This is a genomic window from Amycolatopsis sp. NPDC051371 (assembly GCF_040682155.1).
In the GTDB taxonomy this organism is placed as follows: Bacteria; Actinomycetota; Actinomycetes; order Mycobacteriales; family Pseudonocardiaceae; genus Amycolatopsis.
Map to the genome: position 1 here is coordinate 168,326 of NZ_JBFBAG010000004.1, position 206,398 is coordinate 374,723.

Consider the following 206,398-nt stretch of genomic DNA (forward strand, 5'->3'; position numbering starts at 1 on the left):
CGAGGTCACGGTCGGCGGCGACGTCGCCTTCAGCCACGCCCTCAACCGGCTGTCGACGACGCCGAAGGGGATGCCCCAGCCGTTCGAGCTGTGGTTCCGCTCCACCCTCGGCTTCCGCAAGCAGGACGGCGAGTGGCGAATCACCCACGTGCACGACTCGACGCCGTTCTACATGGACGCCACGATGAGCGCCGCGCTCGACCTCAAGCCGTGAAAAAAGGTGGCCGGCCGGGACGAATCCCGGCCGGCCACCCGAAAGAGAACCTCAGAGGATCTCGGCGGACGTGCCGACGTCCGGCGGGCCCAGGTCGGGGTTCAGCGCCCCGGTGAGCTCGACCAGCTCCGCCTTCACCTCGTGCGGCTGGATGCGCCCGTCGCGGATGTCCTCGGCGTAGTGGCACGCCACCCGGTGACCGCCGCCGATCTCGCGCAGCTGCGGGCGGTCGGTGTCGCACAGGCTCGCCTGCTTCCACGGGCAGCGCGTGTGGAAGCGGCAGCCCGACGGCGGGTTCGCCGGCGAAGGCAGGTCACCGGCGAGCAGGATCTGCTCGCGGGTGTCCTCCACCTGCGGGTCCGGCACCGGGATCGCCGACAGCAGCGCCCGCGTGTACGGGTGCAGCGGTTCCCGGTACAGCGAGTCCGCGTCGGTCTCCTCGACCAGCGCGCCGAGGTACATCACGCCGATGCGGTCGGAGATGTGCCGCACCACCGCGAGGTCGTGCGCGATCACCACGTACGTGAGGCCGAGCTGGTCCTGCAGGTCCTCCAGCAGGTTCACCACCTGGGCCTGCACCGAAACGTCCAAGGCGGACACCGGCTCGTCGGCGACGATCAGGTCCGGCTCCACCGCCAGCGCCCGCGCGATGCCGATGCGCTGGCGCTGCCCGCCCGAGAACTCGTGCGGGTACTTCCGCAGCGACGTCTCCGGCAGGCCGACCGCGGACAGCAGCTGCCGCAGCCGCCGCTGGGTGGCTTCCTTGTCCTTGTCGAGGCCGTGCGCGTGCATGCCCTCGAGCAGGATCGACTCCACCGACTGCCGCGGGTCCAAACTGGACAGCGGGTCCTGGAAGATCATCTGCATCCGGCGCCGGGCCTTCCGCAGTTCCTCACCCTTCAGCTTGGCGACGTCGGTGCCGTCGAAGACCACCGAACCGGCGGTCGGCTCGCTGAGCCGCAGAATCGCCCGGCCCAGCGTCGACTTGCCGCACCCGGACTCGCCCACCAGGCCGTAGGTCTCGCCGCGGCGGATGGACAGGTCGACACCGTCGACCGCGTAGACGTGGCCGACCGTCCGGTCGAACACGACCCCGCTCTTGATCGGGAAGTGCACCTTGAGGTCGCTGACCTCGAGCAGCACGTCACCAGCAGGACGGGTCATCGGGCTCCTCCTCCCGCCGCGACCGCCGGCCGCACGGGGTTGTGACAGCGCAGCAGGCCGCCCTGGTCGGGCGCCAGCTGCGGCTGGACCTCGCGGCAGACCGGCAGCGCGTTCGGGCAGCGCGGCGCGAAGGCGCACCCGTGGTCCCACGGGATGTTGTCGGACACCGAACCGCGGATGGGGACCAGCTTTTCGCCGCGGCCCGCGTCGAGCCGCGGGATCGAGGCCAGCAGGCCGTGCGTGTACGGGTGCCGCGGCTCGGCGAACAGCTGGTGCCGCTGCGCCCGCTCCACGATCTTGCCGCCGTAAAGCACGTTGACCTCGTCGCACAGCCCGGCGACCACACCGAGGTCGTGCGTGATCATGATCAGCGCGGTGCCGGTGTCCTGCACCAGTTCCCGCAGCAGGGCGAGGATCTGCGCCTGGATGGTGACGTCCAGCGCGGTGGTCGGCTCGTCGGCGATGAGCAGCCGCGGCCGGCACGCCAGCGCGATCGCGATCAGCGCGCGCTGCCGCATCCCGCCGGAAAGCTGGTGCGGGTACTCGGAAAGCCGGCGCGACGGGTCCGGGATGCCGACCTTGTCGAGCAGGTCCGTCGCTTCCACGGTCGCCGCCTTGCGCGACATCCCGCGGTGGCGCTCCAGCACCTCGGTGATCTGCAGCCCGATCGGGATGACCGGGTTCAGCGAGGACAGCGGGTCCTGGAACACCATGCCGAGGTCGCGGCCGCGGCGGTCGCGCATGTCCTTGTCGGACAGCTTGAGCAAGTCGGTGCCTTCGAAGCGCACCGAACCGCTGACCTTGTTGCCGCGCCGGGCCAGCAGCCGCATGATCGCCAGCGACGTCACGGACTTGCCGCAGCCGGACTCGCCGACCAGGCCGACGGTCTGGCCCGGTTCGACGTCGAAACTGACGCCGTCCACCGCGGTGAACGGCCGCTCGCCACGGCGGACGAAGTCGACCTTCAGGTCACGGACTTCAAGGAGTGCCATGGGTTCTCACCGCCTGTTCTTCGGGTCGAGGGCTTCACGCAGGGACTCGCCGACCAACGTGAACCCGAGCGCCACGATGATGATCGCGATCGCCGGGTAGTACGCGAGTTCGGGGCGGACGTCGAGGAACTGGTGCGAGGCCTTGCCCAGCATCAGTCCCCACTCCGCCCGCGACGGGTCCGGGTCGCCCAGACCGAGGAACGACAGCGCCGCGGCCTCCAGGATCGAAGTGGCCAGCGTGAGGGTCGCCTGAACGATGACCGGGCCGAGCGAGTTCGGCAGCATGTGCCGGAACACGATCACCCCGCGCTTGACCCCGAGCGACCTCGCCGCCAGCACGTGGTCGGCGTCCCGCTGCGACAGCATGGAACCGCGCAGCAGCCGCGCGAAGATCGGCACGCCGATCATCGACACGGCCAGGATGACCGTCCACTGGCTCGGCTTCGCGAACAGCGCCGCGATCGAAATGGCCAGCAGCAGCGACGGGAACGACAGCATGACGTCGACCAGTCGCATGAGGACGGTGTCGACCCAGCCGCCGAACGCGCCCGCGAGACCACCGATGATCACGCCGATGAGCACGCCGACGATCGTGGCGAGCACCCCGACGATCAGCGTCTGCTGCGCGCCGGCGATCAGCCGCGACAGGAAGTCGCGGCCGAAGTCGTCCACGCCGAGCGGGAACCCGGCCTGCGCGCCCGGGATGAAGTTCGGCCGGATCTGGTCGCCGAGGTAGTGGACGTCCGGGTCCTTCGGTTCCAGCAGGGGCGCGAAGATCGCGACGATGAGGAACACGCCGGTGATGACGGCGCCGGTGATCGCGACCGGGCTGCGCAGCATCCGGCGGATGGCGTCCGCGCCGAGGCTGCGGCCGCTCGCCGCGGCGAGCTTGTCGATCGGTTCCTTCTTCTTGTTGAGCAGAGTGTTCATCGCACACGCACCCTCGGGTCGATGATCCCGTACGAGACGTCGACCAGCATGTTCACCAGGACGTACACCACGGCCCCGAACAGCAGCAGCGCCTGCAGCCGGGGGTAGTCACGCCGTTCGATCCCTTCGGCAAGCAGGAAGCCGAGGCCGCGGAAGTTGAACACCCGCTCGGTCAGCACGGCGCCGCCGAGCAGCGCGCCGGTCTGCAGGCCGATGGTCGTGACCACCGGCAGCAGGCCGTTGCGCAGGACGTGCCGGGTGCGCACCACCTGCTGCGTCAGGCCCTTGGAGTTGGCCGTGCGGATGAAGTCCTCGTTGAGGACGTCCAGCACCGACGCGCGGGTGATCCGGGTGATCACGGCCAGCGGGATGGTGGCGAGGGCGAACGCGGGCAGGATCAGGTGCTTGATCGCGTCCCAGACGGCGTCCCACTCGCTCGTCATGATGCCGTCGAGGATGGCGAAGTTCGTGATCGCCGTGGCGTCGAGGCCCGCGGCCTGCCTGCCCTGCGACGGCAGGCCCAGCGGCGCGGCCAGGATGTCCTGCATCATGTAGCCGAGGAAGAACACCGGCACCGCGACGCCGATCAGGCTCAGCACGATGACCACGTTGTCGACCGCTCCGCCGCGGTACCGCGCGGACAGGTAACCGGCCGGGATGCCGATGATGATCGCGATGATCATCGCGGACATGCCGAGCTCGATGGTCGCCGGCAGGAAGGTGACGATCTCGCCCATCACGGGCTGGGTCGACACCAGGGAGTTGCCGAAGTCGCCGGTGAGCGCCCGGCCGAGGAATCCGAAGTACTGCACGAAGATCGGCTGGTCGAGGCCGAGCACGTGGTTGAGGTTGGCGATCTTCTCCGGCGTCGCCTTGTCACCCAGCAGAGCGGCGGCGGGACCGCCGGGCAGGGACCGGAGCCAAGCGAAGACCAAGATGGACAGGATGAAGAGCGTCGGGATCGCTTGTAGCAACCGACGCACGAGGAAACGGAGCACTTGCAGTCCTTTGTTGCCGGCCCGGGATCAGGCGCAGGGGGTGGGCGCGGTAGCACCCACCCCCTGCCGTTGGCTGAAGTCCGGAATCAGCTCACGGTCACGGTGTTGAAACGCTCGTCGGTGAGCGGGCTCGCCACCAGACCCTTGACCTTCGGGCCGACCACGATCGCCGGGGTCGGGTAAGCGATCGGGACCGCCGGGAGGAAGTCCATGATCTGCTTGTTCACTTCCTGGTACGCCTTGGCGTGGGCGTCACCGGCGGGCGAAGCGTCCGCCGCGCTCAGGGCCGAGAACAGCTCGGGGTTGTTGAACCCGAACTCCTTCTTCTCGCGACCGAAGAACGTGCCGACGAAGTTGCCGGCGTCGTTGTAGTCACCGGTCCAGCCGAGCAGGTGGAGGTCCTGCTTGCCGGCCTTCTGCACGTCGTCCTTGTAGCCACCGTTCCACGGCTCGGCGTGGGCCTCGATCTTGATGCCGATCTTCTTGAGGTCCTCGGAGATCGCGGTGAAGGTGTCCGCCGGGTTCGGCATGTACGGACGGCTGACCTCGGTCGGGTAGTAGAACTTGAGCGTGAGGTCGGTCGCGCCGGCCTGCTGCAGCAGCTGCTTGGCCTTCTCCGGGTCGTACGGGTACTTCGTGACGTCGTCGGTGTAGCCCGAGATGACCTTCGGGACGAACTCGGTCGCGACCTCGGAACCCTCGGCCAGCTTCGACTTCACGAACTGCTCGCGGTTGATGCCGTAGGCCAGCGCCTGGCGGACCTTGACGTCCTTGAGCTTCGGGTTGTTGGCCTGGTTGATGCCCAGGTACAGCACGTTGAACGACGGGCGGATGAGCACCTGCTCGCCGTCGTTGCGCAGCAGGCCGTAGTCCGCCGGGCTCGGGTAGTCGTAGCCGTTGATGTCGCCGGCCTTGAGTGCCTGCTTGCGGGCGTTCTCGTCCGGGATGACCTTGAAGATCAGCTTGTCGAGCTTCGCGGGCGACGGGCTGGTGTCGTTGCGCACCAGGGTGATCTCACCCTTGGCCTGGTCCCAGCTCTCGAACTTGAACGGGCCGGTGCCGACCGGGTGCTTGTTCGCGTACTCGCTGTAGGTGAACGAGTCACCGCTCTGGGTGACCGTGTCGGCGTTGTACTGCTTGAGCGCGGTCGGGCTCTCGATGGAGAACGACGGCAGCGTGAACGCCGACGGGAACGCGCCCTTGGCCTTGTTCAGGTTGAGGACCGCGGTCGTCGGGTCCTTCGCCTCGCAGCTCTTGTAGACCGGGTCGCCGTTCGCGTCGCCCTCGTTCTTGGCGAAGCCCTCGAAGACGTCGCCGTAGTAGATCATCTGGCTCTGGGCGGCGGCGCCCTTCATGTTGTACCAGCGGTCGAAGTTGTAGCAGACCGCGGTCGCGTCCATCGGGGTGCCGTCGGAGAACTTGACGCCGGACTTCAGGGTGAACGTCCAGGTCTTGCCCTCGGCGCTCGACTCCCACTTCTCGGCGAGAGAAGGCTCGAGGTCGGCGGTGCCGGGCTTGTTCTGGATCAGCGTGTCGTAGATCTGACGCGTGATCCGGAAGGTCTCGCCCTCGTCGTTGAACGCCGGGTCGAACATCTTCGGGTTTCCGGCGGCGCCGAAGATCATCGTGCCTCCGGTACCACCTCCGGCGCCCTCTTCACGCTTCGAATCCGCACAAGCGGACAGCGAAACCGCGAGCGCGCCGGTGAGCCCGATCAGGGCCACGCGGCGTGTTCGGGTCAGCCGCAATTGCTGCATCTGGCACCCCTTGGGAGATGTTCGGGTTTTTAAGTCACCGTCCGGTCGGTCAGGAACACCCCGGACGATCGGTGTGCTCGCCGACACTAGCGGGAACTCGGCCCGCACTTAAGCACGTGAGGTTACGATCGCGCTACGTGGGCGTCGATTTGACTGCAATGTGTCCGTAAATCGCGACAGAATGTGACCATTTGTGGCAGACCACCCCGTCCGGTGCCCGATCCCTGACTCAGATGGCGGTACCAACGTTAGCCCGGTCGTGGTGACCCGACAGGCTTCCCTTGATCGATCCGGAGTGGCCCGTTGACGCACAGTGACGGCCCGGTTCCCTACGAAAGTCGGGTACCGGCGGCCGCCGCGGTGCCGTCGACGGCGAACCAGCCGCGCTCGAACCGTTGCCAGCGGCCCAATTCGGCCCGTGCGGCCTCGCCGTCCCGGGCCGTGGTCCGGGTCAGCCGCGCCTTCTCGGAGCCGCCGGATAGCCAGCAGAGGTGGGAAAGCAGGGGTCTTACCGAAGTCCGGCCGCAGGAGACGCCTTCCAGCACCAGGACGTCCGGTACGGGCACCCGGACGAGCTCCCCCGGCCGGGGTGCCCCGGCTGTCCAGTCCGTCCGCCGGTAAGCGCCTTCGACGCCGTTCTCGAGGGGCCGCAGGACACCGTCGACCAGCCGGGGCCACCACGAAACCGGGTCGTCCCACGTCGCGAAGGCGTCGGTGCTCACCAGCTCGGTCCGGCACCCGCGAGCACGCAGTCCGGCGACGACCCGGGCGGCCAGTGTGGACTTTCCCGCGCCCGATGGGCCGTCGATGGCCAGCAGGCGCACCGCTCCCAACCGGGCGGGAGCGGCGAGCAGGGCTTCGATCAGCCCGTCACTTGCTGACGCGCTCGACCTCGGGAAGTCCTTTGACGTCGTCGGGCGCGGTGGTCCGCGCCTCCAGCACGGCGATCCGGCCCGCCAGCTCGCGCTTGGCGTCCTCGAGCTCGCAGCGCAGCAGCGCGGTCTCCTCGACCGACGTGCGCACCTCTTCCTCCAGGTGCCCGACCTCGGTGGACAGGTGCAGCGACACCAGTGCCAGCACGACGCCGGCGAGGAGGAAGACGAAGTTCGACGGGGTCTCGACCCCGGTCAGCTTGGCCAGGAACTGCGCGGCCGACGGGATCACGGCCAGTACCACGACGCCGACGGCGACGACCAGCCAGACGCCCGCGTACTTCTCGCGCAGCTTGCGGCGCCGCATCATCTCGAGGACGACGAACAGCACCAGGCAGGCGATGACGATGCTGAGGATGCGCCAACCGGCCATCTTCGCAAGCTCCTTATGCCGAGTCTGAGGAGTCGACCGCGGGGCGGCGCCGGACCAGCGCGAGCAGCAGCGCGAGGCCGGCTCGGCCCAGGTAGACCGCCGATTTGACGGGCGAGTGGCTGGGCGTGCCGCCCACCCGTTCCCGCATGATGACCGGAATCTCCTTGATGGCCAGCTTGGCGCGGATGGCCATGACCAGGGATTCCACCGTGTCGCCGAGGTACTCGGCCGGGTAGTAGTAGGCGAACAACCGGATCGCTCGCGGCCCCATCGCCTTGAACCCCGACGTGACGTCGGTGAGCTTGGTCTTCGCCAGCCGCGAGAACACGAGCGAAAGCACGACCATCGCGTACTTGCGCGGTCCGCTGGCCTTGTAGGACCCCTTGCCGGCGAAGCGGGAGCCGATCACGATGTCCGCGTCGTCCAGACCACGCAGCAGGGCGTCGAGCTCGTCCGGGTCGTGCTGGCCGTCCGCGTCCACCTGCACGACGACGTCGTACCCGCGGGCCGCGGCGTACCGGAACCCGGTGCGCATGGCCCCGCCGACGCCGAGGTTCACCGCGAGCCGGGCCACTTCGGCGCCGGCCGCGCGGGCGAGCTTGGCGGTTTCGTCGACCGAGCCGTCGTCGACGACCAGCAGATCGCCGTCCGGCAGGGCGCGTTTCACCTGCTCGATGACCGAAGCGACGCTCGCGGACTCGTTGAGCGCCGGCATCACGATGAGCACGCGACGGCTGCTCACAGGGGTCATGGACACGCGGTCACCTTACCTTTCGGCTCTGCGGCGGACTTCCAGCCCCCGCCGGTCACTGGCCGTCACCGGGCGAAGAACCGGGTGCCGCGCCGGAGGTGACCACGCCCTGCTGGCCCTCGATCTCGTAGATCGAGGCGCCGGCGTTGCGGTAGACCAGCTTGAAGCTGGGATTGGTGTCGAGGTGCTGGAGACCGGCGTCGCTCACCGCCGTCGGCGTGACCTTGCCGGCCCCGACGAACGCGTACCGCACCTTCAGGTCGGTGAGCAGCTCGCGCACCTTCGGGTACTTGTCGACGTCGTTGCCGAAGACGCTCAGGTAGCCGGCGTCGGTGGCCGGTCCGGCACCGTAGAACGTCCACTGCGTCGGGAGGACCCCGGCCAGCGCGTACATCCAGACCGAGCCGTCCGACCTGTCGTTCAGCACCCGTTCGCCGGGGGCGGTGTGCCCGGCGAGCCAGGTGAACGCCGCTTCTTCGTCCTTGGTGACCGTCGGGCCGCCGCCGTAGCTGAGCTGCAGCCGGGCGGCGTTGCGGCCGATGTAGCCACCGCGGCTCAGCGCGCCGACGACCAGCGCGAGCACGACGACGCCGAGGACGGTCAGCGTCGCGGGCTTGAGCTTCGGCAGCCGCGGGGCGACCTTGCCGGCGAACCAGCCGGACGCGGTGTGCACGAACTCGCCGAACGCGACGCAGCCGGCCAGCGGCACGAGCGCCGCGACGCGGTAGTTGTCGTTGTAGAACGGGCTGCTCAAGGTGTGCACCAGGCCGGTTTCGAGCGAAACCGTGGCGGCGAACAGCGCGCCCAGAACGACGTACGCCGCCACCATCCACAGCATCCGCCGCTGCTTGACCAGGAAGAACACGCCGATGATGGCCGGGACACCGATCCACCACTGGGGGAACGGGGCCATCGGCGAGAACGTGATGGTCTCGCCGACCGCACCCGAGACCGTCGCCTCGGACGCCCAGAAGGCGCTGGTCACGCCGCTCGCGTTGTAGAGCGACGGCAACACCACCGGGATGCCGAACGCGGCGGCCAGCACGACGGTCGCGATCAGCGACGGCATCGACCGGCGCCAGGTGATCGGCTCCCAGCGGACCACGACGGCGAGGAGGATCAGCAGGAAGTAGACGATGACCACGAAGACGACGCTCGTGTGCAGGCCGGCGAGCCCGGCCACGCCGACGCCGATCGCCACCGGCCCCGCGATCCCGCGCGGCTCCAGCAGGTGCCGCGCGACCGCGAGGATGGCCGGGATCAGGGCGACACCGGCGACGTAGGGCCACAGCGGACCGCGCCACAGCGAGTCGTAGGGGAAGACGGAGAACGAGGCCGAAACCGCGGCCGCCGCGGCGACACCGATCGGCGGCATCCGCCAGGCGTGGCACATCGCGGCGACGCCCAGCGGGACCGTGAGGACCACCGCCAGCGCGGCCAGGTTCAGGGTCGGCATGATCGACAGGCCGCCCTTGTCGAAGACCAGGGCGAGCAGCGCGTGGTAGGTGTCCGGGTAGAAGTAGTCCTTCTGGTCCGGCAGGTTCGAGATCGTGCCGACGGTCGACGGCCGGGCGTCGCCGTGCTCGGCGATCCAGCGCACCAGGTTCGCGTGGAACGGCGCGTCCCAGCCCTGCTGGACGTTGCCGATGTTCCGGATGCCCCGCAGGAACGTGACGATGCCGATCCCCGTGCCCGCGGCGACGCCGAGGCCGATGATCACGTGGTCGCGCGGCCTGCGCGCCGGCCGCTCCGGCTCTTCCCGGTCGGGATGGCGGCGGCGGGTGAACCGGGACACCGCGAAGGCGAGCCCGAACCCGGCCGCCGAGAGCACGAGCGTCCACAGCGCGACGTCGAGCATCGTCCAGCGGATGCCGAACTTGCCCAGCACCGGGATGCCGAGCGCGACGAGGCCGAACGTGAGCATCGGCGCGGCGGCGGCCAACGTCCAGCCCCGTAGCCGGATCGCGGCACCGAAGACCAGCCCCGGCAACCAGAACGCGAGCAAAACGAGCAGAACGTTCATCGAATTCGCAGTCCAAACCTCACCGGCGCTTCACGCCGTTCCCGTCCCACCAGCGGGCGCATGACACCTTACTGGCCCGCTAAGAAGACGCTTCATCGGTGCCCGCGGTTGTCGCCGTCCCGGTTTCCGGGGCACGCCGCAGGACGAACGCGAGCACCACGGCCAGGCCCAGCGCGGGCGCCGCGGCCAGCGCGACGACCGCGCGGAACACCGTGTCGCCGGGCAGGAAGAGCAGGAACAGCGACGCGGTGCCGGTGACCACGGCCCAGCTGACCAGCACGAGCTTCGCCTGGGTGCGGGCCACGAGCACGGCCGTGAGCAGCTGCATCGGCACCAGCAGCACCGAAGACCACACCAGGCCCGCGACCGACCAGCCGTCGATGTCGTAGCCCGGGCCGCTGACGAACCGCACCGCCCACGGACCGAGCCACAGCCCGACCAGCGCGCCGAGCGCGGCCAAGGCCAGCGAGGCGAGGGCGCCGAGGGCCAGCACGCGGCGCAGGCGGTGGCGCCCCTCTTCGGTGACCGAGAGCCGGACGACGAACGGCACGGCCAGCGACTGGACCGGCCCGATCAGGGTCAGCGGCAGCCGCGCGATGACCAGCGCGGCGAACAGGGAGCCGACGCGGTCGCCGTCGCCGCCGGGAGCCAGCAGGCCGACCAGCGCCGGGTAGCCGGTGATGACCGCCGACGTCAGCGCGGCGCCGGCCAGGAGCATGCCCATCCGGCGGGTGGTCACGCCCCAGCCGTCGCCCTCGACGTGCGGGTCGAGCAGGCGCCGGGCCGGCCGGGCGAACAGCAGCCAGGCGAACGAGCCCGCGGCGACCGCGACGGCCAGCGAAACGACGTTGTAGGCGACCGACACGAACAGGACGCCGAGGATGAGCGCGCGCACCGCCGGTTCGGCGACCACGAGCAGGGAGAACGCCTTCACCTTGTGCTGCCCGATCAGCAGCCCGCGGGTGCCGAACTGGCAGGCGAACGCGACACCGCCGGCCAGCACGATGACCGCCAGCGACCAGTCGCCGTGGAACAGCCGGTCGTTGACCGGCGGGATCAGCAGGGCCAGGGAGAAAGCGGCGGCCACGACCACGCCGACGGCGACCGCCCGCAGCGCCGGGCGGCCCGCCTTGCCGCCGCCGAGGGCCGCCACCGCCGACTGGCGGGACAGCTCCTGCTCCAGCGGGGAAAGCGTGCTGCCGAGGCCCATCAGCAGGCCCCAGAACGTGACGAAGATGGCGTATTCCTGCGGCGGCAGCAGGCGCTGGCTGGCGACCGTGAGGACGTAGCCGAGGCCGATCGACACCAGCAGCGAGCTGCCGAGACTGCCCGCCGTCGTCCGGCCGCTGCGCGCCCCGGTCTCCACGCCCTTCACGCCCGCGGTGCTCATCGGCGCCGGAGCCGCGCCCGCACGGCCATGGCCAGTCCACGCAGGACACCGGCGCCGAAGCCGCCGGCGAACACCGGCAGCAGCTTGGTGACCGCGCGGGCCTCCGGGCCGGTCGCACCGCACTTCTTCACGACTTCGCCCGCCGCGACCACGCCGGCCACGCCGGCCACCAGGGTCGTCTTCGGCTTCTTCGCGGCGAAGGCCAGCCCGACGACGCCGGCGGCCAGCGCGCCGAACAGCGCGTTGCGGGCCGGGCCGGGCGAGCCGATGTAGGAGTCCACATAGGTCGTGCCGCGGAAGTAGGCCTGCTGCGCGAACTTCTTGAACGAGTCGCGGCCGTTGTAGACGGCGGAGAACCCGGGTGACAGCCAGATCTGCTCGCGCTCGGCGATCCACCGCAGCATGCGGGTGTCGTCACTGGCGAAGCGGATGTCGTCGAACAACGACACGAACGCCGTGATCGACCCTTCGAGAAGAGCCCGGCGGGCACAGAAAAACGTCGTGCCCTTCGGGTAGACGTCGAATTCCTCGATTCCGTACGACGTCAGCCGCGGATTCGAGAAGTATTTGCGCCACGGCACCTTCACCAGCCCGGCCATGAACCCCGCGTAGGGATTGTGGTCGGAGGCGACGTCGATGTGGCCGTTCCAGACCGCGCGCTCGGGATGGTCCACGAGCTGGTCACGCAAGTACGTCAGGCTGCCTTCGTCGACGATGACGCGGCTGTCGAGCAGCGTGATCCATTCGCCGGACGACTTCGCGATCCCCGCGCTGCGCGCCTCGAACCGGCCCGAATTGGCCTGGCTGAGCACGGTGATGCCGTGGCGTTCGCGCAGGTCGTCGAGCCGCGACGGCGTGGCGTCGGTGCTGCCGTCGTCCACGACGACGACCTCGATCGGCCAGTTCGCCGCCTCGGCCGAGGCGAGCAGGGCGCCGACACTGCGTTCGATCCAGTCCTGCTCGTTGTAGACCGGGATCACGACACTCAGCGAGGGGAGGAGCGGGTTCGCACTCACCGTGCCGAGGCTACCCGGGGGCCCCCGCGGCGGGTCGGCCAGTATCCTTACGCCACCGCTCCCCGACCAGGAATGGGCTCTCACGGTGATTTCCTTCATCCTCGGCACCACCGCGGAACTGATCAAGATCGCGCCGGTTTACCACGGGATCGTCGAGCGCGGGGTGCGGCCGAAGATCTGGTTCACCGCGCAGCACGTCGACGAGGTGGCCGACGTCCTTTCCGATCTGAACCTGCCGGAGCCGGACCTCTGGTTCGTGCCGCGCGAGAAGGCGCACAACCTCGAGTCGCCGGCGCAGGTGCCGGGCTGGGCCGCCCAGGTGCTGCGCACCGCGTGGGGCCGCCGCCAGGAGCTTCGCGCGGCGCTGACCGAGGACGGCCGCCCGCCGCTGGTGCTGGTGCACGGCGACACGTTCACCACGCCGTACGGCGCGCTGATCGGGAAGCGGATCCTCAAGTCGCGGGTCGGACACATCGAGGCGGGCGCGCGGTCGGGCAGCATCCTGTCGCCGCTGCCGGAAGAGCTGAACCGCAAGATCGCCGCGAAGGTCGTCGACATCCACTTCGCGCCGACGGCCCGCGAGGTCGCGAACCTGAAGAACACCCGCGGTGTGGTGGTCGACACCGAGGCGAACACCGCGATCGACTCGATGCGCCTGGCGATCGGCCAGCCGCTGGTGGTCGACGTGCCGGAGAAGTTCGGCCTGGCCACGCTGCACCGCTTCGAGCTGCTGTCCCGGGCGGACAAGTACCGCGAGGCGCTGGAGATCCTGCGCGAAGAGAGCCGCAAGATGCCGGTGCTGTACATGGCCGGCGCGCCGGAGCGCGAGAAGATCCGCGCGCTGGACCTCGAGCACCTCTTCGACGACCGGTTCATCATCCGGCCGAAGCTGCGGTACCTGAAGTTCCTGCCGGTGGTCGCGCGCGCCGAGTACGTCGTCACCGACTCGGGCGGTCTCCAGGAGGAGTGCGGCTACCTCGGGATCCCGTGCGCGGTGCACCGCCACCGCACCGAGCGGCACGTCGGCATCGGCGCGAACGTCGAGCTCACCGAGATGCGCGGCGACAAGCTGCGCACGTTCCTCGACAGCTACACCGAACGCCGCGGCGACAACTGGACGGACAAGTACCACCCGTCCGAGATCGTCGTGAACACCCTGGCGCAGCTCGGCTACTGCTGAGCTCTCCCGGCACGCCGCCCCGGACTCGTCAGCGGGTCTGGGGCTGCGAGCCGTCGCACACCGGGACGCGGTAGAGCTTGAACGTCCCGCCCTCGTCGATCTGGCGGAAGCCCGCCGACGGGGCCGGGTAGGCGACGCCGTCCCACAGGTTGCCGCGGGGGATGTCGTTGGTCAGCAGGTACCGCACGGCGAGGCGATCCGCGATGGCGCAGGCCCGCGGGTCGGTGGCCGCCTGGTTCAGGTGGCGGGCCAGGTAGATCTGGTCGCTGGTGAGCCTGCCGATGTTCAGCTGCGGGAACAGCACCTGCCGTCGGGTCAGCGCCATCACCGCCGGGCTGCCGTTGTAGGGCATCTGGGCCACGATCGTGCCGGGCTCGGTGCGGTCGGCGATCCGCTTGAAGAGGTCGTACTCCTCCTGGTTCACGAGCGGATCGATCTTGGGGTAGGCGCTCAGCACGCGGTTGCGGTGGTCGAGGACGTTCAGGCCACCGGTCGTCAGCAGCAGGAGGATCACCGCGGGCAGCGCGATCGCGGACGCCCGCGCGGCCAGGGTCCGGCGCTGTTCGAGGAAACTCACCGACGTGAGCCAGGACCGGACCGCGGTGAGCACCGCGAGCACACCGATCACCGCGAGCGGGACCCCGGTGATCGGCAGCATGGCGGCGAGCCGGTGGGAGTCGGTGTACCAGAACCCGGTGAACACCTTGCGGCCCGTCCAGGACACGCCCGCGGCCAGTATGTAGAGACCGGCGGAAATGGCGTGCCCGGCCACCAGCCAGCGCAGGGACCGCTGCCGGAAGCACGACACGGCCCCGACGATCACGAGCACGCCGAGGATCCAGCCCGCGCCGCGGCCGTTCGTCGCCCCGGTCAGCGCCTCGCCGACCGCGTGCGACGGCGTCTCGATCGGCTTGACGTCCGCGTCCATGGTCACCGCGAACACCCCGGACTTGACCACGACCAGCCAGTACACCGGCGCGGCCAGCACGATCGGCGCGGCCAGCAGGCCGGCGCGCAGCCGGTCACCTGTGCGGTAGCGCCGCAGCGACGCCCTGGCGAGGCCGAGGAACACCACCGGCAGCGCGATCGCCGCCAGGCTGATCACCGCGTTGGGGTGCGCGATGGTCACGGCCACGAGGAACGCCGGCGCGAGCAGCCAGGCCCGGCCGCGGCCGATGACGTCTTCCTTCGCCAGCTTGGTCACCGACAGCAGAGCGGCCAGTGCGGCCGGGACGAACGAAAGCCCCAGCAGGTTGGGCCAGAGGATCCCCCAGCCGAGCATCTCCCAGGGAAACGCGCCGAAGGCCGTGCTGAGCAGGCCGGCGACGCCCAGCGCCAGCTTCGAGGGCCCGGCGAGCTGGCGCATCAGCAGGACGCAGCCCAGCGGCCAGACGACCAGGGCGATGGTGACCGACAGGATGTTCGCCGCCGCCGGGATGGAGTTGCCGCTGATCATGACGAACAGCGAACCCAGGTCGTGCCAGGCGGCCGGGTAGAACCCGTGGGCGCGGCCCGGCACGCCGAGGGTGTCGATCATGAACGTGGAGGCGTCGTGGGTGTTGAGGATGTTCGCGATCGCGTTGTAGTGGAACGACGAGTCGTCGGTCTGGACCAGCTCTTCCGGACCGCGGATCGACAGCCGGACCGCGAGCGCGCCGAGCAGCACGGCGCCGGCGAGGCCGGCCACCGAAGCCCCCACGACCGGCCAGCTGTCCCCCGGCACCGCCGGCGGCAACCGCCTGCGCAGGGGGACGACCACACAGCCGAGCACCAGGGCCAGCCCGGCGAAGACGAGCAGCACGAGCAGCGGCGACCAGGCGAGGCCGAGCTTCGACGCGGCGATGGCCGTCAACACGACCACGGCCGTCACGACGACCGGTGCTAGCGCGACGGCCGTGAGGCGGCGCAACCCGAGCAGGTACGTGATCGGCAGCCCCGGCAGGACCAGCAGCAACCCGCACAGCAACACGCTGGGAACCGCGTCAAGCCAAGCCATGGAAGAGCACCTCGCTCATCGATTCAGGGCGCGCGTCATTCGGACACACATCGAACGCTTGCGCGACCCCGATCGGCAAGCCGACGGGATTTTTTCACACAGCGACCGGCGCGAGAGTACTGGGCTGCCCCCGGCGCCGGCGGGGGTGGTGAGCCGGCTGGTTCCGGCTCACCACCCCCGAGTTCACCGGCGGATCAGAGGAACACCGCCTGAGCGGCGCTGAAGGTGCCGCCGCTGTTCCACTTGCCCCCTCTGTCCTCGAACGCGCCGCTCTGACCGGAGTGCCAGTAGAAGAGGCCCGTGTTCGAGTTCCCGTAGTCGTAGCCGGCGATCAGGTCCGCGCGCCCGTCGCCGTCGATGTCCGGCGCCGTCCACTGCGACTTCGCCCAGGTCCAGACACCCGGACCGGTCGTCCACCGGGTGACCGGGGCGTCGAAGCCGTCCGTCGTGGCGTGCCACGTCGAGAACGACGTGTTCGAGTTCCCGTTGTCGTACGCGGCGCCGATGTCGACGCGGCCGTCACCGTCGAAGTCACCGGTCACGAAGCGCGCCTTCGCCGGGGTGTAGCTCGTGCCGTTCCACTTGACGCCCTTGTCGTCGAACTTGCCGGCGGCGTTGGCGTACCAGAGGAACAGGTTCGCGGTGTTGTTCCGGTAGTCGTAGAAGGACGCGAGGTCGGCGCGGCCGTCGCCGTTGAAGTCGCCCGCCACCCACGTCGACTGGGTGAGACCCCACGTCCCCGTGCCGGTGGTCCACTGGGTCACCGGAGCGTCGACCCCGGTCGCCGTGGCGTGCCAGGTGAGGAACGAGGTGCTCGCGTTCCCGTTGTCGTAGGCGGCGCCGATGTCGGTGCGGCCGTCACCGTCGAAGTCACCGGCCACGAACCGCGCCTTGCTCGGCGTGAAGTTCGCGCTCTCCCACTTGACGCCCTGCGCGTCGAACCCACCGGCGGCGTTGGCGTACCAGAGCCAGAGGGTCGAACTGTTGTTGAGGTAGTCGTAGACCATCGCGAAGTCGCTGCGGCCGTCACCGTTGAAGTCACCGGTCACCCAGCGCGCCTGGTTGGCGTTCACCGCGCCGTTCCCGCTGTCCCACGCGAGCGCGGGGTTGCCCAGGATCGGGGCCTCGGCCGAACCCGGACCGAGCGAGGGCCAGACGTAGAGGCCCGTCCGCGCGTTCTTGAAGTCGTACACCGCGCCGACGTCTTCCAGGCCGTCACCGGTGAAGTCGGTGCCCTTGGACAGCGGCGTCGTGGCCGAAACGACGCCCGTCGGCGCGCCGGCGGGACCGCTCGCCGGGGTGGCGACGACGCGGTAGTACCGCGTCTGCTTCGCCGGCAGGCGCTCCTGGGTGTAGGACAGCGACTGCGTCGTCCCGAGCAGGTGCGCCGAGTCGACCGGGACGTCGGCGGTCGCCGAGCCGTAGACGGAGTAGGTCGCGTTGTCCGACGTCGGCAGCCCGTTCCAGCTCACGACGATCGTGTGCCCGACGGCCTTCGCCGCGGGAGCGAGCACCGTCTGCCGCACCCACGCCGCGAGGTCGTCGGTCCGGGCCGCCGTGCTCCCCTGCCTGGTTTCGGTCTCGCCGAAGCAACCGTGCTGCCACGAAGCGCTGCTGACGCCGACCAGCTCGGCCCGGCCGGAGACCTCGCGGAACGCCGGCCCGCCGGCGTCGCCACGGCAGGTGTCCGCGCCGTCGTCCCCGGTCAGGCTCGCCGTCGTGGCGGTGTTCGACCCGACGGTGAAGAGCGCGCTGTGCAGCTTGTCGGGCACCCACTCGGTGTCCGTGCGGCCGAAGCCCGCGACCCGCAGCTTTTCGCCCGCCACCGGCGCCGTGGCCGCCAGCGAGATCGGGGCGACGTCGGTGACCGGGGCGGCGAGCCGGGCCAGCGCGAGGTCGCGGCCCGCGGCGAGCACCAGGCCGGAGACGCCGACGGCGTGCCCGGCGGATCCGGTGAGGTCGGTCCGCCCGACGACGGCCGTGGTCGCCTTCACCGGGGCCCCGCCCTGCGGGTTCTCCGGGAAGCAACCGGCCGCCGTGGCCACCCAGTCCGGCGCGACGAGAACGCCGCTGCAGGCCCGGCCGTCCATGGTGAGCTTGGCGGTGAAGCCGTAGGTTCCGTCGGCGGCGGCCGCGCTGTGCGACACCGCCGACGCCGGAACGGTGGCGAGCAGCAGTCCGGTCACCAGCAAGACACCGCCGATCGCCGATCTGCCGGCCATTCGGGAGCGATCCACCAGAGTTCCCCCTCATCAGTTTCGCGAGGCACTTCCGACCTCGTCGAACTCATCTCCGAAGGCACGCCGGTTCTTACAGGAAATGCGCGTGACACGTATCACTTCAGGCTCACTCGACAGTCGAGTAACATGCCTGAGCCGTTATTGCGCCACGGTTTCCAGGAAAGCTGTCAAGCGCCTGTTCGTCGCAATTTCGCCGACCACGCATTCGGTCGGGCAATTGCGTTGGGAGCGGAGTCGCCTGGTGTTACCGGGTCGAGCCGGGCCGGGCGGACTGCCAGTGCCCCAGGGGTCGCTAGAGCACCCGGCGGCCCGAGAGCGCGCGGCCCAGCGTCAGCTCGTCCGCGAACTCCAGGTCGCCGCCCATCGGCAGGCCCGACGCCAGCCGCGTCACGCTCAGGCCCGGGAAGTCGCGCAGCATCCGCACCAGGTACGTCGCCGTCGCTTCGCCCTCCGTGTTGGGGTCCGTCGCGATGATGATCTCGCTGATGTCGGCCTCGCCGATGCGCTTGAGCAGCTCGCGCATCCGCAGCTGCTCCGGGCCGATACCCGACAGCGGGTCGAGCGCGCCGCCCAGAACGTGGTAGCGGCCCTTGAACTCGCGCGTGCGCTCGACCGCCAGGACGTCCTTCGGCTCCTCGACCACGCAGATGACCGTGAGGTCGCGGCGCTCGTCGCGGCAGATGCGGCACTTCTGCTGCTCGGAGACGTTGCCGCACACCTCGCAGAACTGCACGCCCTCCTTGACCTTGCCGAGGACGTCCTGCAGCCGCGAGATGTCCACCGGGTCCGCGGCCAGCAGGTGGAACGCGATCCGCTGGGCGCTCTTCGGCCCGACCCCGGGCAACCGCCCGAGCTCGTCGATCAGGTCCTGGACGACACCTTCGTACAAGTTCGTCAGCCGCCGAAGCCGAGGGCGCCGAGGTCCGGCATCCCGCCACCGCCGCCGAGGCCGCCGGCCAGCGGGCCGAGCTTCTGCTCGGTGAGCTTCTGCGCGCTCGCCGACGCGTCGCGCACCGCCGCCACGATCAGGTCGGACAGCGTCTCGACGTCGTCCGGGTCGACGACCTTCGGGTCGATCTGCAGGCTCTTCAGCTGGCTGTCACCGGAGACGGTCGCGGTGACCAGCCCGCCACCGGCAGTGCCGGTGACCTCGGTGTTGGCGAGTTCTTCCTGGGCCTCCACGAGCTTCTGCTGCATCTGCTGGGCCTGCTGCATCAGCTGGGAAATGTCGAAGCCGCCGCCGGGTTGCACCATGATCGCACTCGGTCCTCTCTGCACGCCTGTGTCGTCCGCCAGGGTAGTCGCGCCACGGGTGGGGCCGGGTTGTGGCACCGTGGTCGCCGTGCGACGCGCGATTGTCCCCCTGCTGCTGGCCGGTGCCCTGCTGCTCACCGGGTGTGAGGAAGACGCCCCGGCGGCTCCGGCGCCTGCTCCCTTGACCACCCGGACGGTCACCCCCACGCCGGCGACGGTGACGTCCTCCCCGTCCGCGTCGCCTTCGGTGCCGCCGTCCTCGTCCGCCGCGCCGCCGGTCGCTTCCGGGAAGGTCGTCGTGCTCGACCCCGGCCACAACGGCGGGAACGGTGCGCACCCGGCGGAGATCAACCGGCAGGTCCCGGCCGGGCGCGGCCAGAAGAAGCCGTGCAACACGACCGGCACCGCCACCAACGCCGGCTACCCCGAGCACGAGTTCACCTGGGACGTCTCGCAGCGGGTCGGAAAAGCGTTGGCGAGCAAGGGAATCCGTGTCGTCTACACGCGACAGGACGACACCGGCGTCGGCCCCTGCGTCGACCGCCGGGCCGCGATCGGCAACGAAGCGAGCGCCGACGCCGTCGTCTCCATCCACGCCGACGGCTCGACCGCGGCCGGCGCGAACGGCTTCCACGTCGCGTATTCGTCGCCGCCGTTGAACGCCGCGCAGGGCGCACCGTCGACGCGGCTCGCGCAGGTCGTCCGGGACACCATGCGATCGGGCGGCTTCAGCACGTCGAACTACATCGGCGGCAACGGCCTTTCGGCGCGCGCGGACCTCGGCGGGCTCAACCTTTCGACGCGACCGGCGGTGCTCGTCGAGTGCGGGAACATGCGCAACGCGGCCGAGGCGGCCCGGATGACCAGCGCCGAGGGGCGCCAGCAGTACGCGTCCGCCATCGCGGCGGCGATCGAGGCCTACCTGGCTTCCTGAGCCTCGAGGACGGCCTCGCCGTGGCTCGTCGCCCACTTCGCGAGGACGCCGATGGGCTCGACGAGCGTCTCCCCGAGCGTCGTCAGGCAGTACTCGACGCGGGGCGGCGCTTCGGCGTACGCCCGGCGGGCCGCGGCTGAGCGGTACCTGTCGGGTTCCTAGTCTCGGGAGCATGGCACTTCCCGAAAGCTGCCACCGGCTGTTCGAGCGGCCGTTCAACGCGGTGCTGACGACGATCAACCCGGACGGCTCGCCGCAGACCTCGATGGTCTGGGCCAGCCGCGAGGGCGACGAGATCGTGATGGGCATGGAGGGGCGGCGGCCCAAGGTGCGCAACGTCCGCCGCGACCCGCGGGTGACGGTGCTGATCGAGGACCACGACGGGCACGACGCGCGCGGGCTGCCGCAGTACCTGCTGGTCCGGGGCACGGCCCGGATCGTGGGGCCGGACATCGCCGACGAGTTCACGGCGCTGATGGACCGGCAGGCCCAGCGCTATCTGGGGGTACGTGCTGGGCAACCAGGGCTCGCCGACCGCCGTGATCGTGCGGATCACGGCGGACCGGGTGACGGGCATCGGCCCCTGGGCATCCTGACGGGCCGTGAATGACTCATCGAGGGACTTGAAGTCCCTCGATGGGCCATTCACGGACTTCGGTCAGTCGAGGGGGCGGGCGCCGAGGTGGTCCGAGATCAGCTTGCGGGCGAGCTCGTCCGGGTCCTGGTCCGGCGGCGGTGGGGGCGGCGGCGGCGCGGGGCTCGCGTCCTCGTTGTAGAGGTCTTCGTCGTCCTCGTCGGAGGGTTCCGGGGGCAGCGGGATGTCCGGCTCGGACGTCGCCACCCGCGGACGGGCCGGTGCGGCGGCGGGCGCCGGCGCGGGCCGGGCGGGCGCCGCGATGGGCGCTGCGGCGGGCGCGGCGGGGGCAGCCGGGGCCGCGGACTGCCGGGTGAACGACCGTTCCGGCGCGGGCGCGGCCTGCTGCGCCCGCGCGGCGGGCGCGGCCGAGGCGTTGCCGTGGACGCAGCGGACCTGCCAGTCGCCACCCACGACGTCCGCCAGCGCGCCGGCGATCTTGCGGGCGTTGTCCTGGTCGGACAGGCGGCGGGCCAGGGGTTCGGACTTGTGGGTGAGGGTGAGGGAGTTCCCCTCGACGGTCGCGACGGTGGCCTGCGTGAGCATCGCCTCGAGGCTCCGGCCGCCGGTGAACTTGCGCAGGGCGGTCATGAGCTGCGGCCAGACGTTCCGGATCGCGGCGGCGTCCAGGCTCCCGGACGCAGCGGTCGCCGGGGGCGCCGGGCTTGTCGCGGGCGCCGGAGCGGGGCTGCCGGTTTCCGGCGCGCCGGTGCTTGCCGCGGCCGGGGCGGGCGTGCCGCCACCCGGGGTGCGCGTGGTGCCCCAGCCGCCGTCCTCGGACTGAGGTGCCGAGCTACCGGCTGCAGCCGGCGCGCGAGTGCCCGACCCATCGGCGGGCCGGCCTGCCGATGTGCCAGACCCCGGGGCCGAGGCACCGGCGCCCGCAGGGGTAGCGGTGCGCGGGGTTCCCCAGCCGTCCGCGGACTGGCCGACCGGAGCGCCGGCAACCGCTGCCGCGCGAGTGCCAGAGCCGTCGTCGGACCCCGAGGCTGGAGCAGCCGCAGGTCGTGCAGCCGGCTCGGCCCTCGGCGGCTCCGGGTCTGCCTCCGACCCGGCCGAAGCCGGGCGCTGCGAAGGACGTGAGAACCGGTCCGACGCCGCCCGCACCGGGGGCTCCACCCCACCCTCGGCAGGCGCGCCACCGCCGCCGGCCAGCGTCGCGCGGCGTTCCAGGCGCTCGATCCGGGCCAGCAGCGCGTTCTCCGCCTCCGTCACCGACGGCAGCAGCATCCGCGCGCACAGCAGCTCGAGCACCAGCCGGGGCGACGTCGCCCCACGCATCTCCAGAAGTCCATTGTGGACGATGTCCGCGTACCGCGAGAGCGTCGCCAGGCCGATCCGCTCCGCCTGCGCGACCATCCGCGACAGCTCTTCCTCCGGCGCGGACACCAGCCCGCCCGCGGAGTCCGGCACCGCGCGCAGCAGCACCAGGTCGCGCAGCCGGTCGAGCAGGTCCGTCGCGAACCGGCGCGGGTCGTGCCCGGCCTCCGTGACCCTCTCGACCGTGCCGAACACCGTGGCGGCGTCCTCGGTCGAGAGCGCGTCCACCATGTCGTCGATCAGCGCGACGTCCGTGACGCCCAGCAGCGCCACCGCGCGCGGGTACGAAACGCCGTCCGGGCCCGCGCCGGCGAGCAGCTGGTCGAGCACCGACTGCGTGTCGCGCGCCGAACCGCCGCCGGCCCGGATGACCAGCGGGTACACCGCGGGCTCGACCTCGACGCCCTCGGCCGCGACGTTGCTCTCCAGGAGCGTGCGCATCGCACCCGGCGGGATCAGCCGGAACGGGTAGTGGTGCGTCCGCGAGCGGATGGTGGTCAGCACCTTGTCCGGCTCGGTGGTCGCGAAGATGAAGATGACGTGCTCGGGCGGCTCTTCCACGATCTTCAGCAGGGCGTTGAAGCCCTGCGTGGTGACCATGTGCGCCTCGTCGATGATGAACACGCGGTAGCGCGACTCCGCCGGCGCGTAGAACGCCTTGTCCCGCAGCTCGCGAGCGTCGTCGACACCACCGTGGCTGGCGGCGTCGAGCTCCGTGACGTCGACGCTGCCCGACCCCTCGGGGGCGAGCGCCTTGCACGAGTTGCACTCGCCGCACGGGTCCGGTGTCGGTCCCTTCACGCAGTTCAGCGAGCGCGCCATGATGCGCGCGCTCGACGTCTTGCCGCAGCCGCGAGGGCCGGAGAAGAGGTAGGCATGGTTGATGCGCCCGGCGGACAACGCCGTGCGGAGGGGTTCGGTCACATGCTCCTGACCGACTACCTCGGCGAACGTCGCCGGACGGTACTTGCGGTACAGCGCTAGAGCCACGCCCGTGAATCTACCGCGACGCGAAGCGTCTCCGTTGAGGGCGGTGGCGGGGGCATGGATGGAGTACCGGCAGGGTCCGACAACTAGGCTCGCCGGTCGTGGCGCGTGCGCGAAAGCCTGGTCCGGTGGCCGGGCGGTACCCGGTCAGGTTCGGGACGGCGGAGCTCGTCCGCGACGCCGACCGCGGCAACGCCTGGCTGGTGTCGGTGGACGGGGTCGCCCAGTCGTACGTCGACCTCGACGACCCGGCCAACCTGGAGTTCGACTACGTCCGCCGCTTCGGCGACGTCGTGGACCAGCTGCGGCCGGGCCCGCTGGAGGCGCTGCACATCGGCGGGGCGGCGTGCACGCTGCCGCGCTACGTCGCGGCGTCGCGCCCGGGGTCGCGGCAGCTGGTGTTCGACGCCGACGGCGAGCTGGTCGAGCTGGTCCGCGCCCAGCTGGGGCTGCGGGTGCCGGGCCTGCGCGTCCGGGTGACGGACGGCCGCGAAGGCCTGGCGACCAGACGCGAGGACACGGCGGACCTGGCGGTGGTCGACGCGTTCGAGCGAGCGACCCTGGCCGGCGGCCTGGCCACCTTGGAGGCGACCCAGGCGATCTCGACGATCCTCCGCCCGGAGGGGACCTACCTGGCCAACATCACGGACGGCGCGGGACTCCCGTTCGCCCGCCGCTTCCTGGCGACGCTGCGCGAGGTGTTCCCGCAGGTCCTGCTGCTGGCGGACCCGGCGGTGCTGAAGGGCCGCCGGTTCGGCAACCTGGTGTTCGCGGCCTCGGCTTCGGACCTCCCCACAGCGGAGATCGCCCAGCGAACGGCGTCGGCGGCCTTCCCGGCGAGGTGCGTCCACGGCGCGGAGCTGCGAAAGCTGGCGGGAAGGGCGACCCCGATCACGGACGAAGACCGGCCCCCGTCGCCCCAGCCCCCGGAAGACGTGCTGGGCCTGTTCTAGGGCCAAAAAAAGGGGACCCCGCGCACCCGTCAGAGCCTGCTTATCCTTGCTGCCTTCCGGCCCTGGGGAGGTTCACAGGGTGGACGCCGCGCGGGGTCCGAGGTCAAGTGTAGCGGTCCCGGATCAAGCCCCCGCGCCCGCCTGGGCGCGGGCCTTCTTGAACGTGTTGTGCAGGACCGCCAGCAGCGCGTCCCGCACCGAAAGCCGCTGCCGCGCGTCGAACGTGATCAGGGGGACGTCCTCGCTCACCGCCAGTGCCCAGCGGATGTCCTCCAGGTTGTGGCCCAACGACCCGTCGAACATGTTCACCGCCACCACGAACGGCAGGCCCGCGTTCTCGAAGTAGTCGACCGCCGGGTAGCAGTCGTCCATGCGGCGGGTGTCCACGATCACCAGCGCACCCAGGGCGCCGTGGACCAGGTCCTGCCACATGAAGCCGAAGCGGTCCTGGCCGGGCGTGCCGAACAGGTACAGCTTCACCTCTTCGTCGATCGTGATGCAGCCGAAGTCCAGGGCGACCGTCGTCGTGGTCTTGCCGGGGACGTGGCCCGTGCGGTCCACCGAAGCAGCCACCGACGTGATCGCCGCCTCCGTCGTCAGCGGCTTGATCTCCGAGATGGACGACACCGCCGTCGTCTTGCCCACGCCGAAGCCGCCCGCGATGACGATCTTGACCGGCGCCGGCGGGCGGGCCGCCGGTTCAGTGAATGGCTTCGAGTCCACGAATGACCCTTTCGATCATGCCGAGGTCTTGCGACGTGTGGTTCGCCGGCCGCCGGACGACGACGTAGCCCTGCTCGGCGAGGTCGGCCACCAGCACCCGGGCGACGCCGATGTGCAGGCCGAGCATGGCGGCCACCTCGGCGACCGACACGGTGCTGCGGCAGAGCGAGACGATCTCCTGCCGCTCGAACGTGAGCTTCGGGTGCGACGCCGCCCCGAGGCGGGACGTCATGACCTGCGCCTCGATCTCGAGGCTCTGGTCGACCGGCTGGGCGCGTCCCGAGGTCATCAGGTACGGCCGCAGCAGGGAGGTGTCCGGTTCTTCGGTCATCACGCACCTACGGTGTTCTTGAGCTCCTCGATCAGGCCCGGCGTCAGGACTTCGGTGGCGCGGTTGGCGAACATGGCCATCTCGTAGGCGATCGTGCCCAGGCTGGCCTGCTTGTTGGCCAGGACGCCCAGCGAGCAGCCGATGCTGATGGTGCAGACCAGCAGGTACCCGTGCTCCAGCTCGATGATCACCTTGTCGGGCGCGCCGAGCGGGTGGCTTTCGGAGACGCCGTGGGCGAGGCCGAGCATGGCGGAGGAGATCGCGGCGAGGCGGTCGGCGTTGGAGCGCTCGAGCTCCGAGGACACCGCGATCAGCAAGCCGTCGGCGGAGACCGCGATGGCGGCGATCGCGCCCGCGGTGTGCTGCGCGAAGCGGCTCACCAGCCAGTTGAAGTTCTGGGCTTCGACGCTGACACCTGCTGCGGGGATGCTCATTTCCTGCTCTCTTCTCGTGCGTCCATTCCAAGATGTTCCGCCACCCGGCCGGCGGTCACGCCTCCCGGCGAACTTTCCGCCGTCACCACGTCCGCCTTGGCGAGGCCGGCGGCGAACGAGTCGAACGCCGCTCGCTCGGCCGCCGGGTCCCGCTTGCCGCGGTCCACGACGGCCCGGGCGGCCGGCCTGCCCGCGGCGACCTGCTGACGCAGGCCGGGGGCGAGCTGGGCACCGGGGACCCGGCGGACCAGGCCGTCCCGGGACTGGGGCGCGGCCGGGAGCGACACGGGTGCCGTGACGACGGTCGGCGCGGACACCGGGGCTTCGGCGGCCATCGCCGAGCCCCCGGGCACGCGGACCGGCAGCGACGCGCCGTCGCCCGCCGTCGCGGAGACCTCGGCGGCCCGGGCGAAGGCGTCCTGGAACCCGTCCATCGCGGCCTTGGTCGCCTCCGGGTCGTGCCGCGGTCCGGGCTCCGGCAGCACCGGCGCCGTGGTGCCCGGGCTCGGCAGCTGGGCACCGCGGACGCGCCGCTTGAGCCCACTCCGGCTCTCCGGCTCCCGGACGTCCGGCTCGGTGTCCGGCCACACCGGTTCCCGCTGGTTGAACCAGAGGAAGCCGTTGCGGGACCCGAGGAGCGCCGGGATCGCCGGCGCCGGCAGCTCGACCGGGCGCCAAGTGTCCGAAATGGACCCAGTGGACACAGTGGACGCGGCGGCCGCGACGGCGACGGCTTCCGCGGGACGCGCCTCGGGCACGGCCTGAACCGGGATCACCGGTTTCACGCGCACCTCGGCGCGGTGGCTGAACAGCGACGGCGGGATCGTCAGCCGCGCGGTCACGCCGCCGGTGGTCGGCGTCGCGAGCAGCTCGACGCCCAGGTCGTGGCGCCGCGCCAGGCGGCCGACCACGAACAGGCCGAGCACACTCGTCGGCGCCAGCTCCAGCCGTTCGCGCTCGACGAGCCGCTGGTTCTCCTCGGCCACCTTCTGCGCGGTCATGCCGATGCCGTGGTCGACGATGCTCACCAGGCAGGAGCCGTCGGCGAGGAACATCGTGTCGACCTCGACCATCGAGCCCGGCGGCGAGAACGACGTCGCGTTTTCCAGCAGCTCCGCGAACACGAGCACCAGGTCGGCGCCCAGGGCCGAGGACAGCAGGATCTCCGCGACGACCCCGAGCTTGACGCGCTGGTAGTCCTCGATCTCGGCGAGCGCGGAGCGCAGGGCCGTGGACAGCTCGATCGGGCCGGCGATGCGCGTCTCGTCGCGGGTGCCGGACACCACGAGCAAGTTGTCGGCGTTGCGGCGCAGGCGGGTGGAGAGGTGGTCGAGCCGGTAGAGGCTGGCCAGCAGCCGCGTGTCCTGCTCGTTGCGCTCGACCTCGTCGATCAGCGCGAGCTGGCGGCCGACGAGGTTCTGCGTGCGCTTGGCGACGTTCGCGAACATCAGGCTGGTGTTGCGCCGGGTCAGCGCCTGCCGCTCGACCAGCTCGGCCGCGGTCGTCTGGACCCGGTTGAACGCCGCGGCCAGCTCGCCCAGCTCGTCACTCGAAACCACGTCGATCGTGGCCAGCCGCGGGACCTGCTCCTCGGCTTCCTCGGTGTCGGTCACGCGGACGAGCTCGGTGCCGGCGAGGTCGGCGACCGACGTCGCCGCCGTGGTCAGCCGCCGCAGCGGCAAGGCGATCGAGCGCGACACCGCGACGGCGAGGAAGGCGACCAGCAGGAACAGCAGGCCCGCGCCGACGCCGACCAGCCACGCCAGCCGCGTGCCGGCGTCCGCGCGGCCGGTCGCCGCGTCGGCGATCTCGCCGGTGACCCGCTCCTGGACCAGCTTCCGTTGTCCCGCTTGACTTTCCGACGCGGTGAGGACGTCGGTGACGTACTGCGTGGTGCCGGCCGCGTCGCGCGGGTTGCCGACCTGGGAGGCGAGGTCGTCGATCCGGCGGCCCGCGTCGCTCTGCTCGACGTTGACGACCAGGGCGGACTGGTCGCGGTCGGTGTCGTCGTCGGCCTGCTGGACGAACCGGTCGGTGAAGATCGGCGCCTGCTGGGTCGCGTCGTCCAGGATGGACCGGCCGGCCTCGGGCGACACCGCCGTCACGATCAACGCCATGCCGCGCAACGAGTTCTCCTCGTTCGCGCGCAGCAGCGCCTCCAGCGCGGTCAGCTCCCGCGTGCCCTCGGCGTCGCTGGTGAGCTGCGGGACGAGCCGCAGTGAATCGATTACCGCGCCGATCACCGCGTGGTAGGTGCGGGCGACGCTGTCGAGCGCGACGCCACGACGTTCGGCGTTCTGCCGCAGCTCGTTCAGCGAACCGATCCGGGTCAGGGCCGCGGAAAGCTCGTCCGGCGCGTCGGCACCCAGCGACGACCGCACGTCCTCGACCGCCGCGTTCACCGTCTTCTGCTGCCGCAGCATCTGGTCGGCGGACATCGACGGCGTCGCGACGTACGCGCCGGTGAGCAGCCGTTCGCGCTGCAGCTGCCAGACCAGGCCGCCGAGCTGCTGGGTGTGCCGCGCCACCGTCGCCGACTGCGTCGCGGCCACGGCGCTGCTCGCCTGGGTCAGCACGAACGGCACCGACACCAGCACCACCGCGACCAGCGGGGGCAGCAGCAGCAGGTTCAGCTTGCCGCGAATGCCGAGCCGGGCCAGGATTCCCCCGCCGCCGGCCCGGTCCGCGGTCGACCTGCCGTGCCTCATCCCCACACCTTCCCGTCTTCCGTTCTCACCCGTCCGCGGCCACCCGGCCGACGTGGCCGCGGTGCTGCTCCCGGACGAGGTCCTCGATCCGGGCGCGCAGCGCGAGGAACGCCGGCTCGCGCTTCACCGCCAGGTCCCGCTCGGCGGGCAGCGTCACCTCGACGTCGGCGGCGATCCGGCCCGGGTCGGAGGCGAGCACCACCACCCGGCCGCCCAGGAACACCGCTTCCTCGACGTCGTGCGTGACCATCAGCACCGTGGTGCCGGTGTCGGCCCAGACCTGGCGGATGAGCACCTGCATGTCCTCTTTGGTCTGGACGTCCAAGGCGCCGAAGGGTTCGTCCAGCAGCAGGACGTCCGGTTCACAGGCGAGCGCCCGCGCGATCGCGACGCGCTGCTTCTGGCCGCCCGAAAGCTGTTTCGGCAGCGACTTGCGCACGGCGTGGAGCCCGGTCTCGGCGAGGTACCAGTCCACGCGCTTGGCGCGCTCGGCCGCGTCGACCGGCAGCAGCTCGAGTCCGAACGCGACGTTCTTCTCGACGCTGCGCCACGGGTAAAGCGCGCCGGCCTGGAACACCAGCCCGCGATCCGGGCCGGGGCCCGTCACCGGGACGCCGTCGAGCAGGATCTCGCCTTCGGTCGGGCCGCTGAGCCCCGCCACCAGCGACAGCAGCGTCGACTTGCCCGAGCCGCTCGCGCCGACGACGCAGACGAACTCGCCGCGCAGCACCTCGAGGTCGACGCCGTCGAGCGCGCGCGTCACCTTGCCGCGCACGGTGTAGTCCTTCGCGACGTTCCGCAGTTCCAGCGTCATGCCGCCCACTTCCCGACCCGCGTGCGCAGCGTGCGCAGGAGGACGTCGATGACCAGACCGGCGACCCCGATGACCACGAGCACGGCGAAGATCGTGTCCGTCCGCAGGAACCGTTGCGCCAGCACGATCCGGTGGCCGAGGCCCGCCTGCGAGTTGATCAATTCGGCGACGACCACGAAGTTCCACGCCGCGGCGGCGTTGACACGGATCGCGTCGATCATGCCCGGCAGCGAGTGCGGCACGACGATCTTGCGCAGCACCTCACCCCGGCGCGCGCCGAGGGTGTAGGAGACGTCGAGGAGCTCGCCCGGCACACCGCGGACGACGTCGGCGGTCATCAGCGTGTTGAAGAAGACCGTCCCGATGAAGAGCATGGCGATCTTCGACGGCTCGCCGATGCCGAGCCAGATGATCAGCAGCGGGATGAAGGCGCTCGCCGGCAGGTAGCGCAGCAGCCCGATCAGCGGCTCGAAGAACGCCTGCCCCGCGGTGAAGCTCCCCATCAGGATGCCGAGCGGCACCGACACGAGCACGGCGAGGCCGAAGCCTTCGAGCACCCGCTGGGTCGTCGCCCAGAGGTCGTCGAAGAGCTCGCCGGTGCTCGCCATGTCGATCCCGGCCCTGACCACCGCGGCCGGGGACGGCAGGAACGTCGGGACGACGACCCCGCTGACGCTCAGCACGACCCACGCCAGGAGCGGGATCGCGAACGACAGCACCGCCAGCCTCCAGCGCGCCGGCGCGGAAATGGGCGTACGCAAGGAAAACAGCGGCGACGCGGCTTTCGGCGCGGTCCGGCGAGGCAGGGGCGCCCAGGCCGGGCGGCCGGACTCCTGCCGTTCGGCGAGCTGCCGAGTCGGACCGGTCACTGCGGCGTGGCCTTCACGAACTGGTCGTCGAACAGCCCGTCGAGCGACGGCCGTTGCTGCGCGAGCCCGGTGCCGACGATGAAGTCGACGATCTTGTTCGCCTGGAAGTCGAGGTGCTGCGCGGTGACCCCCGGCGTGAACGCGTCGAGGTTCTGCTGGCGCGTGAAGATCGTGGTGCCGGCGTCGTAGGTCTGGTAGTCCGCGTCGGAGACACCGCCGCGCTTGGCCATGATCCCGACCGCCGCGGCCTTGTTGTTCTTGATCCAGGTGAGCGTCTCGAACCACGTGTTGACCAGCGCCTGGACGTCCTTCGGGTGATCCTTGACGAGCTTCTGCGACGTGACGAGGTGGTCCGGGATGGCGCCGGGGAACTCCGCCGACGTCGAGATCGCGCGGCTGCCCGGGCGCTCGAGGGCCTTCGAGGTGAAGGGCGCGAACGCACCCACCGCGTCGACCTGGCCGCCGACGAACGCGGCCGCGGCGGCGTCGGTCGGGAGGTTGACCAGCTCGATGTCCTTTTCGGTCAGTTTCGCTTCCTGCAGCGCGAGCAGCAGCAGGTAGTGGTCGACCGTGCCCTGCTCGACCGCGACCTTCTTGCCCTTGAGGTCGGCGATGGCGTTGATCCCGTCCCGCGCGATGATCTTGTCGTTGCCGGTGGAGTTGTCGTTCACCAGCACGATCGACAGCTTGGCGCCGCCGGACGCCGAGGAAAGCGTGTCGTTGAGGGTCTGGCTGTTCGCGTCGATGGCCCCGCTGGAGAGCGCGTTGATGCTGTCGGTGTAGTTGTCGAAGTACTTCAGGTCGACGTTCACGCCGTTCTTCGCGAACAGGCCCTGTTCCTGCGCCACCTGCCACGGGAACCAGCCCGGCCACGCGCTGAACCCGAGGGTGATCTTGTCGCCGCCGCCGCTCGCGGAACTGTCGCTGCAGCCCGAAAGGGCGGTGACCCCGGCGAGGGTCAGCAAGGTCAGGAGCACCGTCAGCAGACGGGGGCGGGAACGGGAAATCACAACGAACTCCCAGCTGCGGGGGAAGTGGAGTGGTGCCGTACCTGAGGAAAAGCGGTGCTCAGGACCACGGACCGGCGGAGAGCCTAGCGACTAGCACAAGATCTCCACAACGCCCCGGCAATGCAGCCGAACGAGTGACCCCCGGCCGGGCGGACCAGCGATATCAGGCCGCTTCCAGATCGAGTTTCCCGCGTTTCTGTCGGCCGCCCGGCCAAGATCGCGGCCACGGGCACGTGCGATTGCACGGACTGTAGTCCCTCGTCGTCACCTCACGCCGTGATCATCACCGAGCGCTATTTCCGGGAACCGAACAATCGTTCGCAATGCGCCGGTCATCGAGACGGAGATCGAACAGGTGTACGCCTCCACCGATATCGCACCGGCCCCGGATCGGCGAATCATTCCTCGACTGTTAACACGCCTGAAACAATCGGTCGAATTTCGATCAATTGACAGATTTTGTCAGGTCGTAAATCGTCGTGCCACCGACGGTCACCGGCGTGAAGTTCTGCTCGACCCACGTCTGGATTTCACCCGAGGTGCCGCGGCCGCCACCGAAACCGCCGCGCCCGCCGGCCACGAAGTAGTGGATGTCGCCGGCCGCGACGTACTGCTGGAACCGCGCGAGCGTCGGCGCCGGGTCGCTGCCGCTGAAGCCACCGATCGCGAGCACCGGCCGTCCGCTCGACAGCGCCAGCCCCGCCGACTGCATCACGCCGCTCTGCGCCGCGGCCCACTTCGTCGTGGTGTTCTTCAGCAGGTCGATCACGGCGGCGTCGGTCTGGCCCTCCCCGAAGCCGCCGCGGGCGCCGAACCCGCGTCCACTCGCGACGGACGGGCCGGACGACGGCGTGCCACCGGAGTGCGCGGTCGCCGCCGTGGCCAGGGTGAAGGACGCCGTCCCGAGCAGCGCGCCGCACAGGCCGAGCGTGGCCACCGCGGGGCCGGAGCGCCGGAGCCGGTCGGCGCCGAAGAGCAGCGCCAGCACGGCGGCGGCGCTGAGCACGAGCAGCGCGTAGCGGATCCACGGCTGCCAGTCCGGCGTCCGCGCGAGGAGCACGAAGCCCCAGACCGCGGTGACGGCGAGCATGACGGCCAGCACCGTGCGGGCCGCGAAGTTCGCGCGGCCGCGCCACAGCTCACGGGCGGAGATCGCCAGCGTGCCGGCGATCCCCGGCGCCAGCGCGACCGTGTAGTACGGGTGGATGATGCCGCTCATGTAGCTGAACACGAGCGTCGTGACGACCAGCCAGCCGCCCCACAGCAGCAGCGCCGCACGGGTCCGGTCGGTGCGGGGCGCGCGGCGGGTGAACCACAGCCCCGCGACCAGGCCGAGCAGCGCGGCGGGCAGCAGCCACGACGCTTCCCCGCCGAACTCGCCGCTGAACAACCGCGTCAGGCCGGTTTCGCCGCCGAAGCCGCCGCCGAAGCCGCGGACGCCGGCTCCGACCGGCGGTGTGGACGTCCCGCCGCCCCGGCCTTCCCCGAAGATCCTTCCCAGACCGTTGTAGCCGAAAGCCAGCTCCAGCACGGTGTTGTCGGTCGAGCCGCTGATGTAGGGCCGGTCCGCCACCGGCCAGAGCGCGACGACCGCGATCCACCAGCCCGCGGAGACGACCACCGCGCCGGCCGCGGCGACCAGCTGGCCGATCCGGCGTCCGAGCGAGGTCGGCGCCGCGACGGCGTACGCCAGCACGAACGCGGGCAGGACGAGGAACGCCTGCAGCATCTTGTCGAGGAAGCCGAACCCGGCCGCGACCCCGGCGAGCACCAGCCACTTCGTGCTCGCGTGCTCCAGCGCGCGCACGACGCAGTACGCGCCGGCGACGAGCAGCAGCACGAGGAAGGCGTCGGGGTTGTCGTAGCGGAACATGAGCGCGGCGACCGGCGTCAGCGCGAGCCCGGCCCCGGCGAGCAGCCCGGCGCCCGGGCCGGAAAGCCGTCGCACGGCGAGGTAGAGCAGGCCCACCGAGCCGACGCCGGCGAGGGCGTTCGGCACGAGCAGGCTCCAGCTCGAGAAACCGAAGAGCCGGCCGGACAGCCCCATGACCCACAGCGAGAACGGCGGCTTGTCGACGGTGACGACGTTGCCCGGGTCGAGCGAACCGAAGAACAGCGCCTTCCAGCTCCACGTGCCGGCCTGGGCGGCCATCGCGTAGAAGTCGTTGGCCCAGCCGGTTTTCGCCAGGTCCCACAGGTAGAGCAGCCCGGTGCCGGCCAGCAGGGCGGCCACGGAGGGCTTGACCCACCGCGGTTTCCGGGCGGCCTCGGGCGCGGGCTGGGCGTGTTCGGGCGCCGACAGCGTGGTCGTCATGGTTCCGACCGTGTCGGCGCCGCATGTGGTGAACTTGTGCCGAAGCTGTGCGTGCGCTGTGCATCCGGCTCGATCGGGTGACCGCTAGGGAGCGGGCGCCGCCGCGAAGGTCATCTCGAACTCCGTGCGCCCCGGCCTGCTCTGCACTCGGACCCGGCCGTCGTGCGCCCCGACCACCGCGGCCACGATCGCCAGCCCCAGCCCGGTGCTCCCGGCCGCCCGTGAACGTGAGTTGTCGCCTCGGGCGAAGCGCTCGAAGACGTCCGGGAGGACGTCCGGCGGGATGCCCGGGCCGTCGTCCGCCACGCGGAGCCGGACTACTCCGTCCGAAGTGGACAGTGTCGTCGTCACCGTCGTGCCCGCCGGGGTGTGCGTGCGCGCGTTGGCCAGCACGTTGATCACCACCTGGTGCAGCTGGCCCGCGTCGCCGAGGACGCCGATCGGCTCGCCCGGGACGTCCATCAGCCACTTGTGGCCCGGGCCCGCGACGTGCGCGTCCGCGACAGCGTCGGCCACCAGCCGGCACAGGTCCACCCATTCGTGGACCACCGGACGGCCGGAGTCGAGGCGCGCGAGCAGCAGCAGGTCCTCCACCAGTGTTGTCATCCGGCGCGACTCGGACTCGACGCGGCTCATCGCGAACGCGACGTCCGGCGGCACCTCCTCGCCGCCGCGGCGGGTCAGCTCCGCGTACCCGCGGATCGCCGCCAGCGGCGTGCGCAATTCGTGACTCGCGTCCGCGACGAACTGGCGGACGCGGTTCTCGCTCGCGTGCCGCGCGGTCAGCGCGTTCGCGACGTGCTGCAGCATCCGGTTCAGCGCCGAACCGACCTTGCCGACCTCGGTGGTCGGGTCGGTGTCGGCCTCCGGGACCCGTTCCGACAGCGCGACTTCGCCGCGATCCAACGGCAGCTCGGAGACGCGCGTCGCGGTCGCGGCCAGCCGGTCGAGCGGTTTCATCGTGCGCCGGATCGTCGCCGCGCCGACCGCGCCGGCCACGAGGATCCCGGCGAGCGCGACACCGCCGAGGATGAACCCCAGCCGCCAGAGCGTTTCGTTGACGTCCTTCAGCGGCAGGCCGATGACGGTCTTGTCGCCGTTGGGCGACGTCGTCGAGACGACGCGGTAGTCGCCGAGGGTGCCACTGAGGACGATGCTGTGCGGCTTTCCGTCGGACGGCAGTGCCAGCAGCGCCAGCACCTGGTCCTTGTCGAGCTGCCGGTACGGCGCCCGCCGCTTGGTCGGCGAGCCCACGCTGGAGTCGAGCACGGCCCCGGTGCCCCGCGAACCGACCTGGACGGCGGCGAGCGTGCCTTCGCCCTGGCCCAGCGCCCGCAGCGGATCCGGCGGTGGCGCCTCACCGTACGTCCAGGGCGGCGGCCGGTCACCGCCGTGCGAGCGTTCGCTGGCCGCGGCCAGCCGCTTGTCCTGCTGGCCGACGAGGAACTCGCTCAGCGCGAACTCCGTGACGACACCGACGACCAGGCACACCAGCGCCAGCAGCGCGGCGAGCTGGACGATCAGCCGCCGCCGCAGCGACCACGGCCGGTGCATCCGGAACCGCCGCCGCTCAGCCCGCTGGCTTGAGGACATACCCGGCGCCCCGCATGGTGTGGATCATCGGCTCGCGGTCGGCGTCGATCTTCTTGCGCAGGTAGGAGATGTAGAGCTCCACGATGTTGGCCTGACCGCCGAAGTCGTAGCTCCACACGCGGTCCAGGATCTGGGCCTTCGACAGCACGCGCTTGGGGTTGCGCATGAGGTAGCGCAGCAGCTCGAACTCGGTCGCGGTCAGCGGCACGAGGTCGCCGCCGCGGTGCACCTCGCGGCTGTCCTCGTCGAGGGTGAGGTCGCCGACGACGAGCGTCGACCCGCTCGCGCCGGTCACCCCGCCCGCCCGGCGCAGCAGTGCGCGCAGGCGCAGCGCGACCTCTTCGAGGCTGAAGGGCTTGGTGACGTAGTCGTCGCCGCCCGCGGTGAGCCCGGCGATGCGGTCCTCGACCGCGTCCTTCGCCGTCAGGAAGAGCACCGGCAGGTTCGCCGCCTCGGACCGCATCCGGCGCAGCACCTCGAGACCGCTGAAATCGGGGAGCATGACGTCGAGGACGACGGCGTCCGGGCGGAAGTCGCGCGCGATCCGGACGGCTTCCGTGCCGTCACCCGCGCTGCGCACCTCCCAGCCCTCCATGCGCAGGGCCATCGACACGAGCTCGGCCAGCGTCGCCTCGTCGTCGACGACGAGGACCCGCACCGGGCTCCCGTCGGCGCGGCGCAGGTCGGCCTTGCCGGGGCCGGGTGACGTGGCGTTCATAGCGGTCATAGTGCCATCTTCTCGGCGGCTCATCGGTGCTCACTGTGACCTCGCTGTGCGTTTCCTGTGAGAGTCCTTCGTCCGGGTAAGGGAGCCACAGCGCGTGCTGACGCCCCGCACAGCTCAAACACAGCCTCGGCGGTGAACCTGGCCTGGACCAGTGTGGGTACCACCGGAGGACACGATGACGACCGAGCCGACGCCGAACACGCCGCCCGAGGGCGGCCCGGCACCCGCCGCGAGCACGCCGGCCTGGGGCGAACCGGCCCCGGCGAACTGGGGTGATCCGGCGGCCGCCCCGCCGAAGAAGGGCTGGTCCGGCAAGAAGACGGCGATCGCGGCCGGCATCGCGGTGGTGATCGCGGCCGGCGGCGGCGCGGCGATCTGGGCGGGCACCAGCAGCGCTGACAATTCGGCCCAGCAGGGCCCAGGCGGCTTCGGCGGCCCGGGCGGCGGCCAGTTCCCCGGCCAGGGCGGTCCGGGCGGCAACTTCGGCGGTGGCTTCGGTGGCGGAATGGCGGCGCTGCGCGAGGCGCTCCACGGCGACTTCGTGGTGTCGAACGGCAGCGGCGGCTACACGACCGAGCGCCTCCAGACGGGCGACGTCACGGCACTGAGCGCGACCTCGGTGACACTGACGAGCAAGGACGGCTACAAGCAGACGTACACGCTCGACGGATCCACCCAGAAGACGGGCGACGTGAAGCAGGGCGACACGAACGTGACGGTGGTGGCGAAGGTCGAGGGCACCGCGGCGACGGCGACTTCGCTGGGCCAGGCGACGCAGGGGCAGCGCCAGCCGGGCCAGCGCCGAGGCGGCAACTACTCGGCCCGCCCGACGAACTGACCACGGCCGGGGGCGCCCTGCCCGGCAGCCCCCGGCCCGCCCCACCCCGGTGAGCCGACGACTCCCGAGCATGCCGAGCCGCCCGCCAACGCTCCCGCCCCGAGCGCCCCAATGTGGCCTTCGGTGCGTTCAACGCAACCAAGGCGGCCTTCGGTGCGTTCAACGCAACCAAGGCCGCCTTGGGGCGCTCGGGACCCACGACCTTCCCGATCAGGGAGCGCCCCGGTGCCGCGTACCCCTCCCGCCGCATCGGGGCGTTCCCGCCCACTCCGCCCGCCGACTAGGGCACAGTTGCGGGTGTGCACGACATCCGCGGGTCCCTGCGACGCCAGTCGCTGCTGGTCGCGCTGGTCTGCGTCGTCTGCGATGCCGCCCTCTTCACCCTCCGCGGGCCGCTCGGCGAAGGCGGGGCCGGCTGGCGCGCCTGGGCCGTCCTGCTCGCCGGGATCGCCGTCAACGCCGCCCTCGCCGGCCCCGCCCGGTACTCCGGCTGGGTCGCCCTCGCGCACGCCCTCCTCTTCGCCGGCTCGCCCCTGCTTCTCTGCACCTGCACCGGTTACGTCGTCGGCAACAACGCCGGCATCCTCATCGCCGGCTACCGGGCGGGCGCGTGGCTGCGCCCGAAACCCGCCGTCCTCGCGCTCCTCGCCCTGCTCGCCGGCGTTGTCGCCGGGTGCATCGAAGGCGGTGGGCGCACCGCGTCCGACTGGCGGCTGATCGCCATCAGCGTCAGCGTCAGCGGGCTCCTGCCGTGGCTGGTCGGCCGGTACACGACCGCCCGGCGCGCCTACATCGCCGATCTCGAGCGGGAGGCGGACGAACGCCGCCAGCACGAGGAAGAAGCCATCCGGCGAGCCGTCACCGAGGAGCGCACGACCATCGCGCGCGACCTCCACGACGTCATCTCCCACCACGTCAGCGCCATCGGCGTGCACGCCGGCGCCGCCCGGCTAGGCCTGCCCGACGGCGACTCGCCGGTGCGGAAGTCGCTCGGCGCGGTCGAGTCCGCCAGCCGCTCGGCGATGGCCGACCTGCGCCGGCTGCTCGACCTCCTGCACGCGGAGACCAACGCCGAACAGCCCGGTCTGGACAACCTCGACGAGCTGGTCGAGACCGTCCGCGCGGCCGGCCTGCCGACCCGGCTGACCCTGCGCGGCGAACCCCGCGAGCTCCCTGGCTCGCTCGACGTCGCGCTGTACCGGATCGCCCAGGAAGCCCTGACGAACGCGTTGCGCCACGGCGAGGGCCCGGTCGAGGTGGAGCTGAACCACGGCCGCACCGAAGTCGTGCTCACGGTGACGAACGGCCTGCGCGCGGACCGCCCCACCCAAAACGAGCACGCGCACCGCGGCCTGGCGGGCATCCGCCAGCGCGTCACCCTGTTCGGCGGCCAGGTCTCCTACGGCGAAACCGGCGAGCACTGGCAGCTGCGCACGACCTTCCCGGTGGAGAGCACATGATCCGCGTCCTGCTGGCCGACGACCACGCGATGTTCCGCTCCGGGATGCGCGCGCTGCTCGACACCCAGCCCGACTTCACCTGCGTCGGCGAGGCGTCCGACGGCCGTGAAGCCGTCGCCGAGACCGCCCGCCTGCGCCCGGACGTCGCGGTCCTCGACGTCCGGATGCCCCGCCTCGACGGCCTCGCCGCGACCGAGGCGATCCTCGCCGCGCCGGGCAACGACACCCGCGTCCTCGTCCTCACGACCTACGACGCCGACGAGTACGTCTACCGCGCGCTGCGCGCCGGGGCGAGCGGGTTCCTGCTGAAGAGCCTGGCGCCGGAAGAGCTGGTCGCGGCGATACGGGTGGCCGCGCGCGGCGACGCGTTGATCGACCCGTCGGTGACCCGTCGGCTGGTCGCGAAGTTCGCGTCGGTGCTCGAACCCGCGGCCGCCGAACCGCCCGAGCTGGCCCGGCTCACCTCCCGCGAGCGGGAGGTCCTGCTGCTGATCGCCAACGCCTGCAGCAACGCCGAGATCGCGCGGCAGCTGCACGTCGGCGAGGAGACCGTGAAGACGCACGTGTCCCGCGTGCTGAGCAAGCTCGGACTGCCCGACCGCGTGCACGCCGTCGTGTACGCCTACCGACACGAACTCGTCCCGGGCGACCGGCCTGCTTAGACTGGCCGGATGAGGCGCTGGATCACCTTCGCGGTCGGGGTCGTGCTCGTGCTGGTCGGCGCCGTCTGGGTGCTGCAGGGCATCGGGGTGATCACCGGCAGCTTCATGACCGGGCAGAAGCTGTGGTTCCTGATCGGGCTCGTCGCGTTCCTGGTCGGCGTCGTCCTGGTCGCCGCGAACCTGACGAAGCGGCGCAAACCTACTTCGTGAAGATCTCGAAGATCGGGTAGCCGGGCGCGATCTCGCGCAGCTTCTCGTCGGACGCCTTGGCGTCGACGCCGTCGAAGAACACGCCGACCTCGAACTTCCAGCGCTTGAGGTACGCGCGGAGGATGCCCGGCTTCTCGTCGTCGCCCAGCTCGCGGAACGTGAACTCCTCGACGCGGCGCCCAACGCGCAGCGTGCCCTGGCCGGCGGCCCGCAGGTTCCGCACCCACTGCGTCTCGCCGCGCGGGGCGACGAGGTAGCGGACGCCGTCGACGGTCAGCAGGTTGACCGGCACCGACCGCGGCTCCCCGCTCTTGCGGCCGACCACCGTCAGCACCCGGCTGCCCCAGACGCTGAAGCCCATGCGGGTCAGCTTCGCGACGGCTTCGTTGAAGGCGTTGGTCGACTTCTTCGGCTCGATGTAGCGGGCGGCGGTCATGGTGTCCTCCGAAGTTTGGGAGAGCAGTGCTCTCGGTTAAGAGCAGTGAACACCCGAGCACCGCACTCTGTCAAGAGCAGTGCTCTCTATTTTGTGCGCCGCTCTCGTCATGGCACACTGATCCCCATGACCGCCACCAAGACCGCGCGCGAACGTGCCCGCGCCGAACTCACCCAGGAGATCAAGGACGAGGCCCGCCGCCAGCTCGCCGAGGTCGGCGCGCACGGGCTTTCGCTGCGCGCGGTGGCGCGGGAGCTGGGCATGGTGTCGTCCGCGCTGTACCGGTACTTCCCCAGCCGCGACCGGCTGCTCACCGACCTGATCGTCGACGCCTACAACGCGATCGGCGAGGCAGCGGAAAACGCCGACCCGGGCAAGGGCGCCCCCCGCGACCGGTGGCTCGCGATCTGGCAAGCGACGCGCGACTGGGCCCGCGCGCACCCGCACGAGTACGCGCTGATCTACGGCTCGCCGATCCCCGGCTACCAGGCCCCGCAGGACACCGTCGCCCCCGCGGCCCGGGTCGCGCTCGCCCTGGTCAAGGTGCTCACGCACACCGAGCTGCGGGCGATCGACGGCGAAGTCGCGCCCGAGCTGCGCGCCCAGGCCGAGACGCTCACGAAGGTCCTCGGGATCGTCGCCGGGCCCGAGACCGTGACCCGGCTGCTCATGGCGTGGACCCAGCTGTTCGGGGCGATCAACTTCGACCTGTTCGGCCAATACGTCGGCAGCGTCGACCCGGCCGACGAGTTCTTCACCCACTCGGCGAGGCGGATGGCGGAGTTCGTCGGCCTCTAACTTCGTCGGCCTCTAGCGCAGCCAGGTCCGCAGCAGCAGCTCGAAGGCGTCGGCGATCACCGTGTCGCTCGTGCCGTCCGGGCTCAGGTAGCGCTGCCGGAGCAGGCCGTCCTCCAGCGCGTGGATGATCAGCGCGAGGAACGCCGGATCGGCCGGCGGTTCGACACCACGGGCGGCGAACGTCGCCCGGACGCCCGACTCGATCAGCTCGCGCGCGGCCCGCTCGTTCGCCCCCGCCGACGGCCGCGCGTCCGGGTTGCGGAGCGCGTACAGCGTCAGCTCGGTGCGCAGCGCGAACCACTCGGTCAGGTGCTCGGCGCGCTCGGCGTGCCAGTCCTTCAGCCGCGCCAGTACATCGCCCTCCAAAGCGGCCACCTCCGCCGCTTCCTGCGAGCGACGCTGGACCAGCAGCGCGACGACCAGCTCGTGCTTGTCCTCGAAGTTGCCGTAGAACGCCCCGCGCGTGTACCCGGCGCGTTCGGCGATCTGCTCGACCGACGTGCCGTTGACGCCGCGCTCGGCGAACAGCTCCGCGGCCGCCGCGAGCAGCCGGTCCTTCGTCCGTTCGCGGCTTTCCGCCCGCGTCAGCCGCTTCCCCGTCACGGCCGAGACGGTACCGTCGGCGCGAGGAGCATCGGCGGGAAAGGCGGGCACGACGTGACGGGGTGGGCCGGGAAGGTCGGCAGGATCCGGGTGATCGGGACCGGGGTGATGGGCCGCGGGATCGTCCAGCTCGCCGCGACGGCGGGGGTGACCGTCGAGCTCGCCGACGTCCGGCGCGAAGCCGTCGCCGAAGCGATCGAGCACGTCGGCGCGATGGCCGACAAGCTGGCCGCGAAGGGCAAGCTCGAAGACCCGCGGGCGGTCAAGGACCGGCTGGTCGCGGTGGACGCGCCCGACGCGCCCGCGGACGGCGTCGACCTCGTCGTCGAAGCCGTCCGGGAGGACATCGGGACGAAGCGGGCCCTGTTCGCCGGCCTCGAGCGTGTCTGTCCACAAGAGACGATCTTCGCGACGAACACCAGCTCGCTGTCGGTCACCGAGATCGCCGCCGAGCTGGCCGATCCGGGCCGGCTGATCGGCCTGCACTTCTTCAACCCCGTGCCGCTGATGCGCCTGGTCGAGGTGGTCCCGGGCACGCGGACGCACGAGTGGCTGCCCGGCGAAGCCCTCGAGCTGGTCAAGAGCTGGGGCCACGAGCCGGTGCTGGCGAAGGACGCGCCCGGCTTCCTGGTCAACCACGCCGGGCGCGGCCTGAACACCGAGGCGCTGCAGATCCTCGCCGAGGCGCTGGCCGAGCCGGCCGACGTCGACCGCGTCGCGCGGGACGTGCTCGGCCTGAAGCTCGGGCCGTTCGAGCTGCTCGACCTGACCGGCCTCGATGTCTCCCACGCCGTGCTGGAAAGCATCTGGAGCGGCTTCCACGGCGAACCGCGGCTGCGGCCGTCGTGGCTGACCCGGCCGCGCGTCGCCGCCGGCCTGTTCGGGCGCAAGAACGGCGAGGGCTTCTACTCCTATGTGGACGGCAAGCGGCAGGTCACCGAAGAGCCGGCAGCGCCGCCCAAGCCGTCGGGCCCGGTGTTCACGGCGGACGAGCACCTGGGCCGGTTGCTGTCGGCGGCCGGTGTGCAGGTGGTGTCGGACGCGTACCCGGACTCGGTCCTGCTCGTCCCGCTCTACGGCGAGTCCACAGTGGACGCGGGTACTCGTGCGGGGCTGCCGCTGGACCGCGTCGCCGGCGTCGATCCCTTGGGCGGCTACGAGCGGCGCCTGACGATGTCCGTCCACCCGGGCCTCGACCCTGCGGCGGGCCGCGCGGCCTGGGGCGCGCTGGCGGCGACGGGCCACCCGGTGACGGTGGTCCGCGACGGCCCGGCCCCGATCGCCCAGCGCCTCCTGGCGTCGATCGTCAACACGGCGTGCTTCATCGCGGGCCAGAACCTGGCGTCCCCGGAGGACATCGACACGGCGGTCCGGCTGGGACTGGGGTACCCGCGTGGGCCGCTGACCTGGGGAGACCTGGTGGGTGGCGACGTCGTGCTGCGGATCCTGCGCGGCCTGGCCGCGTCCACCGGGGATCCGCGGTACCGGCCGAGCCCGTGGCTGACCGAGCGGGTGGCGCTCGGGCTGCCGCTGACGTCGGCCGGAACCACCCCCGCGGACCTGCGCTGACGCACCGACGGAACCAGGCCGCCTCCGAAGGATCCGGAGACGGCCTGGTTCACCCGAGCGTCACCAGGGGCGGTCGACTGTCCCGCCCGCATCGGTGTAGGTGATGTAGCCGCCCTGGAAGTTGCTGCGGTACACCCCGTTCGACTTGGACTCGTCCGAAGTCGGATAACGCAAGTACGAGCGCTCCCAGCCGAGAGCCGCCCAGCGCTTCCGGATCTCGCCCTTCACGACGTGCGCGCCGGTCCCGTTCGTGAAGTAGATCGAGTGGCCGAGGCTGAAGTGGTTGAACCGGCCGACACCGTCCGGCGTCCCGTCCTCGTCGTTGATCGGATAGCCGAGACCGCGCTCGTAGCCGTAGTCCGCCCACTTCTTCCGGATCTCACCGTAAATGGCGTGCGCACCCGTCGCGTTCGTGAAGTAGATCGAGCCCACGTTGCCGTTGTTGACGAAGTGGTTGAACCGGCCGATGCCGTCCGGCGTCCCGTCCTCGTCGTTCGTCGGATAGCCGACTCCGCGCTCGTAACCGAGCGCCGCCCACTTCTTCCGGATCTCACCGTAGAGCGCGTGCGCGCCCGTCGCGTTCGTGTAGTAGATCGAACCGACGTTGGTGCCGTTGATGAAGTGGTTGAACCGGCCGATGCCGTCCGGCGTCCCGTCCTCGTCGTTCGTCGGATAGCCCACTCCACGCTCGTAACCGAGCGCCGCCCACTTCTTCCGGATCTCCCCGAAGAGCGCGTGCGCGCCCGTCGCGGGCGTGTAGTAGATCGACCCCACGTTGCCGTTGTTGACGAAGTCGTTGAACTGACCGACGCCGTCCGGAGCCGCGGCGGTGTCGGACGTCGGCGGCCCGAGCTTGCCGTAGGCGAGGTACTTGTCCAGCACCGGACCGGTGACGAACTTCGTGCCACCCGCCGCGCTCCAGTACAGGCGGCCGTTGGCGTAGGTCCGGTAGTGGACCGGGCCGTCGGTGACCTCGGTGCCCGTCGGCGCCCCGAGCTTCGTCCGCAACGCCGGGTCGGCGTTGTAGCGCTGGTCGATCGGGGTGTCGTAGTTCGCCGTCAGAGTCAGGTCGCTCGCGCCGACCGTGACGATCCACGTCGTGTCCGCCGGACCGCCCTGCCAGCCGGTGAACTTCGAGACGCCGTCGGTGCCCAGCGGTGCGGCCTCGACGTCGAAGCTGGCGCCCTCGGTCACCAGCGCCGTGCTGACACCACCTTCGACCGGGATGCTCAGCGCCGCGGGCTGCGTGCCGAGCAGGGTGATCCGGTGCCGGCGCGGCATCGCCGTGTACGTCTTGGACGTGGTGACGCCCGCGCTGTCGGTCACCGTCGCGGTGAACTCCATCCGGGAGTCCGGGTGCTCGGTGAACGGCTGCGCGAAGCTCGTCCCGGTGCCGCCGACGCCGGGGTGCGAGTGGCACGTCGCCTCGCTCGGGCAGTGCCGGACCGCGGTCGTCCACGTGACCGGCAGCGTGCCGTCCTCGGCGTCCGTCGCGGTGGCGTTCAGGCTGACCTGCTGGGCCACCGCGAACGTCGCGGTGTCCCCGGGCGTGGTCAGCCCGATCTCCGGGGTGTGGTTGCCGGGCGCGACCGCGATGGTGGTCGTGCCGGTGGCCCCCAGCGGATCCCGGACCGTCAGCTTCGCGGTGGACGACTCGGTGCCCGCCGCGTAGGCGTGGTTCACCGCCGGGCCGGCGTCGGCGACCGTGGTCCCGTCCCCGAAGTCCCAGTCGTACTTCAGCACGTCGCCGTCGTAGTCGACCGACGCGGAGCCGTCGAACGACACCGTTCGGGTGTCCGGGTCGGTGGTCGACGTGGCCTTCGCCACCGGCGCGGTGTTGCCCGACGAGTAGCTCAGCCGCCGCAGGGTGCCGCTCGTGATGTCGGCGTAGACGATGTCGCCGTTCGGCGCCGCCGCGAACTTCGTCGGGCCGCCGATGCCGGTGAAGGCCGGCGGGTTTTCCGGGGCCTGCGTGAGCTTGCCCTGGTCGTCGTAGCGCAGCGTCCAGATCTTCTGCCCGACGTAGTCGCCGAAGAAGTACGAGCCGCGGTAGGCCGCCGGGTAGCTGGATCCGTTGTAGACGATCCCGCCGGTGACGCTGTTGCCCTGCATGACACCGCTGCCGTGCTGGTACTCGAAGATCGGGGCCTGGTTCGCCACGCCGGCGCAGCCCGCGAGCCCGGTGTAGCCGGGGGTCGCGTGGGTGCCCTCCCAGCACGGCCAGCCCTGGTTGCCGCCGCGCTGGACGACGTCGACCTCTTCCCAGGAGTTCCAGCCGACGTCACCCACGACCGGCAGGCCGAGGTTCTGGTCGATGCTCATCCGGAACGGGTTCCGGAAACCGCGCGCGAAGACCTTGCTGGCGGTCGAGGCCGGGTTGGCCGCGTCGTAGTACGGGTTGCCCGGCACGCCGTTGCCGTCGGCGGTCAGGTGGAAGATCTTGCCGTACGGCTGGCCGATGTCCTGGGCGCGCAGCGCGCCCGGGTCCACCTTCGTGAAGTCGCCGCTGTCCCCGATGGACAGCCACAGCGTCCCGTCGGCGGCGGCGATGATGCCGTTGATGCCGTGGACGTTGAACATGCCCGGCACCTCGAACAGCGTCTGCTCCCCGGTCAGCCCGGTCGGCGCGCCCGCCGCGTCCACGGTGACCGTGAACCGCGCGAGCCGCATGACGAAGCCGCTGCCGACGTTGATCGAGCGCGTCAGGTAGATGCTGTGCGACGTCGGGTAGTCCGGCGCGACGGCCAGCCCGACGAGGCCGAGGTCCTCCTCCGTGCGGACCGGCAGCGAAGCGATGTCCCTGCCCGCCCCGTTCACCGGCAACCAGCGCACGCCGCCGCCCTTGCCGATCACGAGGGTCGAATCGTCCGGCAGGTACGCGAAGTCGGTGAGCGGATCCTGCCCCAGTCCGGTGTCGGTGTCCCGCAGCACGAACCCCTGCGGGAGTGTCGCCGCTGCCGCCACCCCCGTGGACACGACGGGCAGCAACGCCCCTGTCAGCACCGCCGCCACGAAGGCGTGACGTAGTGCTCTGAGCTTCCCCAAGGCCATGTGGCCCCCCTTCCCAAGCGATCACTTATCGCCTGGGCAGGGGGGCCAGTTGCACTCTGTTAAGTGAATTTATCTGTTCGTGACCTACTGTCCGTGTCGGCCAGAGAGAGGTTACGGAACAACCTGCACGACATCGCCGACGTGCAAGGTGGTGAAGAACTTCAGGGACGCGCTCGCCGACAGGTGGATGCAGCCGTGCGAGTACACCGAGAGGCTGCCGGTGTGGAAGGCGTCACCCGGGTAGAAGAACACCGAGTTCGGCATCGGCGCGTTGTCGAACTCCTTCGACAGGTGCACCTTCTCCTTCGACAGCACGTGGAACGTACCGGTCGGCGTCGCGTAGCCCTTGCGGCCCGGCAGCATCGGCACCGGACCGTAGACGACCTTGCCCCCCTGCAGGATCCACGCCTTGTGCGCGGAGATGTCGACGCAGGCGGCGGTGCCCGACGCGGCGGCCGCGGCGGCGCACGGCACGCCCGGGTCGCTCGCCGGAGCAGCCGGCTTCGGCTTCGGCTTGGGCTTCGGCTTGGCCGAGGTGCTGGTCGGCGCCGGCTTGGTGGTCGACGGCGTCGGGGTCGCGCTCGTCGTCGTGGGGGCCGCGGTGGTGCTCGAAGTGGTCGGAGTCCCGCCGCCGGTCCCGGCCGCGGCGACGGCACCGCCGCCCGCGTTCGGCCCCCCGGACGCCGCCCCACCCCCGGAGCAAGCGGCCAGCACGAACGCGGTGGCCAGTGCGGCCGCTCCCGCCAGAAGCCTCTTCACGATCCGTTACCCCCATACTCGATCATCGCTTGTGGACACCCGTAAAGACGGTGGTCACCCGTTCGAGGTTCGTCCGGAAAGGTCACGATTTGGGTAGAAGGTGAACCCGCGGTGATCGTTTCGCCGTAGGACCAGGCTTCTCCACCCTCGGGTTGACGCCGGGTTCCACCCGGGCCCGATCCCCACGCCGACGAAAACCCACCGCCGTTCGCCGAAGCTGGGAGCACCTCGGAAACCAAGGAGCCCCGAAATGCCCAGCGCAGCGAACGTCCTGCTCTACGCGGTCATCGCCGCCTACGTCCTCTACAAGGTCGTCTACAAGCAGGTCCGCGGCACGCTGCTCAACCGCAAGACGCTGGTCGTGATGCCGCTGATCCTGGTCGCCGTGGGCGTGTACTTCGCCGCGAAGGCCCTACCCGGCGCGTCGCCCGCGGAACTCGGGCTGCTCGGTGCCGACCTCGTCGTCCTCGCCGGCCTGGGGGTCCTGCGCAGCACCACGACGACGCTCACCGAGCGCGACGGGACGACCTTCCAGAAGGGCTCGGCCGTCACCGTCGGGCTGTGGCTGCTGACCATCGCCGTCCGCGTAGGGCTGGTCGCGCTGGGCACCGCGCTCGGCGTCGCCGGGCCGCTGACCTCCGCGTCGATCGCGCTCACCCTGGGCGTCAGCATCGCGGTGCAGAACGCGACGACGTTCTCCCGCATCCAGCGGCGCGGCCTGCCGCTCGCCGACCAGCGCCCGGCGGCGCTCAGCCGCTGACGCGCCCCAGCATCCGGGCGTACATCCGGCCCGGGCTGGGCACCGACGGCGGCACCAGGAACCCCGGCAGCGGCGGCAGCGCGCCGACGAACGCGCCGAGCCGCTCGTACAGCGCGGCCGCCCCGGGCGGCCGCGCCTCCGGGTCCTTCTCGAGCATCTCGGCGAGCAGCGCGTTGAGCTGCTTCGGGATCCCCGGCACCGGCGGCGGCAGCTCCTTGACCTGCCGTTCGAACACGGCGTACGCGGTGGGCCCGTCGAAGAGCCGCTGCCCGGTGAGCATCTCGTGCAGCACGCACCCCAGCGCGTACAGATCGCTTCGCGGTTCGGCGCCGCCCCGCTGGATCTGCTCGGGCGCCATGTACGACGGCGTCCCCAGCAGCTGCCCGGCCCGCGTGAACTGGGCGGCGTCGGCTTCGCGGAGCACCGCGAGCCCGAAGTCCATCACCTTGACGCCGCCGTCCGGCCCGAGCATCAGGTTGGACGGCTTGAGGTCCCGGTGGCACACCGCGAGCGCGTGGGCGGCGGTCAGCACCGCGCACGCCTGCGCCGCGATCGCCGCGGCCCACGGCACCGGCAGCGGCCCGTGCTCGGCGAGCAGGTCGGCGACCGTCACGCCGTCGACGAACTGCATGACCTGGAACAACCGGTCGTCGTGCGTGCCGTAGTCGTACAGCGTCGGGACGCCGGGGTGGTCGAGCGTCGCCAGGATCCGTGCTTCGCGCGCGAAGCGGGCTTCGAGCTCTTCGTCGCGTCCCGGCAGCCTGAGCAGCTTGATCGCCACGCGCCGGCCCAGCCGGCGGTCGTGCCCGCCGTGCACCGCGCCCATCCCGCCGCGCCCGAGCGGCAGCTCGTCGAGCTCGTAGCGGTCGGCGATCAGCATCCGTTCCCCTATCCGCCTCCTGGGCGGAGCCGTCCTTCGACAAGTCCCGCGAAGCCTAGCCGGACCAGCTCACGGCCCGTTTCCGCCGTCTCGCGCAGGACGGCGTCGAACTCGGCGAGCCGCCGGAAGACCTGGCCGTACTCGCGCTGGACGCCGATCGCGACCCGCGGGATCCGCACCCGCCTGCCGTCGATGCGCGTCGACGCGGACGCGGCGGGCAGGTCGGCCGCGCGCAGGCAGCCGGCCAGGAAGTCCGCGTCCAGCCGGCCCGGGTCGACGCGGTACACCGTCAGCCCGGCGCCGACCGGTTCTGTTGGTCCACTGTGGACGTACGCGATCCCGGTCACGGACGCGACGACGTCACCCGCTTCGGCGCTCGGGGGCTCGGCGTCGGCGCGAGCCGCGTGCTTGACCTCGACGACCCCGGCCTTGACCAGCTCGCCGATCGTCGTGAACGCCGGTTCGGTGTCGGCGGCTTCGAGCGGCGGCAGGCGCGGCACCAGTCCGGCGAACCGGCCTTGCACGGCTTGGAAAGCCTGGCCGAGGTCCTCGTCCCGGCCACGGCGCCGGGCCGGCGTGAGGTCGACGTCGTCGTCGAGCAGGTCGATGATCCGAACGCCGGATTCGGGGTGCTCGCGAAACTCCCGCCACATCTCGTCCACTGTGGACAGCTCGTCGCCCGCCTCCGCCAGCAGCACGGTCGACGGCGGGCGCTGCCCGGGCACCGGCCGCCGCAGCAGCCAGAGGTCGGGGCCGGCCGGCGTCAGCGTGACGACCGCGCGGACCGCGCCCGCGCGCAACAGGTTGCCGCGGATGCGTTTCCCGCTGCGCCGCCCGGCCGCCGCGCCCGGCATCAGGATCGTCACCGCACCACCGGGTTCGACGTGCGCGAGGCAGTGCTGCACCCAGGCGAGCTCCGGCTCGCCTCGCGGCGGCAGGCCGTACTCCCAGCGCGCATCGCCGACGAGTTCGTCGTGCCCCCAGGCCCGTTCGTTGAACGGCGGATCGCACAACACGGCTTCGGCGGCGCGGCCGGCGAAGGCGTCTTCGCGCAGCGCGTCGACCGCGTAGACCTCGGCCTCGATGCCGCGCAGCCGCAGCCGCAGCGTCGCGATCGACGCCGTCATCGGGTCACTGTCCTGGCCCAGCACGGTTTTCGCGCCGCTGGCCAGCGCGAGCGCACCGAAGCCGCACGCGGGGTCGAGGATCGTCGAGACCGGGCCGGCGAGCCGGGCCATCAGCTCGGCGACCGGCTCCGGCGTGGCCGTCAACCGCCGCGAATGCGCTTCGAAGTACCGGCGGCACAACAGTTCGAACGACTCGAGCGGCCCGGCCCGGTGCGTCATCTCGCTGAGCAGGGTGAGCAGCTCGGGGTCGTCGAGCTTGCTGTCGAAGGTGTCGAGGATCCCGGCCTGGAAAGCGAAGAAGACTCCCGCGCGGTTCACGCGCTCGGCGAGGTCGAGGTCGTCGCCCAGGGCGCGCAGGCGCTGCCACGCGCGTTCCCCGGCGGACAGCTCGAACTTCTTGCCGCGGGCGCGGAACCAGCCGGCGACGGCGGACAGGCCGAACAACGGGCTCGACGCCGTGCCGCCGACGGGCGGCGGGAAGTCCGGGTAACGACGTCGCCAGTTGCTCACCGCGGCCCGGCCGACCCCGGCGAGCCGCGCGATGTCGGCCGCGCTGACCGTGGCGTCGTCGTCCATGGCGGGCACTCTATCGGAGAGTGCTCCATTCAGACGAGTTGCTTGTGAACTCAGTCAACCAATGCTTTCATGGGAGGCATGACACACGATCGGTACGTCCTCCGGTACGCCGCGGGGTCGGACGTCGGCAGGCGCCGCCAGGTCAACGAGGACTCGCTGTACGCGAGTTCCCGCCTGCTCGCCGTCGCCGACGGCATCGGCGGCCAGCCGCACGGCGAAGTCGCCAGCGCGACCGCGGTCGACGTGCTGCGCGAGCTCGACGTCGACCTCCGGCGCGTGGACCTCACGGGCGTCGACCTGGCCGCGACGCTGGCCGGCGTGGTCAAGTCGATCGACGAGCGGCTGACGGAGGTCGCTTCGAACGAGCCGACGACCGAGGGCATGGGCACGACGCTGACGGTACTGATGTTCGACGGCGTCGAGTTCGCCGCGGCCCACGTCGGTGACTCCCGCGGCTACCTGCTGCGCGAAGGCGGCCTGCGGCGGCTGACCCGCGACCACACGCTCGTGCAGGCCCTGGTCGAGGACGGCCGGGTCGCGGCCGAGGACGCGGACTCGCACCCGCGGCGTTCGCTGCTGATGAAGGCCCTGCAGACGGCGGGCTCCAGCGACCCCGACATCTGGACGTTCACCGCGAAGCCGGGCGACCGGTACCTGCTCTGTTCGGACGGCCTGACCGGCCCGGTGAACGAAGCCACCCTGCGCGACGTCCTGGCGGCGATCCCGGACCCGGCCGACGTGATCCCGGAGCTGATCCGCCTGGCCAACGAGGGCGGCGGCCCGGACAACATCACCTGCGTGGTGGCCGACATCGTCGCGGCACCGGCCACCACCAACGGCTGAGACCCGCCTTCGGGTCCCGGAACACCCATCCGGTATCGTCTCCTGCGGAGGATTGGCCGAGCGGCCTAAGGCGCACGCTTGGAAAGCGTGTTGGGTTCACGCCCTCGCAGGTTCGAATCCTGTATCCTCCGCACTTGAACAGGCGAAACGCCGGGCCGCGCGCCCGGCGTTTCGTCGTTCCGGCCGGAAATCCGTGGCCTGCCCCGAATCCGGCTCGCACGAGCACTTGCCCGTGCGGATGCGGCGGCGCCGTTCAGCCTGCCCGAAATGTGAAATGTCTTTCGAGCGATTGCCGGACAAATCTGCTTGTCCACGGGGAGTTACGGGCAGGGCTGAGCGCAGCCCGTTGCTCCGGTCGCGCTAGTCTCACCCCGACCCGAGCCCGACGCTTCCAGAAAGGCCAGCAGTGGCACGAAAACCGCTCTGACCTGGGGTAGCGCCGGCCAGCGACTTCAGTGTGCGAAAGACGTGCCAGGTCAACCCCGGCACGCACCGTGATCGGCCCGGCCCCGGACGTCCCACGTCCGGGGCCTTGCTGATTCCGGGCCCGTGATCACTCCGCACAGTCAGATGATCACGCTGAGTCGTTGGATCTGTTTCAATGGATTCGCCCCCGTACGACCGACGAAATTTCGAGGAGTAGAGGCCCGATGGCCGGAGTCGAAGAGATCCGCGCTGGCATCGCGCTCGCCAATGAAAAGGCGTCCGCGAGCATCGCCGCCCTGCAGCAGGCAGCGCAGTCTCTCGAAGAAGCCCAGCAGTCGCTCGCACAAGCGACGCAGGGCAGCAGCCAGCACGAAGTGAGCCAGGCACACGGGTTGCTGGCGGAGGCACTGCAGGGCATCAACGGCCTGCAGAGCACGGTCCAAGCAAGCATTTCCTCCGCCGACTCCTACTCGGCGCGTCTCTAGCCGGATGACGCTCGCCGATCTCCACCAGCTGCTCACCGCCGTCGTGGCCGGGCTCGCCGACGCGCGCGCCCACTCCGAGCGGGCCACAAGCCTGCTCGGGGAGGCCCGGCAAGCTCTCGTGGACGCCCAGGCCAAGGCCGATCCCTGGCTTCCTTCGCAGTACGCGCAGGCCGGCGAGGGGCTGGACCAGCTCCTCGTCCGCCTGGCCGCTGCGGAAGATCTGGTGAGCGGATACCGGTCGCGCCTGTAATCCTTTTGGGGACACCTTTTCTTGGGGACGCCGATGGCCAACAAGTCAGCCGAGCAACGCAACCGCGTCGAAACCGCACTCGACCGGGTCCGCCACCAGATCGGACTGGTCCTGGGCGCGGCAGCCGGCGCGCGCCAAGCCGCGGAAGCCGATCTCGCCAAACTCGAGCTGGAGCGCGACATCGTCCGCGTCGGCATGAACCACGCCACTCCGGAACAGCAGTCCGAGTGGTCCCGGCACCCCGCCGCGCACGAAGTGTTCGGCGCGCTCGGCAGTGTGCGAAGCGCTTTCTACACCGACTGGGGTCAAGGACCCTCGACGCTGCGCGAGCTCGTCTCGCAGAACGCACCCGGCCCGGCCGGGCTGCCGCCGGGTGACTGGCTCGGGCGCGTCGGCCACAACGCCGGCATCACCTCGCCCGGCCTGTGGCGCGTCGGCTCCGCGACGGCGGCCGGCGGCGACGCCACCCGCACGTTCGACGTCGCCGTCCCGCTGCTCGACGAATCGCACCTGGCGATCACGTCGGCGCCGAAGACGCGGCCCACCATCGACGGCATCGTGCAGAACCTGCTGATCCGCGTGCTCTCGACGTTCGAGCCCGGCGCGGTGCGCGTGCACCTGTGGGACATCGGGCAGCTGACCGCGATCCTGCCGGACCTCTACCCGCTGAGCCGCACGAGTGCGCTTTCCCTGTACGACCCGGGCCGGCTCGAGGACCTCCTCGACGAGCTGGCCGGGCACATCCGCCGCATCCACGCGACCGGGATGCAGGCGGGGCACACGTCGCTGCGGGAGCTGCGCATCGCCCGGGAGGAGCGGGTCGAACCGTTCCGCATCGCCGTGCTTTACGGCAACGGCGAAACGCTCGAGCCGGAGCGCGCCCGCGACCTCAAGCGCGTCGCGAGCGGGGCGCTGGCCGCCGGGATCTGCCTGATCATGATCGACGTGCCGACCGCCGTGAGCGCGTCGGTCGAGACGCTCAGCCTCATCGACGACCGGCACGCGATCAGCAGCATGTCCGGCACCGACCTGGTCGTCGACCTGGATCCGCCGATGCCGTCCGGGCAGGTCATCCGCGCCGCCGACCGGATCGCCGCGGCGCTGATCGCCAAGCAGGGCGGCCCGCGGTCGTTCGACGACCTGCTGCCGGCCGAGATCGGGCACGAAAGCTCGGCGCGGGAGCTGCGCGCGCCGGTCGGGTTCTTCGAGGGCGAGCCGGTCGAGGTCGTCATCGGCGACGCGAGTCCGCACGCCCTGATCGGCGGACCGTCCGGTTCGGGCAAGACGAACTTCCTGTACGCGCTGCTCGGCAGTCTCGCGGCGCGGTACACGCCGGACGAGCTGGCGCTGTACCTGCTGGACTTCAAGGAAGGCGTCTCGTTCGCCGGGTTGGCGCCGGGGCGCAAGGACGCGAGCTGGCTGCCGCACGCGCGGCTCGTCGGCGTCAACGTCAACACCGACCGCGAGTTCGGCCTGGCGCTGCTGCGCTTCCTGGCCGACGAGCTGCGGCGCCGGTCCGCGGCCGCGAAGGAGCACGAGGTCACGAACCTCGCAGACCTCCGCGAAGCCGACCCGGGCGGGCACTGGCCGCGGATCGTCGCGGTGATCGACGAGTTCCAGTACCTGTTCGCCGGCCGCGACCAGGTGACGGCCACGGCCACGCAGCTGCTGGAGGACATCGCGCGGCGCGGCCGGTCACAGGGCATCCACCTGGTGCTGGCCAGCCAGGACGTCGCCGGTATCGAGGCGTTCTGGGGCAAGCCGGCGGTGTTCGAGCAGTGCACGCTGCGCATCGCGATGCCGAAGGCGCGGCGCGTGCTGGCCGAGACGAACAACGCGGCGGTGTCGGCCCCGAAGTGGCACGGGGTGATCAACCACGACTCCGGCGTCGCGCACGGCAACCAGCTGGCCCACATCCCGGACGCGAGCAGCAAGGACGTGTTCGTCAAGCTGCAGCACCGGTTGTGGGAGGAGTACGCGGGCCGGTTCCCGCGCCCGCGCCTGTTCGACGGCGCGCATTCGCCGGTGCTGGAACAGTTCCCGGCGTACCTGGACCTGAAGCCGAACTCACGGCCGCGGGCGCTGCTCGGCCAGTCGATCGACGTCACCGAGGCCGCGTGCGGTGTGGAGCTGCCGCGGGCGCCGGGCCGCAACGTCGCGGTGCTCGGGTCCGCGACCGCCGAAGCACTGTCCATCATGGACTCGGCGGCGCGCTCGCTGTCGCGGCAGTACGAGCCCGGCGAAATCGAGTTCGTGCTGAGCTGCCCGATCGAGGCCTGCGCCCCGGCGGCACTGGAGCTGACCGAGCGGCTGCGCTCCGACGGCCACGCGGCCACGCTGGTGGAGGACCTGACCGGCGTGCTGGAGTCGATGACCGGCGCATTGTCCGGCGGCGCGAAAGTCCTGCTCCTGTACGGGGTCGACGCTGCGCTGCCGACGTTGGAGGTCAAGGCCGTCGGGCAGCTGAAGAGCGGCCTCGACCACCTGCGGATGGTGCTGAAGCAGGGCCCGGGCCACGGCGTCCACACGATCGGCTGGTGGCGCAGCATCGCCCGGCTGAAGGACACGCTGGGGTTCGCGGGCACCGACGACATCGGCACGTGGGCGGCGCTCGACGTCCAGGGCAACGAGCTGTCGGTGTTCGCGGCGGGCCAGGTGGTGCACTGGTCCCCGCGCCCGGGCCGCGCGTTGTTCTTCGACCGCACGACCCACGGCGCCCCCGAAGTGATCATCCCGTTCCAGCGCCCGGAGAACGCACAGTGACCGACGACGGCGCGACCGCGGCCATGCGGTACAAGGAAATCATCGCCCTCTCCCGGGGCTCGGCGGAGAACCTGCGCGGTTGGGAACTGGCGCGCGCCGACGAGCTGACCGGGGAGATCGAGGAAGCCAAGAACGCCATCGAAACGGCGTCGGAGCGCGAGGCCCGCGCGGCCGAACGCGCGACGCGCTGGTGGAAGATGGCGCTGCACAACATCCAGGGCCTGCTCTGGCTGGACCCGGGCGACGAGCCCCGCCCCGTCCTGACGGCGCGTCCGGCTTATCTGGAGCGGTACCTCGAGGAGGTCAAGCCCAGTTACCAGGAGCTGGTCCAGGCGGTGCTGGCCCTGGGGTGGCGCGCCAAGCGGGCGGTTTCGAAGCGCGGGGAGCAGCCGCCGATCTAGACATCGAACACCGTGTCGTAGGGCTCGTCGTCGACGACGGGGGTCGGCTTGCGTTGCGGCGGCGCTTTCCGCGGCACCGCGACAAGCTGCCCGGTGGCGGCGACGGCTTCCCGGATGACGGCGGTGATCGTCCGGCTGAGCGTGACCGCATCGAACCGCAGGGCTTCGGGCGCGAGCCGCACTTCGCTGACGACTCCGCCGGGCCCGGCGAGGACGGTGACCGCCCGGTCCGGTGAGACCACGGTCGTGTGGTCGCTCCCGGCGATGCCCGCGAGGAGGCGCTGGTTCTCGGCCTTGCGATCCTCGATCTGCTTGAGCTGCCAGCGCATTTCCTCGATCAGCTGCGCGTTGTCGCTCATGCCAGTCTCCCCGGCTGGTGCGGTGTGTAGACGAACTCGTAGCACTTCCCGAACCGGTGGTCGATCAGCGAGTAGCCGCGGCTGTAGGCGACGCGGAGGAGATCCTCCTGGGCCAAGCCGATCTCCATCTTCCGGAAGTACACCTGCCGCCGGCCGTCGAGTTCCGCGGCCAGCACCGCCATCTGGTGTTCACGCGGTTTCATCGAACGACGGGTACGGACGAAGGTCAACGTCAGGCCACCGACAACCACCACTCCCATCAGAACGAGGAAGATCGTCCGCGCGACCGGAGACTCGGGCGAACCGGCCGCCGTGCTGATCACGACGTCTCCCCGCTGCGAAGGCTCCAAGCGACCCTCGCCGTCGCTTCGGCAACCGCAGGCCAGGCGTCTTCGGACTCCGCGACCACCGAAAGGATCACCACGGACCGGCCGTCGGGCAGAGGGATCTGGTACTCCGCCTTGATCTGGGCGCGAACGTCGCCTTCGGGCAGGTGGAACTCACCGCCGCTGATCGCGACGACGGCCGGGCCGATCGGCAGCCGCACCGGCTGCACCACCGCACGCTTGTGCCGGCTCCGGTATTGCTCGGCCATCGCCGCCACCAGGGCGTCACGGCTTCCGGGCGCGGCTTCGGGCCAGTGCGCCACGCCCAGCGTCAGCGTCGCGACGTCACCCTTGCGCCGGCCGACGGCGAACTTGCCGAACACCCGGATACCGTTCGCCTGCATGGTCGGCACGAGGGCCATCAGGTAGCTGCCGAACTCTTCGACGCTCTTCCCAGCACCACCCGCGACGTTCTCGGCGACGGTCCAGGCATGGCCGCGGTTCATCTTGTCGTCGGTGCCCACCGGCATCCCGGCGAACCCGGGAGGGAGGTCGATCTGCAGAGGCATCAGTTCCACACCTCGTCTTCCGCCCGCTCACGCTGACGCGCCGGCGCGTTGTCGGCCTGCGTTCCCGCGTCGGCCGCATTGCCCAGCGCCACCGCCACCCACGGTGCGGGCCCGGCGACGAGCGTGCCGGCGACCACCGCCGCCTGGTCCATGTCCTTGGGCACCCAGTAGTTCTGGAAGTCGTCCCAGGGGCTTTCGAAGGCCTTGCGACCCGCCACCTCACCGCCCGCCTGTTCGACGAGCAACCCGTAGCCCGCCACCTTGATCGCGGTGTCCGGAAGCACGTCGGCGAGTCCGGCCGCCGACGTGGCCGCGCCCGCCACGTCGAAGAACAGCGTCTCGGGCGCCACGTCGGCTCCGGCCGCCTTGGCGAGAGCGTGACCGCTGAGCGCCCCGAGCCCCAGGCCGGTGGCGACCACGCTCGCAAGCTTGTCGGCCGGCGGCGGCACGACATCACTCAGGACACCGATGCCGTTGCCGATGTCACCGACCACATCGGACACCTTCGAGATCACCTCCGCGTGGTCCTGGACGAAGTCCCACGCCTGGTCCGCGCCGTCCGCGAGGGTGTTCGACATGTCGACAAGTGCCCCGCCGACGGCGTCGGTCAGCTGGTCGAGGACGTCCGGCTCGTCCGGAGCCGTCTCCTTCGCCTTCCGCAGCGCCTCCGCGACCCGGGCCGCCGCTTCCGTGTGCTCCCGGCTGAGCTGCTTCGCCGCGTCCTGGATGTTCTGGCAGCCGTCGATCGACGTCTGGAGCTGCCGGCCCGCGTCGTCCAGCAGGCGTTGCGCGATCTGCAGCGACGGCTGGTCCGGGAACGTCCGGTCGGCCAGCGCGAAGTCCGGGTTCGCGCGCGCCTGCTCGGCCGCCTGCGCCGCCGCCTTCGCGCGGGCCTCCAGGTCGGCCGCGCGCTTCTGCAGGTCGCCGAGGTCTCGGGACCAGCCCTCGAGGGCGTCCGCGGCCTCGCCCATCGACCTCGCCGCGCCTTCGAGGTACTGCGGCAGCGGGCCGATGCGCCGCGCGAAGGCTTCGCTCGCTTCGCCCTGCCAGATGCCCTGCTTCCGGACGATCTGCCGCAGCGAGTCGTCGGCCTCGGTCAGGTCGGTGCTCACCGCGCGGTACTTGCCCGCCAGATCGGTGACGCCGTCCAGGTCGCCCGGAGCCGGGTCGAAGCCCAGGGCCGGGAAGTCGCGTTCGCTCATCGGCCGCGTCCGTCCAGGATGTCGGTGATGCCGCCGGTCGCGCCGCCGCCGACCATGCCGCCGCCGGGATCCGCGCCCGGATTCTTGCGTTCGGCCAGGTCGTTGATGCCCGGCACGCCGCCGGTGACTCCCCCACCCACCATGCCGCCGCCGGGATCCGCGCCCGGGTTCTCGCGTTCGCCCAGATCGTCGACCCCGGGCACCCCACCCGTCACCCCGCCACCCACCATGCCGCCGCCGGGATCCACGCCCGGCTCCTCGCGCTCGGCCAGGTCGTTGATGCCCGGCACGCCGCCCGTGACTCCCCCGCCCACCATGCCGTCGTCACCCAGCACGGTGCCGAACGAGCCGCCGCCGGCCGGACCTTCGCCGCTCGGCCGGCCGACCCGGGGGTAGTCCCCCCGCTGCGCGTGGGGCACGGTCGGGTCGTCGTCGCCCATCACCATCGAGCCGAACTTCTTCAGCTCGCCGCCGAACTCCGCTTCGATCTGCTCGTACTTCTGCTTCGCCTGCTTCAGGCGCTCCGTGATCCCCGAAGCCGCTTCGCCGAGCCGCCCGATCCCATATCCCCAGGCCTCCTCGAACCCGGCACCCGCCTGCCCCAGCTCCGCCGTCCCCAACGATCCGAACGCCCCGCCGCCGCCGAGCTTCCGGTTGGCGTCGGCCATCCTGTCCGCCGCCGTGCCGAGGTCGTCGATGAGCTTGCCCAGCTCGCCGGCCTTCACCGCGTACCCGTCCACGCCACCTCCCCTGTGGTCTCGTCACCAGTAAAGACGGCCGCGCACGCTCCGCGGTTTCCTCGTCACCCAAAGGAGTGGACAAAAGAAAAGGCCACCACCGGACGCGGTCGTCCGGTGGTGGCCTCGAAGAGCAAGACTTACGGGAAGTACTTGCCCAGCAGCTGCTCCAGGTAGTCGAGCAGGTCGTTGATCCCGTCCTGGATCGCGTTGCCGGCGCTCGGCCGGAACCGGATCACCTGCGGGTCGTGGTCGCTGGCCTGGTCGGCGAACTCCGCGTTGATGTGGACGACGTCGTAGTCCACCCCGCGCGGCGCCGTCGACGCCAGGATGTGGTCCAGCACCTGCGACTGCCCCTCGAACACGTAGCTGTACCGCTCGGCCTCGGGCACCGACGCGATCAGGTCCTTCAGCGCGCCACCGGCGGTGAGCGTCTGGACCGCGGGCGAGAACGGGTAGTCGTTCAGGTCACCCGCCACGACGATGTTCGCTTTGCGGTCGGCCGTCAGCAGCTGGTCGACGAACCCGCGCAGCACCGTCGCCTGCTTCGCCCGCTGCACCTCGGAACTGCGCACCGGCGGCTGGAACCGGCCGTGCGTCGGCTGGTCACCGCCCTTGGAGTTGAAGTGGTTGGCGATGACGAACACCGTGCGGCCCTTGAAGACGAACTCGCCGGCGAGCGGCTTGCGGCTGTCTTCCCAGGCCTCGTTCGTCGGGTCGACGCGGCCCGGCGATGCCGTCAGGTGCGTCTTCCCGTGATCGCGGACAACGCCCACCGAGGTCGTCGAAGTCCCACCCGGACGATCCACAAAGGACACACGAGCCGGGTTGAACAGGAACGCCACGCGGATGTTGCCACCCGGCTGGCCGCCGTCTTCGTCGTTCACCGGGTCGATCGAGCGCCACTGGTAGCGCGGGCCACCCTTGGCGACGATGGCGTCGGTGAACTTCTGCAGCGTCTGGTCCGCCACGACGGTGCCGTCGTCGGTCGCGCCCGTGTTGTCCTGGATCTCCTCCAGGTTCACGATGTCCGGCGTCGCCAGGTGCGTCACGATCGCCTCACCGAGCCGGTCGTACTTCGCCTGCGGGTCGCCCGGCGCCAGGTTTTCGACGTTGTACGTCGCGACGGCCAACTCGCCGGAGCGCTGCTTACGCGTCGACTCGGCCTGCAGCCCGTTGTCCTTTTCGACGCCGAGCACGCTGGCGAACAGCGTGTAGCCGCCGAAGTTGCTGTACTCGATCGGGCCCGACGTGGTGCCGGTCAGCACGTCACCGACGTTGAGCTTCGGGAACGGCCGCTGCTCGAACGGGATCAGCGACGACACCTTCATGACGCCGCTGTTCAGCTGGTCGTACCCCAGGTAGACGCTGCCGCCGCGGACGGACTTGTGCTGGTCCGGCTTGGACGTCACGTACAGCTCGTTGAACGAGTTCGACGGGCCGACGACGCGGGCGTCGCTGACCGAAACGATCTCGCTCTCGTGCGACTCCCAGAAGTCCAGCGCGTACTTCGCCGGCTCGAGCGGGAGCGCCTCGATGTTCCCGCCGGGCGACGGCGCGTACGTCGTCGGCACGGTGTCGGGGTTGAGCACGGTCGGCGCCGGCAGGGCGTTCCCGTGCGAGCCGACCGTCCACTGGGCACTGCCCAGCTCGGTGAGCGACTGGTAGTTCGACGTCGCCGGCGCGTCCGGGTAGAACTCGCGGACGGTGCCGGCCGCGGTCACCGCGTCGCCGACCGCGACGGCCGGGCTGGTCGAGCCGGTGAACACGAACAGGCCCTCGCTGGTGCGCGGGTCGTTGTCCGGGGTCGGGTCCGTGAACCAGAAGCCGCGCACCGAACCGAACGTCCGGGTCGCGGTGACGACGCCGGTGACGTCGCTGACCTTCTTGTCCTTGAACGGCGAAATGCGCGTGGTGCCCTGGATTTCGTGAATCTTCGCCGGGGTACCCGGTTCGCCGGGGTCACCACCGCCGGTCGTCTCGCCCTTTGTGTTCGTCGGGGACGGGTCGCCGACGGTGAAGTCGGCCGCGTTGTCGTCGGTGTCGGCCAGTGACGTGCCGCGCGCGACGGACGTCGAGTTGGACGGCGCGGCGGCCGGAGCGCCTTCGCGCACGGTCGCCGTGCCGAACCCGACGAGGTCCTTGACCCGGGCGTCGGCGGCGCAGTCCGCCGCGGTCTTGCAGGTCAGCGCGGTCGTGCCGGAGACGAGGGCGATCGTGCCCGCCGTCGCGGACATCGCGATCGCGCCGGTCGCGTCCGGCGTGGGCAGGGCGACCGTGCCGCCGCTGCCCTTGCCCTCGGCCACGAGGTAGCGCCCGCCCGGCGCGACGCTGCCGGCCAGCTGCGTCACCTGCCAGGTGCTGGACGCGCTCGGCGAGCCAGGCAGGTATTGGACGCTGAAGCCGTCGACGCTCATGGCGGCAGTACCGTGGTTCGCGAGCTCGACGAAGTCGTTGGTCAACGTGGCGCCGGAGTTGCCGCCACCGCCGTAGACCTCGGCGATGACCGCGTCGGCGCTCGGTGCCGCGAAAGCAGCCGGTGCGGCCACTCCGCCGAGCACCAAGCCGGACGCGACGGCCACCGTCAGCGCGGTCTTGGCTCTGTGGGTCTTGATCACCCTGAGTCCCCTTTGTGCTTGAACAGTCGTGGCATAGTCCCCCGAACAGATGAGGAGGAGGAAGACAAAGGTGCAACGATTCGTGACAACTACTTTCGTCGTCACTCTTTCGGCAGAGCAGGTTTTGTGATCACGCTGGTACTCGGCGGAGACGTCAACGTTCAGGGCCGTGCGACGCCGTCGGTGGCGTTCGAGCGGCTGGGTCCACTGCTCAAGGGGGCCGATCTCCGGTTCGTGAACCTCGAAGGACCGATCGACGCGCCGATGGCCGAAGCGCTGACTTCGGCCGGCATAGACGTCGTTTCGTGCGCCAACGACCTCCTCCACCCGCCGGCCGGCCTCGCCGTCCTCGACCACGCGAAGATCGCGCACTGCGGCGCCGGTGCGGACCTCGATGCCGCACACGCACCGGCGGTGCTCGAGCGATCCAGCGAAAAGGTCGCATTCCTCGCGTACACCTCACTTCGCCCGTACGGCTACACCGCCCAGCCGGGCTCCCCGAGCGTCGCGCAAGCGTTTGCGACCACGGCTTACCAGCCTGATCCGCGCGTCGCGGAGATCCCGGGCCGGCCGCCGCTGGTCCGCACGACGCCGGTGCCCGAGCACCTCGAACGACTCGTCGCCGACGTGAAGTCGGCCAAATCCGGCAACGACCACGTCGTCGTCTCGATGCACTGGGGCCTGCCGGGGCCCGACCTCACGGAGTACCAGGTCGCCTACGGACGCGCCGCGATCGACGCCGGCGCCGACCTCGTCGCCGGGCACGGGCCGCACACGATCCAGGCCGTCGAGGTGTACCGCGGCCGCCCGATCCTCTACAGCCTCGGCAACCTCGTCTTCGACTGGCCGGCGATGCGCGGGCGGCACGTCGACGGGCTGCTGGCCGGCTGCATGTTCGGCGCCGAACCCCGGCTCGAGCTCATCCCCGTGCGGCGCAACGCCGACAACGAGTGCGAACCGCTCGCCGGGGAGGAAGCGGGCAAAGTGCTGCGGTACCTCGCGGACGTCTCGGCCTTACGCTCCACGACGGTGTCCATCCGGGACGGGATCGCTTCGGTGGCCGGGCTGGGTGCTGGTGCGTAACGGATCGCGCGCGGACTGTGACAGGACGCGGCGCCTCTGTCACCCATCCGGCGCATCTGCCTTAAATGCTCCCTAAGACCCGGAACAACCCGCGTGAAGCGGCGGTACGGTCTGCGTGAGCCGCCGGAAAAGTGGCACAGACCACTCCTCGACAGCTCTCGACCAGCACGAACACGTGGGGGAGGGAGAACCATCATGTGGGGGCTGATTGTTCTCAGTTGCGTGTTCGTGCTGGTGCTGGGGATAGCCGCGGTCGTGGACCTTCGGGACCACGACCGCGGCGAACACCGGGTCTAGCGCACAGCCTGCTTCGCCTTGTAGCGGCCGATGAGCGTGCGCGCGCCGGCGAGCGCGACCCGCCCGGCGCCCTTCGCGCTCGCGGCCAGGACCGTCGTCCAGTCGAAGTAGTCGCGCCACAGCACGATTCGGCCCGCTTCGACCTCGAACGTGCCGCACACCCAGAACTCCGCTTCCCACGCGCCGCGGCGCAGCACGTCGGTGCGTTCGGTGAGCACGACGTTGCCGTCCGCGGCGATGTGGTGCGTGCGCGCCTCGAACCCGGAGCCGAACCGGGCCAGCAGCCGCAGCTGCTTCTCGACCGCCGCGACGCCGCGGGCGGGCGGCAACGGCACGTTCTGGTACACGATGTCGCTCGCCGCGAACGTCAGCGCACGGTCGATGTCGAGGTCTTCGAGGGCCTTGAGGAAACCGGTCACCACTGCTTGGGGTTCATCGGTCATGACCCCAGGCTAAGGGTCAGAACGGCCGGTCGCCCGCGATGGCGACGCGCTCTGCGATCCGGACGTGCGGGTGGTAGTCGTTGACCGCGTAGTGCTGCGTCGCGCGGTTGTCCCAGAAGGCCACCGAGTTGGGCCGCCAGCTGAACCGGACCTGGAACTCGGGCGTGTGAGCCTGCAGGAACAGGTACCGCAGCAGCCGGTCGCTCTCGTCGCGGTCCATGCCGACGATGTGCGTGGTGAACGCCTGGTTGACGAACAGGGTGCGCCGCCCGGTCTCCGGGTGCGTCCGGACGACCGGGTGCTCCACCGGCGGGAACTCGTCCTGCCACTGCGCGAGGAGCGCAGGATCGGAGAACCGGTCGAAGCCGGGGAGGTAGTCGTGCACCGCGGTGAGCCCGTCGATGCGGGCGCGGACGTCTTCGGGCAGGTTGTCGTAGGCGGCGGCCATGTCGGCCCACATCGTGTCGCCGCCGGCGGGCGGCACCTCGATCAGCCGCAGCACCGAACCCAGCGCCGGGTTCGGCCGCCAGGTGACGTCGACGTGCCAGATGTTCTCGTAACCGGGCATGGCAGCGGTGCGCTCGAAGCGCGTGACGGCGTCGTCGTCGCCCTTCGGGATGAACGGGTTGGTCTCCAGCGCGCCCCAGTTCGCGGCGAACGCGCGCTGCTGCGCCGAGGTGATGTCCTGGTCGCGGAAGAAGAGCACCTTCCACTCGAGCAGGGCGCGGTTGAGCTCTTCGCGCAGCTCGGCGGTGAGCGGCGCTCGGAGGTCGACACCGTCGATCTCGGCGCCGATCACGCGGCCCAGCGGCCGGAGGGCGAAGAGGCCGTAGTCTTTTCGCGGCTCTCGCAGGACGCGCGGGCCTTCGAGCAGGCCGTCGGCGGGTGTGATGGCCTCCCGCAGCTGAATCCGGGCAGGCAGGTCTACGGACATGGTTGTGCTCCAAGGGTTTTCGGGAGGATTCGGACGCCGGGCTCGCGTCAGGCAGGGGGCGAGCCCAGGCGACCGCGGCGCAGCAGAAGCTCCACGGTGCCTTCTCCGACCGACCGCTTGGAGGCGCGGCCGTGCCACCGGACTGGCGTGCTTTCCGAGGTGGCGGGCATGCGCTCATGGTGTTCTCCCTCCCGCCCTGCGGTCAAGACGTCCACTTGGTGGAACGCGTCAACGCCGCAGGTCACCGCGATGCGGGCGGCTTGGGAGCATGAGGCAAGATCTTCCACGATCGGGTGAGCGCCCTTGACGACGGAGGTCCCCATGCCGGAAGGCAGAGGCTCGCGGATCGGCAGTGACATCCCGGAGCTTCGCCCCGGGGCCGGGGGCTTCGCCACCCGGAACCCCCCGAAGAGGCCGGACCGGCTGCGCGCCGCCGCCGACCTGCTCGACCAGGCCACGGCCGCCGACGACAAGGCGGCGGGCAGGTTCGCCGAGGCCCGCGTGGATTCGACGCCGTTCGGCATCTCCCCCCAGGCCCGCGAGCTGGCGGCGCGCTGGTCGGCTGCCCTCGCGGCTCGCGAGGCGGACGCGCGCGTCCTCGGCGACGCGACGTCCGACCTGGCCGGCCGGCTGCGCATGGCGGCGGAGAGCACCCGGAGCAGCGGCTTCCGGGGGCGGATCGCGGTGGCACCGTGACGTCTCCGGTGTTCGAACACCCGGCGTTGACCTCGGCGGCCGTCCAACTGGCCTCCCTGCGCACGGCGGCGGGCCGCATCGGCGCCCCGGACCCGGTCGCGGCCCTGCGCCACCTGGACTGCTCGCCGTCGTCGATCAGCGCGTCCGCCTCGGCGGTCGACGCGGGCGCGTTGCTCGTGACGTCGGCGTCCACGGAGTTCCGCAGCGGCGTCGACCACGGCGAATCCGGCGGCAGCGCGGAGACGTTCGGCATCTGGGCGGACACAGTGGACGGTCAGTACGCCACAGCGGCCCGCGCGGCCGCCGCGACGGCGTCCTTGGGCGTCCGGATCGCGGCCCAACTGGACGAGCTGGCCATCTCGGCGTCGGCGGAGGTGTGCGCCCTGGCTTCCGCCGCGGAGGACGCGGTGTCGGCGGTCCTGGCGGACGACCGGTCGCCCGAGGTGGTGAGCACGGTCAGCGTGACGTGCGCGGCGGTGGTCCGGACGGTCTCCGCGAAGATCGCGTTGCTTTCTTCGCTGCTGGCAGAACTGGAGCCGTTGACGGCGCCGGCGGTCCAGCTCAGCTGAACCGTTCCCGGGCCCAATCATCGAAGGACCTCGCCGGGTGCCCGGTGACTTTCGCGACGTCCAACGAGACCGGCTCCGGTTCTTCGACCAGCGATGCCCAGTAAGGCAAGGCGCTTTTCGCGAATTCCTCGCCCAGTTGCGTTGTCGCTTCTTGTTCGGACTGTTCTTCCCAGCGGACGGGAATGCCCATCGCTTGCCCGATGGCCTTCACTTGGTTTTCCTGGGTGATGGCTTCCGGTCCGGTGACGAGGTAGATCTGTTGCGCGTGGTCTTCGGTGAACGCTTTGATCGCCATCTCGGCGACGTCCTTTTCGTGGACGAGGGACCGCTTGGCTTGGCCGTACGGCGCCCGGACTTTGCCGGTTTCGCTTGCGGGATCCAGCCGAGGGTGTTGGTGGCGAGACCGGTGACGCGGAGGAAGGTCCAGTCGTCGGTTATTCGTGTGACGGCGTCCTCGACTTCGCTCCAGAAGCCGCCGTCTTCCGCCGCTGCCGATGAGACGTAGACGATCTTCTTGTCTTTGAAGGGTTTTAAGGTTTTGTCGATACCTTCGGCTTTGTAGAACGGCCAGACGAGGTAGACGGCGTCGACTCCTTCTGCGGCGTCGGCTGTGTCGGTGATGTCGCCTTGGACGACCTCGACCTTTCCGGGGGCTTTCGTCGCGTCTCGGACGAGGACCCTGACGTCGATGCCGGCGTCGCGGAGGCCGCTGACGACGTGGCGGCCGGTGTTGCCGGTGGCCCCGGTGACGAGGACCTTCATGGTGCGCTCCTTGGTGATCAGCTTGTGCCGACCACCGTCACACTTCAAGAGCCCTTCAAGTCAAGCCGTGCGATAGGTTGCCCGCCATGTCCGTCGCCTGGCCACCCGCTCCGATCAGGACCGAGCGGCTCGTCCTCCGCGAATCCGAGCCCCGCGACCGTCCCGCGTTCATCGAACTGTTCGCCTCACCGGAAGTAGGCACCTACATCGGTGGCCCGCAACCACGAGACGAACTGGAGCGCACGACAGCCGCGATCCCCGGGCGGCGTCCCGGCCTGTTCGTAGTCGATCTCGGCGGGGCGATGATCGGCATGATCACGCTCGACGCAAAGGACCACAGCGCCGCGAAAACCGAACTCGGCTACCTGTTCCTGCCGCAGGCATGGGGACACGGCTACGCGACCGAAGCGTGCGCAGCGGCCCTCGGCTGGTTCGCCGGCGCCCATCCCGGCGAGCCGGTGGCGCTCTGCACCCAGACCGCCAACGACCGTTCGATGCGGCTCGCGGCGAAGCTGGGGTTCACCGAGGTGGAACGGTTCGAGGCGTACGGCGCCAAGCAGTGGCTCGGCGCGTGGTCTTCGGCCACTTCGAAAGATTGACGTGCGATGATCGGGACATGATGAAACCGGGTGGCCAGGACATCTGCCGCCGGCGGCACGCCGATACCGGTGCGGAGTGCTGCCTGCCGGACACCCACTACCCGCGGCCTCACTGTGACGTCTCCGGGACCACTTGGCACGACGGACTTTGCCCGGACTGCCACGGTGGTGGCACCGTGTTCAACGCGGTGTGTCCCACCTGCAACGGCCACGGGTTCGCCTTGATCGACGTGGACGAGGACTGACCGCACACGCAAAACGCCCGGCAACCTGTAAGGGCTGCCGGGCGATTCGAGAGCGGTGGCGGTGGGATTTGAACCCACGGACGGGGATTAGCCGTCACACGATTTCGAGTCGTGCTCCTTCGGCCGCTCGGACACGCCACCGCCGAGAACAATACCGGAGGGCACCCGCGCGCCTCACAAGGGGTCCGGACCCCGATCCCCACGGCGCCTGACCTGCGCGTCTCGCACCAGGCCGCGCGCCTTCGAGCGCAGGTCGTGAGCCACCTCGGCCACCTGCGCGCGGCGGCGCTGCATCCGTCCGGACGCCTCGAGGCGCCGGTTGCCCGTGGCCGCGCCGAGCTTCGACCGGGCGCTGCCCACCGTCTGCTGGACCTTGTCCTTCATAGTCATGCCCAGGGGGTACCCACCAGCGCAGGCGGGTCAGCGCCGTGTGGCGAAATACGTCTCGAGGACGGAAGCGCACTCCGCCGAAAGGACGCCGCCGTGGACCTCCGGGCGGTGGTTGAGACGGCGGTCGCGGACGACGTCCCACAGGGACCCCACCGCGCCGGTCTTGGGCTCCCACGCCCCGAACACCAGCCGCGAAATCCGGGCCAGCACCAGCGCGCCCGCGCACATCGTGCACGGCTCCAGCGTCACCGCCAGCGTGCAGCCCTCGAGCCGCCAGCCGTCGCCCACCACGCCCGCCGCCGACCGGAGCGCGAGGATCTCCGCGTGGGCCGTCGGGTCGCCCAGCTCCACCCGGGCGTTGCGCGCCGCCGCCAGGGGGACGCCGTCGGGGCCGAACACGACCGCCCCGATCGGCACGTCCGCGCCGGGAGCCCGCGCTGCCTCCAGCGCGGCCTCCACGGCCTCGGTGTCGGACGGCCGTCTCAGAGCTCGTCCAGGAGCTTGGCGAACTCGCTGCCGAACCCGCACCGCTGCGCGACCATCTGCAGCTGCTCGTCCGGGTACAGGTCGACCTCGCCGACGATGACCTCCAGCTCCGGCCCGGGCAGCCCCAGATCGGCCAGGAGACCGAGGTCGCCCTCGGGCCAGACGGAGTCGTCCTCTTCGTCCGGTGGATCGACGCGCAGGACGTCGAGGACGTCCGCCGCGATGTCGTAGTCCAGTGCCGCCGCCGCGTCCGAGAGCAGCAACGACGGTCCTCGCGGGCTCGGCCGGACGATGACGAAGAACTCGTCGTCGACCGCCAGGAGCCCGAAGGACGCACCGGTGGAACGTAGTTTGCCCAGTTCAGTGATCGCTGCGTCCAGCTCGGTCAGCGCCCCCGGGTCGAGCGCACTGCACCGCCACCGACCGTCTTCCCGGACCACGGCTACCGCGAAGCCCGTGACCGGCTCATCCACCGCCATGCGCACACCGTATTCCGCCGCTCGACCGAACGCACGCACGGTGCGCCCGAAGCGCCGCATGGGGCACTATCGGGAGCATGACCGGCCCCACTGACCTGCCCACGCTGCCCGGCACGCCGTTCGCCGGGCTCCTCGACGACGCGCGGGCGCTGCAAGACCGCACGGTCGCCCTCCGGCGCGCCGTGCACCGCCACCCGGAGCAGGGACTCCACCTCCCGCGCACCCAGGCGGCGATCAGGGAGGCCCTGTCCGGCCTGCCGCTGGAGATCACCGAAGGCAAGGCCACGACGTCGCTGACGGCCGTCCTGCGCGGCGCGCGGCCCGGCCCGGCGGTGCTGCTGCGCGGCGACATGGACGCGCTGCCGCTGACCGAGGAAACCGGCCTCGACTTCGCGTCCGAAGACGAGGAGTCGATGCACGCGTGCGGGCACGACACGCACGTCGCGATGCTGGCGTCGGCGGCGCGGCTGCTCGCCGAGCGCAAGGACCAGCTGGCCGGGTCGGTCGTGTTCATGTTCCAGCCGGGCGAGGAGGGGCACCACGGCGCCCGGTTCATGATCCACGAAGGCGTGCTCGACGCCGCCGGGACGCGGGTCGAGCGCGCGTTCGGCGTCCACATCCTCGCCAACCTCCGCAGCGGGCTGCTGTCGGTCCGGCCGGGCCCGCAGATGGCGTCGGCGGACTCGTTCACGGTGCACGTGACCGGCAAGGGCGGCCACGGCTCCGCGCCGCAGCACACGATCGACCCGGTGCCGGCGGCCGCGGCGATGGTCGGGGCGCTGCACACGATGATCACGCGCCGGGTCAGCGTGTTCGACCCCGCGGTGCTCTCGGTGACGCGGATCCAGGCCGGCACGACGTCCAACATCATCCCGGAGACCGCCGAGCTCGAGGGCACGATCCGCACGCTGTCCGAGCAGACGCGCGCGCTGGTCCGCGACGAGCTGTACAAGGTGTGCGAGCAGGTCGGCGCGGCGTACGGCTGCCGCGTCGTCGCCGACGTCGAGCCGGGCTACCCGGTGACGGTCAACGACGACCGCGTCGCCGCCGAAGTCCTGACGCTCGGAGAGGCCGTGCTCGGCCTGGAGAACGTCGAGCTGATGGCGGACCCGCTGATGGGCGCCGAAGACTTTTCCTACGTCCTGCAACGCGTTCAGGGCGCGTACGCGTTCCTGGGCGCGTGCCCGCCCGGCGTCGACCCCGCCGAGGCGGCCGCGAACCATTCCAACCGCGTGCTCTTCGACGAGGACGCGATGCCGAGCGGCGTCGCGATGCTCGCCGCCTTCGCGCTGGACGCCCTGCGTTAGGGCCCGGTCCGCGATGGACGGCCGTCTTCGAGGTGCCCGGCGAAGCGGCGGCGCCATCCCGGCGCCTCGAAAGTGACGTCGTACCAGCCGTTCGTCGCCGGTACCGGGAAGTCGTGCGAGCCGCCCGGCGGGATGGTGACGCCGTTCAGCGCAACCGGCGCCGGCCCGCTGTTGGTCACCGTGACGCGCAGCGCGGGCGCCGGTGTGAACGTGACGGAAGCATCGAGGCCCGCTTTGCCGGCGGCCTCGACGACGAACCCGTTCGGGCCGTGGATCGCGATGTCGTACGACTCGGCGTACGGGATTTCGCCCGTCATCTCGCTCTTCGGGCCGACGTCGAAGCGTTGTGACGCGCCGCCCGCGTGGTAGGCGTACGCGGCCAGCTGCAGCGTCTGGGTGCCGTGGTTCGCCAGGTGCAGCTTCAGCGCGCCCGGCCCGGCCGCGGCCCAGGCGACCGGCTGGTACGGCAGCGGGCGCGCCTTCGCCGTACCGGGGTCCTGCACCAGGGCGCCCGGCCCGAGCCCGGGCTTCGGGAGCCGGGACTGCGTCCGGTCGGCTTCGGCGCGCAACGCGTCCGCGTCCGGCAGCAGCGGGATCGTCGTGTCGTGCGCGCGGAAGTCGAAACAGCTGGTCAGATCGCCGCAGATGGCGCGGCGCCAGGCCGAGATGTTCGGCTCGCGCACCCCGGTCCACGTCTCGAGGAAGCGCAGCACCGACGTGTGGTCGAAGACCTGCGAGTTCACCCAGCCGCCGCGGCTCCACGGCGAGACGACGGTCATCGGCACGCGCGGCCCCAGCCCGATCGGCAGCGGTGCGCCGGACGCGCCGCCCCTCTCCGGGCGGTTCCCCGGCAGGTACTCGCCCGGGGTCCCGGGTGGCGGTGTCGGCGGGACGACGTGGTCGAAGAAGCCGTCGTTCTCGTCGTAGTTGATGAAGACGACGGTCGATTCCCACAGCTCCGGCTTGTCCCACAACGCTTTCAGCATCCGCTGGACGTAGGAGGCGCCGTCGACCGGCCGGGCGGCGGGGTGCTCGCAGTAGCCATACGGAGCTACGACCCACGACACCGCGGGCAGCGTCCCGGCCGCGCAGTCGGCGAGGAACTCGGCCAGCACGTGGTCGAGGTCCTTGCCCTTGCCGGAGTCGGGCAGCAGCTTCGTGCGCAGGTTGGCGCGCTCGGCCAGCCGGTGCTTCACCGGGTCCATCGAGTACAGCGCGTCGTGGAAGTTCTGGAACAGCCACAGCGGGTTGTCGCCGTAGTCGCCGGCGAAGTGCTCGGGGACGCCGCGCTCCTCGTCGTTCGCGTAGATCCGCCACGTGATCCCGGCGGACTCGAGCCGCTCCGGGTACGTCGTCCAGCGGAACGACGGCTTGTAGTCCGGGAAGTTGTGCGTGACCGGGCCGCCGGCGACGCCGTCGGGGTCGATCGTGCCGGTCCAGTGGAACAGCCGGTTCGGCTGCGTCGGGCCCTGGATCGAGCAGAAGTAGTGGTCGCACAGCGTGAAGGCGCCGGCCAGCGCGCGCTGGAACGGGATGTCGTCGCGCGTGAAGTACCCCATCGTCATGGGGCTCTTCGCGGCGACCCAGGCGTCGTACGCGCCGCCGTTCCACGCGCGGTGCGTGCTGTTCCAGTCGTGCGGCAGCTCGCCGAGGTCCTGGCCGTCCACAACGGACGTGTCGATCCGGAACGGCAGCACCGGCGCACCCTTGCTGCGCTGGCGGAAGACGTCGCGCAGCGCCGCGCGGTCGCCGAAGCCGCGCACGCCGGCCATCGTGCCGTAGTAGTGGTCGAACGACCGGTTCTCCTGCATCAGCACCACGACGTGGCGGACGTCGTCGATCGTCCCCTTCCGCGGCGGAGTGGCGCACGCGGCCGTCAGCGAGCCGGCGACGGTGGCCGCGGCCGCGCCGCCGAGCACCGTGCGCCGCCGGATCCGGCCCATGCCCACCTCCTCGCACGAGGTTTTCCCGCGCCGGCGAACCAGGTACGTTCGCCGCCGAGAGAGGTGAGGCCCATGCTCGACTCAGCGGATTTGGTCGCCTTCGCACCGTCGACCGACCTGGAACGCTCACGTGCCTTCTACACGGACGTCGCCGGGCTCGAGTTCATCGAGCAGACCCCCTTCGCGTGCGTGTTCCGCAGTGGCGCGACGATGCTCCGCGTCACCGCCGTCGCCGAATTCACGCCGCAGCCGTTCACGGTGCTCGGCTGGGCGGTCGCCGACATCCGGGCGGCGGTGGCCGGGCTGCGCGACCGTGGCGTGGAGTTCCTCACGTTCGACACGCTGCCACAGGACACCGACAAAATTTGGACCACACCGGGCGGGCGGATCGCTTGGTTCCGCGATCCGGACGGCAACGTGCTCTCCCTGACCGAGTTCACTGGCAATTAAACAACAGTGTTGATTTAATGGGCGGATGACCGAAGCCGACCGCCTCGCCCAGCTCGCCGACCAGGAGGAACGCCTCCAGTTCACGAAGTTCGACAACGAGACGGCGCTCGCTCTCGGCGCCCAGTTGCTGGCCGCGGCGCGGGAGCGCGGACTGCCGGTGACGATCTCGGTCCGCCGCAACGGCCAGCGGCTCTTCCACGCGGCGCTGCCGGGGACATCGGCCGACAACGACGCGTGGATCGACCGCAAGAGCCGCGTCGTGGACCGCTACGGCCACAGCTCCTTCCTGGTCGGCACGCAGTTCCGCGCGAAGGGCGGCTCGTTCGAGGAGGACTCGCGCCTGGACCCGGACGAGTACGCCGCCCACGGCGGCGTTTTCCCGGTTCTCGTGCGCGGCGTGGGTCCGGTGGGGACGGTGGGGGTGTCGGGGTTGCCCCAGGCCGACGACCACGCGTTCGTCGTCGAGCAGCTGGAGCTGTTCCTGGCCTCCTGACGCTGTCGATCCGGCGCCTCCCCGGGTGACGTACTGGTACACGGCATCCGAGGAGGCACCATGAGCAAGCTGATCGCCACGACGTTCCTGAGTCTGGACGGCGTCTACCAGGGCCCGGGTGGCACCGACGAGGACCCGTCCGGCGGCTTCGACCTGGGCGGGTGGGTGACGCCGTTCTACGAGGACGGCATGGCGGACCTCGCCGAGGAGTGGATCTCGCGGGCAGGCGCGTTCCTGCTCGGCCGCCGGACGCACGACATCTTCGCCGCGCACTGGCCGAAGGTCACCGACCCCGCCGACCCGCTGGCTTCGCGGCTCAACGGCCTGCCGAAGTACGTGGTCTCGCGAACTCTGACGGATTCTCCCTGGTCGGGCACGTCGATAGTGGACGGCGACGTCGTCGAGTCCGTCCGGGACCTGAAGTCCCGGCCGGGCGACGAGATCCAGGTCCACGGAAGTGGCGCGCTGCTGCAGACGTTGATCGCCCACGACCTCGTCGACGAGTACCGGCTGTGGCTGTTCCCGGTCGTGCTGGGCAAGGGGCGGCAGCTCTTCCCGGCCGGGGTGGTGCCGAAGAAGTTCGAGCACGTCGAAAGCCGGCACACGGCCGCGGGCGTCACCGTGCTCGTGCTGCGGCCGGCCGGAAACCCGGAGTTCGACACGTTCCGGCTCGTGGCGGATTAACGGCTGGACGATCCTGCTACCGTCGAAGACATGAAGCGCGCAGCGAACACGACGACGCCGGAAAGTGTCCCGGCGCGCTGAACCATTCTCACCGAAGCCCGGGGCGGTCGCCCCGGGCTTCGTCTTGTGGCCGATCGCCTCGCCGTCCACGAGGAGTCCACAATGCACGATCACCGCAAGCTCGGCCGTGAGCTCGGCCTGTTCGACACCGACCCGCTCATCGGCGCGGGCCTGCCCTACTGGCTGCCCGACGGCGCGATCGTCCGCCACAGCCTCGAGGAGTACGTCCGCGGCCTGGAACGGCGCGCGGGGTACCGGCACGTCCATTCACCGGTGCTCGGCAAACGCGAGCTGTACGAGATCTCCGGGCACTGGTCGCACTACCGGGACGACATGTACCCGCCGATGGACGTCGGCGGTGAGCAGCTCGTGCTGCGGCCGAGCCTCTGCCCGCACCACGCGCTGATCTACCGTTCACGCGGCCGCAGCTACCGCGAACTCCCGTTGCGCATCGCCGAAATCGGCGGGATGTACCGCAGCGAGCTCTCCGGCGTGCTCGGCGGGTTGAGCCGGGTGCGTGCGATCCAGCTCAACGACGCGCACATCTTCTGCGCCCCCGAGCAGGTCGAAGCCGAGGCGGCCGCCGCGCTGGCGATGATCCGGCAGGCCTACGACGCGCTCGGCATCAGCCCGGCGCGCTACCGGCTTTCGCTTCCGGGCCCGGGCGGGAAGTACGTCTCCGGCGACTGGGACCGTGCCGTGGACATCTTGCGCTCGGTTCTCGACGGCCTCCCGTACGACGCGGTCGAGGGTGAAGCGGCCTTCTACGGTCCGAAGATCGACGTTCAGATCGTCGACAGCGCGGGCCGCGAATCGACCCTTTCCACCGTCCAGATCGACTTCCACCAGCCCGAGCAGTTCGGCCTCGAATACGTCGGCGCGGATGCGGCGAAACACCGCCCGGTCATGGTGCACCGCAGCATCATCGGCAGCGTCGAACGGGCGGTGGCGCAGCTGGTCGAGGTGCACGGTGGCGCGTTCCCGGCCTGGCTGGCGCCGGTCCAGCTGCGGCTGCTGCCGGTGTCCGCTGCCGAAGTGCCTTACGCACAGGAAATCCTCGAACAGTGCGACGACCTGCGCGCCGAGATCGCGCCGGAAGGCAGCCTCGGCGCGCGGATCCGGGACGGGCGGCTGGTGCCGTACCAGGTCGTGCTCGGCCCGCAGGAGGTCGCCGCCGGGCAGCTTTCCCTGCGGCTGCGCGACGGACGCCGGGTCGACGCGCAGCCGGCGGCGGACGCGCTGGCGTGGATCAGGGCGGAGGTCAAGCCGTAGCCGCGGCCAGCCAGCCGAACGCCGGCGCCAGGCTTTCCGGGGCGGCCCAACCGTTGACGATCGCGAGCAGCCGCAGGTAGCGCTCGCGCCGGGGATCGCCGACGAGGGCCAGCCATTCCTTCACCTGACCGGGATCGCGGCCGAGACCGTCGACGATCGCCCTGGCCGCCGGCGAGTCCGGTGCGATTCCGGCTTCGAGTGCCGGCGTGACGGCGTCGCGCACCTCGGCGGCCAGGTCGCGGCGCAGTCCGCCTTCGTGCTGCTCGACGAGCCGGCGCAGGAGCGCGCGGAACTCTTTGTCCCGCGTGAGTTCGGCCAGCTCGATCCAGGCCTCGACCTGCTCGGGGCCGGGATTCTCCGGCAGTTCGGGGGTCAGGGTGCGGGCGATGCCTTCGAGGCCGGGACGGTCACCCAGGGCTTCGGCGAGGAAGTCGTCGACCAGGCGACGTCGTTCCCCTTCGGACAACCGGGCCAGCTCGTGCATGAGAGTTGCCTCCTCTGTGGTCGGACCGCGCTTCGCCACGGCCGTCAGCACCGCGTGGCGCACGCGCAACACGCGGATCTGCACCTCCAGGGCTTCGGCGTGCCTCGCCGCGACGTCGGCGACGGTCGTCTCGCCGTCGACGATCCGCTGGATCGTGGCGAGGTCGACGCCCAGGTCCCGGAGCGTGCGGATGAGGTCGAGCCGGACGCGTGCGGCCTCGTCGTAACGGCGATGACCTGCGGTGTTGCGCCCGGACGGCGGCACGAGACCGCGGTCGGAGTAGAACCGGACGGCCTTGATCGTCAGCCCGGTCCGGCGGGCCAGCTCGCCGATCGAATACCGCATGCCCGTCAGCGTGACACCTCCCCTCGGGGGAGGTGCAAGGATCCACATCCGCCCGATCGTGTCGATCAGATGTTCGACGTTTCGCGGTAAAGTCGATCACATGAGCGAACGGACTAGGTCTCCTCCCGGATCCGGGTGACCAGCTGGGTCGGGTTCACGAACCGCAACGCGACGAGAAGGAGCACGAGCATGGACGCGGTGTAGATGGTCGCCATGGCGTCGACCGACTGGTTGGCGCGGATGCCCGCGGCGAACACGGAGTTGTACAGCGCCACGACGAGGGTCGTCGAGTCCGGGCCGGCGGTGAGGAACGTCAGCTCGAACATGCCGACCGTCCGGACCAGCACGAGGATCGAGGCGGCCAGGATCCCCGGCAGCAGCAGCGGGCCCAGGATCCGGGTGAACACCGAGACCGTGCGCGCGCCGGACATGCGTGCGGCGGCTTCGATCTTCGGGTCGATCTGCTCGATGAACGGCGTCATGGTCAACACGACGAACGGCACCGACGGCACCAGGTTCGCCAGGATCACGCCCGTGGTCGTGCCGGCCAGGTGGAACTTGTAGAGCACGGTGGCCAGCGGGATGCCGTAGGTGATGGGAGGGATCAGGATCGGCAGCACGAACAGCAGCATCACCAGGCGCTTGCCGGGGAACGAGCGGCGGGCCAGCGCGTAAGCGGCCGGGACGCCGACCGCCACCGACACGGCGATCACCACGAGCGCGACGATCGCGGTGGTGAGCAGGACGTCGGAGAGGCCGAACTCGCGCCAGGCGTCGGCGTACCAGTGGGTGGTGAAGCCGTCCGGGAGCCAGGTGCCGAACCACTGCTTGCCGAAGGAGTCGACGACGACCGAAAGCACCACGCCGGCAAGGTTGACGAAGAAGAACACGACGACGGCCCAGACGACCCAACGTCCGGGACGCGCGACCCAACCGGTCATCCCTTGCCTCCGGTCGCTCCGCGGTACAGCGTGCCGCGCCACGCCATGACCAGGCCGATCACGATCAGCATGACCACCGCCATGAGCATCGCGACGGCCGAGCCCATCGAGTAGTCGTACTCCTCGAACGCGGCGTGGTAGGCCGCGATCGAGATGACGCGGGTCTCGTTCGCGGGGTCGCCGACGAGCTGCGCCGAGGGGAAGACCGAGAACGCCATCACGAACGAAAGGCAGAAGGTGATCGCCAGGCCGGGAGCCAGGAGGGGCAGCGTGATGCGCCGGAAGCGCTGGGCCCAGTTCGCGCCGAGGGTCGCGGCCGCCTTCTCCAAGGAGGGGTCGATGCCCGAGAGATAGGACAACGTCAGCAGGAAGGAGAACGGGAAGCCGGTGATCACCAGGGACAGCAGCACGCCGGTGTAGTTGTGGATCAGCGGGAGCGGCTCGTCGGTGATGCCGAGGACCGTGAGCACCTTGTTCAGCCAGCCCGCCGGCCCGCCGTACATGATCAGGCCCTGCGCGGTGAGCACCGTGCCGAGCGTGATCGGCACGACGAGGATCGTCGTCAGGAGGCGCTTGCCGCGGACGCGGCCGCGCATCACGTACGCGATCGGGATGCTGGCGAGCACGTTGATGAACGTCGCGGGCAACGCGATGCCGAGCGTCGTCCAGATGGTGTCGCGCAGGTAGGGGTCGCCGAAGAACCGCGCGTAGTTGGCGAAGATCCCGCCTTGGCGCGGAGCGAAGGACAACTGGAGGCCGTAGAGGAAGGGGTACAGGAAGAGGCAGGCCGTGACCAGCAGGCCCGGCACCAAGAGGAACAGGGTGCGGTCGATGCCGCGTTCGGCCAGGCGGTGACGCAGTGCCGGGCGAGCGCTCGCGACGGCGGTCATGACGCGACCGCCGGAACGGGTTCGGCCGGGTCGCCGATCGTCGCGGCCGTCATGGCTCGAACACCAGGACGCGCTCGGCCGGGACGCCGATCCGCGTCGCGTCACCGGGGGCGAGGCGCTTGTCGGTCCGGAAGTAGACCGGCACGCCGCTCGCCAGCCGGGCCGAGACCGACAGCTCGCGGCCGTGGTACTCGACGATCTCGACCGTGACGTCGAGGGCGTTGGCCGCGCCGTCGCCGACGACGAAGTCCTCCGGGCGGATCGCCACCTTCGCCGGCCCCTCGGTGAGCGAGCCACGACCCGTCAGCCGCGCGCCCGCGCCTTCCACGGTGACCGACGAGCCCGTGGTTCCGGTGATCGTCACGTCCAGGAGGTTGCGGTAGCCCATGAACGAGGCGACGTAGCTGTTCACCGGCTGGGCGTACACCTCCTCGGGTGTGCCGATCTGCTGGACCGTGCCGTCGCGCAGCACCACCAGGCGGTCGGCCAGCGACAGGGCTTCCTCCTGGTCGTGGGTGACGTACACCGTGGTCAAGCCGAGCGTCTGGTGGAGGCGGCGGATCTCCATCCGCATCTCGAGGCGGAGCTTGGCGTCGAGATTGGACAGTGGCTCGTCCATCAGGACGACCGGGGGCTCCAGCACCACGGCCCGGGCGATGGCGACGCGTTGCTGCTGCCCGCCGGAGAGCTGCGCGGGGAACTTGGCCGCGTGGTCGGTGAGCTGCACCAGGCGCAGCGCCTCGTCGACGCGCCGGCGGGCGTCGGCGCGGCCGACCTTGCGCATCTTGAGGCCGAAGCCGACGTTGGCGCGGACCGACATGTGCGGGAACAGCGCGTAGTTCTGGAAGACCATCCCGAACCCGCGCTGCTCCGGGGGCAGCCCGTCGATGCGGGCGTCGTCGAGCCAGATGCTGCCGCCCGTCAGGGGCAGCAGCCCGGCCAGGCAGTTCAGCGCGGTCGACTTGCCGCAGCCGGACGGGCCGAGGAGGGCCACGAACTCGCCGCGTGCGATGGCGAGGTCGAGGCCGCTCAGGGCGTTCGCGGTGCCGAAGCTCCGGGACACCCCGTCCAGCCGGAGCTGCTCGAACGTCACTTCTTGCCGACCTTCGAGCCGCCGACCAGCTGGTTCCACTTGTCGAACGCCTTGACCTGCTGCTCGGCCGGCAGCGAAGTCTCCTTGGGGTACTGCGAGATCCACTGCTCGTACTCCGGGCGGCCGAACTGCTTGATCGTGTCCTGGCTCTTCTGCGGCGCCATCTGCAGGGTGACGTCCTTGACCGCCGGGCCGGGGTAGAAGTAGCCGTCGTCGTAGGCGATCGCCTGCTGGTCCGGCTTCAGCATCCACGCGATCAGCTGCAGGATCGCCGACTCCTGGTCGGGCGAGAGGCCCTTCGGAATCAGGGCGTACTGGGCGTCGGTGACCCAGTGCATCGGCTGCATGATCGCGGTCTTGACCGTGTTGGGCACCGTGCCGAGCTTGCGCGGGTTGATGTCCCAGCCGGTCGTCGACATGACCATGTCCACCGCACCGGACGCGAGGTTCTTCATCGTCTCGGTGGTGCCGGACGGGTAGTACTTCACGTACTTGCCCAGCTCCTGCAGGAACGCCCAGGTCTTGTCCCAGCCCTTGTCCGGGTCCTTCGGGTCCTTGTCGCCGAGCAGGTACGGCAGGCCCATCAGGAACGTGCGGCCCGGGCCGGAGTTCGACGGCTGCGCGTACTGGAACTTCTCCGGGTGGGCCTTGGCCCAGTCGAGCAGCTCCTGCGGGGACGCCGGCGCCGCCGGAACCGCGCCCGGGTTGAACTCCAGCAGCGGGCCGGACGGGTAGTAGACGACCTCGACGCCGTAGCCGTTGGCCAGTTCCTGCATCTTGGCCGCGGGCTCGAGGTAGTTCTGCATCAGGTTCGGGAACCGGCTCGAGAAGTCCGGGAGGACCTTCGCCAGCGTGCCGTTCGCGATGCCGGCGGACAGGCCGTCCGTGCCGCTGAGGACCAGGTGGGTCTGGGCGACGCCGCCGTCCTGCTCGGCCTTCAGCTTGCCCGCCATGCTCGGCGCGGGCGCCGTCGAATACGTGACCTTCGAAAGCACTTCCGGGTGCGCGGTCTTGAAGTTCTCGATCATCTGCTTCGTGAGCTGCAGGTTGCCCGCGATGTCGAGGATGTTGAGGTCGACGGGCTTGCTCGGCTTGTCGGGCACGGCCGACGGATCCGCCGCCTGGCCGCCGGCCCCGCCGGGCGCGCCACAGGCCGCCAATCCGGCGGCGAGGCCGGCCGCCAGGAGCGCTCGTCGGAATCGGAAGCCGGTGCGACGCTGCATGGCTGCTCCCTGGGTCCGTGATAATGTTGTATGTCGCATCGTATATCAGATCGGACATGCCAGTGGCGAGCACTTCTTCGGCCCGGAGGCCGCCGCCGCCCGTCTCGCGCACCGATTTCGTGCGTGACGCGATCAAGGAATCGATCTTGAGCGGCGAGTTCGGGCCGGGCGAAACGCTCGTCGAAGCCGAGGTGGGCGCGCTGCTCGGGGTGTCGAAGACGCCGGTGCGCGAGGCGCTGCGAATCCTCGCCGGTTCCGGTTTGGTCACGATGAGCACGTACAAGGGGGCGGCGGTCCGGGTCATGGACGCCGAGAGCGCGCACGCGGTGTACGACCTGCGCGCGCTCCTCGAGCCCGAAGCCGTCCGACGCGCCGTCGAGCGCGGCGCGGACTTCGGCGAAGCGCGACAGGTCCTGGCCGAGGTCGACATCGGCGCCGCGGCCGCCGACCGTGCCAAAGCCAGCCTGACCAACCGGCTGTTCCACCGCGCGCTCTACACCGGGTGCGGGAACCCGTTGCTGGTCGAGATCCTCGACGGCCTGCGCGACCAGGCCGCCCTGATCACCGTCACCGGCTGGGGCATCAGCCCGACGTGGCGGGGGGAAGCGGCCGAGCACCGGGCGATCCTGACCGCCGCCGAGAGCGGGAACGCCCGGCAGGCCGAACACCTGCTGCGCAAGCACATCACGGATTTCATCGACCGGGTCGCCTGTGGGCTGCCGGATGAACACAGCACCGACACGAAGGGGGCCCGATGACGTTCGAGGAGCAGAGGCGGCGGCTGTCCGGGGTGGTGGCGATCCCGGTCACGCCGTTCGACGCCGACGGTGCCGTCGACGGCGAGACGTACGCGAAGCTCGTCGACCGGCTGATCACCGGTGGCATCGAAGTCGTGACGCCGAACGGGAACACCGGCGAGTTCTACGCGTTGGACGCGGCGGAAGCCCGGCTGTGCCTGGAAGTCACGGTCGAGGCCGTGGCCGGGCGGGCCAGTGTGCTCGCCGGGATCGGCCACGACGTCGCGTCGGCGACGCGGGCCGCCGTGCACGCGCGGGACGCCGGCGCCGACATGATCATGATCCACCAGCCCGTGCACCCGTACATCTCCGGCGACGGCTGGGTCGACTACCACGCCGCGATCGCCGCCGCGGTGCCCGAACTCGGCGTGGTGCTCTACGTCCGCAACCCGGCGATCGCCGGCGAGCAGCTGCACGCGCTCGGCGAAGCGGCGCCGAACGTCATCGGCGTGAAGTACGCCGTGCCGGACCCGGTGCGGTTCGGCTCGGTCGCGCGGGACGCGGGCTTCGAGCGGTTCGTGTGGATCGCCGGACTGGCCGAGCTCTCGGCGCCCGGGTACTTCGCCGTCGGCGCAACCGGTTTCACGTCGGGTCTGGTGAACGTCGACCCGGCGATCTCGCTGGAGATGTTCCGCGCACTGTCCACAGGGGACTATCCGGCCGCGATGACGGTCTGGGAGCGGATCCGGCCGTTCGAGGAGCTTCGCGCCGCGAACGGGAACGCCAACAACGTCAGCGTCGTCAAGGACGCGCTGGGCCAGCTCGGCCTGTGCCGCCCCGACGTCCGGCCGCCGAGCCGGCTGCTGACCGCGACCGAACGCGAACGGCTTTTCGGCCTGCTCTCTTCATGGGGGCTTTCGTAACGGGCCGGTCCGCCGGCGGGCCGGGGCGCGGTGACGCGGAACCCGGCTCACCGGCGAGCCAACCGGCAAGCGCCGATCCGGCGGAAACCTCGTTGCCGCAACCCCAGTGGGCGCCCCGGGCGTCGCTCTGCGCGACTGCGGGCGGCTGCTCGCCGGCCCATCGGCCGGCCGGGCTGCGTGACGAACGGGTTCGGAACCCGGTTCAGCTCCTGTCCCGACCGGCGTGCTCCGGCCGGAAGCCACGGGGTGTGCGGTAGGTCACCGCCATCCCGATGTGGCTGACTGTACACCTCATCGGCGGCCCGCGGGCGATTGTCATCGGCCGTCCGAAATGGGACGCTGTAGGCATGCCGCGGAGCAAACCCGTGGCCAGGCCCCAGAGCCCTTCTTCGGGATCGGGTCCGGCTTGCCAAGCCGGAAGCCGTTGCTGGACAAGCATTCAAGCTGACCAGAACGGCGGCCATGACTTCGCTCCAGGCTTCGGAAACTTCGCAAGGCAGTGACTTCGCCGAGCTGTCCCGGCTCATCAAGGACGCCGGGCTCCTCCGGCGGCGACGGCGGTACTACTCGATCCGGATCGGGCTCAACCTCGCCGCGTTCGGCGGCGGCTGGGTCGCGTTCGCCTACCTCGGCGACTCGTGGTGGCAGCTCTTCCTCGCGGCGTTCTTCGCGATGGTGTTCGCGCAGCTGTCGTTCATCGGCCACGACGCCGGGCACAAGCAGATCTTCCGCACCCGCCGGGCGAACGACGCCACCGGGATCGTCCACGGTGGACTCACCGGGCTGAGCTACGGCTGGTGGATCGCCACGCACGCGCGGCACCACGCCAACCCCAACAACGAAGACGAGGACCCGGACGTCGACATCTCCTCGCTCGCGTTCAGCAAGGCGCAGAGCTCGCAGAAGCGCGGGTTCCTGCGCTGGATGGCGAAGTACCAGGCGTTCCTGTTCTTCCCGCTGCTGCTGCTCGAAGGCCTGAACCTGCACGTCTCGAGCGTCAAAGCGGTGCTGCGCAAGGATCTTCGCCGCCGCAAGCTGGAGTCCGCGCTGCTGATCGCGCACCTGGTGGCGTACCTCGCCGCGGTGTTCATCGTGCTGTCGCCGCTGACCGGGATCATCTTCATCGTGGTGCACCAGTTCCTGTGGGGCCTGTACATGGGCTGCTCGTTCGCGCCCAACCACAAGGGCATGGAGATGCTGTCGGCCGGGCACAAGCTCGACTTCCTGCGCAAGCAGGTACTGACGTCGCGCAACATCCGCGGCGGCCGGATCGTCGACTTCGCGCTCGGCGGGCTGAACTACCAGATCGAGCACCACCTGTTCCCGAGCATGGCCCGGCCGAACCTGAAGCACGCGCAGGTGATCGTCCGGGAGTTCTGCGACCGGCACGGGATTTCCTACGCGCAGTGCGGCTGGGCCCGCTCGTACGGTTACGTGCTCCAGCACCTCCACGAGGTGAGCGAGCCGCTGCGCGCGAAGAAAGTAGCGGCATGACACTGCGCGGCTCAACCGGGGTGTGGCCGAACTTACTCGCGCGTTAACAAGACGTCAGCGGCCGGCGGGAACCCGTCAGGACGGCATTCAGGAGAGATCACCGGAGGCACGAAGAGCGGTGTCCTGACGGGGTCCGATCCGCCGTGATGCCCGGAGGCACCCGTGACGCTCAGCGAGCTTCTTCCCAGCCTCGGCTGCGAAGCCGCCGACCACCTCGAGCCAGGAGTCTGGCCGCGAAGCACCCGACTCGGCGAAGACGGCGAACTCCTCTTCGCCGGCACGCCGGTCAGCCACCTCGCCGCCCGCTTCGGGACGCCGTCCTACCTCATCGACGAACAGCAGGTCCGCGACACGGCGCGCGAGTACCGCCGCGCGTTGCCGGACGCCGAAATCGCGTACGCGAGCAAGGCGCTGTGTACGCGGTCGGTGCTGCGTTGGGTCGCCGAAGAGGGGTTGTCGCTCGACACCTGCTCCGCGGGCGAGATCGCCGTCGCCCGCGGAGTCGGCTTCCCGGCGGAGCGCATGTTGCTGCACGGCAACGCGAAGACGCCCGAAGACCTGAAGGCCGCACTCGCGTACGGCGTCCGCCGGATCGTGGCCGACTCGCTGGACGAGATCGAGCAGCTCGGCGCGCTCGCCCACGGCGCGCAGCAGGTGATGATCCGCGTGACGCCGGGCGTCGCGGCCGGCGCGCACGCGGCCATCAGCACCGGCACCGAGGGCCAGAAGTTCGGCTTTTCGCTGCTCGAGGGCGTGCCGGACAACGTCGACGCGGCCGTGAAGGCCGTGCGAGACCAACCCGGGTTGCGGCTCATCGGTCTGCACTGCCACATCGGCTCCCAGGTCTCCCGCGTCGACCGCTACGAGGCCGCCGCGCGCCGGATGGCCGAGGTGCTCGTCCGGATCCGCGACACCCACGGCGTCACGCTGCGGGAGCTCGACCTCGGCGGCGGGCACGCGGTGCCGTACGTCGGCGGCGAGCCCGCGTTCGACCTCGGTGGCTACTCGCGACGTCTGCGCGTGGCGCTCGCCTATGAATGCGCGGCGCACGACTTTCCCTTGCCACGCTTGACGATCGAGCCGGGCCGGGCGCTCGTCGGGCCGGCCGGGATCACGGTGTACCGCGTGTGCGCGGTCAAGCGCGGCAGCCGCACGTTCGTCGCGGTCGACGGCGGCATGAGCGACAACGCGCGGCCGTCGCTCTACGGCGCGCGCTACACGACGCGCCTGGTCGGGCGGCGATCGAAAGCGCAGCGCGTCCCCATGACCGTCGTCGGCCGGCACTGCGAATCCGGCGATGTCCTCGCCGACGGCATCAACCTGCCCGGCGACCTGCACGCCGGCGACCTCCTGGCCGTGCCGTGCACCGGCGCGTACCACCACTCGCTGGCGTCGAACTACAACCAGGTCGGGCGGCCGCCGCTGGTCGGCGTCAAGGACGGCGTCGCGACGCTGCTGGTGCGTCGCGAAACCGAAGAGGACCTCAGCCGCCGCGACCTCGGCTAACCGCTTCGAGCCCGGCGAGCAGCACGCCCAGCGCGTACCGGAAGTCGTCCTCGACCGTCGAGCCGGCACGTTCGCGCAGGCCACGGGCCATCAGCGGGAACGGGAAGGTCTCGGCCGCGATCACCGCCGCCTCTTCTGAAGGGGGCAGCCGCGTCTGCGCCTCGACGGCCCGGCCGAGCACGAAGTGCACCAGCACCCCGGCCGCGCGGGTGGCCTCGCCGAGCGGGAAGCCCGCGTCGTGCAGCACCCCGACCGCGCGCTCGGCGAGGTCGCCGAGCGCGCGGGCCACGGTGAGGTCGGCGCCCAGCGCGACGCGGGCGCCGTCGCGGTGCGCGAGCAACGCCGTGTGCAGCGCGAAGCCCGCGTCTTCGAGCCAGGCGAGCCACGGCCCACCGGACGGCAGCCCGGCGACGACCGGCGCGACGATCGCGTCCGTCATGTGGTCGAGCAGGGCGCGCTTGCTCCGGAAGTGCCAGTACAACGCGGGTGCCTTGACGCCCAGCTCGGTGGCCAGCCGCCGCACGGTGAGCTTGTCGAGACCCTCGTCTTCCAGCAGTTTCAGCGCGACGCGCACCGCGTCGCCGACTTCCAGCGGCATGGTCCTCCTTGACGCCTTAACTAGTTAAGGACACTATCACCCTTAACAAGTTAAGGAGAAGACATGGATGCCGACGTGATCGTCGTGGGCGCGGGCCCGGTGGGCCTGTTCCTCGCGGCGGAGCTCAAGCTGGCGGGCGCCGAGCCCCTGGTCCTGGAGCGGCTGGAAACCCCTTCCGAAGAACCGAAGTCACGCGGTCTGGGCGCGCTGGCGACCGAAGCGCTCCGGCGGCGCGGCCTCGGCGACCAGCTCGCCGAGGCCGACGTCGAAGGCACGAAAGACCTCGCCCGCGACCACGGCAGCACCCGAGGCCACTTCGCGAACATCTTCAAGATCACCCCGGACACCGGGAGACCGCGGACCAACATCTGGCAACCCGAGCTGGAACGCGTCCTCGCGAAGCACGCCGCGGGCATCCAAGTGCTGCGGGGGCAGGAAGTCACCGCGCTGGAATCCGATGTGGACGGTGTCACGATAACCGCCGGCAAGACCTGGCGTGCCCGGTACGTGGTCGGCTGCGACGGTGGCCACAGCACCGTCCGCAGGCTGGCCGGCTTCGCCTTCCCCGGCACGCCCGCGCTGCTGCGCACGATCGCCGGGCAGGCACGGTTCGCCGGGGACGTCCCGCCGGCCGGACGGTACCCCGGCGGCACGTTCCTCCACGGCGGCAGCATGGTCGGGATCACCGAACCCGCGGCGGGCCCGGAGCCGGTCACCGCGGCCGAGTTCGCCGCGAGCATCCGGCGGATCACCGGCGCGGACGTCGTCGTCGAGGAGTTCCGGGAGGAACGGCGGTTCGGCGACCAGGCCAGGCAGGCCGCCGACTACCGCCGCGGCCGCGTCTTCCTCGCCGGCGACGCCGCGCACGTACACTCGCCGAGCGGCGGTCAGGGCCTCAACCTCGGCATTCCCGACGCGGCGAACCTCGGCTGGAAGCTCGGCGCCGTCCTCCGCGGCGACAAGCCCGAAGCGTTCCTCGACACGTACACGCGCGAAAGGCACCCAGCCGGCGAAGCGGTGCTGCGCAACACGCGCGCACAGTCGGCGTTGCTGGCGCCCGGCCCGCACGTCGACGCGCTGCGGGAGATCGTCGGCGAAGTGCTGGACCTCCCGGAGGCGAACCGGTACTTCGCGGACCTCCTGTCCGGCGTCCGTGAGCGCTACGAATTCCCTTACGCTGCACCGGCACCGGCCGGCGAGCACTGTCCGGACCTCGAACTCGTCGACGGCACCGGCCGCACGTCCCGGCTGCACGAACACACTCGCACCGGCCGCGGCCTCCTGCTGACGGCGGAGCACCGGGCCGATCCGCGCGTCGACGTCGTCCCTGTGACGAACACCGGTCCGCTGTTACTCCGGCCCGACGGCATCATCGCCTGGGCCGGCGAAGGCCCGCTCGAGGTCGCCCTGGACACCTGGTTCTAGATCGGCTATGAGCAGGGGCCGGAAACCGCCTCGGAATGACTCGTGAATTTCCTCCACAGCCACCGATTCCTCGGCAAATCACGATCCTGGCGCCGGATCACGTGAAGCTGACGCAGGGGTCTCGCTTTCTGGTCAGGTCTCGATACGCTGCGCACTTGACAAATCACATGCCGAAACACAGGGAGGGACGGCATGGGTGAAGATTCACGTGCGCGCGGACTGGACAACACGGACAGATCGCTGATCGCCCTGCTGCAACAAGACGGCCGGGCCTCGTTCACCGCGCTCGCCAAGGCGGTCGGGCTTTCCGAAGGAGCCGTCCGCCAGCGGGTGCAACGGCTCCTGCGCGACGACCTCATGCAGATCGTCGCGGTGACCGACCCGGCCAACGTCGATCTCACGAGGCAGGCGATGGTCGGGATCAGCGTCGACGGCGCTGATCCGCGCGCGGTCGCCGACAAGCTGTCCGAACTGCCGAACGTGCACTACGTCGTGTTGTGCGCCGGGCGCTACGACCTGCTGGCCGAACTCGTCTGCCGGGACGACGACCACATGCTCGAAGTGCTGGGCGAGGAGATCCGCAAGATCGACGGCGTGTCCGGGACCGAGCTGTTCGTCTACCTCAAGCTGGCCAAGCAGAACTACGCCTGGGGCCGGCTCACGGCGTAGCCCGTCGTGAGTGAGAAACAGCGTTAGAACACTGTTTCTCACTCACGAGCCGCTACAGGAACCGCCGATGGCCGGCCCGCGCGGGCACGCCCGCTTCGGCGAGCCCGGCCAGCGCCGCCGGGAGCGGATCCCGGTGCAGCACCCCGAGGCGCTGCGTGGCGCGGGTGAGCGCGACGTACAGCTCGGCCGCGCCGCGGGCGCCGTCGGCCAGGATGCGCCCGGGTTCGACGACGAGAACGGCGTCGAACTCCAGGCCCTTGGTCGCCGACGCCGGCACCGTGCCCGGCACGCCGGGCGGGCCGATGACGACGCTGGTGCCTTCGCGGCCGGCCTCGTCCCGGGCGAAATCGTCGATGGCGGCCGGCAGATCGCCGTCCGCGACGTGCCGGGACCACGGCCGGATCCCGCACGCGCGCACGGATTCCGGCGGCCGCGCGGCCGGCGCGAACTCCGCGAGCAGCGCGCCGGCGACGGTCATGATCTCCGCCGGGGTCCGGTAGTTCACGGTCAGCTCCCGGTACACCCACCGGTCGGCGACGTACGGCGCCAGCACCGATCCCCACGCCGTCGCCCCGGCCGCGCTGCGGCGTTGCGCCAGGTCGCCGACGATCGTGAACGAGCGGCTCGGACACCGCCGCATCAGCGCCTGCCAGTCCATTTCGGACAGTTCCTGCGCCTCGTCGACGACGACGTGCCCGTACGTCCAGTCGCGGTCCTCGGCCGCACGCTCGGCGAGGTCGCGGGTGTCGCGCTCGGCGAACCGGCCGGCCAGGTCCTCGGCGTAGAGCAGGTCGGTGGCGACCAGGCCGAGGTCCTCGTCCTGTTCCTCGCGGTCCAGCTTGATGAGGTCCATGACGCCTTCGGCGTACTCCGCGTCCTCCTCCGCCTGACGGCGGGCCGCGGCCCGTTCGGCGGAGTCGTCCCGGCCGAGCAGGCCGGCCAGCTCGTCGAGCAGCGGCACGTCCGACACCGTCCAGGCCGCGCCGTCCGCGCGGAACAGCGCCGGATCGGCGCCGGCGGCCTCGAGCCGGCGGGGTGACATGTACAACGGAGCCAGCAGCGTCTCCGGCGTCAGCTCCGGCCACAAAGCGGCGAGCGCGGTGTCGAGATCTTCGTGTTCGGCCAGCTCGTCGAGGACGTCGGTGCGCAGGTCGGCCCACGCCCCGCGGTCCTCCCGGGTCAGCCAGCCCTCGCCGATCTCCGCCACGGCCCGCTCGGCCAGGATCGCCACGACCTGCTCGCGGAAGACCGCGCGGGCCTCGTTGTGCGGCAGCCCGGACCGGCGGGCTTCGAGCCGGGCCTCGTCCACGATGCCGGCGTCGAGCGCCACGGTGACGTCGGCCAGCTCGACCGGCACCGGTTCCTCGGGCACCTGCTGCCGGTCGGCGACCGCCGCGGTCAGCACGTCGAGGATCTTCAGCGATCCCTTGAGCTTCGCCACCGCCGGCTCGTCTTCGGCGGTGACCCGCAGGCCGGGGACGAGGCCGCCGGTGGTCAGGAAGACGACGTCCGACTCGCCGAGCGAGGGCAGCACGCGGCCGATGTGCTCGAGGAACAGCGGGCTCGGGCCGACCACCAGCACGCCGCTGCGCGACATCCGTTCGCGCTGCGTGTAGAGGAGGTACGCGACGCGGTGCAGCGCGACGGCGGTCTTCCCGGTGCCCGGCCCGCCCTCGACGACCAGCACCCCGGAATGGCCGAGCCGGATGATCTCGTCCTGCTCGGCCTGGATCGTCGCGACGATGTCCCGCATGCCGTCGCCACGCGGTGCGTTGACGGCCGCGAGCAGCGCCGCGTCCCCGCGTTCGCCGGCACCGGGACGGCCGAGGATTTCGTCGGTGAAATCGACGACCTTTCGCCCCAGCGTGTGGAACTGACGGCGGCGGCGCATGTTTTCCGGCGTCGCCGCGGTGGCGACGTAGAACGGCCGCGCCGCCGGCGCCCGCCAATCCAGCAGAAGGGGCTCGTAGTCGTTTTCGCCGTCGAAGAGACCGATCCGGCCGATGTACTCCGTTTCGCCCGAAAGGGCGTCCAAGCGGCCGAAGCACAGCCCGTTGTCGGCGACGTTCAACCGGACCGTCTCCCGGGCCCGGATGCGCACGTCCGCGTCCCGCTCCACCAGCGTGGTCCCCGGTTCCCCGAGTGCGGAGCGGTAGCGGGCGCGCGCCTCGTCACGTTCGCGGTCGAGACGCGCGTACAGCTCGCTGATGTACGCGCGCTCGGCTCGCAATTCCTCGTCGTACCCCTGGTTTGACAAATTCCCCTCACAGCGGCTAGACTGAAGCTACATTCGATGGGTCTTCCTGTTTGTCTCGGACGGCACGTCGATTTTTTATTGTCCACCCGCTGTCAAGACCCCTATCCGAGCATGAATTCCCGCGTGCTCAGCGGCCGGTCCACCACGCGCACGTCACCCAGCAGCCCGGCGAAGCTGCGGTCGACCTTCCCGTCGTAAGACGACGCGCCGACCAGCCACGAGCCGCCCGGGTTCGCGAGCCCGACCGCCGGCGTGGCCGGGTTCCGCACCACCGGGCAGCCGTCGACGTACACCGTCGTGCGCCGGCCGTCGTTGACCACCGCGACGTGCCACCACTTCTCGACCGGCAGCTCGTGGCCCCAGTTCGTCGAGATCCGGTCCTGGTTCAGCGGGAACACCGCCCACTGCAGTTCCCCACCGTCCGAAAGGGACAGTGTGGCGGCCGACTCTTTCGGGTCGTCGCCGGTCTTGCCCGCGGCGGCGCCGCTGCCCTGCCGGGCGAACAGGCCGCACCAGCCGTGGTGGCCGTCCTTGAAGTTGTCCGGCAGCCAGAAGAACGCCTCGACGGTGTAGCCGCGCTCGAACTTCAGCTTGTTTATCGGCGCCTGGTCGACCGTGCGCAGGTACGCGCCGCGGCTCGGGTCGCGCCCGCCGTCGAACCGCAGGCTGCCCCGCGACGGCTGCCGCGGCGAGAACGTCCGGACGTCGACGACGCCGCGCGCGAGGTCGAACTGGTAGAGCCGGACCATCGCGCTGCCGCCGTAGTAGCAGTCCTGGTAGTTCGCGAGGTGGACGGGGACGTCGTGGCCGGCGGCGTTCTTGCGGACCGTGCGCCCGGTCGGCCAGTAGTGGCCGTTGAGCGTCAGGAAGATCTGGTCGTTGCCGTCGACCAGCTCCTTCCAGACGAGCTCGCCGAACGTCGAGAACTGGGCCTGGTGGTCGTCGTCGGCCCAGACCAGGGCCGCCAGTCCAGGGCGAGCAACAGCCACTCGCGGCCACCGCCGCGGAAGACGTGGTAAGTGTTGTAGCCGTCCTTGGACGCGCCCTTGAACGTCGGCGAGTTGCGCTGGCGCCGCGGGCCGAAAGCGTCGAGGTACGGCGACGGGCCGCGCTGGTCGTCCTTCGAGCCGTCGATGTCGTGGTTGCCGGCGAGGGTGCTGTACGGGAACCGGCGGCGGTCGAGGGCCTGGAACGACTTGCTGATGCGCGAGAACTCGTCCACGCGGCCGTTCTGCGTCAGATCTCCGAGGTGGGCGAGGAAGACAACGTTGTCGTCCGACTCGTCGAGGACGTAGCGCAGCGAGGCGTCCAGCGGGGCCGCGTCGCCGCGGTCCTCGTCGAACAGGTATTGCGTGTCCGGCATGACCACGAGCGTGAAGCGCGGATCTTCGGCGTCGGGGCGGTGGTAGCCCGGCGCTTCGGCGGCGTTGGCGGGCGCGCCGAGGGCGACGGCCGGCAGGGTCGCCGCGGCGGCGGCGCCCGCGCCCAGGAGGAAGGTCCGGCGAGAGGTGTCAGTCACGCGCCGGAAGCTACGGGCGCCGCCCGACCGCCCCGGCAACTGCCGACGAACTCGAAATGAACAGCGGTACTGTGCCCGCATGAGTGGACCGCGGGTCTTCCGGCTGATCCAGCCCGTCGACGACATCGAAATCGCGGACGCGTTCTACCGCCAGGTCCTCGGCCACCCCGGCGAGCGGATCGCGGTCAACCGGCACTACTTCACCTGCGGCGCAGTGGTGCTCGCCTGCGTCGAGGCGCCGCTCGAACACCGCGAACCGCGGCCGCAGCGGGACCCGCGGATCGTCTACCTCGCGGTCGACGACGTCGACGAGACGTTCCAGCGGGTGCGTGCCGCCGGGCCGCGCTGGATGGACGAAACGATCGAAACCCAGTTCTGGGGCGAACGGTCCTTCTACGCGGACGACCCGTTCGGCAACCCGCTCTGCTTCGTCCAGGAGGACACGCTCTACTTGGGCGGTCCCGTCGGCTGATCGCCGTTCTCCGGGTTCAGCCGCAGCGGCATGACGAACCAGAGGATCCCGAAGAGCAGCACGCACAACACGGCCATGACGATCATGGCGATCTCGCCGTAGACCACCTTCGCGATCAGCGCGACCGTCGACGTGATCGCCAGGGCCAAGCAGACCAGGCCGACCAGCACCAGCTTGTTGCCGACGGTCAGGATCCGCTCCCGGCTGCCCGTGCGGAACAGCAGCCGGTGCCACGCCGCGGGCGCGGTCAGCAGCGCCGTCGCCGCCACCGCGAGCGCCACCGCGGACAGGTGCAGCGACTTCTCGAACCCGCTGGCGTCGTGGAACCGGTCGGTGAACACGACCGAAAGCAGGAAGCCGAAGAGGATCTGCACGCCGGCCTGGGCGACGCGCAGCTCCTGCAGCAGCTCGCCGACGTTGCGGGTCAGCTGCTCGTTGCGGGTCTCGCCGGTGTGTTCCGCCACGGAAAAACGATACTTGGACTCTCTGGCGTCCACCCGCTGGGAAACGAAGGTTGCGTTCCGCTCAGGAGTGCGGACTTTCGGTGGCGGCCAGCAGTCGCTGCCCGAGAGCGCGGGCGGCCTGCCGCACTTCGGGACACCGCACGATCCGGAAGGGCGCCGGGATCCGGGCGAGCTGCTCGGCGTACCACGCGGGATTGCTGGTGCTGCCGGTCAAGCGGGTCGTCTCGTCGTCGACGCGCTCGAGCCGCCCGACGGCGCGCGGCAGGCACGGGCCCACCCGCTCGAGGGGCGCGTCGATGACGACCTCGACGTCGTACTCCCAGCCGACGGCGAGGTGGTCCTCGACCACGGCGACCGGGTCGAGGTCCCGCGGTGGCTCGAAGGTGTCGTCCAGGATGTCGACGCCGCGGACCCGGTCGATCCGGTACGCCCGGCGCACGCCCTTCGGATGCTTGCGGCACAGCAGGTACCAGCGGCCGTGGCGGACGACGACGGCCCACGGGTCGACGTCGCCGGTCCACTCGCCGCCGGCCTCCGAGCGATAGCCGAGCCGGATGCGCCGGTGCTCGGCGCAGGCGTGCACGAGGGCGGCGGTGGTGTCGGGGTCGGGCCGCGCGGCGGCGGCGTCCGGCGCGGGCGCGGCGGTCCGCCGGACGGCCTCGGCCTGCGCGGCGACCGGCTCGGGGAGGGCCTGCACGATCTTGCCGAGCGCGCCGCCGACCAGCGTGGCGGGATCGCCGGCGTCGTGGTGGCCGTCGAGCACGGCCATGACCAGGCCGAGGGCCTCGGCGGGGCTGAACGTCAGCGGGGGCAGCCGCAGGCCGCGCCCGACCCGGTAGCCGCCGTAGGGCCCGCGGACGGAGACGACCGGGATGCCGGCCTCGCGCAGGATGCCGACGTAGCGCCGGGCGGCGCGTTCGGAAACGCCGAGCTTGCCGGCGAGCCGGTCGGCCGTGATGCCCGGACCTGCTTGGAGGAGCTCGAGGGTGCGCAAGGCCCGCGCCGTCGGGCTCGTGTCGTCCGCCATGGGAATCCTCGATTCCGGAAGTGGATCGTCCGGAATGGATCCTAGGCTCCGCGGCCATGACCGACTCCTACGCGCCGTTCGTGGTGGACGGCGACGAGATCGCGACCCTGCTCAGCTCGCTCGACCGCATCCGGCGCACCTTCGCCTGGAAGTGCGGGGGCCTGGACGCCGATCAGCTCCGCGCCACGACGGCGGCGAGCACGATGACGCTGGGCGGCCTGCTCAAGCACCTCGCCTTCGTCGAGGCCGACTGGTTCGCCGTCAAGCTGCGCGGCGAGCCGATCGGACCGCCGTGGGATGCCGCCGAACCCGGCTCGGAGTGGGAGACGGCGGCCGGCGACCGCCCGGCCGAGCTGTACGCCCTCTGGGATTCCGCGGTCGCCCGGTCACGCGCGATGGTCGCCGCCGCCCTGGCCGAGGGTGACGCCGGCCGGCCGGGCAGCTTCACCTGGCCCGACGGGCGAACCCCCAACCTGCGGCGGATCATCGCGGACATGATCGAGGAGTACGCGCGCCACACCGGCCACGCCGACCTGCTCCGCGAAGCCGTGGACGGCCTGGTGGGCGAGGACGCGCCGGCGTGACGGCGGCCGAAGACGTCACCGTCGTCCCCGCCAACGAGGCCTCGTGGGACGACGTCGCCGCGGTCTTCGGGACCGCCGACTACCCGGGCCGCTGCCAGTGCCAGCGGTTCAAGGTCGCCGGCTGGATCTGGCGCGACTCCACGCAGGAGCAGCGCACCGCCATGCTGCGGACCCAGACCGCCTGCGGCGAGCCGGGCGCCCCCACGAGCGGGCTCGTGGCCTACGTCGGCGGCGAACCGGCCGGCTGGGTCGCCGTCGAGCCGCGGACCGCCTACCCCAAGCTGCGCGGCACGCGCGTCCCGTGGACCGGCCGCGGCGAGGACAAGGACGACGACGGCGTCTGGGCGGTGACCTGCTTCGCCGTCCGCAAGGGCTTCCGCGGCCGCGGCCTCACCTACCCGCTCGCCCGCGCCACGATCGGCTTCGCCCGCGAACGCGGGGCCCGCGCGCTCGAGGCGTATCCGATGATCACCCAGCCGGGCAAGGAGATCACGTGGGGCGAGCTGCACGTGGGCGCGCGCCAGGTGTTCGCCGACGCGGGCTTCGAGGAGGTCAGCCATCCCACTCCGCGGCGCGTCGTCATGCGCGTCGAATTGTCTACAGTGGACTGAACTCGGAACCCCCAGGAACGCTCGGGCACCACGCGGATGCGGTCGGAGTAGCCGGCGTCTCGAACCCGATGGCGGCGTAGGACGGTCCGGACTTACCCCTGGTCGTCGGTCTTGTGATCCAGGTAACCACAGGGCACCGACAATTCTCCGGCGTCAGCGGGAAGCGACGAGCCGGGCGTACCGCGTCCCGGCCGCGAGCAGGACCAGCCCCGCGCCGAGGAACGCACCGACCCGCGCCAGGCCGTCCAGCGCCGCCAGGTCGAACAGCACCAGCTTGAGCACCGCGGCGCCGACCAGGACCAGCCCGCTCACGCGCAGCCCGACGACGCCGATCCCGCGCAGCAGCAGCACGAGCGCCGCGATCGTCCAGGACACCGTGATCAGCGCGTGGCCGAGGAGGAAGCCGGTGCGGCCGGGGACGGCCAGCAGCGACCCGCACAGCACGACCCCGGCGGCGCCGTAGAGCGCGGAAACCCCGGCGACGAGCCAGATCGGCAGGTCGTCGGCCGGCCCGCGGAAGACCGCCAGCCGCACCGCCGCCCACGGCAGCGCCACCGAAACCGCGAGGAGCAGCAAGGCGACCGCGAGCGCGCCGGCGACGTCGCCGGCCGGCCGGATCCGGTGCACCATCAGCAAAGCGGGCGTGACGTCGAAGAACACGCCGATCAGGCCGCCGATCGTCGCGAAGCCGAGCGCGGCCCCGAGCGCGAACTTGTTGCGCCCGCCGACCGCGGCCACCACGAGCAGCAGCGCCTCGCCGAGCAGCACCGCCGCGCGGGCCGCGCCGTCGAACTGCGTGACGGTCGCCTGCAGGATCGCCAGCAGCCCGGCGAGCCCGGCCAGCTGCCCGGCGAGCCCCGGCCACCAGCGGCGCGTCGCCCAGACGGCCAGGAGGACGACGCCGGCGCCGGCCGCGACGGGCACGGCCTGGACCTTGGGCAGGAGCAGGGCCGCGACCAGCGTCGGCACGACCGCCGTCGCCAGCACGGACAGCGCGGCGGGGTCGTTTTCGCGGCGGCGCAGCACGATCAGCGCGAGCACGACACCGACGGCACCCGCGCCGAGCGCCGCGGCGGTGTTAGCCCGGCTGTCGTGCGCCACCGCGGTGCTGATGACGGAGGCGAACAGCGGCGGCACGCCGGCGGCGAGCGTCAGCGACGACCAGTCGCGGCGCAGCTGCACCGGCGCCGTCGCGAGCTGGACCATCAGCAGGAAGGCGACGAGCTCGGCGGTGAACCCGCGGGTGATCATCGGCGCGCACACCACGCAGCCCACGACGACGACGGAAGCCAGCAGCGGCGACTCCCAGCGCAGCGCCACGAGCAGCCCGCCGACGGCGATCGCCAGGCCCGCGGCGAGCCCGGCGAGCACCGGCAGGAAGTCGTAGAGCGACGTCGCGGCGACGGCGTCCAGGTAGAGCGTCGCGATGCCGGTCCACGCGAGGGCGAACGCCCCGGTGCGGCCGGCGGGCTTGCGGTGCAGCCAGACGCCGGCACCGGTCAGCGCGAGCCCGAAGGCGGCGCCGACGAGCACGCGCGGCAGCGGCCCGAGCCAGCCCCGCTGGACGGCCAGCACCAGCAGCAGGACGACGCCGAGCAGCGTCACGGCCCCGCCGACCCAGGCCAGGACCCGGCTGCCCGCGCCCTCCTTGCCGAGCTTTTCGCCGAGCGTCTGACGCGGCGGGGCGGGCAGGTAAGGCGAGGGCGGCGGGACGTAGTGCTGCTGGGGCGGCTGCCAGGGGTTGTGCGGCCACGGCGGCGGCATCTGCTGCTGCGGCGGCTGGGGCCAGGGCTGCTGCTGCGCTTGCGGTGGCTGCGGCGGCGTCTGGTGCGGCTGGGGTTGGGGCTGCTCAGCCTGCTGGGGCTGCTCAGCCGGTTTCGGCTGTTCGGCGCGCACGGACCGGAGTTCGGAGCCCACCACGGCGAGACGACGCCCCAGGTCGTCGATCTCGCCGGCGAGCCGGAGGAGCACATCTGCCTCGGTGGTCATACCGGACAGAGTCACCCACAAGGGGCCTCCGGCGGATCCGTAGCACTACTCAACCGTGCTGAGTACCCGGTCCATGGTCGTCATGATCGAGACGGTTTCGTCGAGCGGCATGAGCGCGCTCTCCGTCTCGCCGGCGGCCAGCAGCCGCGCCACTTCGTCGGCCTGGTGCCGCAGGCCACGGCCCTCGTCGAGGTACTCGAAGCGGCTTCGCTCGCCTTCGCGCGGGATGAGCGTGAAGGACGCGGGCGCGTAGAACGGGCCGTCGATCTCGATGCGTCCAGCGGTGCCGACGATCGAGGCCGTGGTCGGCGAAACCGCGCTCAACGTGCAGCTCAGCACGGCCTGCGCCCCGCTCGCGTAGCCGAACAGCATCGACGTCTGAGCGTCGACGCCGGTGAACGCCGGGGTCACCATGGCGACGACGCGGTCGGGCGTGCCGAGGACCATCGACGCGAACGAAACCGGGTAGATGCCCAGGTCGAGCAGGGCGCCACCGCCGAGCTCGGGGGCGAACAGCCGGAAGGCGGGATCTTCGGCGAACCACTGGCCGTGGTCGGCGGTGACGGTGACGACGTCGCCGAGGCTCGGCAGCAGCTCGCGGACGTGCCGGATGTGCGGCAGGAAGCGCGTCCACATGGCTTCCATGAGGAAGAGATCGCGTTCACGGGCGAGCGCGACCAGGTCACGCGCCTCTTCGGCGTTCATCGTGAACGGCTTCTCGACCAGCACGGGCTTGCCGGCCTCGAGCGCGAGCCGCGCGTTGCCGTGGTGCAGGGGGTGCGGGGTGGCGACGTAGACGATGTCGACGTCGGGGTCGTTCGCGAGGGCTTCGTAGCTGCCGTGCCGGGTGGGGATGCCCCGCTGCTCGGCGAAGGCGTCGGCACTCTCGGCCGTGCGCGACCCGACCGCGGCGACAACGCCGGAGTCGGTGAGCTTGAGGTCTTCCGCGAAGGCGCCGGCGATGCCGCCGGTCCCCATGATTCCCCAGCGCAGGGGCTTGTCGGTCATGCCCGAACCCTACGGGCAACCGGCGGCGGCAAAAGCACGGTGGAGGTCCGCCGCGCGGTCGGGCACGGTGGGGGTTCCCGAGTCGAGCGGAGGCTCGCCGTGCCCCGTCGCCGTGTTCCCGAACGCGCCACGCCCGTCGGCGCCGGCCGGATCTTCCTGCCGGTGATGCTGGTCGTCTTCGGCCTGGGCACGCTGGTGCTCCTGATCGCCGCGATCAGGGTGCTGGCGGGCGGCCTCACCCACGGCGGCGAGCCGTCGCCGTGGTTCGTCCTCTCGGTGTTCGCGACGGCGATCCAGCTGGTGGCGGTCGTCGCGCTCGGCTTCCGCCGTCGGTGGGGCGCGCAGGTGCTCGCGGCGGCATTCGTGGCGAGCGTGCTGCTGGACTTCACGTCGACGACCGGGGCGAGCACCGGGCTGATCCTGGTCAAGATCATCGTGGCCGGCCTCCTGGCCACGGCGATCCTGGTCCGCTGGGACGACCTCGTCGCTTGACCGCCCCTGGTCGACGTGATCGACACCACAAGCGACAATGGAGGACGTGACCGCCACCCTGAGCAAGCCCGCCCTGAAGATCGGCCCCTACCAGGTCGATCCTCCCGTCGTGCTCGCTCCGATGGCCGGCATCACCAACGTCGCCTTCCGGCAGCTGTGCGCCGAGTACGGCGCCGGCATCTACGTGTGCGAAATGATCACCGCCCGCGCCGTCGTCGAACGGCACCCCGGCACCATGCACATGATGACCTTCGGCGCCGACGAAAAGCCCCGGTCCATGCAGCTCTACGGCGTCGACCCGAAGACCATGGCCGAAGCCGTGCGGATCATCGTCGGCGAGGGGCTCGCGGACCACGTCGACTCCAACTTCGGTTGTCCCGTCGCGAAGGTGACTCGCAAGGGCGGCGGGGCGGCGCTGCCGTACAAGCGGAAGCTGTTCGAAGCGATCGTCCGGGAGTCGGCTCGCGCGGCGGGGGACGTGCCGTTCACGGTCAAGTTCCGCATCGGCATCGACGACGACCACCGCACGTTCCTCGACGCCGGCCGCATCGCCGAAGCCGAGGGCGCGGCCGCCGTCAGCCTGCACGCGCGCACCGCCGCCCAGCGCTACTCCGGCCAGGCCGACTGGACCAAGATCGCAGAGCTGAAGGAAGCCGTCACCAGCATCCCGGTGCTCGGCAACGGCGACATCTTCAGCGCCGCCGACGCGCTGCGCATGGTCGACGAGACCGGCTGCGACGGCGTCGTCGTCGGCCGCGGCTGCCTCGGGCGGCCGTGGCTGTTCGGCGAGCTCGAAGCCGCCTTCGCCGGACGCGAGCTGCCCACGCCGCCGAACCTGGGCGAGGTGTCGCGCGTCCTGCGCCGGCACGCCGAGCTGCTCATCGAGCACGACGGCGCCACCAAGGCCCTGCGCGACCTGCGCAAGCACATGGCCTGGTACTTCATGAACTTCCCGGTCGGCTCCGAGCTGCGCCGCGGCTTCGCGATGGTGTCCAGCCTGACCGAACTCGACGACCTGATCGGCCGCCTCGACCACGACGCCCCGTTCCCCGACAACGCCGACGGCCCACGCGGACGTCAGGGCTCACCGGGCAAGGTCACGCTGCCGCACGGCTGGCTGAACGACCCGGACGACGACTGCGTTCCGGAGGCGGAAGACATGCACTCCGGCGGCTGAGCTGCAGAAGACTGAAGCCGAACAGCAGCACCCCCAGCGGGACGTGCACGACCGTCACGTGCGCGATGCCCAGCGCCACCTGCGCCAGCACCAGCCCGAGGAACACGGTCGCGGAGACGATCGGCCGGGGTGGGCCACCGCCCGGCCGCCACGCCAGGACCGCGGCCACCACGTGCACCACCGCCACGACGAAGATCGTGTACGCCGAAGCGCTGTGCAGCGAATGCCCGTTCGGCGTGGTCAACAGCAGGCCGGCGGTGACCGGTGCGAGGAACACGGCCAAGGTCTGCAGGCCGATCGTGATGCGCAGGAAAGTCGCCATACCCGTACGACGACGGGGCCGTGCCGAACGTGAGGTCGTGACAACTGTCATCCCCCGATCGTGGCGCCTGACCGCGCCGGACGACGTCCCCGAGGCGGAAGACACGCACTCCGGCGACTGAGCACGATTCGGTGTCGGCCCGGCACCCGTCGTAACAGAACACCCCATTTCCCGGACTTCGGGCTGCGACCTCAGCCGTTCGCCCAAGCCGGAGGAAAGCCATGGCCTCGTTTCGCGTCGGAACCGACAAGATCGAGGAGACCGTGCTCACGATCTTCTTGGCGGCGTGCGTTCTGCTCGCCGCCTTGAAGGACATTTTCCCGGTTCTCGACAAGGGGCTCACATCCGCGATGTTCGCGGCGCTTTTCTTCCTGCTGCGTCAGGTCCGCGACACCCGGCTCGCGGTCGGGCAGATCGGCCACACCGAGATCTTCCTGGCCACCGATGAAGAGTTCTACCGTTCGCTGAAGAACGCAGTCCAGCGTGCGGAAAGGGAAGTACGGGCCACCTATTTCCGTACGGTGCCGCCGAGCCGGCTCACCAGCCGGGAGTCTGCAGCCTATTTTCAGGAGATTCTCGCTTTCGCCCGGAAGAAGGGCACCGTGCGACGACTCATCGGGGTGTCGAACGACGCCATCGCCGACTGGTGCGCAGAGCAGGCCGATCAGGTGGCCAAGCACCCGCGCTACCACGTTCGCGTGATCGACACACGGTGCCAGCCGGTGGAGCCGATGAGCGTCTGCATCGTCGATGACGACGTGATGTACATGGCGTTCTCCGGATCGACCGACAACCAGTTGGGTGGCATCCGCGAAGACGCACCCAAGCTGGTGAGCTTCCACCAGAGCCGGTTCGAACAGCTCTGGGCCGACGCCACCGATCTCGCGGAGTTCGCCGCACTGAGGCCGTGACAGTTGTCAGGGCCAAGTCGTGGCGAATCGCATCTCTGTGAAACCCCGCGCCGCGACAAGCTTTCAGCATGACGAACAACAACGGCCTCGGTTCCCTGATCCAGACGCTCGGCGTGGAGATCGCCGTCCCGCTCGGCGTCTACTACGGACTCCACTCGCTCGGCGCGAGCGACTTCACCGCGCTCGCCCTCTCCGGGGTCTTCCCGCTCGCCCGGACGCTGTTCCAGTTCGCCAAGCACCGCACCCTCAACGGACTCGCGCTCGTCGTCCTCGTGACCAACGTCGTCGGGATGCTGCTGACCTTCGTCTCCGGGGACGCCCGCATGATGATCGCCAAGGACTCGATCGGGAGCGGGATCACCGGGGTCGTCATCCTGATCTCCGCGTTCACCGCGCAGCCGATCATGACGAAGGCCCTGCGCCCGTTCCTCACGCACGGCAAGGCCGACCACGAAGCCGCGTGGGACCGCCTGCGGAACAACGGAAGGTTCGCCACCGTGCTGCGCCGCAGCAGCTTCATCTGGGGTGTCGGGTTCGTGGTCGAGAGCGCCGCCCGCGTGATCGGCGCCTTCACGCTGCCCATCGCGACCATGGTGTGGCTGAGCACGGTCATCTTCGTCGGCTCGTTCGCGGTGATCATGCTGATCGCCGGCGCGGCTGCCAAGGAAGCCGGCGAGATGGTGGCCTGGGAAGCCGAAGCCGACGTCAAGCAGCTCGTCGCCGCTTGACCAGCACGAACGCAGCGTGTACAGGTGTGTACATGTACAGCAAGCGGCAGCAGCTCGTCGGCGACCTCTCCGACCTGATCCGCTCGGGTCGGCTCGCCCACGGTGAGCGTCTCCCGGGCGAGAACCAGCTGGCCGAGCAGTACCAGGTCAGCCGCGGGACCGTCCGCAGCGCCCTCTCCGAGCTCCAGCAGCTCGAGCTGATCTCCACCCAGGCCGGCGTCGGGTCGTTCGTCACCTTCGACGGCGTCCAGCTCGACCAGCGGCTCGGCTGGGCCCGCGCCCTCGCCGACGCCGGGGCGCCCGTCACCACTCAGCTCCTCGGCATCGAGACCGTCGAAGACCGGGCGCTCGAAGAAGAGTTCGGCGAGAAGACCTACGTCGCCGTGCGGCGGCTGCGGCGGGAGCACGACCGCGGCGTCTCGCTCGAGACCGCCACCGTCTGCGCCGACGGCCCGCTCGCCGACCTCCCCGAGACCGGCCTGCGGGACGGCTCCCTCACCAAGACCCTCGAAGCCGCCGGGCGGATCTCCGTCGGCGGCGACCAGTGGATCAGCACCGAACGCCTCGACGCCGCCGACGCCGAGCTCCTCGGCCGCGACGTCGGCGAGCTCTTCCTCCGCGCCGAACGCACTTCGGTCGACGTCGAAGGCCGGCTCGTCGAGCGGGTCGTCAGCCTGCTGGACCCGGACCGGTTCCAGTTCCACCTCACCTTCGGACACCGGTGAACGCGCGGGACCGGGCGCTCGGCGCGTTCACCGGGCTCGCCGTCGGCGACGCGCTCGGCATGCCGACGCAGTCCATGTCCCGCGCCGCCATCGCCGCCGCCTACGGGCCGGTCACCGGCCTGCTCAGCGCCGTCGCCGAACAGCCGATCGCGCCATCGATGCCCGCCGGGTCGGTCACCGACGACACCGAGCAGGCCGTCCTGCTGGCCCGGCTGCTCATCGACGGCCGCGGCACCGTCGAGCCGCGCGTCTTCGCCGACGCCCTGCTGATCTGGGAGGCGGACATGGTCCGCCGCGGCTCCGCGGACCTCCTCGGTCCCTCGACGAAACGCGCCCTCGCGCGCCTCCAGGACGGCGTCCCGGCCGAAGAAGCCGGCCGCACCGGGACGACCAACGGCGCCGCCATGCGCGTCACGCCGGTCGGCATCGCGACCCCCTCCGAAGACCTCCACACGCTGGTCGACGCCGTCGCCGCGACCGCGCGCGTCACGCACAACACCAGCCTCGGCATCGCGTCCGCCGCCGCGGTCGCGGCCACCGTGTCCGCCGGGGTCGAGGGCGCGAGCCTGCCCGAAGCGCTCGACGCCGGCGAGCGCGCGGCCGTCGTCGGCGGGGAACGCGGGCACTGGGCGCCCGGCGGGGAGATCGCCGCCCGGATCCAGTGGGCCCGCGGCTGGGTGCGCGGCATGGCGCCGGCCGCCGTCGCCGACGCGGTCGCCCGGGTGATCGGCACGTCGGTCGCGTCGCAGGAGTCCGTCGTGGCGGCGTTCGCGCTGGCCGAGGCCATGGGCGACGACCCGCCGGCGGCGCTGCGCCTGGCCGCCGGGCTGGGCGGCGACACCGACACCGTCGCCGCGATCTGCGGGGCGATGCTCGGCGCCGCGCACGGCGTGGGCGCCTTCCGCCCCGACGTCGTCGAGACGGTGCTTTCGGTGAATCGCCTCGAATTCGGGCCGCTCGTCGACGAACTGCTCGCCTTGCGCCGCCGGACCGGGCAGAGTCGGACCACCTACTGACCACAGGGGACGGGCCATGACCGAAGCGGGCACCCGGAAGCTCAAGGTGGAGACCAACGGCCTCGACGTGATCGACGACGCCGAGCGCCGCGGCCGGCCGCGGCAGCTGTTCTGGCCGTGGTTCGGCGCGAACGTGTCGGTGCTGGGGCTGAGCTACGGCTCGTTCACCCTCGGTTTCGGCATCTCCTTCTGGCAGGCGCTGGTCGCCGGCGTCGTCGGCATCCTGTTCTCGTTCCTGCTGTGCGGGTTCATCGCGATCGCGGGCAAACGCGGGTCGGCGCCGACGATGCTGCTCTCGCGCGCGGCCTTCGGCGTCCGGGGCAACCGGCTGCCGTCGGCGATCTCGTGGCTGCTCACGGTCGGCTGGGAAACCGTGCTGACCGCGCTGGCGACGCTCGCCACGTCGACGGTCTTCGAACGGCTCGGCTGGGGCGGCGGGACTCCGACGAAGGTGATCGCCCTGGTCGTCGTCGCCGCGCTGACCGTCGCGGCCGGCGTGCTCGGCTTCGACGCGATCATGAAGCTGCAGACGTGGATCACCTGGATCACCGGCGTGCTCACGGTCGTCTACGTCGTCCTGGTCGTCGGCGACGTCCACTGGGAAGCCGTCAGCGCGCTGCCGTCCGGCTCGGCGCAGCAGTGGGTCGGCGCGCTGGTGTTCCTGATGACCGGCTTCGGCCTCGGCTGGGTCAACGCGGCCGCGGACTACTCGCGCTACCTGCCGCGGTCGTCGTCGAGCCGCGGCGTGGTCGGCTGGACGACGTTCGGCGCGTCGGTGGCGCCGCTGGTGCTGCTGGTCTTCGGGCTGCTGCTGGCGGGTTCGTCCACCGAGCTGAGCGGTGCCATCGCGAAGGACCCGATCGGCGCGCTGACGACGTTGCTGCCGCTGTGGTTCCTGGTGCCGTTCGCGATCGTCGCGGTGCTCGGCCTGGTCGGCGGCGCGGTACTGGACATCTACTCATCCGGGCTGGCGCTGCTGTCGGCAGGGCTGCGCGTGCGGCGGCCGGTGGCGGCGCTGGTCGACGGCGTGCTCATGATCCTCGGCACGGTCTACATCGTGTTCTTCGGCGGCGAATTCCTCGGCCAGTTCCAGGGTTTCCTGGTGACGCTGGGCGTGCCGGTGGCGGCGTGGTGCGGCGTGATGCTCGCGGACGTCCTGCTGCGCCGGCGCGACTACGCCGAGCCGGACCTGTTCGACCCGGCCGGCCGCTACGGCGACGTCAGGTGGGGGCCGATCGCGCTCGTGCTGGTGGCGACGGCGCTCGGCTGGGGCCTGGTCACGAACAGCGCGGCGGGCTGGCTGCAGTGGCAGGGCTACCTCCTCGAGCCGTTCGGGCTGGGCGGGCGTGACGGCTCGTGGGCGTACGCGAACCTCGGCGTCCTGCTCGCACTGGCGCTCGGTTTCGTCGTCACTTTGCTTACGCGGCAACGTGTCCGCGCGCAGGAGGCGGCGTGAAGTCGGTCCTGGCGGTCATCGACCTGCAGAACGTGTTCGCCACCCCGGCGAGCGAGTGGTTCACCCCGCGCTTCGCCGAGGTGCTCCCGCCGATCCACCGCTTGGTGGACGCGTTCGGCGACGACGTCGTGTTCACGCGGTTCATCGCGCCTTCGCGTCCGGAGGGGGCGTGGAAGCAGTACTACGAGCAGTGGCCGTTCGCGTTGCGGCCGCCGGACGCGCCGCTGTACCAGGTGATCTCCGAGTTCGAGCCGAAGTCCACAGTGGACGCGACAACGTTCGGCAAGTGGACCCCGCGCCTGGCGACGCGCGTGGGCGGCGCCCGGCTGGTGCTGGCGGGCGTGTCGACGGACTGCTGCGTGCTCTCGACGGCGCTCGCGGCGGCGGACGCGGGCGTGTCGGTGACGGTGGTGTCCGACGCGTGCGCGGGCGTGGACGACGCGAGCCACGCGAAGGCACTGGACATCATGCGGCTGTACGGGCCGTTGGTGAAGGTGGCCACGACGGACGAGGTGCTGGGCTGACACCGGACGTTCAACCGGGCGAAGTAGATTCGGCCTCGTGATCGACCACATCAGCATCCCCACGGAAGCCGGTTCCTTCGACGCCATCGCCGCCGGGCCCGAAGACGGGCGGCCCGTGCTGCTGCTGCACGGCTTTCCCGAGGCCGCCGTCGAGTGGGAGCACCAGGTCGCCACCCTCGGGGTGCTCGGCTACCGGGCCGTCGCGCCGGATCAGCGGGGCTACTCGCCCGATGTGCGGCCCGAGCAGGCCACCGACTACTCGATCGATCACCTCGTCGGCGACGTCGTCGCGATCACCGGAGCTCTGGGCTGGCCGAAGTTCGACCTCGTCGGGCACGACTGGGGCGGCGCCGTCGCGTGGTGGACCGCCGACGCGCACCCCGAACGCCTGCGCAGTCTCGCCGTCGTCTCCACGCCGCATCCCGCCGCGCTCGCCGACGCCATGAAGAACGACGAAGACCAGTACTTGCGGACGCGCTACATGACCGAGTGGCGGCAGACCCGCGTCACCGAGCGCAAGATGCTGGAGAACGACGCCCGGGCGCTGCGGGACATGTTCGAGCGGCGGATCCCGCTGTCCAAGATCGACGACTACGTCGGACGGCTCACCGAGCCGGGCGCGCTCACCGCGGCCCTCAACTGGTACCGCGCGGGCCGGCCGGGCGGGAAGATCGGCAAGATCTCCGTGCCGACGCTGTACATCTGGAGCACCGAGGACGTTTCGTTCGGCTCGACCGCCGCGCTCGACACCGCGAACTGGGTCACCGGGCCCTTCCGGTTCGAAATGGTCGAAGACGTCACGCACTGGGTGCCGGAAGAGGCGCCGGAAGCCGTCACGTCACTCCTCGTCGAGCACCTCGACGCGCGGTAGCGGCCCGTCACCCGCCTGGGCGGACCGCCGGTAACCCACCCGGCTCGCGGTACGAGACGGTCCGGCCCGTCGTGTTCACTGGGTTTGTGGATACCGCGACCGAACCCGAGACCGAGCAGGTCGTCTTCGTCACCGAAGACGGCGTGCCCACCGGCGAGACCGGCCCGAAGCTGGCCAGTCACCACGAGCACACCCGGTTGCACCTGGCCTTCTCCTGCTACGTCCTGCGGCGCAGCGACAACGCCCTGCTGATCACCCAGCGCGCGCTGCACAAGAAGGTCTGGCCGGGGGTCTGGACGAACAGCGTCTGCGGTCATCCCGCGCCCGGCGAGTCCCTCGAGGACGCCGTCCGCCGGCGCGCGGCCTACGAGATCGGGCTGCCGTCGCTGTCGGACCTGCACTGCGTGCTGCCGAGCTACCGGTACCGGACGCCGCCGTTCCAGGGGATCGTCGAGAACGAGTTCTGCCCGGTCTTCGCCGCGTGGGCGGACGCCGAGCCCGAGCCGAACCCGGCCGAGGTCGGCGGCTGGCGCTGGGTCGCCTGGACCGACTACCAAGAGCTACTCGACGACAAGACGGCTAATGTGAGTTACTGGGCCAAGGATCAGTTCTTGCAGCTCAAGGGCATCGAGCCGTTCTCCGGACTCTGACGGTACAACTCCGGAGCGTCACCCTCGTAGTCCCGTTTGAGCGAAATTCACCTTCGTCCGCACCCGCGCCTCAAGCACGGCCTCCACTACGACGACAACCAATGCGTGGTGGAGGTGGGCATGGTCGCCGGGGACGAAGGCGTGCTGCGCCGGAGCCCGCAGCCGCCGGACCTGCTGCGTCTCCACGAGGCCGTCGCGACCCTCTTCGCGACGCAGGGCGACTGGCGCCGCGCCTACCAGCACCTTCGCTCCGCGCTGGACATCGCGCGGGACGGCAGCCTGCGCGACGCCCTGACGTCGAGTTTCAACCGCCGCTACCTCGACGAGCGCTTGTACGGACCGTTCACCGATCGGCAACCCGCGCTGCCGCGGCCGGCGCTGGCCATCGCGCTCGTCGATCTCGACCGCTTCAAGCGCGTGAACGACACGTACGGTCACCTCGTCGGCGATCGTGTCCTCCGACGGGTGGCCGATCTGCTCCAGGAGGAGCTGCCGCCGGACGGCTTCTGCGCCCGCTACGGCGGCGAGGAGTTCGTGCTGTGGCTGCCGGGGGTCGACGCCCGGCACGCGGTCCGCATCGTCGACGACGCCCGCCTGCGCGTCGCCCGTCACCCCTGGTCAGAACTCCAGCCGGGGCTGCACGTGACCATCAGCGCCGGGCTCGCCCACGAGGGGCCGGACGCCCCGACGCCGCCCGAGCGCCAGCTGCGCAGCGCCGATGACCTGCTTTACGCGGCGAAACGGGCCGGGCGGAACAAAGTCGCCTATCGCGACGCGCAAAGCACGCAGTTAATGACCCACTCTGAGTAACGTAAACACCCCATTACCCCGGAAAGGTGCGGGCACTCTTCACCCGTTTGTCGACGGCCAGCGGCCGTTCGTCGACTCAAGGTGAAGAAAATTCCGGGAGGGTGTCGTCACGAACGGGGGGTATCCGTACGATAACGAAAACCTCCGGGGGAACGATCACCTCTCGCGGGGGAAGACGGCCAAGTCACGAACCCGCCTTCGATCGCGCGAAAGGAGACCGAGTGCCGGACGAGCACGACAGCCCGGGAACCGGTCGCCGTTCGGACGGTCCCGCGCGGCCCCGCACCGGCAGACGCCGGTCGATGGAGGACCAGGGCGGGATCAGCGTCTCGGACGTCGTCGCCAAGTCCACCGGCGTTCGCCCGGTCCCGCCCCGCGAAGACCGTCCCGAGCAGCCCGGACGCCGTGCCCGCACCGCCGAACCGCCCGCTCAGCCGGCTCCGGCGCGCGGTGCGCACTCACGGGCACCGCAGCCTCCCGCAGAGAACCCAATACCCACGGACGCCACTCGTCAATCGCGCCCGCCGCGGCCGCGTCAACCGCGCCGCGCCGCCGCCCCGCTGCCCGAGGCCCCGCTCCAGCGCCGCCCGCCGGCCGCGAACCCGGGCCCGCAGCAGACGTCGGCCGCGCCACAGCCGCCTCGACGCGTCCGCCTGCCCGCGGCCACTCCGGACGGCGCCGCACCCCAGCGCCCCGCAGACGAGGGTGTCGTACCCCGCCGTCGGCCGGTGACCGACGGTGCTGCGCCTCGCCCGGACGGCACCCGTCAGCGGGCCGCCGGTGCCCCTGACGCACCCCGCCGCCCCGCGGCCGCCCCGGACAGCGCCGCGCCCCAGCGCCCGGGCGCCGACGCAACCCGCCGTTCCGCGGCCGAGGCACCTCGCCGTCCTGTCGACGGTGCCGCACCCCGCCGGCCCGTGGCCGAGGGCGCGGCGACTCCCGAAGCACCCGCACGCAAGCGGCCCACGCCGGACTCCCCGGTGCCCCAGCGCCCGGCCCCGGACGCCGCGGCTCCCGAAGCACCCGCGTCCAGCCGGTCCGCCGGCGATGCCCCGCAGCGCCGGCCGGGCGCCGTGCCGCCGCGCGCCGAGCTCGACCCGCTGACCATGACCGACGAGATGGAAGCGATCGACGAGGCGACGCAGTACCGCCGCAAGATCGACCACACCCTCGCCCGGTTCTCGGCCGCGCACGACGAGATGAACGCCGAGGAGGCGAAGCGGCGCGAACGCCGTGAGCGGCTCTCGCCGGCTTCGCTCATCGAGAGCACGCGTACGGCGCTTCAGCGCGTCGTCGCACCGACGCCGTCGCCCGAAGAACAGGCCGACGCCGCCGAGCAGGCCGCGCAGAGCCGGCTGCAGGAGAAGAAGGCGCGGAAGATCGAGCGCTCGGTCCGGTTCGGCCGGATCGCCGCGGCCGTCGTCGCCGGGCTCGTGTTCCTCGGCATCGGCGGCGCGTGGGGCGCCCAGACCTACTTCGACGCCAAGTTCACCCAGGTCTCCGCGCTCGACGAGAACTCGTCCGACATCCAGGACGCCGACGCGCAGGCCAACGACGAGAACTTCCTCATGGTGGGCTCGGACAGCCGCGACGGCGCGACCGCCGAAGAAGGCATCGGCACCGCGGACAGCACGCCGGGCGCCCGGAGCGACACCGTGATGGTGGCGCACATCCCGGCCGACCGGAAGCGGGTCGTCGTCACATCGTTCCCGCGCGACCTCGAGATCAACCGGCCGGACTGCCAGAAGTGGGACCCGGCGCAGAACAAGACGACCGACGAGGTCTTCCCCGGCCAGAAGATCGCCAAGCTCAACACCGCGTACGCGGTCGGCGGCCCGGCGTGCGTCACCAAGGTGATCCAGCAGATCACCGGCCTGCGGATCAACCACTTCGTCGGCATCGACTTCAACGGCTTCAAGGAGATGGTCGACGCCGTGCACGGCGTGACCGTGCACAACGAGAAGCCGATCGACGACAGCGTCCTCGGCAAGGTGCTGCTGGAAACCGGCGACGTCACCATCTCCGGCGACCAGGCGCTCAACTTCGTGCGCGCCCGGCACGTCAAGGGCGACCCGACGTCGGACTACGGCCGGATCAAGCGGCAGCAGGAGTTCATCGGCGCGCTGCTGAAGAAGGTCATGTCCTCGGACGTCGTGCTGGACCCCGGCAAGCTCAGCGATTTCATCAACGCGTTCGCGAAGGCCACCTTCGGCGACAACCTCGGCGTCAAGCAGATGATGACGCTGGCGCAGTCGATGAAGGGCATGGACCAGTCGAGGATTTCGTTCCTCACGGTGCCGACGACGGGCGAGGCCAACAGCCGCGGCAACGAGGTGCTCGTCCGCAGCAAGACGAAGGCCCTCTTCGACGCGCTGCGCAACAACACCCCGCTGCCGGACCCGAACGCGCCGGTCCCGGTGAGCGAGCAGGCTCCGCCGACCAGCTCCTCGAAGTCGTCGTCCAAGACCACTTCCAAGACGACGAGCAAGAAGACGAGCACCACGGGCTGACCCGCGAGGGATCGTTAGTCCGGGTTCACGTGCGGTTCACCCGGCGATGAGGTGTTCGGTCACGCTTGGCCGTAGGGTTGGGCCATGCGTGAGGCTTACCATGTCGAACTCGAACAGCTCGCCGTCAACCTGGCCGGGATGTCGGTCCAGGTCGCCGACGCCATGGAGCGCGCCACGCGTGCGCTGCTGGAGGTCGACCTCGGTCTCGCCGAACAGGTGATCAGCGACGACGCCAAGGTCGACGACGCCCGCGCCCAGTGCGAGGAGCAGGCGTACGCGCTGCTCGCCCTGCAGGCGCCCGTGGCGACCGATCTGCGCACGGTGCTGGCGGCGATCCACGCCGCGGAAAGCTTGGAGCGGATGGGCGATCTGGCGCTGCACGTGGCGAAGGCCGCGCGGCGCCGTCACCCCGACCCGGTGCTGCCGGAGGCGGTACGGCCGTACTTCGCCGAGATGGGCGAGGTCGCGGTCAAGCTGGCCCGGTCGACTGAGCAGGTCATCAGGTCGAAGGATGTCGAGGCGGCGAAGACGCTCGAGTCCGACGACGACCAGGTGGACGACATCCACCGCCACCTGTTCACGGTCCTGATGGACCGCGAGTGGCCGCACGGTGTGGCGGCGGCGGTCGATGTGACGCTGCTGGGCCGTTTCTACGAGCGCTACGCCGACCACGCGGTGTCCGTCGCGAAGCGGATGATCTTCGTGGTGACCGGCAAGATGCCGGGCTACGGTTCCGACGACGACATCTGAGTTCTTCGAGAGAAGCCCCTGACCGCCTGGTCAGGGGCTTTTTTCGTGGGGACCGATGAGTTTCGCGGCGCGGGTGTCTCTCAACGGGTGACAGCACACTCACGAAGGAGCCGGCGCCATGCGCAACGTCATCGCCTACGTCAACCTCACCCTCGACGGCCACCTGGCCGGCCCGGCCGGCGAACTGGACTGGATGCTGCCCGACCCGGCGCTGAACATCGCGCTGTCGGACGAGCTGCGGTCCCGGTGCGACACGATCCTGACGGGCCGGAACTTCCACCACGGGATCGAGCAGAACTTCCGCGCCCAGGCGACGGACCCGGCGAGCCCGGCCGAGCTGGCCGACTTCGCCACCTGGATGGTTTCGACGCCACAGGTCGTCTTTTCCCGCTCGCTCCGCGAGGTCGCCGCACCACACCGGATCGCCGGCCCGGACCTCGCGACGGAGGTCGCGGAGCTGAAGTCGTTGCCGGGCAAGGACATGGTGCTCTTCGGCGGGGTGTCGATCGTGCAGCAGTTCGTTCAGGCCGGACTGGTCGACGAGTACTGGATCAAGCTGTACCCGACGGCGATCGGGGCCGGGCGGCCGCTGTTCACGGACCGGCGTGCGGAACTGCGTTTGACGGAAAGCAAAGCGTGGGAATCGGGAATCCTGACGCTGCGCTATCTCCCGGCCTGATTATCCACAAAGGACAAGAAAGAAGGCCTTTCTCGCCGGCCCCGAGCGCCGGCGAGAAAGGCCTTCCGCAACAACGAAAGCTCAGCCGAAACGCCCCGAAATGTAGTCTTCCGTGGCCTTCTCGTCCGGGTTGGAGAAGATCTTCTCCGTGTCGTTGAGCTCCACCAGCCGGCCCGGCTGGCCCACCCCCGCCAGGTTGAAGAACGCCGTCTGGTCGGAAACCCGCGCCGCCTGCTGCATGTTGTGCGTGACGATGACGATCGTGTAGTCCTTCTTCAGCTCCCCGACCAGGTCCTCGATCGCCAGCGTCGAGATCGGGTCGAGGGCCGAGCACGGCTCGTCCATCAGGAGGACGTCCGGCTGGACCGCGATCGCGCGGGCGATGCACAGACGCTGCTGCTGACCGCCCGACAGGCCGCCGCCCGGCTTGTTGAGGCGGTCCTTGACCTCGTTCCACAGGTTCGCGCCGCGCAGGGCGCGCTCGGCGATGTCGTCGAGGGTCTTCTTCCCCTTGGTGCCGCCCAGCTTCAGCCCCGCCACGACGTTGTCCTTGATGGACATCGTCGGGAACGGGTTGGGGCGCTGGAACACCATGCCGATCGTGCGGCGCACCTGCACCGGGTCGACCGCCGACGCGTAGATGTCCTCGCCGTCGAGGAGCACCTGGCCGTCCACGCGGGCGCCGGGGATCACCTCGTGCATCCGGTTCAGCGTCCGCAGCACCGTCGACTTGCCGCACCCCGACGGGCCGATGAACGCGGTGACGTTGCGCGGCGGCACCGACAGGGTGACCTGGTCCACGGCGTGGAACTTGCCGTAGTAGATGTCCACGTCCTTGACGTCGATTCGCTTGGCCATGGCTTGCAGCTCACTTCTTCTTCGGCGCGACGAGACGCGCGAACACGGTGGCGAGGAGGTTGATGATCGCGATGATGATCACCAGGGTCAGGGCCGCGCCCCAGATCCGGTCGAACCCGACCGAGCCGGGGTCCATCGAGTTGGTGACGCGCTCGTTGTTCATCAACAGCGGCAGCGCTGCCTGCTCGCCGCTGAAGATGTCCCAGTTCGTGTAGGCGGAGTAGCCGACCAGGACCAGCAGCGGCGCGGTCTCGCCCATCACCCGGGCCAGCGCCATCATGATGCCGCCGACGATGCCGGACAGGGCCGTCGGGAGCACGATCTTCACGATCGTCTTCCACTTCGGCACGCCCAGCGCGTACGACGCCTCGCGCAGGTCGTCCGGGACGATCCGCAGCATCTCCTCCGACGAGCGGACGACCACCGGGATCATCAGCAGCACCAAGGCCAGTGACACGGCGAAACCGCTGCGCGGCAGGCCGAACGTGGTGATCCAGAGCGCGTAGATGAACAGCGCGGCGACGATCGAGGGGACACCGGAGAGGATGTCGACCATGAAGGTCGTGGCCTTCGCGAGCTTGCCCCGGCCGTACTCGACGAGGTAGATCGCGACGAGCATGCCGATCGGCACCGCGATGATCGCGCAGACGAGCCCCTGCAGCAGGCTGCCGATGATCGCGTGCAGCACACCGCCGCCGACCTCGTCGGACAGGTAGTTGCCGAGGTCCTGCGACCACCAGTTGGTGTACGGGATGCGCTTGATGCCGTTGGCGACCACGGTGTAGAGCACCCACACCAGCGGGACGACGGCGATCAGGAACGACAGCCAGACCAGGGTGGTCGCGAGGCCGTTCTTGACCTTGCGGGCCAAGCTGACCTGCTGGAACGCGGGAGTCGTGGCAGGGGCTTCGAGCGTGGTGGTCATGCTCGGTCTCCCTTCTTGCCGATGACGGACCGCGCCGCGAAGTTGACGAGGAACGTGAGCACGAACAGCACCAGGCCGGCCGCGATGTACGCGCCGGCCGAGATCTCGTTGTTGAACTCGCTGTAGTTGGCGGCGATCTTCGAGGCGAACGTCGAACCGCCGTCGAAGAGGCTCCAGTCGAAGTTGCGGCCCTGCGGGATGAGCAGGATGACCGCCAGCGCGATCGTCTCACCGAGCGCGCGGCCGAGGCCGAGCATCGACGCGCCGATGTAGCCGGCCTTGCCGAAGGGCAGCACCGTGGTGCGGATGACTTCCCAGCGCGTGGCGCCGAGCGCCAGCGCGCCCTCGAGGTGCGGGGTCGGCGTCCGCTCGAACACCTCGCGCGAGAGCGAGGTGATGATCGGCAGGATCATCACGGCCAGCACGATGCCCGCGGTGAAGATCGTGCCGCGCACGCTCGGCGCGACGTTGCCGGGCGCCAGCAGCGGGAACCACGAGAACGTCTCGTTGATCCACTGTGAGAACGGCTCGATGGCCGGGGCGAAGACCAGGATGCCCCAGAGGCCGAAGATGATCGACGGAACCGCGGCGAGCAGGTCGATGACGTACGCGAAGGGCCGCGCCAGCCGCTTCGGCGCGTACTGCGTCAGGAACAGCGCGATGCCCAGCGACACCGGCATCGCGATGATCAACGCCACGAGCGACGTCGCCACCGTGACCTCGAGGAGGTCGAGGATGCCGAACGACATGTTCGCGGGGTCATTGGTCGACCAGCCGTGGTTGGTGAGGAAGTTGGCCTTGTCGGCCTGCAGCGCCGGGATCGCCTGGATGAGCAGGAAGAGCCCGATCAGGCCGATCAGGGCGACGACGAAGATCCCGGCCCCGGTGGTCAGGTTCTGGAAGATGCGGTCACCGGGCCGCACCTTCTTCGGTTTCTCGCTCGCGGGCGGCTCGGGCGCCGCCGGCGGGGCTCCTTGCTCCGAAATCGGGACCTCCGGGGGCGTCGTGGCGGACGACGAACGCCCACCGGGGTCGCCGGTGGGCGTTCGCGTCGAGGATGACTCGCTCATCAGCTACTCCGTCCATGCCCCCGCCACCGCCCTCAAAGGAGCAGCAGGAGCTGCACGGTGTCCTTTCTTATCCAGCCTCTATCACTCGGATGTCAGTCGCAACGCCGGTCAGGAGATCGCCTTGACGGCGGTCAGGACCTTGGTCTGCAGCGACTGCGGGATCGGCACGTAGCCCTTGGCGGACAGCGGCTGCTGACCGTCGGTGGCCGCCACCGTCAGGAACGCCTTGACGGCCTTCGCGACGTCGGCGTTCGCGTACTTCGAGCAGACGATCTCGTAGGTCGTCAGCAGCAGCGGGTAGGCACCCGGGGTGTTGCTGGCGTAGATGCCGTTGAGGTCGAGCGCGAGGTCGTTCGTGCCGTCCTTGAGGAACTTGGCCGAGTCGAGGGACTTCGCCACGTTCGCCGCGCTGAGCTCGACGCCGCCGGAGCCGCTGTCGATGAGGGCCGGGGTCAGGCCGTCCTTGGCGAACGCGCCCTCGACGTAGGTGATGGCACCGTCGGCCGCCTTCACCGCGGTCGCGACACCGTTGGAGCCCTGCGCACCGTTGCCGACGCCACCGTTGAACTTCTTGCCGGCGCCCTTGGTCCAGTCGGCCTTCGCCGCCGCACCCAGGTACTTCTGGAAGTTGTCGGTGGTGCCCGACTCGTCGGCGCGCGAGACGACCTGAATGGCCTTGTCCGGCAGGGTCAGGCTCTCGTTGCCCTTGACGCCCTTGATGGCCGGGTCGTTCCACTTGGTCACGGCGCCGCTGAAGATCTTGGCGATGACCGACGGGGTCAGCGTCAGCTTGTCGACACCGGAAAGCTTGTAGGCGACGGCCACCGGGCCGACGACCATCGGGATGTTCCAGGCGGGGCTCGCGCAGCGCTTGGTGGCCGCTTCGAGGTCCGCGCCGGTGACCGGCGAGTCCGAGCCGCCGAAGTCGATCTGGTTGGCGTTGAACTGCTTGACGCCCGCGCCCGAACCGCTCGGGTTGTAGTTCACCTGCTGGCCGGAGCACTTCTTGCCGTACTGCTGCGTGAAGATGTCGATGGCGTTCTTCTGGGCCGACGAGCCTTCCGCGGACAGCGGGCTCTTGCCACCGCAGTCCACGTCGGCGGTGCCGGTGGCAGCGGGGGCCGAAGCCGAGTTCGAGCTGCTGCTGTTGGACGCCGCGGGGTCGGAACCACAGGCGGCGAGCACGAGGGCGGCGCTCGCGACGATGCCCACCGCGCTCAGGGGCCGCATGATCTTCACTGCTGTTTCCTCCATCAGGAGCTTGACCGGGTCGTCGCGGCGTGGTGCCGCGCCGGATCCGGACATTAGGCAGCCCTGGTGGACGGTCGGCCGTCATCGCATGAACGCAAAGTGAACAAGGCCCAGGATGTGAGCAGTGCTACTAGCCCGACAGTGTGCCGTGTCCCGGCCGTGACCTGCGCGTTCGCACACCGTGACGGACTGTTCGCACGCAGTCCATCGTGGTCACCGACCGTACTGGACGTCGGTTTCGTGACGCGTGAACCCGAGCTTGGTGTAGACCGCGAGCGCCGGGGCGTTGTCGCCTTCGACGTACAGGATGATTTGCCGCAGCCCGCGGCTCGCGAGGTACCGCAGCCCGGCGAGCGTCAACGCCCGGCCGAGGCCGCCGCCCTGCGCCGCCGGGTCGACGCCGACGACGTAGACCTCGCCGACGCGCTCGCCGTCGAAGCGCCCGGGCGTCGCCTCGTGGACCTTCGTCCAGTGAAAGCCGATGACGGTGCCTTCTTCGACCGCGAGGAAGAAGCCGTCGGCGTCGAACCACGGCCGGCCCTCGTCGGCGCGGAGGTCCTCGGCGGTCAGCGCGCCCTGCTCGGGGTGCCAGTCGAAGGCCCGCGCGTTGACGCGGATGACGTCGTCCTCGTCCTGCCCCGGCACGAACGTCCGCAGCGAGACGCCGTCGCGCAGCCGCGGCTCGGGCCAGTCCGCGCCCTGGACGTCGGTGTGCAGGATCAGCAGCTCGCGCTTGCGCTCCAGGCCGGTCCGCACGGCCAGCTGCCGCGCGGCGGGGTGATCGCCGTGCGCCCAGACGCGGAAACCGACCGCGGCGCGCTCGTCGACGGCCTGAAGGAGCTTCGCGCCGTAGCCGCGATTGCGGTGGGCGGGGTGCACGAACAGCTCGGCGACCTGGTGCCCGAAGGAGTCGCCCGTGGTGTCGAGGTGGACGTACCCGACGACGTCGCCGTCGATGCAGGCGACGAGGTGCTCACCGCCGTCGAACTCGCCGGGCAGCGGCCCCTCGGGTTCGACCTCGGGCCGCCCGTCGGCCTCGCGCACGGCCAGCAGCAGCCCGCGCACGTCCTCGAGCTGCTGCTCGTCCAGCTCCTGGCGCCACTCGCCTTCTCCGCTCACCCCGTGACCGTACCCGCGGCGGAGGCAACGCGAGGGCTGTCAGCACGTCCTGGTGAACGTGGGTTCGTCAGTGCGCGAGTTCAGGGGTCTCGGCCGGTGCTTCGGCCTGCGCGGGCACGGCCGCCCGCGCCGCGCCGCCCTTGGCGGGCCGCTCGAACTTGTAGCCGACGTTGCGCACAGTGCCGATCATCTGCTCGTGCTCCGGGCCGAGCTTGGCGCGCAGCCGCCGCACGTGGACGTCGACCGTGCGGGTGCCCCCGAAGAAGTCGTAGCCCCAGACCTCCTGCAGCAGCTGGGCGCGGGTGAACACCCGGCCGGCGTGCTGGGCGAGGTACTTGAGCAGCTCGAACTCCTTGTAGGTCAGTTCGAGGGTGCGCTTGCGGAGGCGGGCGGTGTAGGTCGCCTCGTCGATGACCAGCTCGCCGACCCGCAGCTCGGCGTCGACCTGGGCGGAACCGCCGTCGCGGGTCGTGACCAGCCGCAGCCGCGCGTCGACCTCGGCCGGGCCGGCGGTGGGCAGCAGGATGTCGTCGGTGCGCCACTCGGCGCTCACGGCCACCAGGCCGCCCTCACCGACGACGGCGATGATCGGGGTCGCGGCCTCGTCCTCACCGGTGCCCTTGAGCAGGCGGCAGAGGCTCTTCGCCGAGGCCAGGTCGCTGCGGGCGTCGAGGACGATCACGTCCCGGTGGCCCGCGTCGAGCAGGGCCGTCACCTCGGGAGGGCGCACGCGTACGGTGTGCGGCAGCAGGTCCAGCGCAGGCAGCACCGAAGTGGCGTCGGCTTCCGCAGTCAGCACCAGAAGGTCCAGGCTCATGAGCCGCACCGCCTTCACAAATCGTCGCCTCACGGTGGCGTTGTTCGGTGCTAAGTGAGAATAGCGGCTCGACCGCCCGGCACCTAACCCTTGCTGGATCGATCACACCTGGGGAAACCCCGGTGGCCCCGACGAACAGGAGTACGGACGCGATGGTGAGCAGGCCCGTGACCCGGGACGACCGACCCGCACCGAGGCCGGACGCGCGGCGCCGCGGACGCCGCGCACGGCGCTGGGTGATCGCCCTCGTCGTTCTGGTTCTGCTGCTGGTGGGCGCCGATTTCGGGGCCGCCGCGTACGCCGAGCACATGATCTCCCAGAAGGCCCGCACGCAGCTGCAGCTGACCGACGACCCGTCGGTGACGATCCACGGCTTCCCGTTCCTCACGCAGGCGCTGGGCGGTGACTACAGTCACATCAGCGTGTCCGCCGCCGGCGTTCCGGTCGCCGACAAGCTGCAGGACGTCGCGCTCAACGCCGAGCTCGAGGACGTCACCGCGCCGCTGTCGGACCTCACGAACGGCAACACGAAGGCGATCACGATCGGCAAGCTGACCGGCGCGGTCACCATCAAGGCCGCCGACCTGGCGCGCATCTCGCCGCTGGACAAGATCAAGGACCTGCGGATCGAGCCGGCGACCACGAACTACGTCGAGAACGGCGACAGCGGGCAGAGCGAGCCGACGCCGACCCCGACGACCACCACCGAGGGCCAGGCCGACCAGGACGAGTCGAGCACCGGCGTCCGCATTTCGGGACACCTTCAGTTCGCGGGCAAGGATCTGGAAATCTTCTGCTTCGCGATGATCGAGGCCGACGCGAAGGAAGGGGCGATCAACTTCGTCCCGAAGCGGCTGCAGTTCGGGAATGACCAGGAGACCACGGTCGTTCCCCAAGCAGTGCAGAAGGCGCTCATGCCGAACTTCAGCGCGTCGATCAACACGAAGGACCTGCCGCTGTCGGTCACCCCGACCGGCGTGCGGGTGCAGAGCGGATCGGTGACGATCAAGGGCGAGGCGGCGAACGTGTCCTTCGCGGAGCTGAGCAAGTAAGGAGGCGGCCGGTGACGGGGCTGTGGGTGCTCGTGGCGGTACTGGTGGCCGGTGTGGCCGTCGGCGCACTGCTGAAGGCCCGCAACGGCCGCGTGCGGGAAGCCGATCCTTCTCGGGCGAAGCCCGCGCGTGAGCTGCCCGGCCCCGTCGCCGACGTCCTCGACCCGGCGTCCGCCGTGACGCTGGTCCAGATCTCCACCACGTTCTGCGCGCCGTGCCGGCACGCGAAGGCCGTCCTCGAGCCGCTGGCCGAGCGGACCGACGGCCTGCACCACGTCGAGCTGGACGTGACGAACCAGCCGGAGGTCGCGCAGTCGCTGTCCGTGCTGCGGACGCCGACCACGATCGCGCTGACTCCGGACGGCCGGGAGCTGCTGCGCGTCGGCGGCGTCCCCAAGGGCCCCGAACTGCTGGACGCGCTGCGGCCACATCTCACGACTCGGACGCTCTGACCAGGGCATGTCCCACGTGCCGGGAATCGTCCCAAGGTATGAACGTGGTTCCCACCCTGAGGGAGCTCTGGGTACCCTCGCACCCGTGACCGGGCTGACCACCTTCTTGACGCAGCGACGCGCAGTCGACCTCTGCCGCGTCCGCAGCAGCCTGTGTCGTGCTCACACCGACCGGCGCTGAAGCACGTCCGGTCCGACCCCAGCCCTGATGCCGCTGACGCGTGCCGTTCGCACGCACCCCCCTCTGCTCCAGCTGGAGGAACCATGTCCGCCGGACCGGCCGTCGACCCGCGGGGCCCGCGGTTCGCCGCCATCCTGACCACGATCGTGCTCGCGGTCGTCCTGGTCACCCAGTGGTGGCCGTTGCTGGCGATCCAGACCGTCGTGTTCGCCGTCGGCGCGTTCATCGGGCTGAAGCCGGCGCCCTACTCGATCGTGTACCGCACGCTCGTGGCCCCGCGCCTCGGCCCGACCGACGAGCGGGAGGACGCGGCCCCGCTGCGGTTCGCCCAAGCCGTCGGTTTCGTGTTCGCCCTCGTCGGCACGATCGGCTTCGCACTCGACCTCGCCCCCCTCGGCATCGTCGCGACGGCCTTCGCGCTCTTCGCCGCATTCTTGAACGCGGCCTTCGACTTCTGCCTCGGCTGCGAAATGTTCCTGCTGATCAAACGCTTCAGTCCCGCCCGCGCGTCGTCCTGAAGAACAACCAGAAAGAGAGTTCTGTCCCATGAGCCGTGAAGACGTCCTGGTCACCACCCAGTGGGCCGAGGAGAACCTGGACACCCCCGGCGTCGTGTTCGCCGAGGTCGACGAGGACACCACCGCGTACGACGGAGGCCACATCCGGGGCGCGGTGAAGTTCGACTGGCGCAAGGACCTGCAGGACGGGGTGCGCCGCGACTTCGTCTCCAAGGAGGGCTTCGAGAAGCTCCTGTCGGAGAAGGGCATCTCGAACGACGACCGCGTGATCCTCTACGGCGGCAACAACAACTGGTTCGCCGCCTACGCGTACTGGTACTTCAAGCTCTACGGCCACGAGAACGTCCAGCTGCTCGACGGCGGGCGCAAGAAGTGGGAGCTCGACGGCCGTGAGCTGAGCTCCGACGAGGTCAAGCGCGACGTCACCGACTACAAGGCCAAGGACCAGGACCTGTCCCTGCGCGCGTTCCGCGACGAGGTCGTCCAGTCCATCGGCGCGAAGAACTTCGTCGACGTCCGGTCGCCGGACGAGTTCTCCGGCAAGCTGCTCGCCCCGGCGCACCTGCCGCAGGAGCAGTCCCAGGTCCCCGGCCACATCCCGGGCGCGCTGAACGTGCCGTGGGCGAAGGTCGCCAACGAGGACGGCACCTTCAAGACCGAGAGCGAGATCGACGAGCTCTACAAGGAGCAGGGCATCGACGCCGGCAAGGGCACCATCGCCTACTGCCGGATCGGCGAGCGTTCGTCCATCGCGTGGTTCGCGCTGCACGAGCTGCTCGGCCACGAGGACGTGAAGAACTACGACGGTTCGTGGACGGAGTACGGCTCGCTCGTGGGCGTGCCGGTCGAGTTGGGAGCGAAGTGATGGCGGTCGACGAAAGCTGCGGCGCACCGGTCCAGGAGGCCACGCCGGCGGACTACGACACTCGCGGGCAGGTCGTGCTCGCGGGCAAGGTGACCGGCGCGGACGGGCCGGTCGGCGGCGCGTTCGTCCGGCTCCTGGACGGCGGCGGCGACTTCACCGGCGAGGTCGTCTCCTCGGCCGACGGTGACTTCCGCTTCTACGCGGCCCCGGGTGCCTGGACGGTGCGCGCGCTGCACCGCACCGGCAACGGCGAAGCCTCGGTGACGGCGGAAGGCCCGGGCCTGCACCAGCTGGCCATCTCGGTCGCCTGAGTCCAAGTTCGTGAAGGGCCACCTTGAGGAACTTCAAGTTCCTCAAGGTGGCCTTCACGGCTTTTCGGCCAGGACGCGCTGGGTGTATTCGCGGGCGCGGACCGCGCCGCGCCGATCGCCGTGGTCCGGGCCGAAAGCATGCGGTGAGTTGACCTCGAGCCGGGTGGAGGTCGCAAGCTTGTCCAGGTGACCCTCACCGCTCCTGTGGCGCGCCGCGCGGGCCTGTTGGCCGCCGTGTTCTTGGGCAGCTTCATGGCCCTGCTCGACGTCAGCGTCGTGAGCGTCGCGCTGCCGACCATGCAACGGACGCTGGGCACGAGCTTCAGCGGCCTGCAGTGGATCATCGACGGCTACACCGTCGCGCTCACCGCCGTGATCCTCTCCGGCGGCACGCTCGGCGACCGCTACGGCCGCAAGCTCGTCTACCTGACCGGGCTGACGCTGTTCACGGTCGCCTCGGTCGGCTGCGCGCTGGCGCCGACCCTCGAACTGCTGGTCGCCGCCCGGATCGTGCAGGGCTTCGCCGCCTCCGCCGTCATTCCGGGCTCGGTCGCCCTGCTGGCGCACGCGTTCCCCGGGCCGGCCGAGCGGGCGCGGATGATGGGCCTGTGGGGCACCGTCGCGGGCTGCGCGCTGGTGCTCGGCCCGCTGATCGGCGGCCCGCTGACGGACGCCTTCGGCTGGCCGTCGATCTTCCTGATCAACGTGCCGATCGGGCTCGTCGCGGTCGCCGTGGGCCGCCGCGGGATCACCGAGTCCCGCGACCCGGCGCACGGCGCGCTCGACCTGACCGGGCAGGTGCTCGGGGCCCTGTGGATCGGCCTGCTGACGTTCGCCGTGATCGAAGCCGGGCGGCTCGGCATGAGCCCGTCCGTGCTGGTCACCGGGGCCCTCGGACTAGCCGCATTGACCGCCTTCATCGTCGTCGAACTGCGCGTGCCGCACCCGATGCTGCCGGTACGGCTGTTCGCCCGGACGCGGTTCTCCGTGGCCATCTTCGCCGCCTGGAGCCTCGGTTTCGCGGCCTATCCGGCGGTGTTCCTGATCGGCGTCTACCTCCAGCAGGCCCGCGGCGCGACGGCGACCGAGGCGGGCGTCCAGATGCTGCCGTACGTGCTGGCGAACGTCGCCGCCGCCTTCACCGCCGGCCGGCTCTCTGCGCGCTACGGCGCGGAGCGGCTGCTGCCGGTCAGCTACTTCGTCGCGGCCGTCGGCTCCTTCGCGTTCCTCGTGCTCGGCGCGGACAGCCCGTACTGGCTGGTGGCGATCGCGTTCGCGCTGGCCGGCGCCGGGGTCGGGCTGTCGGTGACGCCGTCGAACATCGTCGGGCTGGCCGGGCTGCCGGGCAACCGCAGCGGGATCGCGTCGGCGACGGTCAACGCCGCCCGCCAGACCGGCACCGCCCTCGGCGTCGCCGCGCTCGGCGCGCTGCTGGCCCGGGGTTCGACGCTGCCGAGCGGCCTGCACGCGGCGATGGGGGTGTCCGGCGTCGTGCTGCTGGCGGTGACCGTGCTCACCGCGGCGACCCTGCGCCGGGCCCGGTGAGCGGCGGCGGACTATCCTGCTGGGCGTGGAAGCTCTGTTTACGACCTTGCTGGTGCTGGCCGGCGTCGCGATCACCTGGTTCGCCGTGTACGTCGTCTACCGCCTGTACGCGGACCAGCGCTGACCCATGAGTGCCAGCGGCGACGACGCCATCGTGGCAGCGGAGATCCGCGCGGAGAGCACTCGCGCGCGCAACCTCCCGCTGTGGGACGACCTGCCCATCCCGAACGACACCGCGAACCTGCGTGAGGGGCCGGACCTCAACGACGCCTGCCTCGCGCTGCTACCGCTCGTCGGCGTCTGGCGCGGTGAGGGCGAGGTCGACTACCCGACCATCGAAGGCCCGCGCAAGTTCGCGCAGCAGCTGACGATCTCCCACGACGGCCGTCCTTTTCTCGTCCACGAGTCCCGCGCGTGGCTGCTGGACGACGACGGCAACGTCATCCGCCCCGCCGCCCGCGAGTCCGGGTTCTGGCGGCCGCAGGCGGACGACACGATCGAGCTGCTGCTCACCCACAACACCGGCATCGTCGAGCTGTACTACGGCAAGCCGCGCAACCAGACGTCCTGGGAGCTCGGCACCGACGCGGTGATCCGCACGGCCACAGCGAAGGACGTCACCGCGGCCCAGCGGCTGTACGGCCTGATCGAAGGCTCCCTCGGCTACGTCGAGGAACGCGCGATGGTGGGCCAGGAGATGCAGCCGCACTCCTCGGCCCTGCTGCGCCGCGTCGTCGGCTGACGCCGTGCGCTGGCGGCGCTGTGGCGAGGACGCCGCCCTGCTGGACTGCGACTCGCTCGAGCAGATGCGGGCGGCCCACGCGACCGTGTCCGCCGCCCGCCCCGAAGGCGTCGTCGACCTCGTTCCCGGCGCGCGCAGCCTGCTGGTGATCGGCGGAGTGGCCGCCGTCAAGGCCCTGCTCGACGACGCCGACCTGACGCACCCGCCCGCCGGCGAGCCGCGTGAAGTCACCCTCGACGTCCGCTACGACGGCGAGGACCTCGACCTCGTGGCTTCAGACGCCGGAATCTCCGCGGACGCCGTCGTCTCGCTCCACACGGAAGCCGTCTACACGGTCGCGTTCACCGGATTCGCGCCCGGATTCGGCTATCTGACGGGACTTCCGTCGCCGTTGCGGCAGCCGAGGCTGGAGTCCCCGCGCACCCGTGTCCCGGCCGGGTCGGTGGGGCTGGCGGGCGAGTTCACCGGCGTCTACCCGCGCGAGTCGCCGGGCGGCTGGCGGCTGCTCGGGCACACTTCGGCGACGCTGTTCGACCCCCACGCCGACCCGCCCGCCCTGTTCGCGCCCGGCGACCGCGTCCGCTTCCGGGCCGTCCGATGAGGTCCCTGGAGGTCCTCGACCCCGGGCGGTACGCGCTGGTCGAGGACCTGGGCCGGCCCGGCTACGCGCACCTCGGCGTGGCGCCTTCGGGAGCACTCGACACGGTGTCGCTGAGGCTGGCGAACCGCCTGGTGGGCAACGCCGAGAACGCCGCTGGCGTCGAAGCGCTGCTCGGCGGTCTGTCGGTGCGGTTCACGACCACGGTGACGGCGGCGGTCACCGGCCCGGCGGTCGACGTCCGGGTCGACGGACGCTCGTTCGGCTCCCACACGCCGGTACCGGTCCGCAGCGGCCAGACGTTGTCGGTCGGCACACCCTCGACCGGATTGCGCTGCTACCTGGCGGTGTCCGGCGGAATCGCCGTGGAGGAGGTGCTGGGCAGCCGCTCGCGCGACGTCCTGTCCGGCATCGGACCCGCACCGCTGCGGGGCGGAGAGGTGCTTCCGCTCGGCGAGCCCGGGATCCCGGTGGGCGCGGACGTCGTCGTCCCCGTCCCGGCGCCGGGCGAACTCGTGGTGCCCGTGACGCTCGGCCCCCGCGACGACTGGCTCGACGACCCGGCCGGCGGGCTCTCGGCGTGGTGGACGGTCACGGCCGAGTCGAACCGCGTCGGCCTGCGCCTCGACGGGACACCGTTGCGCCGGGCCATCGAAGGCGAACTGCCGAGCGAAGGCGTCCTCACGGGCGCGATCCAGGTCCCGCCGAACGGGCTGCCGGTGGTGTTCCTCGCCGACCACCCGACCACCGGCGGCTACCCCGTCGCGGCCGTCGTGCGGCCGGCCGCGCTGAGTGCGCTCGCGCAGGCCCGGCCGGGCACCCGGGTGCGGTTCCGGATGTCCTGAAAGTCCTGTACCGCCACGCGAGTGAGACCCGGGTCACGCCGTGCACCCGTCCGGGTAGGGACTGGAACCATGTCGCGCCGCCGCCCGTCCTTCTAGGCGTGGAACAGGTGACGATCAGCGGTGGCACGGGTTTCCTCGACGTGAACGCGCGGATGCGCGCGGAGCTGCCGCAGTCGCTGCGGATCGCGCTGGCCACCGGTCAGCTGCGCCGCCCGCTCGCCACCACGCTCGGCCCGGTCCTCGACCTGCTCGTCGACGGCGACTACCGCGTGAGCGGCCCGGAACGGCTGCCCGACGACCAGCTGCTCACCCCCACCGACGTCTGGCCGCCGTCCGACGAAGCCCGCGTCGGCTACTACCGGACCGCCATCCGCACCGGCCACCGCCCGGTCGCGGTCGTGCTGGCCGACGGCGACCGCGAGCTGATCATCGACGGGCACCACAAGATCGCCGCCTACCGCGCCGAAGAGGTCGCGCCGGCGATCGTGCGGATCACTCAGGCGTATTCGCTTTCGTAGGCCGCCACCAGCTCGCCGTAGACCGCGGACGCGTCGGGCAGCCGTTCGCCGTCCAGGGTGTGCACCCGGGTCAGCTTGCGCACGCTCGAAGCCATGAAGACGCCGTCGCCCTCGACGAGGTCGCGCACGGTCAGCGGCTCGACCTTGACCGCCCAGCCCGCCTTCTCCGCCCCGCGGAACAGCGCGGCCTGCGTCGTGCCCGGCAGGATGCCGATGCTCGACGGCGGCGTGTAGAGCGTCCGGCCCTTCGCCAGCACCACGGTCGACGTCGGCCCCTCGAACACCGATCCGTCGGTGGCGGTGAAAATCACATCGTCGGCGCCGCGGCGGCCGGCTTCGCGCACCGCGGCCATGTTCACCGCGTACGACAACGGCTTCGCGCCGAGCAGCAGCCAGGGCGCGCGCTCGGCGAGGTCGGACGGGAAACCGCGTTCGAGGGTGATCGCGGCGACGCCTTCGGCACGGGCTCGCAAGATCGCCGGAGAGACCTCGGAGCCGAGCGCGAACCCGGTCGGCGCGGCGCCAGGGTCGCCGTCGGAACCCCTGGTGTACACCAGTTTCAGGGCCATCTCGGGGCTGCCGGCCCACCTTTCGAGCACCAGCGAAACGACGCGTTCCCACGCGCTCAGGTCGGGCTCGGGCAGGTCGAGCATGGCGGCCGAGCGGGCCAGCCGCTCGAGGTGCGGACGCAGTTCGCGGGGCTTGCCGTCGACGACCAGGATCGTCTCGAAGACACCGTCGCCGCGCATCAGACCGAGGTCGTCGACCTTGATCTGGGCGGTGTCGGGGTCGGCCGGGGTTCCGTCGAGGAAGACGAGCACGCGCATGCCGCCACGGTACTCACCTAGGCTGGGCGGTATGCCGTACCGCTCGCCGCTGCTGGACGTGCCCGGATCCATTCCGCCGCCTGAGTCGGACACCGCCCTTCCCGAGGCCGGAGTGCCTTGGCACTGGGGAGACCCCTTCGCGGAGCAGCGCACGGCGTCGCGCGGCGCGGTCGTGATCGACCGGTCGCACCGCGAGTTCCTCGCCGTCACCGGGGAAGAGCGGCTTTCGTGGCTGCACCTGGTGATCTCGCAGCACGTGACCGAGCTGGCCGAGGGAACCGGCACCGAGGCGCTGGTGCTCGACAGCCAGGGCCGCGTCGAGACGCACATGGTCCTCGCGCACCTCGACGGCACCGTGTACCTCGACACCGACCCGGGCCCGAGCGTCACCAGCGCGCTGCCCAAGGGCGGCCCCCAGACGCTGCGCGAATACCTCGAAGCCATGAAGTTCTGGTCCAAGGTGGACATCCGCGACGCGACCGGAGAGCTCGCGCTGCTCACCGTGCTCGGCCCGGACGCCGAGCGCGTGCTGAGCGCGGCCGGCGCCGAGGTCGGCCCGGAGCCGTACGCGGTCGCGGCGCTGCCGGGCGCCGGCTTCGCGCGGCGCATGCCGTGGCCCGGCCGGAACAGCGTCGACCTGGCGGTGCCGCGCGCCGACCTGGCCACCTGGTGGAAGCGGCTCACCGACGCGGGCGCCCGCGCGGCCGGCAGCTGGGTGTTCGACGCGCTGCGCGTCGAGTCGCTGCGGCCGCGGCTGGGGGTGGACACCGACGAGCGCACGATCCCGCACGAGGTGAACTGGGTCGGCTCGGCCGCCCACGTCGCCAAGGGCTGCTACCGCGGCCAGGAAACGGTGTCGAAAGTCCACAACGTGGGACGTCCGCCGCGGAACCTGCTCCTGCTGCACCTGGACGGTTCGCCCGAGGTGACGCCGGAAACCGGCGACCCGGTGCTGCTCGACGGCCGGACCGTCGGCCGGATCGGCACGGTGATCCAGCACCACGAGCTCGGGCCGATCGCGTTGGCGCTGGTCAAGCGGTCTACTCCGGTGGGCGCGGAGCTGCTGACCGGCTCCGAAGACCACCTCGTCCAGGCGGCGATCGACCCCGACTCCGTCCCGTCGGAGCAGCCCGCGCCGGGCCGCGCGGCCGCGGCGCAACTTCGTGGCTGAACGAAAGCCCCTGACAGCGAGATCACGCCCAACCGGGATAAACTGCGCTGTGATCGAAGTGCGGCCCGGCGGCAGGCGGCGGATCGACCGCGTGCTCGGCCCGGGGTACCTCAGCGGCCTGGGTGAACTGCCGCTGAAGGTGCTGCGCGAGCGGCGCGACGAAGCCGCGCAGGAAGAGACGGACCTGTCCTACCTGCGCCGGCTCCTGCACGCCCGGATCGACATCGTGCGCGCCGAGCAGGCGCGGCGCACCTCCGGCGGCGAGTCGAGCATCGTCGACCAGCTGGCCACGATCCTCGCGGACAACGCGCTGGGGCCGGCCGCCGGTTCCGGACGTCATCAGCAGCTGGAGCCGTCGCGGGCCGGCGAGCACCGCCGGCACGCCGAGGCCCTGATCGGCGACACCGACCTGACCGACGTCGAGTCCCTGACGGACGAGAAGCTCGCCTCCGCTTTGGACACCTACGCGAGCGAAGAGCTGTCGGTCTCGTCCTTCCGGCGCGAGGTCCAGGGCGTGATGGACACGTTCAACGCGGAGATCGCGAAGCGCTACCAGCAGGGTTCGGCCACTGTGGACGAGCTGCTGGAGAGCGAAGGCGGGCACGGCGAGTGACGAACCCCGTCCTCGCCGAAGTCGTCCGTTCCGGTTTCGTCGAGAGCGTCCACCGCGGCGCGCTCGTGATCACCGGCCCCGAAGGCGACGCGCGCCTGGCCCTCGGCGACGTCGTCTCCCCGGTCTTCCCGCGCTCGTCGAACAAGCCGCTGCAGGCCGTCGGGATGCTGCGTTCCGGCCTGGACTTCACGGGCGAGGACCTGGCGCTGGCGTGCGCGTCGCACTCCGGCGAGCCCATGCACGTCAAGCGGGTCCTCGAGCTGCTCGACGCGGCCGGCCTGCACGAAGAGGACCTCGCGTGCCCGCCCGACTTCCCGCTGCACGTGCCGAGCATGCGCGACGCCGCCGAGCCGCGGCGCGTGATGATGAACTGTTCGGGCAAGCACACGGCGATGCTGACGACGTGCGTCCGCGCCGGCTGGCCGACGTCCGGCTACGAGTCCCCGGACCACCCGCTGCAGCAGGCGATCGCGGCGGTCGTCGCGGAGCTGACGGGCGAGCCGATCGCCCACACGGGAGTCGACGGCTGCGGCGCGCCGCTCTTCGCGTTCTCCTTGACCGGGCTGGCCCGCGCGTTCGGCCGGGTGGCCCTCACCGCATCCGGACCGTCGGAAGCGGTCCGCTCGGCCATGCGGGCGCACCCGTGGCTGGTCGCGGGCACCGGCCGCGAGGACACGGAGCTGATGTCCGCCGTGGACGGTCTGGTGTCGAAGGGCGGCGCGGAGGGCGTCCACGCGTTCGCGCTCCCGGACGGGTTCGCGATGGCGCTGAAGATCGACGACGGCAACAAGCGGGCGTGCGCGCCGCTGGCGGTCGAGGCGTTGCGGTACCTGGGCGTGGACGTTTCGAGCCTCGAGGGCCTGGCCCACGGCTCGGTGCTCGGCGGCGGGCAGCCGGTGGGCGAAGTGCGGGTCCCGGAGCTGCGCGGCTAGTTCGAGCGTTCGCGGGACGCCAGGTCGCCCCAGAACTCCCGCAGGTCGGAGAACAGCTCGGCCAGCTCCTCGACGTTGCCCGAGCGCAGCGCGTCGAGAATGTCGTGCACCTCGTCGGCGGTGTTGTCGGCCTCCAGGATCGGATCCGTGAACAGCTGCACCAGCCCGCCGTAGTCGAGCTCGACCACCGAATCCGGGTGGAAGTTGTCCAGCCACCGCCGCGTCTCGTACAGCACGCGGCCCGGCCCGGAGTCGCCGAACGTCTGCTCCAGCAGCTCGCCGGCCTCGCGCGCCCGGTGCTGCGCGTCGGCGAGGGTGGCGCGCCAGGAGACCTCGCGCTTCGGGTCGTCGCGGCCGCTGCCGAGCACCAGCCGCCGCTCGTCCGGGTCGATCAGCACGAACCACGGCAGCGGGACGGTCCAGGTCGTCGACAGCGTGTGCGCCGCCGACGTGCTCAGGTCCGCCATCGCCGACTTCGTCCGCGCGCGGATCGTCTCCTGGGTGAAGCCGCCTTCGTCGAGGACGACGTTCTTCAGCGCCGGGTGCGCGTCGCCGAGGAAGGTGACCAGCGCGGCGGCCGAGCGGGCCCGCAGTTCCAGCGGGCACACGAACGGCCCGTGCCCGGCCTTGCCCTCCGGCACGTCATCGGCTGTGAGCACCAGGACATCGGTCAGCAGGCTCGGTGCGGGACGCCCGTCGGCGAGCTCGGCGGGCAGCAGCCGCCTTGGTGCGGCGACCTGTGACTTGAGCCACATGGCCTGCTCTCGCGCCCCCGCGTCGGTCCGCCGCAGCTTGGTCGCCGCGACGGCCGCACGCAGCCGTTCGTCCGGCGGATCACCCAGGGCGAGCAGGGGCTCGTACACCCGCAAGTAGGCCACGAAGGGACGGAGCACGAGTAGATCGTGGCACGCCTACCTGCGCCGATCGCCACCGACCGGCCGGTAACCGGCGTCCGGCGGACACTGTCGCCACCGGCACACCGTGCCACGTCGCATCGAACCCCCCGGACACGGTACGGTGTGAGCAGGAAAGAATTGTCGAGACGATGCGGGGCCGCCGATTCCCCCGGCCGCCCCGCCCCTGTGCGAGGGGGTCGAGCCATGGGGCGCGGCCGGGCTAAGGCCAAGCAGACGAAGGTGGCGCGCGAGCTCAAGTACAGCTCGCACGAGACCGACTTCGATGCTTTGCAGCGCGAGCTGTCGACTGGTTCCTCTAGTGGTCACTACGAGGAAGCCGATAGCGATGATCAAGACGACCCGTACGACGACGGGTACGGCGAGTACCGTCGTTGAGCACGCGTAACCGCGCGAGGGCAGAGCCGGGCACCACCCGGCGACCGCCCTCGCGCGCTGTGTGCTGCCCACTTTGTGGTGCCAAGCGGGGCTGCGAAGCCGATGAAGGAGTGAGCCGGTGGTAAGTCGGGTTGGAGTCGTCGGGGCGGGCCTCATGGGGTCCGGCATCGCCGAGGTGCACGCCCGGTCCGGAGTGGACGTCGTGGTCACCGAGGTGAACCAGCCGGCGCTCGACGCGGGCAAGGCCCGGATCGAGAAGTCGCTGCAACGCGGCGTCAAGAACGGCAAGCTCTCTCCCGAAGACGCCGAGGCGGCGCTGAGCCGCCTCCGCTTCACGACGGACATCGCCGAGTTCGCCGACCGCGACCTGGTCATCGAAGCGATCCTCGAGCAGGAGCAGGCAAAGGTCGACGTCTTCCGCCAGCTCGACAAGATCGTCGAGGCGGAGGACGCCCTGTTCGCGTCCAACACGTCGTCGATCCCGATCATGAAGCTGGGCATGGCGACGAGCCGGCCGCAGCAGGTGGTCGGCATCCACTTCTTCAACCCGGTGCCGGTGCTGCCGCTGGTCGAGCTGGTCCCTTCGCTGCTGACCAGCGAGGAGACGGCCCGCCGCGCCGAGGAGCACGCGACGACGGCGCTGGGCAAGACCGTCATCCGTTCGCAGGACCGCGCCGGGTTCATCGTGAACTCGCTGCTGGTGCCGTACCTGCTCTCGGCGATCCGCATGATCGAGTCGGGCTTCGCGTCGGCGGAGGACATCGACCGCGGCATGGAGCTGGGCACCGCCCACCCGATGGGCCCGCTGCGCCTGTCCGACCTGATCGGGCTGGACACGATCAAGGCCATCGCGGACTCGATGTACGCGGAGTTCAAGGAGCCGCTGTACTCGTCGCCGCCGCTGCTGCTGCGCATGGTGGACGCGGGCCTGCTGGGCAAGAAGACCGGCCGGGGTTTCTACTCCTACGGCTGACGGGTTTCCGGCTGGTCGAAGCTCACGGGAGCGTCGAAGGCCGCTCGCCTGGCGGCGCGCCGCAGCACCGCCAGGACGGCCGGCCCCAGCAGGACGATCGCGACCGCGTTGGTGATCGCGCGGCCGGTGTCCCAGCCTAGGGTCGACGTCAGGACGGTGAACACCGCGAACCGCTGGAGGTTGTCCAGCAGCGGCGCGCCGGGGACGAACCCGAGTCCCGCGGTGGCGCCGACGCCGGTGCCCGCGAGGAACGGCCACGACCACAAGCTCATGAGGAGCCCGAAGAAGTAGGCCGCGAAGACGCCGTACGCCACGAGCAGAGCGATTTCCGCCTTCCCGCGCGGTTTCCGCGGCAGCAGCCCGGCACCGAGCCCGATGAGCGACGACGCGAGCATCTGGAACGGCAGCCACGGCCCGACCCCGGCGGTGAGCAGGGCGCTCGTGAACAGCGACGTCGAGCCGAGCACGAACCCGAAGCCCGGCCCGAACACCCGCCCGGCGAGCACGAGCAGGAAGAACACCAGCTCGATGCCCCCGGTCCCGGCGCCCAGCGGCCGCAGTCCGGCGTTGACCGCCGAGAGCACGCCGAGGAGGGCGAGCGCCTTGGCATCGATGCCCCCGCGGGAAAGTTCGGCGAGGACGACGAGGATCAGCACCGGCAGGGTCGCCATGAACACGAACGGCGCGTCGGCGGTGTGCGCGGCTTCGCTCGGCGCGGGGTGCGCGAGGAGGGGCCAGCAAAACATGGCGAGGCCGAGGATGGTGGCGGTGCCGAGCACCAGGGCAGGCTGAAGGCTGATGCGGACGGCACGGGGTGGGCGGAGGAAGTCGGTCATGCCGAGTCTCCCGACGCCGGTCCGCGCGCCAGCTGCGGGCTAGAGCCGCGCAGCCGGTGGCGGGTCGTGCTCGCCGACGAGCCGCCGCGGAGCTGCCGCGCGCTGGGCGAGCCGGAGCGGCGTGCTGCACCAGGCAGGCCGGCACCACCGGTCCGGGGGACCTCGCCGAACTCCGCGCCACTCGAGTGCCGGGCACCACCGGTCCGGGGGATCCCCGCCCGCCCGCCCCCGCCCCCTCCCTCCTCCTCCGTCCTCATGCCAACGCTTCCGCGACCTCGTCCACCGTCAGCCACCGCTCCGGGGCCAGGATCTTCGCCACCTGCGGGGCGAACGCCGGCGATGCGACGATCACCTCCTTGGTCGGGCCGTCCGCGACCACCTCTCCCTCGGCCATGACCACCACGCGGTGCGCCACCGTCGCCACGAACTCGACGTCGTGCGTGGCCAGCACTACCGCGTGGCCCTGCGAGGCCAGCTCTCGCAGGGTCGCCGCGAAGCGCCGTTTCGCGTGGTAGTCCAGGCCGCGGGTGGGCTCGTCGAGCAGCACGACCGGCGGGGCCGACGCCAGCTGGATCGCCAGCACCAGCGCCAGTCGCTGCCCTTCGGACAGATCGCCGGGGTGCGCTGCACCGGCGATCCCGGGGGCGAGCCGGTCCAGTATGCCCCGGGCCGTTCCTGCCGCGACCTCGGATTCGGTGTCGGCCTGTGCGCACTCGGCGTCGACCGAATCGAGGTACAGCAGGTCGGCCGGGGTCTGCGGAACCAGCCCGACGCGCTGACGGGCCACTCGTGGCTTGAGCGACGCTGGATCCGCGCCACCGACGTCGACCTTCCCCGCCAACCTCGGACCGCTGCCCTGCACCGCCCAGAGAAGCGACGACTTGCCGGAGCCGTTGCGTCCCATCAGCGCGACCACTTCCCCCTGCCCGACACGCAGGTCCACCCCGCGCACCGCCAGGACATCTCCGTATCGGACCACCACCCCTCTCACGTCCAGTGCTCGACCGGTCACCGAGAGGGTAGAACCCACCACCGACAATTTCGAAAGTCGCGAGCGCAAGGGTCCCGCGACCCGCCGCGCGTCCCGCACCGACAGCGGCAACGGCGACCACCCCGCCAGCCGTCCCAGCTCGGCGATCGGCGGTGCGATCGACGACGTCGCCAAGATCTCCGCGGGCGGGCCGGAGCGCACCGAACCGTCGCCCGGCAGGTACAGCACCCGGTCCGCGTACTGCGCCACCCGCTCCATCCGGTGCTCCGCGACGACCACCGTCGTCCCGAGGTCGTGCACCAGCCGGGTGATCGCCGCCAGCACGTCCTCGGCCGCCGTCGGGTCCAGCGCCGACGTCGGCTCGTCGAGCACGACGACCGAAGGGTGCGCCGTCAGCACCGAGCCGATCGCGACGCGCTGCTGCTGGCCGCCCGACAAAGTCCGAAGTGGACGGTGGCGCAGCTCCGCGATGCCCAGCAGGTCAAGGGTTTCCTCGACGCGCTTGCGCATGACGTCCGGCGCGACCGCGAGCTGCTCCATCGCGTACGCCAGCTCCTCCTCGACGGTGTCGGTCACGAACCCCGAAAGCGGGTCCTGCCCGACGACCCCGACGACCGAAGCCAGCTCACGCGGCGGGTACGAAGAAGTGTCCAGCCCGCCGACCAGCACCCGGCCGGCGAGGCGGCCGCCGGTGAAGTGCGGGACGAGCCCGTTGATCGCGCCGAGGAACGTCGACTTGCCGGCCCCGGTCGGCCCCGCGACCAGGCACAGCTCGCCCTCCTCGACCAGCAGCGAGACGTCCGAAAGCACCGGCCGCGACGCGTCCGGGTAGGTCACCGTGACCCGCGAGAACTCGATCACCGGACGACCTCCGACGACGGCGGGCGAGGCGCCACGAACGCGGGCAGCACCGCGATGAGCAGGGAAACCACGTGGACCAAGGAGACCTCCGGCCACCGCAACGGGCTCAACGACGGGTACAGGTTCCCCGGATCGACCTGAGCGGAAAGGAAGAGCGAAACGCACGACCCGACTCCGGCGAGCACGACCAGCGTCTCCGGCCACCGCCACGGGTCCGGCCGGTACGCCGTCCGCCGCACGCGCCGGCCGCCGAAGACGAACCCGGCCACCGCCACCACCAGCCCCACGGCCAGCAGCGGCACGCCGAGCCACGATGACGTCCCGTCGAGCACGCCGTAGACGCCGACGCACACGCCGGCCAGGCCGAACAGGACACAAGAAGCGATCAGCGCCCGCACGCCAGGACTCAGGTAGGCCCGGCGCCCGTAGCCCCGGGAGTCCATCGCGGCCGCGAGCCGCAGCGACCGGTCCATCGCGTCCTCCAGCACCGGCACCACGATGCCCTTGACCGCCCGCAGCCCGCGAGTCCGCCCCGCCCGCAGCCGCCGGGCCCGTCGCACGCGCTGGACGCTCTCGACGAGCTGCGGTGCCACCGTCAGGGCCACCGTGACCGCCGTGCCCACCTCGTACAGCGCGCCGGGAACCGCCTTGAGCAGGCGTTTCGGGTTGGCCAGCGCGTTCGCCGCGCCGACGCAGACGACCATCGTCGCCAGCCGCAGGCCGTCGTAGAACCCGCCGAGCAGCGCCTCCGCCGACGTCGGCCCGAGCAGGGACAGCCCGGCAGTCAGCGGGATCCGCGGCAGCGCGAGGAGCACGTGCCCGCCGTCCTCGCCGCCGACCAGGATCCGGAACAGCACGCGCGTCGCGACGATCAGCGCGCCGACGTAGGCGTACAGCCGGAACGCCAGCGCCCACGGCGCGTCACTCCGGCGGCTCGCGACGACGAACCCCGCGACGGCGATGATCAGGCCGAGCAGCAGCGGGTTCGTCGTCCGGCTGGCAGCGACGGCCAGCGCGAGCGCCCAGACCCACCAGGCGCCGGGGTGCAGCGCCCTACTGCGCACGCCGGCGACGGGCGACGACGATTCCGGCGCCGGCGACCAGCACGATCACGACGGCTCCGATGACCAGGCCCCAGGGAAACGAGCTGCTTTCGGTCGCCGGAGCGGGCGCCGGCGAAGCAGCCTGGCGCACCGGCGCCACCTTCGGCGGCGTCGGCAGGTCGGTCGCCGACTTCGGCCGCGCGAACGCCCAGCCTTCGAAGCCGTTCGCAATCGGCTTCGACGTCTGCGCACCTTCCTGGCTCGACTCCCAGGCACCGCCGGCCGACGCGTGCCAGTAGCTCCAGTACGCCGTCGCCGACGGCATCCCCGCGCACGACTCGACGTCCGGACCCGGCTTGCCGTCGATCCGGCAGGCCACGGCCAGGCCGTACTTCTGCGAACCGGCGACGTCGACGCCGGCCTCCTGCAGGGCCGCGATGCCGTTCGCGGGCGTGCCGGGGGCGCAGCGGATCAGCGGCTGCGGCCCCAGGTCGCCGAAGTCGACGACCACCGTCACCCCCGCGCCCTCGGTGCAGGACCCCTCGGTGCCCGTCGCCGACGCGGGCGCGGCCCCGGTGAGGCAAGCGCCCAGCAGCAGGGCGCAGACGGCGGAGAAACGGGCGAAGCGAGCGGCGATCATGCAAGAACCTTAACCAGCGGCGGAGGCGCTTCCGGCGCGACACAGATCGCTCGGGGGTTCCGGGTGACGGAGCCCCCGGCCCGGGGCGCAGCCCCGGCTGGTCACCGACACACCTAGACTGCGGGCCGTGGGACAGCTCATCGCGGACGGACAGCTGCGCGTCGGCCTCATCGGCGCCGGCCCGTGGGCGACGACCATCCACGCGCCCGGCCTGGCGGATCACCCCGGCACGGCGCTGACCGCGGTCTGGGCCCGGCGGCCCGAAGCCGCGCAAACGCTTGCGGACACGCACTGCGCGGCCACCGCGAGCAGCGTCGAGGAGCTGTTCGAGCAGGTGGACGCGGTCGCGCTGGCCGTTCCGCCGTCGATCCAGGCCGAGCTGGGTGTGCGCGCGGCCGAAGCCGGGAAGCACCTGATCCTGGAGAAGCCGATCGCCGCCGACCTCGCCGGTGCACGGCGGCTGGCCGACGCCGTCGCGGCCGCCGACGTCGCCGCGCTCGTGGTGCTGACCTTGCGGTACTCGGCGCAGACGCAGGAGTGGCTCGCCGGCCTCGCCCAGGCGGGCGGCTGGGCCGGGGGCGGTGCGCGCTGGCTGTCCGGCGCGCTGCTCGGCGGCCAGTACGCGGTGTCGGAGTGGCGCCAGGACGACGGCGGCGCGCTGTTCGACATCGGCCCGCACGCGCTCGACATGCTGGACGCCGCGCTCGGCCCGATCACCGAGGTGGTGGCGGCCCGGCAGAGCCCCGGCGACCTCTGGCACCTGATGCTGGCGCACGAGAACGGCGTGGTCAGCACCGCGACGCTGTCGTTGCGGCTGCCCGTGCAGCCGACCGTCGTCGAGGTCGCCGTCTGGGGACAGCACGGCTACCGGACACTCGGGCGCAAACCGGGCTCCGCGCAGGAGTCCTACACCGCGCTCCTGGACGATTTCGCGGCGATGATCGCCAGCGGCACCACGACGCACCCCTGCGACGTCCGCCGTGGCCTGCACCTGCAGAATCTCCTCGAGCAGGCCCGGAAGCTGGCCGAGTAGTACACAGGCCCACATCGCGGGTTTACGTTGTGAAGTAAGGCTTCTTCACAAACTCCCCGAATTCATCCACAGGGTTGTCCACAGCCTCCACTGTGGACAGTGCGCCTCCTGACCGAACCACGGAAAGACAAACGCCGCCACCGGAAAGATCACCGAATAGTGCGGCCCGCTCGGACTGCCGAGTCGATCTTGCGATGCGAAGGTGATCTTGGGAGGGCCACCGCGCATCGAAGATCTTCAGGGGTTCGAGAGAGGAGGCGCATGGATGCCCTGCTGCGCGCCTTCTGGGGGATGATTCCGATTTCGGCCATCGCGCTGCCGTACGCGCTGATCGGCTGGCCACTGCTCGCCGCGCGGCGCCGGCGAAGACTTCCCGCCCGCTACGCGACCGCGACAGCAGGCGTCGACAGCGCCGCGTTCCTCGTCGCGTTCCTGGTGTTGTGCCTGGTCACGATGCCGGTCGGCACCTCCGGCGAGAGCACGCTCGACCTCGTTCCGGGCGCCGACATCACGGCGGCGGTCGGCGACGACGGATCACTCTGGCAGGTGATCGGCAACGTCCTGCTGCTGTGTCCGCTCGGTGCGTTGCTGCCTTTGAGGATCCGCCGCCTGCGCACGCTGGTGCGGATCGCGCTGGCCGCCCTCGTCGCGTCCGTGCTGGTGGAAGGTACGCAATATCTGATCCACACCGGCCGGGTGACCTCGACCGACGACGTCCTGCTGAACACGGCGGGCGCGACGCTCGGCGCGGCCCTCAGCCGCCGTGGGTGGCGGGCGCTCGATCCGCCACCGCCGGTGCCCGCCACCATCCCGGCGCAACGCCGGACGATCTGCGAGGCCCCGACGCTCAGGATGCGGGTCCCGCGCTCGGTCTGGGACACCCGCTACGCGGCCATCGCGCACCAAGAACGCCAGTAATCCGCTTGCGGACCGTGCCAAAATGGCCGGGAGAGTCCCTTCGAGTCAAGGAATGACCGCCTATGCCTGGCGCCGCCTCCGGCGTCGGCCCCCGCTAGGCCCGACGCCCAGCGTTCCGCCCGCATGCCCGTCCGGGGCTGCGGCTCCTTGACATGCTCTCGAGAGGCTCCAACCCAGCGATGTCCGCTATCCAGACCTATGTCCGCAAGACGGCGCCGCGCGGCCGGAACACCGAGCAGGTCGGCCCCTTCCTGGCCACCTACTCGCCCGGCACGGCCCATCCCATGCTCAACTACGCGATCCCGGAGGACGGCGCGAAGCCGACGGCCACAGAGATCGGCGCCCTGACCGAGGCGTTCCGGCGGCGGGACCTGCTCCCGCGGCTCGAGTACTTCACCGACGTCGCTCCCGATCTGGAGGACCTGCTGGTCGAGGCGGGGTACGGGCTCGAGCGCCGGGTGCCGCTGATGACCTGTTCCCCAGCCGGCTTCGTCGACCACCCCGCCCCGGACGGTTATGCCGTGCGCGAACCGAAGTCCGACGAGGACTACCGGCGGATGCGCGCCGCGCAGAACCAGGCGTACGGCGAACCGGACGGGGAAGTCACCGACCAAGACGTCGAGAAGGCGAAGAAGAGCAAAGCGGCCGGAGTCGTGTCCGCGCTCGTCGAGCACCTGGCCACCGGCGAGGTCGTCGGCGGCGGGGTCGCGCTCGAAATCGTCGACGGCACCACGGAGATCGCCGGCATCGGTGTCCTCGACACCCACCGCGGGCGCGGGCTCGCGGCCGCGATCACGGCGTTCCTCACCCGGGACGCGCACGCGAAGGGCGCGCACACCGCGTTCCTGACCCCCGGTGACCTGGGGATCGGGCGCATCTACGCGCGCGTCGGCTACCAGCCGGCGGGCGAGTGCGTGCACCTGTCGCTGAGCTAGTCGTTCATGCGGCCGGAGCGGCCCCGCTTCACGTCGCTCCGGCGCTTCTTCGACGCCAGGCGGCGCTCCTTCGAACCCCGAGACGGCTTCGTGGGGCGCCGCTTGGCGGGCGGCGGCGCCGACGCGTCGCGCAGCAGGTTGGCCAGGCGGCCCCGCGCGGCTTCCCGGTTCTGCAACTGGGAGCGGTGTTCGCTCGCCGCGATCGTCAGGACGCCGTCGACCAGCCTGGCGCCGAGCCCGGCCAGCACCCGATCGCGGAGGTGCTCGGGGATCGACGGCGACGCGGCGACGTCGAACGACAGCTCGACCCGGGAATCAGTGGTGTTCACGCCCTGGCCGCCCGGGCCGGACGAGCGCGAGAAGCGCTCGCTCAACTCGGCCCCCGGGATCGTGAACCGGGAGCCGATCACCACGTCTTCGGCTGCCATGTCACCAGTGTGACAGCCGCGATCAAGTGGCTTCTTCGAAGGACGCCGTCAAAAGCGCGGGTGATCGCCGGAAAGGATCGCCCGCGGGCCGTCGACGTCGCCGGCGGGCTGGACGTCACCCAGCACCCACGCCGGCAGGTGCCGCGCGGTCAGCATGGCCAGCGCCCGGTCGACGTCTTCGGCGCCGACGATCGCGACCATGCCGACGCCCATGTTGAAGGTCTTCTCCAGCTCGGCCCGCTCGACCTTGCCGCGCTGGCCGATCAGCGCGAACACCGGCGCCGGGCTCCAGGTGCCGCGATCGAGCCGGGCGACCAGGCCGCGCGGCATGACGCGGGCCAGGTTCGCCTCCAGGCCACCGCCGGTGATGTGCGCGAACGTCCGGACCTCGGTCTCGGCCGCGAGCGCGAGGCAGTCCTTGGCGTAGATCCGCGTCGGCTCCAGCATCTCCTCGCCGAGGGTGCGGCCGAACTCCTCGACGTGCCCGCCGAGCGGCATCCGCGCGATGTCCAGCAGCACGTGCCGGGCCAGGGAGTAGCCGTTCGAGTGCAGGCCCGACGAGCCGAGCGCGAGCACGACGTCGCCCGGGCGGACCTTCTCCGGCGAAAGCAGCTGGGACGCCTCGACGACGCCGACGCCGGTGGCCGACATGTCGTAGTCGTGCTCACCCATCAGGCCCGGGTGCTCGGCGGTCTCGCCGCCCAGCAGCGCGCAGCCGGCCCGGACGCAGCCTTCGGCGATGCCGCCGACCAGCGCGGCGATCTTCTCCGGGTGCACCTTGCCGACCGCGATGTAGTCCTGCAGGAACAGCGGCTCGGCACCGGTCACGACGAGGTCGTCGACGACCATGGCGACCAGGTCGATGCCGACCGTGTCGTGCTTGTCCAGCGCCTGCGCGACCGCGATCTTGGTGCCGACGCCGTCGGTCGACGACGCGAGCACCGGCTCCTTCCACTTGTCGAGCTTCAGGGAGAAGAGCCCGGCGAAACCGCCGACGCCGCCCATGACCTCGGGGCGCGTGGCCCGCTCGGCGTGCGGCTTGAGCAGCTCGACGGCTTGGTCGCCGGCGTCGATGCTGACGCCGGCGGCGGCGTACGTGGCGCTCGTGGACTCGCTCACGGTGGAAGGACTCCCTACTGGAAGGAACTGCTAGGGACGCCGGACGGCGTCTTCGGCACCGTACCCGGCGGAGCTGACCGGGGTCGCTGCGCCATTGACCGAGTCGAGGCTTTCGAGCAGGTGCTTCCCGATCAGCGCGTCCTCCGGGAGCGCGATCGGGTACTCGCCGGAGAAGCACGCCGTGCACAGCCGCGACTTCGGCTGTTCCGTGGCCGCGACCAGGCCGTCCAGGGAAATGTAGCCCAGGGAGTCGGCCCCGATCGAGCGCCGGATGCCGTCGAGGTCGACGCCGTTCGCGACCAGCTCGGCCCGCGACGCGAAGTCGATGCCGTAGAAGCACGGCCAGCGCACCGGCGGCGACGCGATCCGGACGTGCACCTCGAGCGCGCCGGCCTCCCGCAGCATCCGGACGAGCGCGCGCTGGGTGTTGCCGCGGACGATCGAGTCGTCCACCACGACCAGGCGCTTGCCGCGGATGACGTCGCGCAACGGGTTCAGCTTGAGCCGGATGCCCAGCTGGCGGATGGTCTGGGACGGCTGGATGAACGTGCGCCCGACGTAGGCGTTCTTCACCAGGCCGGTGCCGTAGGGAATGCCGGAACCCTGGGCGTAGCCGATGGCGGCCGGCGTGCCGGACTCCGGCACCGGCATGACCAGGTCGGCCTCGACCGGCTGCTCGGAGGCGAGCCGGCGGCCGATTTCGACGCGCGTGGCGTGCACCCCGCGCCCGGCGATCGTGGTGTCGGGGCGGGCGAGGTAGACGTACTCGAAGACGCAGCCCTTGGGATCCGGGTTCGCGAACCGGGAGGAGCGCAGGCCCGCGGCGTCGATCGCGATGAGCTCGCCGGGCTCGACCTCGCGGACGAAGGACGCGCCGACGATGTCGAGGCCCGCCGTCTCGCTCGAGACGACCCAGCCGCGCTCGAGCCGGCCGAGCACCAGCGGGTGCACGCCGTGCGGGTCACGCGCCGCGTAGAGCGTGTTCTCGTCGGCGAAGACCAGGCAGAAGGCGCCCTTGAGCGTGGGCAGCAGGTCCATCGCGGCGGCTTCGATGCCCTTGTCGGCGGCGTTCGCCGCGAGCAGTCCGCAGATCAGGTCGGAGTCGCTCGACGAGCCGGTGAGGCCCGCGTGCGGCTTGAGCCCGGCGGCGATGGTGCGCTCGCGCAGCTCGGCCGTGTTGACGAGGTTGCCGTTGTGCGCGAAGGAAAGGCCGCTACCGGTCGCGGTGGTGCGGAAGATCGGCTGGGCGTTCTCCCAGATGGTGGCGCCGGTGGTCGAGTACCGGCAGTGCCCGACGGCGATGTGCCCCTGCAGCGACTGCAGGATCTGCTCGTCGAACACCTGGCTGACCAGGCCGAGGTCCTTGAAGACCACGATCTGCGAGCCGTCGGAGACGGAGATGCCGGCGGCCTCCTGGCCCCGGTGCTGCAGGGCGTAGAGGCCGTAGTAGGTCAGCTTCGCGACTTCTTCCCCGGGAGCCCAGACGCCGAAGACGCCACACTCCTCACGGGGTTCCGGGTCGGGCTGGTCGGACACGACTTGCGGGTCGGAAACCACCGAGGAGCTCCTGGGAAGACGTGGTCAGGCCGATTTCAGTGTAGACGGTGCGGACATGAGTCAGGCCCCGCCCGACGTGGTACTGACCACTTCGGACAGGGCCTGAAGTCTGCATGCCTAGCAAGCATCCGGCAGCGAGAGAATCTCCGAGAGCACTTGGGCACCTTCACCGCGGCGGCGCCACAACCAGCGCTCCGGCTCGAAGATGTTGTCTTCGGTACCGGGCATCCGGGTCGCCACGACGTCGTCTTCGGCGTTGAGCCGGACGACGTCCACCACGTCATCGTGCACCCGCACACCGACGACAGCGAGAACCTCACCGCGCTCGTCGGCGGGGTGGACGAACTGGTAGCCGCGAGCCACCAGTTCCTGCAGTCCGGTCTCGATGTCGAAGACGGGGGCGACGGCCTCAGCCGAGGACATCGTCGAATTCACCGTCCTTGGCACCGGCCAGGAAGGCCGCCATCTCCGCGCGCGTGTAGACGAGCGCCGGGCCGGTCGGGAACCGCGAGTTGCGCATCGCGATCTCGCCGCTCGACAACGGTGCGACCTCGACGCAGTTGCCGACGGCGCCGCTGTAGCTCGCCTTGCGCCACTCGGCACCGGACAGCCGATCGGCCGGGATGCCGTTCTCGAATCGCTCTGCCATGGTCCCACCTCTCGATGCGGAAAATCTTCCGGGGCCACTGCATCTGCATGTGCATTTGCCCGCGTATCGGAGGCTAGCACGTGTGCCTGCAACGGTAAATGCACGTGCAGAATTTCTTGCAAAGTTCTCGGACGGTAAAGAATCACCAGGTCACGGTTAACCTATCGGGTGATAGTTAGCAACCCTAATGGGTGAACAACTACGAGTAGTCACCGATCACCGGGGCATGGCCAGGACTTATCCGCGGACCACGGACACCGCCGGTGACCACCTACCGGGAACACGTCGGCGCCGGTAAACCGGTTCACGGGCCTGGTCGCGAAGGCCGACGCGCCGCGGCGATGCTCAGATCTCGGCGCGCCGTTTCGCGAGCAGAGCGCGGCTCCGCTCCGGCGTCTCGGAATCGACCGCCAGCATGTCGAGCGAGCGGCTGTACTTCTCGATCTCTTCGCGCTTCTCGATGTAGTGCGCGCCGGTCAGGTACTCGACGTACGCGATGTTCGGCAGTTCCGGTTCGCCGAACCGCAGCAGCGAAAACGCGTGCTCCGCGGACAGCCCGCTGCGGGAGAAGGGGAGTATCTGCACCGACACGTGCGGCAGCGCGCTCATCTCCAGCAGGTATTCGATCTGCTGCTTGAGCACCTTCATCCCGCCGATCGGCCGGTGCAGGACGGACTCGTCGAGCACCATCCACACACGGGGCGCGTCTGGCCTGCTGAACATCTTCTGCCGCCGCATGCGCAGCGCGACCAGCTGGTCGACGCGCTCGTCGGCCATCTCCGGGCGGCCGTGGCTGAAGATCGCCCGCGCGTACCCCTCGATCTGCAGCAGCCCCGAGACGTACAGCGGCTCCCAGATCTGGATCCGCGCGGCAGCTTCTTCGAGGCCGACGAGGTCGGTGAACCAGTTCGGCATCGTGTCGCCGAAGCGCCGCCACCAGCCCGGCTCGTTCGACTGCTTGACCATCTCGAGGAACGTCTGACGCTCGGTCGAGTCGTCGACGCCGTACATCGTCAGCAGGTCGGTGACGTCGCGTTCCTTGAAGCCGACGCGGCCCAGTTCCAGGCGGCTGATCTTCGACTCGGACCCGCGGATGTTGTACCCGGCCTGCTGCCGGGTGATGCCGGCCTCTTCACGGAGTCGCCGCAGCTGCGAGCCCAGGATCATGCGGCGCGCCGTGGGGCCGATGTTCTGTTCTCCTGCGGACGCGTTCACCGCGTTCATTCCCGGACCTTCCGCGCTCACGTCACCAGGGGGTTCTAGCCCGACTACCGAAAGTACACGCTAAGCCGTCCTGCGCAAAGAGGTGACCCGGTTTACCCCATGCGCGCGTCGGCCTACTCTACGTAGAGTACGAGACTTTCGACACAGAACTTGCGAGGTTCAAGATGCCCGACGCCGCGACCCGGACCGAACGAGTTCCCGTGGGGGTCGACCCGACCCGAGCGAGCATCGCGCGCGTGTACGACGCCTTCCTGCTCGGGAAGGACAACTACGAGATCGACCGCGAGGTGCTGCACAAGGTGCAGCAGGCCGCGCCGGAGGCCCAGGACCTCGCGTTCGAAAACCGCGGTTTCCTCATCCGCGCGTGCCGCTTCCTCGCCAGCCAGACCGGCATCACCCAGTTCCTCGACCTCGGATCCGGCCTGCCGACGGCGGAGAACACCCACCAGGTCGTCCAGCGGATCAACCCGGAGACCAAGGTCGTCTACGTCGACAACGACCCGGTGGTCCTCGCGCACGGCCGCGCCTTGCTCGAAGAGAACGAGCACACCCACTTCGTCGCCGAAGACATCTTCGAGCCGCAGCGGATCCTCGAGAACGAGGTCGTCCGCGAACACATCGACTTCACGCAGCCGCTCGTGCTGCTGCAGATGGGCACGCTGCACCACTTCAAGGGCGACCACGACCGGCCGGCCCAGATCATGCGGGAGTACGTCGACGCGCTGCCGTCCGGTTCCTTCGTCGGGCTCAGCCACTTCTCCGACCCCGAGAACGAGGACTCCGCGACCGCGCGCCGCATGGAGGACTTCTTCCTGCACAGCCCGATGGGCTCCGGCACGTTCCGGACGCAGAAGGAGATCGAGGCGCTGTTCCCCGGCCTCGAAATGGTCGAACCCGGCGTGACGCTGTGCGCCGACTGGTGGCCGGACGGCCCGCGCCTCAAGGAGCTCAACGTCGCGCAGCGGACCATCTCCGGCGGCGTCGGCCGCAAGCCGTAGGCACCCCGTCCGTCAGAGGCGGACGAGGGGCAGCCAGTGGGAAAGGTCGGCCCGGGTGCCCGAAGCGGACACCCGGCCGTCCGCCACCGCCGTGGTCCAGTCCAACCGGCCGGTGGCCAGTTCGAGCCACGTGCGCGGGTCGGTCTCGATCACGTTCGGCGGAGTCCCGCGGGTGTGCCGCGGGCCGTCCACGCACTGCACCGCCGCGAACGGCGGCACGCGGACCTCGACCGTGCGGCCCGGCGCGTCGGCCGCGAGCGCGCGCAGGCTGAGCCGGACCGCCGCCGCCAGTTCCGGCCGCGCCGGATCGGGCGCGTCGCCTTGCAGCCACGCGGAAATCGCCAGCACCGCCGCACGTAACTGTCCGGGGTCGACCGAACGCGAAGAGGCCATGGGCAAACAGTAGAGTGGCGCACCAAGAGTTTTCAGGCACACCCGAGAACGTGGGGATGTAGATGGCGCAGCGGGACGAGGCGGATCGGATGGTTTCGCAGCAGCCCACCGGAAGCGGGCCCGATCGCCCGGGCAAGCACAGTAAGCACAACCGGGCCGCGCGGCGCGGCGGCCAGCAGGCGCGGCGCTCCGGCAAGCACGGCACCCCCGAGATCACCGCGGAGATGCGCGCGAACGCCCGCGCCAACCCGGACAGCTGGCTCTACGTCATCGACGAGGCCTTCGACCCGAACGGCCCGGTGCCGTCGTGGGCGGTCGTCGGCGCCTACCCGGTGAACGGCGCGGGCGACGTCGTCGCCGACTTCCACCCCAACGACCGCTACCGGCCCTCGCCCAAGGCGCTCGGCTTCCCGGAGCCGTCGAACGACCTCGAGCAGCTGCTGCAGCTCGTCCGCACCGAGCACCGGCCGCCGTCGGACCTGCCGAAGGTCGTCCTCGACTCGACGCTGTTCGTCTACGCGATGTCGCCCGTGCAGCGCACGGTGATCGGCTTCCACAACACCGACGGCCGGGTCATGGTGCCGGCCTACACCCGCAAGGCGCTGGTGCCGCGCGAGTGGCCGCACGCCCGCGCCGTGGTCGGCCGCGACATCGTCGATCTCCTGGGCGGGCACCCCGTCGCGATCAACCCGCACGACCTGATCACGGCTGTCGTCCCGGCCGAACACTTGCTGAAGGCGCTGGCCGACGAACAGCACTGACCTGCGGTTTTAACTCCATCGGGTGACCACCCGAGTCGCCGATCCGGCGACTCGGGTGCATGGTGAGGCTGGAAAAGACTCACGAGACCGGTGGGGAGCATGAGGCTGCTGTGCCGTTCGTAAAAGGTCGTTCACTGCTGCCCTTCGCCGCCGCCGTCCTGCTCGTCGCCGGGCAGGCGCCGGCCAGGGCCGCCGACATCTACGCGGGCGCCGAGGACCACTACGCGGGTTCGCAGATCGCCAAGGTCGAGGGCGTCGACGCGGTGCCCGGCGTGCAGTACGCGACCGACGACCAGGAGCTCGGGCACGACGTGAGCGGCCACCAGGGCCCGGTCGACTGGCCCGGCGCGGCGCGGACGGGCGCGAAGTTCGTCTACGTCAAGGCGACCGAGGGCACCGGGTTCGTCAACCCGCAGTTCGTCCAGCAGTACAACGGCTCCTACGACGCCGGCCTGGTCCGCGGCGCCTACCACTTCGCCCGGCCGGACATTTCCGACGGCGCGTCGCAGGCGCGCTACTTCCTCGCCCACGGCGGCGGCTGGTCGGCCGACGGCCGGACCCTGCCCGGCGCGCTCGACGCGGAGTACAACCCGTACGGCGAAACCTGCTACGGCAAGGACGCCGCCGGGATGGTCCGCTGGATCAGCGACTTCTCCGAGACCTACCGCGCGGCCACCGGCCGCTACCCGACGATCTACACGTCGACGAGCTGGTGGAAGCGCTGCACCGCGAACAACGGCGGCTTCGGCGGCAATCCGCTGTGGATCGCCCGCTACAACACCTTCATCGGCGAGCTGCCCGCCGGCTGGGGCATCCACACGATCTGGCAGTTCGCCGACAGCGGTTCCCTGCCCGGGGACCAGAACTGGTTCAACGGCCCGATCGACCGGCTGCGCGCCCTCGCGCTGGGCTGACCGGCTTCACGAATTATAGGTGTTAACCGGTAACCGATTGACGATCATCTTCCCGGGAAAATCACCCACACGTGTACCCAATTTCACGGAACTGAGTGACAAACCGCCACCTGGTCCGCACAATCGTGCACGGGCGGCTACCTGCAGTAAGCCGTCCTCAGCGAGGGTATCTGTGAAGGGATTCAACGATGTCCACTTCCCGAAGAGGGCGGCTGTTCACCGCCCTGGTCGTCCCGGCCACGCTGCTCCTGCTCGGCAGCACGGCCCAGGCGACGACCTTCTCCCCCGAAGTCGACCCCGTGGCCGCGATCAACGCGGACATCGCACAGCACGACCACGAACTGGGGTCGCAGATCCGGCGCGTCGAAGGTGACGCGTCGACCCCGGACTCGCAGAAGGCGGCGCAGCAGCCGCAGCCCGGCCAGGCCATTCCCGGCCAGGTGCTGGCCACCGTGGCAGGCATGGACGTCGCCGGCTACCAGGGCAACGTCGACTGGGCGAGCTGGTGGAACCAGGGCAAGCGGTTCGTCTGGACCAAGGCCACCGAAAGCACCAGCTACACGAACCCGTACTTCGCGCAGCAGTACAACGGCTCCTACAACCAGGGCTTCATCCGCGGCGCCTACCACTTCGCGACCCCGAACACGGCGAGCGGCGCCGCCCAGGCGAACTACTTCCTCGCCCACGGCGGCGGCTGGTCGGCCGACGGCAAGACGCTGCCCGGCGCCCTCGACATGGAGTACAACCCCTACGGCGCGACCTGCTACGGGTTGAGCAAGGCCGGGATGACGTCGTGGATCCTCGACTTCCACGACACCTACCACGCCAAGACCGGCCGCTACCCGGTGATCTACACGTCGACGAGCTGGTGGAACCAGTGCGTCGGCGCCGACTTCGCCAGCACGGCCCCGCTGTGGGTCGCGCGCTACGCGTCGTCGGTCGGCACCCTGCCCTACAACTGGGGCTTCTACACCGTCTGGCAGTACACCTCGAGCCCGCTCGACCAGGACACCTTCAACGGTGCCTACGACCGGCTCCAGGCCCTGGCCAACGGCTGACCCGCACCCCCGGCTCCCGGTTCGTGACGACTTCGCGTCGTCGCGCCCGGGAGCCGGTTTCATGCCGTACCGTCCGAGCTTGCAGAATGCTGCTCACCACGTCCTGGGGGAACCACACGGGCCTTGCGGACGTCGGAAGCGCACGAACACCCAGCGCCCGGAAGGCATGAAAGATGACGTACCCGCCTCAGCCGGGCCAGCCCGGCCAGCCCGACCCGTACGGTCAGCAGCCCCAGTCCGGTGGCTTCCAGCAGCCGTACCCGCAGCAGGGTGGGTGGGACCCCAACCAGCAGCAACAGCCGTACCCGACGCAGCAGTACCCGCAGGGCTGGGACCCGAGCCAGCAGCAGCCCGGCTACCCGTCGGGCGGCTTCCCGGCGAGCCAGCCGCCGCAGTGGGGTGACCCGAACGCCCAGCAGCCGCAGCAGGGGTGGGGCGACCCGAACGCGCAGCAGCAGTCGGCGTGGGCGGACCCGAACGCGCAGCAGTACGGCCAGCAGGCCTGGGACCCGAACCAGGGCGGCCAGATGGCGGGCTGGGACCAGTCCGGGGGCTACGGCCAGGGCTTCGGCGGGCCGCCGGCGCCGCCGAAGCAGGGCAAGACCGGGCTGTGGATCACGATCGGCGCCGTGGTCGTCCTGCTCGTCGCCGTGGGCATCACCGGCTTCGTCGCGCCCGGTTTCTTCCTGTCGAAGGACAACAACAACGTCGCGGCTCCGCCGTCGTCGAGCACGTCCGCCAAGCCGACGACACCGAAGACGACCCCGAGGAAGACACCGACCACGAAGCCGTCTTCGCCGAGCGCGGGCGGGTCGGACGCCAAGGTCGTGCTGCAGGGTTTCATCGACAAGCTGAACGCGGGCGACACCACGGGTGCGCTCACGCTGGGCTGCTCGGACTCGAAGGACCTGCTCGACTCGTGGCTCAAGACGTTCCTCAAGCCGCCGCTGCAGCTGGAGCTCGGCGACGTGCCGGACGACGAGTTCCTCGTCGAGGGCCAGGTCACCGGGACGTCCGCGGGCAAGAACGTCAAGGGCACGCTGAGCGCGACGAACTTCGACGACAAGGGCTTCTGCGTCAGCACGATGCTGGTGTCCTGACCCGGTGAAGCTGTGGCGATCACCGCTGGCGTGGACGTTCCTCGCGTCGGTGGTGCTGCTGGCCGGGGTCGGCGGCTGGTTGCTGACCGACCCCGCCACCAGCCGCAGTGACGCGCTGAAGACCGGCGGCCTCGCCGGCGGCGCGATCGTGGCGCTGTACGCGCTGTGGCTGAACGACCGGCGCCGCCGGGTCGAGGAGCGCCGCCAGGACATCGAGCGGCAACGGCACGAACTCGAGTCGCAGCGCGCGGAGCTGGACCGCGAACGGGTGGCCGACGAGCGGTTCGCGAAGTCCGTCGAGCTGCTCGGGCACGCGGCCGACCAGGTGCGCGTGGGGGCGATGCACGCGTTGGCGGGACTGGCGCGAAGCCGGGCGGAGTACACGCAGACGGTGCTGGACGTGCTGTGCTCGTACCTGCGGCGGCCCTTCGACATCTCTCCCTCCTCCGAGCCGGCCACCGATGGCGAAGAGCCGAGCCCGGATCCGGAACGGGAGCGCGAACTCACGGTCCGGCTCACGGCGCAGCGGCTGATCGCCGAACTGCTGCCCGCGCGGGACGCCGAAGGCGCGGCGTACGACCTGGACCTGACCAGTGCGACGCTGGAGTACTTCGACCTGTCCGGCAAGCTGGTCGGCGGCCTCCTGCTTCGGCACGCGACCTTGCGCAGCAGCACGAACCTGAGCGGCTGCCGCTTCACGGGCCGGGTGTACTTCACCGCGGCGGGTACGGGCTCGAGCCGCCTGGTGGGCAACTTCCGTTGCCGCGGAACGGTCTTCGAAAGCCACGCCTGGTTCAGCGGGACGAGTTTCGCCGAGACGGCGGACTTCACCGACACGACGTTCGCCGGGAAGACCACGTTCAAGGACGCCAAGTTCGCGAAGGACGCCGGCTTCTCCGGGGCCGTCGCATCCTGCGATCTGGACCTGCGGCGGACGCGGTTCGAGGGGCAGACCGACTTGCGCTTTTCCGTTTTGCCGGAGGCAGTTTCGCTGTACAACACCCGAGTCCGGTCCGAAAAGGACGTTCAGCTGCCGGCGGGCTGGGAGCTGGAGGAACTCCGCGACGGCGAGGCCCGGATCGTCTCGGCGGCCGGCGCGTGAAGCGCGTGCGCATCTCGCCCTTGGTCGCGGCGTTCCTGGCCAGTGCGGCGGTCTTCGCCGGGGTACTGGCCTGGTTGCTCGCCGATCGCGCGACCGGCCGGGGTGACGCGCTCAAGACCGCCGGGCTCGCGGGTGGCGCGGTCGCGGCGTTGTACGGGCTGTGGCTGAACGACCGGCGACGGCGCGTCGAGGAGGACCGGCACGACCTCGAGCGCAGCCGGATCTCCGACGAGCGGTTCGCGAAGTCGGTCGAACTGCTCGGGCACGACGCCGACCAGGTCCGCGTCGGCGCGATCCACGCACTGGGCGGAGTCGCGCGGACGCGGCCCGAAACCTACACCCAGACCGTGCTCGACGTGCTGTGCGCGTACTTGCGGCGCCCGTTCCAGCACCCCGAACTCGAGGAAGTCGACGATCCTGCCGCCGCCGAGCGGGAGTTGCAGGCCCGGCGCACGGCCCAGAGGGTGATCCGATCGCTGCTACCGGACGCCGGTTCGGACGGACCGGCTTACTCGCTCGATCTCTCCGGTGCCTCGCTCGACCGATTCAGCCTGTCGGGCAAAGAGGTGGGCTTGCTGGGCGCGCAACGGACGACGATCGTCAACGGCGCCTCTTTCACGGACACGTCGTTCTCGGGGTCGGTCTTCTTCACCGGGGCGAGTGTGCGCGGGCCGGTGGAGTTCGTGCGGACGAGGTTCGGGTCTGGGACGGGGTTCCGCGACTTCACGGTGCACGACGCCGTGACTTTCAGCGAGGTCACCTTCGCGTTGCCGCCGGACTTCAGCCAGGCGAGGTTTCCCGCCGGGACCGAACTGCCCTGAGCAGCCCCCGCCCTTCCCTGGGGGGCGTCCCCGAGTCCAGTCTACCGGCGGGGCACGACGAATCCGCTGGGAAAGCTCGGCAGGTCCCGACCTGTCCACATCCGAGCCGGGCTGTGGACAGGTCGGGATCCGGGTCAGCCGAACAGGGCCGGGAGGGTCTTCTCCCAGGGTTCGCGCAGCTCGTCGAGCGTGAACTCCGTGATGCCCTGCAGCTCCAGCGTTCCCGAGTCCGGGTCCACCACACCGGTCTTGCGCCACGGGAGGCCGCGCGCGGTGCACATCTCCGTGAACCGGAGCTCCTCCGTGCGCGGGACCGCCACCAGCACGCGGCCCGCCGACTCGGAGAACAGCTGGACGAACGGGTCCTGGGCGTCGTCGAGGAACACCCGGGCGCCGCACTGTCCGATGAGGACGGTCTCGACCAGCGTCTGGATCAGGCCGCCGTCGGACAAGTCGTGCGCCGCCGAGATCATGCCGTCGCGGGAGCCCGCCACCAGGATCTCGCCCAGCAGCTTCTCGCGGGCCAGATCCACGCGCGGGGGCACGCCGCCGAGGTGGCCGTGGAGCTCGCGGGCCCACGCCGAGCCGTCCAGCTCGTCGTGCGTTTCGCCCAGCAGCAGCAGGGTTTCGCCCGCCTCCGCGCCGATGCCCGTCGGGATGCGGCGGGTCACGTCGTCGATCACGCCGAGGACGCCGATCACCGGCGTCGGCAGGATCGCCGTCGAACCGGTCTGGTTGAAGAAGCTCACGTTGCCGCCCGTCACCGGGATGCCCAGCTCGACGCAGCCGTCCGCGAGGCCGTGCACGGCCTGCTCGAACTGCCACATCACGCCCGGGTCGGTCGGCGCGCCGAAGTTCAGGCAGTCCGAGACCGCCACCGGCGTCGCGCCGCCCGTCGCCACGTTGCGGTACGCCTCCGCCAACGCCAACTGCGCGCCGCGGTACGGGTCGAGGTAGACGAACTTGCTGTTGCAGTCCGTCGCGACCGAGACGCCGCGGCCGGACGACTCGTCGATCCGGATCATGCCGGAGTCCGACGGCTGCGAGAGCACGGAGTTGCCGCGCACGTACCGGTCGTACTGCGACGTCACCCATTCCTTCGACGCCTGGTTGGGCGAGGCGATCAGCTTGAGCACGTCCGCGCGCAGTTCGTCCGGAGTGGACGGACGCGGCAGCTTCGAAGAGGTGTCCGCGATCAGCGCGTCCTGAAAGGACGGACGCTCGATCGGCCGGTCGTACACCGGGCCCTGGTGCGCCACGGTGTGCGCCGGGACGTCGACGACGACCTCGTCGTTCCAGGTGATGACCAGGTGCTCGCCGTCGGTGACCTCGCCGATGTCGGTGGCGATGACGTCCCACTTCTCGCAAACCTTCATGAACGCCTCGACGTTCTCCGGCGAGACGACCGCGCACATGCGTTCCTGTGACTCGCTCGACAGCACCTCCGCCGGCGTCATCCCGGTGGCGCGCAACGGAACGCGGTCGAGGTAGACGTGCATGCCGCCGTCGCCGGCCGCGGCCAGCTCGGACGTCGCGCAGGACAGCCCGGCGCCGCCGAGGTCCTGGATGCCGACGACCAGCTTCTGCGCGAACAGCTCGAGGCAGCACTCGATGAGCACCTTCTCGGTGAACGGGTCGCCGACCTGGACGCTCGGCAGCTTCTTGCGGCCGCCCGACGACTCGTCACCCGAAAAGGTGTCACTCGCCAGGACGGAGACGCCGCCGATGCCGTCGAGACCGGTGCGGGCGCCGAACAGGATGATCTTGTTGCCGGTGCCGGACGCGAACGCCAGGTGCAGGTCCTCGACGCGCATCGCACCGACGCACAGCGCGTTGACCAGCGGGTTTCCGGAGTAATACGGGTCGAAGACGAGCTCGCCGCCGATGTTCGGCAGGCCGAGGCAGTTGCCGTAGCCGCCGACGCCGGCGACGACGCCGGGCAGCACGCGCTTGGTGTCGGGGGCGTCGGCCGGGCCGAAGCGCAGCGCGTCCGAGACCGCGAGCGGCCGCGCGCCCATGGCCATGATGTCGCGGACGATGCCGCCGACGCCGGTCGCGGCGCCCTGGTACGGCTCCACATAGGACGGGTGGTTGTGGCTCTCCACCTTGAAGGTGACCGCCCAGCCCTCGCCGATGTCGACGACGCCCGCGTTCTCGCCGATGCCGGCCAGCATCTTGGCCTTCATCTCGTCGGTGGCGGTCTCCCCGAAGTAGCGCAGGTGCTTCTTCGACGACTTGTAGGAGCAGTGCTCGCTCCACATCACCGAGTACATGGCCAGCTCGGCGTCGGTGGGCCGGCGGCCGAGGATTTCCCGGATGCGGGCGTACTCGTCGTCGGCGAGCCCGAGCTCGCGATAAGGCTGGGTGTGGTCCGGGGTCGCCCCGGCGCGCTCGGTGGTGTCAACGGTGCTGGTCACGGTGTCCGTGTCAGGGTTCGCCACGGCCGCCAGGATACGGGGCGCACCCGCGTGCCCCGGACGGTGGGCCCGCCGAATCCGGCCGGGCCACGGCGGGTGTGAGCGAGCCGACATCGCGAGGCCTCGGAGCGCTTCGCTCCGGGGCCGCCTGTGGACAACTCGGGCGCGCGGGCCCGGAACTGTCGTCCCCCGCGAGTAACGTTGAAACCGGGGGTCCCCCCACGGGCCGGAGCGCGGAAGCGCCGGAAAATCGGTCGCCTTCCGCTGGTCGGCGGCTTACCGTCGGGAATCGTGCTTTCCGCCACGTATCCCTTTCCGCCGCTGCGGCTGCCCGCGCGGCCGAGTGCGAGCCGCTTCCTGCTCGCCGTGTTCCGAGCCCGGCTCGCCACGGTGCTGGGCGCTGCCGTGCTCGGCGTCTTCTGGGCGCTGCCGGGTGCGCTGGTGCCGCTGGTGATCGGCCAGGGCATCGGCGCCGTCAGCGCGCACGACGGCGCCGCTGTCTGGCGCTGGGCCCTGGCCGCCGCCCTGCTCGGGGTGGTGCAGACGCTCACCGGGACCTGGCTGCACTTCCTCAACTACGGCCTGTGGCTGCACGGCGCCGGCTCGACGCAGCGCGCCGTGTCGGCCCACACCACCCGCGTCGGCGCCGGCCTGCGCGAGCAGACGACCACCGGCAACCTCGTCGCGATCTCCACGACCGACATCAACCACATCGGCAACACCATCGAGATGACCGGCCGGGCGTTCGGCTCGCTGCTCGCGTTCGTCGTGGTCGCCGTGTGGCTGATCTCGACGTCGCCGCTGCTCGGCGTGGTCGCGCTGGTCGGCGTGCCGGTCGCGGTGCTGGGCATCGGGCCGCTGCTGGCGCCGCTGCAGAAGCGCAAGGCGAGCCAGCGCGAGAAGCGCGGGGACGTCAACGCGCTGGGCGCGGACATCGTGTCCGGCCTGCGGATCCTGCGGGGCATCGGCGGCGAGCGGCGGTTCCTCACCCGCTTCCGCGCCACGAGCCAGCGGGTGCGCCGGGCCGGCATCGAGGTCGGCAAGGCCGAGGCGTGGCTGGCCGCGGCGGAGATCGCGATGCCCGGCCTGGTCACCGTGGTGATCACCTGGCTGGGGGCGCGGCTGGCCGTTTCCGGGGAAATCGGCGTCGGGCAGCTCGTGGCGTTCTACGGCATTTCGGCGTTCCTCGTCTGGCCGGTCACCGCCGCGACCGAAGCGGTCGGGGCGATCACGTCCGGCCTGGTCGCGGCCCGGAAGGTGGTGACGCTGCTCGCGATCCACCCGAAGCTGGCGGACCCGGAGACACCGGTCCGGCTGCCCTCCGGGCCGCTGGAGCTGGTCGACACCGAGTCCGGCGTGCGCGTCGCGGCCGGGCGGCTGACGGTCGTCGACTTCGGCGCCGACGGCGAAGCGGTGGCCGACCGGCTGGCGCGGTTCGCCGACCCGGCCGCGGGCGAAGAGGTACTGGTCGGCGGCGTCCGGGCGGACCACGTCGCGCTCGCGGAGCTGCGGCGGCGGATCGTCTACGCGCACAACCAGGACATCTGGTTCTCGGGTGTGCTGCGCGAGCAGCTGGCGCCGGCGCGGCCGGGCGAGGTCGGGATCACCGAAGCGCTGTACGCGGCCGACGCCGACGACATCGTCGAGGCGCTGCCCGACGGCGTCGACGAGGTGATCGGCGAGCGCGGGCGCGAGGTGTCCGGCGGCCAGCGGCAGCGGCTGAACCTGGCTCGCGCGCTGGCGGCCGACGCCGACGTGCTGGTGCTGGACGAGCCGACGTCAGCGGTCGACGCGCACACGGAGGCACGCATCACCGAACGCATCGCGGCGCTGCGCCGCGGCAAGACGACGGTGGTGTTCAGCCAGAGTCCACTGTGGACACATGTGGCCGACGAGGTTTTCACGGCGAAGGTAGTGACGGTATGAAGCGGCTCCCCACGGCGTCCCGGCGGGACGTCCGGCGCTGGGCGCTGAAGACGGCGGCGACCCACAGACGCGAGTTCGGGCTGCTGCTCGGCGCGCTGTGCGTGTCGACCCTGATCGGGCTGGCCGGGCCCCAGCTGCTCGGCTCGCTGGTCGACGACGTCGCGGCCGGCACGACGACCGGCCGCGTCGACGTGGTGGCGGCGGTGTTCGTCGGGATCCTGGCGCTGCAGGCGCTGGCGCGGAAGATCGCGCGGATGCGCGGCGCGGTGTTCGGCGAGCTGGTGCTGGCCGAGACGCGCGAGGAGTTCGTCGGGACGGCGCTGCAGCTGCCACTCGGCACGGTCGAGGCGGCCGGCACCGGCGACCTGCTCAGCCGCGCCACCACCGACCTCGGCCGGATCGACCACGCGGCGCGGTTCGCGGCGCCGGAGATCCTGATCGCGGCGGTGACCGTGGTGTTCACGGTCGTCGCGATGGTGGCGACGTCGCCGCTGCTCTCGCTGAGCCTGCTGGTCGCGGTGCCGCTGCTGGTGAGCGTCAACGTCTGGTACCAGCGGCGGATCCCGTCGCTGATGCAGTGGATGCTCGACCGGTGGGCGGACCTGACCACGAGCGTCCACGAGACGGCGGAGGGCGCGCGCACGGTCGAGGCGCTCGGGCTGACCGAGCGTCGGGTCGGCGCGGCGTACGAGGCGTTGGACCGCAGCATCCTCGGCGAGCGGCGGATGCGGGCGCTGCAGCTGCGGTGGCTGCCGTCGCTGGAGATCAGCTACGTGCTGCCGCTGGCGGTGATGCTGCCGCTCGGGCTGCTCGCGTACACGCGCGACTGGGCCGGGCTCGGCGAGATCACCACGATGCTGCTGTACGTCCAGGCGATGTCGGCGCCGCTGAACGAGGCGCTGTTCTGGCTGGAGGACCTGCAGGTCGCGGCGGCCGCGGCGCGCCGCATCCTGGGCGTCCGCGAGGTGGCCGTCGAGGAATCGCCGAAGGTGACCGAGGTGCCGCGCGGACGCGACATCGACGTCCACGGCGTCCGGTTCGCCTACACGGCCGACCGCGAGGTGCTGCACGGCATCGACCTGCGCGTCCCCCGTGGCGAACGGCTGGCGATCGTCGGCCCGTCCGGCGCGGGCAAGTCGACGCTCGGCCGCCTTTTGGCGGGTATCGCGGCACCGTCGTCGGGCTCGGTCCGGATCGGCGGCCAGGACGTCTCGTCGCTGGCCGACGACGTCCTGCGCGGCGAGGTCCTGCTGCTGACCCAGGAGCACCACGTGTTCTCGGGAACCCTGCGGCAGAACCTGGCGCTCCCGGCGCGTCGCGCGGGCGGCGATTGGACGGACGACGAGCTGCTGGCGGCGCTGACGTCGGCGGGCGCGTCGGACTGGGTGGCGTCGCTGCCGTCCGGGCTCGACACGAAGCTGGGCTCGGGCGAACACCCGGTCCCGGCGGCGATCGCGCAGCAGCTGGCGCTGGCCCGCGTGGTGCTGGCGGACCCGCACACGCTGGTGCTGGACGAAGCGACGTCGCTGCTGGACACGGGTTCGGCGCGCGACCTGGAGCGGTCGCTGAACAGCGTGCTGGCCGGGCGGACGGTGATCGCGATCGCCCACCGCCTGCACACGGCCGCGGCGGCCGACCGGGTCGCGGTGGTCGAGGGCGGCCGGATCACGGAGCTGGGGCCGCACGCGTCGCTGCTGGCGGCCGGCGGTTCGTACGCGCGTCTGGTGGCGGCGGCTTCGTAGTCCGGAATGTCCGGACCGCTTCGGCGGTTGCTCCCCGGGTAGGCGACCTTCTACCCGGGGAGTGACATGTCGTCGTTCGTGATGACCGCCGCGGAGCGCGAGCAGTTCTTGAGCGGGGTGCACGTGGGGGTGCTGGCGGTGGAGCGCGCCGGCCGGGCGCCGCTGGCGGTCCCGGTCTGGTACGACTACTCGCCGGGCGGCGAGCTGCTGATCTGGATGGAACGCGACACCGTCAAGGACAAGTCGATCCGCGCGGCCGGCCGGCTGAGCCTGGTGGCGCAGGACGAGAACCCGCCGTACAAGTACGTGACGGTGGAGGGCCCGGTCGTGGCGAACGACGAGCCCCCGACGCGCGAACAAGCGCTGCGCATCGCGGGACGGTACTGGCCCGCGGACCAGGCGAAGGCGTACGTCGACTCGGCGCTCGGCGAGCGGTCGGTGCTGGTGCGGGTCCGGCCGGAGAAGTGGCTGTCCAACGACCAGAGCAAGAGCTGATCTGTGGACAACCCACGTCCGTAGCCCCGGAACTGTCGGTGCCCCTCGGTAGAATGATCAACCGGGGGGCGCCGCCCAGCCTCAAGCCTTGATCAGCGCGTCCACCGCGCTGTAGAACATGCCCAGCCCATCATCCGACGGCCCGGTCAGCGCGTCGATCGCGTGCTCCGGGTGCGGCATCAGCCCGACGACCCGGCCGTTCTCACTGCGAATCCCGGCGATGTCGTTGCGCGACCCGTTCGGGTTGCCGCCGACGTACCGGAACACGACCCGTCCCTCGGCTTCCAGCTCGTCCAAAGTGGACTGCTCGGCCACGTAGCACCCGTCGATGTTCTTCATCGGGATGAGGATCTCCGCGCCCGCCTCATACCGCGACGTCCACGCCGTCGAGGTGTCCTCCACCCGCAGCCACTGGTCGCGGCAGATGAAGTGCAGGCCCTGGTTGCGGATCATCGCGCCGGGCAGCAGCCCCGCCTCGCACAGGATCTGGAACCCGTTGCAGATGCCGAGCACCGGCATGCCCGCGCGCGCGGCCTCGATCACCGGCGTCATGACCGGCGCGAACCGGGCGATCACGCCCGCGCGCAGGTAGTCGCCGTAGGAGAAGCCGCCCGGGACGACCACCGCGTCGACGTCGTGGAGGTTCTCGTCCGCGTGCCACAGGGGCACCGCCTCCGCGTCGGCGTAGCGGACCGCGCGGGCCGCGTCGCCGTCGTCGAGCGTGCCCGGGAAGGTGATGACGCCGATGCGCGCGCTCACGCGCCGACCCGCGTGATCGTCCACTGCTCGATGACCGGGTTCGCGAGGAAGCCCTCGGCGATCTTCTCGAGCGTCGCGTCGTCGACCGTGTCGTCGACCTCGATCTCGAAGTGCTTGCCCTGGCGGATCTCCTTGATCCCGGTGAAGCCGAGACGGCCGGCGGCGCCGAGCGCGGCCTGTCCCTGCGGGTCGAGGATTTCGGGCTTCGGCATGACGTCGACGACGACTCGGGCCACGGCAGGCTGCTCCTTATTCACGCAGGTCGTGGGTACCCCGCGAGCATAGTTCACCCAGTTCGGCGGGCTGCGGGGGCCGCCGGGAAAACTAGACTGGCCGACGGCGCGCCGCTGCGCCATGATGAGTCGTTGACATCGCGCCAACAGCTGTGGAGGCATCGTGGACTCCTACGACTACGTGATCGTCGGCGCCGGGAGCGCCGGGTGCGTGCTGGCGAGCCGGCTCACCGAAGATCCGTCGGCCCAGGTCTTGCTGCTCGAAGCGGGCGCGGAGGACACCGCGGACGAAATCCACATCCCCGCGGCGTTCCCCTCGCTGTTCAAGACGCGGTGGGACTGGAACTACGAGACCGTCGAGCAGAAGCACACGGGTAAGCCCGCGTACTGGCCGCGCGGCAAGATGCTCGGCGGCTGCTCGTCGATCAACGCGATGATCTACATCCGCGGCAACCGCGCCGACTACGACGGCTGGCGCGATTCCCACGGCGCCGAAGGCTGGGGCTGGGACGACGTCCTCCCGTACTTCAAGCGCGCCGAGGGCAACCAGCGGCTCGACGGGCCGCTGCACGGCACCGACGGCCCGCTGAACGTCGAGGACCGCCGGTTCACCCACGAGCTGTCGAGCGCCTGGGTCGACTCGGCCGTCGCGTGGGGCCTCAAGCGCACCGACGACTTCAACGGCGAGAGCCAGGAAGGCGCCGGCGTCTACCAGGTCACCTGCAAGAAGGGCCGCCGCTGGTCGACCGCCGACGCGTACCTGCGCCCCGCGCTGGAGCGGCCGAACCTGACGGTGAAGACCTGCGCGCCCGCGACCCGCGTCGTCTTCGAGGGCACACGCGCGGTCGGCGTGTCCTATTTGGACAACGGTGCCGAGCGCACGGCGCGTGCGTCGACCGAAGTGATCCTGAGCGGCGGCGCGGTCAACTCGCCGCAGTTGCTGATGGTTTCCGGCGTCGGGCCGGCCGAGCACCTGCGCGAGCACGGCATCGACGTCGTCGCGGCGCTGCCCGGCGTCGGCGAGAACCTGCACGACCACCCGGCGTGCGGGATCATCTGGTCCACGCGCGGCACGACCGACCTGGTCGACGCGGCCACGCCGCGCGGGCTCGTCCGCTACCAGCTGACCAAGCGCGGGCCGCTGACGTCGAACATCGGCGAGGCGGGCGCGTTCTTCCCGACCACCGACGGACTTCCGGCGCCGGACATGCAAATCCACGTCGCGCCGACGCTGTTCTACGACAACGGCATGCGCGAGCCGACGGTCCCCGGCTTCACGTCGGCGGCGACGCTGGTGGACGTCGCGAGCCGCGGCCGGCTGCGGCTGAAGTCGGCGAACCCCGCGTGGAAGCCGGAAATCGACCCGGCTTACTACGCGGAGTCGCGTGACATGGACACGATGATCGCCGGGCTGCGCGCGCTGATCGAGATCGGGAAGACGGGGCCGTTGCGGCGGTTCCTGGACAAGCCGTTCCTGCCGACGCGGCATGATTTGAGCGATGCCGAGCTGGCTGAGCACATTCGCGAGAACACGCAGACGCTGTATCACCCGGTCGGGACGTGCTCGATGGGTACGGGTGAGCAGGCGGTGGTCGATCCGCAGCTGCGGGTGCGCGGGGTCGAGGGGCTGCGGGTGGTGGACGCTTCGGTGATGCCGGTGGTGCCGCGGGGGAACACGAACGCGCCGACGATCATGGTGGCGGAGAAGGCAGCGGACCTGATTCGGGGACGCTGAGGGCGGGTCGGCTGCGGGCCGCGGGCCCCGGTATCCAGTTTACCGGGGGTCACCGACAGTTCCGGGGCTGTGGAAGCGAGTTGTCCACAACCCCGGGCCGGCTCAGCGCTTGCCGTGCAGGATGGTGACCAGCTTGGCCACCATCGCGTCCGTCGAAGGCTTGCGGGTGAACGACGTCAGCGTCAACGGCGCTGTGAAACGCTGGCGCGCGATCGCCTTCGTGCGGGCGAACTCGCGCAAACCCTCCGGGCCGTGGATACGGCCGAAGCCCGAGTCACCCACGCCGCCGAACGGCAGGGAGGCGATGCCCGCGAACGACAGCGGTGCGTTGATCGACGTCATGCCCGTGCGCAGCTTCTCGGCCAGCTCCACGCCGCGGGACTTCGAGAAGACCGTCGAGCCCAGGCCGTACTTCGTGCTGTTCGCCTTCTCGACCGCTTCGTCCATGTCGCGGACCTTCGCGATCGTCACCGTCGGGCCGAACGTCTCCTCGGTGACCGCTTCGGAGTCCTCCGGGACGTCGATCAGCACCGTCGGCTGCGCGTACCGGTCGCCGACCGCTTCCTCGCCGCCGAGGACCGCCTTGCCGCCGCGGGCCAGTGCGTCCTGGATGTGCCTCTTGATCACGCCCAGCTGCGACGGCATCGTCACCGGGCCGTACTGCGCGGCCTCGTCCGAACCCGCACGCACGTCCTTCGACTTCTCGACGACCTTCGCGACGAACTCGTCGTGGACCTTCTCGTGGACGTACACCCGCTCGACGCCGATGCAGGTCTGGCCCGAGTTGGAGAACGCGCCCCAGACCGTCGCGTCGGCCGCCGCGTCGAGGTCGGCGTCCGCGTCGACCAACACCGGGTCCTTGCCGCCCGCCTCGATGACCACCGGCGTCAGCGTCTCCGCCGCCGCGGCCATGATGCGCTTGCCGGTCGCCGTCGAGCCGGTGAACGCGATCTTGTCCACGCCCGCGCCGACCAGCGCCGCGCCCGTCTCGCCGAAGCCGGTGATCAGCTGCAGCACCGGCTGCTCCGGGACGATCTCGGCGAACGCGTCGACCAGCCACTTCCCGACGCCCGGCGTGTATTCGCTGGGCTTGAACACCACGGCGTTGCCCGCCGCGAGCGCGTAGGCGATCGAGCCGAGCGGCGTGAACACCGGGTAGTTCCACGGGCCGATCACGCCGACCACGCCCAGCGGCTGGTACTCGACGGTCGCCGCCTGGTTCGACATCAGCAGCCCGGCCGAGCGCTTCTGCTTGCCGAGGATCTTCTTCGCGTGCTTGCCCGCCCACGCGATGTGCTCGATGGCCAGGATGCTCTCGAGCTGCGCGTCCGCGATCGGCTTGCCGGTCTCGTCGCGGACCACCTGACACAGCTGCGGGAGCCGGCGCGTCAGCACGCCCTTCCAGCCGCGCAGGCGCTCGGCGCGCCCGGCGAAGCCCAGGTCCTCCCACCACTTCGCCGCGACACGCGCTCGCGCGACGGCCGCCTGGACGTCCTCGGCGGCGTGCACGGGATAGGTTCCGACCACCTCGTCGGTCGCCGGGCTCAGCGAGTCGAAGGTCTCGCCGACCGACGTCGGCTTCGGCTGGACGGCAGTCATCGGCGTCTCCCTGGAGGTAGCGGGTCAGCCCAGGTTACGACGTTACTGACATCGTGCCAATAGCTCTCGCGGGCTTCGCCACCAGCATTGCACCCGCGATCGCCGCGGCAAAGACACCGAACAACGGTGCGAGCCACAACGGCAGCACGCCGACGGCCAGTGAACCCAGCCCGAAGCCGGCCGACTGCACGGTGAAACTCAGCGAGAACCCCGCTGACCTGCGGTTCTTCGGCAGCAGCCGCTGCAGGTTGACCGAGGTCGCCGCGACGAGCGGGCCGCCGCACACGCCGATCACGACCACCGACGCGAGCAAGCCTGCCCAGCCGAGGTCCGCCGCCAGGACGATCCCACCCGCGACGAACCCGGTCAGGAACAGCCGCGGGTCGCCGATCTTCCCGCGCCACGCGTAGAGCGCGCTCCCCGCGATGCTCGCCCCGCACAGCACGGCGATCAACACCGGAGCGGCCGTCGCGGGCGCGCCGAGGCGCTGGACCAGTGGCAATGGCGCAACCTCGATCGTCGACGTCAGCAGCCCGATGGTAAAGGCGCAGCACAGCCACGGCAGGTAGGTGACGAGCCGCACGGGCGGGACGTCTTGCCCTGACTCCACCCGTTCGTGCTCACCCTCGCGACGCGGGACGAGCAAGGCGGCGGCCACGCAGGCGGCGGCCATCGCGGTCAGCGGCACGAGCGAACCCGCCAGATCGAGCAGCGTCACCAACGCCGGACCGCCGACGAGCACGCCGTCGAGGATCATCGCGTCGACGGAGATCGCCCGGGGAAGCAGCCCGTCGTCGACCGTGTCCGCGAGCAGCGTCCGGAACCCGCCCGACAACGCCCCGCCCGTGATGCCGGGCAGCAGGACGACCGCGAGCAAGACGGCGCCCGGTGCGCCCGCTGCGGCGGCCGTGGCCAGGACGACGAACCCGGCGCCGGTGAGCAGCAACAGCACGGGCAGGCCGCGCGACGGGCCCACGCGGTCGAGCAGCCGGCCGACCGGCACCGCGCAGAGCATTTCGGCGGCGACGTAGACCGACATCAGCACGCCGCCGAGTCGGTAGGAACCGGTCGTCGCGGTGGTCAGCAGGGTGAACGCGAGCGGCGCCATGGTCGCCGGGAGCCGAGCGAACTGGACGCCCGCCGACCAGCGCCAATAGGCGCGATGGGTGAACAAGGACATGCTCGTACGCTCGTCCGCGGCCTGCGCGAGGCACACTGATTCGGGTGAGAGCGAATCACCGGTGATCGAGCTGGTCCTGACCGCGGCGGGCGCGCAACGCGTCCGCTTCGCGATCTCGCCGCTGGAGGAGGTGCTGGGCGCCGTCCGGACGCTGCTCGGCGTCCGCGGGCACCCGGCGACCCTGCCGTGGGCGTCTCGCGCACCCGTCCTCGACGTGCCCGAGCTGGCCGCGGTCCTCGGCGCGCGGCACTACATCACCGAGTTCCTGAGCCCGCCGCCGGACGGCCCGGAAACGACGGCTTCGGCGCAGCTGCGGGCCGTGCGGGCGACGCCGCCTGCGCAGGTGGCGTTGGAGCTGGCGATGGTCGACGCCGACCTTTCGCGGTTGCCGGACGACCCGGCGGCCGCGCGCGACCTGCTGGCCGACCAGCTCGAGACGGTGTGGGACGTTCTGTTGGCGCCGGAGTGGCCCCGCTTGCGCGAGCTGCTGGCGGCGGACATCGCGTTCCGGACGCGGCAGCTGGGTTCCGGCGGGATCGCGTCGATGCTGGCCGGGCTGCACCCGAGCGTGCGGCTGTCGGACACGTCGTTGCTGGTGGACGTCCGCGCGCGCGAGCGGCTGGAGATCGACGCGCGCGGGCTGCTGCTGATCCCGGCGGTGTTCGCGTGGCCGAACGTCGGCGTGGTGACGGTGCCACCGTGGCAGATCTCGCTGCTCTACCCGGCTCGCGGCGTGGCTTCGCTGTGGACCTCCGCCGCGGCGCCGCCGGAGCCGCTGGTCGAGGTCCTCGGCCGGACGCGGGCGCTGCTGCTGGCCACCCTCGACCGCCCCGCGGCGACGACCGAACTGGCCCGGCGCCACGGCTTGGCACCGGCGACGGTTTCCGCGCACCTGACGGCGTTGCGCGGGGCGGGGTTGCTGGCGTCGGAGCGTCGTGGCCACCGGGTGCTGTACCGGCGGACGGAACTGGGCGACGCGGTGCTCACGGGCAAACTGTGACGCATGAGCAGAGCAGTGGCCTGGGAAGGGTTCTACAACACCAGAGACCTCGGCGGCCTGCCGACGCGAGCGGGCCGCACGACCCGCCACGGCGCCTTCTTCAGGGCGGCCGACCTCCGGTTCGTGACCGAGGCCGGTTGGGCCCAGGCGCGGCAGTCCGGCGTCCGGACCGTCATCGACCTGCGCAACGCCGACGAGATCCGGGCGACGGCGGACGCCCCGACGGCATTGGCCGGTTCGGCGCAGTTCGCCGCCGCGGCCGGCGTGTCCACGCCGGCGGACCTCGATCGTTTGGAGGTTCCTCTCGACGACATCGACGACGTCGAGTTCTGGCGATACGTCAACCGCGAGCGGCTGAACGGCAGCCCGCTCTACTACCGCGTCTTCCTCGAACGAAAGGCCGAGCGCTGCGCCGCCGTCATCGGAGCGATCGCCCGGTCCGCCCCCGGCGGCGTCCTGTTCCACTGCGGCGCCGGGCGAGACCGGACCGGTCTGGTCGCGCTCCTGCTGCTGGCGCTGGCCGACGTCGGCCCCGATGCCGTCGCCGCGGACTACGACCTGTCCGCCGATTCCCTGAAAGCGCTGTACGCCGCGATGGGCACCGAGGACCAAGGACCGGTCATCGCGGCTCTCCTCGCGGCGCGGGGCACGACGACCGCGGCTGCCGTCCGGGACACGCTCGAAGGATTCGACGTCGAGCGGTACCTCCTCGGGGCGGGGGTCGCCCGCGAGGACCTCGACGACATCCGGCGCCGGCTGACGATCCGGGACTAGGCTGGAATCGACTACCCGTGAAGGAGAACATCGATGCGTATCGTCCATTTCGGACACGCCTGCCTGTTGCTGGAGACCGGCTCCGAGCGGATCCTGATCGATCCCGGCGCGTTCTCCACCGGGTTCGAGGGTGAGCGGGAGCTGTCCGCCGTGCTGGTCACGCACCAGCACTTCGACCACCTGGACGTCGACCGGCTGCCGAAGATCCTCGAAGCCAACCCGGACGCGAAGCTGATCGTCGACCCCGGGTCGGCTCCCGAGGTCGAGAAGCTGGGGCTGCCGTTCGACATCGCCAATGTGGGTGATGCGTTCGCCGTCGGGGACACCTCGATCAAGGCCGTCGGCGGGGAGCACGCCCTCATCCACTCGGACATCCCCGTGATCCCGAACATCGGCTACGTCTTCGACGACGGCGCGTTCTTCCACCCGGGCGACTCGTTCTTCGTGCCCGAGCAGAAGATCGACGTGCTGGGCCTGCCGACCGGCGCGCCGTGGCTCAAGGCCGGCGAGGCGGTCGACTACCTGCGGGCCGTGGCGCCGCGAGTCGCCGTGCCGATCCACGAGGCCGTACTGGCCAACCCGGCCATGCACTACGGCCTGTTCGGCAACCTCGCGCCCGAAGGCACCGAGGTCAAGGTGCTGGAGCGGGCCGAGCCCGCGAAGTTCTAGGCGGCGCGGCGTGCCGGTCAACCGACCGGCACGCCACACAGCTCGGCCGCGCCACGCCACAGGTCCTCCTCCCGCTTCTCGTCGTAGGACTCCGCCGACGATGGCACGACCCGGCCGCGGTCGAGGTACGCGCCGGATTCGGCCGGCCGGGCTGCTGTCATGGCCGCGGCCAGCTTGATACCCGCGGTCTGCGGGCTCGATGCGATGGGTGTCGCCCACAGCAACGGAAGCAGCCACCGGAAGCCGAAGCGCTGGATCGCGCCGGCGTCCCGGACGAGGCCCGTGCCGGGGACCAGCCCGGGGGTGTAGGCGTAGACGTCGATCTCGGGAAACGTCCGCGCGAGCGCGTGCACTAGGTACTGCACCCCGAGCTTGCTCGTCGAGTAGGCCCGGCGCCCCGCGGCCACGGTTTCGGCTTCAGGACCGGCGGCCGGCCGGGCGAGGCTTCGCGTGTCGGTCCACTGGGGCGCCGGGACGAGGCCCAGGTTGTGCCGGAAGTCGCCGAAGTGCGACTCGCTGCCGGTGACCACCACGCGCGCGCCCGGCTCGAACCGGTCGGCGAGCAGTCGGAGCAGCAGGTAGTTCGCCAGGACGTTGATCCCGAACGTGGCTTCGAACCCGTCAGCCGTCGTCTTCGCGGCCGACGCCATCTGGACACCAGCGTTGGCCAAGAATCCCGCCAGAGGTGGGATCTCCCGATCGTCAAGCAGCTTCCGCACAGCTTCGGCCGCCGCCCGCACCTCCGCCAGAGAGCCGAGGTCGCACGACACCGCTCGGACGTTCGCGTTGCCCGTGCGCGCGGCCAGCTCCCGCGCCAGCCGGTGCCCGGCCTCCTTTCCGCGAACGAAGACGAGCAGCAGCTGATCCGGCCGGTCTCGCAGCAACCGTTCCGCCGCGGCCCGGCCAAGCCCCCTGCTGGCGCCGGTCATGAGCAGCGTCTTCGTCGGTTCGGTCATCAGTCTTGCCCCTTCATCCGATCAGGTACTCGATTCGAACTGGTACTCAGTACCGTAGCGGACTCGATACCGGTTCCGCTACTGTGGGCTCATGGAACAACGCCCCTCGCTGCGGGAGCGCAAGCAGAAACAGGCTCGCGAACAGATCGTGGAGGCAGCCTTCGAGCTGTTCGCGGAGCGCGGCTTCACCGATGTCACGGTCACGGACATCGCCGAGCGCGCAGAGGTGGGGCGCACGACGTTCTTCCGGTATTTCGGCGACAAGCAGGAGGTGGTGTTTTCGGACGAGCAGCAACTGCTGGACCACTTGGCGGAGCGGCAGCGGGCGTTGCCGGGCGAGGCGCCCCAGAGCCTGCCGGCGGCATTGGAGCAGGTTCGCACCTTGGTGCTGGACGTGTGCGCGGAAGCCACGGCGGATGCCGCGCACTACGAGATGCACCAGCGGCTGCTGGAGGAGAATCCGGAGCTCAAGGACCGCAGTGCACGGAAGCTGCAACGGTTCGCCGAGCTGGGCGAAGCGATTCTGCTGGAGCGCGGCGCACCCCGGGAGGTCGCGGTACTGGCGGCGCAGATCGCCGTGGCCTGTTACCAAGCGGGCAGCCGGCTCGCCGGTTCCGACGCACCCGCGCTCGCGCCGGCGGTCGACGTGGCCTTCGGACGACTCGACGTGCTCCTCGACCCGAACCCTGCGCACTGATCCGGGAACGAGCTCGATCCCCGTCAGGGGCGGTGATTGACAACTACAGAGTGAAGCGACAGGTGGAGCGCGACTCAGGCAGCGACCGCGCGCAAGGAGCCGTAGGTGGCGCCGAACGCGCGGTTCTCCAGCGCCACGTCGACGGCGTCGAGCAGGGCCTGGCGGAGGCCGGGGCGGGTGAGGTCCGTGGCGTCGACCCCCAGCCGGACCAGCCCGCCCCGGCGGGCCGCGCGCGCCGCCGCCAGCACCAGGGCGAAGCAGCGTACCGTTTCCGTGCGGTGTGACTGGCTCGTGAACTCACTCACGCGCGCCCGGCGGATCTCGCCCGTGACGAGGTCGCGGACCGCGCCGAGGTCCGCGCACAGGCGGAACCCGTGCTCCGCCAGCGCCTGCAGCGTGCCCGCGGAGGCGATCCAGCGCGGCGGCGCGAAGCCGTCGACGGACAGCCCGGTGCTGTCCAGCGCGGCCTTGGCGGCGATCAGGCGCAGCCGCGCCTCGTGTGCCGGCAGCGTCGCGAACTCCGCCTTCTTGCCCAGGTAGACCGTGCGGTGCGTGGGCGTGACGGCGTGGTCGTACCCGTGCAGCAGCACGGAGTCTCCGGCACGGGCGCGCGTGCGCACCCACTCCGTCACCGGGCCTCCGCCGGTGCGAGCGGCGTACAGCACCGAGAGCGGGACCTTGCGGCGGTCGAGCTCGGCCGCGAGGTCGGCGCACCGGTGCAGCGTGCGCGGGGTGATTCCCGACAGCGAAACCAGCAAGCGAGCGTCCACGCCACCATTGGGACGCACGCGTCTGACGTCGCCGTGAACTGCGCAGGACGGGCGAGCGTCCGTTGCCGGAAGGGTCAGACGCCTTCGCGCAGCCGCTGCACGGCCACCGCGATCCGGCCCCGCAGGTCGGGGTCGGCGACCTGGCCGTCGGCGACGTCCGCGCGCGAGACCGGGATGCGCGCGCACGCGTCGTCGACGATCTTCGCGCCCGCGTACGCCAGGATCTTGCGCAGCGAGTCGTGCGCGTCGCGGCCACCCGTCGGCGCCGCGATCGAGGACGCGTTGATCCACGCCACCGGCTTGCCGTAGATCTCGCCGCCGCCGACCGTCCAGTCCAGGAGGTTCTTGAACGAGCCCGGCAGGCCGCCGGCGTACTCGGGCGTGCAGATCAGGATCGCGTCCGCTTCCGCGATCGCCGCCCGCAGCGTCGCGACCTCGGGGTGCAGCGGGTCGCGGTCGTCATCCGGGTTGAAGTGCGGCAGGTCGCCGAGGCCGGTGTACGTCTTGCTCGCGGTGAGGGTCGCGACGGTCCCCAGCACAGCCGCATTGCCCGAGCTGGCTCGCAGGCTGCCGCAGATCAGCAGGATCACGCGGCCAGTCTGCCAGGGAAAGCCCGGTGATGCGGCGGTACGCCTCGAGGTACCGGTCGCGCGTGGCGGTCACCACTTCCGGCGGCAACGGCGGCAGCGCGGACACGCAGTCCCAGCCGGAAGCCGGGTCGACCAGCCAGTCGCGCACGTGCTGCTTGTCGAACGACGGCCGGGGACGGCCGGGGCGGTGGCCGTCGGGGAGCCAGTAGCGCGCGGAATCCGGCGTCAGCAGCTCGTCCGCGAGCACGAGCCGGCCGTCCGCGCCGATGCCGAACTCGAACTTCGTGTCGGCCAGCAGCAGGCCCTGCTCCGCGGCCCGCGCGGCGCCCCGGCGGTACAGCTCGAGCGAGGCCTCGCGGACCTCCTCGGCGAGCGCCCGGCCGAGGATCGCCGCGAACGTGTCGAAGTCGATGTTCTCGTCGGGTTCGCCGGGACGGGCCTTGGTGGACGGCGTGAAGATCGGCTCCGGCAGCCGCGCCGACTCGGCCAGGCCGCGGGGCAGCTCGAGCCCGCACACCGAGCCGGAGCGGCGGTAGTCCGCGTACCCGCGGCCGGTGAGGTGGCCGCGGACGACGGCCTCCACCGGCAGCATGTCGAGCCGCTCGACGAGCAGCGCCCGGCCGCGGAAGGCCTTCGGGATGAGGGGCCCGTCGCAGGCCACCAGGTGGTTCGGGAGGACGTCGGCCAGCTCGCGGAACCAGAACACGCTCATCGCGGTGAGCACCCGGCCCTTGTCCGGGACGTCGGTGGGGAACACGCGCTCGAAGGCGGAAATGCGGTCGGAAGCGACGATGAGCAGGTGGTCGCCCATGACGTAGAGGTCACGGACCTTGCCGGTGGCGACGCGCTCGGGGGTGGGGAGGGGTGTCACGCGCTGAACTTTAACGGGCACCCTCCGCCACCATGGATGATGCTGGCATGGCCCTGTACGACTGGATCTCGGTGACGACCGACTACGGCCTGCGCGACGGCTTCGTGGCGGCGTGCCACGGCGTGATCGCGCGGCTGGCGCCCGCCGTGCGGGTGCTCGACGTCACCCACGAGGTACCACCCCAGGACGTCCGGCACGGGGCGATGGCGCTGGCCCAGACCGTGCCGTTCCTGCCGGAGGCGGTGCACGTCGCCGTCGTCGACCCGGGCGTCGGCACGGCCCGGCTCGGGGTGGTCGTCGTCGCCGGAAGCGGGCTGCTGGTCGGGCCGGACAACGGCGTCCTGCTGCCCGCCGCGCACGCGCTGGGCGGGGTCCGAGCCGCGTACGAGCTGGCCGAGCCGTCGCTGCGGCTGCCCGTGACGTCGGCGACGTTCCACGGCCGGGACGTCTTCGCGCCCGCGGCGGCGCACCTCGCGCTGGGTGTCGAGCCGGCGGAGTTCGGTGACCCGGTGTCCGACCTGGTCGAGCTGCCGGAGCCGTTCGTGGCGGCGTTCCCCGGGAAGCTGGTGTCGGAGGTGCTGACGGTCGACCACTTCGGCAACGTCCAGCTCGCCGCGACCCCGGCCGACCTGGAGCTCTCGGGGCTGTCCGGCGCGGTTTCCGTGCACAGCGAGCGGGTCGCGGTGACCACCGAGATCGGGCGCACCTTCGCCGACGTGCCCGCCGGCGCGAGCGTGCTCTACACCGACTCCGCGGGACGGCTCGCCGTCGCCGTCAACGGCGGTTCCGCCGCGGCCGTGCTGGGGCTCGGGCCCGCCCAGGAGTGCACGATCACCTCGTCGCCGACCGCCAGCTGACCCGGGCGCAGCACGGCGGCCTTCATCCCGAAGATCACTCCGCCGTCCGGGTGCCGGCGGTAGCTCGCGAGCGTGCGGATCGGCTCGGGGCCGGCCTTCTCGCCCGTCTCCTGGTCGACCATCGGCACCGTGCAGCGCACGCATTGCTTGGCGTAGCCGAACTTCGCGGTGCCCGCGGTCATGGCGCGGACTTCGTCCTCGGTGTGCGGCTCGACCCAGCCGGAGATGATGACGTTGGGGCGGAAGCGGTCCATCGGCACGGGTTCGCCGCCCTTGGACGCGATCCGTTCGTTCAGACCATCCAAAGAGGACTCAGATGCGACGAGCAGTGCATGCCCGTCGGCAAACGCGGCCGTGCCGGGCGTCTCGCCACCCGTGACGCGCTCGTGGTCCGGCGCGACGCCAATGAGTACGGACGGCAACCCGAGCAGGTCCGAGAACCACTGCGCGGCATCTTCGCCCTGGTGGATGCCGGTGCCGTGCCAGGAGAACGTCGAGCCCGGGTGCCGCGGGCCGTCGCGCCGGACGTCGACGCTCAGGTCTTCCATGCCCGGCGCGGCCAGCAGCAGCCGGTCTCCCAGCAGCTTCGGCCGGACCGCGGCCAGCGCCGGGTAGCGGCGCTGGCTGCGGAAGTCGCCGTCCCGCGCGACGACCTCGAAGACCCGGTCGTGCGCCAGCCCGGCCGGCCCGACCTCGGCGGCCGGCACCGCGGTGCCGGCACAGCCCTTGACCGGGTAGTACGTCAGCCGCGCGATCTTCGCCATTCCCGCAGGCTACCCGCGCGGTCGCCGCCCAAGCCTCCCGTTTTGCGCGCGGGTGTCAGAGCACCTGCGACAGGAATCGCTGCAGGCGGGGGCTCTGCGGCTCGTCGAAGATCTGCGCCGGCGGGCCCTGCTCCACGATGTGCCCCGCGTCCATGAACGCGACGTCGTCGGCGACACTCCGCGCGAAGCCCATCTCGTGCGTCACGACGATCAAGGTCAGTCCCCGCGAAGCCAGGCCCGCCATGAGGTTCAGCACACCCTTGACCAGCTCGGGGTCGAGCGCGCTGGTGGCCTCGTCGAAGAGCATCACCTCGGGGTCCATCGCCAGCGCCCGGGCTATCGCCACGCGCTGCTGCTGACCGCCCGAAAGCGCGCTCGGCCGGTACGGCGCCTTGTCCGCGAGACCGACGTCCGCCAGCCGGGCGCGGGCGATCGCCGACGCCTCCTCCTTGCTCAGCTTCTTCACGCTGCGCAGCGGCAGCACGATGTTGTCCAGCACGCTCCGGTGACCGAAGAGGTTGAAGTGCTGGAACACCATGCCGACGCGCTGGCGCAGCGCGTCCGGGTCCGACTTGATCACGGACTCGCCGTCGAGCAGGAGGTCGCCGGAGTCGGGTTCCTGCAGGCGGTTCACGCACCGCAGGAGCGTCGACTTGCCGGAGCCGGACGGCCCGATCACGCAGGTGGTCTTGCCGCTCTCGACCTTGAGGTCGATGCCGCGCAGGACTTCGAGCGTGCCGAAGCTGACGTGGATGTCGCGCAGCTCCACGCTGGACGAGCGCACCGCCGTCGTCACCACGTGCTCACCCTCCCCCCGGGACCGATCTCCACCGGGTCGCCGTCGTCCGGCTCGTCGGCGCGCACCTTGCGGCCGGTCCGGAGCTTCTTGTCGATGTAGTTCACCAGGTGCGTCAGCGGCACCGTGATCACCAGGAAGAACACCCCGGCGGCGACCAGCGGCGACAGGTTGCCGGTGTTCGCCGCGAGGTCCTGGCCGATCCGGAACAGCTCGCGCTGCCCGGACAGCAGCCCGAGCACGTAGACGAGGCTGGAGTCCTTGACCAGCGCGATGAACTGGTTCACCAGCGCCGGCAGCACCCGCCGGACGCCCTGCGGGATGATCACCAGCAGCATCGACTTCGTGTAGCTCATCCCGAGCGCGCGGCTGGCCTCCATCTGTCCTTTGTCGACACTCTGGATGCCGGACCGGAAGATCTCGCCGATGTAGGCCGCCGCGATCAGGGACAGCGCCAGGATGCCCATCGGGTACGGGTTCGTGCCGACGACGTCCCGCGCGAGCGTGCCGAGCCCCTGGCCGATCAGCAGGATCGTCAGGATGGCCGGCAGCCCGCGGAAGATGTCGGTGTAGACCCGCGCCGGCCAGCGCAGCCACCACTTGGTGGACAGGCCCATCACCGCCAGCACCATGCCGAGCACGGTGCCGATCAGCGCGGACGTCACCGACAGGATCAGCGTGTTGAGCAGGCCGGTCTTCGCCAGGTCGGGCAGCACCTGGGAGATGTAGTCCCAGTTCAGGAACGTGTTGACGAAGTCGTCCATTGTGGACTACTGCCCCGCCTTGAACTCGGCCGGCACGGGCGCGGTCGGCTCGAACTGGTCGTGCACCTTCACCCACGTGCCGTCCGCGATGACCTTCTTGAGGCCGTCGTTGATCTTGGCGATGAGGTCGGTGTTGCCCTTCTTGAACGCGAACCCGTGCGGGATGGTCGTGGTGATCGCCTTGGTGACCTTGAGCTTCGCGTCGGCGTTGTTCTTCGCGTAGTCCTCGGCGGTCGCCTGGTCGAACACCGCACCGTCGATCGCGCCGGTCTTGAGGGCGTTGAGCGCGGCCGCGTCGTTCGGGAAGCGGACGGCCTGCGCGGTCGGCGCGTTCGTGCCGAGCCAGCTGTCCGAGACCGTGCCCTGGACGACGCCGACCCGCTTGCCCGCCAGGGAGTTCTCGTCGGTGATGCCGGCGGTCTCCTTGGCTTCGATGCCGAGGGACTGGTAGTTGTACGGCGCGGAGAAGTCGACGGTCTTCTTGCGGGCGTCGGTCTGCGAGATCGCCGAGCTGCCGATGTCGAACGTGCCGTTGGCGACCTGGCCGAGCAGGGCCGAGAACTCCGTCGCGGCGAACTCGAGCTTCAGGCCTTCCTTGGCCGCGATGGCCTTCAGCAGCTCGTTGTCGAACCCGGTGTAGTTGCCGTTCTCCTGGTAGGCGTTCGGCTTCGAGTCGCTCAGCGTGCCGACGCGCAGGGTTTTGTCGCCACCGCTGTCCGACCCGCCGCACGCCGTGAGCGCGGCCAGCAAGGTCGCGGTGAGCGCTGTGACCAGTGTCTTCTTCATGCTTCTCCTCACCCCGGGACCCGAACGAAAGCAGCTTATGCCGGATGTCACGCGCTTGCGTTCTTCACGAGCAGACCGGGGCCGCCCTGCTGGAGTTCCTTCGACAGCGGTGTCGTCTTGTAGAACTGGCCGTAGATCCGCGCGACCGAGCCGTCCGCGATCGCCTTGGCGAGCCCGTCGTTGAGCTTGTTCAGCAGGTCGGGGTTGTTCTTGGCCACCGCGAACGCCGACGGCGTGTCCTTGTCCTCGACCGTGTAGCCGAGCTCCAGCGGGACCGCGGGGTTCTGGTCCAGGTACTTCTGGCCGATGTCCTGCGGGACGACCCAGCCGTCGAGCGTGCCGTTCTTCAGCTGCGCGAAACCCGCGTTGTAGTCCGGGAAGCGGACGACCTGGGCGCCGGCGGTCTTGCCCGCGAACTCGTCCTGCACCGAACCCTGGACGACGCCGAGCCGCTTGCCCGCGAACGCCGCCGGGTCCTTGAGGTTCGCGCCCTTCGCGGTGACGATCGTGGTGAAGCCGGTGTTGTAGCCGTTGGAGAACGCGACCGTCTTCTTGCGCGCCTCGGTGCTGGAGATCGTCGAGCTGCCGATGTCGAACTTGCCGGTCGCGACGCCGGCCAGCAGGCTGGAGAACTCGGTGCCGACGAACTCGACCTCGAAGCCTTCCCGCTTGGCGATGTCACGCAGCAGTTCGTTGTCGTAGCCGGTGAACCGGCCGTTCTCCAGGTAGATCGACGGCGGGGCGTCGCTGAGGGTCCCGACACGCAGAGTGGTCGACCCCGTGTCGGAGCCACCGCAGGCGGCGAGGGTCAACGTCAGCGCGCCCGCGGTGAGGACGGCGGCGATCTTGGACAGCGTGGATCTCATCGCTTCTTCCATGGTGAGGACTAGCGCTCCGTGGTCAGCGATCGAGATTAGGGATTTCGCCCGTTCGTGTGGATTCGTTCCACTTCGTGGACAGGTGCGTCAGCTCACAGGATCGGTTGCGGTGCATAGCCCGCGGCCGCCGGGAACCGCTCGAGCACCCTCGCCACGCGCTCGGCCACCTGCTCGACCTGGCGGCCGGCCGTGCCGGTGAACGAGATGCGGTCGGCGAGCAGCTTGTCCAGCTCACCGCGGTCAAGCGGGATGCGCTCGTCGGCGGCGAAGCGGTCGAGGAGGTCGTTCTCGGCGCGGCCTTCCCGCATCTCCAGCGCGACGGCGACGGAGTGCTCCTTGATCGCCTCGTGGGCCGTCTCACGTCCGACACCCGCGCGGACCGACGCCATGAGCACCTTCGTCGTGGTGAGGAACGGCAGGTAGCGATCAAGCTCACGCTCGATGACCGCCGGGAAGGCACCGAACTCGGCGAGGACCGTGAGGAAGGTCTCCAGCAGGCCGTCGAGCGCGAAGAACGCGTCCGGCAGCGCGACGCGGCGGACGACCGAGTCGGAGACGTCGCCCTCGTTCCACTGGTCGCCGGCCAGCTCGCCGATCATGGAGAGGTAGCCGCGGAGCACGACGGCGAGGCCGTTCACACGCTCGCACGAGCGGGTGTTCATCTTGTGCGGCATGGCGGACGAGCCGACCTGGCCGGGCCTGAAGCCCTCGGTGACCAGCTCGAGCCCGGCCATCAGCCGGATCGTCTTGGCCAGGCTGGACGGCGCCGCCGCGAGCTGGACCACAGTGGACAAGACGTCGAAGTCGAGCGAGCGCGGGTAGACCTGGCCGACGCTGACGAACCGCTGGTTGAAGCCGAGGTGCTGCATGACGCGGTCTTCGAGCTGGTCCAAAGTGGACTCGTCGCCGAGCAGGTCGAGCATGTCCTGCGCGGTGCCGACCGGGCCCTTGATGCCGCGCAGCGGGTAGCGCACGATGAGATTGTCGAGCCGTTCGAAGGCGACCAGCAGCTCGTCGGCCGCGGTGGCGAACCGCTTGCCGAGGGTGGTGGCCTGCGCGGCGACGTTGTGCGAGCGGCCGGCCATGACGGTGTCGGCGTGCTCGACGGCCAGGGCGGCCAGCCGCGCCAGCACCGCGGCGACGCGGGTGCGCACGAGCTCCAGCGAGCGGAGCAGCTGCAGCTGCTCGACGTTCTCGGTGAGGTCGCGCGAGGTCATGCCCTTGTGGATGTGCTCCTGGCCGGCGAGGTCGCTGAACTCCTCGATGCGGGCCTTGACGTCGTGGCGGGTGACGCGCTCCCGGGCCGCGATCGACTCGAGGTCGACCTGGTCGATGACGCGCTCGTAGTCCTCGACGACGCCGTCGGGCACCTCGACGCCGAGGTCCTTCTGCGCCTTGAGGACGGCGAGCCAGAGCTGCCGCTCCAGGACGACCTTCTGCTCCGGCGACCAGAGCGAGACCAGCTCCGCCGAGGCGTAGCGGGCGGCGAGCACGTTCGGAATGCGGGGCTTGTCCGTCACGCCCTCACGATACCTGTGCAGGTCAGGGACATCGAAGCGCCCGGGTCCAGCGTGGTCAGCGGGCCGAGCACCTCCAGCTCGACGATCCGCGCCGGCGGGTCCAGATCGCCCAGCTCCGCCAGCGGCGACGGCAGCGGGTGCTCCAGCCAGATCTCCAGCGGCGATCCCTCGTCCGGGTACTCGCCCGCGGGGTCTACGTCGAAGCTCAACGTCAACGCGCCATAGGTCACCCAGCCCGACGAGCCCGGCACGCCCAGCTTGCCGACGACGTCCTGGGCGGGCACGACCAGCCGGTCACCGTCCACTGTGTACTCCGGCGTTCCGGTGCCCGCGACCAGCGCGACCACGTCGGGCCGGCGGAGCCCCGCGGTGACCGGACCACCGCCGGGGAGCTGGGTCACGTTCCACAACGCCCAGCGCACCTGCCGCTCGGACACGTTCTCCGCGCGCAGGTCAAGCCGGTAGCCGTCGTCGAGGATCGTGAACGCGCGGGTCAGCCGCAGGCCGGTCCGCGGGTCCGGGGCGCTGGTCATGGTCACCGTGTCCCCGTCGGCGGTCACGGCGTACGGCCCGGAGTCGAGGATCGGGTCGGGCGGCCCGGGCCACTGGTCCGGGCCGTCCCAGCCCTGTGGCGCGGGCCACGTCTTGTCGCCGCCGTAGTTGACCCAGTCGCCCATCCGCCCGGAGTTCGGCGTGTAGTCGCTGTGCAGGTCGCCGTCGACCAGATCGGCGTTGCGCCACAACAGTTCGACGCCGCGGTGCCGCAAAGACAGCAGCCGGCCGCCGAGCTCCGGGACCAGGCCGAGCCGCAGGTCGCCGCGCTCGAGCCAGGTCACCATTCGGCGAGGCCGCCGTCGTCGTGGCGCCACACCGGCGAGCGCCAGGTGTGGCCGACCTCGTCGGCGCGCCGGACGGCCGCTTCATCGACCTCGATGCCGAGCCCGGGCCCGAGCGGGCGGGCCGCGTAGCCGTCCCGGAAGGCGAAGACCGACGGATCCGTGAGGTACGCGTGCTCGTGACCTTCGTGGTAGTGCATGCCGATGCTCTGTTCCTGGATCAGGAAGTTCGGCGTCGCGAAGGCGACCTGCATGGACGCGGCCAGTGAGATCGGCCCGAGCGGACAGTGCGGTGCCAGCGACGCGCCGTACATCTCGGCGAGCGCACCGATCCGCCGCAGCTCGGAGATGCCGCCGGCGTGCGACGGGTCGGGCTGGACCACCGCGACACCCGCGTCGAGCACCGGCTTGAACTCCCAGCGCGAGTAGAGCCGCTCGCCGACCGCGATCGGCACGGTCGACGCCTCGACGATCGAGCGCAGCGCGTCACCCTGGGTCTCCGGCAGGACCGGCTCCTCGACGAACATCGGCTGGACGTCTTCGAGCAGCCTGACCAGGCGACGCGCCATCGCCGGCGAGACGCGGCCGTGGAAGTCGATGGCGAGGTCGCGGTGCGGGCCCAGGACCTCCCGCGCTTCCCACGCACGCGCCACCGCGGCGTCGGCCGCCGCGGGCGACGCGATCGCCGTCAGTGGGCCGGCGACGTTCATCTTCACCGCCGTGAACCCCGCCTCGACCTGCGCGGACACGGCTTCGCGGATGCCGGTCGGCCGGTCGCCGCCGACCCAGCTGTACACCCGGACGCGGTCGCGGACCGGGCCGCCGAGCAGCTCGTGCACCGGCGCGTTGCGGACCTTGCCGGCGATGTCCCACAGCGCGTGGTCGAAGCCGGCCAGCGCGCTCGAAAGCACAGGGCCGCCGCGGTAGAACCCGCCGCGGCGCAGCACCTGCCAGTGGTCCTCGATGCGCAGCGGGTCCTGGCCGATCAGCAGCTCGGACAGCTCGTGCACGGCCGCGCGCACGGTCTCCGCGCGGCCCTCGACCACGGGCTCGCCCCAGCCGCTGATGCCCTCGTCCGTGCTGACCTTGAGGAACAGCCAGCGCGGCGCGACCAGAAACGTTTCAACCCCGGTGATCTTCACCCGTGTCCCCCATCTACGCGGAATCCTTGGCGGCGGACCAGCCGCCGTCGACGGTCAACTCGGCTCCGGTGACGAACGACGCGGCGTCCGAGAGCAGGAACGCGATCACGTCCGCCACCTCCTCCGGCTTCCCGAGCCGGCCGGCCGGGGTCGCCTGGGCGCTGCGTTCGCGGTCCGCGGGCGAGATGCGGTTCCAGGCCTCGGTGAGCACCGGCCCCGGCAGCACGGAGTTGACCCGCACGGACGGTGCATATTCCACGGCCAGCTGCCGGGCGAGCGCGACCAGCGCGCCCTTGGTCGCGGCGTACGCGGGGTGGCCCGGCAGGCCGAAGTGCGCGTGCACCGACGAAACCAGCACGACCGCGCCGCCCCGGGTCCGCAGCGACGGCAGGCAGGCCTTCAAGGCGAGGAACGTGCCGGTCAGGTTGACGTCGAGCTGGCGTTCCCACGCGGCGCGGTCGAGATCGTGCAGCGGCCCGGTGCTCGGCACGTAGGCGTTGCTGACCAGGGCGTCCACCTCACCGATGCCCGCCCAGGTCGCCTCGTCAGTGACCGAGCCCCGGATCGGGACGACGCCCTCGGGGAGTTCGGCGATGTCCACGCCCAGCACGCGGTAGCCGTCGTCGAGCAGCTTCCGGGCCGTCGCCAGCCCGATCCCGGACGCCGCTCCGGTCACCACCGCGGTACGCGCAGACATCGCCTCTCCCTGACTCACAACTTCGCTACGTGGACATGGTCGTCCGGCCCGCGGGCGGCGAACCACAGCGACGCGCCGTCGGACGCGGCTCCGAGGGTTCCCACGATGCTCCCGCTCGGGTACTCCGGCCGCTTGAACCAGCCCGCCCAGGAGCCCGACCACTCGTTGGCCCACAGCGAGTAGTCGCTCGCGGACGCGGTGAGCGCGACCTTCGCGCCGGCCGCGACCAGGGTCGGGCTGCTGCTGACCGTGCCGCCGATGCCCGTCCAGTCCGACCAGGTGCCGCCGGTCTTCGTGCGGGTCCAGACACTGTCGTCGGCCGTGCGGACCGCGACGACCGTGCCGCTGGTCGAGGTCGCCGCGCCGGGCCGGCCGTAGATCGGCTTGCCACCGGGCGCACCGAGACCGGACCACTGACCGGCACTGGTCCGCTGCCAGACCTGGCCGTCGGCGCCGCGGACGAAGACCGTGCCGTCGCCGGTCACGGACGGCGAATCGGTCAGCGTCCCGCCGAGCCGCTTCCAGTCGCCCCACTTCTTCGTGTAACTGCGCTGGTAGAGAGCGTTGTCGAGGCCACGGACGTAGACGTCGATCTTCCCGTCAGCGGCGACCGCGGCCGGCTGGCCGAGGAACTTACCGCCGACCTGGCGCGGCCCGTCGAGGCCCTTGACCTGCAGAGAGCCACCCTGGTCGCGGAAGAACGTCACGGTCTTGCCGCCGGTGCGGACGATCGCCGGACTGGCGGACGCGGTGCCGCCGAGGTCGTCACCCGGGACGAGGTCGGTGCCGTGCAGGCGGAGGAACGCGGTGCCGTGCGCGGGGATCGTGACCGTGTACGAGCCGGTCGCGCTGCCGCGGTCGGCGCGGGCGCGGAGGTCCCGAATGGACACTCGCCCCTTCAGCCCGGCGTCGGCCAGGTTCAGCGTCATCTGCGTCGGCGCGTCACCGCGGTTGAGCAGGACCACCGCACGGTTGCCGTCCCGGTCGAGGACCTTGCTGTAGGTGTCGGTGCTGCCGTTCGTCGCGACGCGGACGCCCTGGATGCCGAGGCGGTCCTGGTTGACGCCCACGATCTCCGGGTTCTTCAGCGTGCTGATCATCGACGCGGGCAGCGTGCGCGGGTCGGAGCCGAGGATCAGCGGGGAAGCCATCTCCGCCCACATGACGAACTGGGTGGTCGACTCCTCCTCGTTCAGCTCGTAGGTGCCCTGCTCGGTCTTGCGCATCGGGATCAGGTAGTCGGGGTCGTTGTAGTGCCCCGGCCCGTTCGCCTCGGGGTGCGCGGCGTTGGCGTCCATGTTGCGCAGGACGTCGGTCCAGATGCCCTCGTACGGCGTGCCGAACGCGATGTCCGTGCTGGTGCGCCAGGAGTCCGCGACGAGCGGGCCGTAGCTGTAGGCGATGCCGGCGACCTGGTCGGGCCCGTGCGGAGTGCCCCACTCGTCGGTGACCGGGTTGCAGACGTTCAGCACCATCGGACGGCCCGCCTTGGCGAGGGCCTGGCTGAACTGCGTGAACGCCTCGGCGGGCTTGAGGTTCTGGGCGATGCCGCAGAGGAAGTCGACCTTGACGGCGTCGAACTTCCAGTTCGCGAACCGCTTGGTGTCCTGCTCGTAGTAGCCGCCGGAACCGGCGGCGCAGTTCTTGCCGTCGGAGGCGCCCGCGTCGGTGTAGATGCCGGCCTTGAGGCCCTTGCCGTGCAGGTAGTTGACCAAAGTGGACAGTCCACTCGGGAACTTCGCGCCGTCCTCGTGGAGGTTGCCCTGCGCGTCGCGCGGGTCCGGGGCGGTCCAGCCGCCGTCGATCCAGACGTAGCGGTAGCCGGCGTCACGCAGGCCACTGGAGACGAGGAAGTCCGCGACGGACTTGACCGACGCCTCGCTGGGCGCGCCGAGGCCGTAGTAGGTGTTCCAGCCCATGTACGGGGTCTTCGCGACCCCGCTGTCGTAGTAGTCGGGAGCGCCTTGGTCCACGGCCGGGGTTGCTTGTGCTGGGATCGCGACCGCGGTGAGCGCGGTTGCGGCCGCGGCTACGACCGCCAGGGATCTCTTCAGGAGCATGTTGCCGGACACCCTTCTCCAGTGAAACAGCGTCGAGCCAAGCCGGGAGCAGCATGCCGGGGCGCCTCGGCCTCCGTCAAGAATAAATCCTAAATTAATATTTCAAGCGCTATGCTGTCGGCGATGAACACCGAAGTCGTCACCCTCGGCGAGGCGATGCGGCTGCTGCTCGCCGAGCCTGGCGTCGCGCTGCGGCGCGCCCGCACCTTCACGTCGTCCGTCGCCGGCGCCGAGACCAACGTCTCCGTCGGCCTGGCCCGGCTCGGCCACCGCGTCCGCTGGCTGAGCCGCGTCGGCGACGACCCGTCCGGCGCGCACGTGCTCGCGAGCCTGCGCGCGGACGACGTCGACGTCTCGCAGGTCGAAGTCGATCCGGACGCGTACACCGGCTTCCTGATCCGGGATACCGAGACGGTCGAGTACCACCGAAGCGGCTCCGCTGCTTCGCGCCTGTCCGCTGCGTACGTGCGCGAAGCAGGTCTCGACGGCGCTCGCCTCGTCCACGTCTCCGGCATCACGGCGATGCTGTCGTCCGACGCGCGCGAAGCCGTCGAAGCGCTCTTCGCGCTGGCTCGCGCTTCGGGCGCTTGGGTGTCCTTCGACCCGAACGTCCGGCTGAAGCTCGCGAAGCCGGATCGCTGGCGCTCGGTGGTCGGGCCCCTGCTGACCAGGGCGGACCTGGTGTTCGCCGGGGAGGATGAGCTGGAGCTGCTCAGGCAGACGCCGGACGCGCTGCTCGCGGGCCGGGCGCAGACGGTGGTCGTCAAGCAGCGGAACAAGATCGCGCGAGCCGTGACCGCCGACGGATCCTGGTGGCAGCCGAGTCTGGTCACACGGGTCACCGATCCGGTCGGGGCGGGTGACGCGCTGACGTCGGGGTACCTGTCGGCATGGCTGCGCGGCGCGGCACCGGAAGAAGCGCTGCGAGCGGGCGCGACCTGCGCGGCGCTGGTCGTCGGCACGCGGACCGATCTGGAAGGCCTGCCCGGCCAGGACGAACTCACCAAAGCACTGCTCGGCACGGAGGTGGACCGATGACCTATCGCTGGGAGATCACCGCGAACGCACTGCGCCAAGGCGTCGTCGGGATCGTGCGCACGCACGACGCGGAGTCGGCGGTTTCGGCGGCCCGCGCGGCCCTGGAGGCCGGGCTGCGCTCGATCGAGCTGCCGCTGACGAACCCGGGCGCGCTCGACGCGATCTCGGGCCTGTCCGCGGCCTACCCGGACGCCACGATCGGCGCCGGCACGGTGCTCGATGAGGCATCGGCGGTGCTGGCGATCCGGGCGGGCGCGCGGTTCCTCGTGTCGCCGTCGGTGGACGCGGCGGTGATCCGTACCGCTCACCGGTACGGCGCGGCGGCGTTCCCCGGCGCGGGCTCGGTGACCGAAATCGTGCGGGCGCTGGAGGAAGGTGCCGACGCCGTCAAGGTGTTCCCAGCGTCGGCGCTGACTCCGTCGTGGGTGAAGGACGTGCGGGCGGCGCTCCCGCAGGCGCCGCTGGTGCCCACCGGCGGCATCGGACCGGCGGACGTGCCACAGTGGCTGGCGGCGGGCGCGGTGGCGTGCGGGGTCGGCTCGGCGCTGACCCGCGGGACCACCGCGGAGATCTCCGCCCGCGTCGAGACGCTGTTGAGGAGCGCGCATGGCTGAGCTGGTCTTCGTCGGGTGCTACACCGGCGACGCGGGGAACGGCACGGGGATCACGACGTTCTCGCGTTCGGCGTCCGGAGCACTCGAGGAGGTCGCTTCGCTGCCGCTGGAGTCGCCGTCGTGGCTCGTGCGGCACCCGTCGTTGCCGGTGCTGTACGCGGCGAACGAGACTTCCACCGGTTCCGTGACGGCTCTGTCCATCTCGACTTCGGGCTCGTTGGCCGTGCTGGGCACTTTGGAGACGGGCGGCGCGCACCCGTGCCACCTGGCGGTGACGCCGGACGGCCGGTTCCTGCTGTGCGCCAACTACACCGGCGGCAGCCTCGCGGTGTTCTCGCTGTCTTCTTCCGGCGCTCTGGAGTCCCGGACCGCGCTGGTCCAGCACAGCGGGAACGGCCCTGACGCCGATCGCCAGGAGGCGGCACACGTCCACATGGCGGTTCCCGGCGACGGCATCGTGAGCGCGGTCGACCTGGGCACGGACGAGATCCGCAGCTACACGCTGTCCTCGTCGGGCGCCTTGGAGCCGCTGGCGGTGTCGTCACTGCCGGCGGGAACCGGCCCGCGCCAGCTGGTCCGGCGGCCGGGGACCGATCTCGCGTACGTGGTGGGCGAACTGGCCGGGACGGTGGTGACGGTCCGCGAAACTTCGCCGGGCGCGTTCTCCGTCGAGTCGGTCACTCCATCGACGTTGTCTTCCGTGACGCCCAACCTGGTGGCCCACCTGGAGCTGGCGGACGCGCGCATGTACGTGTCGAACCGCGGCCCGGACTGCGTGACGGAGTTCGCGCTCGACGACGCGGCCGCGGTGACGGACCAGCCGTGCGGCGCGAACCCGCGGCACTTCGCCTTGGTGGACGGGACTTGTTACGTGGCGGCGCAGTCGGAGGACGCGATCACGGCGTTCACGTTGACGGCGTCGGGCGAGGCGGACCTGAAGTACTACCCGACGGGTTCGCCGACGTTCGTGCTGCCGGTTTCACTACCCTGAGCCGCATGCGTGTTCTGCTTTCCACCTACGGGTCGCGCGGGGACGTCGAGCCGTTGGTCGCTTTCGCGGTGCGGTTGCGGGGGCTGGGCGCCGAGGTCCGGGTCTGCGCGCCGCCGGATGACGACTTCGTGGGGCGGCTCGCCTCCATCGATGTGCCGCTCATCGCCGTCGGCCCGTCGGCCAAGGCGTTGACCAAGGCCGCGCCGCCGCCGTCTTCGCTGCCCGAGCGGGCCGCGCAGCTGATCACCGCCCAGTTCGCCGTCATGCCCGAGGCCGCCGAGGGCTGCGATGTCGTGGTCGCCACCGGCCTGATGCCGACCGTCGCGGGGGCGCTTTCGGTGGCCGAGCTGGCCGGCATCCGGTCGGTCTACGTCGCCTTCCAGAAGGTCACCCTGCCGTCGCCGCACCACGCGCCGCTGGCGTATCCGGGCCGGCCGCACCCGCCGGGTGTTACCGACAATCGGGCGCTGTGGGACCTCGACCGCGAGAGCATGAACGTGCTGTTCGGTCCCGGCCTCAACGCGAGCCGGGTCGCGCACGGCCTGCCCGAGGTGGACGACGTCCGCCAGTACGTCACCGGCAAGCAGCCGTGGCTGGCGACCGATCCGGTCCTCGACCCGTGGGAGCCGATCGACCTCGACGTCGTCCAGACCGGCGCGTGGACCGTTCCCGACGAGCGTCCGCTGCCGGACGAGCTGGCGGAGTTCCTCGCCGCCGGCGAGCCGCCGGTGTACGTCGGCTTCGGCAGCATGCCGATGCACGCCGCGGCGGACGTCGCCGAGGTCGCCGTCGCGGCGGTGCGGGCGCACGGCCGCCGGCTGGTGCTCAAGCGCGGCTGGGCCGGCCTGACGGTGGCCGGTGACGACGTCTTCGTCGTCGACGAGGTCAACCACCAGGCGCTCTTCCCGCGCGCCGCCGCGGTCGTGCACCACGGCGGCGCCGGCACCACGACGACCGCGACGCGCGCCGGCGTGCCGCAGGTCGTGGTCCCGCAGGCCACCGACCAGCCCTACTGGGCGAGCCGCGTGGCGGAACTGGGCATCGGCGTCGCGCACGACGGTCCGGCACCGACGACCGAGTCGCTGACGGCGGCACTCGGGACAGCCCTGGCCGCGAAGGCCCGGGCCGCCGAGGTGGCCACCACGGTCCGCACCGACGGAACCGCGGTGGCCGCGAAGCTGCTACTCGAGCCGGCGTAGGACGACCACGTCCGCGTCATGCTCAGCCGTCCAGTCGAACGGGAGGCCCGCGTACTTCAGGTGCGAGCCTGAGTACCGGGCGCCCGTCTCGTCCATATAGGACTGATCGGGCCACACGTCGAGGCGCACCCGGGATGAGCGGCCCGGGACCAGCGGCGCTCCGGTCAGCTGCCCCGTGCTCCACGCCAGTACGACGACCGTGTCACCGTCCTCGGACGTGTACTGCGTCGCCGCCGTCGGGGACGAGGGGCCGGCGAGGACCCGGGCCGTGCCGTGGTGGATCACGTCGCGGATCTGCTTGTAGACGCTGATCAGCGACGCCGCTTCCGTGTGCTGAGCAGACGTCCACTGCGAAAGGTCCGCGCCGATCCCGAGCACACCGGCCATCGCCGTCACGAACCGGAACCGCAGCGACCGGGGCCGCGGGTCGAAGACGCCCGGGGAGTCCGTCACCCACGAGCTCATCAGGTGCGGCGCGTGCATCAGCAAAAACCCGTCCTGGATCGCGAGGCGGTCCAGCGGGCCGGTGTTGTCGCTCGGCCAGACGACGTCCGTGCGCGCGACCGTCGCCAGGTCGGTGCGCCCGCCGCCGCCCGCGCACGCCTCGATCGTCACGTGGGGATGCTGCGCACGCAGGTGGTCCAGCACCGACAGGTAGCCCGCCACGTGCTCGGCGTCCAGGTCGGCGAAAGGTGAGCCCGGGCGGCCGCGCTCGGTGGGCGGGCGGTTCATGTCCCACTTCAAGTACGAGATCGGGTACGCCGACAGCAATGAGTCCAGAGTGGACTTCACGAAGGCGACGACCTCGGGCAGGCCCAGGTCCAGCAGGAGCTGGTTGCGGATCAGCGTCGAGGGGCGGCCGTCGATGCGGTACACCCAGTCCGGGTGCTCCGCGTACAACCGCGACTTCGGGCTGACCGCTTCCGGCTCGACCCACAGGCCGAACTCCAGGCCGAGGTCCCGCACGGAGTCGACGAACGCGCCGAACGACTCCTCCGCCGGGGTCCAGTCACCGAGGCCGCCGGTGTCGTCGTCGCGGCCGGTGAACCAGCCGTCGTCCACCACGAACAGCTCGACGCCGAGGTCGGCCGCCCGCTTCGCCAGCTCCAGCTGGTGCGCACTCCGGACGTCGAACCCGGTGGCTTCCCAGGAGTTGTAAAGCACCGGACGCGGGCGACGCCAGCGTGAACCGGCCAACACGCGGTCGTAGTCGTGCCACACGGACGCCAACCCGGCCAGTCCGTCCACACTGGACGCCAAAGCGACCGCCGGAGTCACCAGCGAAGCACCCGGTTCCAGCCGCACAGGCCCCGGCGAAGGCAGCCGACCGGCCCGGACGCGCGTCAGCCCGGAAGGCTCGACGTCCGCCTCGATCGACCAGGATCCCGGCCACTCCAGCGAAACACCGTATGCCGGACCACCGTCTGCGTCCTGAACCGCCAGCCACGGCACATGAGCGTGCCCCGGAACGCCGAACCGGCTTTCCATCCGGAACCCGCCCGCGGGCAGCGAAACCGACTGCCGCGTGAACTCCTGCGACCACTGCCCGGTCAGATACGTCAGCTGAGCACCGGAAACCGTCGGTATGCACACGCCCGCCGAGCCGAGCCGGTCGAACTCCAGCGTCGTAGAACCCGTGTTCTCGAACTCGACCCAGCGGGTGAGCACGTCCGTTTCGGGCACCGGCCGGTAGCAGAGCACCGCACGGAGCCCGGTCAGCTCATCGAGGAAAGCCAGCCGTAAAGAGTCGCCCGAAGACGCCGAGTCGAACCGCCACCACGAACCGCCCCGCACGGCGACGTCCGCGCCGGAGAACGGCCGCAGCCCGAGCGGGGCGTACTCCACCGGCGCCGCGTCGGCCTCGGTGATGAAGTGCACGTCACCGGCGTTCGCGAACACCGACGGCCCGTCCTCGACGCCGTGCGGCCCCCAGGCGACGAGTTCGGCCCATCGGGAAGAGGGGTCCAGTGCCACGGTGTACGAAGTGGACTTCATGGACACTGTCCACGTCACTTGATCGCCCCGATCGCGAGTCCGGAGATGAAGTGCTTCTGGAACCGCAGGAACACCGCGACCGTCGGCACGGCGGCGATCACCGAGCCGGCCGCGATCACGTTCCAGTTGGACACGTACTGCCCCTGCAGGCCGAGCAGGGCCGGTGTCACCGGCATCACCGTCCCGGTGCGCAGCACGGTGATCGACCACAGCAGGTCGTTGAACGTCCAGGTGAACGCCAGCGCGCCGAGCGCGGCCAGCGCCGGGCGCGTCATCGGCAGGATGATCCGCCAGAAGATCTGCGCGACGCCGGCGCCGTCGATCAGCGCCGCCTGCTGGATCTCGTCCGGGATCGACCGCATGAACCCCTGCAGCACGAACGTGTAGAACCCGAGCCCGAACCCGACCTGCACGACGATCAGCGCGGTCAGCGTGTCGTAGATGCCCAGGAGCTCGGACAGCTTCGCCACCGGCACGAGCAGGATCTGCGGCGGCAACAGGTTGCCGGACAGCATCACCAGGATGATCGTGCGGCGGAACGGGATCGGGTACCGGCTCAGCGCGAACGCCGCCGCCGACGCGAGCAGCAGCGCCAGCAGCACGGTCGGGATCGTCACGATCAGGCTGTTCAGCATCGCGTGCCCGCCGCCGCCCTCGCCCCACGCCTGCCCGAAGCCGTCCAGGGTGAACGACGCGGGCAGCGCGCCGAGGCCGTTCGACGCGGTGTCCGAAAAGGACCGGACACTCGTCGTGAGCACCAGCAGGATCGGCAGCAGCCACAGCACCGAAAGCCCGCCGGCGAGCAGGTGGAACCCGAAGGTCCGCGTCTTCACGAGTCCTCCCGGAATGCGCGCACGAGGTAGGTCACGATCACGCCGAACGCCAGCACGAAGATCACCACGGCCAGCGCCGACGCGTAGCCGAGGCGCAGCGACTGGAACGCCGTCGCGTACATGTACGTGCTGAGCACCTCGGACGAGTGGTACGGCCCACCCTTGGTCATCGACCAGATGACGTCGAACGAGCGCAGTGAGTCGATGATGATCACCGACAAGACCACGGAGTTGACGCTGCGCAGCTGCGGCCACGTGACGTTGCGGAACTGCTGCCACGCGGTCGCGCCGTCCAGCTTGGCCGCCTCGTACAGCGCCGGGTCGATGCCCTTGAGCCCGGCCAGGTACAGCACCATCACGTAGCCGAGTTGCCGCCACAGTGCCGGGACGAGCACCGCGTACAGCGCGGTCTTCGGGTCGGCGAGCCACGCGTGCTGCCAGCTGCCGAGCCCGATCGCGCCGAGCACCTTGTTGAAGACGCCGTCCGGCTGGTAGATAACCTGCCAGATCAGCGACGTCGCGACCAGCGAAAACACCACCGGCGTGAACAGCGCGGCCCGGTAGAACCCGACGCCGCGCCGTTCCTTCTGCAGCAACGCCGCCAGCGCGAGCCCCCCGACGGCCGAGAGGCCGCCGAAGAGCACGAGCCAGATCACCGTGTCGAGCGCGGCGGTCTTGAAGATGTCGTCGGAGAACATCTCGGCGAAGTTCCCCAGGCCGACGAACGTGGGCGCCGAGACGCCGTCCCAGTTCGTCAGCGCCAGGTAGAACCCTTGCAGCGCCGGCCAGAACACCCAGAACCCCTCGACGACGAGGGGCACCAGAATGAACGCCAGCAGCACGGGCGAAACCCGGCGGCGACGGCGTTTCGCCGCCAGGAACGCCGTGTCGGGCCTCTTCGCGGTCAGCACCGCCATGTCAGGACTGCCAGACCTTCTGCGCGGCGGTCTGCCAGTCGCTCAGGATCGAGTCGAGCTCGTTCGGCTTCTGGATGAACCGGATCAGCGCGGCGTCGGCGGTCGGCTGCAGCGCGTCGGAGGAGTCGCGGTTGAAGAACTGCGTGATCTCCTTGGCGTCCGCGAGCATCTTGCGTCCTTTTTGGACCAGCGGGGTGCCGTTGTCCTTGGCCTTCGGGTTGGTCGGCAGGACCGTGCCGGAGGAGTTCTTGATGTAGAGCTCCTGCGCCTCGGCCGTCGCGACGTACTTGAACCAGTCCTTGACCTCGGCGACGTGCGCGGTGCGCGCGCTGGCGAAGAAGCCGTCGGTCGGGCCTTCCTCGGCCACCGGCACCGCCGGGTCGAGGATCGGGAACTGGAAGAAGTCGAGGTCGTCGAGGGCGTCCTTCGGGGCGGCGTCGGCGAAGAACGTGCCGGTCAGGACCATGCCGGAGCGGCCTTGCAGCAGCACGGTCGTGGCGTCCTGGAACGCGATCGCGGTGCCGTTCGGGTCGAAGTACGGCAGCGCCTGGCGCCACGGGTCGAAGATCTTCTTGACGCGCGGGTCGTCGAAGCGTTGCTTGCCGGCGAGCAGCTCGCGGTGGAAGGGCGCGCCGTTGATCCGGATGTTCAGGTAGTCGAACCAGGCGGACGCGGTCCACGGCGTGTTGCCGCCCGCGCCGAGCCCGATCGGCGCGATTCCCTTGCCCTTGAGGGTTTCGCACAGCGCGAGGAACTCGCTCCAGTTCGTCGGCGGCTGCACGCCCCACTTCGCGAAGTTGGACTTCCGGTAGAAGAAGCCCCACCAGTAGTAGGACGTGGGGATGAAGACCTGGTGCCCGGCGCCGTCGCCGGAGAGCGCGCGGAACGCGGCGCTGTAGTCGCCCATGGTCTGCCAGACGTCGCCGACGTCGAGCAGCAGGCCCTTGCGCGCGTACCCGGACAGCAGCGAACCCGGGTACCACGTGTAGGTGTCCGGCGGGGTCGCCGCGGTGAGGTAGCTGGGCAGCTGGGTGCGGAAGGTCTCCGACGCGACGGTGTTGACCGTCGCCGTCGCGCCGCCCTTCGCGCCGAACGCCTGGGCCAGCGCCTCGATCGCCTTCTTCGCCTCGGGCGAGGACAGGTTCGACTGGACGGTGACCGCGCCGGCGGCCTGCTTGACCGGGCCGGAGTTCGCGGAGGTGGCGCAGGCGGCGAGGAAGCTGCCCGAGCCGACGGCGCCCAGCCCGGCGAGGCTCGTGTTGCGCAGGAAACGGCGGCGGGACAGGCCTGCACTCGTCATGTCGTGACCCCTTTGTCGTGGCGCCCGCTCGGGCGTGACTGCTGCCAAAGAGTGCAACCAGGCAAGGCTGGTGTCAAGATGTATTCATAATTTATGACGACTTCGCGGGCGGCGTAAGATGGCTCCGATCACGACCTGCCAGCTGAGAGGGCCTCTCCATTGACCGAACACCGGCCACGCGGGTTGCACGGCCAGACCGTGGAGGCACTGGCCAGCCGCATCCTCTCCGACGAGTGGGGCGAAGGCACCGTCCTGGACCTTCCCGCGCTGCGCGAAGAGCTCGACATCAGCCTGACCGCACTGCGCGAGGCCCTGAAAGTGCTGGCCGCGAAGGGGATGATCGACGCCCGGCAGAAGCGCGGCACGTTCGTCCAGCCGCGGGAACGCTGGAACATGCTCGACACCGACGTCATGCGCTGGCAGACCGCGGCCGCCGACGACCCGGGCCTGCTCGACGAGCTCACCGAGGTCCGCACGGTCGTCGAGCCCGCGGCGGCACGGATCGCGGCCGAACGCGCGTCGGAGGAAGACCTCGAGTCGCTGCGGGAGGCGCTGGCCGACATGGCCGCGGCCGACGACGCGGAGGCGAGCGTCCAGGCCGACCTCGCGTTCCACCGGCGCCTGATGACCGCCACCCACAACAACTTCCTGATGCGGATGGAACGGGTCATCGCGATCGGCCTGGCCGAGCGCGACAAGCTCGTGCACGGCGCGTCGGCGGCGGAGGACCCGGTGCCGAGCCACCGCAAGGTGTTCGACGCGATCGTCGCCGGCGACCCCGTGGCGGCCGAGCAGGCGATGCTGGCGCTCGTCACGAAGTCCCGGGACGACCTGGCGAAGGCCCAGCGGAAGGCGTAGATCAAGTGCACGGCGGTAACTCGTCGATTAAGTAGATTGCACTGGAGTCAGCCGTCAGTTCGTGTCGTAATGGCTTCATGACAAACGTTCTGACAGCGGTGGTTCAAGCGGCCGAGAAGGCCGGGCAGGCTTTGCTCGCTTCGTACGACCCGGCGAGCCGACCGGCGGACCGGGCGGCGATGTACGCGCTCGGCACCCGCCTCGAAGCGGCCTCGACGGCGATCGTGCGCGAGGCGCTCGACGGCGTCGCGCCCGGCGTGGGCTGGTGGGACGAAGACGAGACCGGCCGGGTCGTGCCGGCCGGGCGGTGGTGGGTCGTCGACGGCACCGAGGGCGCGGTCAACCACGTGCACGGCCTGCCGGAGTGGGGCGTGACGATCACGCTGGTCACGGACGGGCAGCCGGAGCTGACCGTCGTCCGCCAGCCGATCGGCGACCTGACGTACACGGCGGCACGCGGGCAGGGCGCTCACCTCAACGGGCAGCCGTTGCGCGTCTCGGCCAAGACGGACCTCGCGGGCGCGGCGGTGACCGCGAGCCAGGCCGGCAGCTCTCCCGCCGTCTACGCGCGGTTCGCGGACGCGTTCGTGGCCATGGCTTCGAAGGCATTGCTGGTGCGCAACACGATTCCGACGGTGTTCCCGTTGCTCGGCCTCGCCGCCGGGCAGTACGACGTGTTCTGGCAGTACGAACCCGACCTGCCCGGCACCGCGGCAGGCGCCCTGCTGGCCGGCGAGGCGGGCGCGATCGTCACCGACCTCGCGGGTGCTTCGTGGGACGTCAACTCGGCCGACATCCTCGTCGCCGCACCGGGTCTGCACGCCGCGGCGCTCGAGGTGCTGAAGTGAGCCGGATGGCGGTGCTCGGCGCGTCGGGCGCGGTGGGCAGCGAGCTGGTGCGGCAGGCGCTTTCGCGCGGGCACGACGTGGTAGCCATCAGCCGGCGGCCGTCGCTGTCTCCGACGGACCGGCTGACTCCGGTCGCCGCCGACGTCCACGACGTGGCGGGGATCGCGGATGCGTTGCGGGGCAGCGAAATCGTGCTCGACGCGCTGGGTTTGCGCAAGGGTGACCCACCCGGCGCGCTGACCGCCGGGGCCCGTGCGGTGGTGGCCGCGGGGCCGTCGCGCGCGGTGTCGGTCGGGGCGCTCGGGACCGGCCCGTCGGCGCGGGCGGCCGGGTGGCTGACGCGGACGCTGGTGGAGCGGTTCATGAAGAACGAGCTGCCGGACAAGGTCGGCGCGGACGCGGCGATCCTCGGCATGGGCGGGACCGTGGTGCACGTGGGACCGATGAAGAGCGGCCCGGTGAGCCCGACGCGGCGCTCGGTGCGGATCGGCTCGGCGCCGCGCAGGTGGTTCCCGGCGATGATCAGCCACGCGACGGTGGCCGCGGCGATGCTCGACGCGGCCGAGAGCGGGCCGCGCGGGGAAGTGCTGGTGGCGCTACCCAACTGAGGTCGTGAGTGAGAAACAGTGTTCTAACACTGTTTCTCACTCACGACCGCCTTCCAACACGTCCGCCAGCGCGGTGCGGCAGTGGCCGCGCAGCCACTCGTGCGCCGGATCCGTGTCGTAGCGGCTGTGCCAGCTCAGCACCACCGGTGCCGCGGGCAGGTCGATCGGCGGCTCCGTCGCGACCAGCCCCACGTCCGCCCGCGCGAGGGCGGTGGCCCGGACCGCCAGCACCCCCACCACGTCGCTGTGGGCGATCGCCTGCAGCGCCAGCGCCGCCGTCGGGAGCGCCGCCACCACCCGGCGGCGCAACCCCAGCTCGGCCAGCGCCTTGTCCACCCCGTCGCGCAGCCGGCCCCGGCGCGACACGATCACGTGCTCGGCCGCCGCGAACTCCTCGACGTCCAGCCGGTCGCCGGTGCGCGTCACCAGCGCCAGGCGGTCCTCGCCGACCACGTCGTGGCTGATCTCCGGCGATCCCGGCACCGTCGCCCCGACCTCCAGGTCGACGTGCCCGCGCGCCAGGTCGGGCGTGTCCACTGGGGCCTCCGCCAGCAACCGCAGCCCCAGCCCGGGCGCCTCGGCCGACGCCGTCCGCAGCAACGCGGGGAACAGCGCCGCGAGCAGCGCGTCGTGGCCCTGGATGGTGAACGTGCGCCGCAGCGTCGCCGGGTCCACCGTGCGCGCCGGGGCCAGCACCCGGTTCGCGCGGGCCACCACCGCCCGCACCTCGTCGCGCATCGCCAGCGCGCGGGGCGTCGGGGTCATCGTCCGGCCGGTGCGCACCAGGATGTCGTCCCCGGTCGTCGCCCGGATCCGCGCGAGCGTGCGGCTCATCGCGGGCGGCGTGAGGTGCAGCCGGTCGGCGGCCGCCTGCACGGAGTTCTCCTCCAGCAACGCGTCCAAGGCGGTCAGCAGGTTCAGATCCACCTGCACGACAGTAACGAATCAGGTGCCGTCGAGTGCGTTCTGCAGCATCCGGGACGCGGCCGCGCGCGGCGCCGGGTCGATCGCGATCAGGGCGTTGACGACGGCGCCGTCGACCAGCGCGACCAGCCGTTCCAGGTCGGCATCGGTGACGGGCGTGCCCGACCGCGCGAAGATCTCCGTCAGCAGCTCGTCGAGCTGGGCCGACAGCGTCCGCATCAGCGGCCGCAGGTAGGGCCGGCGACCGGTCGCGACCAGGCGTTCGTAGCGCAGGAGCACGGCTTCCGCGTCGGCCTCCGGGTCGTCGGTCTCCGGCCCGAGCAGCATCTCCAGCACCAGGTCGACGGTCGCCTGCACACCGCGGTTGCGGGTCGCCAGCTCCTCCAAACGGCGGCGGCCCGCGGCCAGCTCGGCGTTCGAATGGTGCTCGACGGCCGCCGTGACCAGGTCTTCCAGCGAGTCGAAGTAGTACGTCGTCGACGCGAGCGGCAGCCCCGCGCGCTCGGCCACCGCCCGGTGCCGGACGGCGTCGAACCCGCCCTCGACGAGCAGCTTCGCGGCGGCCTCGACGAGCGCGGCGCGCCGTCGTTCCCCTTTCGGGGTGGTCGCAGCGGTCATGACCGGTCATTCTGCCAACCGGGTGGACCCGGACTCAGAAGCGGGGCGCGAGAGCGCGCGCGAACGCGTCCACCTGGCTCGCGTACGGCGCCGTCGCCCCAGCCGAAGGCACGCTGACCAGCAGCAACGATCCGCCGGAAGCCGTGGTCACCCGAGCCGTGACCGTGCCGGCCGGCTGGGACTTGAAGACCACGGGAATGCCCTTCGGGAACACCGCCGCGGACACCTCGCCGCCCGCGACCGGGAACCCGGCCGAGCGCGCCGCCGTCGAACAGGCGCCGCCCGGCACAGCCGGGGTACCGGCGACGTGGCCGGGGAGCTCGCCAGCGAGGGCGATGGCGAGCTCCCCGTCCACCTGTTCGCACCCGGAGGCGCCTTCGGCCAGTTGGCCGGTCTTCCCGCCCTGGTCACCTCCCTGCCGAGGTGGTTCGGACGAGAAGTTCGGTGACCCCCCACCGATCTCAGGACGTGCCGGGCTGATGCCGGGTTGCCCCGTTCCCGGCCCGGATTGCGAGGACATGGCGCCGTCACCGGCGGACGTCAGCGCCTCGGGGGTACCCCCGGACAGCACGCCGTACGCGCCGAAGCCGACGATCACCAGTGCCGCGGCGCTCACCCCGGTCGTGATCCGGTTGCGGCGCCGGACGGTCTGGCGGCGGGATTCGCGGACGACATCGTCCCGGCCGAACGTCGGCTCGGGCGCGTCCGGCGGCGCGGCGGAGAACAACGAACGCAGCTCCTGCTCATCCATTGGTCTCCACCTCCCGTTCCAGTACCTGCCTGAGGTTCGCCAGCCCGCGCGCGGTCTGGCTCTTCACGTTGCCTTCGCTGCAGCCCAGGGCCGTCGCCGCGCCGGTCACGTCGAGCCCTTCGAAGAACCGCATGACCAGCACCGCCCGCTGCTTGGGCGGCACTTCCTTCAGCGCGGCGAGCAGGTCTTCCCTGGTCGCGACGAGGTCGTCGAGGCCGGGCGAGTCGTCGGCCGGCTCCGGCAGCACTTCGGTCTGCCACTCGCGCCGCCACGGACGCCGCGATTCGTCGATCGACGCCCGGACGAGCGTCTTGCGGACGTACGCGTCGGTCGCCGCGCGATCCCTGATCTTCTTCCACCTCCGGTGCAGCGCGACGAACGCCGTCTGCGCGAGGTCGTCCGCCCGGTGCCAGTCGCCGCAGAGCATGTACGCGGTCCGGCGCACGGCGTCCCGCCGGGCGGCGAAGTACTCCGCGAACTCCTCCTCGTCGCGCTGGTCCACGCGCAGTCGTGCTCCGCTCTGTTGTCGTCGGTGGGTAGGACGGAATCAGGGGCGTCCACGGTTGCACGGACCGAGTGGGTTCGACCACCCGAGGCCTCATTGATCCTCGTCCGGCGGGTGTGATGTGATCGGTCCGTGACCTTCACGCTGCCGCCGCTGGACTTCCGCTCCGACACCGTCACCCGTCCGGATGACACGATGCGCGCGGCGATGGCGTCCGCGGAGGTCGGGGACAACGTCCTCGAGCGCGACCCGACGGTCCAGGCGCTGGAGGAACGCGCCGCGCACGTCCTGGGAATGCCGGCCGCCCTGTGGGTGCCGAGCGGGACGATGGCGAACCTCATCGCGCTGAGCCTCCACCTGCAGCGCGGCGACCGGTTCCTCGCCACGCGGGGCGCGCACGTGCTGGTCAACGAGCTCGGCTCGGCGGCGTGGCTGGCCGGCGGGATGCCGGAGATCCTGGAGCACGACGGCGGCCCGGGCCGCCCCTCGCCCGACGCCCTCGCGGCCGCGATCGGACAACCCGGGCCGTACTTCACATTACGGACGTCTCTGCTCTGCCTCGAGAACACCCACAACGCGGCCGGCGGCGCGGTGACCCCGCCCGACGAGCACGCCCAGCTGCTGTCCGTCGCGAAGGAAGCCGGCCTGACCGTGCACCTCGACGGCGCCCGGCTCTGGCAGGCCGCGGTCGCGCTGGAGGTGCCGCCGGCCGCGCTGACCGTCGGCGTCGACACCGTGTCGGCCTGCTTCAGCAAGGGCCTCGGCGCGCCGGTCGGCTCGGTCGTCGCGGGCAGCGTCGCGTTCGTGGAGCGGGCGCGCCGGATGCGGCAGATGCTCGGCGGCGGCGTCCGGCAGGGCGGCGTCCTGGCCGCGGCCTGCCTGGTCGCGCTGGACCGCGTCCCCGAGCTGGCGGAGTCGCACGAGAACGCCCGGCGCCTGGCCGAGGGCCTGACCGAGCACGGCTGGGCGACGAACACGCCCGACACCAACATCGTGCTCGCCGAGGTACCCGACATCCCGACCGCGCTGGCCTGGCTGGACTCGCTCGGCATCCGGGCGGTGCCGATGGCGGGCCGGGTCCGGTTCGTCACGCACCGGGACCTGAGCGCGACCGACGTCGAAGAAACCCTGCGCCGGATCAAGTCCGGCGCACGATGAGCACCGGGGGCACTGTGAACTGGATCGTGTTCGACTACGGCGACGTCCTGAGCAAGCCGAGCCTGGCCCGCCCGGAGATGGCCGCGCTCATGGGCGCGCCGCTGCCGGAGTTCGAGAAGGCGTACTGGGAGTACCGGATTCCCTACGACGCCGGGAGCACTCCGCTCGAGTACTGGCAGACGGTCGGCAAGGCCTTGGACGTGTCCGTCGACGAGACGCTGTCGGCCGAGCTGACCCGCGTCGACGTCGAAGGCTGGGCCCACCTCGAACCGTCTTCGCAGGCGCTGTTCGAGGCGCTTTCCGAGGCCGGCGCGTCACTGGCGCTGCTGTCGAACGCCCCGGTGGTGTTCGGCGAATGGGTCCGCGCGCAGGAATGGGCGCGGCACTTCCGCGTGACGCTCTTCTCTGGCGACGTCCGGTGCGTCAAGCCGGACGCGAAGATCTTCCGCCTCCTGCTCGACGAGCTCGGCGCGGAACCGGCCGACTGCCTGTTCTTCGACGACCGGTCGTCCAATGTGGACGGAGCACGGGCGGTCGGGATGAAGGCAGAGGTGTGGAACGGCGCCGACGCGGCGCGGGCGTGGCTCGAGTGAGCCACGCCCGGTCACAGGCTCAGTAGCGGTTGATGCGGCGCGGGTCCTTCTTGCCGCTGATCGCGCGGTACCCGGCGGCGCCGAGGAACGCGATGCCGCCGATGATGGCGATCCACAGGACGGCCTTGAACACGAAGCCGATCACGGCGCCCAGCACCATGAACGCCACCCAGGCGACGATCAGGCCGCCGACGATCTTCCAGAACATGGCTTCCTCCGATTGCTCCCGTGGCCCCTCCGGCCCGATGCCTCCACTGTGGCACCTCGACCGGAGAAACTCCCCTCGTCGAGCCAACGTTCAGGGATGAATCAGGGTTCCCCCTGGCCGAGCCACGCCCCCAACCGGCGGACGCCCTCGTCGATGTCGGCCGCGCTGCCGGCGAAGGAGAACCGGACGTACTTGCCGCCGTCGACCGGGTCGAAGTCGACGCCGGGGGTGATGGCGAGGCCGGTTTCGGCGAGCAGCCGCTGGCACCAGCTCAGGCTGTCCTCGGTGTACGCGCTGACGTCGGCGTACGCGTAGAAGGCACCTTCGGCGGGGGCGAGCTTGTCGAGGCCGATGCCCTCGAGGCCGGTGAAGAGCCGGTCGCGGTTGGCGCGGTAGTGCTCGACGTGCCCGTCGGCCTCCGCGTACGCCTCCGGGGTGAAGGCGGCGAGCGCCGCGTACTGCGAGACCGCGGGCGGGCAGATGGTGAAGTTGCCGGTCAGGACGTCGACCGCGCGGTGGAGCCGCTGCGGCACGAGCATCCAGCCGAGCCGCCAGCCGGTCATCGCGAAGTACTTCGAGAAGCTGCCGAGCACGAGCGGCTCGCGGCCGAACTGCCACGCACAGTCAAGCTCGGCACCATAGGAAATGCCGTGATAGATCTCGTCGCTGATCAGCTGCACCCCGTGCGACGAGCACCAGCCGGTGATCGCGGCGAGCTCCCCGGGCGGCAGGACGGTCCCGGTCGGGTTGCTGGGGCTCGCGACGATCAGGCCGTCGATCGGACCGAGCTCGTCGAGCAGGGCGACGGTGGGCTGGAAGTTCGTCTCGGCGGTGGTCGCGAACTCGACGACTTCGCAGCCGAGAACGGACAGCAGGTTGCGGTAGGCGGGGTAGCCGGGCCGGGCCATCGCGACCTTGGCACCCGGGTCGAAGGCGCTGAGGAAGGCGAGCAGGAAGCCCCCGGACGACCCGGTGGTCATGACGACGTCCTGCGCGCTGACGTCGAGGCGGTATTTCCGCTGGTAGTGCCCGGCGACGGCCTCGCGCAGCTCGGGGATGCCGAGCTGCTCGGTGTAGCCGAGGGTGCTTTTGCCCAGCGCTTCGCGGGCCGCTTCGAGGACGGGTTTCGGCGCGGGCGCGGACGGCTGCCCGGCGGCGAGCGACACGAGATCGCCGTGGCTGCGCTGCCGGGCGCCCGCCGCGGAGAGGACGTCCATGACGTGGAAGGGCGGCACACCGGCCCGCAGCGCGGGACCCGCCTCGAGGTCGGCCATGCGGCCAGGCTAGTTCTAGTACCCCTGGTAGGCACCACCGTGGGCCATGGCCTTGATGCCGGGCACGTTGCCCAGGCCGCCGTAGCGGTCGAAGGAGTACCGGACCCCGGCGATGATGTTGTCGACCGGGTTGTAGATGTTGTCGTGCCCGGGCAGCTTGTGCGCGTTGAACGTCCCGTCGATGCACTGCATGAGCCCCTTGGACGGGTGCCCGGCAGCGGCATTCGAATTGCCGGTCAGGAAGAGGTGATCAGCTTCCTGGGCCGTCCACGTGCCCAGTTCCGTGGTCACGCACCACACGTCGCCCCGCCCGGCGTCTTCCTTCCGCATGAAGGCCCCCGTGACGACCGGGTTGTTCAGGTGCACTGAGAACTCCCGGCGCCAGGTTTCCGGCCGGTTCGCCCGCTCCACCGGGAGTACGCGAGGCCGCGCTCCGGACAGGTACCCCGCCAGCGCGATCGCGTCGAGGACGGCACCGGGCGCCTGGTAGACGACCGTCTGAGGTGCGGAGTAGCCGGGTCGCACGTAGCGAGTGCCCTCGGCGTCGATGATCGCTTCGAGCCACGCCGCGCGCTGGGCGGTCGACATCGCCAGCACCTGGGCGACCGCGTCGGACCTGGGATTCCCCGCTCGCGCCAGCAGGTCCTGGGCGTAGTCGTGGTCCAGCCGGAACTGGTGCCGGGGTCCGCACCCGCCGCGGTCGTCGACGTACACCACGTGCGGCACGCCGTCGAGAAGCCGGCGGATCTTCTCCACCATTCCGGGCTTCGACTGCGCGATGGACATGGTCGGGCGGTGCTGCCTCGTCTCGATGTGACCGTCACCGGCGATCCACCCGAGGATCGCCGCTTCCGAAACGCTGATTTCCAGCGACGACTCCGTCTCGGCAGGCGCAGTCAGGAGAATCCGGTCGCGAGAGCGGACGTCGTCGGTGGTGACGAAGCGAGGCTCGGTCTCGTACTGGTTCTCCTGCTTCGGCGAAACGAAGCCGTGCTTCTTCCGCCGATGCACCGCGACACCGTTCTCCGGCTGCTTCGCCGCGCGCGGCTCCCAGCCGCACTCCGGGCAAACCACCGGCAGGCCGGTGCGCCTGATGCTGACCCGCGGCAGGGTGAGCCAGCGGTGGTTCGGCGTCGTGGTCGCCTGCCAGCGGGAGTTGCTCATCCGGACCAGCGGGGCGTCTTCGTGGTGGACGACCCGGGTGATCCGCGTCCACTCGCTGCGTCCGGTGGCGGGGTTGAAGCCGATCGTCTCGTCGCCGACCTCGACCGCGTCGTGCTTCAGGAGGCCGCGATTGGTCACGATCACCGTGTCCAGCGGCACGCAGTCCCAGTTGTTGATGGCGTTGGGATTACCGCCGGACTCGTGCTGGATGATCGCCCAGATGTTGGGGATGTCGGCGTCCGTGACGGGCACGCCGGCGGCCTGGAGGGCCTTGATGGCCTCCTGGATCCACTGCTGGACATTGCCCGGGGGCGGCGAGGACGGGGGGCCGCCGCTGGGGCCGAGACCGCCGCCTCCGCCCCCACCGCCGCCTCCTCCGCCACCGCCACCGCCGTGGGAGGAGCCGTTACTGTGGATGCCGCCGGTGCTCTTGGGCGCCGCGGGGGTGCTGCTCGGCAGCGGGACCTGGTCGTAGCCGCCCTCGATCTGCTGGGACATCAGCGTTTGCGAGGCCTTGATCGCGGTGTCGGCCTGGGTCTGCAGGCCGGCCACGTCACCGTCGTACCCGGCGGTGATGGTGTGGATGTCCGTCTTCGCCTTCGCCTTGATCTCCGCGGCGGTCGGACTGGGCGCGGGCTTGTCCGGGTTTTTTTCGTGCTCCGCGGCCGCTCTGCCCGCCGCGTCCATGTCGGTCTGGGCCTGCTGGTTGCGGGCGTTGACCGCCTTTTCCGCGGCCAGCTGCTTGTCCTGGACGTTCTTCTTGATCTGCTCGAGCGTCGACTCGAGGCTGTCGAGGTCCTTGGCGACGTCCTCGAGGTGCGTCTGCACCTTGGTGCCGGCGTCACGGACTTGGCGGACGTAGGTGAAGAACTGGTCCGCCGCCGGGCCGGCCCAGACATCGCCGCCCAACGCGTCCGTCGAAGACTTCAGCGACGCGTTGTGGTCACCCGCGTTCTTTCCGGCCTCGCGGAACTGTGTCGCCGCGTCCGTGATTTTCTGCAGGTTGACCTTTTCGACCTGGTCGACCTTCTTCATGAAGGCGTCCCAATTGTCCGGCGTTCCGGCGCCGATCCCGTTCAAGCCCACTGTGGTGCCCCCTGCTCAGTTCACTTGTCGACGTGCAGCTTGAGGTCGCTCGCCCCGACCTGGTCGGTCTCGGCGATCAGGCCGGCGGCCTTGCGCATGGCGAACCCCAGCGCCTCCATGTGCTTGCCCGCGGCGTCGAACTGGCTGTGCACGCCGTCCTTGAACTTGCCGACCGCGCCGTGCGCGTCGCCCTTGTCGTCCATCCCGCCGAAGGGGCTTTCCTTCTCGTGATCGAGACCGGTGACCTTCTGCTTGGACTTTTCGAACTCGTCCTTCAGCTTCTCCACCTGGCCGGCCGCGATGGCCATCGAGTCGGCGTCGTAGACAGGCACGGTTCGTCATCCCCTTCGCAAACTTGCGTCCGCCCGATCAGACGTCGTCATGACCAAGACGGTTCCCGCGCTTACTTTATGACTTCCCGAGGGGTCCGCGTACCGATCCCGGCCAACTTCCACCCGGCGGGGCTCAGGCCTCCGCCATCAGTTCACGGATCCGCGTCGCCAGCAGGGCGTTGTCGGCCGGAGTCACTGTCGCCCATTCGCGACCGTCGCGGTCCGACACCACCTGGAACAGGTAGCGCCCCGCGTCCGTGTCGAAGAACGCCGCCACTCGGCCCGCCCGGTGGACCACTCCGTCACGACCCACGCGTTCCGCGCCGAACTGGCCGCGGGCCTCCTGGCCCAGCAGCATCCCCGAGAGCTCCTGGGCCTGGAACAGCTCCACACCGCGGTCCTCCAACGCCGTGACCAGCGCCTTCGCGTCTCCGCGAGCGGCCGCGTCAGCCTCGCGAAACACCGAGTACGGGATGCTCACCGTCTGGCCGATGCCCGGCCCGAGATCGCCGGCCACCGAGACCGCCGCCTCCGGGAGGCCGTCCTCCGTGGCCGGGATCAGCCAGACCTCACCGTTGTCCACCACGGCAAGCACCGCCTGGCTGCGGACGCTCACCGCGCGGCCGCGGATCTCGCGCTCGGCCCACACCCACACGTCGATGCCGAACTGGGGGCGGGCCAGCAGGTGCAGCAGGTCCGCCACCTCGCCCGACACCCGGCCGTTGCGGGCCAGGCGCCGCTCGCTCAGCGACGCCCACGCCGCCTCGATCACTTCCCGCCGCTCCGTGCGGGTGGTTCCTTCGCTCGGCACGTCCAGCGCGACGTGCTTGCGCGGCAGTTGCAACGACTCCCAGAGCACGTCGAACTCACGCGCGGACAGCACCAGCGACACGGTCAGCGCCCGTCCCCGCCGTGGTCGCCGAGCACGTCGGGGGAAACCATCCGCTGGTCGGCGAACAGGTCCTGGTCGTCGACGCCGTAGCGGCGGACGTGCTCGGCGTCGTCCTCCTGCGGGGCCGCCTCGGACAGGAACTTCGCCTCGCCGGGCCGCTGCTTCGGGCTGATCTGCTCCGACTTCCGCAGCGCGACGGCCTCCTCCTCGGGCAGCTCGCCGACGGGCAGCGGCCGCACCGGGCCCTTCGCCTGGCCCTTCTCCCGCCGCAGGCGCTCCTTGTCGCCGCTCAGCGCGCCACCGGCCGCGCCCGCGCCGACCGCCGCCGCGCCCGCGCCGATCTCGCCCGGCGTCACGCCGGGCTTCGCCACGAAACCGCGTTCGGCCGTGAACTGGCCCGGCGGAAGCGGGGCCTGCGGCATCGCGCCGACCGAGCGCCCCTTGGCCAGCAGGCCGTCGGGGCCGCGGTTGGTGCCGCTGAGCGAGCCTTCGACGCCGGTCGAGCCGGCACCGGACGTGCCACCGCCGCCGAGCGACTTGATCGGCGCCGTCGCCGGCGACGAGCCGGGCGGCAGCGAGCCGGGCGCGCCCGGCGGGACGAACTGCTCGGCGCCGGCACCGGTGGCCAGGCCGGGCGAGAAGTGGTCGCCCGACGACGTGCCGCGGCCGGGAGCGTTGATCCAGCCGGGCCCCGGCGACGTCGGCGGCTTCACGCCCGCCGGGGTCGTCGACGAAGGTGTCGTGTGCTGGGCGGGAGCCGTGCCCGCGCTGCTGCCGGTCTGGCGCGGCGGCTGCGGGGCCGACCGGGACGGCTGTTGCGCCGCGACGCCGTAGACCGGGGTCGGCGGGTCGGCGTGGACCGTGTGCGACACCGGCTGCACCACCGGCGGGTCGACGTGCACCGACCGGACCTTGTCCGACGCCGGCCGCACGCCGCCGTCCGGGGTCACCGCGACGGCGGCGCCCGCGACGTCCAGCACACCCGGCGTGACGCCCGGGGCGGCCAGCTTCAGCGACTCGGGGTCGGACAGCGACTGCGTCGAGAGCAGGTTGGTGCCGCTTTCCTGCGCGTACTCGTTCAGCGCCTGCTTCGCCTGCTCCTTGGCGTCGTTCGCGGCCTCGACCTGCCGGGCGTGGTCGGTCTCGAAGCCGATCAGGCTGAGCAGCAGGCCGTCGGTGAGCGTGTAGCCGCCCGCGCCCTTCCGGACGGTCTCGGCGTCCGGAAGCTTGTACTTGGTGCGGTTGAACGACTCGCCCTGCTCGAACACCATTTCCGCGGCGTGCGCGACCTTCGTCGTCGCGTCCTGGGAGAACCCGGCCTGCTCGGTGAGCACCTGGCTGGCCGCGCCCCCGGCCTGGCTCTGCCATTCGACACCCAGCTTGAGCAGCTGCGCGCGCAGCGTCTGGTCGGTGTGGGCGAGGGCGGTCGCGACGGCCTTCAGCGCGTCGACGGCCGTGCCGATGCTGCCGGTGCCGTCACCGTTGACCATCCGCGTGATCTGGTCGGCGATCGCGGTGTTGGTCCAGCCGTCGAACCGGTGGTTCTGGATCCCGGCCGCGAGCTCGGAGAATTCCACGCGCCCTCCCTAGTTGCGTGCTTTCAAGGTCTGCAGCGCGACGTCGGCGGCGTGCACCGACAGGTCGCACAGCTGCGGCTGAGTGAACTTGCCGCGGGTGATGGCGAAGGTCTGGACGGCCAGCGTCTGGCCCCTCGCGACGCCGACGAGCGCCTCGCAGTCGGCGGGGTCGCCGGCCGCGCGGTAGTTCGTCAACGCCGGATAACCACCGATGGTCTTCGGCTCGGTGGTCATGCTGTTCTTCTTGCGGGACCCGGTGATCCACTCGTCGAGGTCCGCCGACACGGCGCGCACGTGGAAAGCGTGCACCGGCTCGGCGCCGTCCGCGTCGAACACGCACGTCGGCCCGTCCTCCGGTGGTGCTTCGCGAGGCGCGCTGGTGATCTTCATGGCGTCGAGCTGCACCTGCGGGAACACCTCGCACAGGTTGACGCCTTGCAGGGTCAGCTCGGCCGGGCGTTGCGGCAGCTGGGCGGCCTTGGCGCTCTGCGACGCCGCTGTCGCGGCCGTCTCGACCGGGTAGGGGGTGCCTTCGGTGCCCGCCGAGCAGCCGGCGAGCGCCGCCGTCGCGAGCACGCCCCCGGTGACGATGCGCACCTTCCGGCTACGCACCGTGCTTGGCGCGGTCACCGAACACCGCCGCCTTCTCGTCTTCGCTGACCTTGTAGTCCTTGGCGGCCTCACGCAGCTGCGAGACCAGGCGTTTCAGGCCGGCGACGTACTCGCGGACCTGCCCCGCGTAGGAGCGGTCGCCGTCGGCGATCAGGGTGTTCCAGGCGTCGATCGACTGGGTGCTGATGACGTCGGCGGACGGTGCGTCGATCCGCAGCTGCCCGAGCTTGGTGAGCAGCTGGTCTTCGAGGGAGTTGGCCTGCTCTTCGACGATCCGGGCGACGTCGAGGAGCTTGTCCGGGTGGACCAGGACGTCCGCGGCCGCCGGCGCCACGGGGACGGCCGAGCTGAGGTCGTACGAGGGTCCTGACATGCTCTCCCCTGACGTCATACGGACAGTGACCGGCCGACTCCCGTCGAGGCTACCAACCCGGGTGTGACAGCAGGCTGAGATTGGACGAACTCCGTCCCCCGCCGGTTCCCGGATCAGGCGCGCTGTTTCGCCGCCGGAGCGCCGATCTCGCCGTTCGCCGCCTTGAGCGCGATGTCCGTGCGGTGGTGCGAGCCCGCGAGGTGGACCTTTTCGACGGTCTCGTACGCGTGCTTGCGGGCCGACTTGAGGGTCTTGCCGGTGCCGACCACCGAGAGCACGCGGCCGCCGGAGGAGACCACGGCGCCGTCGTCGCGACGGCGGGTGCCCGCGTGCAGCACGCCTTCCAGCTCGGCACCGCCGATGACGTCGCCGGTGCGCGGCTTGCCCGGGTAGCCGTCGGCGGCGATCACGACGGTGACCGCGGCGCCGCCCGCCCACTCCAGCGGCGGGTGCTCGGCGAGCTTGCCGGTCGCGGTGGCGTGCATCAGCCCGGCGATCGGGGTGCGCAGCAGGGCCAGCACGACCTGCGTCTCCGGGTCGCCGAAGCGGCAGTTGAACTCGATGACCTGCGGGCCGTCAGACGTCAGCGCGAGGCCGGCGTAGAGCAGGCCGGAGAACGACGCGTCGCGCGCGACCAGCTCGTCGGCGACCGGCTGGACGACCTTCTCGACCAGCTCGTCGACCAGGTTTTCGGGTGCCCAGGGCAGCGGCGCGTAGGCACCCATGCCGCCGGTGTTGGGGCCGGCGTCGTCGTCGCCGACACGCTTGAAGTCCTGCGCGGGCAGCAGCGGCACGACGGTGTGGCCGTCGACGAAGCAGAACAGCGACGCCTCCGGTCCGTCCAAAAAGGACTCCAAGAGGACCGGGTGGCCGCCGTCGAGGAGCATGATCGCGTGCTTGCGCGCGACGTCGTAGTCGGTCGTGACGACGACGCCCTTGCCGGCGGCGAGCCCGTCGTCCTTGACCACCCAGGTCGGGCCGAAGCGGGCGAGCGCGGCGTCGAGGCGGGCCGGGTTGTCGACCACCTCGCTGCGCGCGGTCGGCACGTTCGCCGCGGCCATGACGTCCTTCGCGAACGCCTTCGAGCCTTCGATGCGGGCCGCCGCGGCCGACGGGCCGAAGCAGGCGATCCCGGCCTTGCGGACGGCGTCGGCGACGCCGGCGACGAGCGGGACCTCGGGCCCGACCACCACCAGGTCGGCCTGCCAGCTCTTCGCGAGGGTCGCGACCGCTTCCGGGTCGGCCGCCTCGACGCCGAGCTGCTCGGCCATGGCGGCCGTCCCGGCGTTGCCGGGCGCGCAGGCCAGGGCGGTGACCGTGGGGTCGCCGGAAGCCGCGAGGACGAGAGCGTGCTCACGGGCGCCGGAGCCGATTACCAGTACGCGCACGCCGCACAGCGTATCCGGCCGTGTTCGCCCCGGACATTTCGCCGTCCTCCGGCACCCGGGGTGAGCAGGAGTCCACGCGCCGTTTACCGAGGTGTTCACCCAGGTACCGCCCGGAGACGCTTGCGGCAGTGAGGGTTGCGCGAGTAGTCAGGGTCAACCCTGTGTGAAAAGAGGTCATCAGATGAAGCGCAAACGTGTCGGCGTACTGGCACTCGCCGGACTGGCGTTGCTGAGCGTCACCGGACTGGCCGTCGGGTCGGCCAGCGCGTCCACGGCGCCATCCGAAAGCGGGGGGTCCGCCGATGCGGCCGCGCACGGACGGGGCCACGATGACCCCGTGATCATCGGACACCGCGGCGCGCCCGGGTACCGGCCGGAGCACACCCTCGCCTCGTACGAGCTCGCCTACCGGATGGGCGTGAACTACGTCGACGTCGACCTCGTCCCCACGAAGGACGGCCAGCTCGTCGCCCGGCACGAGCCGGAGATCAGCGGCACCACCGACGTCTCGAAGCACCCGGAGTTCGCGAACCGCAAGAAGACCCTGGTGATCGACGGCGTCTCGACGACCGGCTGGTTCACGCAGGACTTCACGCTCGCCGAGCTGAAGACGCTGCGCGCGGTCGAACGGATCCCGGCGAACCGGCCGCACAACACGCTGTACAACGGGCGCTACCAGGTCGCCACCTTCCAGGAGGTGCTCGACCTGACCCAGCGGCTCGGCAAGGAACTGCACCGGACGCTCGGCACCTACCCCGAGGTCAAGCACTCGACGTTCTTCCAGTCGATCGGCAACCCGGTCGAGCCGAAGCTGGTCACGGCGCTCAAGCGCAACGGTCTCGACCGGCCGGACGCGCCGGCGATCATCCAGTCGTTCGAGGTGTCGAACCTGATCGCGCTGCACAAGCAGGTCCGGACGCCGCTGCTGCAGCTGACGTCGGCTTCGGGTGCTCCGGCGGACTTCGTCGCGAACGGTGACAAGCGGACGTACGCGGACATCGTCTCGGCGAAGGGGCTTAAGGACGTCGCGAAGTACGCGAAGTACCTCGGGCCGGACAAGGCGCAGATCATCCCGCTGGACGCCGCCGGAAACCTGACCAAGCCGACCGCGATCGTCGCGGACGCGCACAAGGCGGGCCTGAAGGTGCAGCCGTACACGTTCCGGAACGAGAACCCGTTCCTGCCGGCGAACCTGCGCTCGTCGGCCGAGCCGGACGCCTACGGTGACGTCTTCACCGAAGAGGCCGCGTTCCTCGAGGCCGGTGTCGACGGCTTCTTCGCCGACCAGCCGGACACCGCCCTCGAGTCGCTGCACGCGTTCCTGGGCCGGTAATCGCTTTGCCGTGAAGGGCACCCTCCTGGACGCTATGTCCATGAAGGTGCCCTTCACGGCTTTCGACGGCTTCTCCGGCGTGATCCTGGTGACCCGCGGCGAGGAGACGCTCGTCGCGGAGGCCCACAGACACGCGCACATCGGCTACGGCGTCGAGAACACCGTCGACACGCGGTTCGCGGTCGCCAGCGGCACCAAGGGGTTCACCGCGCTGGTCGTCGTGGGACTGGTCGCCGAGGGCCGGCTCCAGCTGACGACGAAAGCCCGCGAAATACTCGGCGACGACCTGCCGCTGATCGACGACCGCGTGACCGTCGAACACCTGCTGACGCACACGTCCGGCATCGGCGACTACTGCGACGAGGAAGCGGATCCGGAGCCGACCCCGTTGCTCGCCACGTCGGCCGACTACCTGGCCGCGCTCGGCGGCTACCCGCAGAAGTCCCCGCCGGGCCGGGAGTTCCGCTACAACAACGGCGCGTTCGCCGTCCTCGGCCTGATCGCCGAACGGGTCGCGGGCATACCTTTCGCCGACCTCGTCCGGACCCGCGTGACCGAACCCGCCGGGATGACGGACACGGCGTTCCTCCGCTCGGACGCGCTGCCCGCCCGGACGGCCACCGGATACCTCGAAGACGGCCGCACCAACGTGTTCAGCCTGCCGGTGGTGGGCTTCGGCGACGGCGGGATCTACAGCTCCGCGCCGGACTTCCGGAAGTTCTGGCCCGCCTTGCTCGACGGCCGGATCCTGCCGCGCGAGTGGGTGGACCGGATGCTCAGCCCGCACGCGGACGGTTACGGGCTCGGCTTCTGGCTGCCGCGGCCGGGCGTGGTGCACCTGGACGGCGGTGACCACGGCGTCACGTTCTGGAGCTCGCACGAGCCGTCGTCCGGGCGCACGGCCACCTTGATCTCGAACAACCACCGAGGTGGCGGGCCCCTGCTGCGGCGGCTGGACGAGTTCTTGACGAAGGCTTGACACCCCTCGGGACCAGGGCTACCTTCGGCGAATTCAATGGTCTGGCCGCATACCTTTCAAGAGGTGCCCGATGGATGTTTCCGACCAGCAGACCACCCCCGACCACGATGACGACAGTGCCCGGCTGCACCAGCTCGGCTACGCGCAGGAACTGAAGCGGACGATGTCGGGGTTCTCGAACTTCGCCGTCTCGTTCACCATCATCTCGATCCTCTCCGGCTGCCTGACGCTCTACGGGTTCGGCATGAAGACCGGCGGGCCCGCCGCGATGATCTGGGGCTGGCCGCTGGTCGGGATCTTCGTCATCCTGGTCGGGCTCGGCATGGCCGAGGTCTGCTCCAGCTACCCGACCGCGGGCGGGCTGTACTACTGGGCGGCGAAGCTGGCGCCGAACAAGTCCGGCCCGGTCTGGTCGTGGTTCACCGGCTGGTTCAACCTCATCGGGCAGATCGCCGTCACCGCGGGCATCGACTTCGGCGCGGCGCTGTTCCTCAACGCGTTCCTCGACCTGCAGTGGGGCTTCACCGCGACGCCGGGGCACACGATCCTCCTGCTCGCGATCATCCTCGTGGTGCACGGCCTGCTGAACACCTTCGGCGTCCGGATCGTGGCGATCCTCAACAACGTCAGCGTGTGGTGGCACCTCATCGGCGTGCTGGTGATCGTCGGCGTGCTGATCTTCGTGCCGGCCAAGCACCAGGACGCGTCATTCGTCTTCGGCAGCTTCGTGAACCAGACGGGCTGGGGCTCGACGTTCTACGTCTTCGCCATCGGGTTGCTGGTCGCGCAGTACACGCTGACCGGGTACGACGCCTCGGCGCACATGACCGAAGAGACGAAGAGCGCGGCGACGGCCGGACCGCGCGGCATCGTCATGTCGATCGTCGTCTCGCTCGTCGCGGGCTGGATCCTCTTGATCGGCCTGACGTTCGCGATCCAGGACTACGACGGTGCGGTCGGCTCGGCCACCGGCGTCCCGCCCGCGCAGATCTTCATCGACGCGACCGGCGCGGTCACCGGCAAGTTCCTGCTGCTGATCTGCATCGGCGCGCAGCTGTTCTGCGGCATGGCGTCGGTGACGGCGAACTCGCGGATGATCTACGCGTTCGCCCGCGACGGCGCGATCCCCGGGTCGAAGTTCTGGCACAAGATCAACAAGCGCACGCAGACGCCGACGAACGCCGTCTGGCTCGGCGCGGGCGGCGCGCTGATCCTGGCCCTGCCGTACCTGTGGAGCTTGACGGCCTACGCGGCGGTGACGTCGATCGCCGTGGTGGGGCTGTACGTGGCGTACGTGATCCCGGTGTTCCTGCGAGTCCGCCGCGGCGACTCGTTCGAGCCCGGGCCGTGGTCGCTCGGCCGTTGGGGCAAGCCGGTCGGCATCGTCGCGACGATCTGGGTCGTGTTGATCTTCTTCCTGTTCATGTTGCCGCAGGTGTCGCCGGTGACGGTGGATTCGTTCAACTACACGCCGATCGCGTTCCTGGTCGTGCTCGGCGGCGCGGCGCTGTGGTGGGTGCTTTCGGCCCGGAAGTGGTTCACGGGCCCGAAGGTCCAGGGTTCGGAGGCCGAACTCGCGGCTGTCGAACAGGAGCTCAAGGAACTCGGCTGACGCTCGGCGCAAGTGGTCGTGAGTGAGAAACAGTGTTAGCGCCGGGGTGATCGGCATCGAGTACGCGTCGATGTTCGCCGCGCTCGGCTCGCGGGTCACCGTGGTGGA

General features: G+C 70.8%; 208 protein-coding genes, 2 tRNA genes, 1 other RNA gene and 5 pseudogenes (1 of these 216 only partly in view). 98 read left to right on the plus strand and 118 right to left on the minus strand.

Annotated features, from left to right (window positions below):
• On the plus strand, nt 1-214 hold the end of the coding sequence (locus tag AB0M59_RS07265; protein ID WP_364610134.1) for a nuclear transport factor 2 family protein. Its footprint begins 218 nt before the window's first position; only the last 214 of its 432 coding nucleotides appear in the window; its start codon lies off the left edge, out of view; it ends in the stop codon at nt 212-214.
• Nucleotides 215-265: 51 nt separating this feature from the next.
• On the opposite strand, the gene AB0M59_RS07270 is transcribed toward AB0M59_RS07265, so the two are convergent.
• From AB0M59_RS07270 to AB0M59_RS07320, 11 genes are all read right to left on the minus strand, one after another.
• The gene (locus tag AB0M59_RS07270; protein ID WP_364512741.1) at nt 266-1,378 is read right to left on the minus strand and encodes an oligopeptide/dipeptide ABC transporter ATP-binding protein; all 1,113 of its coding nucleotides are present in this window, start codon (nt 1,376-1,378) and stop codon (nt 266-268) included.
• The gene (locus tag AB0M59_RS07275) at nt 1,375-2,370 is read right to left on the minus strand and encodes an ABC transporter ATP-binding protein (RefSeq protein WP_364512744.1); all 996 of its coding nucleotides are present in this window, start codon (nt 2,368-2,370) and stop codon (nt 1,375-1,377) included. Before AB0M59_RS07275 ends, AB0M59_RS07270 begins: the two co-directional genes overlap by 4 nt.
• 6 nt (nt 2,371-2,376) lie before the next feature.
• On the minus strand, nt 2,377-3,300 hold the full coding sequence (locus tag AB0M59_RS07280) for an ABC transporter permease (RefSeq protein ID WP_364610137.1): 924 nt from the start codon (nt 3,298-3,300) through the stop codon (nt 2,377-2,379).
• Entirely contained in the window at nt 3,297-4,298 is a 1,002-nt protein-coding gene (locus tag AB0M59_RS07285) for an ABC transporter permease (RefSeq protein ID WP_364610140.1), read from the minus strand. The genes AB0M59_RS07280 and AB0M59_RS07285 overlap by 4 nt, the downstream gene beginning before the upstream one ends.
• An 86-nt stretch (nt 4,299-4,384) precedes the next feature.
• Complete coding sequence (locus AB0M59_RS07290) at nt 4,385-6,055, minus strand: ABC transporter substrate-binding protein (protein WP_364610142.1); 1,671 nt, start codon at nt 6,053-6,055, stop codon at nt 4,385-4,387.
• A 329-nt stretch (nt 6,056-6,384) separates the two neighbouring features.
• Complete coding sequence (locus AB0M59_RS07295) at nt 6,385-6,873, minus strand: uridine kinase (RefSeq protein WP_364610713.1); 489 nt, start codon at nt 6,871-6,873, stop codon at nt 6,385-6,387.
• Between the two features lie 52 nt (nt 6,874-6,925).
• Nucleotides 6,926-7,360 carry a DUF2304 domain-containing protein gene (locus AB0M59_RS07300; protein WP_364610144.1) on the minus strand — a complete coding sequence of 145 codons (435 nt, stop codon included), beginning with the start codon at nt 7,358-7,360 and terminating at the stop codon, nt 6,926-6,928.
• Between the two features lie 13 nt (nt 7,361-7,373).
• Entirely contained in the window at nt 7,374-8,111 is a 738-nt protein-coding gene (locus tag AB0M59_RS07305; protein ID WP_364610716.1) for a glycosyltransferase family 2 protein, read from the minus strand.
• A 55-nt stretch (nt 8,112-8,166) separates the two neighbouring features.
• On the minus strand, nt 8,167-10,134 hold the full coding sequence (locus tag AB0M59_RS07310) for a DUF6541 family protein (RefSeq protein ID WP_364610147.1): 1,968 nt from the start codon (nt 10,132-10,134) through the stop codon (nt 8,167-8,169).
• Nucleotides 10,135-10,213: 79 nt separating this feature from the next.
• Nucleotides 10,214-11,524 carry a hypothetical protein gene (locus AB0M59_RS07315; RefSeq protein WP_364610150.1) on the minus strand — a complete coding sequence of 437 codons (1,311 nt, stop codon included), beginning with the start codon at nt 11,522-11,524 and terminating at the stop codon, nt 10,214-10,216.
• A complete protein-coding gene (locus tag AB0M59_RS07320; protein ID WP_364610153.1) occupies nt 11,521-12,540 on the minus strand; it encodes a glycosyltransferase family 2 protein in 1,020 nt (339 codons plus the stop codon). Before AB0M59_RS07320 ends, AB0M59_RS07315 begins: the two co-directional genes overlap by 4 nt.
• An 85-nt stretch (nt 12,541-12,625) precedes the next feature.
• Here AB0M59_RS07320 and AB0M59_RS07325 point away from each other — a divergent pair, with 85 nt between their 5' ends.
• Complete coding sequence (locus AB0M59_RS07325) at nt 12,626-13,720, plus strand: UDP-N-acetylglucosamine 2-epimerase (RefSeq protein ID WP_364610156.1); 1,095 nt, start codon at nt 12,626-12,628, stop codon at nt 13,718-13,720.
• 28 nt (nt 13,721-13,748) lie between these two features.
• Here the strand turns inward: AB0M59_RS07325 and AB0M59_RS07330 are convergent, their stop codons facing one another.
• The 4 genes from AB0M59_RS07330 to AB0M59_RS07345 form a co-directional block, all read right to left on the minus strand.
• Nucleotides 13,749-15,716, minus strand: coding sequence for a DUF6541 family protein (locus AB0M59_RS07330; protein ID WP_364610159.1), 1,968 nt, complete (start codon nt 15,714-15,716; stop codon nt 13,749-13,751).
• 194 nt (nt 15,717-15,910) lie between these two features.
• On the minus strand, nt 15,911-17,938 hold the full coding sequence (locus AB0M59_RS07335; protein WP_364610162.1) for a trypsin-like serine protease: 2,028 nt from the start codon (nt 17,936-17,938) through the stop codon (nt 15,911-15,913).
• A gap of 310 nt (nt 17,939-18,248) precedes the next feature.
• Nucleotides 18,249-18,845, minus strand: a complete 597-nt coding sequence (recR, locus tag AB0M59_RS07340; protein WP_364610165.1) for a recombination mediator RecR — start codon at nt 18,843-18,845, stop codon at nt 18,249-18,251.
• Between the two features lie 5 nt (nt 18,846-18,850).
• The gene (locus AB0M59_RS07345; RefSeq protein WP_155549341.1) at nt 18,851-19,210 is read right to left on the minus strand and encodes a YbaB/EbfC family nucleoid-associated protein; all 360 of its coding nucleotides are present in this window, start codon (nt 19,208-19,210) and stop codon (nt 18,851-18,853) included.
• Nucleotides 19,211-19,289: 79 nt separating this feature from the next.
• Between AB0M59_RS07345 and AB0M59_RS07350 the strand changes: the two genes are divergently transcribed.
• Nucleotides 19,290-20,144: an N-acetylmuramoyl-L-alanine amidase gene (locus AB0M59_RS07350; RefSeq protein ID WP_364610168.1), complete on the plus strand. Its 855-nt coding sequence runs from the start codon at nt 19,290-19,292 to the stop codon at nt 20,142-20,144.
• Here AB0M59_RS07350 and AB0M59_RS07355 read toward each other — a convergent pair.
• Nucleotides 20,129-20,272 (minus strand): annotated as a pseudogene (locus tag AB0M59_RS07355) (winged helix-turn-helix transcriptional regulator); the annotation flags it as partial. The gene AB0M59_RS07350 and the pseudogene AB0M59_RS07355 overlap by 16 nt on opposite strands.
• Nucleotides 20,273-20,316: 44 nt before the next feature.
• Here AB0M59_RS07355 and AB0M59_RS07360 point away from each other — a divergent pair.
• Nucleotides 20,317-20,754, plus strand: a complete 438-nt coding sequence (locus AB0M59_RS07360) for a TIGR03618 family F420-dependent PPOX class oxidoreductase (protein ID WP_364610171.1) — start codon at nt 20,317-20,319, stop codon at nt 20,752-20,754.
• A 48-nt stretch (nt 20,755-20,802) separates the two neighbouring features.
• Here the strand turns inward: AB0M59_RS07360 and AB0M59_RS07365 are convergent, their stop codons facing one another.
• Nucleotides 20,803-23,088 carry a DNA polymerase III subunit gamma and tau gene (locus tag AB0M59_RS07365; protein ID WP_364610174.1) on the minus strand — a complete coding sequence of 762 codons (2,286 nt, stop codon included), beginning with the start codon at nt 23,086-23,088 and terminating at the stop codon, nt 20,803-20,805.
• 125 nt (nt 23,089-23,213) lie between these two features.
• Here AB0M59_RS07365 and AB0M59_RS07370 point away from each other — a divergent pair, with 125 nt between their 5' ends.
• Nucleotides 23,214-24,038, plus strand: a complete 825-nt coding sequence (locus AB0M59_RS07370; protein WP_364610719.1) for a fused MFS/spermidine synthase — start codon at nt 23,214-23,216, stop codon at nt 24,036-24,038.
• A gap of 7 nt (nt 24,039-24,045) precedes the next feature.
• Here the strand turns inward: AB0M59_RS07370 and ffs are convergent.
• The 11 genes from ffs to AB0M59_RS07425 form a co-directional block, all read right to left on the minus strand.
• Nucleotides 24,046-24,140, minus strand: an RNA gene (ffs, locus tag AB0M59_RS07375) — signal recognition particle sRNA small type.
• 21 nt (nt 24,141-24,161) lie between these two features.
• On the minus strand, nt 24,162-24,761 hold the full coding sequence (locus AB0M59_RS07380; protein ID WP_364610177.1) for an ATP/GTP-binding protein: 600 nt from the start codon (nt 24,759-24,761) through the stop codon (nt 24,162-24,164).
• A complete protein-coding gene (locus AB0M59_RS07385; RefSeq protein ID WP_364610180.1) occupies nt 24,739-25,092 on the minus strand; it encodes a DUF742 domain-containing protein in 354 nt (117 codons plus the stop codon). Before AB0M59_RS07385 ends, AB0M59_RS07380 begins: the two co-directional genes overlap by 23 nt.
• Nucleotides 25,092-25,526 (minus strand): roadblock/LC7 domain-containing protein, encoded by a 435-nt coding sequence (locus tag AB0M59_RS07390; RefSeq protein ID WP_364610183.1) that lies wholly within the window; start codon nt 25,524-25,526, stop codon nt 25,092-25,094. Before AB0M59_RS07390 ends, AB0M59_RS07385 begins: the two co-directional genes overlap by 1 nt.
• Complete coding sequence (locus AB0M59_RS07395) at nt 25,523-28,234, minus strand: nitrate- and nitrite sensing domain-containing protein (protein ID WP_364610186.1); 2,712 nt, start codon at nt 28,232-28,234, stop codon at nt 25,523-25,525. The genes AB0M59_RS07390 and AB0M59_RS07395 overlap by 4 nt, the downstream gene beginning before the upstream one ends.
• Before the next feature lie 25 nt (nt 28,235-28,259).
• Nucleotides 28,260-29,048, minus strand: coding sequence for an ABC transporter ATP-binding protein (locus AB0M59_RS07400; RefSeq protein ID WP_364610189.1), 789 nt, complete (start codon nt 29,046-29,048; stop codon nt 28,260-28,262).
• Entirely contained in the window at nt 29,045-29,917 is an 873-nt protein-coding gene (locus AB0M59_RS07405; RefSeq protein WP_364610192.1) for an ABC transporter permease, read from the minus strand. The genes AB0M59_RS07400 and AB0M59_RS07405 overlap by 4 nt, the downstream gene beginning before the upstream one ends.
• Entirely contained in the window at nt 29,914-30,927 is a 1,014-nt protein-coding gene (locus AB0M59_RS07410; RefSeq protein WP_364610195.1) for an ABC transporter substrate-binding protein, read from the minus strand. Before AB0M59_RS07410 ends, AB0M59_RS07405 begins: the two co-directional genes overlap by 4 nt.
• Before the next feature lie 445 nt (nt 30,928-31,372).
• Nucleotides 31,373-33,241, minus strand: a complete 1,869-nt coding sequence (locus tag AB0M59_RS07415; protein ID WP_364610198.1) for a glycosyltransferase family 39 protein — start codon at nt 33,239-33,241, stop codon at nt 31,373-31,375.
• 84 nt (nt 33,242-33,325) lie between these two features.
• Complete coding sequence (locus AB0M59_RS07420) at nt 33,326-34,834, minus strand: HAMP domain-containing sensor histidine kinase (RefSeq protein WP_364610201.1); 1,509 nt, start codon at nt 34,832-34,834, stop codon at nt 33,326-33,328.
• Entirely contained in the window at nt 34,812-35,561 is a 750-nt protein-coding gene (locus tag AB0M59_RS07425) for a response regulator transcription factor (RefSeq protein ID WP_364378811.1), read from the minus strand. Before AB0M59_RS07425 ends, AB0M59_RS07420 begins: the two co-directional genes overlap by 23 nt.
• 175 nt (nt 35,562-35,736) lie before the next feature.
• On the opposite strand from AB0M59_RS07425, the gene AB0M59_RS07430 reads away from it, so the two are divergent.
• From AB0M59_RS07430 to AB0M59_RS07445, 4 genes are all read left to right on the plus strand, one after another.
• Nucleotides 35,737-36,399 (plus strand): hypothetical protein, encoded by a 663-nt coding sequence (locus AB0M59_RS07430; RefSeq protein WP_364610204.1) that lies wholly within the window; start codon nt 35,737-35,739, stop codon nt 36,397-36,399.
• Nucleotides 36,400-36,698: 299 nt separating this feature from the next.
• On the plus strand, nt 36,699-37,859 hold the full coding sequence (locus AB0M59_RS07435; protein ID WP_364610208.1) for a histidine kinase: 1,161 nt from the start codon (nt 36,699-36,701) through the stop codon (nt 37,857-37,859).
• Nucleotides 37,856-38,521, plus strand: a complete 666-nt coding sequence (locus AB0M59_RS07440; protein ID WP_155547899.1) for a response regulator transcription factor — start codon at nt 37,856-37,858, stop codon at nt 38,519-38,521. Before AB0M59_RS07435 ends, AB0M59_RS07440 begins: the two co-directional genes overlap by 4 nt.
• A 9-nt stretch (nt 38,522-38,530) precedes the next feature.
• The gene (locus AB0M59_RS07445) at nt 38,531-38,731 is read left to right on the plus strand and encodes a hypothetical protein (protein ID WP_360666471.1); all 201 of its coding nucleotides are present in this window, start codon (nt 38,531-38,533) and stop codon (nt 38,729-38,731) included.
• On the opposite strand, the gene AB0M59_RS07450 is transcribed toward AB0M59_RS07445, so the two are convergent.
• Entirely contained in the window at nt 38,721-39,167 is a 447-nt protein-coding gene (locus AB0M59_RS07450; RefSeq protein ID WP_364512814.1) for a nitroreductase family deazaflavin-dependent oxidoreductase, read from the minus strand. The two genes, AB0M59_RS07445 and AB0M59_RS07450, sit on opposite strands and share 11 nt — an antisense overlap.
• Nucleotides 39,168-39,293: 126 nt before the next feature.
• On the opposite strand from AB0M59_RS07450, the gene AB0M59_RS07455 reads away from it, so the two are divergent.
• The gene (locus AB0M59_RS07455) at nt 39,294-39,965 is read left to right on the plus strand and encodes a TetR/AcrR family transcriptional regulator (RefSeq protein ID WP_364610212.1); all 672 of its coding nucleotides are present in this window, start codon (nt 39,294-39,296) and stop codon (nt 39,963-39,965) included.
• 12 nt (nt 39,966-39,977) lie between these two features.
• Here AB0M59_RS07455 and AB0M59_RS07460 read toward each other — a convergent pair whose 3' ends face one another.
• Entirely contained in the window at nt 39,978-40,568 is a 591-nt protein-coding gene (locus AB0M59_RS07460) for a TetR/AcrR family transcriptional regulator (protein ID WP_364610215.1), read from the minus strand.
• 54 nt (nt 40,569-40,622) lie between these two features.
• On the opposite strand from AB0M59_RS07460, the gene AB0M59_RS07465 reads away from it, so the two are divergent.
• On the plus strand, nt 40,623-42,137 hold the full coding sequence (locus tag AB0M59_RS07465; RefSeq protein WP_364610218.1) for a 3-hydroxyacyl-CoA dehydrogenase: 1,515 nt from the start codon (nt 40,623-40,625) through the stop codon (nt 42,135-42,137).
• A gap of 60 nt (nt 42,138-42,197) precedes the next feature.
• On the opposite strand, the gene AB0M59_RS07470 is transcribed toward AB0M59_RS07465, so the two are convergent.
• Both AB0M59_RS07470 and AB0M59_RS07475 read right to left on the minus strand, forming a co-directional pair.
• Nucleotides 42,198-45,188, minus strand: a complete 2,991-nt coding sequence (locus AB0M59_RS07470; RefSeq protein ID WP_364610221.1) for a PQQ-dependent sugar dehydrogenase — start codon at nt 45,186-45,188, stop codon at nt 42,198-42,200.
• Nucleotides 45,189-45,299: 111 nt separating this feature from the next.
• Nucleotides 45,300-45,947: a L,D-transpeptidase gene (locus tag AB0M59_RS07475; RefSeq protein WP_364610224.1), complete on the minus strand. Its 648-nt coding sequence runs from the start codon at nt 45,945-45,947 to the stop codon at nt 45,300-45,302.
• 250 nt (nt 45,948-46,197) lie between these two features.
• Here AB0M59_RS07475 and AB0M59_RS07480 point away from each other — a divergent pair, with 250 nt between their 5' ends.
• Nucleotides 46,198-46,707, plus strand: coding sequence for a hypothetical protein (locus AB0M59_RS07480; protein ID WP_364610227.1), 510 nt, complete (start codon nt 46,198-46,200; stop codon nt 46,705-46,707).
• On the opposite strand, the gene AB0M59_RS07485 is transcribed toward AB0M59_RS07480, so the two are convergent.
• Together AB0M59_RS07485 and AB0M59_RS07490 are read right to left on the minus strand one after the other, a co-directional pair.
• Nucleotides 46,697-47,587, minus strand: coding sequence for a serine/threonine-protein kinase (locus tag AB0M59_RS07485; protein WP_364610230.1), 891 nt, complete (start codon nt 47,585-47,587; stop codon nt 46,697-46,699). The two genes, AB0M59_RS07480 and AB0M59_RS07485, sit on opposite strands and share 11 nt — an antisense overlap.
• An 8-nt stretch (nt 47,588-47,595) precedes the next feature.
• The gene (locus AB0M59_RS07490; protein WP_364610233.1) at nt 47,596-49,290 is read right to left on the minus strand and encodes an N-6 DNA methylase; all 1,695 of its coding nucleotides are present in this window, start codon (nt 49,288-49,290) and stop codon (nt 47,596-47,598) included.
• A gap of 78 nt (nt 49,291-49,368) precedes the next feature.
• Here AB0M59_RS07490 and AB0M59_RS07495 point away from each other — a divergent pair, with 78 nt between their 5' ends.
• From AB0M59_RS07495 to AB0M59_RS07520, 6 genes are all read left to right on the plus strand, one after another.
• On the plus strand, nt 49,369-50,133 hold the full coding sequence (locus tag AB0M59_RS07495) for a protein phosphatase 2C domain-containing protein (RefSeq protein ID WP_364610236.1): 765 nt from the start codon (nt 49,369-49,371) through the stop codon (nt 50,131-50,133).
• 46 nt (nt 50,134-50,179) lie between these two features.
• Nucleotides 50,180-50,264 (plus strand) — tRNA-Ser (locus AB0M59_RS07500).
• A 519-nt stretch (nt 50,265-50,783) separates the two neighbouring features.
• Nucleotides 50,784-51,044 (plus strand): hypothetical protein, encoded by a 261-nt coding sequence (locus AB0M59_RS07505; RefSeq protein WP_003056176.1) that lies wholly within the window; start codon nt 50,784-50,786, stop codon nt 51,042-51,044.
• Nucleotides 51,045-51,048: 4 nt separating this feature from the next.
• Nucleotides 51,049-51,294, plus strand: coding sequence for a hypothetical protein (locus AB0M59_RS07510; protein WP_364610239.1), 246 nt, complete (start codon nt 51,049-51,051; stop codon nt 51,292-51,294).
• A gap of 33 nt (nt 51,295-51,327) precedes the next feature.
• A complete protein-coding gene (locus tag AB0M59_RS07515; RefSeq protein ID WP_364610242.1) occupies nt 51,328-54,057 on the plus strand; it encodes an FtsK/SpoIIIE domain-containing protein in 2,730 nt (909 codons plus the stop codon).
• Nucleotides 54,054-54,458 carry a hypothetical protein gene (locus AB0M59_RS07520; protein ID WP_364610245.1) on the plus strand — a complete coding sequence of 135 codons (405 nt, stop codon included), beginning with the start codon at nt 54,054-54,056 and terminating at the stop codon, nt 54,456-54,458. The genes AB0M59_RS07515 and AB0M59_RS07520 overlap by 4 nt, the downstream gene beginning before the upstream one ends.
• On the opposite strand, the gene AB0M59_RS07525 is transcribed toward AB0M59_RS07520, so the two are convergent.
• From AB0M59_RS07525 to AB0M59_RS07550, 6 genes are all read right to left on the minus strand, one after another.
• Nucleotides 54,455-54,817, minus strand: coding sequence for a YbaB/EbfC family nucleoid-associated protein (locus tag AB0M59_RS07525; RefSeq protein ID WP_364610248.1), 363 nt, complete (start codon nt 54,815-54,817; stop codon nt 54,455-54,457). The two genes, AB0M59_RS07520 and AB0M59_RS07525, sit on opposite strands and share 4 nt — an antisense overlap.
• Nucleotides 54,814-55,020, minus strand: a complete 207-nt coding sequence (locus tag AB0M59_RS07530; RefSeq protein ID WP_364610251.1) for a hypothetical protein — start codon at nt 55,018-55,020, stop codon at nt 54,814-54,816. Before AB0M59_RS07530 ends, AB0M59_RS07525 begins: the two co-directional genes overlap by 4 nt.
• A gap of 116 nt (nt 55,021-55,136) precedes the next feature.
• Entirely contained in the window at nt 55,137-55,712 is a 576-nt protein-coding gene (locus AB0M59_RS07535; protein WP_364610254.1) for a hypothetical protein, read from the minus strand.
• Nucleotides 55,712-56,914, minus strand: a complete 1,203-nt coding sequence (locus AB0M59_RS07540; RefSeq protein ID WP_364610257.1) for a putative T7SS-secreted protein — start codon at nt 56,912-56,914, stop codon at nt 55,712-55,714. Before AB0M59_RS07540 ends, AB0M59_RS07535 begins: the two co-directional genes overlap by 1 nt.
• Nucleotides 56,911-57,654 (minus strand): hypothetical protein, encoded by a 744-nt coding sequence (locus AB0M59_RS07545; protein WP_364610260.1) that lies wholly within the window; start codon nt 57,652-57,654, stop codon nt 56,911-56,913. The genes AB0M59_RS07540 and AB0M59_RS07545 overlap by 4 nt, the downstream gene beginning before the upstream one ends.
• Before the next feature lie 137 nt (nt 57,655-57,791).
• Entirely contained in the window at nt 57,792-60,269 is a 2,478-nt protein-coding gene (locus AB0M59_RS07550; RefSeq protein ID WP_364610263.1) for an endonuclease/exonuclease/phosphatase family protein, read from the minus strand.
• Between the two features lie 126 nt (nt 60,270-60,395).
• Here AB0M59_RS07550 and AB0M59_RS07555 point away from each other — a divergent pair, with 126 nt between their 5' ends.
• Nucleotides 60,396-61,352, plus strand: coding sequence for a CapA family protein (locus AB0M59_RS07555; RefSeq protein ID WP_364610266.1), 957 nt, complete (start codon nt 60,396-60,398; stop codon nt 61,350-61,352).
• Nucleotides 61,353-61,645: 293 nt separating this feature from the next.
• On the opposite strand, the gene AB0M59_RS07560 is transcribed toward AB0M59_RS07555, so the two are convergent.
• Nucleotides 61,646-62,092 (minus strand): limonene-1,2-epoxide hydrolase family protein, encoded by a 447-nt coding sequence (locus AB0M59_RS07560; protein ID WP_364610269.1) that lies wholly within the window; start codon nt 62,090-62,092, stop codon nt 61,646-61,648.
• Nucleotides 62,093-62,108: 16 nt separating this feature from the next.
• Nucleotides 62,109-63,026: a TauD/TfdA family dioxygenase gene (locus AB0M59_RS07565; protein ID WP_364610272.1), complete on the minus strand. Its 918-nt coding sequence runs from the start codon at nt 63,024-63,026 to the stop codon at nt 62,109-62,111.
• A 321-nt stretch (nt 63,027-63,347) separates the two neighbouring features.
• On the opposite strand from AB0M59_RS07565, the gene AB0M59_RS07570 reads away from it, so the two are divergent.
• Both AB0M59_RS07570 and AB0M59_RS07575 read left to right on the plus strand, forming a co-directional pair.
• Entirely contained in the window at nt 63,348-63,722 is a 375-nt protein-coding gene (locus tag AB0M59_RS07570) for a hypothetical protein (RefSeq protein WP_364610275.1), read from the plus strand.
• A complete protein-coding gene (locus AB0M59_RS07575; protein ID WP_364610278.1) occupies nt 63,719-64,291 on the plus strand; it encodes a hypothetical protein in 573 nt (190 codons plus the stop codon). Before AB0M59_RS07570 ends, AB0M59_RS07575 begins: the two co-directional genes overlap by 4 nt.
• Here the strand turns inward: AB0M59_RS07575 and AB0M59_RS07580 are convergent.
• Together AB0M59_RS07580 and AB0M59_RS07585 are read right to left on the minus strand one after the other, a co-directional pair.
• Nucleotides 64,284-64,502: a hypothetical protein gene (locus AB0M59_RS07580; protein WP_364610281.1), complete on the minus strand. Its 219-nt coding sequence runs from the start codon at nt 64,500-64,502 to the stop codon at nt 64,284-64,286. The genes AB0M59_RS07575 and AB0M59_RS07580 overlap by 8 nt on opposite strands.
• A complete protein-coding gene (locus tag AB0M59_RS07585; protein ID WP_364610284.1) occupies nt 64,499-65,053 on the minus strand; it encodes an NAD(P)H-binding protein in 555 nt (184 codons plus the stop codon). The genes AB0M59_RS07580 and AB0M59_RS07585 overlap by 4 nt, the downstream gene beginning before the upstream one ends.
• An 86-nt stretch (nt 65,054-65,139) precedes the next feature.
• Between AB0M59_RS07585 and AB0M59_RS07590 the strand changes: the two genes are divergently transcribed.
• Both AB0M59_RS07590 and AB0M59_RS07595 read left to right on the plus strand, forming a co-directional pair.
• The gene (locus tag AB0M59_RS07590; protein WP_364610287.1) at nt 65,140-65,652 is read left to right on the plus strand and encodes a GNAT family N-acetyltransferase; all 513 of its coding nucleotides are present in this window, start codon (nt 65,140-65,142) and stop codon (nt 65,650-65,652) included.
• 17 nt (nt 65,653-65,669) lie between these two features.
• On the plus strand, nt 65,670-65,897 hold the full coding sequence (locus AB0M59_RS07595) for a hypothetical protein (RefSeq protein ID WP_364610290.1): 228 nt from the start codon (nt 65,670-65,672) through the stop codon (nt 65,895-65,897).
• Between the two features lie 53 nt (nt 65,898-65,950).
• On the opposite strand, the gene AB0M59_RS07600 is transcribed toward AB0M59_RS07595, so the two are convergent.
• From AB0M59_RS07600 to AB0M59_RS07615, 4 genes are all read right to left on the minus strand, one after another.
• Nucleotides 65,951-66,038 (minus strand) — tRNA-Ser (locus AB0M59_RS07600).
• 33 nt (nt 66,039-66,071) lie between these two features.
• Entirely contained in the window at nt 66,072-66,287 is a 216-nt protein-coding gene (locus tag AB0M59_RS07605) for a CsbD family protein (protein ID WP_364610293.1), read from the minus strand.
• Between the two features lie 30 nt (nt 66,288-66,317).
• Nucleotides 66,318-66,746, minus strand: a complete 429-nt coding sequence (locus tag AB0M59_RS07610; protein WP_364610296.1) for a nucleoside deaminase — start codon at nt 66,744-66,746, stop codon at nt 66,318-66,320.
• Nucleotides 66,747-66,769: 23 nt separating this feature from the next.
• Nucleotides 66,770-67,252 carry a tRNA adenosine deaminase-associated protein gene (locus tag AB0M59_RS07615; RefSeq protein ID WP_230863018.1) on the minus strand — a complete coding sequence of 161 codons (483 nt, stop codon included), beginning with the start codon at nt 67,250-67,252 and terminating at the stop codon, nt 66,770-66,772.
• Nucleotides 67,253-67,329: 77 nt separating this feature from the next.
• Here AB0M59_RS07615 and AB0M59_RS07620 point away from each other — a divergent pair, with 77 nt between their 5' ends.
• Nucleotides 67,330-68,559, plus strand: coding sequence for a M20 family metallopeptidase (locus tag AB0M59_RS07620; protein WP_364610299.1), 1,230 nt, complete (start codon nt 67,330-67,332; stop codon nt 68,557-68,559).
• On the opposite strand, the gene AB0M59_RS07625 is transcribed toward AB0M59_RS07620, so the two are convergent.
• A complete protein-coding gene (locus AB0M59_RS07625) occupies nt 68,556-70,502 on the minus strand; it encodes a phosphocholine-specific phospholipase C (RefSeq protein WP_364610302.1) in 1,947 nt (648 codons plus the stop codon). The genes AB0M59_RS07620 and AB0M59_RS07625 overlap by 4 nt on opposite strands.
• 72 nt (nt 70,503-70,574) lie before the next feature.
• Between AB0M59_RS07625 and AB0M59_RS07630 the strand changes: the two genes are divergently transcribed.
• The 4 genes from AB0M59_RS07630 to thrS all read left to right on the plus strand — a co-directional run bounded on the left by AB0M59_RS07630 (nt 70,575) and on the right by thrS (nt 73,461).
• A complete protein-coding gene (locus tag AB0M59_RS07630) occupies nt 70,575-70,952 on the plus strand; it encodes a VOC family protein (RefSeq protein WP_364610305.1) in 378 nt (125 codons plus the stop codon).
• 25 nt (nt 70,953-70,977) lie between these two features.
• Nucleotides 70,978-71,445, plus strand: a complete 468-nt coding sequence (locus tag AB0M59_RS07635; RefSeq protein ID WP_364610308.1) for a heme-degrading domain-containing protein — start codon at nt 70,978-70,980, stop codon at nt 71,443-71,445.
• 60 nt (nt 71,446-71,505) lie between these two features.
• Nucleotides 71,506-72,129 (plus strand): dihydrofolate reductase family protein, encoded by a 624-nt coding sequence (locus AB0M59_RS07640; RefSeq protein ID WP_364610311.1) that lies wholly within the window; start codon nt 71,506-71,508, stop codon nt 72,127-72,129.
• Nucleotides 72,130-72,291: 162 nt separating this feature from the next.
• The gene (gene thrS, locus AB0M59_RS07645) at nt 72,292-73,461 is read left to right on the plus strand and encodes a threonine--tRNA ligase (protein ID WP_364610313.1); all 1,170 of its coding nucleotides are present in this window, start codon (nt 72,292-72,294) and stop codon (nt 73,459-73,461) included.
• Here thrS and AB0M59_RS07650 read toward each other — a convergent pair.
• The 5 genes from AB0M59_RS07650 to AB0M59_RS07670 form a co-directional block, all read right to left on the minus strand.
• Nucleotides 73,451-74,290 carry a MerR family transcriptional regulator gene (locus AB0M59_RS07650; protein WP_364610316.1) on the minus strand — a complete coding sequence of 280 codons (840 nt, stop codon included), beginning with the start codon at nt 74,288-74,290 and terminating at the stop codon, nt 73,451-73,453. The two genes, thrS and AB0M59_RS07650, sit on opposite strands and share 11 nt — an antisense overlap.
• A gap of 113 nt (nt 74,291-74,403) precedes the next feature.
• Nucleotides 74,404-75,231, minus strand: a complete 828-nt coding sequence (locus AB0M59_RS07655) for an ABC transporter permease subunit (protein WP_155547944.1) — start codon at nt 75,229-75,231, stop codon at nt 74,404-74,406.
• Complete coding sequence (locus AB0M59_RS07660) at nt 75,228-76,121, minus strand: sugar ABC transporter permease (RefSeq protein WP_364610319.1); 894 nt, start codon at nt 76,119-76,121, stop codon at nt 75,228-75,230. The genes AB0M59_RS07655 and AB0M59_RS07660 overlap by 4 nt, the downstream gene beginning before the upstream one ends.
• Before the next feature lie 49 nt (nt 76,122-76,170).
• Nucleotides 76,171-77,214, minus strand: a complete 1,044-nt coding sequence (locus tag AB0M59_RS07665; RefSeq protein WP_364610322.1) for an ABC transporter ATP-binding protein — start codon at nt 77,212-77,214, stop codon at nt 76,171-76,173.
• Nucleotides 77,211-78,437, minus strand: a complete 1,227-nt coding sequence (locus AB0M59_RS07670; RefSeq protein WP_364610325.1) for an extracellular solute-binding protein — start codon at nt 78,435-78,437, stop codon at nt 77,211-77,213. Before AB0M59_RS07670 ends, AB0M59_RS07665 begins: the two co-directional genes overlap by 4 nt.
• 62 nt (nt 78,438-78,499) lie before the next feature.
• Between AB0M59_RS07670 and AB0M59_RS07675 the strand changes: the two genes are divergently transcribed.
• The 4 genes from AB0M59_RS07675 to lysA all read left to right on the plus strand — a co-directional run bounded on the left by AB0M59_RS07675 (nt 78,500) and on the right by lysA (nt 83,097).
• Nucleotides 78,500-79,195 (plus strand): GntR family transcriptional regulator, encoded by a 696-nt coding sequence (locus AB0M59_RS07675; protein WP_364610722.1) that lies wholly within the window; start codon nt 78,500-78,502, stop codon nt 79,193-79,195.
• The gene (locus tag AB0M59_RS07680; RefSeq protein WP_364610328.1) at nt 79,192-80,097 is read left to right on the plus strand and encodes a dihydrodipicolinate synthase family protein; all 906 of its coding nucleotides are present in this window, start codon (nt 79,192-79,194) and stop codon (nt 80,095-80,097) included. Before AB0M59_RS07675 ends, AB0M59_RS07680 begins: the two co-directional genes overlap by 4 nt.
• A gap of 462 nt (nt 80,098-80,559) precedes the next feature.
• Entirely contained in the window at nt 80,560-81,591 is a 1,032-nt protein-coding gene (locus tag AB0M59_RS07685; RefSeq protein ID WP_364610331.1) for an acyl-CoA desaturase, read from the plus strand.
• Nucleotides 81,592-81,753: 162 nt separating this feature from the next.
• Nucleotides 81,754-83,097 (plus strand): diaminopimelate decarboxylase, encoded by a 1,344-nt coding sequence (lysA, locus tag AB0M59_RS07690; RefSeq protein WP_364610334.1) that lies wholly within the window; start codon nt 81,754-81,756, stop codon nt 83,095-83,097.
• On the opposite strand, the gene AB0M59_RS07695 is transcribed toward lysA, so the two are convergent.
• Complete coding sequence (locus tag AB0M59_RS07695; RefSeq protein WP_364610337.1) at nt 83,075-83,695, minus strand: TetR/AcrR family transcriptional regulator C-terminal domain-containing protein; 621 nt, start codon at nt 83,693-83,695, stop codon at nt 83,075-83,077. The genes lysA and AB0M59_RS07695 overlap by 23 nt on opposite strands.
• 63 nt (nt 83,696-83,758) lie before the next feature.
• On the opposite strand from AB0M59_RS07695, the gene AB0M59_RS07700 reads away from it, so the two are divergent.
• Nucleotides 83,759-85,120 carry an FAD-dependent monooxygenase gene (locus tag AB0M59_RS07700; protein WP_364610340.1) on the plus strand — a complete coding sequence of 454 codons (1,362 nt, stop codon included), beginning with the start codon at nt 83,759-83,761 and terminating at the stop codon, nt 85,118-85,120.
• 192 nt (nt 85,121-85,312) lie between these two features.
• Complete coding sequence (locus tag AB0M59_RS07705) at nt 85,313-85,789, plus strand: Lrp/AsnC family transcriptional regulator (RefSeq protein WP_285477324.1); 477 nt, start codon at nt 85,313-85,315, stop codon at nt 85,787-85,789.
• A 52-nt stretch (nt 85,790-85,841) separates the two neighbouring features.
• Here AB0M59_RS07705 and helR read toward each other — a convergent pair whose 3' ends face one another.
• Both helR and AB0M59_RS07715 read right to left on the minus strand, forming a co-directional pair.
• Nucleotides 85,842-88,046 carry an RNA polymerase recycling motor ATPase HelR gene (gene helR / locus AB0M59_RS07710; RefSeq protein WP_364610343.1) on the minus strand — a complete coding sequence of 735 codons (2,205 nt, stop codon included), beginning with the start codon at nt 88,044-88,046 and terminating at the stop codon, nt 85,842-85,844.
• A gap of 101 nt (nt 88,047-88,147) precedes the next feature.
• Nucleotides 88,148-89,565: pseudogene (locus AB0M59_RS07715) on the minus strand (LamG-like jellyroll fold domain-containing protein).
• A 79-nt stretch (nt 89,566-89,644) separates the two neighbouring features.
• Here AB0M59_RS07715 and AB0M59_RS07720 point away from each other — a divergent pair.
• Nucleotides 89,645-90,037 (plus strand): VOC family protein, encoded by a 393-nt coding sequence (locus AB0M59_RS07720; protein WP_364610346.1) that lies wholly within the window; start codon nt 89,645-89,647, stop codon nt 90,035-90,037.
• Here the strand turns inward: AB0M59_RS07720 and AB0M59_RS07725 are convergent.
• Entirely contained in the window at nt 90,013-90,501 is a 489-nt protein-coding gene (locus AB0M59_RS07725; protein ID WP_364610349.1) for a DUF6328 family protein, read from the minus strand. The genes AB0M59_RS07720 and AB0M59_RS07725 overlap by 25 nt on opposite strands.
• 61 nt (nt 90,502-90,562) lie before the next feature.
• On the minus strand, nt 90,563-91,528 hold the full coding sequence (locus AB0M59_RS07730) for a WYL domain-containing protein (RefSeq protein WP_364610352.1): 966 nt from the start codon (nt 91,526-91,528) through the stop codon (nt 90,563-90,565).
• 56 nt (nt 91,529-91,584) lie between these two features.
• On the opposite strand from AB0M59_RS07730, the gene AB0M59_RS07735 reads away from it, so the two are divergent.
• Nucleotides 91,585-92,112, plus strand: a complete 528-nt coding sequence (locus AB0M59_RS07735; RefSeq protein WP_364610355.1) for a DinB family protein — start codon at nt 91,585-91,587, stop codon at nt 92,110-92,112.
• Nucleotides 92,109-92,723, plus strand: a complete 615-nt coding sequence (locus AB0M59_RS07740) for a GNAT family N-acetyltransferase (protein ID WP_364610358.1) — start codon at nt 92,109-92,111, stop codon at nt 92,721-92,723. The genes AB0M59_RS07735 and AB0M59_RS07740 overlap by 4 nt, the downstream gene beginning before the upstream one ends.
• A gap of 153 nt (nt 92,724-92,876) precedes the next feature.
• On the opposite strand, the gene AB0M59_RS07745 is transcribed toward AB0M59_RS07740, so the two are convergent.
• Entirely contained in the window at nt 92,877-94,712 is a 1,836-nt protein-coding gene (locus AB0M59_RS07745) for a DUF2339 domain-containing protein (RefSeq protein ID WP_364610361.1), read from the minus strand.
• Between the two features lie 45 nt (nt 94,713-94,757).
• On the minus strand, nt 94,758-95,720 hold the full coding sequence (locus AB0M59_RS07750) for a Gfo/Idh/MocA family oxidoreductase (protein WP_364610364.1): 963 nt from the start codon (nt 95,718-95,720) through the stop codon (nt 94,758-94,760).
• A 99-nt stretch (nt 95,721-95,819) separates the two neighbouring features.
• On the opposite strand from AB0M59_RS07750, the gene AB0M59_RS07755 reads away from it, so the two are divergent.
• Together AB0M59_RS07755 and dusB are read left to right on the plus strand one after the other, a co-directional pair.
• A complete protein-coding gene (locus AB0M59_RS07755; protein WP_364610367.1) occupies nt 95,820-96,212 on the plus strand; it encodes a hypothetical protein in 393 nt (130 codons plus the stop codon).
• A gap of 37 nt (nt 96,213-96,249) precedes the next feature.
• The gene (dusB, locus tag AB0M59_RS07760) at nt 96,250-97,389 is read left to right on the plus strand and encodes a tRNA dihydrouridine synthase DusB (protein ID WP_364610370.1); all 1,140 of its coding nucleotides are present in this window, start codon (nt 96,250-96,252) and stop codon (nt 97,387-97,389) included.
• On the opposite strand, the gene AB0M59_RS07765 is transcribed toward dusB, so the two are convergent.
• Nucleotides 97,310-97,711, minus strand: coding sequence for a hypothetical protein (locus AB0M59_RS07765; protein ID WP_364610373.1), 402 nt, complete (start codon nt 97,709-97,711; stop codon nt 97,310-97,312). The genes dusB and AB0M59_RS07765 overlap by 80 nt on opposite strands.
• 221 nt (nt 97,712-97,932) lie before the next feature.
• Between AB0M59_RS07765 and AB0M59_RS07770 the strand changes: the two genes are divergently transcribed.
• The 12 genes from AB0M59_RS07770 (at nt 97,933) to AB0M59_RS07825 (ending at nt 109,341) form a co-directional block, all read left to right on the plus strand.
• On the plus strand, nt 97,933-98,622 hold the full coding sequence (locus AB0M59_RS07770; RefSeq protein ID WP_364610376.1) for a hypothetical protein: 690 nt from the start codon (nt 97,933-97,935) through the stop codon (nt 98,620-98,622).
• A gap of 68 nt (nt 98,623-98,690) precedes the next feature.
• The gene (locus AB0M59_RS07775; RefSeq protein ID WP_364610379.1) at nt 98,691-99,350 is read left to right on the plus strand and encodes a VC0807 family protein; all 660 of its coding nucleotides are present in this window, start codon (nt 98,691-98,693) and stop codon (nt 99,348-99,350) included.
• A gap of 32 nt (nt 99,351-99,382) precedes the next feature.
• Nucleotides 99,383-100,075 carry a GntR family transcriptional regulator gene (locus tag AB0M59_RS07780; protein WP_364610382.1) on the plus strand — a complete coding sequence of 231 codons (693 nt, stop codon included), beginning with the start codon at nt 99,383-99,385 and terminating at the stop codon, nt 100,073-100,075.
• Nucleotides 100,072-101,091, plus strand: a complete 1,020-nt coding sequence (locus AB0M59_RS07785; protein WP_364610385.1) for an ADP-ribosylglycohydrolase family protein — start codon at nt 100,072-100,074, stop codon at nt 101,089-101,091. The genes AB0M59_RS07780 and AB0M59_RS07785 overlap by 4 nt, the downstream gene beginning before the upstream one ends.
• A 16-nt stretch (nt 101,092-101,107) precedes the next feature.
• Nucleotides 101,108-102,547 carry a cytosine permease gene (locus AB0M59_RS07790; RefSeq protein ID WP_364610388.1) on the plus strand — a complete coding sequence of 480 codons (1,440 nt, stop codon included), beginning with the start codon at nt 101,108-101,110 and terminating at the stop codon, nt 102,545-102,547.
• On the plus strand, nt 102,544-103,071 hold the full coding sequence (locus AB0M59_RS07795; protein WP_364610391.1) for a cysteine hydrolase: 528 nt from the start codon (nt 102,544-102,546) through the stop codon (nt 103,069-103,071). Before AB0M59_RS07790 ends, AB0M59_RS07795 begins: the two co-directional genes overlap by 4 nt.
• Before the next feature lie 37 nt (nt 103,072-103,108).
• Nucleotides 103,109-103,942 carry an alpha/beta hydrolase gene (locus tag AB0M59_RS07800; RefSeq protein ID WP_364610394.1) on the plus strand — a complete coding sequence of 278 codons (834 nt, stop codon included), beginning with the start codon at nt 103,109-103,111 and terminating at the stop codon, nt 103,940-103,942.
• A gap of 86 nt (nt 103,943-104,028) precedes the next feature.
• On the plus strand, nt 104,029-104,592 hold the full coding sequence (idi, locus tag AB0M59_RS07805; RefSeq protein WP_364610397.1) for an isopentenyl-diphosphate Delta-isomerase: 564 nt from the start codon (nt 104,029-104,031) through the stop codon (nt 104,590-104,592).
• A 120-nt stretch (nt 104,593-104,712) separates the two neighbouring features.
• The gene (locus tag AB0M59_RS07810; protein ID WP_364610400.1) at nt 104,713-105,402 is read left to right on the plus strand and encodes a GGDEF domain-containing protein; all 690 of its coding nucleotides are present in this window, start codon (nt 104,713-104,715) and stop codon (nt 105,400-105,402) included.
• 728 nt (nt 105,403-106,130) lie between these two features.
• Nucleotides 106,131-107,912 (plus strand): LCP family protein, encoded by a 1,782-nt coding sequence (locus AB0M59_RS07815; protein ID WP_364610403.1) that lies wholly within the window; start codon nt 106,131-106,133, stop codon nt 107,910-107,912.
• Nucleotides 107,913-107,996: 84 nt separating this feature from the next.
• A complete protein-coding gene (gene phoU / locus AB0M59_RS07820; RefSeq protein ID WP_364610406.1) occupies nt 107,997-108,662 on the plus strand; it encodes a phosphate signaling complex protein PhoU in 666 nt (221 codons plus the stop codon).
• A gap of 118 nt (nt 108,663-108,780) precedes the next feature.
• Nucleotides 108,781-109,341 (plus strand): dihydrofolate reductase family protein, encoded by a 561-nt coding sequence (locus AB0M59_RS07825; protein WP_364610409.1) that lies wholly within the window; start codon nt 108,781-108,783, stop codon nt 109,339-109,341.
• 81 nt (nt 109,342-109,422) lie between these two features.
• On the opposite strand, the gene pstB is transcribed toward AB0M59_RS07825, so the two are convergent.
• The 6 genes from pstB to AB0M59_RS07855 all read right to left on the minus strand — a co-directional run bounded on the left by pstB (nt 109,423) and on the right by AB0M59_RS07855 (nt 115,381).
• Nucleotides 109,423-110,199, minus strand: a complete 777-nt coding sequence (gene pstB / locus AB0M59_RS07830) for a phosphate ABC transporter ATP-binding protein PstB (protein WP_364610412.1) — start codon at nt 110,197-110,199, stop codon at nt 109,423-109,425.
• 10 nt (nt 110,200-110,209) lie between these two features.
• Nucleotides 110,210-111,124 (minus strand): phosphate ABC transporter permease PstA, encoded by a 915-nt coding sequence (gene pstA, locus AB0M59_RS07835; protein ID WP_364610415.1) that lies wholly within the window; start codon nt 111,122-111,124, stop codon nt 110,210-110,212.
• Nucleotides 111,121-112,047 (minus strand): phosphate ABC transporter permease subunit PstC, encoded by a 927-nt coding sequence (pstC, locus tag AB0M59_RS07840; protein WP_364610725.1) that lies wholly within the window; start codon nt 112,045-112,047, stop codon nt 111,121-111,123. The genes pstA and pstC overlap by 4 nt, the downstream gene beginning before the upstream one ends.
• Nucleotides 112,048-112,302: 255 nt before the next feature.
• A complete protein-coding gene (pstS, locus tag AB0M59_RS07845; protein WP_364610418.1) occupies nt 112,303-113,433 on the minus strand; it encodes a phosphate ABC transporter substrate-binding protein PstS in 1,131 nt (376 codons plus the stop codon).
• Nucleotides 113,434-113,658: 225 nt separating this feature from the next.
• The gene (gene mshD / locus AB0M59_RS07850) at nt 113,659-114,564 is read right to left on the minus strand and encodes a mycothiol synthase (RefSeq protein ID WP_364610421.1); all 906 of its coding nucleotides are present in this window, start codon (nt 114,562-114,564) and stop codon (nt 113,659-113,661) included.
• A 67-nt stretch (nt 114,565-114,631) separates the two neighbouring features.
• On the minus strand, nt 114,632-115,381 hold the full coding sequence (locus AB0M59_RS07855) for a response regulator transcription factor (RefSeq protein ID WP_364610424.1): 750 nt from the start codon (nt 115,379-115,381) through the stop codon (nt 114,632-114,634).
• A 152-nt stretch (nt 115,382-115,533) separates the two neighbouring features.
• On the opposite strand from AB0M59_RS07855, the gene AB0M59_RS07860 reads away from it, so the two are divergent.
• The 10 genes from AB0M59_RS07860 to AB0M59_RS07905 all read left to right on the plus strand — a co-directional run bounded on the left by AB0M59_RS07860 (nt 115,534) and on the right by AB0M59_RS07905 (nt 123,008).
• Entirely contained in the window at nt 115,534-116,433 is a 900-nt protein-coding gene (locus AB0M59_RS07860) for a DUF2993 domain-containing protein (protein ID WP_364610427.1), read from the plus strand.
• 11 nt (nt 116,434-116,444) lie between these two features.
• Nucleotides 116,445-116,885, plus strand: coding sequence for a thioredoxin family protein (locus AB0M59_RS07865; RefSeq protein ID WP_364610430.1), 441 nt, complete (start codon nt 116,445-116,447; stop codon nt 116,883-116,885).
• A 264-nt stretch (nt 116,886-117,149) separates the two neighbouring features.
• On the plus strand, nt 117,150-117,584 hold the full coding sequence (locus AB0M59_RS07870; RefSeq protein WP_364610433.1) for a DUF4395 domain-containing protein: 435 nt from the start codon (nt 117,150-117,152) through the stop codon (nt 117,582-117,584).
• A 28-nt stretch (nt 117,585-117,612) separates the two neighbouring features.
• Nucleotides 117,613-118,449, plus strand: coding sequence for a sulfurtransferase (locus AB0M59_RS07875; protein WP_364610436.1), 837 nt, complete (start codon nt 117,613-117,615; stop codon nt 118,447-118,449).
• A complete protein-coding gene (locus AB0M59_RS07880; RefSeq protein ID WP_364610439.1) occupies nt 118,449-118,760 on the plus strand; it encodes a DUF1416 domain-containing protein in 312 nt (103 codons plus the stop codon). The genes AB0M59_RS07875 and AB0M59_RS07880 overlap by 1 nt, the downstream gene beginning before the upstream one ends.
• A gap of 186 nt (nt 118,761-118,946) precedes the next feature.
• A complete protein-coding gene (locus AB0M59_RS07885) occupies nt 118,947-120,305 on the plus strand; it encodes a DHA2 family efflux MFS transporter permease subunit (protein ID WP_364610442.1) in 1,359 nt (452 codons plus the stop codon).
• Between the two features lie 127 nt (nt 120,306-120,432).
• Nucleotides 120,433-121,047 carry an FABP family protein gene (locus AB0M59_RS07890; RefSeq protein WP_364610445.1) on the plus strand — a complete coding sequence of 205 codons (615 nt, stop codon included), beginning with the start codon at nt 120,433-120,435 and terminating at the stop codon, nt 121,045-121,047.
• A gap of 4 nt (nt 121,048-121,051) precedes the next feature.
• A complete protein-coding gene (locus AB0M59_RS07895; protein ID WP_364610448.1) occupies nt 121,052-121,648 on the plus strand; it encodes an allophanate hydrolase subunit 1 in 597 nt (198 codons plus the stop codon).
• Nucleotides 121,645-122,490: a biotin-dependent carboxyltransferase family protein gene (locus tag AB0M59_RS07900; RefSeq protein WP_364610451.1), complete on the plus strand. Its 846-nt coding sequence runs from the start codon at nt 121,645-121,647 to the stop codon at nt 122,488-122,490. The genes AB0M59_RS07895 and AB0M59_RS07900 overlap by 4 nt, the downstream gene beginning before the upstream one ends.
• A gap of 98 nt (nt 122,491-122,588) precedes the next feature.
• A complete protein-coding gene (locus AB0M59_RS07905; protein ID WP_364610454.1) occupies nt 122,589-123,008 on the plus strand; it encodes a hypothetical protein in 420 nt (139 codons plus the stop codon).
• Here AB0M59_RS07905 and AB0M59_RS07910 read toward each other — a convergent pair.
• Nucleotides 122,987-123,835 carry an aminodeoxychorismate lyase gene (locus tag AB0M59_RS07910; protein ID WP_364610457.1) on the minus strand — a complete coding sequence of 283 codons (849 nt, stop codon included), beginning with the start codon at nt 123,833-123,835 and terminating at the stop codon, nt 122,987-122,989. The genes AB0M59_RS07905 and AB0M59_RS07910 overlap by 22 nt on opposite strands.
• Before the next feature lie 31 nt (nt 123,836-123,866).
• Here AB0M59_RS07910 and AB0M59_RS07915 point away from each other — a divergent pair, with 31 nt between their 5' ends.
• Genes AB0M59_RS07915 through AB0M59_RS07925 form a run of 3 tightly spaced genes read left to right on the plus strand, consistent with a single transcriptional unit; the run spans nt 123,867 to nt 126,551 of the window.
• Nucleotides 123,867-125,006: a folate-binding protein gene (locus AB0M59_RS07915; RefSeq protein WP_364610460.1), complete on the plus strand. Its 1,140-nt coding sequence runs from the start codon at nt 123,867-123,869 to the stop codon at nt 125,004-125,006.
• A gap of 49 nt (nt 125,007-125,055) precedes the next feature.
• Nucleotides 125,056-125,619: an aerial mycelium formation protein gene (locus AB0M59_RS07920; protein ID WP_364610463.1), complete on the plus strand. Its 564-nt coding sequence runs from the start codon at nt 125,056-125,058 to the stop codon at nt 125,617-125,619.
• Nucleotides 125,616-126,551, plus strand: a complete 936-nt coding sequence (locus AB0M59_RS07925) for an asparaginase (RefSeq protein WP_364610466.1) — start codon at nt 125,616-125,618, stop codon at nt 126,549-126,551. The genes AB0M59_RS07920 and AB0M59_RS07925 overlap by 4 nt, the downstream gene beginning before the upstream one ends.
• On the opposite strand, the gene AB0M59_RS07930 is transcribed toward AB0M59_RS07925, so the two are convergent.
• Complete coding sequence (locus AB0M59_RS07930; RefSeq protein WP_364610469.1) at nt 126,548-127,444, minus strand: hypothetical protein; 897 nt, start codon at nt 127,442-127,444, stop codon at nt 126,548-126,550. The two genes, AB0M59_RS07925 and AB0M59_RS07930, sit on opposite strands and share 4 nt — an antisense overlap.
• 207 nt (nt 127,445-127,651) lie before the next feature.
• Between AB0M59_RS07930 and AB0M59_RS07935 the strand changes: the two genes are divergently transcribed.
• Both AB0M59_RS07935 and AB0M59_RS07940 read left to right on the plus strand, forming a co-directional pair.
• The gene (locus AB0M59_RS07935; RefSeq protein WP_155547992.1) at nt 127,652-127,843 is read left to right on the plus strand and encodes a DUF3073 domain-containing protein; all 192 of its coding nucleotides are present in this window, start codon (nt 127,652-127,654) and stop codon (nt 127,841-127,843) included.
• Between the two features lie 118 nt (nt 127,844-127,961).
• Nucleotides 127,962-128,816 (plus strand): 3-hydroxybutyryl-CoA dehydrogenase, encoded by an 855-nt coding sequence (locus AB0M59_RS07940; RefSeq protein ID WP_364524236.1) that lies wholly within the window; start codon nt 127,962-127,964, stop codon nt 128,814-128,816.
• Here AB0M59_RS07940 and AB0M59_RS07945 read toward each other — a convergent pair.
• From AB0M59_RS07945 to AB0M59_RS07960, 4 genes are all read right to left on the minus strand, one after another.
• Complete coding sequence (locus AB0M59_RS07945) at nt 128,807-129,652, minus strand: ECF transporter S component (RefSeq protein ID WP_364610472.1); 846 nt, start codon at nt 129,650-129,652, stop codon at nt 128,807-128,809. The genes AB0M59_RS07940 and AB0M59_RS07945 overlap by 10 nt on opposite strands.
• Before the next feature lie 253 nt (nt 129,653-129,905).
• Nucleotides 129,906-131,504, minus strand: coding sequence for an ATP-binding cassette domain-containing protein (locus AB0M59_RS07950; RefSeq protein ID WP_364610475.1), 1,599 nt, complete (start codon nt 131,502-131,504; stop codon nt 129,906-129,908).
• The gene (locus AB0M59_RS07955) at nt 131,501-132,568 is read right to left on the minus strand and encodes a CbiQ family ECF transporter T component (RefSeq protein WP_364610478.1); all 1,068 of its coding nucleotides are present in this window, start codon (nt 132,566-132,568) and stop codon (nt 131,501-131,503) included. The genes AB0M59_RS07950 and AB0M59_RS07955 overlap by 4 nt, the downstream gene beginning before the upstream one ends.
• Nucleotides 132,558-133,187 (minus strand): hypothetical protein, encoded by a 630-nt coding sequence (locus AB0M59_RS07960; protein WP_364610481.1) that lies wholly within the window; start codon nt 133,185-133,187, stop codon nt 132,558-132,560. Before AB0M59_RS07960 ends, AB0M59_RS07955 begins: the two co-directional genes overlap by 11 nt.
• Before the next feature lie 127 nt (nt 133,188-133,314).
• Here AB0M59_RS07960 and AB0M59_RS07965 point away from each other — a divergent pair, with 127 nt between their 5' ends.
• The 3 genes from AB0M59_RS07965 to AB0M59_RS07975 all read left to right on the plus strand — a co-directional run bounded on the left by AB0M59_RS07965 (nt 133,315) and on the right by AB0M59_RS07975 (nt 136,073).
• Nucleotides 133,315-134,220, plus strand: a complete 906-nt coding sequence (locus tag AB0M59_RS07965) for a Gfo/Idh/MocA family oxidoreductase (RefSeq protein ID WP_364610484.1) — start codon at nt 133,315-133,317, stop codon at nt 134,218-134,220.
• A gap of 261 nt (nt 134,221-134,481) precedes the next feature.
• Complete coding sequence (locus AB0M59_RS07970) at nt 134,482-135,138, plus strand: VanZ family protein (protein ID WP_364610486.1); 657 nt, start codon at nt 134,482-134,484, stop codon at nt 135,136-135,138.
• Nucleotides 135,139-135,317: 179 nt separating this feature from the next.
• On the plus strand, nt 135,318-136,073 hold the full coding sequence (locus AB0M59_RS07975; RefSeq protein ID WP_364610489.1) for a GNAT family N-acetyltransferase: 756 nt from the start codon (nt 135,318-135,320) through the stop codon (nt 136,071-136,073).
• Here the strand turns inward: AB0M59_RS07975 and arfB are convergent.
• The 6 genes from arfB to AB0M59_RS08005 form a co-directional block, all read right to left on the minus strand.
• Nucleotides 136,070-136,501 carry an alternative ribosome rescue aminoacyl-tRNA hydrolase ArfB gene (gene arfB, locus AB0M59_RS07980; RefSeq protein ID WP_364610492.1) on the minus strand — a complete coding sequence of 144 codons (432 nt, stop codon included), beginning with the start codon at nt 136,499-136,501 and terminating at the stop codon, nt 136,070-136,072. The two genes, AB0M59_RS07975 and arfB, sit on opposite strands and share 4 nt — an antisense overlap.
• Nucleotides 136,502-136,549: 48 nt before the next feature.
• Nucleotides 136,550-137,620 (minus strand): phosphoribosylformylglycinamidine cyclo-ligase, encoded by a 1,071-nt coding sequence (purM, locus tag AB0M59_RS07985; protein WP_364610495.1) that lies wholly within the window; start codon nt 137,618-137,620, stop codon nt 136,550-136,552.
• 30 nt (nt 137,621-137,650) lie between these two features.
• Nucleotides 137,651-139,177 carry an amidophosphoribosyltransferase gene (gene purF / locus AB0M59_RS07990; RefSeq protein ID WP_364610498.1) on the minus strand — a complete coding sequence of 509 codons (1,527 nt, stop codon included), beginning with the start codon at nt 139,175-139,177 and terminating at the stop codon, nt 137,651-137,653.
• 117 nt (nt 139,178-139,294) lie between these two features.
• Nucleotides 139,295-139,600 (minus strand): hypothetical protein, encoded by a 306-nt coding sequence (locus AB0M59_RS07995; RefSeq protein ID WP_364610501.1) that lies wholly within the window; start codon nt 139,598-139,600, stop codon nt 139,295-139,297.
• Complete coding sequence (locus tag AB0M59_RS08000; RefSeq protein ID WP_072475608.1) at nt 139,587-139,826, minus strand: DUF397 domain-containing protein; 240 nt, start codon at nt 139,824-139,826, stop codon at nt 139,587-139,589. Before AB0M59_RS08000 ends, AB0M59_RS07995 begins: the two co-directional genes overlap by 14 nt.
• A 345-nt stretch (nt 139,827-140,171) precedes the next feature.
• Nucleotides 140,172-141,050 carry a helix-turn-helix transcriptional regulator gene (locus tag AB0M59_RS08005; RefSeq protein WP_364610504.1) on the minus strand — a complete coding sequence of 293 codons (879 nt, stop codon included), beginning with the start codon at nt 141,048-141,050 and terminating at the stop codon, nt 140,172-140,174.
• A 200-nt stretch (nt 141,051-141,250) separates the two neighbouring features.
• Between AB0M59_RS08005 and AB0M59_RS08010 the strand changes: the two genes are divergently transcribed.
• Nucleotides 141,251-142,048 carry an SAM-dependent methyltransferase gene (locus AB0M59_RS08010; RefSeq protein WP_364610507.1) on the plus strand — a complete coding sequence of 266 codons (798 nt, stop codon included), beginning with the start codon at nt 141,251-141,253 and terminating at the stop codon, nt 142,046-142,048.
• Nucleotides 142,049-142,060: 12 nt separating this feature from the next.
• Here AB0M59_RS08010 and AB0M59_RS08015 read toward each other — a convergent pair whose 3' ends face one another.
• Complete coding sequence (locus AB0M59_RS08015; RefSeq protein ID WP_364372245.1) at nt 142,061-142,441, minus strand: sterol carrier family protein; 381 nt, start codon at nt 142,439-142,441, stop codon at nt 142,061-142,063.
• 62 nt (nt 142,442-142,503) lie between these two features.
• On the opposite strand from AB0M59_RS08015, the gene AB0M59_RS08020 reads away from it, so the two are divergent.
• The 6 genes from AB0M59_RS08020 to AB0M59_RS08045 all read left to right on the plus strand — a co-directional run bounded on the left by AB0M59_RS08020 (nt 142,504) and on the right by AB0M59_RS08045 (nt 148,197).
• Complete coding sequence (locus AB0M59_RS08020; RefSeq protein WP_364610510.1) at nt 142,504-143,202, plus strand: type VII secretion system-associated protein; 699 nt, start codon at nt 142,504-142,506, stop codon at nt 143,200-143,202.
• Nucleotides 143,203-143,312: 110 nt separating this feature from the next.
• Nucleotides 143,313-144,116 carry a lysozyme gene (locus AB0M59_RS08025; RefSeq protein WP_364610513.1) on the plus strand — a complete coding sequence of 268 codons (804 nt, stop codon included), beginning with the start codon at nt 143,313-143,315 and terminating at the stop codon, nt 144,114-144,116.
• A gap of 188 nt (nt 144,117-144,304) precedes the next feature.
• Complete coding sequence (locus AB0M59_RS08030) at nt 144,305-145,174, plus strand: lysozyme (protein ID WP_364610516.1); 870 nt, start codon at nt 144,305-144,307, stop codon at nt 145,172-145,174.
• 173 nt (nt 145,175-145,347) lie between these two features.
• Entirely contained in the window at nt 145,348-146,274 is a 927-nt protein-coding gene (locus AB0M59_RS08035; protein ID WP_364610519.1) for a hypothetical protein, read from the plus strand.
• Between the two features lie 4 nt (nt 146,275-146,278).
• Nucleotides 146,279-147,376 carry a pentapeptide repeat-containing protein gene (locus AB0M59_RS08040; protein ID WP_364610522.1) on the plus strand — a complete coding sequence of 366 codons (1,098 nt, stop codon included), beginning with the start codon at nt 146,279-146,281 and terminating at the stop codon, nt 147,374-147,376.
• Nucleotides 147,373-148,197, plus strand: a complete 825-nt coding sequence (locus AB0M59_RS08045; RefSeq protein WP_364610525.1) for a pentapeptide repeat-containing protein — start codon at nt 147,373-147,375, stop codon at nt 148,195-148,197. Before AB0M59_RS08040 ends, AB0M59_RS08045 begins: the two co-directional genes overlap by 4 nt.
• Before the next feature lie 134 nt (nt 148,198-148,331).
• Here the strand turns inward: AB0M59_RS08045 and purL are convergent, their stop codons facing one another.
• Complete coding sequence (purL, locus tag AB0M59_RS08050) at nt 148,332-150,614, minus strand: phosphoribosylformylglycinamidine synthase subunit PurL (protein ID WP_364610728.1); 2,283 nt, start codon at nt 150,612-150,614, stop codon at nt 148,332-148,334.
• 291 nt (nt 150,615-150,905) lie between these two features.
• Between purL and AB0M59_RS08055 the strand changes: the two genes are divergently transcribed.
• From AB0M59_RS08055 to AB0M59_RS08065, 3 genes are all read left to right on the plus strand, one after another.
• Nucleotides 150,906-152,540, plus strand: a complete 1,635-nt coding sequence (locus tag AB0M59_RS08055) for an ABC transporter ATP-binding protein (RefSeq protein WP_364610528.1) — start codon at nt 150,906-150,908, stop codon at nt 152,538-152,540.
• Nucleotides 152,537-154,282, plus strand: coding sequence for an ABC transporter ATP-binding protein (locus AB0M59_RS08060; protein WP_364610531.1), 1,746 nt, complete (start codon nt 152,537-152,539; stop codon nt 154,280-154,282). Before AB0M59_RS08055 ends, AB0M59_RS08060 begins: the two co-directional genes overlap by 4 nt.
• Nucleotides 154,283-154,348: 66 nt before the next feature.
• A complete protein-coding gene (locus AB0M59_RS08065; protein ID WP_364610534.1) occupies nt 154,349-154,777 on the plus strand; it encodes a pyridoxamine 5'-phosphate oxidase family protein in 429 nt (142 codons plus the stop codon).
• An 81-nt stretch (nt 154,778-154,858) separates the two neighbouring features.
• Here the strand turns inward: AB0M59_RS08065 and purQ are convergent, their stop codons facing one another.
• Nucleotides 154,859-155,536, minus strand: coding sequence for a phosphoribosylformylglycinamidine synthase subunit PurQ (gene purQ / locus AB0M59_RS08070; protein WP_364610537.1), 678 nt, complete (start codon nt 155,534-155,536; stop codon nt 154,859-154,861).
• Nucleotides 155,533-155,772: a phosphoribosylformylglycinamidine synthase subunit PurS gene (gene purS / locus AB0M59_RS08075; RefSeq protein WP_364610540.1), complete on the minus strand. Its 240-nt coding sequence runs from the start codon at nt 155,770-155,772 to the stop codon at nt 155,533-155,535. The genes purQ and purS overlap by 4 nt, the downstream gene beginning before the upstream one ends.
• Nucleotides 155,773-155,932: 160 nt before the next feature.
• On the opposite strand from purS, the gene AB0M59_RS08080 reads away from it, so the two are divergent.
• Complete coding sequence (locus AB0M59_RS08080; protein ID WP_364610543.1) at nt 155,933-157,504, plus strand: GMC family oxidoreductase N-terminal domain-containing protein; 1,572 nt, start codon at nt 155,933-155,935, stop codon at nt 157,502-157,504.
• Between the two features lie 102 nt (nt 157,505-157,606).
• Here AB0M59_RS08080 and AB0M59_RS08085 read toward each other — a convergent pair whose 3' ends face one another.
• Nucleotides 157,607-159,103: an aldehyde dehydrogenase family protein gene (locus tag AB0M59_RS08085; RefSeq protein WP_364610546.1), complete on the minus strand. Its 1,497-nt coding sequence runs from the start codon at nt 159,101-159,103 to the stop codon at nt 157,607-157,609.
• Nucleotides 159,104-159,137: 34 nt separating this feature from the next.
• The gene (locus AB0M59_RS08090; protein ID WP_364610549.1) at nt 159,138-160,283 is read right to left on the minus strand and encodes an MFS transporter; all 1,146 of its coding nucleotides are present in this window, start codon (nt 160,281-160,283) and stop codon (nt 159,138-159,140) included.
• Between the two features lie 61 nt (nt 160,284-160,344).
• On the opposite strand from AB0M59_RS08090, the gene AB0M59_RS08095 reads away from it, so the two are divergent.
• The 3 genes from AB0M59_RS08095 to AB0M59_RS08105 are packed head-to-tail and all read left to right on the plus strand — an operon-like array spanning nt 160,345 to nt 162,726.
• A complete protein-coding gene (locus AB0M59_RS08095; RefSeq protein WP_364610552.1) occupies nt 160,345-161,283 on the plus strand; it encodes a DUF5937 family protein in 939 nt (312 codons plus the stop codon).
• Nucleotides 161,284-161,286: 3 nt separating this feature from the next.
• Complete coding sequence (locus AB0M59_RS08100; protein WP_364610555.1) at nt 161,287-162,057, plus strand: tyrosine-protein phosphatase; 771 nt, start codon at nt 161,287-161,289, stop codon at nt 162,055-162,057.
• A gap of 33 nt (nt 162,058-162,090) precedes the next feature.
• A complete protein-coding gene (locus AB0M59_RS08105; protein WP_364610558.1) occupies nt 162,091-162,726 on the plus strand; it encodes an MBL fold metallo-hydrolase in 636 nt (211 codons plus the stop codon).
• Between the two features lie 17 nt (nt 162,727-162,743).
• Here AB0M59_RS08105 and AB0M59_RS08110 read toward each other — a convergent pair whose 3' ends face one another.
• On the minus strand, nt 162,744-163,682 hold the full coding sequence (locus AB0M59_RS08110) for an SDR family NAD(P)-dependent oxidoreductase (RefSeq protein WP_364610561.1): 939 nt from the start codon (nt 163,680-163,682) through the stop codon (nt 162,744-162,746).
• Between the two features lie 91 nt (nt 163,683-163,773).
• Here AB0M59_RS08110 and AB0M59_RS08115 point away from each other — a divergent pair, with 91 nt between their 5' ends.
• A complete protein-coding gene (locus AB0M59_RS08115; protein WP_364610564.1) occupies nt 163,774-164,379 on the plus strand; it encodes a TetR family transcriptional regulator in 606 nt (201 codons plus the stop codon).
• Nucleotides 164,380-164,453: 74 nt separating this feature from the next.
• On the opposite strand, the gene AB0M59_RS08120 is transcribed toward AB0M59_RS08115, so the two are convergent.
• The 3 genes from AB0M59_RS08120 to AB0M59_RS08130 form a co-directional block, all read right to left on the minus strand.
• Nucleotides 164,454-165,149 carry a DUF2334 domain-containing protein gene (locus AB0M59_RS08120; RefSeq protein ID WP_364610567.1) on the minus strand — a complete coding sequence of 232 codons (696 nt, stop codon included), beginning with the start codon at nt 165,147-165,149 and terminating at the stop codon, nt 164,454-164,456.
• A 74-nt stretch (nt 165,150-165,223) separates the two neighbouring features.
• Complete coding sequence (locus AB0M59_RS08125; RefSeq protein ID WP_364610570.1) at nt 165,224-165,688, minus strand: NADPH-dependent FMN reductase; 465 nt, start codon at nt 165,686-165,688, stop codon at nt 165,224-165,226.
• Nucleotides 165,609-166,610: a phosphoribosylaminoimidazolesuccinocarboxamide synthase gene (locus AB0M59_RS08130; RefSeq protein ID WP_364610573.1), complete on the minus strand. Its 1,002-nt coding sequence runs from the start codon at nt 166,608-166,610 to the stop codon at nt 165,609-165,611. Before AB0M59_RS08130 ends, AB0M59_RS08125 begins: the two co-directional genes overlap by 80 nt.
• A gap of 47 nt (nt 166,611-166,657) precedes the next feature.
• Between AB0M59_RS08130 and AB0M59_RS08135 the strand changes: the two genes are divergently transcribed.
• A complete protein-coding gene (locus tag AB0M59_RS08135) occupies nt 166,658-167,467 on the plus strand; it encodes an SAM-dependent chlorinase/fluorinase (RefSeq protein ID WP_364610576.1) in 810 nt (269 codons plus the stop codon).
• Here the strand turns inward: AB0M59_RS08135 and AB0M59_RS08140 are convergent.
• From AB0M59_RS08140 to AB0M59_RS08185, 10 genes are all read right to left on the minus strand, one after another.
• Nucleotides 167,350-168,231: an MOSC N-terminal beta barrel domain-containing protein gene (locus tag AB0M59_RS08140; RefSeq protein ID WP_364610579.1), complete on the minus strand. Its 882-nt coding sequence runs from the start codon at nt 168,229-168,231 to the stop codon at nt 167,350-167,352. The genes AB0M59_RS08135 and AB0M59_RS08140 overlap by 118 nt on opposite strands.
• Before the next feature lie 55 nt (nt 168,232-168,286).
• Nucleotides 168,287-169,027, minus strand: a complete 741-nt coding sequence (locus AB0M59_RS08145; RefSeq protein WP_364610731.1) for an amino acid ABC transporter ATP-binding protein — start codon at nt 169,025-169,027, stop codon at nt 168,287-168,289.
• Nucleotides 169,024-169,791 (minus strand): amino acid ABC transporter permease, encoded by a 768-nt coding sequence (locus AB0M59_RS08150; protein ID WP_364610582.1) that lies wholly within the window; start codon nt 169,789-169,791, stop codon nt 169,024-169,026. The genes AB0M59_RS08145 and AB0M59_RS08150 overlap by 4 nt, the downstream gene beginning before the upstream one ends.
• A 6-nt stretch (nt 169,792-169,797) precedes the next feature.
• Nucleotides 169,798-170,577 (minus strand): ABC transporter substrate-binding protein, encoded by a 780-nt coding sequence (locus AB0M59_RS08155; protein ID WP_364610585.1) that lies wholly within the window; start codon nt 170,575-170,577, stop codon nt 169,798-169,800.
• A 47-nt stretch (nt 170,578-170,624) separates the two neighbouring features.
• On the minus strand, nt 170,625-171,443 hold the full coding sequence (locus AB0M59_RS08160; protein ID WP_364610588.1) for an ABC transporter substrate-binding protein: 819 nt from the start codon (nt 171,441-171,443) through the stop codon (nt 170,625-170,627).
• 104 nt (nt 171,444-171,547) lie between these two features.
• Nucleotides 171,548-172,975 carry an adenylosuccinate lyase gene (gene purB / locus AB0M59_RS08165; protein ID WP_364610591.1) on the minus strand — a complete coding sequence of 476 codons (1,428 nt, stop codon included), beginning with the start codon at nt 172,973-172,975 and terminating at the stop codon, nt 171,548-171,550.
• Entirely contained in the window at nt 172,972-173,814 is an 843-nt protein-coding gene (locus AB0M59_RS08170; RefSeq protein ID WP_364610594.1) for a DUF4380 domain-containing protein, read from the minus strand. Before AB0M59_RS08170 ends, purB begins: the two co-directional genes overlap by 4 nt.
• Nucleotides 173,808-174,953 (minus strand): galactonate dehydratase, encoded by a 1,146-nt coding sequence (gene dgoD / locus AB0M59_RS08175; protein WP_364610597.1) that lies wholly within the window; start codon nt 174,951-174,953, stop codon nt 173,808-173,810. Before dgoD ends, AB0M59_RS08170 begins: the two co-directional genes overlap by 7 nt.
• Before the next feature lie 13 nt (nt 174,954-174,966).
• Nucleotides 174,967-175,650 carry an SDR family oxidoreductase gene (locus AB0M59_RS08180; RefSeq protein ID WP_364610600.1) on the minus strand — a complete coding sequence of 228 codons (684 nt, stop codon included), beginning with the start codon at nt 175,648-175,650 and terminating at the stop codon, nt 174,967-174,969.
• 14 nt (nt 175,651-175,664) lie between these two features.
• A complete protein-coding gene (locus tag AB0M59_RS08185; RefSeq protein ID WP_364610603.1) occupies nt 175,665-177,710 on the minus strand; it encodes a hypothetical protein in 2,046 nt (681 codons plus the stop codon).
• 123 nt (nt 177,711-177,833) lie between these two features.
• On the opposite strand from AB0M59_RS08185, the gene AB0M59_RS08190 reads away from it, so the two are divergent.
• The 4 genes from AB0M59_RS08190 to AB0M59_RS08205 are packed head-to-tail and all read left to right on the plus strand — an operon-like array spanning nt 177,834 to nt 181,552.
• Nucleotides 177,834-178,748, plus strand: a complete 915-nt coding sequence (locus AB0M59_RS08190) for a sugar kinase (RefSeq protein WP_364610605.1) — start codon at nt 177,834-177,836, stop codon at nt 178,746-178,748.
• Nucleotides 178,745-179,362, plus strand: coding sequence for a bifunctional 4-hydroxy-2-oxoglutarate aldolase/2-dehydro-3-deoxy-phosphogluconate aldolase (locus AB0M59_RS08195; protein ID WP_364610608.1), 618 nt, complete (start codon nt 178,745-178,747; stop codon nt 179,360-179,362). Before AB0M59_RS08190 ends, AB0M59_RS08195 begins: the two co-directional genes overlap by 4 nt.
• A complete protein-coding gene (locus tag AB0M59_RS08200) occupies nt 179,355-180,353 on the plus strand; it encodes a beta-propeller fold lactonase family protein (protein ID WP_364610611.1) in 999 nt (332 codons plus the stop codon). Before AB0M59_RS08195 ends, AB0M59_RS08200 begins: the two co-directional genes overlap by 8 nt.
• A 5-nt stretch (nt 180,354-180,358) precedes the next feature.
• On the plus strand, nt 180,359-181,552 hold the full coding sequence (locus AB0M59_RS08205) for a glycosyltransferase (RefSeq protein ID WP_364610614.1): 1,194 nt from the start codon (nt 180,359-180,361) through the stop codon (nt 181,550-181,552).
• Here the strand turns inward: AB0M59_RS08205 and AB0M59_RS08210 are convergent.
• Genes AB0M59_RS08210 through AB0M59_RS08225 form a run of 4 tightly spaced genes read right to left on the minus strand, consistent with a single transcriptional unit; the run spans nt 181,535 to nt 186,597 of the window.
• Nucleotides 181,535-183,547 carry an alpha-galactosidase gene (locus AB0M59_RS08210; RefSeq protein ID WP_364610617.1) on the minus strand — a complete coding sequence of 671 codons (2,013 nt, stop codon included), beginning with the start codon at nt 183,545-183,547 and terminating at the stop codon, nt 181,535-181,537. The genes AB0M59_RS08205 and AB0M59_RS08210 overlap by 18 nt on opposite strands.
• 14 nt (nt 183,548-183,561) lie before the next feature.
• On the minus strand, nt 183,562-184,380 hold the full coding sequence (locus AB0M59_RS08215) for a carbohydrate ABC transporter permease (RefSeq protein ID WP_364610620.1): 819 nt from the start codon (nt 184,378-184,380) through the stop codon (nt 183,562-183,564).
• Nucleotides 184,377-185,297, minus strand: a complete 921-nt coding sequence (locus tag AB0M59_RS08220) for a sugar ABC transporter permease (RefSeq protein ID WP_364610623.1) — start codon at nt 185,295-185,297, stop codon at nt 184,377-184,379. Before AB0M59_RS08220 ends, AB0M59_RS08215 begins: the two co-directional genes overlap by 4 nt.
• A 1-nt stretch (nt 185,298) precedes the next feature.
• Entirely contained in the window at nt 185,299-186,597 is a 1,299-nt protein-coding gene (locus AB0M59_RS08225) for an extracellular solute-binding protein (protein WP_364610626.1), read from the minus strand.
• Between the two features lie 159 nt (nt 186,598-186,756).
• Between AB0M59_RS08225 and AB0M59_RS08230 the strand changes: the two genes are divergently transcribed.
• The 3 genes from AB0M59_RS08230 (at nt 186,757) to AB0M59_RS08240 (ending at nt 188,911) form a co-directional block, all read left to right on the plus strand.
• Nucleotides 186,757-187,455, plus strand: coding sequence for an FCD domain-containing protein (locus tag AB0M59_RS08230; protein ID WP_364610628.1), 699 nt, complete (start codon nt 186,757-186,759; stop codon nt 187,453-187,455).
• A gap of 77 nt (nt 187,456-187,532) precedes the next feature.
• Nucleotides 187,533-188,303 (plus strand): inositol monophosphatase family protein, encoded by a 771-nt coding sequence (locus AB0M59_RS08235; RefSeq protein ID WP_364610630.1) that lies wholly within the window; start codon nt 187,533-187,535, stop codon nt 188,301-188,303.
• A 5-nt stretch (nt 188,304-188,308) separates the two neighbouring features.
• Nucleotides 188,309-188,911, plus strand: coding sequence for an NAD(P)H-binding protein (locus tag AB0M59_RS08240; protein WP_364610734.1), 603 nt, complete (start codon nt 188,309-188,311; stop codon nt 188,909-188,911).
• 36 nt (nt 188,912-188,947) lie between these two features.
• On the opposite strand, the gene AB0M59_RS08245 is transcribed toward AB0M59_RS08240, so the two are convergent.
• From AB0M59_RS08245 to AB0M59_RS08260, 4 genes are read right to left on the minus strand one after another with little or no spacing between them, the layout of a single operon-like run.
• Nucleotides 188,948-189,838, minus strand: coding sequence for a LysR family transcriptional regulator (locus AB0M59_RS08245; RefSeq protein WP_364610633.1), 891 nt, complete (start codon nt 189,836-189,838; stop codon nt 188,948-188,950).
• 18 nt (nt 189,839-189,856) lie between these two features.
• Entirely contained in the window at nt 189,857-190,453 is a 597-nt protein-coding gene (locus tag AB0M59_RS08250) for a TetR family transcriptional regulator (protein ID WP_364610636.1), read from the minus strand.
• A gap of 34 nt (nt 190,454-190,487) precedes the next feature.
• The gene (locus AB0M59_RS08255; RefSeq protein ID WP_364610639.1) at nt 190,488-191,204 is read right to left on the minus strand and encodes a hypothetical protein; all 717 of its coding nucleotides are present in this window, start codon (nt 191,202-191,204) and stop codon (nt 190,488-190,490) included.
• Entirely contained in the window at nt 191,197-191,706 is a 510-nt protein-coding gene (locus AB0M59_RS08260) for a SigE family RNA polymerase sigma factor (RefSeq protein ID WP_364610642.1), read from the minus strand. The genes AB0M59_RS08255 and AB0M59_RS08260 overlap by 8 nt, the downstream gene beginning before the upstream one ends.
• A 135-nt stretch (nt 191,707-191,841) precedes the next feature.
• Here AB0M59_RS08260 and AB0M59_RS08265 point away from each other — a divergent pair, with 135 nt between their 5' ends.
• Both AB0M59_RS08265 and AB0M59_RS08270 read left to right on the plus strand, forming a co-directional pair.
• Entirely contained in the window at nt 191,842-192,867 is a 1,026-nt protein-coding gene (locus tag AB0M59_RS08265; RefSeq protein WP_364610645.1) for a GntG family PLP-dependent aldolase, read from the plus strand.
• A 14-nt stretch (nt 192,868-192,881) separates the two neighbouring features.
• Nucleotides 192,882-193,460, plus strand: coding sequence for an HAD family phosphatase (locus AB0M59_RS08270; protein WP_364610648.1), 579 nt, complete (start codon nt 192,882-192,884; stop codon nt 193,458-193,460).
• A gap of 19 nt (nt 193,461-193,479) precedes the next feature.
• On the opposite strand, the gene AB0M59_RS08275 is transcribed toward AB0M59_RS08270, so the two are convergent.
• The 10 genes and pseudogenes from AB0M59_RS08275 to purD all read right to left on the minus strand — a co-directional run bounded on the left by AB0M59_RS08275 (nt 193,480) and on the right by purD (nt 202,366).
• Nucleotides 193,480-193,668, minus strand: a complete 189-nt coding sequence (locus AB0M59_RS08275) for a hypothetical protein (protein ID WP_364610651.1) — start codon at nt 193,666-193,668, stop codon at nt 193,480-193,482.
• A gap of 101 nt (nt 193,669-193,769) precedes the next feature.
• A complete protein-coding gene (locus AB0M59_RS08280) occupies nt 193,770-194,942 on the minus strand; it encodes a pyridoxal phosphate-dependent aminotransferase (protein WP_364610653.1) in 1,173 nt (390 codons plus the stop codon).
• A 15-nt stretch (nt 194,943-194,957) separates the two neighbouring features.
• Nucleotides 194,958-195,173 (minus strand): annotated as a pseudogene (locus tag AB0M59_RS08285) (transglycosylase SLT domain-containing protein); the annotation flags it as partial.
• Between the two features lie 1,095 nt (nt 195,174-196,268).
• Nucleotides 196,269-197,192, minus strand: a pseudogene (locus AB0M59_RS08290) (WXG100 family type VII secretion target); the annotation flags it as partial.
• A 20-nt stretch (nt 197,193-197,212) separates the two neighbouring features.
• Nucleotides 197,213-197,524, minus strand: coding sequence for a hypothetical protein (locus tag AB0M59_RS08295; RefSeq protein ID WP_364610656.1), 312 nt, complete (start codon nt 197,522-197,524; stop codon nt 197,213-197,215).
• A 133-nt stretch (nt 197,525-197,657) separates the two neighbouring features.
• On the minus strand, nt 197,658-198,416 hold the full coding sequence (locus tag AB0M59_RS08300; RefSeq protein ID WP_364610659.1) for an ESX secretion-associated protein EspG: 759 nt from the start codon (nt 198,414-198,416) through the stop codon (nt 197,658-197,660).
• Nucleotides 198,417-198,418: 2 nt separating this feature from the next.
• Nucleotides 198,419-199,993, minus strand: coding sequence for a hypothetical protein (locus tag AB0M59_RS08305; protein ID WP_364610662.1), 1,575 nt, complete (start codon nt 199,991-199,993; stop codon nt 198,419-198,421).
• A 9-nt stretch (nt 199,994-200,002) separates the two neighbouring features.
• Entirely contained in the window at nt 200,003-200,569 is a 567-nt protein-coding gene (locus tag AB0M59_RS08310) for a DUF3558 domain-containing protein (protein WP_364610737.1), read from the minus strand.
• Between the two features lie 28 nt (nt 200,570-200,597).
• Nucleotides 200,598-200,978: a hypothetical protein gene (locus AB0M59_RS08315; protein ID WP_364610665.1), complete on the minus strand. Its 381-nt coding sequence runs from the start codon at nt 200,976-200,978 to the stop codon at nt 200,598-200,600.
• A 113-nt stretch (nt 200,979-201,091) separates the two neighbouring features.
• Complete coding sequence (gene purD, locus AB0M59_RS08320; RefSeq protein WP_364610668.1) at nt 201,092-202,366, minus strand: phosphoribosylamine--glycine ligase; 1,275 nt, start codon at nt 202,364-202,366, stop codon at nt 201,092-201,094.
• Between the two features lie 181 nt (nt 202,367-202,547).
• Here purD and AB0M59_RS08325 point away from each other — a divergent pair, with 181 nt between their 5' ends.
• The 4 genes and pseudogenes from AB0M59_RS08325 to AB0M59_RS08340 all read left to right on the plus strand — a co-directional run.
• Nucleotides 202,548-203,699 carry a glycerophosphodiester phosphodiesterase gene (locus AB0M59_RS08325; RefSeq protein ID WP_364610671.1) on the plus strand — a complete coding sequence of 384 codons (1,152 nt, stop codon included), beginning with the start codon at nt 202,548-202,550 and terminating at the stop codon, nt 203,697-203,699.
• A gap of 40 nt (nt 203,700-203,739) precedes the next feature.
• Complete coding sequence (locus AB0M59_RS08330) at nt 203,740-204,678, plus strand: serine hydrolase domain-containing protein (RefSeq protein WP_364610673.1); 939 nt, start codon at nt 203,740-203,742, stop codon at nt 204,676-204,678.
• A gap of 70 nt (nt 204,679-204,748) precedes the next feature.
• Nucleotides 204,749-206,290, plus strand: coding sequence for an amino acid permease (locus AB0M59_RS08335; RefSeq protein ID WP_364610676.1), 1,542 nt, complete (start codon nt 204,749-204,751; stop codon nt 206,288-206,290).
• Between the two features lie 34 nt (nt 206,291-206,324).
• Nucleotides 206,325-206,398: pseudogene (locus AB0M59_RS08340) on the plus strand (NAD-binding protein); the annotation flags it as partial.

Excerpts from the sequence above, each read along its gene's own strand:
- AB0M59_RS07765 (WP_364610373.1), bottom strand. The coding sequence starts at position 97,711 with ATGGCGACTTTCCTGCGCATCACGATCGGCCTGCAGACCTTGGCCGTG.
- AB0M59_RS07910 (WP_364610457.1), bottom strand. The coding sequence starts at position 123,835 with ATGCGCGTGCTCGTCTTCCTCGACGGAACCCCGGCCGACCCCGACACC.
- AB0M59_RS08210 (WP_364610617.1), bottom strand. The coding sequence starts at position 183,547 with ATGAAGTCCACTTCGTACACCGTGGCACTGGACCCCTCTTCCCGATGG.
- AB0M59_RS08170 (WP_364610594.1), bottom strand. The coding sequence starts at position 173,814 with ATGGTGACCTGGCTCGAGCGCGGCGACCTGCGGCTCGGCCTGGTCCCG.
- AB0M59_RS07790 (WP_364610388.1), top strand. The coding sequence starts at position 101,108 with ATGACCGAAGCGGGCACCCGGAAGCTCAAGGTGGAGACCAACGGCCTC.
- AB0M59_RS07395 (WP_364610186.1), bottom strand. The coding sequence starts at position 28,234 with ATGAGGCACGGCAGGTCGACCGCGGACCGGGCCGGCGGCGGGGGAATC.
- phoU (WP_364610406.1), top strand. The coding sequence starts at position 107,997 with ATGCGTGAGGCTTACCATGTCGAACTCGAACAGCTCGCCGTCAACCTG.
- AB0M59_RS08140 (WP_364610579.1), bottom strand. The coding sequence starts at position 168,231 with ATGGCGAAGATCGCGCGGCTGACGTACTACCCGGTCAAGGGCTGTGCC.
- AB0M59_RS07780 (WP_364610382.1), top strand. The coding sequence starts at position 99,383 with ATGTACAGCAAGCGGCAGCAGCTCGTCGGCGACCTCTCCGACCTGATC.
- AB0M59_RS08240 (WP_364610734.1), top strand. The coding sequence starts at position 188,309 with ATGGCGGTGCTCGGCGCGTCGGGCGCGGTGGGCAGCGAGCTGGTGCGG.
- AB0M59_RS08065 (WP_364610534.1), top strand. The coding sequence starts at position 154,349 with ATGTCGTCGTTCGTGATGACCGCCGCGGAGCGCGAGCAGTTCTTGAGC.
- AB0M59_RS08335 (WP_364610676.1), top strand. The coding sequence starts at position 204,749 with ATGGATGTTTCCGACCAGCAGACCACCCCCGACCACGATGACGACAGT.
- AB0M59_RS08085 (WP_364610546.1), bottom strand. The coding sequence starts at position 159,103 with ATGACTGCCGTCCAGCCGAAGCCGACGTCGGTCGGCGAGACCTTCGAC.
- AB0M59_RS07655 (WP_155547944.1), bottom strand. The coding sequence starts at position 75,231 with ATGACCGGTTGGGTCGCGCGTCCCGGACGTTGGGTCGTCTGGGCCGTC.
- AB0M59_RS07300 (WP_364610144.1), bottom strand. The coding sequence starts at position 7,360 with ATGGCCGGTTGGCGCATCCTCAGCATCGTCATCGCCTGCCTGGTGCTG.
- AB0M59_RS08180 (WP_364610600.1), bottom strand. The coding sequence starts at position 175,650 with ATGTCTGCGCGTACCGCGGTGGTGACCGGAGCGGCGTCCGGGATCGGG.
- AB0M59_RS07570 (WP_364610275.1), top strand. The coding sequence starts at position 63,348 with ATGCCGGAAGGCAGAGGCTCGCGGATCGGCAGTGACATCCCGGAGCTT.
- AB0M59_RS07330 (WP_364610159.1), bottom strand. The coding sequence starts at position 15,716 with ATGGCTTGGCTTGACGCGGTTCCCAGCGTGTTGCTGTGCGGGTTGCTG.
- pstA (WP_364610415.1), bottom strand. The coding sequence starts at position 111,124 with ATGACCACCACGCTCGAAGCCCCTGCCACGACTCCCGCGTTCCAGCAG.
- AB0M59_RS07315 (WP_364610150.1), bottom strand. The coding sequence starts at position 11,524 with ATGAGCACCGCGGGCGTGAAGGGCGTGGAGACCGGGGCGCGCAGCGGC.
- AB0M59_RS07430 (WP_364610204.1), top strand. The coding sequence starts at position 35,737 with ATGACGACCGAGCCGACGCCGAACACGCCGCCCGAGGGCGGCCCGGCA.
- AB0M59_RS07870 (WP_364610433.1), top strand. The coding sequence starts at position 117,150 with ATGTCCGCCGGACCGGCCGTCGACCCGCGGGGCCCGCGGTTCGCCGCC.
- thrS (WP_364610313.1), top strand. The coding sequence starts at position 72,292 with ATGCACGATCACCGCAAGCTCGGCCGTGAGCTCGGCCTGTTCGACACC.
- AB0M59_RS07280 (WP_364610137.1), bottom strand. The coding sequence starts at position 3,300 with ATGAACACTCTGCTCAACAAGAAGAAGGAACCGATCGACAAGCTCGCC.
- AB0M59_RS08150 (WP_364610582.1), bottom strand. The coding sequence starts at position 169,791 with ATGGACGACTTCGTCAACACGTTCCTGAACTGGGACTACATCTCCCAG.
- AB0M59_RS07960 (WP_364610481.1), bottom strand. The coding sequence starts at position 133,187 with ATGATCGCCGCTCGCTTCGCCCGTTTCTCCGCCGTCTGCGCCCTGCTG.
- AB0M59_RS07730 (WP_364610352.1), bottom strand. The coding sequence starts at position 91,528 with ATGGCGGACGACACGAGCCCGACGGCGCGGGCCTTGCGCACCCTCGAG.
- AB0M59_RS07595 (WP_364610290.1), top strand. The coding sequence starts at position 65,670 with ATGATGAAACCGGGTGGCCAGGACATCTGCCGCCGGCGGCACGCCGAT.
- AB0M59_RS07875 (WP_364610436.1), top strand. The coding sequence starts at position 117,613 with ATGAGCCGTGAAGACGTCCTGGTCACCACCCAGTGGGCCGAGGAGAAC.
- AB0M59_RS07620 (WP_364610299.1), top strand. The coding sequence starts at position 67,330 with ATGACCGGCCCCACTGACCTGCCCACGCTGCCCGGCACGCCGTTCGCC.
- AB0M59_RS08100 (WP_364610555.1), top strand. The coding sequence starts at position 161,287 with ATGAGCAGAGCAGTGGCCTGGGAAGGGTTCTACAACACCAGAGACCTC.
- AB0M59_RS08115 (WP_364610564.1), top strand. The coding sequence starts at position 163,774 with ATGGAACAACGCCCCTCGCTGCGGGAGCGCAAGCAGAAACAGGCTCGC.
- AB0M59_RS07505 (WP_003056176.1), top strand. The coding sequence starts at position 50,784 with ATGGCCGGAGTCGAAGAGATCCGCGCTGGCATCGCGCTCGCCAATGAA.
- AB0M59_RS07615 (WP_230863018.1), bottom strand. The coding sequence starts at position 67,252 with ATGGCGGTGGATGAGCCGGTCACGGGCTTCGCGGTAGCCGTGGTCCGG.
- AB0M59_RS08200 (WP_364610611.1), top strand. The coding sequence starts at position 179,355 with ATGGCTGAGCTGGTCTTCGTCGGGTGCTACACCGGCGACGCGGGGAAC.
- AB0M59_RS07700 (WP_364610340.1), top strand. The coding sequence starts at position 83,759 with ATGGATGCCGACGTGATCGTCGTGGGCGCGGGCCCGGTGGGCCTGTTC.
- AB0M59_RS07290 (WP_364610142.1), bottom strand. The coding sequence starts at position 6,055 with ATGCAGCAATTGCGGCTGACCCGAACACGCCGCGTGGCCCTGATCGGG.
- AB0M59_RS07560 (WP_364610269.1), bottom strand. The coding sequence starts at position 62,092 with ATGACCGATGAACCCCAAGCAGTGGTGACCGGTTTCCTCAAGGCCCTC.
- AB0M59_RS08325 (WP_364610671.1), top strand. The coding sequence starts at position 202,548 with ATGAAGCGCAAACGTGTCGGCGTACTGGCACTCGCCGGACTGGCGTTG.
- AB0M59_RS07335 (WP_364610162.1), bottom strand. The coding sequence starts at position 17,938 with ATGGCCGGCAGATCGGCGATCGGCGGTGTCTTGCTGGTGACCGGACTG.
- AB0M59_RS08020 (WP_364610510.1), top strand. The coding sequence starts at position 142,504 with ATGGCGCAGCGGGACGAGGCGGATCGGATGGTTTCGCAGCAGCCCACC.
- AB0M59_RS07605 (WP_364610293.1), bottom strand. The coding sequence starts at position 66,287 with ATGACTATGAAGGACAAGGTCCAGCAGACGGTGGGCAGCGCCCGGTCG.
- AB0M59_RS08190 (WP_364610605.1), top strand. The coding sequence starts at position 177,834 with ATGAACACCGAAGTCGTCACCCTCGGCGAGGCGATGCGGCTGCTGCTC.
- AB0M59_RS07695 (WP_364610337.1), bottom strand. The coding sequence starts at position 83,695 with ATGCCGCTGGAAGTCGGCGACGCGGTGCGCGTCGCGCTGAAACTGCTG.
- AB0M59_RS07415 (WP_364610198.1), bottom strand. The coding sequence starts at position 33,241 with ATGACGACCACGCTGTCGGCGCCCGAACACGCCCAGCCCGCGCCCGAG.
- AB0M59_RS07685 (WP_364610331.1), top strand. The coding sequence starts at position 80,560 with ATGACTTCGCTCCAGGCTTCGGAAACTTCGCAAGGCAGTGACTTCGCC.
- AB0M59_RS07975 (WP_364610489.1), top strand. The coding sequence starts at position 135,318 with ATGTCCGCTATCCAGACCTATGTCCGCAAGACGGCGCCGCGCGGCCGG.
- AB0M59_RS08155 (WP_364610585.1), bottom strand. The coding sequence starts at position 170,577 with ATGAAGAAGACACTGGTCACAGCGCTCACCGCGACCTTGCTGGCCGCG.
- AB0M59_RS07735 (WP_364610355.1), top strand. The coding sequence starts at position 91,585 with ATGACCGACTCCTACGCGCCGTTCGTGGTGGACGGCGACGAGATCGCG.
- AB0M59_RS07635 (WP_364610308.1), top strand. The coding sequence starts at position 70,978 with ATGACCGAAGCCGACCGCCTCGCCCAGCTCGCCGACCAGGAGGAACGC.
- AB0M59_RS08280 (WP_364610653.1), bottom strand. The coding sequence starts at position 194,942 with ATGGCCGACCTCGAGGCGGGTCCCGCGCTGCGGGCCGGTGTGCCGCCC.
- AB0M59_RS07440 (WP_155547899.1), top strand. The coding sequence starts at position 37,856 with ATGATCCGCGTCCTGCTGGCCGACGACCACGCGATGTTCCGCTCCGGG.
- AB0M59_RS07270 (WP_364512741.1), bottom strand. The coding sequence starts at position 1,378 with ATGACCCGTCCTGCTGGTGACGTGCTGCTCGAGGTCAGCGACCTCAAG.
- AB0M59_RS07385 (WP_364610180.1), bottom strand. The coding sequence starts at position 25,092 with ATGACCGAAGAACCGGACACCTCCCTGCTGCGGCCGTACCTGATGACC.
- AB0M59_RS07450 (WP_364512814.1), bottom strand. The coding sequence starts at position 39,167 with ATGACCGCCGCCCGCTACATCGAGCCGAAGAAGTCGACCAACGCCTTC.
- AB0M59_RS08105 (WP_364610558.1), top strand. The coding sequence starts at position 162,091 with ATGCGTATCGTCCATTTCGGACACGCCTGCCTGTTGCTGGAGACCGGC.
- AB0M59_RS07445 (WP_360666471.1), top strand. The coding sequence starts at position 38,531 with ATGAGGCGCTGGATCACCTTCGCGGTCGGGGTCGTGCTCGTGCTGGTC.
- AB0M59_RS07650 (WP_364610316.1), bottom strand. The coding sequence starts at position 74,290 with ATGCGGTATTCGATCGGCGAGCTGGCCCGCCGGACCGGGCTGACGATC.
- AB0M59_RS07525 (WP_364610248.1), bottom strand. The coding sequence starts at position 54,817 with ATGAGCGACAACGCGCAGCTGATCGAGGAAATGCGCTGGCAGCTCAAG.
- AB0M59_RS07495 (WP_364610236.1), top strand. The coding sequence starts at position 49,369 with ATGACACACGATCGGTACGTCCTCCGGTACGCCGCGGGGTCGGACGTC.
- AB0M59_RS08195 (WP_364610608.1), top strand. The coding sequence starts at position 178,745 with ATGACCTATCGCTGGGAGATCACCGCGAACGCACTGCGCCAAGGCGTC.
- AB0M59_RS07625 (WP_364610302.1), bottom strand. The coding sequence starts at position 70,502 with ATGGGCCGGATCCGGCGGCGCACGGTGCTCGGCGGCGCGGCCGCGGCC.
- pstB (WP_364610412.1), bottom strand. The coding sequence starts at position 110,199 with ATGGCCAAGCGAATCGACGTCAAGGACGTGGACATCTACTACGGCAAG.
- AB0M59_RS07390 (WP_364610183.1), bottom strand. The coding sequence starts at position 25,526 with ATGAGCATCCCCGCAGCAGGTGTCAGCGTCGAAGCCCAGAACTTCAAC.
- AB0M59_RS07745 (WP_364610361.1), bottom strand. The coding sequence starts at position 94,712 with ATGACCACCGAGGCAGATGTGCTCCTCCGGCTCGCCGGCGAGATCGAC.
- AB0M59_RS08160 (WP_364610588.1), bottom strand. The coding sequence starts at position 171,443 with ATGAGATCCACGCTGTCCAAGATCGCCGCCGTCCTCACCGCGGGCGCG.
- AB0M59_RS07915 (WP_364610460.1), top strand. The coding sequence starts at position 123,867 with ATGCCGTACCGCTCGCCGCTGCTGGACGTGCCCGGATCCATTCCGCCG.
- AB0M59_RS07305 (WP_364610716.1), bottom strand. The coding sequence starts at position 8,111 with ATGACCCCTGTGAGCAGCCGTCGCGTGCTCATCGTGATGCCGGCGCTC.
- AB0M59_RS07890 (WP_364610445.1), top strand. The coding sequence starts at position 120,433 with ATGAGTGCCAGCGGCGACGACGCCATCGTGGCAGCGGAGATCCGCGCG.
- AB0M59_RS07515 (WP_364610242.1), top strand. The coding sequence starts at position 51,328 with ATGGCCAACAAGTCAGCCGAGCAACGCAACCGCGTCGAAACCGCACTC.
- AB0M59_RS08110 (WP_364610561.1), bottom strand. The coding sequence starts at position 163,682 with ATGACCGAACCGACGAAGACGCTGCTCATGACCGGCGCCAGCAGGGGG.
- AB0M59_RS08005 (WP_364610504.1), bottom strand. The coding sequence starts at position 141,050 with ATGAACGCGGTGAACGCGTCCGCAGGAGAACAGAACATCGGCCCCACG.
- AB0M59_RS07470 (WP_364610221.1), bottom strand. The coding sequence starts at position 45,188 with ATGGCCTTGGGGAAGCTCAGAGCACTACGTCACGCCTTCGTGGCGGCG.
- AB0M59_RS07455 (WP_364610212.1), top strand. The coding sequence starts at position 39,294 with ATGACCGCCACCAAGACCGCGCGCGAACGTGCCCGCGCCGAACTCACC.
- AB0M59_RS07750 (WP_364610364.1), bottom strand. The coding sequence starts at position 95,720 with ATGACCGACAAGCCCCTGCGCTGGGGAATCATGGGGACCGGCGGCATC.
- AB0M59_RS07275 (WP_364512744.1), bottom strand. The coding sequence starts at position 2,370 with ATGGCACTCCTTGAAGTCCGTGACCTGAAGGTCGACTTCGTCCGCCGT.
- AB0M59_RS07705 (WP_285477324.1), top strand. The coding sequence starts at position 85,313 with ATGGGTGAAGATTCACGTGCGCGCGGACTGGACAACACGGACAGATCG.
- AB0M59_RS08315 (WP_364610665.1), bottom strand. The coding sequence starts at position 200,978 with ATGTCAGGACCCTCGTACGACCTCAGCTCGGCCGTCCCCGTGGCGCCG.
- AB0M59_RS07360 (WP_364610171.1), top strand. The coding sequence starts at position 20,317 with ATGGCACTTCCCGAAAGCTGCCACCGGCTGTTCGAGCGGCCGTTCAAC.
- AB0M59_RS07540 (WP_364610257.1), bottom strand. The coding sequence starts at position 56,914 with ATGAGCGAACGCGACTTCCCGGCCCTGGGCTTCGACCCGGCTCCGGGC.
- AB0M59_RS08030 (WP_364610516.1), top strand. The coding sequence starts at position 144,305 with ATGTCCACTTCCCGAAGAGGGCGGCTGTTCACCGCCCTGGTCGTCCCG.
- AB0M59_RS07585 (WP_364610284.1), bottom strand. The coding sequence starts at position 65,053 with ATGAAGGTCCTCGTCACCGGGGCCACCGGCAACACCGGCCGCCACGTC.
- AB0M59_RS07310 (WP_364610147.1), bottom strand. The coding sequence starts at position 10,134 with ATGAACGTTCTGCTCGTTTTGCTCGCGTTCTGGTTGCCGGGGCTGGTC.
- AB0M59_RS07880 (WP_364610439.1), top strand. The coding sequence starts at position 118,449 with ATGGCGGTCGACGAAAGCTGCGGCGCACCGGTCCAGGAGGCCACGCCG.
- AB0M59_RS07420 (WP_364610201.1), bottom strand. The coding sequence starts at position 34,834 with ATGTCCTCAAGCCAGCGGGCTGAGCGGCGGCGGTTCCGGATGCACCGG.
- AB0M59_RS07935 (WP_155547992.1), top strand. The coding sequence starts at position 127,652 with ATGGGGCGCGGCCGGGCTAAGGCCAAGCAGACGAAGGTGGCGCGCGAG.
- AB0M59_RS07630 (WP_364610305.1), top strand. The coding sequence starts at position 70,575 with ATGCTCGACTCAGCGGATTTGGTCGCCTTCGCACCGTCGACCGACCTG.
- AB0M59_RS08205 (WP_364610614.1), top strand. The coding sequence starts at position 180,359 with ATGCGTGTTCTGCTTTCCACCTACGGGTCGCGCGGGGACGTCGAGCCG.
- AB0M59_RS07900 (WP_364610451.1), top strand. The coding sequence starts at position 121,645 with ATGAGGTCCCTGGAGGTCCTCGACCCCGGGCGGTACGCGCTGGTCGAG.
- AB0M59_RS07680 (WP_364610328.1), top strand. The coding sequence starts at position 79,192 with ATGACGTTCGAGGAGCAGAGGCGGCGGCTGTCCGGGGTGGTGGCGATC.
- AB0M59_RS08035 (WP_364610519.1), top strand. The coding sequence starts at position 145,348 with ATGACGTACCCGCCTCAGCCGGGCCAGCCCGGCCAGCCCGACCCGTAC.
- AB0M59_RS08185 (WP_364610603.1), bottom strand. The coding sequence starts at position 177,710 with ATGCTCCTGAAGAGATCCCTGGCGGTCGTAGCCGCGGCCGCAACCGCG.
- AB0M59_RS07510 (WP_364610239.1), top strand. The coding sequence starts at position 51,049 with ATGACGCTCGCCGATCTCCACCAGCTGCTCACCGCCGTCGTGGCCGGG.
- AB0M59_RS08090 (WP_364610549.1), bottom strand. The coding sequence starts at position 160,283 with ATGTCCTTGTTCACCCATCGCGCCTATTGGCGCTGGTCGGCGGGCGTC.
- AB0M59_RS07855 (WP_364610424.1), bottom strand. The coding sequence starts at position 115,381 with ATGAGCCTGGACCTTCTGGTGCTGACTGCGGAAGCCGACGCCACTTCG.
- AB0M59_RS07535 (WP_364610254.1), bottom strand. The coding sequence starts at position 55,712 with ATGCCTCTGCAGATCGACCTCCCTCCCGGGTTCGCCGGGATGCCGGTG.
- AB0M59_RS07825 (WP_364610409.1), top strand. The coding sequence starts at position 108,781 with ATGCGCAACGTCATCGCCTACGTCAACCTCACCCTCGACGGCCACCTG.
- arfB (WP_364610492.1), bottom strand. The coding sequence starts at position 136,501 with ATGGCAGCCGAAGACGTGGTGATCGGCTCCCGGTTCACGATCCCGGGG.
- AB0M59_RS07485 (WP_364610230.1), bottom strand. The coding sequence starts at position 47,587 with ATGCTGATCGCCGACCGCTACGAGCTCGACGAGCTGCCGCTCGGGCGC.
- AB0M59_RS07810 (WP_364610400.1), top strand. The coding sequence starts at position 104,713 with ATGGTCGCCGGGGACGAAGGCGTGCTGCGCCGGAGCCCGCAGCCGCCG.
- AB0M59_RS07530 (WP_364610251.1), bottom strand. The coding sequence starts at position 55,020 with ATGAAACCGCGTGAACACCAGATGGCGGTGCTGGCCGCGGAACTCGAC.
- AB0M59_RS07490 (WP_364610233.1), bottom strand. The coding sequence starts at position 49,290 with ATGGACGACGACGCCACGGTCAGCGCGGCCGACATCGCGCGGCTCGCC.
- AB0M59_RS07640 (WP_364610311.1), top strand. The coding sequence starts at position 71,506 with ATGAGCAAGCTGATCGCCACGACGTTCCTGAGTCTGGACGGCGTCTAC.
- AB0M59_RS07590 (WP_364610287.1), top strand. The coding sequence starts at position 65,140 with ATGTCCGTCGCCTGGCCACCCGCTCCGATCAGGACCGAGCGGCTCGTC.
- AB0M59_RS07720 (WP_364610346.1), top strand. The coding sequence starts at position 89,645 with ATGAGTGGACCGCGGGTCTTCCGGCTGATCCAGCCCGTCGACGACATC.
- AB0M59_RS08060 (WP_364610531.1), top strand. The coding sequence starts at position 152,537 with ATGAAGCGGCTCCCCACGGCGTCCCGGCGGGACGTCCGGCGCTGGGCG.
- AB0M59_RS07775 (WP_364610379.1), top strand. The coding sequence starts at position 98,691 with ATGACGAACAACAACGGCCTCGGTTCCCTGATCCAGACGCTCGGCGTG.
- AB0M59_RS07480 (WP_364610227.1), top strand. The coding sequence starts at position 46,198 with ATGCCCAGCGCAGCGAACGTCCTGCTCTACGCGGTCATCGCCGCCTAC.
- AB0M59_RS08235 (WP_364610630.1), top strand. The coding sequence starts at position 187,533 with ATGACAAACGTTCTGACAGCGGTGGTTCAAGCGGCCGAGAAGGCCGGG.
- AB0M59_RS08015 (WP_364372245.1), bottom strand. The coding sequence starts at position 142,441 with ATGGCCTCTTCGCGTTCGGTCGACCCCGGACAGTTACGTGCGGCGGTG.
- AB0M59_RS07425 (WP_364378811.1), bottom strand. The coding sequence starts at position 35,561 with ATGACCGCTATGAACGCCACGTCACCCGGCCCCGGCAAGGCCGACCTG.
- AB0M59_RS08225 (WP_364610626.1), bottom strand. The coding sequence starts at position 186,597 with ATGACGAGTGCAGGCCTGTCCCGCCGCCGTTTCCTGCGCAACACGAGC.
- AB0M59_RS08275 (WP_364610651.1), bottom strand. The coding sequence starts at position 193,668 with ATGTTCTGGAAGATCGTCGGCGGCCTGATCGTCGCCTGGGTGGCGTTC.
- AB0M59_RS08220 (WP_364610623.1), bottom strand. The coding sequence starts at position 185,297 with ATGGCGGTGCTGACCGCGAAGAGGCCCGACACGGCGTTCCTGGCGGCG.
- AB0M59_RS07770 (WP_364610376.1), top strand. The coding sequence starts at position 97,933 with ATGGCCTCGTTTCGCGTCGGAACCGACAAGATCGAGGAGACCGTGCTC.
- AB0M59_RS07860 (WP_364610427.1), top strand. The coding sequence starts at position 115,534 with ATGGTGAGCAGGCCCGTGACCCGGGACGACCGACCCGCACCGAGGCCG.
- AB0M59_RS08250 (WP_364610636.1), bottom strand. The coding sequence starts at position 190,453 with ATGACCGCTGCGACCACCCCGAAAGGGGAACGACGGCGCGCCGCGCTC.
- AB0M59_RS08135 (WP_364610576.1), top strand. The coding sequence starts at position 166,658 with ATGGCCCTGTACGACTGGATCTCGGTGACGACCGACTACGGCCTGCGC.
- AB0M59_RS07670 (WP_364610325.1), bottom strand. The coding sequence starts at position 78,437 with ATGCAGCGTCGCACCGGCTTCCGATTCCGACGAGCGCTCCTGGCGGCC.
- AB0M59_RS08255 (WP_364610639.1), bottom strand. The coding sequence starts at position 191,204 with ATGGATGAGCAGGAGCTGCGTTCGTTGTTCTCCGCCGCGCCGCCGGAC.
- dusB (WP_364610370.1), top strand. The coding sequence starts at position 96,250 with ATGGAGGACGTGACCGCCACCCTGAGCAAGCCCGCCCTGAAGATCGGC.
- AB0M59_RS07945 (WP_364610472.1), bottom strand. The coding sequence starts at position 129,652 with ATGACCGACTTCCTCCGCCCACCCCGTGCCGTCCGCATCAGCCTTCAG.
- AB0M59_RS07400 (WP_364610189.1), bottom strand. The coding sequence starts at position 29,048 with ATGACGCTGGAACTGCGGAACGTCGCGAAGGACTACACCGTGCGCGGC.
- AB0M59_RS07995 (WP_364610501.1), bottom strand. The coding sequence starts at position 139,600 with ATGTCCTCGGCTGAGGCCGTCGCCCCCGTCTTCGACATCGAGACCGGA.
- AB0M59_RS08000 (WP_072475608.1), bottom strand. The coding sequence starts at position 139,826 with ATGGCAGAGCGATTCGAGAACGGCATCCCGGCCGATCGGCTGTCCGGT.
- AB0M59_RS07565 (WP_364610272.1), bottom strand. The coding sequence starts at position 63,026 with ATGTCCGTAGACCTGCCTGCCCGGATTCAGCTGCGGGAGGCCATCACA.
- AB0M59_RS07660 (WP_364610319.1), bottom strand. The coding sequence starts at position 76,121 with ATGACCGCCGTCGCGAGCGCTCGCCCGGCACTGCGTCACCGCCTGGCC.
- AB0M59_RS07970 (WP_364610486.1), top strand. The coding sequence starts at position 134,482 with ATGGATGCCCTGCTGCGCGCCTTCTGGGGGATGATTCCGATTTCGGCC.
- AB0M59_RS08330 (WP_364610673.1), top strand. The coding sequence starts at position 203,740 with ATGAAGGTGCCCTTCACGGCTTTCGACGGCTTCTCCGGCGTGATCCTG.
- AB0M59_RS07345 (WP_155549341.1), bottom strand. The coding sequence starts at position 19,210 with ATGGTGCAACCCGGCGGCGGCTTCGACATTTCCCAGCTGATGCAGCAG.